This is a genomic window from Dyadobacter sp. CY261 (assembly GCF_021440085.1).
GTDB lineage: Bacteria > Bacteroidota > Bacteroidia > Cytophagales > Spirosomataceae > Dyadobacter.
On record NZ_JAKCPW010000001.1, the window covers coordinates 575,509 to 806,194 of the forward strand.

At 48.8% G+C, this 230,686-nt stretch carries 180 protein-coding genes, 2 tRNA genes and 2 pseudogenes (2 of these 184 running past the window's edge); 91 read left to right on the forward strand and 93 right to left on the reverse strand.

The features are described 5' to 3' along the window. On the reverse strand, positions 1-3,676 hold the 5' portion of the coding sequence (locus LZD49_RS02415; RefSeq protein WP_234665718.1) for a T9SS type A sorting domain-containing protein. The gene continues 614 nt to the left of window position 1, outside the view; 3,676 of the gene's 4,290 nt are visible here — the first part of the coding sequence; the start codon lies at positions 3,674-3,676; its stop codon lies beyond the left edge, outside the window. Positions 3,677-3,748: 72 nt separating this feature from the next. Beyond that, positions 3,749-5,263: a succinate CoA transferase gene (locus LZD49_RS02420; RefSeq protein ID WP_255720901.1), complete on the reverse strand. Its 1,515-nt coding sequence runs from the start codon at positions 5,261-5,263 to the stop codon at positions 3,749-3,751. Positions 5,264-5,605: 342 nt separating this feature from the next. On the opposite strand from LZD49_RS02420, the gene LZD49_RS02425 reads away from it, so the two are divergent. The 3 genes from LZD49_RS02425 to LZD49_RS02435 are packed head-to-tail and all read left to right on the forward strand — an operon-like array spanning position 5,606 to position 7,913. After that, entirely contained in the window at positions 5,606-5,938 is a 333-nt protein-coding gene (locus tag LZD49_RS02425; RefSeq protein ID WP_234665720.1) for a hypothetical protein, read from the forward strand. A gap of 3 nt (positions 5,939-5,941) precedes the next feature. Next, on the forward strand, positions 5,942-6,241 hold the full coding sequence (locus LZD49_RS02430) for a hypothetical protein (protein ID WP_234665721.1): 300 nt from the start codon (positions 5,942-5,944) through the stop codon (positions 6,239-6,241). Then, a complete protein-coding gene (locus LZD49_RS02435) occupies positions 6,231-7,913 on the forward strand; it encodes a PepSY domain-containing protein (protein WP_234665722.1) in 1,683 nt (560 codons plus the stop codon). Before LZD49_RS02430 ends, LZD49_RS02435 begins: the two co-directional genes overlap by 11 nt. A 13-nt stretch (positions 7,914-7,926) precedes the next feature. Here LZD49_RS02435 and LZD49_RS02440 read toward each other — a convergent pair whose 3' ends face one another. The 7 genes from LZD49_RS02440 to LZD49_RS02470 all read right to left on the reverse strand — a co-directional run bounded on the left by LZD49_RS02440 (position 7,927) and on the right by LZD49_RS02470 (position 19,098). Beyond that, positions 7,927-8,580: a hypothetical protein gene (locus tag LZD49_RS02440; protein WP_234665723.1), complete on the reverse strand. Its 654-nt coding sequence runs from the start codon at positions 8,578-8,580 to the stop codon at positions 7,927-7,929. Positions 8,581-8,595: 15 nt separating this feature from the next. Then, entirely contained in the window at positions 8,596-9,573 is a 978-nt protein-coding gene (locus LZD49_RS02445; RefSeq protein ID WP_234665724.1) for a CHAT domain-containing protein, read from the reverse strand. 88 nt (positions 9,574-9,661) lie between these two features. Beyond that, a complete protein-coding gene (locus LZD49_RS02450) occupies positions 9,662-12,691 on the reverse strand; it encodes an ATP-binding protein (RefSeq protein ID WP_234665725.1) in 3,030 nt (1,009 codons plus the stop codon). Between the two features lie 18 nt (positions 12,692-12,709). Further along, the gene (locus LZD49_RS02455) at positions 12,710-14,530 is read right to left on the reverse strand and encodes a CHAT domain-containing protein (protein WP_234665726.1); all 1,821 of its coding nucleotides are present in this window, start codon (positions 14,528-14,530) and stop codon (positions 12,710-12,712) included. A gap of 109 nt (positions 14,531-14,639) precedes the next feature. Next, positions 14,640-14,942: a hypothetical protein gene (locus tag LZD49_RS02460; protein WP_234665727.1), complete on the reverse strand. Its 303-nt coding sequence runs from the start codon at positions 14,940-14,942 to the stop codon at positions 14,640-14,642. 26 nt (positions 14,943-14,968) lie between these two features. Further along, on the reverse strand, positions 14,969-17,686 hold the full coding sequence (locus LZD49_RS02465) for a WD40 repeat domain-containing protein (protein WP_234665728.1): 2,718 nt from the start codon (positions 17,684-17,686) through the stop codon (positions 14,969-14,971). 497 nt (positions 17,687-18,183) lie between these two features. Then, positions 18,184-19,098 carry a caspase family protein gene (locus LZD49_RS02470; RefSeq protein WP_234665729.1) on the reverse strand — a complete coding sequence of 305 codons (915 nt, stop codon included), beginning with the start codon at positions 19,096-19,098 and terminating at the stop codon, positions 18,184-18,186. Positions 19,099-19,360: 262 nt separating this feature from the next. Between LZD49_RS02470 and LZD49_RS02475 the strand changes: the two genes are divergently transcribed. Further along, positions 19,361-22,540: a caspase family protein gene (locus tag LZD49_RS02475; RefSeq protein ID WP_234665730.1), complete on the forward strand. Its 3,180-nt coding sequence runs from the start codon at positions 19,361-19,363 to the stop codon at positions 22,538-22,540. 117 nt (positions 22,541-22,657) lie between these two features. Here LZD49_RS02475 and LZD49_RS02480 read toward each other — a convergent pair whose 3' ends face one another. Together LZD49_RS02480 and LZD49_RS02485 are read right to left on the reverse strand one after the other, a co-directional pair. Beyond that, positions 22,658-23,866, reverse strand: coding sequence for a PQQ-dependent sugar dehydrogenase (locus tag LZD49_RS02480; protein WP_234665731.1), 1,209 nt, complete (start codon positions 23,864-23,866; stop codon positions 22,658-22,660). Between the two features lie 263 nt (positions 23,867-24,129). Further along, complete coding sequence (locus tag LZD49_RS02485; protein WP_234665732.1) at positions 24,130-24,603, reverse strand: DUF4142 domain-containing protein; 474 nt, start codon at positions 24,601-24,603, stop codon at positions 24,130-24,132. A gap of 188 nt (positions 24,604-24,791) precedes the next feature. On the opposite strand from LZD49_RS02485, the gene LZD49_RS02490 reads away from it, so the two are divergent. Together LZD49_RS02490 and LZD49_RS02495 are read left to right on the forward strand one after the other, a co-directional pair. Next, the gene (locus LZD49_RS02490; protein WP_234665733.1) at positions 24,792-25,025 is read left to right on the forward strand and encodes a hypothetical protein; all 234 of its coding nucleotides are present in this window, start codon (positions 24,792-24,794) and stop codon (positions 25,023-25,025) included. 199 nt (positions 25,026-25,224) lie between these two features. After that, a complete protein-coding gene (locus tag LZD49_RS02495; RefSeq protein ID WP_234665734.1) occupies positions 25,225-25,806 on the forward strand; it encodes a DUF4142 domain-containing protein in 582 nt (193 codons plus the stop codon). Between the two features lie 30 nt (positions 25,807-25,836). Here the strand turns inward: LZD49_RS02495 and LZD49_RS02500 are convergent, their stop codons facing one another. Beyond that, positions 25,837-26,637 carry a DUF72 domain-containing protein gene (locus LZD49_RS02500; RefSeq protein ID WP_234665735.1) on the reverse strand — a complete coding sequence of 267 codons (801 nt, stop codon included), beginning with the start codon at positions 26,635-26,637 and terminating at the stop codon, positions 25,837-25,839. A gap of 155 nt (positions 26,638-26,792) precedes the next feature. On the opposite strand from LZD49_RS02500, the gene LZD49_RS02505 reads away from it, so the two are divergent. Continuing rightward, entirely contained in the window at positions 26,793-27,956 is a 1,164-nt protein-coding gene (locus tag LZD49_RS02505; protein WP_234665736.1) for a DUF1624 domain-containing protein, read from the forward strand. 16 nt (positions 27,957-27,972) lie between these two features. On the opposite strand, the gene LZD49_RS02510 is transcribed toward LZD49_RS02505, so the two are convergent. Further along, a complete protein-coding gene (locus tag LZD49_RS02510; protein WP_234665737.1) occupies positions 27,973-30,360 on the reverse strand; it encodes an ABC transporter permease in 2,388 nt (795 codons plus the stop codon). Positions 30,361-30,677: 317 nt separating this feature from the next. Here LZD49_RS02510 and LZD49_RS02515 point away from each other — a divergent pair, with 317 nt between their 5' ends. The 5 genes from LZD49_RS02515 to LZD49_RS02535 all read left to right on the forward strand — a co-directional run bounded on the left by LZD49_RS02515 (position 30,678) and on the right by LZD49_RS02535 (position 39,413). Continuing rightward, on the forward strand, positions 30,678-31,919 hold the full coding sequence (locus LZD49_RS02515; protein WP_234665738.1) for an FtsX-like permease family protein: 1,242 nt from the start codon (positions 30,678-30,680) through the stop codon (positions 31,917-31,919). A gap of 35 nt (positions 31,920-31,954) precedes the next feature. Further along, positions 31,955-32,116, forward strand: coding sequence for a hypothetical protein (locus tag LZD49_RS02520; RefSeq protein ID WP_234665739.1), 162 nt, complete (start codon positions 31,955-31,957; stop codon positions 32,114-32,116). A gap of 135 nt (positions 32,117-32,251) precedes the next feature. After that, positions 32,252-34,072 (forward strand): M2 family metallopeptidase, encoded by a 1,821-nt coding sequence (locus tag LZD49_RS02525; protein WP_234665740.1) that lies wholly within the window; start codon positions 32,252-32,254, stop codon positions 34,070-34,072. A gap of 278 nt (positions 34,073-34,350) precedes the next feature. Then, complete coding sequence (locus LZD49_RS02530) at positions 34,351-38,670, forward strand: caspase family protein (RefSeq protein WP_234665741.1); 4,320 nt, start codon at positions 34,351-34,353, stop codon at positions 38,668-38,670. A gap of 293 nt (positions 38,671-38,963) precedes the next feature. Continuing rightward, the gene (locus LZD49_RS02535) at positions 38,964-39,413 is read left to right on the forward strand and encodes an Hsp20/alpha crystallin family protein (protein ID WP_234665742.1); all 450 of its coding nucleotides are present in this window, start codon (positions 38,964-38,966) and stop codon (positions 39,411-39,413) included. 101 nt (positions 39,414-39,514) lie between these two features. On the opposite strand, the gene LZD49_RS02540 is transcribed toward LZD49_RS02535, so the two are convergent. From LZD49_RS02540 to LZD49_RS02555, 5 genes are all read right to left on the reverse strand, one after another. Further along, positions 39,515-40,756, reverse strand: a complete 1,242-nt coding sequence (locus LZD49_RS02540) for a dipeptidase (RefSeq protein WP_234665743.1) — start codon at positions 40,754-40,756, stop codon at positions 39,515-39,517. Between the two features lie 153 nt (positions 40,757-40,909). Further along, on the reverse strand, positions 40,910-42,229 hold the full coding sequence (locus tag LZD49_RS02545; protein WP_234665744.1) for a hypothetical protein: 1,320 nt from the start codon (positions 42,227-42,229) through the stop codon (positions 40,910-40,912). A 90-nt stretch (positions 42,230-42,319) separates the two neighbouring features. Beyond that, positions 42,320-43,264 carry a tyrosine-protein phosphatase gene (locus LZD49_RS02550; RefSeq protein ID WP_234665745.1) on the reverse strand — a complete coding sequence of 315 codons (945 nt, stop codon included), beginning with the start codon at positions 43,262-43,264 and terminating at the stop codon, positions 42,320-42,322. A gap of 99 nt (positions 43,265-43,363) precedes the next feature. After that, on the reverse strand, positions 43,364-43,486 hold the full coding sequence (locus tag LZD49_RS35460) for a hypothetical protein (RefSeq protein WP_255720904.1): 123 nt from the start codon (positions 43,484-43,486) through the stop codon (positions 43,364-43,366). Then, positions 43,483-44,103 carry an ABC transporter permease gene (locus LZD49_RS02555; RefSeq protein WP_234665746.1) on the reverse strand — a complete coding sequence of 207 codons (621 nt, stop codon included), beginning with the start codon at positions 44,101-44,103 and terminating at the stop codon, positions 43,483-43,485. The genes LZD49_RS35460 and LZD49_RS02555 overlap by 4 nt, the downstream gene beginning before the upstream one ends. Positions 44,104-44,393: 290 nt before the next feature. On the opposite strand from LZD49_RS02555, the gene LZD49_RS02560 reads away from it, so the two are divergent. From LZD49_RS02560 to LZD49_RS35965, 8 genes and pseudogenes are all read left to right on the forward strand, one after another. Then, positions 44,394-46,601: an alpha-galactosidase gene (locus LZD49_RS02560; protein ID WP_234665747.1), complete on the forward strand. Its 2,208-nt coding sequence runs from the start codon at positions 44,394-44,396 to the stop codon at positions 46,599-46,601. Positions 46,602-46,849: 248 nt separating this feature from the next. Further along, the gene (locus LZD49_RS02565) at positions 46,850-50,185 is read left to right on the forward strand and encodes a DUF5107 domain-containing protein (protein ID WP_234665748.1); all 3,336 of its coding nucleotides are present in this window, start codon (positions 46,850-46,852) and stop codon (positions 50,183-50,185) included. A gap of 3 nt (positions 50,186-50,188) precedes the next feature. Then, positions 50,189-50,380: a galactokinase family protein gene (locus LZD49_RS02570; RefSeq protein WP_234665749.1), complete on the forward strand. Its 192-nt coding sequence runs from the start codon at positions 50,189-50,191 to the stop codon at positions 50,378-50,380. 75 nt (positions 50,381-50,455) lie between these two features. After that, positions 50,456-51,808: a sugar porter family MFS transporter gene (locus tag LZD49_RS02575; protein ID WP_234665750.1), complete on the forward strand. Its 1,353-nt coding sequence runs from the start codon at positions 50,456-50,458 to the stop codon at positions 51,806-51,808. Between the two features lies 1 nt (position 51,809). Further along, positions 51,810-51,920 (forward strand): annotated as a pseudogene (locus tag LZD49_RS35465) (hypothetical protein); the annotation flags it as partial. A gap of 53 nt (positions 51,921-51,973) precedes the next feature. Then, positions 51,974-52,135 carry a hypothetical protein gene (locus LZD49_RS02585; RefSeq protein WP_234665751.1) on the forward strand — a complete coding sequence of 54 codons (162 nt, stop codon included), beginning with the start codon at positions 51,974-51,976 and terminating at the stop codon, positions 52,133-52,135. Between the two features lie 25 nt (positions 52,136-52,160). After that, positions 52,161-52,613, forward strand: a pseudogene (locus LZD49_RS35960) (AraC family ligand binding domain-containing protein); the annotation flags it as partial. A gap of 153 nt (positions 52,614-52,766) precedes the next feature. Beyond that, positions 52,767-53,063 carry a helix-turn-helix domain-containing protein gene (locus LZD49_RS35965; protein ID WP_409021297.1) on the forward strand — a complete coding sequence of 99 codons (297 nt, stop codon included), beginning with the start codon at positions 52,767-52,769 and terminating at the stop codon, positions 53,061-53,063. Between the two features lie 63 nt (positions 53,064-53,126). On the opposite strand, the gene LZD49_RS02595 is transcribed toward LZD49_RS35965, so the two are convergent. The 6 genes from LZD49_RS02595 to LZD49_RS02620 form a co-directional block, all read right to left on the reverse strand. Beyond that, positions 53,127-53,534, reverse strand: a complete 408-nt coding sequence (locus tag LZD49_RS02595) for a GNAT family N-acetyltransferase (protein ID WP_234665753.1) — start codon at positions 53,532-53,534, stop codon at positions 53,127-53,129. A 97-nt stretch (positions 53,535-53,631) separates the two neighbouring features. Further along, the gene (locus LZD49_RS02600; protein ID WP_234665754.1) at positions 53,632-53,820 is read right to left on the reverse strand and encodes a hypothetical protein; all 189 of its coding nucleotides are present in this window, start codon (positions 53,818-53,820) and stop codon (positions 53,632-53,634) included. 204 nt (positions 53,821-54,024) lie between these two features. Further along, on the reverse strand, positions 54,025-55,572 hold the full coding sequence (locus tag LZD49_RS02605; RefSeq protein WP_234665755.1) for a RagB/SusD family nutrient uptake outer membrane protein: 1,548 nt from the start codon (positions 55,570-55,572) through the stop codon (positions 54,025-54,027). A gap of 18 nt (positions 55,573-55,590) precedes the next feature. Beyond that, positions 55,591-58,629, reverse strand: coding sequence for a TonB-dependent receptor (locus tag LZD49_RS02610; protein WP_234665756.1), 3,039 nt, complete (start codon positions 58,627-58,629; stop codon positions 55,591-55,593). A 170-nt stretch (positions 58,630-58,799) separates the two neighbouring features. Continuing rightward, complete coding sequence (locus LZD49_RS02615) at positions 58,800-60,827, reverse strand: glycoside hydrolase family 97 catalytic domain-containing protein (protein ID WP_234665757.1); 2,028 nt, start codon at positions 60,825-60,827, stop codon at positions 58,800-58,802. A 62-nt stretch (positions 60,828-60,889) separates the two neighbouring features. After that, on the reverse strand, positions 60,890-61,888 hold the full coding sequence (locus LZD49_RS02620; protein ID WP_234665758.1) for an aldose epimerase family protein: 999 nt from the start codon (positions 61,886-61,888) through the stop codon (positions 60,890-60,892). 214 nt (positions 61,889-62,102) lie between these two features. Between LZD49_RS02620 and LZD49_RS02625 the strand changes: the two genes are divergently transcribed. Next, positions 62,103-65,099: a CBM35 domain-containing protein gene (locus LZD49_RS02625; RefSeq protein ID WP_234665759.1), complete on the forward strand. Its 2,997-nt coding sequence runs from the start codon at positions 62,103-62,105 to the stop codon at positions 65,097-65,099. A gap of 14 nt (positions 65,100-65,113) precedes the next feature. Here LZD49_RS02625 and LZD49_RS02630 read toward each other — a convergent pair whose 3' ends face one another. The 3 genes from LZD49_RS02630 to LZD49_RS02640 all read right to left on the reverse strand — a co-directional run bounded on the left by LZD49_RS02630 (position 65,114) and on the right by LZD49_RS02640 (position 69,154). Further along, on the reverse strand, positions 65,114-66,850 hold the full coding sequence (locus LZD49_RS02630; protein ID WP_234665760.1) for a hypothetical protein: 1,737 nt from the start codon (positions 66,848-66,850) through the stop codon (positions 65,114-65,116). A 216-nt stretch (positions 66,851-67,066) separates the two neighbouring features. Further along, positions 67,067-67,139: transfer RNA gene (locus tag LZD49_RS02635), tRNA-Thr, on the reverse strand. A 110-nt stretch (positions 67,140-67,249) separates the two neighbouring features. Continuing rightward, positions 67,250-69,154 carry a DUF349 domain-containing protein gene (locus LZD49_RS02640; RefSeq protein ID WP_234665761.1) on the reverse strand — a complete coding sequence of 635 codons (1,905 nt, stop codon included), beginning with the start codon at positions 69,152-69,154 and terminating at the stop codon, positions 67,250-67,252. Between the two features lie 107 nt (positions 69,155-69,261). On the opposite strand from LZD49_RS02640, the gene pdxH reads away from it, so the two are divergent. Next, positions 69,262-69,903 carry a pyridoxamine 5'-phosphate oxidase gene (gene pdxH / locus LZD49_RS02645; RefSeq protein ID WP_234665762.1) on the forward strand — a complete coding sequence of 214 codons (642 nt, stop codon included), beginning with the start codon at positions 69,262-69,264 and terminating at the stop codon, positions 69,901-69,903. 124 nt (positions 69,904-70,027) lie between these two features. Here pdxH and LZD49_RS02650 read toward each other — a convergent pair whose 3' ends face one another. The 6 genes from LZD49_RS02650 to LZD49_RS02675 all read right to left on the reverse strand — a co-directional run bounded on the left by LZD49_RS02650 (position 70,028) and on the right by LZD49_RS02675 (position 75,686). After that, positions 70,028-71,314, reverse strand: coding sequence for a citrate synthase (locus LZD49_RS02650; RefSeq protein ID WP_234665763.1), 1,287 nt, complete (start codon positions 71,312-71,314; stop codon positions 70,028-70,030). A gap of 315 nt (positions 71,315-71,629) precedes the next feature. Beyond that, positions 71,630-72,085 carry a hypothetical protein gene (locus LZD49_RS02655; RefSeq protein ID WP_234665764.1) on the reverse strand — a complete coding sequence of 152 codons (456 nt, stop codon included), beginning with the start codon at positions 72,083-72,085 and terminating at the stop codon, positions 71,630-71,632. Positions 72,086-72,115: 30 nt separating this feature from the next. Further along, a complete protein-coding gene (miaA, locus tag LZD49_RS02660; RefSeq protein ID WP_234665765.1) occupies positions 72,116-73,078 on the reverse strand; it encodes a tRNA (adenosine(37)-N6)-dimethylallyltransferase MiaA in 963 nt (320 codons plus the stop codon). Then, a complete protein-coding gene (locus tag LZD49_RS02665; RefSeq protein WP_234665766.1) occupies positions 73,068-73,979 on the reverse strand; it encodes a hypothetical protein in 912 nt (303 codons plus the stop codon). Before LZD49_RS02665 ends, miaA begins: the two co-directional genes overlap by 11 nt. A 99-nt stretch (positions 73,980-74,078) precedes the next feature. Next, positions 74,079-74,681, reverse strand: coding sequence for a hypothetical protein (locus tag LZD49_RS02670; RefSeq protein ID WP_234665767.1), 603 nt, complete (start codon positions 74,679-74,681; stop codon positions 74,079-74,081). Positions 74,682-74,819: 138 nt separating this feature from the next. Further along, positions 74,820-75,686 carry a methylated-DNA--[protein]-cysteine S-methyltransferase gene (locus LZD49_RS02675; RefSeq protein ID WP_234665768.1) on the reverse strand — a complete coding sequence of 289 codons (867 nt, stop codon included), beginning with the start codon at positions 75,684-75,686 and terminating at the stop codon, positions 74,820-74,822. Between the two features lie 164 nt (positions 75,687-75,850). On the opposite strand from LZD49_RS02675, the gene LZD49_RS02680 reads away from it, so the two are divergent. Further along, entirely contained in the window at positions 75,851-76,150 is a 300-nt protein-coding gene (locus LZD49_RS02680; protein ID WP_234665769.1) for a hypothetical protein, read from the forward strand. 238 nt (positions 76,151-76,388) lie between these two features. Here the strand turns inward: LZD49_RS02680 and LZD49_RS02685 are convergent, their stop codons facing one another. Beyond that, positions 76,389-77,372: a Gfo/Idh/MocA family protein gene (locus LZD49_RS02685; protein ID WP_234665770.1), complete on the reverse strand. Its 984-nt coding sequence runs from the start codon at positions 77,370-77,372 to the stop codon at positions 76,389-76,391. Positions 77,373-77,470: 98 nt separating this feature from the next. Between LZD49_RS02685 and LZD49_RS02690 the strand changes: the two genes are divergently transcribed. The 4 genes from LZD49_RS02690 (at position 77,471) to LZD49_RS02705 (ending at position 80,253) form a co-directional block, all read left to right on the forward strand. Further along, positions 77,471-77,692, forward strand: coding sequence for a VF530 family DNA-binding protein (locus LZD49_RS02690; protein WP_234665771.1), 222 nt, complete (start codon positions 77,471-77,473; stop codon positions 77,690-77,692). Between the two features lie 45 nt (positions 77,693-77,737). Further along, entirely contained in the window at positions 77,738-78,625 is an 888-nt protein-coding gene (locus LZD49_RS02695; RefSeq protein WP_234665772.1) for a DnaJ C-terminal domain-containing protein, read from the forward strand. Positions 78,626-78,632: 7 nt separating this feature from the next. Beyond that, a complete protein-coding gene (locus LZD49_RS02700) occupies positions 78,633-78,932 on the forward strand; it encodes a chaperone modulator CbpM (RefSeq protein ID WP_234665773.1) in 300 nt (99 codons plus the stop codon). A gap of 88 nt (positions 78,933-79,020) precedes the next feature. Further along, the gene (locus LZD49_RS02705; RefSeq protein ID WP_234665774.1) at positions 79,021-80,253 is read left to right on the forward strand and encodes a DEAD/DEAH box helicase; all 1,233 of its coding nucleotides are present in this window, start codon (positions 79,021-79,023) and stop codon (positions 80,251-80,253) included. Positions 80,254-80,330: 77 nt separating this feature from the next. Here LZD49_RS02705 and LZD49_RS02710 read toward each other — a convergent pair whose 3' ends face one another. Next, positions 80,331-80,783 (reverse strand): CHRD domain-containing protein, encoded by a 453-nt coding sequence (locus tag LZD49_RS02710; protein WP_234665775.1) that lies wholly within the window; start codon positions 80,781-80,783, stop codon positions 80,331-80,333. 88 nt (positions 80,784-80,871) lie between these two features. After that, complete coding sequence (locus LZD49_RS02715) at positions 80,872-81,507, reverse strand: SH3 domain-containing protein (RefSeq protein ID WP_234665776.1); 636 nt, start codon at positions 81,505-81,507, stop codon at positions 80,872-80,874. A 199-nt stretch (positions 81,508-81,706) separates the two neighbouring features. Here LZD49_RS02715 and LZD49_RS02720 point away from each other — a divergent pair. From LZD49_RS02720 to LZD49_RS02745, 6 genes are all read left to right on the forward strand, one after another. Further along, a tRNA-Lys gene (locus tag LZD49_RS02720) sits at positions 81,707-81,779 on the forward strand. A 254-nt stretch (positions 81,780-82,033) separates the two neighbouring features. Then, entirely contained in the window at positions 82,034-82,822 is a 789-nt protein-coding gene (locus tag LZD49_RS02725; RefSeq protein WP_234665777.1) for a site-specific integrase, read from the forward strand. A 118-nt stretch (positions 82,823-82,940) separates the two neighbouring features. Continuing rightward, positions 82,941-83,267 carry a tyrosine-type recombinase/integrase gene (locus LZD49_RS02730; RefSeq protein WP_234665778.1) on the forward strand — a complete coding sequence of 109 codons (327 nt, stop codon included), beginning with the start codon at positions 82,941-82,943 and terminating at the stop codon, positions 83,265-83,267. A gap of 174 nt (positions 83,268-83,441) precedes the next feature. Next, positions 83,442-84,242: a hypothetical protein gene (locus LZD49_RS02735; protein WP_234665779.1), complete on the forward strand. Its 801-nt coding sequence runs from the start codon at positions 83,442-83,444 to the stop codon at positions 84,240-84,242. Between the two features lie 292 nt (positions 84,243-84,534). Then, entirely contained in the window at positions 84,535-85,236 is a 702-nt protein-coding gene (locus LZD49_RS02740) for a hypothetical protein (protein WP_234665780.1), read from the forward strand. Positions 85,237-85,746: 510 nt separating this feature from the next. Continuing rightward, positions 85,747-86,082 (forward strand): phosphoribosylpyrophosphate synthetase, encoded by a 336-nt coding sequence (locus LZD49_RS02745; protein ID WP_234665781.1) that lies wholly within the window; start codon positions 85,747-85,749, stop codon positions 86,080-86,082. 110 nt (positions 86,083-86,192) lie between these two features. On the opposite strand, the gene LZD49_RS02750 is transcribed toward LZD49_RS02745, so the two are convergent. Beyond that, entirely contained in the window at positions 86,193-87,188 is a 996-nt protein-coding gene (locus LZD49_RS02750) for a quinone oxidoreductase (RefSeq protein ID WP_234665782.1), read from the reverse strand. Between the two features lie 191 nt (positions 87,189-87,379). On the opposite strand from LZD49_RS02750, the gene LZD49_RS02755 reads away from it, so the two are divergent. Continuing rightward, a complete protein-coding gene (locus LZD49_RS02755) occupies positions 87,380-87,967 on the forward strand; it encodes a Crp/Fnr family transcriptional regulator (protein ID WP_234665783.1) in 588 nt (195 codons plus the stop codon). A 14-nt stretch (positions 87,968-87,981) separates the two neighbouring features. Here LZD49_RS02755 and LZD49_RS02760 read toward each other — a convergent pair whose 3' ends face one another. Next, a complete protein-coding gene (locus tag LZD49_RS02760; RefSeq protein ID WP_234665784.1) occupies positions 87,982-88,353 on the reverse strand; it encodes a nuclear transport factor 2 family protein in 372 nt (123 codons plus the stop codon). Positions 88,354-88,556: 203 nt separating this feature from the next. On the opposite strand from LZD49_RS02760, the gene LZD49_RS02765 reads away from it, so the two are divergent. Next, a complete protein-coding gene (locus LZD49_RS02765) occupies positions 88,557-89,402 on the forward strand; it encodes a transglutaminase family protein (RefSeq protein ID WP_234665785.1) in 846 nt (281 codons plus the stop codon). A gap of 112 nt (positions 89,403-89,514) precedes the next feature. Here the strand turns inward: LZD49_RS02765 and LZD49_RS02770 are convergent, their stop codons facing one another. From LZD49_RS02770 to LZD49_RS02780, 3 genes are all read right to left on the reverse strand, one after another. Then, positions 89,515-90,075 carry an AraC family transcriptional regulator gene (locus LZD49_RS02770; protein WP_234665786.1) on the reverse strand — a complete coding sequence of 187 codons (561 nt, stop codon included), beginning with the start codon at positions 90,073-90,075 and terminating at the stop codon, positions 89,515-89,517. 216 nt (positions 90,076-90,291) lie between these two features. After that, positions 90,292-91,521: an ice-binding family protein gene (locus LZD49_RS02775; protein ID WP_234665787.1), complete on the reverse strand. Its 1,230-nt coding sequence runs from the start codon at positions 91,519-91,521 to the stop codon at positions 90,292-90,294. 288 nt (positions 91,522-91,809) lie between these two features. Beyond that, positions 91,810-92,850 carry a glycosyltransferase gene (locus LZD49_RS02780; protein WP_234665788.1) on the reverse strand — a complete coding sequence of 347 codons (1,041 nt, stop codon included), beginning with the start codon at positions 92,848-92,850 and terminating at the stop codon, positions 91,810-91,812. 481 nt (positions 92,851-93,331) lie between these two features. Between LZD49_RS02780 and LZD49_RS02785 the strand changes: the two genes are divergently transcribed. Both LZD49_RS02785 and LZD49_RS02790 read left to right on the forward strand, forming a co-directional pair. Beyond that, positions 93,332-93,883 (forward strand): ferritin-like domain-containing protein, encoded by a 552-nt coding sequence (locus LZD49_RS02785; protein WP_234665789.1) that lies wholly within the window; start codon positions 93,332-93,334, stop codon positions 93,881-93,883. 15 nt (positions 93,884-93,898) lie between these two features. Next, entirely contained in the window at positions 93,899-96,088 is a 2,190-nt protein-coding gene (locus LZD49_RS02790) for a catalase (protein WP_234665790.1), read from the forward strand. A 62-nt stretch (positions 96,089-96,150) separates the two neighbouring features. On the opposite strand, the gene LZD49_RS02795 is transcribed toward LZD49_RS02790, so the two are convergent. Then, complete coding sequence (locus LZD49_RS02795; RefSeq protein ID WP_234665791.1) at positions 96,151-96,627, reverse strand: ankyrin repeat domain-containing protein; 477 nt, start codon at positions 96,625-96,627, stop codon at positions 96,151-96,153. Between the two features lie 179 nt (positions 96,628-96,806). On the opposite strand from LZD49_RS02795, the gene LZD49_RS02800 reads away from it, so the two are divergent. Next, entirely contained in the window at positions 96,807-96,992 is a 186-nt protein-coding gene (locus tag LZD49_RS02800) for a hypothetical protein (RefSeq protein ID WP_234665792.1), read from the forward strand. 115 nt (positions 96,993-97,107) lie between these two features. Here LZD49_RS02800 and LZD49_RS02805 read toward each other — a convergent pair whose 3' ends face one another. After that, the gene (locus LZD49_RS02805) at positions 97,108-98,607 is read right to left on the reverse strand and encodes an alpha/beta fold hydrolase (protein ID WP_234665793.1); all 1,500 of its coding nucleotides are present in this window, start codon (positions 98,605-98,607) and stop codon (positions 97,108-97,110) included. 64 nt (positions 98,608-98,671) lie between these two features. On the opposite strand from LZD49_RS02805, the gene LZD49_RS02810 reads away from it, so the two are divergent. Continuing rightward, positions 98,672-99,442: an AraC family transcriptional regulator gene (locus LZD49_RS02810; protein ID WP_234665794.1), complete on the forward strand. Its 771-nt coding sequence runs from the start codon at positions 98,672-98,674 to the stop codon at positions 99,440-99,442. A gap of 35 nt (positions 99,443-99,477) precedes the next feature. Here the strand turns inward: LZD49_RS02810 and LZD49_RS02815 are convergent, their stop codons facing one another. Then, the gene (locus LZD49_RS02815; protein WP_234665795.1) at positions 99,478-102,168 is read right to left on the reverse strand and encodes a hypothetical protein; all 2,691 of its coding nucleotides are present in this window, start codon (positions 102,166-102,168) and stop codon (positions 99,478-99,480) included. A 487-nt stretch (positions 102,169-102,655) separates the two neighbouring features. Between LZD49_RS02815 and LZD49_RS02820 the strand changes: the two genes are divergently transcribed. The 3 genes from LZD49_RS02820 to LZD49_RS02830 all read left to right on the forward strand — a co-directional run bounded on the left by LZD49_RS02820 (position 102,656) and on the right by LZD49_RS02830 (position 104,999). After that, a complete protein-coding gene (locus LZD49_RS02820; protein ID WP_234665796.1) occupies positions 102,656-102,856 on the forward strand; it encodes a hypothetical protein in 201 nt (66 codons plus the stop codon). Positions 102,857-102,869: 13 nt separating this feature from the next. Then, complete coding sequence (locus tag LZD49_RS02825) at positions 102,870-103,097, forward strand: hypothetical protein (RefSeq protein WP_234665797.1); 228 nt, start codon at positions 102,870-102,872, stop codon at positions 103,095-103,097. Between the two features lie 486 nt (positions 103,098-103,583). After that, positions 103,584-104,999 (forward strand): AraC family transcriptional regulator, encoded by a 1,416-nt coding sequence (locus LZD49_RS02830; RefSeq protein WP_234665798.1) that lies wholly within the window; start codon positions 103,584-103,586, stop codon positions 104,997-104,999. 78 nt (positions 105,000-105,077) lie between these two features. On the opposite strand, the gene LZD49_RS02835 is transcribed toward LZD49_RS02830, so the two are convergent. Beyond that, a complete protein-coding gene (locus LZD49_RS02835) occupies positions 105,078-109,046 on the reverse strand; it encodes a hybrid sensor histidine kinase/response regulator transcription factor (RefSeq protein ID WP_234665799.1) in 3,969 nt (1,322 codons plus the stop codon). Positions 109,047-109,281: 235 nt separating this feature from the next. On the opposite strand from LZD49_RS02835, the gene LZD49_RS02840 reads away from it, so the two are divergent. The 3 genes from LZD49_RS02840 (at position 109,282) to LZD49_RS02850 (ending at position 116,176) form a co-directional block, all read left to right on the forward strand. Then, the gene (locus LZD49_RS02840; protein WP_234665800.1) at positions 109,282-112,290 is read left to right on the forward strand and encodes a SusC/RagA family TonB-linked outer membrane protein; all 3,009 of its coding nucleotides are present in this window, start codon (positions 109,282-109,284) and stop codon (positions 112,288-112,290) included. A 14-nt stretch (positions 112,291-112,304) separates the two neighbouring features. Then, positions 112,305-114,044, forward strand: coding sequence for a RagB/SusD family nutrient uptake outer membrane protein (locus LZD49_RS02845; protein ID WP_234665801.1), 1,740 nt, complete (start codon positions 112,305-112,307; stop codon positions 114,042-114,044). 233 nt (positions 114,045-114,277) lie between these two features. Continuing rightward, positions 114,278-116,176, forward strand: a complete 1,899-nt coding sequence (locus LZD49_RS02850) for a tetratricopeptide repeat-containing sensor histidine kinase (RefSeq protein ID WP_234665802.1) — start codon at positions 114,278-114,280, stop codon at positions 116,174-116,176. A gap of 5 nt (positions 116,177-116,181) precedes the next feature. Here LZD49_RS02850 and bla read toward each other — a convergent pair whose 3' ends face one another. Continuing rightward, positions 116,182-117,066 (reverse strand): subclass B3 metallo-beta-lactamase, encoded by an 885-nt coding sequence (gene bla, locus LZD49_RS02855; protein WP_234665803.1) that lies wholly within the window; start codon positions 117,064-117,066, stop codon positions 116,182-116,184. A 370-nt stretch (positions 117,067-117,436) separates the two neighbouring features. On the opposite strand from bla, the gene LZD49_RS02860 reads away from it, so the two are divergent. The 3 genes from LZD49_RS02860 to LZD49_RS02870 all read left to right on the forward strand — a co-directional run bounded on the left by LZD49_RS02860 (position 117,437) and on the right by LZD49_RS02870 (position 121,841). After that, on the forward strand, positions 117,437-118,906 hold the full coding sequence (locus tag LZD49_RS02860; protein ID WP_234665804.1) for a PhoX family protein: 1,470 nt from the start codon (positions 117,437-117,439) through the stop codon (positions 118,904-118,906). 78 nt (positions 118,907-118,984) lie between these two features. Further along, complete coding sequence (locus LZD49_RS02865; protein WP_234665805.1) at positions 118,985-120,814, forward strand: cytochrome c peroxidase; 1,830 nt, start codon at positions 118,985-118,987, stop codon at positions 120,812-120,814. 217 nt (positions 120,815-121,031) lie between these two features. Then, the gene (locus LZD49_RS02870) at positions 121,032-121,841 is read left to right on the forward strand and encodes an alpha/beta fold hydrolase (protein ID WP_234665806.1); all 810 of its coding nucleotides are present in this window, start codon (positions 121,032-121,034) and stop codon (positions 121,839-121,841) included. On the opposite strand, the gene LZD49_RS02875 is transcribed toward LZD49_RS02870, so the two are convergent. The 14 genes from LZD49_RS02875 to LZD49_RS02940 all read right to left on the reverse strand — a co-directional run bounded on the left by LZD49_RS02875 (position 121,838) and on the right by LZD49_RS02940 (position 136,804). Next, entirely contained in the window at positions 121,838-123,085 is a 1,248-nt protein-coding gene (locus LZD49_RS02875) for an RNA polymerase sigma factor (protein WP_234665807.1), read from the reverse strand. The two genes, LZD49_RS02870 and LZD49_RS02875, sit on opposite strands and share 4 nt — an antisense overlap. A gap of 7 nt (positions 123,086-123,092) precedes the next feature. After that, entirely contained in the window at positions 123,093-123,428 is a 336-nt protein-coding gene (locus LZD49_RS02880; RefSeq protein WP_234665808.1) for a YciI family protein, read from the reverse strand. A 200-nt stretch (positions 123,429-123,628) separates the two neighbouring features. After that, positions 123,629-125,530: a PKD domain-containing protein gene (locus LZD49_RS02885; RefSeq protein WP_234665809.1), complete on the reverse strand. Its 1,902-nt coding sequence runs from the start codon at positions 125,528-125,530 to the stop codon at positions 123,629-123,631. Between the two features lie 33 nt (positions 125,531-125,563). After that, positions 125,564-126,451 (reverse strand): hypothetical protein, encoded by an 888-nt coding sequence (locus LZD49_RS02890; protein ID WP_234665810.1) that lies wholly within the window; start codon positions 126,449-126,451, stop codon positions 125,564-125,566. Positions 126,452-126,517: 66 nt separating this feature from the next. Next, entirely contained in the window at positions 126,518-127,192 is a 675-nt protein-coding gene (locus tag LZD49_RS02895) for an RNA polymerase sigma factor (RefSeq protein ID WP_234665811.1), read from the reverse strand. Between the two features lie 109 nt (positions 127,193-127,301). After that, positions 127,302-128,780 carry a DUF4384 domain-containing protein gene (locus LZD49_RS02900; protein ID WP_234665812.1) on the reverse strand — a complete coding sequence of 493 codons (1,479 nt, stop codon included), beginning with the start codon at positions 128,778-128,780 and terminating at the stop codon, positions 127,302-127,304. A gap of 35 nt (positions 128,781-128,815) precedes the next feature. Then, positions 128,816-130,081, reverse strand: a complete 1,266-nt coding sequence (locus LZD49_RS02905; protein ID WP_234665813.1) for a caspase domain-containing protein — start codon at positions 130,079-130,081, stop codon at positions 128,816-128,818. Between the two features lie 30 nt (positions 130,082-130,111). Then, on the reverse strand, positions 130,112-130,807 hold the full coding sequence (locus tag LZD49_RS02910) for a hypothetical protein (protein WP_234665814.1): 696 nt from the start codon (positions 130,805-130,807) through the stop codon (positions 130,112-130,114). A 198-nt stretch (positions 130,808-131,005) separates the two neighbouring features. Further along, positions 131,006-132,481, reverse strand: coding sequence for a C1 family peptidase (locus LZD49_RS02915; protein WP_234665815.1), 1,476 nt, complete (start codon positions 132,479-132,481; stop codon positions 131,006-131,008). A 32-nt stretch (positions 132,482-132,513) separates the two neighbouring features. Further along, the gene (locus LZD49_RS02920) at positions 132,514-133,071 is read right to left on the reverse strand and encodes a hypothetical protein (protein WP_234665816.1); all 558 of its coding nucleotides are present in this window, start codon (positions 133,069-133,071) and stop codon (positions 132,514-132,516) included. Positions 133,072-133,199: 128 nt separating this feature from the next. Then, positions 133,200-134,015: a hypothetical protein gene (locus LZD49_RS02925; protein ID WP_234665817.1), complete on the reverse strand. Its 816-nt coding sequence runs from the start codon at positions 134,013-134,015 to the stop codon at positions 133,200-133,202. Continuing rightward, entirely contained in the window at positions 134,012-134,620 is a 609-nt protein-coding gene (locus LZD49_RS02930; RefSeq protein ID WP_234665818.1) for a hypothetical protein, read from the reverse strand. The genes LZD49_RS02925 and LZD49_RS02930 overlap by 4 nt, the downstream gene beginning before the upstream one ends. Positions 134,621-134,641: 21 nt before the next feature. Beyond that, on the reverse strand, positions 134,642-135,790 hold the full coding sequence (locus LZD49_RS02935) for a caspase family protein (protein ID WP_234665819.1): 1,149 nt from the start codon (positions 135,788-135,790) through the stop codon (positions 134,642-134,644). 195 nt (positions 135,791-135,985) lie between these two features. After that, positions 135,986-136,804, reverse strand: a complete 819-nt coding sequence (locus LZD49_RS02940; RefSeq protein ID WP_234665820.1) for a GNAT family N-acetyltransferase — start codon at positions 136,802-136,804, stop codon at positions 135,986-135,988. Between the two features lie 360 nt (positions 136,805-137,164). Here LZD49_RS02940 and LZD49_RS02945 point away from each other — a divergent pair, with 360 nt between their 5' ends. Continuing rightward, complete coding sequence (locus LZD49_RS02945; RefSeq protein ID WP_234665821.1) at positions 137,165-137,875, forward strand: hypothetical protein; 711 nt, start codon at positions 137,165-137,167, stop codon at positions 137,873-137,875. 44 nt (positions 137,876-137,919) lie between these two features. Here LZD49_RS02945 and LZD49_RS02950 read toward each other — a convergent pair whose 3' ends face one another. Next, positions 137,920-138,342: an FKBP-type peptidyl-prolyl cis-trans isomerase gene (locus tag LZD49_RS02950; RefSeq protein ID WP_234665822.1), complete on the reverse strand. Its 423-nt coding sequence runs from the start codon at positions 138,340-138,342 to the stop codon at positions 137,920-137,922. Positions 138,343-138,434: 92 nt separating this feature from the next. Here LZD49_RS02950 and LZD49_RS02955 point away from each other — a divergent pair, with 92 nt between their 5' ends. The 8 genes from LZD49_RS02955 (at position 138,435) to LZD49_RS02990 (ending at position 146,665) form a co-directional block, all read left to right on the forward strand. Continuing rightward, on the forward strand, positions 138,435-139,649 hold the full coding sequence (locus LZD49_RS02955; protein ID WP_234665823.1) for a TlpA disulfide reductase family protein: 1,215 nt from the start codon (positions 138,435-138,437) through the stop codon (positions 139,647-139,649). 168 nt (positions 139,650-139,817) lie between these two features. Then, positions 139,818-140,174, forward strand: coding sequence for an S-adenosylmethionine decarboxylase family protein (locus LZD49_RS02960; RefSeq protein ID WP_234665824.1), 357 nt, complete (start codon positions 139,818-139,820; stop codon positions 140,172-140,174). Continuing rightward, on the forward strand, positions 140,171-142,054 hold the full coding sequence (locus tag LZD49_RS02965) for a DUF4178 domain-containing protein (RefSeq protein ID WP_234665825.1): 1,884 nt from the start codon (positions 140,171-140,173) through the stop codon (positions 142,052-142,054). The genes LZD49_RS02960 and LZD49_RS02965 overlap by 4 nt, the downstream gene beginning before the upstream one ends. A gap of 15 nt (positions 142,055-142,069) precedes the next feature. Then, entirely contained in the window at positions 142,070-142,249 is a 180-nt protein-coding gene (locus tag LZD49_RS02970) for a hypothetical protein (RefSeq protein WP_234665826.1), read from the forward strand. Positions 142,250-142,272: 23 nt separating this feature from the next. After that, positions 142,273-142,479, forward strand: coding sequence for a DUF350 domain-containing protein (locus tag LZD49_RS02975; protein WP_234665827.1), 207 nt, complete (start codon positions 142,273-142,275; stop codon positions 142,477-142,479). Beyond that, positions 142,480-144,012 carry a polyamine aminopropyltransferase gene (locus LZD49_RS02980; RefSeq protein WP_234665828.1) on the forward strand — a complete coding sequence of 511 codons (1,533 nt, stop codon included), beginning with the start codon at positions 142,480-142,482 and terminating at the stop codon, positions 144,010-144,012. Further along, a complete protein-coding gene (locus tag LZD49_RS02985) occupies positions 144,009-145,607 on the forward strand; it encodes an FAD-dependent oxidoreductase (protein WP_234665829.1) in 1,599 nt (532 codons plus the stop codon). The genes LZD49_RS02980 and LZD49_RS02985 overlap by 4 nt, the downstream gene beginning before the upstream one ends. A gap of 5 nt (positions 145,608-145,612) precedes the next feature. Continuing rightward, complete coding sequence (locus tag LZD49_RS02990; RefSeq protein ID WP_234665830.1) at positions 145,613-146,665, forward strand: hypothetical protein; 1,053 nt, start codon at positions 145,613-145,615, stop codon at positions 146,663-146,665. A 4-nt stretch (positions 146,666-146,669) separates the two neighbouring features. On the opposite strand, the gene LZD49_RS02995 is transcribed toward LZD49_RS02990, so the two are convergent. Further along, positions 146,670-147,431: a LytTR family DNA-binding domain-containing protein gene (locus LZD49_RS02995; protein ID WP_234665831.1), complete on the reverse strand. Its 762-nt coding sequence runs from the start codon at positions 147,429-147,431 to the stop codon at positions 146,670-146,672. Next, positions 147,419-149,155: a sensor histidine kinase gene (locus tag LZD49_RS03000; protein ID WP_234665832.1), complete on the reverse strand. Its 1,737-nt coding sequence runs from the start codon at positions 149,153-149,155 to the stop codon at positions 147,419-147,421. Before LZD49_RS03000 ends, LZD49_RS02995 begins: the two co-directional genes overlap by 13 nt. Positions 149,156-149,437: 282 nt before the next feature. Between LZD49_RS03000 and LZD49_RS03005 the strand changes: the two genes are divergently transcribed. Next, positions 149,438-150,205 carry a phytanoyl-CoA dioxygenase family protein gene (locus LZD49_RS03005; protein WP_234665833.1) on the forward strand — a complete coding sequence of 256 codons (768 nt, stop codon included), beginning with the start codon at positions 149,438-149,440 and terminating at the stop codon, positions 150,203-150,205. 74 nt (positions 150,206-150,279) lie between these two features. On the opposite strand, the gene dgoD is transcribed toward LZD49_RS03005, so the two are convergent. The 5 genes from dgoD to LZD49_RS03030 all read right to left on the reverse strand — a co-directional run bounded on the left by dgoD (position 150,280) and on the right by LZD49_RS03030 (position 154,879). Continuing rightward, positions 150,280-151,428: a galactonate dehydratase gene (gene dgoD, locus LZD49_RS03010; protein WP_234665834.1), complete on the reverse strand. Its 1,149-nt coding sequence runs from the start codon at positions 151,426-151,428 to the stop codon at positions 150,280-150,282. Between the two features lie 29 nt (positions 151,429-151,457). After that, the gene (locus LZD49_RS03015; protein WP_234665835.1) at positions 151,458-152,096 is read right to left on the reverse strand and encodes an START domain-containing protein; all 639 of its coding nucleotides are present in this window, start codon (positions 152,094-152,096) and stop codon (positions 151,458-151,460) included. A gap of 120 nt (positions 152,097-152,216) precedes the next feature. Beyond that, on the reverse strand, positions 152,217-152,663 hold the full coding sequence (locus LZD49_RS03020; RefSeq protein WP_234665836.1) for a helix-turn-helix domain-containing protein: 447 nt from the start codon (positions 152,661-152,663) through the stop codon (positions 152,217-152,219). A 41-nt stretch (positions 152,664-152,704) separates the two neighbouring features. Continuing rightward, positions 152,705-153,988 (reverse strand): Gfo/Idh/MocA family protein, encoded by a 1,284-nt coding sequence (locus LZD49_RS03025; RefSeq protein ID WP_234665837.1) that lies wholly within the window; start codon positions 153,986-153,988, stop codon positions 152,705-152,707. Positions 153,989-154,114: 126 nt separating this feature from the next. Beyond that, positions 154,115-154,879 carry an NrtR DNA-binding winged helix domain-containing protein gene (locus LZD49_RS03030; RefSeq protein WP_234665838.1) on the reverse strand — a complete coding sequence of 255 codons (765 nt, stop codon included), beginning with the start codon at positions 154,877-154,879 and terminating at the stop codon, positions 154,115-154,117. Between the two features lie 234 nt (positions 154,880-155,113). Between LZD49_RS03030 and LZD49_RS03035 the strand changes: the two genes are divergently transcribed. From LZD49_RS03035 to LZD49_RS03075, 9 genes are all read left to right on the forward strand, one after another. Further along, positions 155,114-156,133 carry a sugar phosphate isomerase/epimerase gene (locus LZD49_RS03035; RefSeq protein ID WP_234665839.1) on the forward strand — a complete coding sequence of 340 codons (1,020 nt, stop codon included), beginning with the start codon at positions 155,114-155,116 and terminating at the stop codon, positions 156,131-156,133. A 168-nt stretch (positions 156,134-156,301) separates the two neighbouring features. Continuing rightward, complete coding sequence (locus LZD49_RS03040; RefSeq protein ID WP_234665840.1) at positions 156,302-156,991, forward strand: outer membrane beta-barrel protein; 690 nt, start codon at positions 156,302-156,304, stop codon at positions 156,989-156,991. A gap of 108 nt (positions 156,992-157,099) precedes the next feature. Further along, entirely contained in the window at positions 157,100-157,786 is a 687-nt protein-coding gene (locus LZD49_RS03045; protein WP_234665841.1) for an outer membrane beta-barrel protein, read from the forward strand. 445 nt (positions 157,787-158,231) lie between these two features. Beyond that, on the forward strand, positions 158,232-158,927 hold the full coding sequence (locus tag LZD49_RS03050; RefSeq protein ID WP_234665842.1) for an RNA polymerase sigma-70 factor: 696 nt from the start codon (positions 158,232-158,234) through the stop codon (positions 158,925-158,927). A 52-nt stretch (positions 158,928-158,979) separates the two neighbouring features. Then, complete coding sequence (locus LZD49_RS03055; RefSeq protein WP_234665843.1) at positions 158,980-159,999, forward strand: FecR family protein; 1,020 nt, start codon at positions 158,980-158,982, stop codon at positions 159,997-159,999. Between the two features lie 33 nt (positions 160,000-160,032). Continuing rightward, on the forward strand, positions 160,033-163,482 hold the full coding sequence (locus tag LZD49_RS03060; protein ID WP_234665844.1) for a SusC/RagA family TonB-linked outer membrane protein: 3,450 nt from the start codon (positions 160,033-160,035) through the stop codon (positions 163,480-163,482). Between the two features lie 20 nt (positions 163,483-163,502). Further along, complete coding sequence (locus LZD49_RS03065; RefSeq protein WP_234665845.1) at positions 163,503-165,035, forward strand: SusD/RagB family nutrient-binding outer membrane lipoprotein; 1,533 nt, start codon at positions 163,503-163,505, stop codon at positions 165,033-165,035. 10 nt (positions 165,036-165,045) lie between these two features. Beyond that, on the forward strand, positions 165,046-166,173 hold the full coding sequence (locus LZD49_RS03070) for a mannonate dehydratase (protein ID WP_234665846.1): 1,128 nt from the start codon (positions 165,046-165,048) through the stop codon (positions 166,171-166,173). A gap of 174 nt (positions 166,174-166,347) precedes the next feature. Beyond that, positions 166,348-167,295, forward strand: a complete 948-nt coding sequence (locus LZD49_RS03075; RefSeq protein ID WP_234665847.1) for a hypothetical protein — start codon at positions 166,348-166,350, stop codon at positions 167,293-167,295. A gap of 7 nt (positions 167,296-167,302) precedes the next feature. Here the strand turns inward: LZD49_RS03075 and LZD49_RS03080 are convergent, their stop codons facing one another. Together LZD49_RS03080 and LZD49_RS03085 are read right to left on the reverse strand one after the other, a co-directional pair. Continuing rightward, entirely contained in the window at positions 167,303-168,031 is a 729-nt protein-coding gene (locus tag LZD49_RS03080; RefSeq protein ID WP_234665848.1) for a LytTR family DNA-binding domain-containing protein, read from the reverse strand. An 11-nt stretch (positions 168,032-168,042) separates the two neighbouring features. Beyond that, positions 168,043-169,113 carry a sensor histidine kinase gene (locus tag LZD49_RS03085; protein ID WP_234665849.1) on the reverse strand — a complete coding sequence of 357 codons (1,071 nt, stop codon included), beginning with the start codon at positions 169,111-169,113 and terminating at the stop codon, positions 168,043-168,045. 303 nt (positions 169,114-169,416) lie between these two features. On the opposite strand from LZD49_RS03085, the gene LZD49_RS03090 reads away from it, so the two are divergent. Beyond that, entirely contained in the window at positions 169,417-170,016 is a 600-nt protein-coding gene (locus tag LZD49_RS03090; protein WP_234665850.1) for an RNA polymerase sigma factor, read from the forward strand. A gap of 8 nt (positions 170,017-170,024) precedes the next feature. Here the strand turns inward: LZD49_RS03090 and LZD49_RS03095 are convergent, their stop codons facing one another. From LZD49_RS03095 to LZD49_RS03105, 3 genes are read right to left on the reverse strand one after another with little or no spacing between them, the layout of a single operon-like run. Then, positions 170,025-170,816: a LytTR family DNA-binding domain-containing protein gene (locus LZD49_RS03095; protein WP_234665851.1), complete on the reverse strand. Its 792-nt coding sequence runs from the start codon at positions 170,814-170,816 to the stop codon at positions 170,025-170,027. Next, positions 170,813-171,892, reverse strand: coding sequence for a sensor histidine kinase (locus tag LZD49_RS03100; RefSeq protein ID WP_234665852.1), 1,080 nt, complete (start codon positions 171,890-171,892; stop codon positions 170,813-170,815). The genes LZD49_RS03095 and LZD49_RS03100 overlap by 4 nt, the downstream gene beginning before the upstream one ends. Further along, entirely contained in the window at positions 171,889-172,974 is a 1,086-nt protein-coding gene (locus LZD49_RS03105; RefSeq protein WP_234665853.1) for a sensor histidine kinase, read from the reverse strand. Before LZD49_RS03105 ends, LZD49_RS03100 begins: the two co-directional genes overlap by 4 nt. A gap of 298 nt (positions 172,975-173,272) precedes the next feature. Here LZD49_RS03105 and LZD49_RS03110 point away from each other — a divergent pair, with 298 nt between their 5' ends. Further along, the gene (locus LZD49_RS03110) at positions 173,273-173,707 is read left to right on the forward strand and encodes a LytTR family DNA-binding domain-containing protein (protein ID WP_234665854.1); all 435 of its coding nucleotides are present in this window, start codon (positions 173,273-173,275) and stop codon (positions 173,705-173,707) included. A gap of 77 nt (positions 173,708-173,784) precedes the next feature. Here the strand turns inward: LZD49_RS03110 and LZD49_RS03115 are convergent, their stop codons facing one another. The 4 genes from LZD49_RS03115 to LZD49_RS03130 all read right to left on the reverse strand — a co-directional run bounded on the left by LZD49_RS03115 (position 173,785) and on the right by LZD49_RS03130 (position 177,227). Further along, a complete protein-coding gene (locus LZD49_RS03115; RefSeq protein WP_234665855.1) occupies positions 173,785-174,774 on the reverse strand; it encodes a beta-ketoacyl-ACP synthase III in 990 nt (329 codons plus the stop codon). Between the two features lie 132 nt (positions 174,775-174,906). Further along, the gene (locus tag LZD49_RS03120; protein WP_234665856.1) at positions 174,907-175,665 is read right to left on the reverse strand and encodes an OmpA family protein; all 759 of its coding nucleotides are present in this window, start codon (positions 175,663-175,665) and stop codon (positions 174,907-174,909) included. Between the two features lie 104 nt (positions 175,666-175,769). Further along, on the reverse strand, positions 175,770-176,774 hold the full coding sequence (locus LZD49_RS03125; RefSeq protein WP_234665857.1) for a TonB family protein: 1,005 nt from the start codon (positions 176,772-176,774) through the stop codon (positions 175,770-175,772). A 246-nt stretch (positions 176,775-177,020) separates the two neighbouring features. After that, positions 177,021-177,227, reverse strand: coding sequence for a hypothetical protein (locus tag LZD49_RS03130; protein WP_234665858.1), 207 nt, complete (start codon positions 177,225-177,227; stop codon positions 177,021-177,023). Between the two features lie 143 nt (positions 177,228-177,370). Between LZD49_RS03130 and LZD49_RS03135 the strand changes: the two genes are divergently transcribed. Next, positions 177,371-177,844, forward strand: a complete 474-nt coding sequence (locus LZD49_RS03135) for a GNAT family N-acetyltransferase (RefSeq protein WP_234665859.1) — start codon at positions 177,371-177,373, stop codon at positions 177,842-177,844. Between the two features lie 13 nt (positions 177,845-177,857). On the opposite strand, the gene LZD49_RS03140 is transcribed toward LZD49_RS03135, so the two are convergent. Then, positions 177,858-178,007 (reverse strand): hypothetical protein, encoded by a 150-nt coding sequence (locus LZD49_RS03140; protein WP_234665860.1) that lies wholly within the window; start codon positions 178,005-178,007, stop codon positions 177,858-177,860. A gap of 87 nt (positions 178,008-178,094) precedes the next feature. Then, positions 178,095-178,847 carry an SDR family NAD(P)-dependent oxidoreductase gene (locus LZD49_RS03145; protein ID WP_234665861.1) on the reverse strand — a complete coding sequence of 251 codons (753 nt, stop codon included), beginning with the start codon at positions 178,845-178,847 and terminating at the stop codon, positions 178,095-178,097. A 103-nt stretch (positions 178,848-178,950) separates the two neighbouring features. On the opposite strand from LZD49_RS03145, the gene LZD49_RS03150 reads away from it, so the two are divergent. Continuing rightward, complete coding sequence (locus LZD49_RS03150) at positions 178,951-179,319, forward strand: helix-turn-helix domain-containing protein (protein ID WP_234665862.1); 369 nt, start codon at positions 178,951-178,953, stop codon at positions 179,317-179,319. Between the two features lie 5 nt (positions 179,320-179,324). Here the strand turns inward: LZD49_RS03150 and LZD49_RS03155 are convergent, their stop codons facing one another. Next, complete coding sequence (locus tag LZD49_RS03155; RefSeq protein WP_234665863.1) at positions 179,325-179,954, reverse strand: response regulator transcription factor; 630 nt, start codon at positions 179,952-179,954, stop codon at positions 179,325-179,327. Further along, positions 179,951-183,037: an ATP-binding protein gene (locus LZD49_RS03160; protein WP_234665864.1), complete on the reverse strand. Its 3,087-nt coding sequence runs from the start codon at positions 183,035-183,037 to the stop codon at positions 179,951-179,953. Before LZD49_RS03160 ends, LZD49_RS03155 begins: the two co-directional genes overlap by 4 nt. A gap of 285 nt (positions 183,038-183,322) precedes the next feature. On the opposite strand from LZD49_RS03160, the gene LZD49_RS03165 reads away from it, so the two are divergent. Both LZD49_RS03165 and LZD49_RS03170 read left to right on the forward strand, forming a co-directional pair. Next, the gene (locus LZD49_RS03165) at positions 183,323-184,246 is read left to right on the forward strand and encodes an AraC family transcriptional regulator (RefSeq protein WP_234665865.1); all 924 of its coding nucleotides are present in this window, start codon (positions 183,323-183,325) and stop codon (positions 184,244-184,246) included. A gap of 112 nt (positions 184,247-184,358) precedes the next feature. Further along, on the forward strand, positions 184,359-185,942 hold the full coding sequence (locus LZD49_RS03170; RefSeq protein WP_234665866.1) for a glycoside hydrolase family 28 protein: 1,584 nt from the start codon (positions 184,359-184,361) through the stop codon (positions 185,940-185,942). A gap of 5 nt (positions 185,943-185,947) precedes the next feature. On the opposite strand, the gene LZD49_RS03175 is transcribed toward LZD49_RS03170, so the two are convergent. From LZD49_RS03175 to LZD49_RS03190, 5 genes are all read right to left on the reverse strand, one after another. Then, complete coding sequence (locus LZD49_RS03175; RefSeq protein WP_234665867.1) at positions 185,948-186,970, reverse strand: alpha/beta fold hydrolase; 1,023 nt, start codon at positions 186,968-186,970, stop codon at positions 185,948-185,950. A gap of 348 nt (positions 186,971-187,318) precedes the next feature. After that, the gene (locus LZD49_RS35470) at positions 187,319-187,441 is read right to left on the reverse strand and encodes a hypothetical protein (RefSeq protein WP_255720912.1); all 123 of its coding nucleotides are present in this window, start codon (positions 187,439-187,441) and stop codon (positions 187,319-187,321) included. A 138-nt stretch (positions 187,442-187,579) separates the two neighbouring features. Then, the gene (locus LZD49_RS03180; protein ID WP_234665868.1) at positions 187,580-189,127 is read right to left on the reverse strand and encodes a SusD/RagB family nutrient-binding outer membrane lipoprotein; all 1,548 of its coding nucleotides are present in this window, start codon (positions 189,125-189,127) and stop codon (positions 187,580-187,582) included. A 23-nt stretch (positions 189,128-189,150) separates the two neighbouring features. Then, positions 189,151-192,330, reverse strand: coding sequence for a SusC/RagA family TonB-linked outer membrane protein (locus LZD49_RS03185; protein WP_234665869.1), 3,180 nt, complete (start codon positions 192,328-192,330; stop codon positions 189,151-189,153). A 455-nt stretch (positions 192,331-192,785) separates the two neighbouring features. Then, positions 192,786-193,604: a DoxX family protein gene (locus LZD49_RS03190; protein WP_234665870.1), complete on the reverse strand. Its 819-nt coding sequence runs from the start codon at positions 193,602-193,604 to the stop codon at positions 192,786-192,788. A gap of 115 nt (positions 193,605-193,719) precedes the next feature. Here LZD49_RS03190 and LZD49_RS03195 point away from each other — a divergent pair, with 115 nt between their 5' ends. The 15 genes from LZD49_RS03195 (at position 193,720) to LZD49_RS03265 (ending at position 219,294) form a co-directional block, all read left to right on the forward strand. Beyond that, the gene (locus tag LZD49_RS03195) at positions 193,720-195,027 is read left to right on the forward strand and encodes a hypothetical protein (protein ID WP_234665871.1); all 1,308 of its coding nucleotides are present in this window, start codon (positions 193,720-193,722) and stop codon (positions 195,025-195,027) included. Positions 195,028-195,140: 113 nt separating this feature from the next. Beyond that, positions 195,141-195,332 carry a hypothetical protein gene (locus LZD49_RS03200; protein WP_234665872.1) on the forward strand — a complete coding sequence of 64 codons (192 nt, stop codon included), beginning with the start codon at positions 195,141-195,143 and terminating at the stop codon, positions 195,330-195,332. 49 nt (positions 195,333-195,381) lie between these two features. Then, a complete protein-coding gene (locus LZD49_RS03205; RefSeq protein WP_234665873.1) occupies positions 195,382-198,717 on the forward strand; it encodes a SusC/RagA family TonB-linked outer membrane protein in 3,336 nt (1,111 codons plus the stop codon). A 32-nt stretch (positions 198,718-198,749) separates the two neighbouring features. Next, positions 198,750-200,462 (forward strand): SusD/RagB family nutrient-binding outer membrane lipoprotein, encoded by a 1,713-nt coding sequence (locus LZD49_RS03210; RefSeq protein WP_234665874.1) that lies wholly within the window; start codon positions 198,750-198,752, stop codon positions 200,460-200,462. Positions 200,463-200,689: 227 nt separating this feature from the next. Next, positions 200,690-201,592: a histone deacetylase gene (locus LZD49_RS03215; RefSeq protein ID WP_234665875.1), complete on the forward strand. Its 903-nt coding sequence runs from the start codon at positions 200,690-200,692 to the stop codon at positions 201,590-201,592. Positions 201,593-201,653: 61 nt separating this feature from the next. Continuing rightward, the gene (locus LZD49_RS03220) at positions 201,654-202,907 is read left to right on the forward strand and encodes an erythromycin esterase family protein (RefSeq protein WP_234665876.1); all 1,254 of its coding nucleotides are present in this window, start codon (positions 201,654-201,656) and stop codon (positions 202,905-202,907) included. Positions 202,908-203,260: 353 nt separating this feature from the next. Further along, positions 203,261-208,582: a S8 family serine peptidase gene (locus tag LZD49_RS03225; RefSeq protein ID WP_234665877.1), complete on the forward strand. Its 5,322-nt coding sequence runs from the start codon at positions 203,261-203,263 to the stop codon at positions 208,580-208,582. Positions 208,583-208,715: 133 nt separating this feature from the next. Then, positions 208,716-210,035, forward strand: a complete 1,320-nt coding sequence (locus LZD49_RS03230) for a serine hydrolase (RefSeq protein ID WP_234665878.1) — start codon at positions 208,716-208,718, stop codon at positions 210,033-210,035. Positions 210,036-210,141: 106 nt separating this feature from the next. After that, the gene (locus tag LZD49_RS03235; protein ID WP_234665879.1) at positions 210,142-211,419 is read left to right on the forward strand and encodes a hydroxymethylglutaryl-CoA reductase; all 1,278 of its coding nucleotides are present in this window, start codon (positions 210,142-210,144) and stop codon (positions 211,417-211,419) included. Beyond that, positions 211,416-212,387, forward strand: coding sequence for a UbiA family prenyltransferase (locus tag LZD49_RS03240; RefSeq protein ID WP_234665880.1), 972 nt, complete (start codon positions 211,416-211,418; stop codon positions 212,385-212,387). Before LZD49_RS03235 ends, LZD49_RS03240 begins: the two co-directional genes overlap by 4 nt. Next, positions 212,387-214,999: a PEP/pyruvate-binding domain-containing protein gene (locus tag LZD49_RS03245; protein ID WP_234666669.1), complete on the forward strand. Its 2,613-nt coding sequence runs from the start codon at positions 212,387-212,389 to the stop codon at positions 214,997-214,999. The genes LZD49_RS03240 and LZD49_RS03245 overlap by 1 nt, the downstream gene beginning before the upstream one ends. After that, the gene (locus tag LZD49_RS03250) at positions 214,996-216,093 is read left to right on the forward strand and encodes a DUF3419 family protein (protein ID WP_234665881.1); all 1,098 of its coding nucleotides are present in this window, start codon (positions 214,996-214,998) and stop codon (positions 216,091-216,093) included. Before LZD49_RS03245 ends, LZD49_RS03250 begins: the two co-directional genes overlap by 4 nt. Beyond that, the gene (locus LZD49_RS03255) at positions 216,094-216,741 is read left to right on the forward strand and encodes a hypothetical protein (protein WP_234665882.1); all 648 of its coding nucleotides are present in this window, start codon (positions 216,094-216,096) and stop codon (positions 216,739-216,741) included. Further along, entirely contained in the window at positions 216,738-217,748 is a 1,011-nt protein-coding gene (locus tag LZD49_RS03260; RefSeq protein ID WP_234665883.1) for a hypothetical protein, read from the forward strand. Before LZD49_RS03255 ends, LZD49_RS03260 begins: the two co-directional genes overlap by 4 nt. Next, complete coding sequence (locus LZD49_RS03265; RefSeq protein WP_234665884.1) at positions 217,729-219,294, forward strand: AMP-binding protein; 1,566 nt, start codon at positions 217,729-217,731, stop codon at positions 219,292-219,294. The genes LZD49_RS03260 and LZD49_RS03265 overlap by 20 nt, the downstream gene beginning before the upstream one ends. Positions 219,295-219,333: 39 nt before the next feature. Here the strand turns inward: LZD49_RS03265 and katG are convergent, their stop codons facing one another. The 3 genes from katG to LZD49_RS03280 all read right to left on the reverse strand — a co-directional run bounded on the left by katG (position 219,334) and on the right by LZD49_RS03280 (position 223,377). Beyond that, complete coding sequence (gene katG / locus LZD49_RS03270; RefSeq protein WP_234665885.1) at positions 219,334-221,607, reverse strand: catalase/peroxidase HPI; 2,274 nt, start codon at positions 221,605-221,607, stop codon at positions 219,334-219,336. Positions 221,608-221,823: 216 nt separating this feature from the next. Further along, on the reverse strand, positions 221,824-222,723 hold the full coding sequence (locus LZD49_RS03275) for an SDR family oxidoreductase (protein WP_234665886.1): 900 nt from the start codon (positions 222,721-222,723) through the stop codon (positions 221,824-221,826). Positions 222,724-222,777: 54 nt separating this feature from the next. Continuing rightward, positions 222,778-223,377, reverse strand: coding sequence for a Crp/Fnr family transcriptional regulator (locus LZD49_RS03280; RefSeq protein ID WP_234665887.1), 600 nt, complete (start codon positions 223,375-223,377; stop codon positions 222,778-222,780). Positions 223,378-223,548: 171 nt separating this feature from the next. Between LZD49_RS03280 and LZD49_RS03285 the strand changes: the two genes are divergently transcribed. Next, the gene (locus LZD49_RS03285; RefSeq protein WP_234665888.1) at positions 223,549-225,282 is read left to right on the forward strand and encodes an MAC/perforin domain-containing protein; all 1,734 of its coding nucleotides are present in this window, start codon (positions 223,549-223,551) and stop codon (positions 225,280-225,282) included. A gap of 201 nt (positions 225,283-225,483) precedes the next feature. Then, positions 225,484-226,353, forward strand: coding sequence for a glycosyltransferase family 92 protein (locus LZD49_RS03290; RefSeq protein WP_234665889.1), 870 nt, complete (start codon positions 225,484-225,486; stop codon positions 226,351-226,353). Positions 226,354-226,418: 65 nt separating this feature from the next. On the opposite strand, the gene LZD49_RS03295 is transcribed toward LZD49_RS03290, so the two are convergent. The 3 genes from LZD49_RS03295 to LZD49_RS03305 all read right to left on the reverse strand — a co-directional run bounded on the left by LZD49_RS03295 (position 226,419) and on the right by LZD49_RS03305 (position 228,326). Next, positions 226,419-226,994: a hypothetical protein gene (locus LZD49_RS03295; RefSeq protein WP_234665890.1), complete on the reverse strand. Its 576-nt coding sequence runs from the start codon at positions 226,992-226,994 to the stop codon at positions 226,419-226,421. Between the two features lie 341 nt (positions 226,995-227,335). After that, the gene (locus tag LZD49_RS03300; RefSeq protein ID WP_234665891.1) at positions 227,336-227,854 is read right to left on the reverse strand and encodes a hypothetical protein; all 519 of its coding nucleotides are present in this window, start codon (positions 227,852-227,854) and stop codon (positions 227,336-227,338) included. Between the two features lie 67 nt (positions 227,855-227,921). Continuing rightward, positions 227,922-228,326 carry a DUF3574 domain-containing protein gene (locus LZD49_RS03305; RefSeq protein WP_234665892.1) on the reverse strand — a complete coding sequence of 135 codons (405 nt, stop codon included), beginning with the start codon at positions 228,324-228,326 and terminating at the stop codon, positions 227,922-227,924. A 164-nt stretch (positions 228,327-228,490) separates the two neighbouring features. Between LZD49_RS03305 and LZD49_RS03310 the strand changes: the two genes are divergently transcribed. Beyond that, on the forward strand, positions 228,491-229,159 hold the full coding sequence (locus tag LZD49_RS03310) for a DUF6766 family protein (RefSeq protein WP_234665893.1): 669 nt from the start codon (positions 228,491-228,493) through the stop codon (positions 229,157-229,159). Positions 229,160-229,187: 28 nt separating this feature from the next. Here the strand turns inward: LZD49_RS03310 and LZD49_RS03315 are convergent, their stop codons facing one another. Continuing rightward, positions 229,188-230,686, reverse strand: the 3' portion of a protein-coding gene (locus LZD49_RS03315; protein WP_234665894.1) for an alpha-amylase family protein. 214 nt of this gene lie beyond the right edge of the window; only the last 1,499 of its 1,713 coding nucleotides appear in the window; its start codon lies off the right edge, out of view; the stop codon is at positions 229,188-229,190.

Sequence of the window (230,686 nt, forward strand, 5' to 3'; positions counted from 1 at the left end):
TCAGCCCTGTCGGCACGATTGCCGACAATTGCGAATAGGAGCCGAATGTAGGAAGGAGAGCGAAGTTTTTTCCTGTACTGTCCGAAAGCTGGATTTCATACTCCGTGCTGCCCGCATTGCTGCCATTGTGATAAAAATTGACGATCAGTGTATCCGAATTGCATATCTGCGATTGCCGAAGGCCAGAAACGCTGTTGATAGAAAGCCATTGAGAGAGTTTTGGCTGCACCGTTATGGCGGCAGAGCCTGAGACCTTTCCGGTGCCGCAAACCGTGGCGGGTTCCTGTAATGTGTAGGTAGTAGTTGCGGAAGGTGTGATCTTCACTTCGGTGATGCCACCTTTGAATGGAGCGGTATGCGGATGGGACTTCCCGTCGGAAAGCTGAAACATTGTACCATATGGAAATGTGTTATTGGCACGTACAAACAGCGTCGTGGATTCTCCGGCGGTGATGATGTTGTCACCGAAAATGGTCATATCCGGAGATGCATATAGTTGGTAAACGACAGCTTTGGAAATTTCTAGTGCACGAAGGTCCGCACTGATCCTGAAAATCTGGCCGGTAAAACCCGCCGGTATAGCCAGCTCGATCCGCCCGGTTGTTTTGTTGACCGAATCGAGTTTGATTTGCTCCCCATTGTCGCCCCAAAGGCTGAATACAAGGTATTGGTTATTTTGCAGGGTAGCGCCTTTGACCTGATAATCCAGTTGGATTTTCTGACCGGCACATATGACCGGGTCCGCATTCTCGGGATACTTTTTCAGTTCCAGGATCGGTTTTATGCGAACCCTCACCGAGCTACCCGACTGACCGTAACCGCACGAATTCCAGACCTTGTTGATCGTGAACGTTTTTTCGCTGGTAACGATCGGCCCATAGGAGGTATAATTGGAATTAACTTGCTGTTGCTCGCCGTCGCTGTAAACGAGCCCCCAGGGCTGATCTCCTTCGACGTACGCCCTCAGGTAGGCCTGAGAACCGTATTCAACAGTAATAACCGAATCCTGCGAAGAATTTGCGCTTGAACCGACGAGAACGGCTGTGGGCACTCGCCCAATGCGTATGTTGATCGCGTCGGAATAAATATCGTCCGATGAACGTATCCTAAGATAATAGGAATCAGGTTCCAGGTTCGGTACTATAAAGCGGATCGCGCGATTGTCGGTGCTGGTGGCAAGGTCTGTATAGGAGTTCTGGTCGCCGGAAGGAGAAATCTGGAGTGTGAACCGGGTGCCTGCATTCGCCGCGCCGCTTTCAAATCCGAAAAGAGCCTCCGCGTCGCTGCCGACGCAATGCCATGTCGGGAATATTTCCCTTTCCATAACCAGCTTATAGCCAATGCCCCGAATATAGGTCTTAACGTCGCTGGTGATGCTTCCGCAGGTATTTGTGATGGAGTTAAGCCTGAATTCCGACACTTTATTATGCGTCAGATCAAGCGGCACCCACCGCATCCCGTTGTTATCTGCGAGAATCGAATTTTCTTTTCCATCCACCGAGTAGTTGATCGTACTGTAGCTGGTAGAATAGACGATCACGCTAGGCGAGTTGCCTACGTACATGCTTTCCGGATTTTCCTTGCTGGTGGCAGGAGATACCGAAGACGGCTGGGGTTTGGTTTCGACAAAGTAGTAGATTGTTGTGGAAGTGAGCCTGGGCAGGGTCGAGCTGAGTTCAAAGTAGGCGGTATACCGCGCGGTTTTTTCGGGAAGCTTAATTTTATAAATGCCCGGTTTGGTAATGGTTATGGGCGGCGAGGACTCGTTCTGTTCGGGGAAGGACAGGGTGAACTTGTTGCCTTCCTCAAACTTACCGCTAAACAAAACCTCCACCTCCGCGCTGTCACCGGCACAGTAGCTGTCCTTTTTGATAAACCGTGCCAGCATGGCGGGCGTTGTGTCCGTCGGCTTCGCGACTTTCAAGGGAAACGCAGTAAGATCGGAATTGGCCGCACAGGCGTTGGACAAAGACGCGAGTTTGAATGTAGTGTCTTTTTTGACATACACATATTCCCCAAAATAGCTCTGGTCGTAAATTTCTTTCCTGCCGTCCATCCGCTCCAGAACATAAGGCCGACCACCGTGCAGGTTGTACCCAACCCCTATGGGAGAAGGGTAGGGGACGCTTGTCTGGGCATTTTCGTTCTGTGTCATAAACGGCATGCCTTGTATGCGAATGCCGATGATCAGGGATGTCAGCGACGGGTTCGCGGATGTAACGCGGATGCCGTTGATGGCACCATAATCATGTTGGGCGTCCTGTATGGTGTTTTTAGGGATCCAAAACTCCAGCGAGTCGCCGAGCAGTTTGGCAGGAAAGCGGAATTTCTGGTTCGAGTTCGTAGAGCATTCCACTGTGTAGGTGGTTTGGGCTGTAACGCCTACCGCTCTCAGGCGCACACGGGCAGTTTGGCCTTCGCAAAATATCCTGGTGCTCGGCGTAACGCCACCATCGCCAACCAGAAGGCTGGGCTGTACACGGATCACCACCGGCGTTTGCGGCGGGTTTTCGATGATACCACATCCCGATTCGAATTTGCTGACCTGGTACTGGGTAGTTTGCAAAGGGTTTATGTACACACTGTTTTGAAAAACTTCCCCGGTCGTAAGTGTCAATTTGTAAGGCGGCCTGCCGGTCGGATTGCCGGAAATGTATACTTCGTCACCCAGATTAATATCTGTTTTACTGGGGACCAGCGAAAATGAGGGCTTTTCGTAGAAATAAACCTTCAATGCTTTATTGAGGGAAACGGCTACCGGGTTCTCCGTGACGATACCGATGTAAACGCCCTGGTTTCGCAGCGTATAACCGAGATCAGGCACCCGCGCTGTAAGCTCGTTTTTGCCTGTCAATGTAGCGGGGGCATCGATGTACCTGTAAGAATCGATATAGCTGTTGTCACTGGCGAACCGGACCCTGAATTTGGTGTTTGCATTAAATTCACCTCCCTGGGTATTAAAGGTCACTTTGATCTCGCTTCCCTCGCAGGGCCGCTCAGGGCTGACATCCACGGGAAGGAAATCCATGGCATTAACCTTAATTTTCACCTGTCCGCTCACATCCATAGGCCCGCAAACGCTGCTGGCTTCTTTGATAGAATAGGTGCCATCCCGGGTGCGGGGAAGTGTAGCGTTAGTAGCATACCCCGCTGTCCAGTCGTAATAGCTGTATTCCAGTTGGATCGTATCCCCGGTGGTCAGGACAACCTTTCCCGGGCTCATAGGTCTTGTCGTGAGCGCCAGCGCTATTTGGTCATTGGAATTGAGCGTGTCGGCTGTCAGGCCCCACCGGGTGGTTAAATGCACGGCTGATTTCGTCAGTGCTTTGAAGGGGCCGGATGCACTGACTTCGGTTTTCGGATTGGATGAAATGACCTTTATCTCAAAGCTCTCCGAACTGGCCAGTGAAAGCTCTTTCAGAACCGTAACCAACTGGTGGCCCCGTAATTCGGCCGGATATTCCCATTGCTTCGCAGATTCGTTCCAACCGCGGTAAGCAACGACCGTGAATTTGTTGTCGGCCGGAAAGGTACCGTCGATGGTTACGTCGATCTTTAATTCAGTACCGAGACAGTAGTTTTCAGAATAAACCCGCTCGATTCGGAGTGATGGAGTCTGGGAAAAAGAATGGAAAAAACTAAAACAAAGGGAGAGGAAAAGTAAATGTTTAAGCATAAAAGATACAAGAGGGAAATTTATGCAAGTTCCACGTTTATCCTTAGTTATGCAACTGCAAATTACAGACGGTTACATCCGCTCTTCAACCTCCGCTTTCATCGAGCCGTTTTCTGCCAGATTCAGGTACCATTGAAATGCTTCTTCCAGCAAATGCGGCGTCTGGCCGCCCCGGCGACAAGCCCTGATGAAGTAATCAGACAACGTTTCGCGGTATTCCGGATGAACGCAATGGTTGATGATAGCGACGGCCTTCTGTCGGGGTGCCAGTCCACGTAGGTCGGCCAGGCCTTGTTCTGTAACGATTATGTCGACGTCGTGTTCCGAATGGTCCACATGCGTCACCATCGGCACGATTCGCGATATGCTGCCTTGTTTTGCGATGGATTCGGTCACAAAAATGCTCAAATAGCTATTTTGAGCAAAATCCGCCGAGCCTCCTATACCATTGACAATATGGCTTCCCTGAATGTGGGACGAGTTCACATTTCCGTACAGATCGCATTCAAGCGCGGTATTGATGGCAATCACGCCCAGCCGCTGGATTACTTCCGCGGCATTGGTAATGTCCTGGGGGCGAAGCAGGATTTTGTGCCGGTAATTCTCCAGATCTTCAAAAATACGCTGGTAACATGCCTCCGACACGGTGAGCGAGCTGGCGGAAGCAAAGTCGAGCTTCCCGGCATCAAGCAGGTTGAATGCGCTGTCTTGCAATACTTCGGAATACATCGTCAGATGCTCGAAGTCACCGTCGGCCAGCCTGTTCAAAACGGCGTCGGCGATCTTGCCTATTCCGGCCTGAATGGGCCGGAGCGAGCGCGTGAGCCGCCCGGCTTGTATTTCTCTTTCAAAGAAGGTTAGTAAATGCCTGGCAATGGCTTGTGCGGCCGGGTTGGAAGTTGCAATTTCAGCCGGAGTGTCTTTGCGATTTGTAAAAACAATCGCCGCGATCTTTGCCGGATCACACGGAATGCTGTCCTGCCCGATCTTTTGCCATGGCTCGGTAACCGGCACGATGGCCCGGCCTGTTGCGTCTTCGGGAAGGAATATGTCGTGAATGCCCCGGATCGAGGTCGGGATAATTTCGTTGATTTCAATGATTACTTGCTGTGCCTGTGCCACGAAGATCGCCGAGTTGCCGACAGAAGTAGTGGGGATAATGCTGCCATCATCTTCGACCAGGGCCGCTTCGATGATAGCGACATCAATGGGCGGCAAGAAGCCATTGCGGATGTGTTCGGCCGTTTCGCTCAGGTTTTGATCTATGTACATTAAGCCACCATCATTAATGATCTTTCGCATTACCGGATCGGATTGGAAGGGGAGGCGCATGGCTAATGCACCGGAAGCCGCAAGTGCGCCATCGGTGCTATGTCCCAGGGAAGCTCCGGTGATGAGCGTTATCTGGTATTGTTCGGTCTCGCCCCTTTCGGCCAGGGCGGGTAGTACCTCCTTGCTGTCGCCGGAACGTGTGAATCCGCTGGAAGCAACTACCATACCGTCCCGGATGAGCAGTGCGGCCTGGCTGGCGGACATTATTTTATTGTTGAGTTCGGGTCTTTTAATTCTGTTTATATCGGGTATCATGTTCGTTGCCTGTATGCTGAATACTTCAATTTGTACTTCAAAATAACCACTTGACGTCCGTAAAAAGCTTGATGCGGGTTGGTTATCAGTATGATCTGCGTCAGTGTTTGAGGTTACCGCTATTGGCAATGATTGTTGCTTCATAAAACCGATCGCCGCGTGGCCAGTCCGCTTTTATTAGTCTCAAAGTTACATCTGGTAAATTTTATATTTCCAGTCTGACCATTTCGCTCTATATTTGCAATGTTTTATTTAAACTAATTATAAATAAACGATTTCAAATTATTCATATCTCTAAACGAAGGCAAGCCGCTCCGCTGCGGCGCCTTGCAGTATTACCTTATGATCAGTACGATTTGCCTCCTGTTCTTTGTCGGGTTCATGTTCTGGATGAACACCTCCACGCGTATTTCCTGGTCGGATAAAAACCGTGTGATGGCCTTTATGGCTTCCAATATATGGTACAGCAGGGCTGCCGCCGGTGCGCTGTTTTTGGTGGGAACGGCTTGGTGCGTAGCCTTCCTGGGGCTGGGGAGCGGCCTGTTTGCGGCCATTGTGATCCTCATGATGGCTGGTTCGGTGTCGGTGCTTTTTTTTCCGTTCCGCTACTTCGGCCCGGGCGCAGTTGCGATACTATACCTGTGTGCAGTAACCCTTGAACTTGTCATTAAATAAGATATGCCTGCCAATAAAAAGTACCTCACCAAATCGCCCTGGCTGAGACTGAGCAAGATCCTGGCCGGAATGGTCGGCGGATATGCCGTTACCATGAGCCTCCATCTGTTCTTCACGGCTTTCCTGCCCCAAGAAAATGTCATCATCACCGCGTATTTCACGGGTTATATCCTTTGGGCGTTCCTGCTCCTGTACGCATTCATAGCGCAGAACGTGTGGCGCGTGTGGGGGCTGTATATCCTGCTTACCATCGTGTTCTCCCTGCCTTATCTGCTGAAATTCAACCTTAATCATGGATACTAGGAAGTACAATATCTATTTTCATACCCACACGATCAGCGGGATCTTCATTGCCGCATTGTTGTACGTCATTTTCTTCGCAGGCTCCTTTTCCTTTTTTAAAGACGATATCGCAGCCTGGCAGAGGGGGAAATCCGAGGTAGGGCACCATTTTGACCCACCTTATAACCACCTGCTGGATTCGCTTTCCCGGCATTACGACCTCCGTGGCCGGAACTTCAACTTTTACCTGCTTCGCCAGGGGCAAGGGGCTTACGTCGACATGACGGCCTCCCAGGATACGACCGTTAGCAAACCCAAGCCGAAGCTCAAAAAGGAAGGAAAGAGAAGGGGGAGAGGAAGAGCGGAGAATGGCGATTCAGCGTATTTCCGGTACCATTTTGCCGACCAGAAGGCAGGTGATTACAGCGATAGCTACGACATGGCCGAATTCCTGTACCGTCTGCACTTCCTTGCACAGCTCAACCAGGTAGGTATCAATATCGGTACGCCGTTCGGCTATCTCGTCGCAGGTATTGTGGCTTTCCTTTTCCTGTTCGCGCTGATTACCGGCTTGCTGCTGCATTGGGATAAAATAAAGTCCAACTTCTTTTTGTTCAGGCCGATGAGTAAATGGAAGACGGTATGGACGGACATGCATACCGTGCTAGGCGTAATTGGTTTCCCGTTCCAGTTTGTATTTGCCGTCACAGGCGTGGTGTTGATCGTGAACTTTGTGATACTCGCGCCATTTGCCAGCCTGCTTTACAATGGCGACTCCGACAAGCTGTATGAAAGCCTGGAATACAACCGAACCGTCAAAGTAGATTACACCTACAAACCGATGAAGGCCGGTTTTGATATGGACGCATTGGTAGGCAAATGGCAAAGCACGTGGAAGGAGGGCCAGATTTCCCGAATTTACATCCGAAATTATATGGACGAAAGTATGCAGGTGAGCCTGGAAGCCAAGCCAAATCCGAATGCAAACTTTGCAGGGTCCGGCTACGTGACGGTACACGTGCCCACTGGAAAGGTATTGGAACAGAAATCCCCCAATTCTGGCGGCAGTTACATTGATTCCGTTAAAAGCTTGGTTTATCACTTGCATTTCGGCGATTTTGGCGGTAAACCTTTGCGCATTGTATTCTTTTTGCTGGGGTTAATGGGCTGTGCGGTTATCATGTCGGGGATTATGATCTGGCTGGTAGCACGGGATAAGGTTGCGACCGAGCTGCGTAAACGGCGGTTCAATTTCTGGGCGAGCAACTTCTTTTTAGCGGCTTGTCTGAGCATGTTGCCTGTGACAGCTTTCACCTTCATTATGGTAAAAACACTCGATCAGGTCAATCAGTCGGTGATATACAATGTGTACTTTTATAGCTGGCTCGCGCTGGGTGTTTACCTGATGGCACTGCGCAACCTCCCCCGGATAAACCGGCAAACGCTTTTGCTTTCGGCAGTGCTCTGTTTGGGCGTGCCTGTTGCAAACGGCATTGCTACCGGGATGTGGTTATGGAATACCTGTCAACAGGGTGCATTCGACATTTTCTTCATCGACGCATTATTCCTGGTCATCGCGGGCTCGTGTATGTACGCGTACATTAAAGTAAGCGCACAGGCAAAACCTTTTAACATGCTGGCGGGCATGAAGCAGCCAGGTAAACTGGCCAAAGCGGATGCATTGAAGGGATGATCATCGGCTTAACTCATTTGTCGATCCAGACTTCGAATTGGCCTATCGGTACTTTGTCATTCGCCAGATAGCGGACGGGAACTCTGGCCTGGATTGCCTTCGTGCCAAGGATCAGGTCCAGTTGACCTTTCAGCGTTTCCGCAGTCTGATTTTCATTCTTGTGAAAATACTTGACCGCGTTGCCGAACTTCATCGTGTTGCCGATATGCTGGATGGAGGGGACGATAGCACCTTTTTCGAGTAGCGCTGCTTTTAATGTGTCCGAAACCTGGCTGCCCTTGCGATCGTGTATGTAAACGATCAGCCCCAGAAAGGGCTTAGGAGGCTCCGCAATGGCACTGGGATCGGGCAGCAGTTGACCTGCCGAAATGTGTGGCCTGGACGGATTGGCCTTTACGGCAGGCTCCTCCGGCTCCTTGGTGATCAGCGAAACCCGCCAGGTATTCAGTTGTTTGTTAAGATCCTGGATGCTGTCATTCATTACTTTAAGCCTGTCTTCGGAAACTTTAAGTTGTTTGTTTGCGTCCTTCACCTGGATCATTAAAACAATGGTCGAGATAATGAATACAACAGCCAGTGCAAGCGCCAGTACGCTCTGCTTTTTAAGGGATGTAATTTCTTGGCTCAGGCGGCTTTGCGCATTTTCAAAATCATCAAGAGTGCTCATAGGGTCTGAAGAGGATTATAAGAGTCGGAGTTTTTTGCGCATCGAATCATCGATCAACTCGGGATTTAATTCGGCTGTTACGTACCGCTGCTGGTTTTTAAAACCAAAAACGCCGACACAGCAGGAAGCAACGCCGATGCCGGCTACCTTTATATCGCCCTGAAAGAAAATCCCGTATGTGATAATCGCCAGCCCAAGCGCGAAGAGCAAAGCCGACAGCCAGATCTGCCCACGGTCCCAGAATGAGCCGCCTGATATTAATTCTTTCCGCCCGGGTGTAATGACCCCGATTTTCCACCAGTCCTTGCTGTCGAGTTCCGAAAAACCTTCCCTGACAAACAACTCCCACCGGTCCTTATCGTCGTTAGTTTCCGTTACAAGGCCGCGCCAGCTGATTAATGCTGTGGAAGTTTCCGGCGCGATCCGTCCATCCTTGATCATGGTGTTGACGGCGTGTTCGAATGCTTCCCTGATCGTGTAATCGGTTGAAGATACGGCTTCGTAAAAATTTTCCGAAAAGTCTTTGGCAACGCCGTCATTGACCTTCCCCCGGGTGGCGATCACGGCCTTTACGTTTTTCTCGAACAGCAGGTTAACCTGATCGTGGGTCGCACAGCCATTCAAAAAGACGACTTTCAGGTTTTGCGCTTCACCCAGCAGGCCGGCAAGGCCTCTGGCATAGGCGGAGCCATCCTTGAAAAGCAACTGCTGCGAACCGGCGTGGCCGCTGAAATGAAAGAGGATGATCCGGTGCTTGAATGCGCGGATGTCGTCGTCGATCTGCCCCGCGTCAGCTGCGCCACGCGCCGGATATAGCACGTTAATGCTTTTTGGTGAGGCTGTTTGCTGGTATTTCTCCCAGGAATCGGTGATGGCGCGGTACTCGTCCTGTAAAAAGTCCAGATAAGGATCGTTTGGATCTCCGCTTTGCGAAAAGTAAGATAACACGACAGGCGTGTTAATGGGGTTGCTGTTAGACGTACTGGCAGACATACCTTTTACTGACTGGTTTCTACTCTTATAAATATACCTTCAATTTGCTGTATGCGTACACATTGCTGGCTTGTATTGTTTTTTTTAATCATATAGCCTTCTCATTCAGCATTTTGTTGACCTCCTCGAAGTTAGAAAGATCTGGCCCGATCTCGTTTTTGAAGATTAATAGCTCATTATTCCGGATTATGTAAAAATTCTCTCCGTTTTTTGAGAATGCATAAGTGTCATTGGGCGTGATGTAGTAGGAGGCTTTTAATGACAGGCGATTGTCGTATAGGTATAACAATTGTACAGAGCTTCCTTGCGATTGCTTTGTTTTGACTAATATACATCCCGACTGCGGATTGAATTTAGTGCTTTCTATTCCCCCTTTTATTTTGATTTCCTGTCGAACCGCCGTGTTACCGAAATCCTTGGCCAGGAGGCGGGAAATCTCGCTGCTGTCTCCTTGCAATATCCTTTCGTGCAAAATGAAAGTCTGAGACTTGAAATCGTAACCTGTAATTGTTGCCTTCGAGCGATTGGCGGTCGCATTCCCGCGGTAGTCGATCAGATACGTGTATTCGTCATCAATATCCGTGGCGAGCAAATAGTTTGAGTGGCGCCCGCTATACACCGTGGTCAGGGGAGTTGGCGCTGTGTAGTCCTTTATCTTTCCGTTTATTTGCAGATGCAGGGTGTTGCTCCGGCTGAATACCAACGAATTCTCCTCCGTGAAATCCGCAAATATTCCAACGCCCGGTTGCCTGAAGGAAGATTCCGGAATCAACATAAAGAGACTGTCGTCTTTAATTTTGTTATCGTCATATATCCTGAATTCGAAGTTCTTTTTCCTCTCGACACAATACATGAATCTGGTATTGTTCGGCGCTGTGCTGATCGAATACTGCGCATTGATGACGAGCACGAGTCGATTGGTCGTCCTTATGTCAAAGTCGCTTAGCCCATTCTCTTTGACCTTCGAGTTGTTTAGACAAGGGACAACCAGCTTCCCGGATGCAAGCCGTCGTATTTTGTACGAATCTCGATTCGAGTAGGTGTATTTATGAAGAAATTCTTTATTGTAGAGCAAATATTTTACGTAGCCGGACTGATTCAGATTGACTGTGTCTATCAGTACATTTCTCTTACAGTCGTATAAGATGAAGCGACTTGGGAGATCGGCGAGCACTTTTGATGCGCTGTTCGTTAAGGCTAACAATAATGTATCCGAACTGTTTAAAAAATACGCATACTTTATGTCTTCGAAACTTGTTATGACGGTTTCATCCCGTGTCATGTCAAGCAAGCTGAATTTGTCTTTTTTGCCTCCTTCCGAGACATCGTCATTTTTTATTGAAACATACTTTCCATCCGCTGAGATGTCTACATCGAGTCCTTCCCAAAGTTCTGCGGTGGATTCGATAGTAAAGTTTTTGGAGGCTGTCCGACTGGCATACTGCGCGCTTTGAACGACCCTCAGAATTGCATTTTCCAGTGCTTTCGTAGTAACCGAATCGTAACTACCATTGTCATATTCGTTTTTTAAAATAATAAGTTGTTCTTTGTCATCGGAATAGTCGCTGGATATTATTTTATTGATTCGCTCATTTTTATTCAACTCGCTTTTTACATAAATCGAATAAAATGAAATTAGGGCTGCTACAATTGCGAGCACGATGAGTATGGCATTTCTCTTCTTTTTGTCGGCAGCCCAGAAATTCTTACTCTTCAGATACCATTCATTGTCCTCTTTCCTGAGCTGAATTTCATTGTCATATCTTTCCCAATCCTTGATTATTTCGTGGGGAATGTATTTGTTTTCCTGTCTGTAATACTGGACCATCACCGGAATGCCATTTAGCTTTTGTATTTTGGCATCCCGCTGTCTGTCGATCAGTTTTGCGAGTATATCGTGACCAAGCTCGAAACTATTTCCTTCATTTCTCAGGATTTGTGAGTTTTGGAGAAAGTCCAGAGTAAATTTTAGCAGCTCTTTATCCGTTTCATGGAATAGGCGAGGCGCTTGTGTTGTAAAAATATAGTAGCCATTGACGGCCTCAAACACGTGGGGGCGTTTTGTTCCCTGCTCATTGACAAAAGAATCCAACAACCTATTGATAAATTGGACAGGGACGTTTTCGAAATCTTCCAGCTCCGTTTGTAGTTCTTTTTTTCGTTCCTGAAGGAATCTTTGCAGCACATCCTTCATTTCACCGAACTGGGTGATTTCTTCGTTTGTAAATTCCAAAGGAGGAGGCAGGGCAGTGCCAACATAACCCTGTGGGTAAGTGCGCTGGTAATCTATCCGCCAGAGCTGATCGAGGTATACCTGAAGGTATGGTAGGGAAACTTCCGAACTTCGTTCTGAAAGGGCCCCGATGATCTGTTCGGCGTCTCTGTCAGGATCAACGAGTGTAATGTTGAAATTCTGGCAGGATTCGGTGATAACATTCTTGATTTCGGCCCTGCGCATAGGCTCGATCCGCAACCGGCGGTCGGAGAGGCCGGGGATATCCTTTTCGAAAGTATCAAGCCAAGCAAAGTATTCTTCCCGCATGACGATAATGATGTGGCAATCCACCATGGCATTGGGCCCAAGGAGTATTTTCAGCATCTTGATAAACAACTTCTTTTCATCATCAGGGGCCAGGATCAATAATTCTTCAAACTGATCAAAAATGAGATACACTGGTCTGAGATATAGCTCCGTTAGTTTCCTGATATTGTAAATCAATCCGGTGATGTAAGCCTTTTCCATTTCTGAATAGGTGGCACCTTTTTGGGAATTAGCTCCTTCATCAAAAAGTATTTCCTTCAAACCTGCTATCTGACCAGAATCTGGTGTTTCACTGTATTTATGATGAATGCAGTGATTGATAGAATTGTTAAGGTCACCACCTCTTCTGATATAAACAGGCATCCAGTCGGTTACTTCAAATTCATTTGCAAGGCCGCATTGGATAATACTCGTTTTGCCTGTGCCCGATTGCCCATAAATTAAGACGACACGATTTTTATTGACAAAATCGTACAATGTTTGAATTTCTTTGTCCCTTCCAAAGAAAAATGAACGATCAGCTTTTGTGTAGTGATCAAGAAATTTGAACGGGCTCTTCTTTTCGGATTCGACCATCTTATTTGCTTTATGAGTTTACGCGATGAATCTCTTGAATGCATTAAATTGTTCGCGAATAGGATAAAAATTATCGCTGTCGTCTTCCAGCTTTGGCACAGACATTTCATCGCGCTTGCTCAAAGGTTCTTTCACTCTCTTGAAAGTTATTTCAGCTTCATTTTCTCCTTTGAAGAACATAATATAAGATAGATCCGCTTTTTCAACAAATGAATTATAATCGATCACAAATGGCGAAAGGTTTAAATAATCGATCACCTGCACATCATATTGAATGGTTGATTTGTATTTCACTTTTGCCGCAACCATCTTGCATTTCAGAAGTATTACTCCCCAATTGTCGAGAAAACTGTTTATGTTATAGTAATTCCTTTCATTTGTGCCCAGAGCCTGCATGAATTTGATGATGCGGTGCCGGAAAACCAGATCCTTGGTGATATGTCGTAATTTGAGAACGTCGATACTCTGTACGCTTGTGAGATGATAGCGATGAACGAAACCCAGCGGGCGCAGAAAATTACACAGGTATTCCTCGGCGGATACACAGAGCTCAATCACCCTGTCGGGATTGGCCTTCTTGCTGAATACAATCTTTCGTAAATCGCGGAGCCGCTCACAGGAATTGCGGAAGTTTTCATCAAGCAGGAAAAGATCTGTCAAGATGTTCTGTTCATCTATAAAGAGCTCGTATTCAGAATTTGCCGCCGCCAGGTTGTCCAGATAGGCCCTTACCTGCTGTATGAGTGGTGTGAAGTCATAAACCTCACGGCTCTCGGACGTGAGCGAGAGATATTCCCTCAGTTTGTCTTTCAATGAATGATCTAACTCGAAGGTGTTTGGAAAGCGAACGTACACTTCCCAAATCTGTGCGATCATGATGATACCCAGAAATTCCGTAGTGATCTGGTATACTTGTGTGATCTGGGTAAGCCTTTTAAGGTCGTAGTCATCATATCCTTCCTCGTTTGAAGCCGTTGATGCGATCAGTTTCTGAAGATGGATACCAATCGGGAAAGGTATGGTATTCAGAATGGCGATCTGCTTTTCGGTTTTCGAGACAGGTTCCGGATCAGTTTCCCTTGTTTCCCGTTTATGCAGCTCGACGATTTTGGGATTTCCGGCAAGATGGAACGAGTTATAAAGCGTATCAATCAGTTTTTCATTCGGTTTTGGAAGCTCCTGCCGGGTGAGGCTTTTGTATGGGACGGGGTTGGAAGCCAGGATATTCGGATCACCGTCTAGTCGCCAAAGCGCTTTTCCGGCTGGATTTTGGGCATCCTGCAACAGAAGTCCCCGCACACTCACCGGGCCGATATCACCATTCGCGACCGTTTTGGCGGGTCCGAGTGCTTCGAGGAATGCTTTTTCGATGGTGGATTGCGTCCTTACAAGCAGTTCCCAGAACCGGACAGAGAACGCCTTGGCACTTTTGTCGTTGACAGGCGCACTCGTGGATACCACCACCGGTACACCGCATTTCAACAAATCTTCTACCTGTCCGCCGGTCGAGCAGCCATTCAGGACTACCATTTTCAGCACCCCGTTTCGGGCGCAATACTGTAATTGATGCGCTATTCCGGAAGAATTCGCGACCTCGTCGGAAAGGAACAGTTTGTCGCGGTCGGCATGTCCGCTGAAATGAAAAATCGCCAGGTCGTCCTGGTACTGAGCCAGGCACCGGTTGAGATCGTCGGGCGTTGCGAAAGATTCTTTGTGCACAATATAGTCTGAGAGGTAGTGTCTCTCATTCAAAATGGTGTACACTTCTTTATCCTCCGCGGTCAGATGTTCGAGTGGAGCATTGGCGCTGTTAGCGAATGCCAGTAAGATCACTTTCATACATCGGGATGTTTGGAACTATGGCTGATGGCAACATGACAAACACTAATTCATTCCCATCCTGTTTGTACGAATGGGAAGGCGATGATTTCCTTTCGGGAACTGGCTTTCAGTTTTTTATTCGGTTGATTAACCGTTTCGGAATTAGCGGGGCAGGTGAATATTCTGAATAGTTAGGGAATTTATCCAGAAATACTTTGACTTGATAATGTTTTGTTTCAGACTTATTAACCGGCAAAACTGTTTGTAAATGAGCGGGTTCTCTTTCCGCCGTTGTTGGTGTTATCACCAACAATACTGCTTCCTCCCGCAGTTGTTGATTATCACCATTAATACTGCTTCCTCCGGCAGTTGTTGATTTATCACCAATAAATCCGCCATGGGTGGCGTTCCTGCGGTTTGTTGGTGACAACACCAACAATGGCGGGGATGGCCAGGTCAACCCCTGGCATTCGCCCAGGTTACCTCGTCGCTGTCGCTGAAAATTGCGCCATAAGTTTGCAGGTTTTTCTTTACAGCGTCGGAAATGTTCGAAGCCGGGCTGATATGTCTGAAATCGCAACCCTGCACCAGCAATCCCGAGACGTTATTGAATGTCATAACAAGTTGGGAGGTGGCGTCTTTCACAGTGATTCCTGCAAACCTGCTCTTCACTTGATAGGGTTTGGCAGCTGCTGCTATGAGCTGTTCCATTTCAGAACGAAGTAGCGCGGTTTTAGCAGGGTCGTTGGTAATTTCCAGGCAGGTTCCTGTTTCGGTAGACCATACGCCATAGCTGTCACCGAAATCGCGAGAAATGATCCTGGTGCCGTCGGCATTGAAAACCGCGTCTTCCACACTCAAAAGGTGTCCAGGGTAAATGCGGATGCATTCACCGGTTTCGACCAGCCATTCCCTGATCGTCAGATCGTCCGATGAAGAGACTATTTTGGTGCCATCGGGACTATATCTCGCTCTTTGCAGCCATTTGTCATGTCCGCGGAAAGTCTGTAAAGAGATGCCTGTTGCAATGTCGACCTCACCGAAAGTCCTGTCGTAGTTCACCGTCAGTAACTTTTTTCCATCCGGGCTAAAAGCACATTTGCCAGTCACCCAATCCGATTGTCCTTTGATCGCGGAAAGCTGTATACCGGTTTCCACATTCCACTCACGGATAGATTTATCGTCGGAGGCGGATATTATCCGGGGCTTATCGGGGCAAAAGGCGAGAAAGTTCACCTTATCGGTATGCCCGGGATACGTGCGGGTTTCATTGCCGCTTTGGCTAGACCATTCCCGTATCGTCTTATCCTTCGAAGCTGAAAATATCCGCTGGCCATCGGAGCTGTAAATCGCACTTGTTACCTGGGCCGAATGGCCTTTGAAGTGATTCATCGGTAGCCCAGTGTCCACATTCCATTCGATGATGGTGTTGTCTTCGGACGTGGAAAGTATCCTCGTTTCATCTGGGCTGTAACAAGCGCTGTTGACTTTCTTGATATGGGCTGTGAGTGTTCTCAGGCATTCGCCGGTACCAACAGACCATTCTCTGATCGTCGCGTCGGCCGAGGCGGAGAGGATTTTAAGCCCGTCTTTGCTGTAACTAGCCGAGGAGACATTCTTTGTATGGCCGACGTACGTTTTGATGCATTGCCCGGTTGCAATGTCCCATTCCCGCACGAGTTTATCGTCTGCACAGGAAAGGATTTTGGTAGCGTCGGGCGAATATATGGCATTGTTGACTTTTATAAGTAGGTGATCATAGGTCGCCAGGCAAGCCCCGGTTTTCTGGGACCATTCCCTTACCTCTCCGTCAAACGATGCGGAAAGTACTTTTTCGCCATCGGCGCTGTAACAGGCCGAAGCGACCTTGTTCGCGTGCCCGGAAAAGGTTTGTAAGAGCTTACAGGTTGAGATAAGCCACTCTTTGACAGTACGGTCGTCCGACGCGCTTAATAACTTTTTGCCGTCGGGGCTGTATTGCACCTGGTTAATTTGTCCGTAATGTCCATCAAAAGCAAAGGCCTGTCCGTCCAGAATGCTGCCTCTGAATCGGGCGGGAAGGTAAACACTACCATGGTGCTGCGTCAACGGTAACCCATTGAACTGAATTTGGCGGAGATCCAGATCCGTAAAATCCGCACCGGCCAGGGTTCGGCGCAAATCCAGCCAGATGGCGAGAATGTTGCGAACCACCGACGCCCGCTCCATTTCGCTGGCAGCAATGCCCGTGGTAGTCCTGCACAAGGCCATCAGGCGTGACAATAGATTTTGTCGTTCAGGAAGTTCAAGACGCTGCTTTTCCAGGTTCCAGAAAGGAACCACATGATGTTCGCCTTCGATTTCGCCAAGCATCCGGCGCAGGTAAACGGGTATGTCATTTTTGATGAACACCGCTGGAAGGGACTTTTTCATCAATGCGATTTCAGTCATATTACGTATATGGCATACCGCAAAGAAGTCACGGAAATTTTGGTGTAGAAAGCGGAGATCATCGCCTTCCATGACCAATACGCGAAGGCGTTCGATCAAAAATTGCGTTACTCTGGCTGCACGTTGCTCCTTTTGATCCAGATCCTCCAAAATACCCAGTCCCAGGTTTTTTCTGTTTCCCGCAAAAGCAGGATAGATTTCGGCAAGGTCTTCTGTGTTCAGGTCGGCAAAGGCCTCGTCAAGTATGAGTTTGAAATTGAAAGCGGGATCTGCCAGCTTGCGGATCGTTATAGCATATCTTCCTTTGTCCTCCATCCGGTATGCGATGTATGGGACCAGCACACGAAGGAGAAAAGTTTGGTAAAGAACGTCGGCATCATTGGCCGATTCGGAAAGTTGTGCGAGCTGGGCTTCATTGAAGTTCCACATGAGCTCACCGTATGCGGTCACTTTTTTGAATTGGAAATGATCGTCGTGCCTGTACTTCGTTGCGATGCTGTTGGCTCCCGCATATAGGGTAAGCATCATCGGGTTAGCAAACAGCCGGATCAAATCTTCGTTTTTCGGCAATGAGAGCCCGTTTTGGCTGAGATATGTTTCAATAACTTCTTTCGGCAACGGAAGTATTTCTGCGATTGAAAACCGGTCGAACACCCGGTCGAGTTTTTCGATTTGCTTATATCTAGATGATAAAACAATTTGCATACTCTCTGCCCGCAATGCGAGGTCGTTCAGGCTTTTCATTAACAACTTTTTTGGGGCTGTTACTTCATTCAACCCGTCTAGAAGCAGGATGATAGTTGGGGATTTATCGCTAGGAGTTTTGAAGAGCTTCCAAAGTGCTTTGATAGTTTCCGAAAGTGCCCCCATTGCATCAATATTCTCTGTAGCGGTTTCTAAGTAGTCAATGACTTGTGGAGGCGATTCGGTTATGTTGAGATGATTTCTGCAGATATACCGGAGGATAAAATCCTCACGCTCTGACTCAGATACCGAGTTATAGTCATTTAACGGGATGAAAATTGGGATCGGGCCATCTTTGTGTGACAATAGTTCTTGCCACAGTAAAAGCAGGGACATCGTTTTACCCATTCCTCCGTTGCCAAAAAGAATCGTATGCGGTTTTGTGGTTTTCCACAAAGTAGTGAGGGTCTGTGCAAGGGATGTAACTTGATCTTCTGTTCTTACCTGAACATCTAAATATCTCTGGTTTCCCATGTGAGCGGTAAAATTTTCTGGATTTATAAATATTTAAAACGGCCTGTCTGCAATAGATCAAAGTGCTTATTTGTTCCAGACCTAAGTGCGTTAAGAAGGGATTTTAAATCAAGTCCGACCGATTTTTGCGACTGATTGACCACGCGATGAAAGAAAAATTCACCCGGCTTATTTGTGTTTACCAAACTTTTGCACATAGGCTCAATGATGAGATTGCTTTTGGGAACCGGTTGGTTTGCATTTCGTACTGCGTGAGTCAATTGCGCCCCCAACAAATTGATTGAAATGTGGTTGCTCTGATTCTGGCTTAGGATCGTAACCAAAGCATTAGCGAACGGACTTGGGTCTGGAACTAGACCGTGGCGGCCAGCGGTAAGCACCCATCTGGAAGGGATATCCTCGGCATTCGCGATTTGACTTTGCTGTGGCATGTCGACTTCCATTTCAGTAAAACTCTCCGAGAAGCACGCGTCTACAATAAGGACAATATGATGGGCTTTGATAGTAGAAAGAATCTTGATCACCTCGCTGACAGAAATTAGAGTTTGCTTGATCACATATGGTGTGCAGTTCAAAGGATCCGGGGCATCGAAAGGAATCCAATATCCTTCATTATTGCTAAAGTGGCCATGACCGGAAAAGTAGATGATCAGGTTTTCGTCCGACTTAACCCTTGCTTCTCCTTTTTCATTTTTTCCTCCCAGGTAGGAAATTTCATCAAAGAGAAAAGCAACAGATGCATCTTTGTTGAATAATGGCTTAATAATAAGGTCGTTATCTGAAAATCCATAAAAATTTTTCAGAACCGAATAAAACCGTTGGCAATCTGATACGGGAAATGTCAGCGGAGATAAATTTTCGTATTTATCAATGCCGATCAGAACAAGGTGGTTCCGTCTCTTTTTCTTCTCCGTGAGGGTAGTAATGCCGAGGCCCATAGTAATGAGAATTGCTTTGACTAATGATTCAAGATCGCCAATTTTCTGAGCTGATTATTGATGATAATCTAGAACTTATTAAGCGGCTTTCTGCGGCATTAGCAGTATTAAGCACGTTATTTACGTTCAATAAGTAAGAAATAAAGAAGTTAGATTTTGATAGCGTAGAAAGGTAATTTCAGGGGAAATGCACCTACCTTGTACATTTGGCGGCAGCAGTCATATTTAGCAATCCTTCTTCAATCCCTCAACCAAAGATCCTATGAAAATTTTTGCATTGTTGATAGGCATTAATGAGTACAGTCCCTCTTCCAGCCCGTCGATCAGAGCCTTAAACGGATGTGTGAATGATGTGGCTGATTTCGGGAAATTTCTCACCGAAAACTATGGAGATCTTATTCCTGATAGCAAGCAGGTCCTTGTGCTCACGAACGCCGACGCCTCGCGCGCTAATGTAGTTAAGGGGTTCAGGGAACATTTGGCACAGGCCGGCCCCGACGATATTGCGGTGGTGTACTACTCAGGGCACGGGTCAACGGGCATTACCGCCGCCGAGTTCCAGGCAGAAACAATCGACGGAGAAGAACAGACCTGGGTGCTCTACGACAGCCGGGAGCCCGGAAAATACGACCTGGCGGATAAGGAAATTGCGCTACTTCTGGAAGAGGTAAGTGCGAAAAACCCGAAGATCGTGGTGATTGCGGATTCATGCCATTCCGGGTCTGTGACGAGAGAGGTAGAGCAGTTTCTTCAAATGCAGGCCCGTTTCGAGAAAGGGACTACCGAAACCCGAAATCTTGGATCTTACCTGGACGGGGCATACTTGCGACGAGGTAATCTCAAGGTACCTTCCTCGGATCACCTATTGCTGGCCGCATGCGACCGCATTGAACGTGCCTGGGAATCTAACGGACACGGACAGTTTACTCAATCATTGATCTCCGTGCTCAGTAAAAGCGGTGGCCAGGTTACCTATGCCGATCTTTTTGTACAGGTCCGGGCCTTCATCAAGGAAGCTTTGAAAAACCAGACGCCACAAATGGAGGCTCTTGGGATCTTCGATTTGAGGCAGGGCTTTCTTGGCAGAAACGTCGAAAGCGGGCGGTTGGGAAGATACCGGGTATACCAGAAGGCGAATAACAAATGGACAATTGATCTCGGGGCCGGAATGGGGATAGAGGAGAAGGTTGGCGAGCCTATCGAAGTAAAAATCTACGACTCCGTAGTGGAAGGTCAGTTGGTTGGTGAGGCCAGTCTCGACGCCGTGAATGTGACGGAAAGCACATTACATACAGGAGCGCTTCCGCTGGATGCCGGCAAGACCTATTGGGGCGAGCCCGAATTTCTCAGATTGTCGCCATTTTTTGTTTATGGGGATGATGCGGTTAAGCAGGTGATGAACGACACTGTGACGGCGGCATCGGAGTCGGGCGTTTTGCTTACCGACATCCCGCAGGCCGCATTGTTTGAACTTAAAATCGAAAATGGGAACGTCGCCATCTATAAAACGGCGAACAGAGAGCGGGTTCAGACGGTAGCGGGAACCGATAAATTCTCCACGGCCCAGGTATTGAATGTGCTGCAAACGCTGGCCCGATGGCAACGTTTGATGGATTTGCATAATAAGCAATCCGGCATCAGACCGGACCAGATCAAATTCGAAGTGGAGGTTTCGGAGGGGGCACAGACCAACGCTTTTGAAGGGCCATTAATCACGCTTGACCACGATGGTACGAACATACCTTTTAAGGTCAATTTTACCAATAACGCGACCCAAAAGTTGTATGTCAGCCTGCTATATTTGTCGCCTGACTATGGTGTAATCGTTATTTTCAGGGACGCTCAGCCCGTTCCGCAAGGCGGCTCGGTGGTGCTAACGAACGATGTTTTTACATTGAATAGCGAGGAAGAAATCGATACATTGAAGCTGATCGTTTCTACCGAAGCCATAGATAGCAGCCTTTTTGTTCAGCAACCGCTGCAAATAGGAGCTGTCGTGACGCCTTCGGCAGGCAGAGGACTTCTCCAGGCGAAAGGAGTCGGAGCGACGAAATCGGACTGGCTCACGAAAGCTGTGACGATAAGGTTGGTTAAAAAGGCGGAAAAGGAGGTAGGCGCCCAGCCGCTGGTCATCGGCGGCGGCGTGACGATCGAACCACACCCTTCATTTCGCGGAAAACTGGGTTGGACCCCGCTAGTGTCCGGCACACGGGGTGTCGACAGGCCAGGCATCAATGAGGCATATGCTACAAATCCATGGTTTCAGATTGTGGACTTCGAAGAGGGCGCCAAAGGCGAAAGCCGGAGCGTCGCCGAGGTTGTTGATATCCGGAACACGTCGGATTTGAAAGACGAACCACTGGTTATCAATATCAAGCCCGAAAATGACGAGGAAATTGTATTGCCTTTCTTCTTCGACGGCGAGGACTTTGTGCCTATGGGTATTATTTCAATCAATGATCCTGGACTTTTACAAGTTCAGATACACTCGATTCCAGAGGAAATATCGGAAAAGACCAGAAGTCTTGGAGGAGCTTTCCGAATGGTATTCCTGAAATTTGCCGCCAAATTAGGTGTGAAAACCGACCCGAACCAGTTGAGATGGGTGGATTACGACGACGAGGCGACCCGCAAGGACGAAGGACTTGCTTCAAGAGTACAACAAGCAAAAAATGTATTGCTGCTCGTACATGGGATCATCGGCGACACGGAGGATATGGCTAAAACGTTCAAAATAGCATTTGACAGCGGTTATGACCTCGTATTGACCTATGACTATGAAAACCTGAACACGCCGATTGAAGAGATAGCCGGCATTCTGAAAGATAAATTGACCAATCTGGGATTCGGCGAAAACGATGACAAAAAGCTCGTTCTCGTGGCGCATTCGATGGGTGGCCTGGTTTCGCGGTACCTGATCGAAGACCTCGGCGGTAGCCAATTTATCGATAAGCTTATTATGGCGGGGACGCCCAACGGAGGAAGCAAATTTGGCAAAATTCCAGGTTACGTAAGCTGGACATCCGTTGCCCTGGCACTCGGGACCAAGTTTTTCCCACCACAGGTCGGTGCGGTAACAGGTTTCTTATCCTCTGTATTGAAAATGGGTAACAAGCAAGTTCTTTATACGCTGGAACAAATGGACAGCGGCAGTGAGTTTATTAAAAAGTTGAATCAAAAAAATGTGGCACCTATTCCCTACTTCATTGTGGGCGGCGACCTCGAAGCTTATCTGACCGCGAACGGGGGACTACCGTTGATGGAGAAGGTGGTGGGCCAGATCGGTACCTGGGTGTATCGGGACACGATCAACGACATTGCCGTCAGTATAGAAAGCATATTCGACGCTCACACCGCGGACAAGCCTCAGAAAATATCCTGTCACCACTTGAATTACTTCGTGAACGACGATGCCGTCAGCGCGCTGGCCAAGCTGTTGTAATATAAATCATCTTCGGTCGCTTAAAACCGGAGGGCGCATTATAGATTTCGACATTTATTCTTCGAAATCTATAATGCGCCCTCCGGCTAATGCAGCAGATCAATCCTTACAGCTAGGCTATTTCTTCCCGATCCGGTATAATTTTCCCTGATCGGTTACCGCGTACAGAGCACCGTCTTTGCCTTCGGTAATGTCGCGGAAACGTTGGTTCTCACTCGAAAGCAGTCTTTCTTCTCCAACCACTTTGTTGTCTTTGATGACCAGGCGGCAGATATGCATGCCGCTCAGGGAGGAGATAAACAGATTGTTTTTCCATTCCGGAATTAGCTTTCCATCATAGAATGTGATACCGCTCGGCGAAATAACCGGGTCCCAGTAGTAAACAGGCTGCTCCATTCCTTCTTTTTGCTGGATGACATCACCAATCTGCTTTCCACTATATTCAATGCCATAGGTGATCGTCGGCCAGCCGTAATTTTTGCCTGGCAAAACGCGGTTGACTTCATCACCACCTCTCGGGCCGAATTCTGTTTCCCACAAATCGCCGGTCTCCGGATTGATCGCAATGCCTTGCACGTTCCGGTGTCCGTATGAATACAGCTCGGGTCTTGCGTTGGCCTTGCCGGCGAATGGGTTACCCGCAGCCGGTTTTCCGTCGGTTGTAATACGAATAACTTTGCCCAGACCCGAGTTAATGTCTTGCGCCTGCGGGCGGGTTACCAGGTCGGACCGCTCGCCGGTAGATACAAAAAGATTGCCATCTTTTGCGAACTTCACCCGGCCTCCATAATGCAGATTGCCTTTGTATGCTGGCAATGCCTGGTAAATAACCGTCACGTTTTCAAGCTTGGATTCGTCTGCCGAAAGTTTCCCCTTGGCAACCGAAGTGACATTGCCGTCGGCCAGTGGCTCGGAAAAAGCCCAGTACACCATCCTGTTTTTGGCAAACGCTGGATCGAGGGTAATGCCCAGCAAACCTCCCTGGCCGTCGCTGTTCACTTTAGGAACGCCATCAATTGGTTTACCAACAGCCCCGGCGGTTGTAACAATGCGCATTGTACCGCCTTTCTCCGTAACAATAAAACGGCCATCGGGAAGCGATGCAATTCCCCACGGCCTTTCCAGAGAAGAGGTGAGGGCTTTACCTTCATAAGCAGCTTTGGTGGTAACGGCACCGATACGCGTTTGGCCTGCGAAAGCCGATTTGTACTCCGAATTGGGTTTTTTAGTTTCGACGGAAGCCTCCCCGGACGATTGCGCTTCTGAGCGAACTGGTGCAACGACCGCGGCTGCTCCTGCAAGAAGAATGTAGATTGCCTTTTTCATTTATGTGATTTTGGTTTAGCTCTGATTAAAAAATGCGGGTGTAACCATTGGGGTGCATTGTTAATCTTATCAAAAGTAGAAATTTATAACATCCCATGCATTCGCTCAGATATTTCAAAGGAGGTATTTTTATCAGTTTAATCGACTATGGCAGTATCCGGGTTCAAAATAGCGCATAGTATGGACGCCCGCTCATCATTTAAGTCGGTGCCATCACGTGATTTTATATTTTGCCGCCCGTTTCGTTTGTGATTCACCCGGCGTTACATCGCTTCCTTCGCCAGCTGCGCTTTTTCAAGGTCTTCACGAACTGCCGACAGCTTCCCCTTCGCCCAGTTTCTAACGGTAAGGTCATTACCCGACTGGATTTCAGTTTCATAGAGTGCGACCAATTGATAATGCGCGTCGACGGCCATGTCCATAAATGTGTAGTCAAAATCTTTGATGGATTTCGTCTGTAAACTGTCGATTTTTTGAGTGTTGGTTTCGGACAGGTCTTTGAGCTGTATCCCTTTTTGCCAGGCCAGCGAAATCAGTTCGCGGTTTGTTGTTTCTCCATTTGCAATGACCTCCTGCGCATATTGCCGGACACGTGTGGATGTAGCGGCGGTGAGGGCTGTCTGGCTGGCAGTGATACAAAAAAGATTCAGATCGGAAGCAGAATTAATAAACCGCTTATCGATTTCAGGTGTTACGGGCGATTCTTTCAATGAGCAGGATAGCGAAGATAAGCTCATGATTGTAATAACGAAATAGGCAGTGATTCGCATGGGACTTGAAGTGAACGTGAAATTTCGCACCCCTTGTAAAAAGGTATTCCAGCAGCGCCGTGGCGGGCAATGCACTTTGGCTTTCCGATTGGTTAGCTGTTACGTAGAGTTTATTGCCCAGGAACCAATTTCCGACCGTTCACCTTACTTGGGGTATGAATGAGCCAATACTACTTCCCATTGAATATTCGGGTACTACCCATGATCTTCCGGTCACGATTGTCCCGCTTGGATACACCTATCAACTACATGTCGACCTGGGTGGCAAAACATTGATTTTCGAAAAGGATGATCAGGACAAATACCGGGTGATCGATCAATCCGGCGAGCATTCCAGGATCGATAGAGGGTTTGTAGCTGCGATCGTTAACACGCTGGATGCACTGTAAAAAAGATAAACCATAAATGATTGGTGATTCCGTCCGTATGAAGGAATTCGACCGTTGGGTCGGGGCAGGTCGATATTCTGAGTAATGATAATGGGGGTGCAGCGATCGCATGCGGGCATGCTTTTTGTTAGTAGAGCGCACCATTGCTATTGAAATTCAGGCAATGGTGTTTTAATACCACTTAACAAACTAGCAGAAAATGAAAGCAACAACCACCTTACTCACATTCGCAACCGTCGCCATGCTATGGAGTTGCGGAAGTTCCAATTCGACAGACACAACCGAAATGGCCGACAGCACTAACGAAGCAATGGCCGATAGCGCCGAAACAACCGGAACCGGAACTGCGGCGGCAGAAGAGGATTCCGACTTTGCCATCGAAGCAGCTAATGGAGGCATGACCGAAGTACAGCTCGGCGAGGTCGCAAAACAAAAGGGTACCAACCCGAAAGTCAAAGAGTTTGGCGAAATGATGGTAACCGACCACACCAAAGCAAACAATGAGCTGAAAGCACTTGCGGCGAGTAAAAACATTACGCTGCCCGCCGCACCAAACGAAGAAATGCAGAAGGCCACTGCGGATATTTCATCGAAGAACGGCAAAGATTTTGACAAAGCTTACATCGATCAGATGGTAAAGGATCATCAAAAAACCGTCGAGCTTTTCGAAGACGGGCAAAAAAATGTAAAAGATCCCGAAATCAAAGCGTTTATCGACAAGACATTACCGGTGTTGAAATCGCACCTGGAACACGTCAAGACACTTGATAAGGCAAAATAATTTATAGTGGGTTTTTTGGGCTGGCGACTGTCAATGACGGTCGTCAGCTTTTTCGTTTTGTGTAGTCGATAAATCAGTCAGAAAGTCTTCCATAAGGAATTTTTCCAGTGTTCTCAGATTCTCAAGTGCGGCCCCCATCGTATTGTTAAAATACACATAAACAACCTTTCCTGCGGCCAGCCATTCTGCGATATAGCCGGCATATTCGAATAAAAGGCCTTGGTCGTAGCTGCCTTTGTAATTTCCGTCGGGCCCATGAAAACGCAGATAAATGTGCCCGGCATCCAATTCGGGTTGTGGCGACTCGCTACCTGCCTTGTCATGATAGACCATACCCATTTCATATTCATTCAGAAGCTCGTAAGTCTGCTCGCAGTACCAGGAATTATTTCTGAACTCCACCGCTACCGGCCAATTGCGGCTATTAGCCTGTTTTATTTCGGATAGCAGCAGATCGACTTTTTTTAATAACGGAAATTTTATGGATCCGGGAAACTGGACGAGGATGCAGCCTTCTTTATCCTGAGCTCCGTTGATAACCCCAAAGAACTTTTCCAGATCGGATGTGTCAAATTCCAGCGCCTTGTTGTGGGTGATCTGTTTCCATAGTTTAAATGTAAAACGGAAATCGTCGCCGACGGATGTTGCCCACTGCTCCACTGTGGACGCCTTAGGGAGTTTATAGAATATCGAATTGACTTCAATGGAATTAAACAATGCACCGTACACGCTGAGCCGGCTCCGCCCCTCAAACGATGCCGGATAGGCCTGTCTGTTTTTATAAGGCAAAACCAGACCGCTGGTTCCGAGGTATAATGAATGTCCGCTCATGCTTCACAATTTTTGAAATAGCGGTAATCAAATACTATTCCACACTGCATTTTGGACCGATACCTTATGGTTGCGCAGTGGTTTCGCCTACCATTCAATAAGTCATTATGAATATACTTTAACAAAGCCGGTCTTTTTTGTTAAACCACCTCTATATGAACTCCCTGACCAAACCCCGCATTGCATCTATCGACCTCCTGAAAGGGTTTGTGATGGTGCTGATGGCGCTTGACCATACGCGCGACTACTTCTACCAATCGGCGGCGTTTTTTGATGTCAGCAATCCGGCGCACGCTACGTTACCCGTGTACCTGACGCGCATTATGACGCACATCTGTGCGCCGACTTTCAGCTTTCTCGCCGGGGTTTCGGCATACATGTCGGGCAAGCGCCGGACGAAAGCGGATTTGTCTGTTTTTTTGATCAAGCGGGGGCTGTGGCTGATTTTTATGGAGCTGACGATCATTGCTTTCGCCTGGTACCTCAATGTGGAGTTTACCAACATCGACCTGGCGGTGATCTGGGTTTTGGGCGTGAGCATGATCGCCCTGGCCGGCTTTATTCATTTACCCCTAAATGCGATTCTCATGATTTCAATGTTGCTGATCGCCGGGCATAATTTGTTGGACAGTATTCATTTGAACACTGTCTGGTGGGGGATATTGCATGAGGTCTTTTCAACCAAGATCCTGGGCGGAAATATTACGCTCACCATTGTCTATCCCATCGTTCCCTGGATCGCCGTGATGTCTTTGGGCTACTATTTCGGACAGTTCTATCAGTCTTCTTTTGGAACGGAGCATCGGCAGAAGCTCTTTAACCTGATCGCGCTCGGCAGCATAGTTCTTTTTTTGCTGATCCGAGGTGCAAACGTTTATGGCGACCCGGTGCCTTGGATCCGTTTACATACGACCGGCAGGACAGTCATGTCGTTTTTCAATGTTAACAAATATCCGCCCTCGCTTTGCTATCTGCTGCTTACATTGACATTTACCTTTCTGTTTCTGGCCAATTCCGAAAAGTGGCGGGGCAAACTCGTCGACTTTTTTTGCGTTTTCGGCCGGGTACCTTTCTTTTATTATATCCTGCATCTTTACACCATCCGCATCCTGGGCATGATCCTCGCCCAATTAACGGGTTATGGCTGGGAATCGGCAATCCAGCACAATTTTGAAGTCGATTTGAAAGGCTTCGGTTTCAGTTTGCCGGTCGTCTACCTGATCTGGATCGCCATTATTCTTGCACTTTATCCACTTTGTAAAAAGTTCGACCGCTATAAACAAGGCCATCGCGAGCAATGGTGGCTAAGTTACCTGTAAGACAATCGGTGCGGACTTATTCGGAATGCATGCTGTCAACCGGGTTGGTAAGCGCGGCTTTGATACTTTGAAAGCTGACTGTGATAATGGCAATTAAAATGGAGAGGCTACCTGACAAAACGAAGATCCACCAATCGAGCGTGATTTTATAGGCAAAGTTTTGCAGCCAGATCTGCATCAGGTACAAGCCCGCAGGAATGGCGATAAGCGTTGCAACCATAACCAGTTTCAGGAAATCGATTGAAAGCAGCGACACGATGCTCGCAATCGAGGCTCCCAGCACCTTTCTGATGCCGATTTCCTTTCTGCGCTGTTCCGCCATAAACGTAGCAAGGCCGAAGAGCCCGAGGCAAGCAATGATGATTGCGATCACAGAAAACGCAAGGAACAATCGGCCTTTTTGCTCGTCAGAGCGATATTGCCTGGCAAACGCCTGGTCGAGAAAGTCGTATTCGAATGGCTGATCCGCATTCACTTCCCCGAATGTGCCTTTAATATCGTCTATTGTTTCGCTCAGGTTTGTGCCTGAAACCTTTACCAAGAGATTGTCCGCTTTTCCGGTTTTTAAAACCAGCACCAGCGGTTCGATCTGATTATGCAGTGAACGAAGATGAAAATCGCTGATAACGCCCGTAATGGCCACTTTTTCAGCATCGACTTCTACAAGTCCTTCCCGGTAGTTGTTCCATCCCAGCCGTTTCAGCATCGCCTGGTTTACCAGGATCGCGTGGGAACTGTCGGAATCCAGTTGGGCGGAAAAGTTTCTGCCATCTGCGATATTGATTTGCAGCACGCCGGTAAAGTCCGTGTCGACATCGAAGTATTCAGCGCTGACAGATTTTTCTACACCATTTTTATAGAAGCTGAAAGTAGTTTTATTATTCAGTTGATCGCCGATCGAGCCATTGGTCAGTGTTGCATTGCTGATCTGTGGATTTCGCAACAGCTTTTCCTTCAGCGTATTTGCATTCCGTGCCAGGAGCGGGCTTTGCAACGGTATTTTGATAACAAGCTCCTGGTTAAATCCCAGCTGACTGTTTCGCATGAAAATGAGTTGCCGGTACACCGTTATGGTCCCGATGATCATCACCATTGAAATAAAGAACTGGAAAACAACGAGGGATCGACGGAAGACCGTTCCCGAAGAACTTTTGAGCGGCATGCCTTTTAATACAAGCGCGGGGCGGAAACGCGATAGCATAAATGCAGGATACAGTCCGCTTATCACGCCGGTCAGCAATGCAAAAGCGGAGAAAAGTGCCAAAGTTTTAAAATCGAAAAACTCAATGCTCAGCGATTTGCCGGCAATTTCATTAAAAAACGGAAGGAGTACATGCAGGAGTACGGTGCTTATCAGAAGCGCCAGGAATACTACCAGCAACGACTCAGACAAAAACTGCGCTACCAGCTGCGACCATTGCGAGCCTACCGCTTTCCGAATCCCGATTTCCTTCGCCCTGCCCGTCGATCTGGCAGTGGCAAGATTCACGTAATTGACAATCGCGATCAGCAAAATGAAGAGCCCTATGATCGAAAACGTGTACACATAGCTCATATTACTCCCGTTTTCTTCACCCATTAAATGCGAGGAATGCAAGTGAATGTCTGTCAGAGCCTGCAAGCTGATGGCGAATTTTACCTTATTCTCGCCCGTATCGCCGATTTGCTCTGCGATGTATTTTTTGTAAAAAGCGGGTAATTTGCTTTCCAGTTTCGAAGCTGCTTCATTATTATTCAGCAAGATATAGGTCAGCGTATTGAACCCGTCCCATTTATCAAGCCGCACGCGGCTCACCTCCACGTTGGTGTACGGCAGAATCGCGTCGAATTTCAGATGGTGATTAGCGGGGATTTCCTTCACAATGCCTGAAACGACAAACGGGATGTTGTCCTTCACGGTCACAATGCGGCCAGTAACGCCCTTGGCTTTTCCAAAGAGGTTCATTGCCAGTTTTTCAGTAAGCACTACGCTATTTCCGTCTTTGAAAGCGCTTTCCGCATTGCCTTCGATAAAATGGTAGTCAAAGAACTTGAATAAGGTCGAGTCTGCGCATATGAGGTCTTTCACATTCAGCGATTTGTTTCCGACCTTGAATAGCTGAGCGCCTTTTTTTACCCGCAACGTGTTTTCAATTTCGGGATATTCTCGCTTTAATGCAGGCCCGAATGGTGCCGAAGCCATGCCCAGCTTATACTCGTTTTCACTCCATTTGATGTGCAGGTTGAGCCTGTAAATACGGTCGGCATGGCGGTGGTATCGATCAAAGCTCAGTTCATCGTTCACATAGAGCCACGAAGCGATTGCACAGGTCATCCCGGTCGCGAGGCCAGACAGGATCAGCAAGCTGTAAGTTTTATTGCGAACCAGATTTCTCCACGCAATTTTAACGTAGTTTTTAAGCATATAAGCGAGCGCTATTCAAAGGTGACCTATGATCAACCTGCATTCAAAATTAGTATGCCAATCCTGAATACAGGCCTTCTGTTTGGAAAAAGATCCGCTTCCTCCCGATAACGAACAAGTGCTGTTCACTTTCGCACAGCATTTGTTCGTTATTAATTCATTAAATATTTGATTTTTAAACGATTATCTATATACTCTATGCTGGCGGGATGTTTTTGGGATTCTGCAGACCACGATACATCCAAAGACAACGCAGCCCATATCTGGAATTCGAATATCTTGCTCCTTTTGATTTCAAGGTGCAAAACGATCCCGATGTGAGGGAATCCCAAACGCGATGGAACAACAGTTTTATCGGAACCGTCATCGAAGTACAAGAAGGTGTTTCGATGGAAGCGTTATCCCAAAAAATAGGCCCGATGCTCACTGGCAAGGATTCTTATATCAAAAGCCAGCATCTTTCGCTCTATCCTATGGGCAGATGGCATTTGTACGACGAGTTTAAAGACTGGGTGAATACCGGCGGGCAGATCCTGTTTGTGCGGCTGTTTGGTATTATCGGTGCTTTTGTGTTGCTGATCGCCTGCATCAACTTCATGAACCTGAGTACGGCAAGGTTCGAGAAACGCGCAAAAGAAGTGGGAATCCGTAAAGCAATCGGCTCGCAGCGCCGACAACTTATCATCCAGTTCCTGACCGAATCGCTATTAACCACCTTCCTGGCATTTTCACTTTCGCTGGTGCTGATATGGCTGTTGTTGCCTTCTCTGAAGGATATTGGGTTTGAGAATATCCCGTTTGATTTCACCGATGTGTCGCTTTGGGCCACGGTATCGGGCGTATGTCTGCTTACCGGCTTGCTGGCGGGCAGTTATCCGGCGCTTTACCTTTCTTCTTTTTTACCAGTCAAGGTATTAAAAGGAATACTTCAACAGGGAAGCGGTACCGTAAACTTTCGTAAAACACTGGTCGTCTCGCAGTTTTTTATATCCATTATGCTGATCATCGGTACGGTCGTTATTTTTCAACGGATCAATCACGTCAGAAACCGCTCCATTGGCTACAATCCCGATAACCTGATCACACTCGATGCAAGCGGAGACCTTGTGAAAAACTATGACGCGCTTAAATACGATCTTTTAAATACCGGCTACATTGCCTCCGTAGCCAAGGCGTCGAGTGCGATGACGTGGATTAATAACGATTTTACCCATTTCAGCTGGGAAGGAAAAGATCCTGGAAGTGCCGTGACGATCAATGTGGTGATGACAGACTGGGATTACGAAAAAGCGGTAGGATTAAAATTTATAGCAGGACGCCCTTTCGACAAACGGTATGCAACGGATTCGACTGCAGTAATTCTCAATGAATCAGCATTGAAATTAATCGGATATAAAGACCCTGTCGGCAGAACTATGAAGCTCGGCGATCAGGTTTTGACCATCATCGGTGTGACCAAAAATGTGCTGATGCAAAACCCGTTTAGCCATGTCAAGCCCGGGGTTATTCTCTTTAATGGAAGTAATGTAAATGCGATCCTGTTTGGCTGGTCGCAATAGCCTGCATTCTCGCGTCCCCATTAACCTTCTGGCTGATGACCAAATGGCTCCAAACGTACGAATACCGCATCGAGATCCAGTGGTGGGTTGTTCCTGCCGCAGCTTTGGCCGCCATATCTATCGCTTTGGCAACGGTAAGCTTTCAGGCGATCAAGGTCGCTTGCCTCAATCCGGCAAAGACCCTTCGTTCTGAATGAGAGACAAGTAGGGTTTTGAAAATTTGCGGGCGAATAGGAGACAGACGGAACTCAAAGGATAAAGTATATTTCTTTGCCAGGTATCTTAAAGTAACAGATAAAATAGGTGCACTGTTACTTGGAACAATTTTGACTATGAAATTGATACATGCTTTTTCGTTCATATTCGCTTTGGCTGCTTGCGGAAAGTCGGAAGAAAAAACGGCCGGAAATGAAATACTGCAATCGCAGGCCCAGGCTTACCTGGACACCTACAACAGCGATTATAAAGAGTTGGGTACTGCTTCCAATGAGGGCCAATGGCGGCTGAATACGCATATCGTGGTGGGTGATTCCACTGATTCAAAGGCCGCAGCGGCTTTTGATGAGGCAGTTGCAAAATTTACCGGCAGTACAGCGAATATAGATAGTGCAAAAAAATACCTGGCACTGAAAGAGGAACTTACTCCACTTCAGGTAAAACAGTTTGAATACATATTGTTCCTGGCCGGCAATAATCCCGAGACGGCTGGGGCGCTCGTGAAGGAAAGAATAGACGCTTCCAATGCACAATTGGAAAGGCTTTACGGGTTCAACTATTCTTTGAATGGAAAAAAGGTATCCACCAATGACCTGGACGCGATATTAAAAGGCGAGGGGCCGTTGAGTGAACATTCCAAGGCCTGGGCCGCCAGTAAGGAAGTAGGCAAGACCCTGAAAGACGGTTTGGTGAAATTACAAACCCTTCGTAATGGCTGCGTAACTCCACTGGGTTATACCGATTATTTTGCTTACCAGACGAGCGAGTATGGCATGAGCTCGAAGGAAATGATCGATCTGACACAAAATTTTATCAGGGATATATGGCCATTATACCGTGAATTGCACACCTGGACCAGGTATGAGCTCGCGAAAAAATACCATCAACCCGTGCCGCAATATTTGCCGGCGGACTGGTTACCCAACCGCTGGGGGCAAGACTGGAGTGCGCTGGTGAATGTGGAAGGATTGAATATCGACCCAGTGCTGAAAAAAAATGGTGCGGAATGGATTACGAAGAAGGGGGAGGAGTTCTGGACCAGCCTGGGATTCGCTAAACTGCCGCAATCGTTCTGGGATAAATCCTCACTTTATCCGCTGCCTGCAAACGCCAAGTATTCAAAAAACAATCACGCATCGGCATGGCATATAAACTATGACAAGGATGTGCGTTCATTGATGAGCGTCGAGCCGAATACGGAATGGTGGACAACCGTATTGCATGAGCTGGGACACATTTATTATTTTATGGAATATTCCAATCCGGAAGTTCCTGTTGTGTTGCGAAACGGTGCAAACCGCGGATTTCACGAAGCATTCGGAAGTATGATCGGGCTTGCTTCGCTGCAAAAGCCGCTTCTGGAAAATCAGGGGCTCATCGCAAACGGGGTTGCGACCAACGACACTTTGAAACTGTTGGGTGAAGCCCTGACTTATGTAGTCAACATCCCCTGGGGCAGTGGCGTGATGACCGGTTTTGAATACGAGCTCTATGCCAACCATCTGCCCAAAGACCAATACAATGCAAAGTGGTGGGAATTGGTAAAAAAATACCAGGGCATCGTGCCGCCGCATGAGCGCAAGGATGCAGACGGCTACTGTGATGCTGCAACCAAAACCCACATCAATGACGATCCGGCACAATACTATGACTACTCAATAAGCAATATCCTGTTGTTTCAGGTACATGATCACATTGCCAAAAATATCCTGCGACAGGACCCGCACGCTACCAACTATTGGGGTAGCAAACCAGCAGGAGATTTTTTACGAACACTAATGCGCCCGGGTGCCACGGTCGACTGGCGGGAACATTTGAAAAAATCTGTTGGTAGCGAGATGAGTGCCAAACCGATGGTTGAATACTTCGCACCGCTAATGGCCTATTTAAAAAAGCAAAATGCCGGAAGATCTTACAGTTTACCGGAGAAACTGTAAGATTGCAACTGACAAACATTCACGCTCATCATGCTCGGAGCCAGCCGCCACGGCCAGCAGCATCAGCATCCTGCGCTAACCGTCGAATACATTAGCAGTTTTATCGGGCACGCCCAAAGTAGACGTATATGGAGATCCGACACGATGCCACGCATGTTTCCGCTTTGTGACAGAAAAAACGTGGCTAAATAGTGTTAAATCCGGATGAATTCAGCCTTATTAGCAACGGCAAAGTAGCAATTGCACCGCCCTAACTTATACCCCTCAACTCTACCTCTATGTCAGTTTTTCGTAACCGCCATGCATTTTTGATAGCCGTAGAAAACTACAAAAGTGCAGACATTCCCTCCCTGAGCACACCTTCCAGGGATGCTGCCGACTTAGGTGCTGTCCTGCACGAACTTTGTGGTTTTGTTCTTCATCACTGTCCCGCCGACCCGACGGGGGAGGAGCTACTGTCCTTTCTTGATGAAATGGAACGGACATTGGCGAATGCCGACGAGACGGAAACGCAGGTAGTGATATACTACGCAGGCCATGGTGTGGCATTGGATAGCGAAACCGGAATGAGCGGATATATTCTGCCTGGCGATGCCGTGCACCGGGCAAACGGAATAAATACCTTGGCAGAGACGTCGATCAGTATGGAGAAGTTGCTTGGCACCATCGCGCGATTGCGCGCCAGGCAGGTGTTGCTGATCCTTGACTGCTGCTTTGCCGGAATGATCCGCTGGGCTGCGCAGAGTACCCATCGTGGGTTGGGAACCGACCAGGATGGAAAGCTGTTTCGGCAGCAATATGAATTTTACACCAGGCACAAGGTCCGTCAGGTTTTTACCTCATCTTCTCATGATCAGCAGGCCCTCGATATTCTTGGTTCCAGGGAAGAACGTCGCAGGAACTCGCCTTTTATACATTATTTCCTGCAAGCCTTGCAGGGAGAAGCTGACCTGAATGGTGACGGTATCACTGTACTGGAAGAAGTTCAAACGTATATCGTTCATCGGCTGGCGGAAGCGGCCGGGGGGGTAAACCACGATCAGACTTCGGGATTTTATCCATTGAATGGCCATGATAGCGGTTCATTTTTGTTTCTACCAAAAAACTTTAACCCAGCAAGCCTGAAAGAAAAGAAGGTCGCAAATCCATACAAAGGGCTGCGGACGTACGATGTAAAAGATGAAAAGTACTATTTTGGGAGGGGAGATGTGATCGATGGGCTGATCAATGAAATCGCTGGCGCATCGAATACCGGAATGAAGCTCATCGTGATATCAGGCGCCTCGGGCAGCGGGAAATCCTCCATGGTTCGTGCAGGGTTGATCCCGAAGTTGCCAGACTCGGCATTGATCCCGGTTGTCGTCCCGGGACGCGACCCGTTAGCCGTTTTGGATGTGGTGCTCTTGTCCGCGTCGGAAGTTATCGTCATAGATCAACTCGAACAACTTGTCACGCAAACCTCCGAGCAGAAGGGCTCGCAAACTCCCGAACAAGAGGAGCCGATTGCTGAGCAATTCATTCAAAGGCTGAGCGATTCCGGCAAAGTCGTGATTTGTACGATCAGGACGGATTTTGAAGTACAGGTTTTCAAGAATAGAAATCTGTCAGAAGCACCTTTTTCGGTGGTGAGGCTGGCAGGAATGCAAAGGGAAAATTTGCAGGACATTATCATAAAACCTGCTATGCAGGCGGGAAGATTTTTTTACCCTGCCCGGTTGATCGATACGATCATTGATGATTTCTTACATTACCCGAACGCATTGCCCCTGCTTTCGCTGGTGCTGTACGAGTTGTTCGAACTCTGCAAGCAAGATCCGTTTCATGAAATTACAGACAAAGAATACAGAAACGTAGGTGGTCTTTCCGGGGTACTCGGGCGAAAGCTGGATATGCTTTATGACAGTTTCCAGGAGGAGGATAAGCGGGAAATGCTGCAAAACATCCTCTTCCGTTTGACTTCAATTACCGCCGGTAAGTTGACATCGCGACGTGTATATCTGACCGAACTGGTTTTTGCCACATCGGAAATGAACAAGATCAAAAAAGATCTGATAGACGTGCTTGAAGGCGATGACTATCGATTGATAATATGTGGGAAGGAAACTGCTACCGAACAACACGAGGAGCGGGAGTTTATCGAGCCAGCGCATGATTATGTAATCCAGACCCTCGGTAACCGGAAAGAGTGGATTGCTGCCATTAACGACGGCAACCTGGTCAGAAGAAACAATCTGGCCGAGGCGGTTACCGAATATGATAAAGGTAGAAAAAGAGCGAATCTTTTGTGGTCAAATAACCACCGTTTATTGGGGGTCGGCGACCAGCCGGCAAAATCCTGGGAACAATTCATATGGGATTGGCAACCATTCGAATGGTCGTTTCGTAAGCAACTCCAATGGTTTACAAAAGCGGAAGGTGATTTTGTTAGGAGAAGCTTTCAGGCAAGGAAGCGAACCCGGTTTGTTGCGCAGGCTTTGAAGATTTCGATATGGATTGCGGTTATTGGAATAGCCTTATTGGCCAATAGACAGCTGGATGTAGTTCAGAAAAACCTGTTGAACCTCCAACTTGCAGATTTGTCTTTCAGAACACCAGATAAGACGCTGGCGGTCCAGGCGGCATACAAATTATTAAAAGCCAACCCGGAACATCCACAAGTGATTTCGCTGTTAAGCAATGCATTGAAGGAGAGGCATTACACGAAATCGTTTTCAAATATTGATACGGTGAAGGAGGTATTCTTTTCGAATAATGCGGAATTTCTGTTTGTTAGTGATGAAAGTCGTCGATTAAGGATATTGGATTGGAAGCATGAAAAGACATTCCGCATATTGGCTGGCAGGGACGACGATTTTTCGGTCGCGGCATTAATGCCGGATGATAAAAGCCTTTTCGCCGCCGGGCCGAACGGGGCCATTAGGGTATGGGACTGGCGTAAGGGCGTTCCGCTCAGGGCGCTTCCGGGACATCGGAGTAATGTTGTACAAATGGCTACTTCCGGAGATGGCAAATATCTCATATCGGCAGCTGTTAGTGGAGAGGTAAAGCTTTGGGATTTGAATAGCGATAAGGCAATATTTGAAACGAAAGTCAAACTGGCGGATGGCGGGATCATCAAAACCGGGATATCGGTTGATAACAAGTATATCTTTGTTATGACCGAAGACATCGCCCTCGTTTTTGAAAGGGACAGCCGTAAGTTGACATTCACCAGGAATTCCGTTGCCGAAGACGAGATTAATTACGAAAAATTTAAGGATATAGCCTTTCTTGACAATAATAGAATTTGTCTACTCGCATGGAGGTATGGCAACGCCCGGTTGGTGCATAATGCGGATCTATACCAGGATTTTACCACCATTGACTTGAATGATCAATCAGAATCGACGTTTTCGATTTTGGAGGAAGCGCGCGTACAGGAGCTGAGCTTTGATATAAGCGGGCGCAAGATGCTGATGCCCGGGGAAGGCAATGGTGCAGATTTAATAAATCTATATGATGGCGGAGGAAAGTTTATCGAACAGGAGCAGTTCCTCGACGGGACTTTTATCGAAAAAAACAGGGTATTATCCTTGAAGGGAAACACCAATGGGGTTTCCAAAGCCAGGTTTTCAAGAAACGGTAATTTTCTTTTAACAGTAAATGGATTAGATGAAATCCATATTTGGGATTTGTCGGCGAGTTACCTTGGCGAACGTGTAACGAAGGGACTGCCGCAGTCAACCAAAATGATCGCTGGTTCGATTGGGGTGGTTGACAGCTATAACTTTTTGAACAAATTCATTTTGTCAGGAAGCGATACCGTCTGGTTTGATTCCTTTGAAAATGGAGGTGAATACGTTAGCGCGGCTTTATCTCCCGATAGGTCATTCGTTGTGGCAGGTGGGTTGAGAGGTGATGATTCGCGGTATATTGATGTATGGGATTTGCGAACAGGGGAGAAGACATACACGCTTGAAGGAGATCACGATAAGTCGAAATTTTTTTCGCTATTTAATTACCAACTATCTCCTGATGGGAAATACTTTGTATCTGCCGATACGGATTCCGAAATCAAGGTTTTTGATTGGGGAACTCAAACTATTGTTCAGACCATCCCCGACCATGATTTTGATACCTTGTTCTTTTCTGACAATAGTATGCACATTTTCACAGCAAACGACTCATTGGTAAATAGTTGGGAGAGATTCGAGGCATATGTTGACAATCCAAAAAAGGTAATGCAGTTCACAAATGCCGATTATTACATTAACGGAGTCAGTGCCTATTTCACCCAAAAAGTCTTAGTCTCTGCAGAACACAACTATAATGATTTGATAAAACTCATTAAGTATTTCAGCACGCATCCAAGTATAGACAAAGCTGAAAGCCAGTATTTGCAACTCTGGTGCTATGAAAAGGCAATCAAAGCCGCTGATTATTTGCCGGAAAAGCAACATCTGACATATTTAAAAGATAAGCTCGAAAAAGAAACGATAGGGAGAAAGCCGCCCTTGCCCGTGCAAATTTGGTGGTGGATCCAACGGACCTGGTACCGGCTCGTTTTGAAGTGGCAGGAGCTTATTGGCTCCGGAATAAAAATGGGTGCCGATTCATGAAGTTATCTCATGTCTGCCGCATTTACACCAAAACAAAAATCGGGACTAACACTTCACGTCCATGACGTTCAGGATAAATGGTGATATATGTTGGCACAGGATTCGTCGGGTTTCAGATGAAAAACTGACATTTCAGGAATGAAAAATTGTCAGCAAAAAATGAAAAAATGTCATTTGCAGGATATGGAAGCACTTTATTGCCGCATTAGGCATCGGGTTTGATAGTCATGTTACAGACGGTAGATCCGTTATACTCAATAATTCATTGTTAAACTTTAAAAAGAAGGTTAATTATGTCACTCATCAAAAGGAACGGGCTACGGCCCGAAACATTCCCGGCGCTGTTCGACGATTTCTTTGGCCGCGAACTTTTTAACTGGGGCAACAACAATTATTCATCGACCAGTACCACAGTTCCTTCGGTCAACATCCGGGAAACTAATGATCATTTTGAAGTCGAGGTGGCCGCGCCCGGCATGCAAAAAAGCGATTTCCAAATCCGGCTCGACGGAAATACGTTGACGCTATCTTCGCAACGGCAGAACCGGGAGAAAAAAAGCGAGGAAGGCTACACCCGTCAGGAATTCAGCTATCAGTCATTCCAGCGGACTTTTTTATTACCCAAAGATGTCGTCAATGACGACGGCATTGTTGCCCGCTATGATAACGGCCTGCTTATGCTGACGATCCCGAAAAAAGAAGAAGTAAAACAGAAGCCACCAAGGATGATAGAAATAGGTTAACAAAGGGGCCTGCTTCGGCAGGCCCCTTTGTTTTAGCCCGTTCCAGCGGTTAAAGATCAATGCGGCTTATAGTCACCGACCGTGCGGAACACAGGCTAGTCTCATCTCCCCTCGGTCACCTGCCTTATCACCCGCAGCCAGTTTAGGCCAAGAATCTTTTTGATTCGCTGATCGGTGTAACCCAGTTTTTGCATTGCTATAGTGATCTGCGGAAAATCGCTGATGTCCTTGATTTCATGTGGCAATTCGGGGCCGCCGTCTAAATCGGAACCTAAGGCGATGTGGTCCTCGCCAACCAGTTTTACACCATAGTCGATCACCTTGGCAAGCTGATCGACGTGCATCCAATATTCGTCCGGAATGGTACCGTTGAAAGTAAATGGAAGCTCACGGGCGAACTCCTTGTCTACATCCTCAATGGTTTGCGTCGTTACCTGGGAGTTGAGGATCCGCGGCGTTTTGGGCTGAGGATTAGGTTGAACCCTGATTGGATTATTAGGTTTTTGCCACGCCCAGTATTTGGGGTTATTGAAGAGGCTGCCGAAATGGACACCAATAACGCCGCCCTTTGCAGCTATGGCTTTTGCGGCTTCGTCAGAAATGCAGCGCGGATGATCAACAATCTTGTAAAAGCCGCCGTGGCTGTAAATCACCGGGTGACGGCTGGCAGCCACCGACTGAAGTATGGCATCGTTGGACGCGTGAGCCACATTAATGACCATACCAAGATCGTTCATTTCTCTGATCACCGCTTTCCCGTGGTCGTTAATACCGCCCCAGGTATATACATCGTTGCAGGCATCGATAAAAGCATTCGTGGTACTGTGGGCGGTCAGTTGCATGGAGCGTAGGCCAAGCTTGTAAAGAGCACGCAGCAGGTCAAGATCGCCGTAAAGGTCATAACCGCCTTCCAGATCGAGAAAAGCGGCCATTTTGCCCTTTTTATTGATGCGTTCAATGTCAGAAGCCGTCAGGGCCAGCTCGATCATCGAATTATTCTTTCTGATCTGGTCTAATGCAAGGTTCACCACACGAAAAGTATTCTTAGTCTCAAACCTGCCTGGATAATAGTTTTCAGGCGTATAAACCGAGAAAAACATTGCGTCCACACCGCCTTCCTTTGCCCTTGGAAGATCCACGGTCCCATCCGGATAACGCTGGCCGATATCGGTTTTTAACACCAACTCACGGCTCATCACATGCGTATGCCCGTCCATGACAAATGCATTGCGATGAAGCGCAGGCATAGGTTTATCCCGCGGGGTCAAAAGGGATTGTTTTGAAATAATACTACCGGCTGCCGGTAAAAGGGTAAGGCTTTTAATAACGTCTCTGCGCTTCATGAATGAGTGAATGAGTCGATGAGTGAATGAGTCAATGAGTGAGTGAGTGAGTGAGTGAGTGAGTGGATGAATGGTCAGGTGTTGGCAGTTATTGTTCTGATAATGACAATCAATGATTACAAATGACAACATCTGACCATTATTCATTCAAAATCATTCCGCAAACCCCCGCATATAGGGCACGTTCGGCGGCCTTTCCCCTGTGCTGAATTGCGCTCCCCGCGTCGAGCGGTATTTCATGTTCATAAATGGAGTCTCGATGCGGCGACCGATAGGAGAATATTTGCCGTTTTCCCAGTTTGATTCCATGTTGTAGGCCGTAATGCCGGTGGATAGCAGTAGCCGCTCCGCATTGAATGGTTCCTTTCCGGTCACCATCAGTTCGGTAATCCAGTGCGGTTGGGAATTGGAGGCGTGGTATTGCGAGAACGGACCGGGCCAGTCAAGCATCGAGATGATCGCCGGGTCTTTACGCCCTTCGATTTCGCCGGCGTAGGTCCACCCCACATCCTGGCCCGAATACACCGCCGCTTTCGTTCCGTCATTATATTCTACAATGCAGACATTTGGTTTGCCGATCGCTTGAAAGTGTCCCGGTTTGAGGTTAAAACTGGTCCGCACGGATTCCAGTAACTTACCCGCCCAGGGATTGCGTTCGGTCCATTTCCATGTTTCCGGCCCCCGGATGCATTGCACCGACTTAACGCCCGTTTCACCGCCCTTGCGACGTTCCACAAAAGCTTGAAGAACATCGACACAATGGAAAAGAGCCCCTTCATCGGGCGCGCCACCCACCACGATAGATGCCTTGATGGGCGTATCGATATCGAGTTCTATCTCGGGCTTACGGAAGTAGACCGGGATGGAAGACCCGCCTGATAATGGAAAGTTCAGCTCACGCGATTTATCAAACATCCATTTGGCTTCGTCCCAGCTATACGAAAGATGCTTATCGTTAAAGATGGGCACCGAGCGTTTGCTCTGCTCGAAAACGCGGATCACTTTCTCGTAGATCCACCAGCGCGGCAAGAGCCACTGCCCTTTGAGATTGGTGGGATATTCCCCGTGTTCCCCGACTATGACGACACCATCCACGGCAAGTTCTTTCCCCCCAAGTGTGACGGCTTCACCAACTGTCTTAAAAATCGGAATGTTTTTCGACTTGCAAATTTTCTGGCCCAACAGGCTTGTTTCAAACTGATGAATGTAAACCGAGACTACGTCGACGCGCGAAGCGGTGTGGGCGCCCTGCCACCAATAACCGTCCAGGAGTTTGGTGACGATCCAGTCCGCGTGTGATCTCGTAGCACCCCAGTAGCTGACGAGGCAGGCGATACGCGGCCGTTTTGGTGCAGCCTGCGGAACAGGGGCCCCTGTAAAGCCAGTCAAGGCCGTTAGTCCGGCCATGCCCGTTACGCCGAGCATTTCACGCCGGGTCAGAAGCGGACCCGTTTCTTTTTTTGGTATCATCATGAAAGTTTCAGTGGTTTAGGATTGAATATGCAAAATAGTCACTGCATCGAACATTTCAGCGTCTATAAGCAATATCCTTTCTGAGCGACTTCACTCCGTCAACTTCTCCATCAGCGCCTGTCGTGCGGTTTTATCTATACCAAGCTTATTTTCAATGAAGGGTTCGATGCCGCCGTATGTACTGTCGATGGCGTTGAATGTGGCACTAATGAAACTTTCGTCGACCGTCGAGAGAACTTCTACGGCTTTCAAATTCAGTTTCGGTTTGATAACCCGGCCGAGTTTTGCTTTGCCAAGCGTCGCTTCGGCCCGTTCTCGCCGATAGTAGTTGGAAAGCATGTAGTCGTCGATGATCACCTGCCTGTCGACATTCACGATGGAGAGGATCAATGCGGATATAATGCCGGTCCGGTCTTTTCCTGCCGAGCAGTGGTAGAGTACCGGCTGGTCGGAGTTAATGATCTTTTTTATAATTTGCTTTACTGAGTCCGCATTTACGGTCACCGCGTCTGCGTAAAACTTCGCAGTCATATCCTTCGCCTGCTGGTCGGTGATTTCGCCATTGAGCACGCGTTTACGTAACCCCTTGATCTCGCCTGCGTTGTCCTGAACCACGGGCGTGTGCATATAGCGGACATTGGCAGGCAAATGATCCTCTTTGCCTTTGATTTCATGGTCGGTGCGAAGGTCGTAGACGGTGGCAATGCGCAATGCATTGAACTGGTCAAAATCGTCGCTTTCCAGCTTTGAGAGATTATCCGAACGATAGATGAGCCCTTTTCGCACCGTTCTGCCATCCTTGGTTTTAAGCCCACCCAAATCCCTGAAATTGATCGTGTTTTCTAAGCCAATGTAACGCGTGGCAACCGTAGCCGAGTCGCCGCCGCGGGATAGTAAGTCGGCATATGCCGATGTGCCATCATGTTCCGTTGGGACGCTTACTTTGCAGGAAAACGTCATGCTAGCCAGAGCTACAAAAGTACAGGTGGCAACGTGTCTTAGCCCCATTTTATTAGCGTATCTACCTAAATTCATAACAAACTGCTGATAGGAAAGCCGTTTCCGTTAAGGGGAAACGGCCTTTTAGTCACCAACAGAATACACGCGAATTAGGTTTAGCTACGAAAGTAGTTATCACTCCGAGCGTAACGACTTCACCGGATTGGCCAGCGCCGCTTTAAGGGACTGGTAAATGACCGTCAGCCAGCATATCAATAATGTTGCCACGCAAGAAGCGATAAATATCCATACATTCATCGCCGCGCCGATTGTGCGGTCGCGAGGTTCATATAATTGATACTGGCGATCAGGAGCATGAAAAAGGCCACAGCGCTGAACGTATACACATAGCCAATGTCGCCATTGGACTCGCCGTCGAATTTCGAATGTAAGTGGATGCTCGTTAGCGGTTGCATCTGATAGGTGATGTGAATGCCCATCCGTTTGAAAATACCCGACATATATTTTTCATATAGTCCGGGAAACCCAGCTTCCAGCTTTTTCAGGTCCGCATTTTTGGATAATAGCAAATAGCTATTGATGTAGAAATTACCCCAGCCATCGGCATTACGCTGGTTTTGGTTCAGTGAAAGCAATGCATTGAAGGTAAAATGCGAATTTTTGGGTACGTCCTGGATCACGCCAGTGACCTTATAGGATGTGGTGTCGTTGGTTTGAAGAACCTGACCAAGGGCAGGGGATTTGCCGAAGAAACGTTCTGCCACCCGCTGCGTCAGTACCACGCTGCCGGGCTGCTGTAAGGCCTGTTTGGGGTTTCCTTCTATAAATTTGTGTGTAAAAATGTCGAACACGGTGGAGTCGGCGGCGAAAATATCCTCCTCGTAAAAAAGGCGCTCGCCCTGACGGAACATCATCCGGCCGTTCGGATGTTGTTGAGTAACATGATGGTTGCGAGTAGTTGGGTAAAAATTCCACTAGCCCCTGACATTAAAGACGATCATTGACAACCTGACGGAGTGGGGAATAGCGCATCGCAGGAAGATCATCGGGGAATAGTTTTGAGGTGTTGCAATTACAGGGTATGTAATAAGTAGCGTAAGATAGTCCATCATTTCCATAAGATGGACTATTTTCATTTCAGGGCCAAACAGGCAATTTTGGTATCTGATTCAGCACTTTTTGAAGATTTTGTAAAACATTAATAATGGGTAAAAATCCTTTCCTTTTCAGAACGGCCCCGATTGCCACCTGGTTGTTCCTGAACCTGCTTTTGAATCCTTTCGCGTCTTTGGCCCAAAACCATTCAAAAGACGTGATCCGCATTGCTACCCGCGACAATTCGCTGGTGTTAGGTGTTGATAATCAAGGCCAGTTAAAACAAATATACTTCGGAAAGAGAATGGACGATTCTTTGCCCGAAAGCCTCACAGGGCAAGCAGCCAACGCATTTCCGGCCTACGGGACCAACGTTTCCGACGCAGCGCTTCGCGTTACCCACGCCGATGGTAACCTGACCACCCGCCTCGTTTATGAGCGAAATACCGTCACGAAAATCGATGCCAATGTGACCCAGACGACGGTGTTCCTGAAAGATTCCTATTACCCGCTGCAAGTAAGGCTTTGTTATAAAACTTACAAGGACCAGAATATCATCGAGCAATGGATGGAGCTGGAACACAGGGAAAAGACACCTGTCACACTCTATAATTTCGCCTCCGCTAGTTTCGCATTCCAGTCGCCCTTGCCGCATCTCAACTACTTTTATGGTGATTGGGCCAAAGAATTCAATGCGGTGGAAACGGCGTTGACGGAAGGTACCAAAGTCCTCGATTCCAAACTCGGCGTGCGCACCGACCAGATGACCAACCCATCATTCCTGCTCTCCCTGAATGGCAAAATGGATGAGGACAATGGCGAGGTTTTCGCCGGTGCACTGGCCTGGCCGGGTAACTGGCAGTTCCGGTTTGAAATGGATTACCAGAAACGCCTGCAAGTGACTGCGGGTATGAACCCTTTCGCGTCCCAATACCAGCTGGCTCCTAACACGGTTTTCAAAACCCCCGGGTTTCTTTTTACATTCAGCAACGAGGGCAGCGGCGAAGTATCCCGTCGTTTTCACCGCTGGGCAAGGAAGTATGGCATTAAAGACGGCTATGCTTCGCGGGATATTCTGCTCAATAATTGGGAAGCGACCTATTTCGATTTTGACGAGGCTAAACTTTCGACCATTATCAAAGATGCTTCGAGCATGGGCTTCGAGCTGTTCCTGCTCGATGACGGCTGGTTTGGCAACAAATATCCGCGCAATGGCGACAATGCGGGCCTTGGCGACTGGGAGGTGAATGCCAAAAAACTCCCGCACGGCATCCCTTACCTGATCGAACAGTGCAAACGGAACAACCTCAAATTTGGCCTTTGGGTGGAGCCTGAAATGGTAAACCCAAAGAGTGAGTTATACGAAAAACATCCCGAATGGGTGCTTACCGCGCCACACCGCGATATCGACCTCCAACGCAACCAACTGATCCTCGACCTGGCTAACCCCGCCGTGCAGGATTATGTATATGGGGTTTTGGAAAAAGTCGTGGCCGACAACAAAGGCATCAGCTACCTGAAATGGGATTGCAACCGCTACCTGACCAATCCAGGCTCAACTTATTTGCCCAAAGACCAGCAATCGCACATATTTATCGAGTATTCCCGCGGACTGCTGAAAGTCCTCGACCGTTTTCGTAAGAAATTTCCCGACGTGACCATGATGGTATGCTCCGGCGGAGGTGGCCGGATGGATTATGCGACGATGCCGTATTTCCAGGAATATTGGCCGAGCGACAACACCGACGCCCTCGACCGCATCAAAATCCAATGGGGTGCCAACCATTTTTATCCCGCTATCGGCCTTGCCTCGCACGTATCCGTAACGCCCAACCACATGACCGGCCGCACGACGCCTTTGAAATTCCGTTTCGACGTAGCGATGTCGGGTAAGCTCGGAATGGATTTGCAGCCGGGACAGATGACACCGGAAGAGAAGGAGTTTTCCAAAAAAGCCATTCAGACCTACAAGCAAGTCCGCAACGTGGTACTTCACGGAGACCTCTACCGACTTCAATCCCCTTATACACACGACCGTGCAGCCGTCGCATATGTAAGTGAGAAACAGGACAGTGTATTGGTTTTCAATTATCTGCAACAAAAATCGATCTACGGCGACAACGCGGTGATCAAACTAAAAGGCCTCAAAAAAGACGCCCGCTACAAACTGACCGAAATCAACAAAAGCACATTCAGCAGGCTGGAAGCCTACGAAGGCAAAACCTTCACCGGCGAGTTCCTGATGACCAGTGGCTTACAGTTCGTCATGTACAACGAATTCGAAAGCGCGGTCGCGTTGCTGACAATGACTGAATGACTGATGAGTGAATGAGTAAATGAGTGAATGAGTGAATGAGTGAATTTTTTGACGCGTGATGTCACCCTGAGCGGACGGCCCCGCCCGCTCAGGGCGACATTAACATTCACTCATTCAAAATTGAACCATTCAGTCATTCAGTCATTCAAATTTGAGCATTCACTCATTCAATCATTCAAAATTGAGCATTCACTCATTCACTCATTCAGTCATTCAAAATTAGACCATTCACTCATTCAAAATTAAAAATGAACGTATCAGCCTGGACCGAAAAGGTAACGATCCCGACTTACCGTGCGGGGGAACCCGAGAAAAACCCGATGTTCCTTGAGAAGAGGGTTTACCAGGGGAGCAGCGGGGTGGTGTATCCGCATCCGGTGATCGAAAAAATTTCCGACGAGAAAACCGAGCAGGAATACAATGCGGTTTTTCTGGAAAACGAATATCTGAAAATCATGATTCTGCCCGAGCTCGGCGGGCGTATCCAGCGCGCCTGGGATAAGGTGCAGCAACGTGATTTTGTATACTATAATCAGGTCGTTAAGCCTGCATTAGTGGGTTTGGCGGGACCGTGGATCTCGGGCGGGATCGAGTTCAACTGGCCGCAGCATCACCGGCCGAGTACGTTCAGCCCGGTCGATTTTTCCATTGCGGAAAATCCCGACGGCAGCAAAACGGTGTGGGTCAATGAAACGGAGATTATGTTCCGGACGAAAGGAATGGCTGGCTTTACATTGTATCCCGGCAAGGCCTACCTCGAAATCCAGGGCAAGCTATTTAACCCGACGCCCTTCCCACAAACGTTTTTGTGGTGGGCCAATCCGGCAGTGAAGGTGAATGATCACTACCAATCCGTGTTCCCACCCGATGTGTTCGCTGTTTTTGACCATGGTAAGCGGGATGTTTCTGACTTCCCCATTGCAACAGGCACTTATTATAAGGTCGATTACGCGCCAGGAACGGACATATCGCGCTATAAAAACATTCCTGTGCCGACTTCCTACATGGCCATCCAGTCACAATACGACTTTATGGGCTGCTATGAGCACGACACCCAGGCGGGTATGCTGCATGTGGCCGATCACCACGTATCGCCGGGTAAAAAGCAATGGACCTGGGGCAACGGTGATTTCGGCTTTGCCTGGGACCGCAACCTTACCGACGAGGATGGTCCGTACATCGAACTTATGACAGGCATGTTCACCGACAACCAGCCCGATTTCTCCTGGCTCCAACCCAACGAGGGCAAGACTTTCGAGCAGTATTTCATGCCTTATGCTAAAATCGGCGTCGTCAAAAATGCGAGTAAGGAAGCTGCATTGAATATGGAATTTGCTGATAATGAGGTGTATATAAAAGTTTACGCTACTGGTGTTTACGAAAGTGCTTCCATTGTTTTGCTTAAAAATGGCGAGCAAGTAGCAACTTTCACATCTACGATCTCACCGGCCGCCGTTTTCGAAACAACCGTAAAAGCTGACGATACATCCAAACCTGAGCTTTGGAAACTAATAGTCGCCGATAGGGAGGGCAACGAGCTGATCAGCTGGCAACCGGAAGCGGCTGGTATCGAACGGGAAATTCCCAAAGCGGCTACTGCCGCGAAAGCGCCTGCCGATGTGGAGCAAATGGAAGAACTTTTCCTGAACGGGCTACATCTGGAACAGTACCGGCATGCCACATTCCGGCCGGAGGATTATTATGAGGAAGGTTTGAGAAGAAGTCCCGAAGATGTACGCTGCAACAATGCCATGGGCCTTTTGCTGCTTCGTCGCGGGAAGTTTGCCAAGGCGCAACCCTTCTTCGAACGCGCCGTTGCAACCCTGCTGAAACGCAATCCAAACCCGTATGATGGTGAGCCGCATTATAACCTGGGGCTTTCGCTGTTTTTTCAACAAAAATACCAGGCCGCCTACGACACATTTTTTAAAGCCACCTGGAACGACGCTTTTCAGCACAGCGCATTTTTGTTTCTTGCCCGCATTGCTTCGCACCAGCAAAGGTGGGCAGAAGCATTGAAACTGGTGGAAAAATCGATAATACGAAACTATCACAGCCCGTCGGCGAGGCATTTGAAGACTGCTTTATTGCGCAAAACAGGCCAATATCACGAAGCCATTACATTAGCGAAGGAATCGCTTGACATCGACCGCTTTAATTTCGGGTGCCTGCTCGAATGGTATTGGATTGAAAAAGAGGAGAATGTCGAAAATGCAACACTGATCGACTTGCTGAAAGAAAGAATGCGCGGCGCATTGCAGAATTACCAGGAGTTGGCGCTAGCCTATGCCCACGCTGGCTTGTACACGGAGGCGGGAAAGGTTTTGGGGTATTATAAAAACAATGAAACCGAGGCTTCTCTGCTCGTTGATTACTATCTGGGTTGGTTCGCTATGCAAAGCGCTGATGCTGAGAAAGCAGTAATCCATTACAAAAATGCGGCGGCATCAAGCCCAGCATTCTGTTTCCCGAACAAGATAGAGGAAGTGACAATCCTGCAAAATGCGATCGCATTGAACCCCTCGGACGGTCATGCGCATTATCTGCTGGGGAATTTGTGGTATGATAAAAGACAATATCCCGAAGCCATCGCCGCCTGGGAAGCCGCTATTACGCTGTCGCCTAACTTTGCGACGCCTTATCGCAACCTTTCGCTGGCCTATTACAACAAATTGGGTAAAAAGCAGGAGGCATTAAGGTTACTCGAAAAGGCATTTGCATTGGACAACACCGATGCCCGCGTGCTGATGGAGCTCGATCAGCTTTATAAAATATTAAACAAAACGGCGGAGGAAAGGCTGGCATTGCTGAACCAGTACCGGGCGCTTGTGAATGACCGAGACGATTTGTACCTGGAACGCGTGACTTTGTTGAACAGTGTTTTCCAATATGAGGAAGCAAAGGTGCTACTGGCTGCCCGGAAATTCCATCCCTGGGAAGGCGGGGAAGGCAAAGTGCTCGGCCAGTTCCTGCTATGCCATATTGAGCTGGCGAAGCAGGCTATCGAAGCCCAGGAATTTGAAAGCGCATTGGCATTGCTGCATGCGACGAGAACTTATCCGGAAAACCTTGGAGAAGGCAAAATCTATGGCACGCAAGAGAATGACATTGATTACCTGAGTGGCCTGGCCTACGCTGGCTTGCAGGACGGAGAACAAGCCGTTGCATACTTCAAAAAGGCGACCGTGGGCATCAGCGAGCCGGTACAGGCGATTTACTACAACGACCAGCAGCCCGACAAGATATTTTACCAGGGCCTCGCATGGCTCAAACTCGACGCCCCGGAAAAGGCGCGCGCAAACTTCGAACGGTTCGTGCAGTTTGGTGATTCGCACCTCGGCGACCAGATCCGCATTGACTACTTCGCGGTTTCGTTGCCCGATATGCTCGTGTTCGATGCCGATCTTAACCTACGAAACCGGGTGCATTGCCTGTATTTGAAAGGACTGGGTTACCTTGGGCTTGGCGAGTACGAAACGGCCAGGGCATTGCTGGAAGAGGTGGTTGCATTGAATGCAAACCATCAGGCAGCGGCCTCGTACCTAAGAATGTGGTCATTTTTCGAGCCATTACATTTTATCTAAACCATGCACACCATTTCCAGGGACGATCTGACACAACTCTTTCAACCTGTTTTTGAAAGCACACCGGACCTGATCCTCCGGTCGCCGGGGCGGATGAACCTCATCGGTGGGCATACCGATTACAACAATGGCTTTGTACTCCCCGCAGCGATCACCAAAAGATGGACAAAATTATGGAAGCCTATCATGTTGTAGCCGACGATAGCACGTCGCTCTTGTGATGCTCAAAAGCCATTTGAAATACAAAACAAAACCTGACCCAGAAACCTTATGAATGAGGCTCCCGCATACAACAGTTCCTACATCCTGGGCATTTCCCTGATCTCCGCCCTGGGTGGTTATCTTTTTGGCTTCGATTTCGCGGTGATCGCCGGAGCGCTGCCGTTTTTGCAGCAGCAATTCGGGCTTACGGTCTACTGGGAAGGCTTCGCCACGGGTAGTCTCGCATTGGGCGCGATATTGGGCTGCATTGTCGCAGGTTCAGTATCGGAGCGTTACGGAAGGCGTCCGGGTTTGCTGCTGGCCGCAGCGATCTTTGGCATATCCTCCATCGCCATGGCCCTCGCGCCGGATCGGAATGCATTCATTGCATTCCGGTTTGTAGCCGGTATCGGTGTGGGGATGGCTTCGATGCTTTCGCCGGTTTACATTGCGGAAATCGCCCCGGCGCATCTGCGCGGGCGAATGGTTGCGATCAACCAGCTTACGGTTGTGATCGGTATCCTGGTCACTAACCTGGTCAATTACAGCCTTCGCAACCATGGCGACGATGCCTGGCGATGGATGTTCGGGCTGGGGGCCGTGCCGTCGCTGTTTTTTGTGATCGGCGCATTCTTTTTGCCCGAAAGTCCGAGGTGGCTGGCCATGGTAGGCCGGACGGAACAGGCGGCGAAAGTGCTTGGTAAAATCGGGAACAGAGCTTATATGGAGGAAGGTTTGGGTAAAATCCGTGAATCGATGGGAGGCAGTTCAGCGAAGGGCGGTACGCCGCGCGCAAGTTATGCGGATCTTTTCAAGAAAGCGATGCTACCGGTTGTGCTCACGGGCATTGTGCTGGCTGTTTTTCAGCAGCTTTGCGGGATTAACGTCGTTTTTAATTACACCCCTAAAATCTTCCAGAGCGTCGGTGTGTCGCAGGACGGCCAGCTTTTGCAGACGATTTTTATTGGTGGTATCAACCTCCTGTTCACCATTGCGGCGATGTTGCTCGTGGATAAACTGGGACGTAAGCCGCTGATGCTTATCGGTGCGGGCGGGCTGGCGGTGCTTTATATCGTGGTGGCTGTTATGCTCGGTAAAGGCTCGCCGGATGTGGCCTGGTTCCTGCTCGCGGCGATCGGCATTTACGCGATGACGCTCGCACCGGTTACCTGGGTTTTGATCTCCGAAATATTTCCCAACCAGATCCGTAGCCAGGCTTCAACAGTGGCGGTACTATGTCTCTGGGCGGCCTATTTCGTCCTCGTTTTTACATTCCCCATTCTTTTTGAAAAATTCAAGGACTACACGTTTTATATCTATTCGGCCATTTGCTTTGCGGGGCTTGCATTTACCTGGCTGAAAGTCAGGGAGACGAAGGGCAAAACGCTGGAAGAGATCGGTGACGTTTTTAGTGTACATTAATATGAATGTATTCGATCTGACTGAACATCCGCACAGACGGCACAACCCGCTTATCGGCGACTCGATACCGGTTTCGCCCCACCGTGCAAAACGACCCTGGCAGGCAACAGGGGAGCGTCCCGTGCTGCGGGCGGATGGCAAAACCTATCCCGGCTGGAATTCCATGTGCATTATTATCCACCGCTGCTGCGTTCTGCCACTGTTAAGAAATTTATGGTCGGTTACCAGCTCATGGGTAACCCGCAGCGTGGCATTACGCCTGAGGTAAGCGCGGAGCGTTTGCGGGCATTAGTTGCAAACCGGGAGCCGGTTGCTAAATTGGATTGAAAATCAACCGAAGCGGAGATCGCGGATGAAAGAAAAAGCAACAAGAAAGCGGGAAGGTTTTGAGGGACAGCGTCTTATCGTGCTGCCCCGGAAGGTTCAGAATGAGTTCCTGGTCGACGACCCGATCACCAGGCAGATCTACATTACCGATATAGGCTATTATCCTAAGGCGCAGTTTCATTATGTGGAGCGGCCGCAGGGGATCAGCCAGCATATCATCATTTACTGTATCAACGGCCACGGCTGGGTGGAGATCGATAAAAAGAAAATCGAGGTAGCTCCATCGCAGTTTATCGCCATTCCGGCTAACACCCCACACCGCTACGGCTCGGCCACAGACGATCCCTGGACCATTTACTGGATTCATTTCAAGGGCCAGACCGCCGGCTATATCGTGGACCTGATCCTCAAAAATGCCAAAAATTACAAGCCTACATTAGCCTATAATGCCAACAGGATTAAGCTGTTTGAAGAGATTTATACCAATCTTGAAAAGGGTTACAGCGCCGATACGCTACGGTACGTGAATATGACCTTTTCGCATTTCCTGTCCTCATTGCTTTACGAAGACAAGTTCAACAACCTCGAAGCGGCGCAGGAAAACCACGTCGTAGCACTTACCATCGACCTCATGCAAAAACGTATCGGCGACGTGATCAGTCTTAATGAATTCGCTTCCTTTGCGAACCTCTCAGTATCTCATTTCTCCGTCCTCTTCCGCAGCAAAACCGGCTATTCGCCCATTGAATATTTTAACCATCTGAAGATACAGAAAGCTTGTCAATACCTTACGTTTACTAAAATGAGTATCAAGGAAATGGCTATTATGCTGGGGGTAGAGGACCAATATTATTTTTCGAGGATGTTTTCGAAGCTGATGGATATTCCTCCGACGGAGTATCGGAAGCGGAATATGGTAAATGCGTAAGGGGGGGCGAGGGCTGTCAGTGACTTGAATGACTGGCGAGTTCGATACGGATTTGAATTAGTATTACGACGGTATTGATGGTCGAAAGTAATTCAAGTCGAAGTACATCAGCTTGGTGTCTTTGTCCGACTTGTCGTTTGACAACTCGACAAAACCGTTCTTGCTGTAAAAATTAACCGATTGCAAGTATGCGTCAACCAGCAGAAATCGGCACCCCGTCTTGTTATTTTTCAGAAATAGATATTTGATGTATTCGAGCATCCTGTTTCCAAAGCCACCCCGCTGAAACTTTTTATCAATTGCGAGCCGCCCAATTTTTACTGCGGGGTAACTATTCCTTCGTTTCGGATAAGGTACTGAATCTTTGATCTTCCTCCATTTGTCGGTATCGCCCTTACAAATGCGGTCATTGGAAACGCAGAAAAAGCCGACTATGTCTTCATCGACTTCCAGAAGGTAGCTTACAGCCAAAAGGTGAGTCTGATAGAGTTTTGCGTCACGGCGAATAAAGTCATTGAGATCATTATCAGCGCAATCAAACTAGTCCAAATTGTAATCGGGTCGTAGCCTAACAAATCTCTGATTCATTATTTGAGTTCCTAGTCATAAAGGGTGACGAGAAAGATTCGAAATTCTTTTTGAGGGCTTCCAGCTCCTCAGGTGTCGCCCTTTCATTCCTGTTTTCATACAACTGCGCCTCAAATTTCTTCCACTCGCGCTTGCTCAACACCGGGGTTTCTTCAATAGGTCTTGCCATGGTTTCCTTTGTTAATGTTGAACACAAATGTAACCCCGCGGCCGTTCTTATGGAAACTCCGAAGGTATGTTATTGTATCAACTGAACTGAAATTCAGGCAATAATGATCAATCGGTTCAATTTGGAAATAAACGGTTTGTCTAAAGTCGATTTGACACAAAAAAGGGCCATTAGGCCCTTTTTTGTTGTTACCTCAATACTCTTTTAAGGCAAATACCCCTGATTCTGATCTGCATCCGAGATATCCTCGTTCTGCAAAACCTCCGTCAGCGGGATCGGATATTTTTTGTGGAATTCCTGGATGGTGTTGCTTTCGGCGGCCCAGCGGTTGCGGGCTTTGATGAGGCTTACAAATTTGCCGGAGCGGATCAGGTCCATTCTGCGCCAGCCTTCGAAACAGAGTTCGCGCATGCGTTCGTCGAGCATTTTGGTGCGGAATTCATCCTGGCTGAGGCCTTCGTTCCATTTCATGGTTACTGGCAATGTGCCGCCGAATGCGCGGGTGCGTACCTGATTATTGACGATCCCTACGGCTTCCGGCGTGCGTTTCAACTCGTTGAGACATTCGGCGTAGCAGAGGAGAACGTCGGCGTAACGCATGTAAATGATGTTTTTACCCGAATACCAGAAACTCATCGTGCCTTGCGTGCGCGGGTCTTCGAACTTCTTTACGTGCGGGTCCAGCTCATCGCCGCCAAAGCCTGAAAGTAACTTAGGCGGCTGGCCGTTATAAATGAAATCATAGCGGATAGAAGCAGTTTTGCGGACATCGCCTGCTTCCCAAACGCCACCGTTCGTCGCGTCTTTGTAAGCGTATGCGGTAGGCACCATCAAATCGTAGCCGCCGAATGCGCAGTTACCATCGATGGAGGCCAGTGCCCGGGAGCCCATTTGCCACTGCGTCTGGTTGTTGTCCGGATAGGTGTTGGTGAATTGGAATTCGTACAGAGATTCAGTGGAATTGGGTTTTGACGGATCAAAAAGGTCGCCAAACTTAGGTAACAGGCTGTATTTACCCGATTTGATCACACCATCGAACATATCCGCAGCTTTCTGATAATCTCTTGCATTGGATTCCTGCGGAGCGTAAAGGTACACCTTCCCGAGGAGCGCCATCGCCGCATATTTCGTCACGCGGCGCTTGTCGGTTTGAGTTTCAGGCAAGTGATCGACAGCGAATTGCAGGTTTTTGATCAGGTATTCATACACTTGCGGCAACGGTTTGCGGCTAGTACCGAACTCGTTGAGCTTGCCCGCATCGATGATCGGTATTTCGCCCCAATATTGGGTCAGTTCAAAGGTAACCGCCGACCAGATGAACGACGCTTCGCCTAACAGCACGTTTCTTTTGGCCTCGTCTTCGGTATTGGTTTGCAATGCGAGAATGGCTTTTGCGGCTGCCGAAACGATCGGCCAGCGGAGGTCCCATTGCTGTGTCAATGCGTTGTTGCGCGGGGCCAGAAAGCCGTCATAACGGTCCAGACCGGCCTGATCGGCCTCCGAACGCACCTGGAACGCGCCTTGCTGGGATTCGTCACCACCGAGCTGGAACATAAAACCGCCGCGGTCCTTACGCGCATTGCGCCAGTTGGTGTAAAGCCCGGTGATGAGTGGATCAATGTTTTCGAGTTTCGCGAAAACCTGTTCCTGGGTGAGGGCCGTCTGTGGTTGCTGGTCGAGAAAGTCGGTACAGGACACGGTCGAAACCAGGATCATTACCGGAAGTATGCCTAATGCAGCTCTTCTTTTCATTTCAAATAGATGTTAATGCTAGAAAGTAAGGTTTAAACCGGCTGTGAGCATTTTTGAATTCGGGTAGCCATCGCCAGTCTCGGGATCGTAACCCCGGTCTTTGGTAAAACGGAGCATATTGGCGCCGGTAACGTAGAAACGCGTGTTTTCCAACCGCAGCATACTGGCCACCTTGCGGGGTAGAGTATAGGAAATCGTCAATGTCGAAAGGCGGAGGAAAGACGCGTTTTGCAGGCCCAGGTCGGTGTCTCCGTAGCTGTAACGCGGGATGCCATACAATGCGCGAGGCACGTTGGTATTGGTATGTTCTGGTGTCCAGCGGTCTTTCAGGTCCTCGTGCGCGGCGCTCACACCCGAAGAGGACATTAATCCCTCATAAAGTCCGCTCAGGCGTTTGAGGCCGTAGGAATAGTTGAAAAACATATTCAATCCAAAACCTTTATAAGTTACATCCGTGCCAAAACCGCCATAGAATTTGGGATTCAGTTTACCTACCACATAACGGTCGTCGTCGTTGATAACCCCGTTGCCGTCCTTATCAACTGGCATGATGTCACCAGGATGCACAGTACGGCCTGCGAAGTCCATATCCTTGATGCGGTCCATGTCCGACTGCTGCGCGATCTTGTCGAACTTATAGCTATATACGCTGTTCAAAGACTCGCCGAGGAACAGGTTGCCGGTGCGCTGGATTTCGACGCCGGTATAGCCACCTTTGTTGTAAATCGCCTTGGTGTCTCCGTAGAGCGCGGTTACTTTGTTCTGGTCGTGGGAAATGGTGAGGTTCACATTCCACTGGAAATCCTGCTTGCGGATCAATGCGCCGTTTATGGCAAATTCGATCCCTTTATTATTCAATGCGCCCACGTTGGATACGGTGTTCGTAAAGCCCGTCGTGGTCGATAATGTCTTCACCATTAGCAGGTCGTCATTATTTATATTGAAATAATCGGCTGTAATTGTCAACCGGCTATCGAACAAGCCGAGGTCTACACCCAGGTTGAGCTGCTTCTGGCGCTCCCAATGCAGGTTAGGGTTGCCCAAACGGCCATCTGAGACGTAGGTAACTGAGTTATTGGTATAATTCGGGCGATAAAGACTGGCAAATGCATAATTTGGGATATTCTGATTACCTGCGATACCGTAGCCCACGCGCCATTTCAGGCGACTAATCGGATGCAGATTGCTCATGAAACTTTCTTTCGACATATCGTAAGCCAATGCCAATGAGGGAAATGCACCCCATTTGTTGTTGGCGCCGAAGCGCGACGATCCGTCATAACGCAGGGTTGCTGTCACAAAATACTTATCGTTGTAGCTGTAATCCGCGCGGCCAAGGAATGAAAGCAGGGTAGTGGTGATAAAATCGGAGGAAAGACTGGTTTTGTCTTTGGAATAAGCCCCTCCAAGAAATTTGTACCCGAAATCATCATTGGGAAACCCGAATGCATCCACCTGATTGTAATTGTACTTATTCTTCTGCATAGAAGTCCCTGCTAGTATCGACAGATAATGCGGCCCGAAGCTCTTGTTATATGAAATCGTGTTATCCCATTGCAGGTTGTTGTACACATCCTTCCGTTGCGAGGCCTTTCCGTGGTTGCTGTTGCGGCGATCCTGACCGGTGGTCATCGGTGTGTACCAGAATGTCTGCTGGTTAGTCATGTCAAACGAGACCGTCGAGCGGATATTCAGGTCTTTGATGGGTGAAATATTAATATAATTCGCTGAAAGCAAACGGTTTGAAATATTGTCACCTGTAATGGAAAGGCTGCGCAACGGATTGTAAGCGTCCTGATTTTCAATATCGCCATATTTAAGGTAATAACTCGCCGTATCCACCGGGAGCAATGGGTTGGCTACCGCAGCCACCGAAAATACGCTGCCGTCCACATAATCATCCTTTGAATTCGTAAACGACGTATTTGTACCCACCTTCAACCACGGTTTGATAGCCTGTTCGAGGTTAACGCGGCCGCCGAGGCGTTTGTAGCCGGAGCTTTGAACAATGCCTTTCTGATCGGTGTAGTTGAAGCTTAGGAAATAGCTGCCTTTTTCGGTGCCGCCCGAGAAGTTCATAGTGTGGTTTTGCTGGAAACCTTTGCGGGTTACGGCATCGAGCCAGTCGTAGGACTTGCCCTGGCGGTAGGCGTCGAGTTCGTATTGTGCAAATGCCAGCGAGTTAGGGCCCATCAGCGAATCGGTGATGTATTGCTGCCGGTTGCCTTGCGGGTTTTTCTCGATAAATGCATTGGCATAAGCATCCACACGGAGATCAAAAAGATCTTTCCCTTTCATTAAGTCCACTTTCTTGCTAAAACTCTGAACACCGAACCATGCATTATAACTCACCTTTCCGGCACCATTCCGGCCCTTTTTAGTCGTCACCACCACCACACCATTTGCCCCGCGCGAGCCGTAAATAGCCGTCGAGGCCGCGTCTTTCAGCACATCGATGGACGCAATGTCGTCGGGGTTCAATGTGTTGAAGCCGCCGTCGATGATCACGCCATCTACCACAAAAATCGGGTTGGTGCCAAACTGGATCGAGTTGTTGCCGCGTATTTTAATGCTGGCATCGGATCCGGGTTGCGAGTTCGAAACAACGTAAGCACCCGCCACTTTGCCCTGCAATGCCTGGTTGATGTTATTGGTTGGGGTTTGGGAAATTTTGGCTGCATTAATGGTCGCTACCGAACCCGTCAGGCTTTCCCGGCGCACAACTGCACCCACTACCACGATTTCGTCGAGACCTTTGGCTTCTTCATCCAGCATTACTTCAAGGAATGTCTGGTTGCCGACCTGGACCTCAACATCCTGATAACCGAATGAGTGGATGATCACCTTCGCGTCCGGGCCGGATACTGTGAGCGTGAATTCCCCTGTATCGTTGGTGATGGTGGCTTTGGAGAGATCGGATTTCAACGCAACCGACGCACCAAAAACGGGTGCTTTGGTCACTTTGTCAGTCACGCGCCCTTTGATGGTCACGGTCTGCGCAAAGGCAGTGGTAGCGACCAGCCAAAGTAGCAGTACCTGTAAAATTTGATTTTTCATCGGGATACTAATGGTTTGGATAAGAAAGGAAACTGAGTAGATTTTGTTTTATTCCGCTAATAATTGTAATTAAACCTTGTGCAAGGTCGGAATAAAAAGAGCCCCCTTAAATGGTCAATTTTATGAACAAGATGGATTATATTACGTTATCTCTTCGCAAAGTGCAAAGCCTACGGATGGATCATCGCCACGGCCCCGCCGCCCTTTGCCAGCGGTAGTTTCAACCGTGTTTTCCGGGTTACCTGTATTGTTTTGAAGGTGTAGTGTGAAGCTTCAGTTCCGGCATCACTGGCGTCGGTGTAGAGGCTTACCTGATAGGTTTTTCGATCGGGCAGAAAAGAAAAGTCCAGCTCCACGGTGCGCGCGTCCCAATTGGTCATCGCGCCAATGTACCAGTTCCCCGCCTTCTTTTTCGCCATCACGGCATACTCGCCGACCTTGCCATCGAGCACCTTCGTCTCGTCAAATACGGTGGGCACGGCGGAGAGGAACTGCATTATATCCGGGTATTTGGTATACTCCGTCGGTGAATCGCAAAGCATCGCCAGCGGCTGGTTGAAGATCACAAACATCGCCAGTTCGTGGCAGCGGGTGCCTTGGGTCGATGGCAGACCGGGATCGACGGGCTTGAAAGTTTCTTTGGTCGTGTTGCGCATGGACCCGGGCGTATAGTCGAGCGGGCCTGCGACCATGCGGATGAAAGGTGTCAGCAAATGCTGGTCGGGATTGGCGGTGAGGTCCCATTTGGAGCATTCGGCACCGCGCACGGCCTCGTAGTTGACGATATTCGGGTATTTTCTCTCCAATCCGGTGGGTTTGGAGCAGCCGTGAAAATCGATCATTAAGTGCCGGTCGGCGGCGGCTTTGGCAATTTTTTCAAACCATTGAATCGCTAATTGGTCGTCGCGGTCGAAAAAATCGACCTTAATGCCCACTGCGCCGATGGAACGGATAAAATCGAGGTTGCCTTCCAGGTCGTTGAGCAATGTAGAAGCTACGCACCAGAGGAAGACATTCACATGCTTGCCCTTTGCATAACGCACGAGTTCGCGCACATCGGTTTCCGGTTTTACTTTTTTCAGATCATATACATCCGACCAACCAGCGTCGATCATCAGGTATTCGAGTTGACTGTCTGCGGCAAAATCAATATAACGTTTATACAATGCCGTCCCGCGGTTCTTCATGCCCGACGGCGTTTCGGACCCCGGGAGCATGGCATCGTGCCACCATTCCCAGGCAGCTTTTCCTGGTTTGACCCACGAAAAGTCCTGAATGGTGCCCGGCGTGACGACGCCCGGCGTGACGACGCCCGGCGTGGCGACGCCCGGCGTAGCGACGCCCGGCGCGGCGAGCTTATAAACTAACTGGTTGGTGAGCAATTCTTTTTCTTGTTCGGTGGCAATAATGATGCGCCACGGGTAGGAGCGTTTGCCTCCGGTTTCGGCCAGGTAATCCTTTCTTTCCTTCACCACCGAAACAAAGTTTCCCCAGCTACCCATTCCGGTTTTGGCCGGATAAGGTGCCCAGGTACCACGGATGGTTCCCTGGTTCTTTTGCAGGTACATGCCCGGATAGTCGAGCAGATCGGACTCGGCGATGACGATTTTCGCACCACCCGGCTGCCCGAACAATGCCGGTGAAATAGCCTTCTTTCCTTCGGCCATAGCCGACACACTTTTATACTTTATATACGGCACTTCCCAGGAAGTAAACACATCCGACTCTGGAAAAACAGCTTCCGGGTCGCCTGCCAGCCGGAAGGTAGCCAGTTCTGAAACGACCTTCACCGGTTCTGTAAAATCGGTCGAGAAACGATAAGCAATGCCCTCGTCATATGCCCGGAAGGTAATAGAGTAGTAGTTTTTAAATTGGATTTCCAGTTCATTATAATCATTACGCAACTTCGCGGACTGGCCGTAAGGCAGTGTAATCTCGCCACGAGCATTGTTTTTGCGGGTTGTGCTCACAACCGCATTATTACCGGCCTTTACCTGGCCAAAATCCATGGCAATGGCAGAAGGTAGCAATATGGCCTTGCCACCCAGCGTCACGGCGTAGGTCACGCTGTCTTGTACGGTGATGTCGATTTTTAGTTTTTTAAGGGGTGATTCGAGGTCGAATTTTTGCATCGCGGATTGCGGCCAGGCCTGCACCGCCGGAAGCAGCAGGACGAGGAGCATAATACGTGTTCGCATGGAATTGGGGTTTAGTCAAATAGGGTTAGGAAAATGAAAGGAGCGGGAGGGAAAAATTGGGTTCAGTTGAAATGGAACTGAATGGAATGGTCGTAAAACTCGCCCGGCCGTAAAATAGTATCCGGGAATGTGGCTTGGTTTGGACTGTCGGGGAAATACTGGCATTCGAGGCAAAGGCCTCCAAAGGGCTGGTGCGTTTCGCCGGTAATGTAGTCGCCTGTGTAGAGCAGTATTCCCGGATACGAGGTGTGTATCGTGAGGTTCCGGCCGGTTTTAGGGTCGGCTAGCTGGCAGGCCTGGTGTAGTTGAGTGTTTTGTTTGTTAAGCACATAACAAGTATTCAGCCCGGTACGCCTGCCGTCTTCTTCCGCAATTTTTTGACCAACATTACCTCCGTTAAAAGTCAGTGCACCAGCTGGCAGGATGAGGCCGGTCGGGATGTGGTGAGGATTTGCTTCAACGATGTTATCGGAATAAATGCGCAGCTTGTGATCGTCAATACCACTTTTTTCGCCTGACAGATTGAAATAAGCATGGTTCGTAAAGTTGGCGATTGTCGGCTGGTCGGTAGTAGCGTGGTAGCGGATCAGTAATGCATTGCCTTCCGTCCATTGATAAGTAACAGTGAGTTGGAGTGTGCCTGGGAACCCGCCTTCTCCATCCGGACTGATGTAGCGGAAAATGATGCTGTTCTCATCGATCTCATGGCTGAATACCTTGCCATGAAAACCACTGTGTCCGCCATGGTTGGTGTTGACGCCGTCGTTGGCTTCTAGCTGGTAAAAGCTGCCTTCCAGTTCGAAAGCGGCACCCGCGATGCGGTTGGCGAACCGTCCGATAGTCGCCCCCATATAATTAGTATCGGCCATATAGCCTTGCAGATTGTCGTAACCCAATATCACATTGCCAAGCCGCCCATTACGGTCATGTACGTGGATGGATACGATGGTGGCACCGTAATTGGTCAGTTCAACGAAAGCGCCGCTGGAATTGGTCAGCCGGAACAAGTATGCTGGTCCGTTTGCCATTTCTCCCCATGGCGTACAGTTAATCAGGGTCATGTATTGAAACAGAAAAGAGAATGGAATAAGCCATTTTCAGGAGCAAAACTAGCTAAAACGCGAAGTTGGATAAATGGATAATAGAAGCATATAAATGGACTAAATCGCGGAGGCTAATATTGAATAATCCATCTTTTTAAAGTTTTTATCCATTTCTGGCGAATGTTACAGGGTATAATTTTACCACCTGATCACTCAACTTAAACTTCAAAGTATGACCAGAATGTTTTACAATATTGGAAAAGCGCGAAGGAAAGCTTTGTTGCTGTCCGGAATGCTGGCTTTTGGACATTTTGCTTTTGCACAGACTTTCGAAGCCGAGTCGGGTACCCGGTCCGGTGGTGCCGATTTACAGGGATGCGCTTCGTGCTCGTCTGGCCAAATGGTGGGAGGGCTCGGTGCCGGTGCAGTGGAAATACCGGTTTCGGTAGCTGCTGCGGGTATTTACAACATTACTGTTACCTACTGCACGGGCGATCAGCGGACAATCAATGTTACGCCCAACGGTGGTAGCCTAGTGGCGGTAACCTGCCCTGTTTCCGGTGGCTGGGCCACGCCTGCGGCCATTAAAGTCATGGTTCCGCTGAATGCAGGCAGCAATACGATCCGGCTAGATAACCCGTCGAGCTACGGCCCGAATGTCGATAAGATCAGCCTGTCGCCGATCAGCACGCCAAATGTTCAATCCATTGCTTTTGGCAATAATAGTCATGTAAGTTATGATCTCGCAAACGGCGTTTACGATGTTTATTTCAATAACCAGAAAATCATTGGCGGCGCTTTTGCCAGCGCGAACTCCGATCAGGTTTACCGCAGTACCGACGGATATACCGCACGTTCATACAGCTCAGAGCCGGTGAATGATGCTTTTGGCGCGGGTACCAGGCATGTTATTACGATGACGGGCACGGGCCAGCTGGAAATGCAGCAGGTTTTTTACACCTATCCAACCCGCAATTACATTTTTACCGAGGTGGTTTTGAACGGCAATGGTTCGAACTCCTACCGCATGTCGCCATTGACTTCCAATTTTGTTGATATACAATCCAATACCGACAAACGCCAGTTGCTGGTGCCTTTTGACAATGACGCCTGGGTGCGCTATGAAGCCAAGGAAAGCCGCTATTCCACATTCACCGGCTCGGAAGTGGGTGCGGTTTATGATAACACCAGCCGCAAAGGTCTCACCGTAGGCTCGGTGGAGCATTCGGTTTGGAAAACGGGTGTGAACCAGGTAGGAGAGGGGCGTTCGGGAACTACATTTATCTCGGTCATTGCAGGTTGGACGCAGGAAAACCTTACACGTGACAAACGCGGACACGGCTGGGTGAATGTAGGAGGCACAAGCTGCCGCTCACCGCGCGTTATGATCAGCTACGACGCCGATTGGCGCAACGGGCTCGACGAATATGGCAAAGTAAATTCCCTTGCAGAGCCGCGTTATATCGAAGATTGGGCTGGTGGGACGCCATTCGGCTGGAATAGCTGGGGCGCTATCCAAACGGGCATCAATTTGCAAAACAGCAAAGCCGTGGTCGATTACTTCTCCACCGGGCTGCCCGCATTCCGAAATGCCGACAATACCTTATACATTGATCTGGATTCTTATTGGGACAATATGACACCTGGCTCCTGGACCGGCGATTTCAGCCAGCTCACCGAGTTTGCCAATTATTGCAAATCCAAAGGTTTCAAAGCGGGCATTTACTGGGCACCGTTTGTAGATTGGGGTAAATGGAGCCGTACTATGGAAGGAACGACATACAACTATGCCGATGCCTGGACGAAAGTAAATGGCAGCCCGATTGAACTGGATGGTGCCTATGCCCTCGACCCAACGCACCCGGGAACAAAAGAACGCATTGCTTACCTGATTGGTCGGTTCAAGGAAAGCGGTTTTGAAATGATCAAACTCGATTTCCTCGCCCATGCTTCGCTCGAAGCGGACGGTTTTTACCAGTCGGGCGTTTACACGGGAATGCAGGCTTACAAAGCAGGCATGGAATATCTGATCGACCAGATTGATGGTAAAATGCTCGTGTACGCGGCCATTTCGCCCAACCTCGCTACTGGTCGCTACGCTCATATGCGTAGGATCGCGTGCGACGCGTACAGCGACACGTGGGAATCGGCGTATACGCTTAATAGCACCAACTACGGCTGGTGGCAGGGGCATATTTACCAGTATATCGACGGTGATAATGTCGTTTTCGGTACACAGCCCGAGAATAAAAACAAGTTGCGCCTCGCATCATCCATTATCACAGGTACGCTCATGGTAGGGGACGATTATTCATCAGATGGCGCCTGGAAGGCCCGTGCGCAGGCATTACTTCAAAACACCGCATTAATGAACCTGGCCAAGGACGGCAAGGCATTCCATCCGGTGGAAGGAAATACGGGTTGGGACCCTAACAACCTGTTTGTCAAAACGATTGGCTCGCATACTTATCTCGCCGTGTGCAACTTTGGCGATTCGCCGCGGGCATTCAATATTGACCTCGTGCGGGCCGGTATGAGCGGCTCTGCGATTTACAATGTCAAGGAGCTTTTCAGCGGCGCGACTATCAATGCCAGAATCCAGGTCGCTACGGCACAGGGCACGCTAACCACGACAATCCCTGCGGCTGATGTAGCGATTTACGAACTGACAGATGCCGCATTACCGGTAACATTGGTCTATTTCAATGCAGAAAAATCAGGAAGCAGCGCATTACTATCCTGGCAAACCAGTTCCGAAACGAATCATAAAGAGTTCGTCGCAGAGCGTAGTACAGATGGAAAGGCTTGGAAGGCAATAGGTCTTGTGGAAGGCAATGGAGACTCAGGGCGAATCAAAAACTATCAATTTCCTGACGTTGCACCGGTAGCGGATTCCTTGAACTACTATCGCCTGCGCCAGGTGGATCTGGACGGCACCGTGAGCTATTCTCGGATTGCGGCCGTTAACTTTTCCCTGATCGATGACTTGGTATTGCTATATCCAAATCCGGCGAAAACGAAGCTCAAAGTGGAAGTGAAGGGTTTAAAAGATGGGTTAAATATATCTATTGCCAATTCACAGGGTACAGTGGTATTGGAACGCTCGTTCGCTAATCCGGGGGAGATATTACTCATTGATGGGCTGGACAAGCTCATTGAAGGCATTTATGTGCTCATGATTCGTGATAGCGCGGGTGAACTGCGGAGCACGAAGTTTATTAAGCAATAGAGGTCATCAGGCCACTAAGGAGCTTCAAAAATAAGGTTCTTTTCATTGAACCATGCATTTTTCAGCACCATTCGCTTATCAGTCAAAGAAATAAGCTCGGAAGTGTACAGCAGCCAGGCAAGATTTTCAGACTGTCGGTCAAAGTTGTAAATTGAAAAGACGTTTTTATGCAGTGACACGTTCATCGAGTTCTTATCGCTTACTTTAACAGAACCGGGTTGTTTTGTAACAATGCAATTCTGCAAGTCGATTTCATAAGGGGAACAAACGTTTTGACAGAGCCCTTCCCGCACCTCGGAGGCCCATAGTCCGCTCGCGCGGTTTTCAAAAGTTATCAGGCCGTTAGTCAAAGTCCACTCTGGAATTTTAACGTTTGTACATAAAAACCTCTCTTGAAAGCCAATTACTGGTCCGTTTTTCAGCTTCCAGGGATGGGATGTCAGTATTTTTATTGTGTCTATCTTCCAGTTCCCCTCTATTATTTTGAGGTCTAAGGGTGACCAGGTCGCGTCTAACACCGGCTGGTCTTTGATGAAGAATGGCAAGTAACCCTTAGCCCTCAATTGCGGTTTGTAGGAAAGTTTGTAGTTAGGTCGCAGAGCTGGCGGCTGAATATTGAGCTCAATCGTTTGTGGGGATGATATCGAGACCTTCATTATTTTTTCACTGTAGGGTACAATCGAATATTCCGGATTAAATAAGGTAAGTGTTGACTTCAACCCAGCTTCTACATTGAAAGAAAATGGATCCAGATCCTTCGATTGTGGGTAGGGCTGCATGGTGATGCTCGGTCTAATTATTCCGTCCATGTAAGTGATCCCCATGCTGAGATTACCTTTTGGATCGAACGCAAACTTTAGTCTTCCCGATGTGATGAATGGCAGCACATTGAAAGTAAGCGATTGGCCGAAATAGATGGGCAGTACCACGGGTCCGATAGGAACGAGCAAAAATACGCCAGGAAGATCGATAGTCTTGAAACTCCACTGTTTGAATTCTATCGATTGGTTGTCAGATGTGCTCACTTCAAGGCCAATAGAATTTATCTTGAATGTGGCCCATAAGTGCATATAAGGGTATAGAGAAGTTCTTCCTTTTTGATAGAAGAAATTCATTTTATCGAAATTGACGTCGAAGCTTCCCGCGACATTTAAGCCAGGAATAATGTCTTGAATTGTTGAAAACTCGAACTCACTCGTTCTTCCGACACGCAGCGAGTTGGTTAGGTCGAAATCAGCAGTGAACGCGGTGTCAATATGGAGTTCTTCAAACGCTTCGTCAAGACCGGCCTGAACCACCTTTACAAACACTTTTCCGTTCTTCTCTTCTACGTCCACGGCCTTTTTCATGAATCCGTATTTTGCCTGTGCTGATGGGGTTCCTATTAAAACGTCCTGTTTGGATATCGGCTTCTTCAAACCTGACTGGTTAAATACGAGGACACTATCTTCGAAGCTGGCAATACTTTCATTATCGACAATCCGCGCATGCTGATGCAAAACGTTCGTTGGCTGGGGATTCTCCGGCTGCTTGTCAACAGATTGTTTGTCTTTACAGGCTAGTACGCAAAAAATCAAGGATGATAGCAGTAATTGTTTGTTCATGAGGAGTGGAGTGTTTGAAAGATGGAAGGCAGAAATACGATCCGATGTACCGCAGGACATCTCGCCTTCGCGCTTACCTATTAAGACCGTAAAGTGGCTGTCATCGCTGCATGATCTGTCATCGACCTTTGTCATTGCAGTTTGCATAAACCCGGCGCGAATTGAGAAATATCCGCTATATCCAACTCAATCCGAAAGCTCTGGTTGCAGAGCCGATCGGCTTGCGCTTTGGACGGGATTTTGTACCAAATTGGGAAAATTGGCGATGGGGGCGGGGTGAAACTTTGAAAGCCGGTTGCGTGTAATTTGTGTGCACTAAAGAAAAAAGCACTTAACATTATTGTTAAGTGCTTGATCTTCAAGAGCCCCCAGTCGGGATCGAACCAACGACCTACTGATTACAAGTCAGTTGCTCTACCAGCTGAGCTATGGAGGCCTTTTTCTTTGCGATACCGTTTGTTATTCCGTTATCATGGTGCAAAAGTAGTCGAGCGGGATATATGATGCAACCTTTCCAAAGTATTTTTTTAAATTATTTTTCAGGTTTTAGATAGCTTCCTGAATAATAGTTAGTTGGTGTTTCAGCTCATTCAGCTGGCCCACCGCGCTATTGATCTTTCGTTCGAATTCGGCTTTCAAACGGTCCGAAGTTTTAGATTTCGCGAAGAATTCGATATTGTTTTGCCAGAGTGCAATGTCATTTTCGAGCTGCGTTATCTTACGACGGATATCGTTTTCCTTGCGGTACAGGTTACGACCGCCTTCGCCGTCACGCACCAGTTCCACTTCACTTTCCAGCACAGCTTGCTCTTTCTCTTTCGTAGATAGCTGACCGATCGCACTCACATAAGTGTTAATCGCAGCGATATAGCGCTTTTGAATAGCTTGCATGTCTTTCTTAGGAACAAACCCTAACGACGACCATTCGGACTTGAATGCGCTCAATAAATTGAGCGATGATTCGTCCTTGTCCTTTGCCGCCGCTTCGATTCTTTCAATGAGGTTTGTTTTTTGCTTCAAATTGCTCTCAAACTCTTCCTCTACCTCACGGTTCTTGGCACGCTTCTGGTCGAAATAAGAGTCACATGCTTTTTTGAAACGGTCGTAGATCGTATCCTTAAATTTCTCGGGTACCTGACCTATGCCTTTCCATTTCTTTTGCAACTCGATTACCTTTTGTGTAGTATTCGGATTGTCCTCACCGGCCGAGAGGATTGATTCCGCTTCTTCGCAAAGCTGGTTTTTAAATTCAAGGTTTTGCTCACGTTTTGTTTCTAACTGTCGGAAGAATTCACCTTTGTTATTGAAAAAGGTTTTCAACGCAGCCCAAAACTTCTTACTGAGCTCCTTGCCCTCTTCCCGTGGCATAATGCCCTTCAAAGCCACCCACTGGTCCTGGAACGCCATGATGTCTTTCGTTTTGGCATTCCACTCTTTGATACTTCCGGAGCTGTAGGTCGTGAACGGAACAATTGCTTCGTAAATTTTCAGCTTTTGCTCATAGTTCTCCTGCATCGATTTCTTCTGCTCGGCAAACTGTCCGCGTTGTGCATCATAGAGTACGTCGAGCGCCTCCTTAAATCGCTGCCACAATTTTTCCTGATCTTCCTTCGGTGCTGGCCCGAGGTGTTTGTATTCCTCGAAAATATGGTTGGCCTCGTTCAAAATTTCACGCGTCATCGGACGGCTTTCCAGCGATTTGCCGAGTTCCTCTACCTTCTCGCACAATTCGGCTTTCAGTTCCGCATTACGGCGACGGTCGAGCTCTTTGAGTTCAAAATAGATATTTCTGTTGCTGAAATAGCGATCGATCAATGCATTGTAGGTAGCCCAAAGCGTCCCATTATGAGGCGACGCCACATTGCCCGCACCCTTCCATTCTTCCTGGATCTTCTTAAACTCCTCCCAGCTGGATTTCAGCCCGCTAGCGTCCGTCTCACGTGTACCCTCCTCGTCCACCAGCGCACGCAGGCGGCCGAGCAATGCGGTTTTCACGTTGAAGTTCTTCTCCTTTTCCTTCTCCTGGCTTTGATAAAAGGCGTTTTTCAGCCCACGGATGTCACGGCTCAGGGAATCGATTTTCTGTGTTTCTGCGTCAAATTTATATTCGAAGCCATCTTCACCGCCGGTTTCTTCGACAAAAACCTTTAATGCGGCTTCGCGATCTTTCTGTTTGATATGATCCAGTACTGTACGCACCCCTCTGGCCACGGCCTCGGCCTTCTTCAGCTGAGCGGCCGTGGCGCCGTCTACACGAATGGCTGCAAGTTCATTTTCCAACAAGTTAACCAATTGCTCCTTAGATAATTGGCTATAATCTACATCCGGCGTCTCCTCCTCGTGCTCTTCCGTCAACTCATTGTTAAGATCAATTTCAAGGGTATCAATCGTTTTTGGTGCCAGGTCGTCCTGCTCTTCGCTTTTGACCCCTTCTTGTTGTTCTTGTGCCATCGTGATGCTTGTTTCGTACGTACGGTCTCTTGTAGATTACAAATCTAATAATCTTTCCTCTGAAATGGCTACTTTTGACATCCTAACATTGAACATATTAGTATCCAATGGACCATAATATTGCAAATATCCGTTACGACTACCAACTAAGAGGCCTGCTGGAATCCGATCTCGACCCTGACCCCCTGAAACAGTTTAGGTTATGGTTTGATGAAGTGCTTGAAGCGGGTATAACCGAAGCCAATGCAATGCTGCTCAGCACGGTGTCGGAAGGGCGTCCTGCGGGACGGATTGTGCTGCTCAAAGACTTCGATCCAAGGGGTTTTTCCTTCTTCACCAATTACGGTAGTAAGAAGGGTAGGGAGATGGAGACAAACCCCCAGGTAGCGCTAACGTTTTTCTGGAAAGAGCTTGAAAGACAGGTACGTGTGGAAGGGACGGTCAGCAAGACTTCCGAAGCAGAGTCGGATGAATATTTTGCTGTGCGACCCCGAGGCAGCCAGATCGGTGCCTGGGCCTCGGCTCAAAGTGATGTCATTTCCGATCGGGAGTTCCTGGAAGAGAAGACCAATGAGTTGAATGCACGATTCGAAGGCAAACCGGTGCCCAGGCCGGCGCATTGGGGTGGTTACCGGGTAGTTCCCGATTATGTCGAATTCTGGCAGGGAAGACCGAGCCGACTGCATGACCGGTTGGTTTATACCAAACAAGTTGATGGGGATTGGAAGATTGAGCGGCTCTCGCCGTAGTAATTTTGAATGAGTGAATGAGTGAATAAACGGGATGGGACAGGATATTTGAATAAATAGATAATCCAGGCTGACCCATTCAATCATTCAGTCATTCAATCATTCAAAATTCCCTCATTCAAAATTACTTCCTCTCGCTCATCAAAACGAAATCTCTCTTGGGTGCGCCTGTATAGATCTGACGCGGGCGGCCGATCGGCTCCTTGTTCTCACGCATTTCTTTCCATTGCGCGATCCACCCCGGCAGACGGCCAATCGCGAACATGACCGTAAACATATTGGTAGGAATGCCCAATGCACGGTAAATGATACCTGAATAAAAATCGACATTCGGGTAAAGCTTGCGTTGTACGAAATATTCGTCTTCCAAAGCTGCTTTTTCTAGTTTCTGAGCGATTTCGAGAACAGGATCGTTAATGCCTAATTTGTTTAAAACATCGTCCGCAGCCTTCTTGATAATGCGGGCACGCGGGTCGAAGTTTTTATAAACACGGTGACCAAAACCGAACAGGCGGAAGCCGCTGCTCTTGTCTTTGGCCATATTGATGTATTTTTGCGTATCACCGCCGTCTGCTTTAATCGCTTCGAGCATTTCGATCACCTCCTGGTTGGCGCCACCGTGAAGCGGGCCCCACAATGCACTGATCCCCGAGGAAATTGAAGAGAAAATGTTGGCATGTGACGAACCTACAAGCCTTACGGTTGAAGTAGAGCAATTTTGCTCGTGGTCGGCGTGCAGGATCAGGAGCTTGTTCAATGCAGCGGAAACAACGGGATCTACATTATATTTCGCTACCGGAAGCGAAAACATCATATTGAGGAAGTTCGAGCAATAGTCGAGATCGTTCTGCGGGTAGTTGACAGGGTGGCCTTGTGATTTTTTGTAAGACCATGTCGCGATGGTTGGCAACTTGGCAAGCAGACGAATAATGTGCAACTGCGTAGCTTCTTCGGAATTCTGACCGTTCGCATCGGGGTAGAAGGCGCTCATCGCGCTAACCAGTGATGACAACACGCCCATCGGGTGCGCGTTCACCGGAAAGCCTTCGAAAATTTTACGCATATCTTCATTAACCAGCGTATGCGTGCGTATTTCATGTTCAAATTCAGCGAATTGCTTTTCAGTAGGAAGCTCTCCGTAAATAAGCAGGTAGGCAACTTCGAGGAATGACGATTTTTCGGCCAGGTCTTCGATCGAGTAACCTCTGTAATTCAAAATACCTTCTTCTCCATCCAGAAACGTAATGGCACTTTTGGTAGCGCCTGTATTCTTGTAACCTGAGTCAATCGTAATATACCCTGTCTGGTCACGCAATTTGGAAATATCTATCGCCTTCTCCTGTTCACTACCTTCAATTATGGGGAACTCGTACTTTTTACCGTCAAGGGTCAATTCAGCTATTTGGGACATAGAAATAAGAATAAAATTAAAAGGGGTTAATGACAAGGCAGAGCCAATCGGGGTCAATTCAAGCCAAAGTTTTTCGTTAACAGCGATTTACTTATCCAACAAATTAATTTTGTGTTAAATAGGCCCGGAGATTAACCATTTCCCCGTCCGACACAAGCCGCAATATCCTAAAAAACTGCGTACTTTCTATTATTATCCGTGGTTTATTTGTGAAAAATCAAGACACAAACAATATTATTTCACAATCTGAAGTATTTATGAGAATATTCTATTGTAGCGTGCTTGCCTGACAAATATTTCCATCTAAAAAGCACTCTAAGCTGCTTCCGGACCGCTTTTTTGTTGTGTTAAGACAGCATTATCAGGCTCTTTCACCAGGATCCTTTTAATGAGGTACCGAAGGTTTAAGCCTGTCAGGATCACTGGCAAAAGGTGCGCCCCGTAAATGAACGCTTTACCTGTGATCCGATATGAAAATGAGGAAAAACTCACAAAGACATACATGAACCAAGCCAGCGAAACGGCTGTCAAAGCGAGGTAGGTAAATATTGCGGTCTTTTTTCCACCCAGACGATAAACTGCCTCACAAATAGCCAAAGAAAGGCATACCACAATCGCCACGGTCAGCAATGCCCTTGGAAAATTGCGGATATAGTGATGCTTGTACACGAGCACCCCTATTTTTCCGATCAGGTTCGGATGTGCAAGCAAGTATGCGTCCGTGACACTCAATACCAGCAACAATAACAGGCTGCTCCATTTGCGATTCATTCTAAATGACGTTTTTTAGTGAGTTTACACTTACATACTACCGGCCTGGTCGGTTTTAAATTCCCGGTAATGCCGTATTATGAAGGCAATTTTTTCCTCCTCCCTCCACTCGTCGGGTATCCAGTTGATTTTCAGGCCGTCCTTTTCCATTTTTCTGAAAAATGTCATCTGTCGTTTGGCGAACCGGTGGATTTCGGTTTCCAGTTTAGTATGCATTGCTTCGTAAGTGAGTGAGCCGGTCAGGAACAGGGTAACATATTTGTATTCCAAACCATAATAAATCAATGCGTCAGGGCTAATGCCTTGGGCCAAAAGGCCTTGAACCTCTTCTATTAAACCTTGCTTTAACCGCGTAGCAAGTCTGGTACTGATGCGCCCCCTTCTTATTTCGACGGGTGGTGCCAATCCGAATATAGCCGCTAGATAACCATTTGTTTCCGAACCAAAATCAACTTCAATGTTTGGGTTGTTATCCAAAAATGTGCTTATCTCCAACGCACGGATCAGCCGTTTTCGGGTCGAAATGTCAGCCAGGGCATGGTAGCGTGATTCTGAATGATGGAATTTTGCCAGCAGTTGATCAACAGAAAGACGTTCCAGCTCAATCCTCAATTCCCGATTGACAGGCACGGTGTCATTAGCGTGCCCTTTCAGCAATGCGTACAGATAGAATCCTGTGCCGCCACAGACAAGCGGTACGCGGTTTCGGGTGACGACCTTTTGATATGCATCAGCAAAATCATGCTGGAAGTCGTTGACATTGTATTGTTCCCCGGCATCCCGAATGTTGATCAGGTGATATGGTATACTTTCTCCATTCACCACATATTCATCCATATCCTTACCCGTACCAATATCCATTTGCCGGTATACCTGCCGGGAATCAGCGCTAATCACTTCGCCACCGACGATCTGCGCAACCCTCGTCGCCAGGTGCGTTTTTCCGGACGCGGTAGGACCCAGGATGATGAGTAGTGGAGTATCAGTGCGCATCGGATGACCGTTGTTTAATAAGCCTCACATATTTGATGCTGCCCAAATTGAACACTGTTAGATATTTGATCGACGTATTTTCAGATGAATCGTCGGCGCGTTTGCGGATACGCCTCATGTTGTTTAAATCTAAATACACTTTCTGCGGCGCGACCGTGCCCCTTTCCTCGAAACCGAGCCGCCGGTAACCCCGGCCATCCGACCATTCGAAGTCCGCGTAGGTCATGATATCGTCAGGCGATTTTTCCCGGATAAACGCATTTAAGAGTTTGTCCAGTCCTCCTACTACATTCGTTCCTTGCAAGCTGGCAAAACGAATGAGCTCGTGTGACCTGAACGGCAGCCCATGCTGTTCGAAAATACGGGCATTATTGAATGTCGCCACGGCCACCAATATTTCGGATGCTGAATTGTCATAAGCAAAGTCTTCCGGAAGTACACGATAATATTGTTTTGGCAGAAACAAACCGTAACGAAACTTCGATGAAGTTGCGCCATTTAGATGATTGATATCCAGAAAATGGAATGTGGTCGCGTCGTCGATCCGTCGTACTTGTGTGAGGCGTGCTGGGATTTTGGCCGAAATGCCCAGCATGGCCGACAGTCGCGATCGAACGATACTGTTTTTGGCTATCCAATAATCTTCCCAGAGCGCAACAGCCGGAATGCCGTCACTACGCAAACTAACCAATTTTGCATATAAGCCGTCCGGGAGACCATGCCGGTGTAACTGCTGCCACGTAGTTAAAGGGACAGTTAACACGTTCATAATCTGCCTTTGTTCATCGTGGATTTCGAGAATTGGCCATGCAAAGTCCGGGTCATGCACGAGCTGCCACCGGAATAAGGCGGATGGCAGCCAGTTGCAAAGTTGTTCCGGAAATGAGAATGGTTGTGCCAATTGGAATGAGATTAATCGGCGGGCAAGTTAATGCCGGATTGCCGCACAACAAAAAAACGCGCCGTTAAGCGCGTTTCTCTTGAAATGTTGTTGGGGTGCTTATTTGCCGCCCAAACCAAATATGATACCCACATTGACCCCTCCGAAGTTGGATGTGGATTCAAAGTCGATATTGTTTGCAGATCCCGTCTCTGAACTATGGTTTTTGTTGCCGAAAACAAAGTGATAAATACCTTCTACCTGGATACCAAGGTTTCCGAACGCAAACACGAGCCCGGCACGTGGCGCTGCACCAAAGTTGTTGCGTGTTGACGATTCCAAGACTGTTTCGCCATTCCATTTGGCTTTATATTTAGAGAAATAAACACCGGCATCACCGCCAATATAAGGACGGATTACGCCTTCGGTGAAAAAATAGTCGAGGGTACCGGTTACTGGCATAAGTGTACCGGTGCTGCTCAGCGTTTGTCCGGCAATGCGGTAATCACTGCCGTCGGCGTAGATCTTGCCTGCGACACCGATGGCTACACGCGGCGATGCGAACACGCGGAGGTTTACGCCGCCACCGGCTACTGTTTTGGAGTCTTCGACGTTAGATTTCGCAATACCACCCTGCAATCCCAAAGAGAACTGTGCAAAACTTGCCGAAGTTGCCGCAATAACCATTGCGACTGCCAGCGAGAGAATAACTTTCTTTTTCATGTTGGATATTGATTTGGTTTATAGTTTGCGCTAACCCATTCCAATATCAGTCCAACACGGAAAAATTGCATTACAGCACTTCCATTAAATTGTCATACAACTCATTACAGTGACAATTTATTTTTATTGTGCTATTTGCTAAGCCTGTCTTTGTGCAATATATTCCTCATCCTGCTGGGCAGCCTCCCAGCCAATCAACGCCTTTTTACGTAGACTGCCCCAGCGATATTCACCCAGAACTCCCTCTTTACGGATCACACGGTGGCATGGGATGATAAAGGCTATGGGGTTATCGCCCACGGCGGAACCTACGGCACGCACGGCTTTCGGATGACCGATACGCCCGGCGATCTGCTGGTAGGTTGTAACCGCACCTTGCGGGATGTTCAGCAACGCTTCCCATACTTTTACCTGGAAGTTGGTACCTTGGACCAGCAATGGCAGCCTTTCGAGCGATTGGTGTGACGGGCTGAATATCCGCTGAATATAATTTGCGGTAAGTTGTTGGTCGGGGCGAATGGTTGCGTAATGCCATTTGCGCGCGAGGTCAATCAGCTGGAGATCGCGGGTGCTCTCGTCCACGAACGCCATGGCGCAAATGCCCCGCTCAGTGACCGCGATGAAGCATTCGCCAAACGGCGTTTCATGGAAGCCATAGCTAATTATTAACCCCTTGCCGGCGGTTTTGTATTCCTGCGGCGTAACACCTTCGATTGAAATAAAATGATCATACACGCGGCTCTGGCTCGACAACCCGGCCAACTCAGCGAGTTCCGCCAGGTTGGTCGACTCTTTGATCTTGTCTTTCAAATAACCCGCGGTAATGTATTGCAAAAATTTCTTCGGACTGACGCCCGCCCATTCTGAGAACAGTCGCTGGAAATGAAACTGGCTGATGCTGACCTCGTCGGCAACATCGGTGAGCGATGGCTGCTCTTTCGCGTTGGCCACAATGTATTCGATGGCTTTCGCGATCTTGTCGTAGTTATAATCTTGCTGGTTCATTGGTTTTTGTATTTGTTGATACAAATTTGCCGCATCCGCCACAGGTAGCCAACCTGAAACTTGCGGATGTATTTGCACCAGTCACTAAGCCGGCCTGGCACTGTTTCTGCATGCCGGTTTATATTCGCATCAAAACTTTAACAGACCTCGTTTTTATTACAGCCATGAAATTAGTTTTTGGAAGCCTATTTATTTTACTGTTAACTCAAACTGCCTATTCGCAGAACTTCAAAGCAGATTTGCGCAAACTGAATGGGCAGGTTGAAGCCGCCTACAAAAGCCGTAAACTAACCGCAATGGAATACGGCAAGCTGAAAAAGGAGCGCAGCGCGATCCAACTAACGATCGACAAAGCGCTGGCCGATGATGTTCTGACGCCCGACGAGAAGAATAAGATCCATTCGAAAATCGTCCGTTCCCGGAAACGGCTGGCCAAATACAAAACTAACAGGGAGATCTATTAAAAGCGAAATGGCTCCGGCATATTTGCGGGAGCCATTTGCGGAAGGATCAGTATTCCTTTTTGCCATCTTTTTTTGCCTTCTTATCGGCTCTTTTTTCTTTCAGGGATTTAGTGGCGTCTTTTTTGGCGCTCCCCTTGTCCAGGTTTTTTCCTTTGGCCATGACTTTGGAATTTTATAGTACTGTAAATTTTTTAAATAACAGGATAATCCCGCGCATTTGTATCCCGTCTGCCTGAAATTATTGTCTCTGCGTGATCCTGTCCATGATCAGGTTCGCCCTTGCACCAGTGTCACCACTGCTGGGGCTTTTGCCTTCGCCGCGTAGTTCCTTCACGATCAAGTCAATGAGCGGCTGCTGCACGTGTTGAGGGTAGGGAATGTGAAAAACCTCGATACCCTCCGAAGTTTCCAGGTGAATATCGAATTTTTCAAAAAATGAAAAGGTAATGCGCCCTTTGGAGCCGATGATCTGCGTTTCGTCCTCGCGCTGGTCCTTGTCTATTGTGTAACACCAGCTTCCTTTACCCAATACGCCTGATTCAAACTCAAAATTGGCTACCACAATATCATCCGCCTCGTACAAGCCCGCCTGGTTACGCGCGATACCTGCTGCGTGACGGATCGGGCCAAAAATGAATTCGAGCAGATCGAATTGGTGAGAGGCCAGGTCGTGGAAATGCCCTCCGCCGGAAATTTCCGGGTTCACGCGCCAACGGGGCTTCGGGTTTTCGCCTACCTCCTCGTCATAGGGTTGCCATTGCAGACAAATATCAATGTAACGGATCTCCCCGATCGCCTTTTTGTCGATCAGTTCTTTCACTTTTAAAAAATAGTCCAATGCCCGGCGGTAATAGGCTACAAACACAGGCACGCCAGTTCGCTTGCTTTCCGCGTTGATACGATCGCATTCGGCGGCATTGCGGGCCATTGGCTTTTCGATATAAACCGGCTTGCCAACCCGCATCGCTTTTATCGCGAGGCTCTCATGTGCATCGGGGGGCGTTGCGATGTAGATTGCATTGACTTCCGGGTCGTTGATCAGCGCGTCGGCATCGTCGTACCATTTGGGTACACCGTGCCGTTCGGCATAGTCTTTTGCCAGCGCTCCGTCGCGGCGCATAACGGCTACCAGCGATGAGTTCGGTACTTTATTAAATGCGGGGCCGCTTTTTACCTCGGTTACATTACCACAACCGATTATTCCCCATTTGATCTCATCCATTGAACAGGTTTTAGATTTTGAACTAATCAACCTGCATAATAATTATTTATAAACAGAAATCTACTTTAAATTAAACCGCAACATTTCTAACAATACGCATGGAATCACAACCTAATAACCCGCTCCACGGCAAGACACTCGAAGCTATTTTGAACGAGCTCGTAGATTACTATGGCTGGGAACAAATGGGTTATCATGTGAATATCAACAGTTTTCAGCAAGACCCGAGCGTGAAATCAAGCCTTAAATTTTTGAGAAAAACACCTTGGGCCAGAAAGAAAGTGGAAGACTTGTACCTGAAAATGACGGAACGAAAGTAGATACATCTGTTTTGACCTAATCAAGAACTCAATTAATTGATATTTATGGCTTTCGTAGATTATTATCAAATACTCGGACTTGACAAAAACGCCGATGATAAGGCCATCAAGAATGCGTACAGAAAACTGGCAAGGAAATACCATCCCGATCTGAATCCGAACGATAAGGAAGCACAGAAGAAATTCCAGGAACTGAATGAGGCTAACGAAGTGCTGAGCGACCCTGAGAAACGCAAGAAATACGATAAATACGGTAAAGATTGGCAGCATAGCGAGGAGTTCGAACGGGCGCGTCAGTCGAGAAGGCAGGCAGGCGCGCAAGAAGGACAATGGTACAGCGGCAACGATGGGGGAGGGTTTTCAGATTTCTTCGAATCGATGTTCGGCTCGGCGAGCGGCTTTGGCGGCGGCGGGCGCCCCGCACGTTTCCGCGGGCAGGATTACCAGGCCGAAATCCATTTGGGCCTCCGCGATGCGTATGAAACGCACAAGCAAACGTTGACTGTCAATGGGAAAAACATCCGCATTACCGTTCCGGCGGGCGTCGAAAACGGGCAGACCATTAAAATTGCGGGCCATGGCGGACCGGGAAGTAACGGCGGGCCGAATGGCGATTTGTATATCACATTCTCGGTGGCTGCCGACGAAAAGCTCAGGCGCTCAGGCAATGACCTGCATTTAAAGGCAGATCTTGATTTGTACACTGCCGTACTGGGTGGCGAGCTCGTGGTGGAAACGTTGAGCGGAAAAGTGAAACTGCCCGTCAAACCCGAAACCCAAAATGGAAGTATCGTGCGCCTTAAAGGCAAAGGATTCCCCGTTTACAAGCAAGAGGGCCAGTTTGGGGATCTTTATGTGACTTTCGACGTCAAAGTGCCGACTAACCTGACCGAGCGGCAAAAAGAATTGTTTACAGAACTGTCCAAATCCTGAAACCGGTATGGAAACTGACCAATTGATCGCCATTGAGGTATTCTGTTCGAGTTATGAAGTGGAATACGCATTTGTAGAGTCGTTACAGGAGCACGACCTGATTGAAACAGTATTGGTAAATGAACAGCGCTTTCTGCAAATCCCGCAGTTGAACCGTATTGAGCGTATCATCCGTCTCCATCACGACCTCGACATCAATCTGGAAGGCATCGATGCCATTCAGGGGCTGCTCGACCGGGTCGATTATATGGACAGGGAAATCGCGGCGCTCCGGAACCGGCTGCGGTTTTATGAGCCGGGCTTGTAATAAATCACGCATTGCCGGATAACCGGTTATCTTTGCGTTCCCATTAAAACGAAGGGCGGGCCTATGCAGGTCCGCCGACTACTTATCTATGAAATTTGAAGATTACCCCATTGCTACGGAGATCAAGCGGAGCCTGGAAGCAGCAGGGTTCAAGAAACCAACGGATATTCAGTTTAAAGCTATTCCGGCGGTAATGAAAGGTGAAGATGTGCTTGCTATCGCACAAACCGGCACCGGAAAGACGGCCGCCTTTGCCATTCCGGTTATCGACAAGTTGCACAAGCAGAAATCGTCGAGCCGCTCCGAGGGCATTAAATGCGTGGTAATGGTGCCCACCCGAGAACTGGCTATCCAGATCGCCGAGGTGTTCAGTAATATTGCCCGATATACGAAAGTGAAAACATTCAGCGTGTTTGGAGGCGTAGAACAAGGCCCACAGATCGCGAAACTGGAAAAAGGGATCGACGTTTTGGTCTCAACCCCCGGACGGATGTTTGACCTTGTAAGCCAGGGATATATCAAATTCGACCGTGTCGACACACTCATTCTCGACGAAGCCGACCATATGCTCGACCTGGGTTTTATCAAGGATATTCAGGATTTGATTAAGCATTTACCCAAACGACGACAAACATTGTTTTTCTCGGCGACCATCGATGAGAAGATCAAGAAATTGGCATACTCGCTTGTCAGAAATGCGATCCGGATTCAGATTTCCCCTAAAAACCCCGTTGCAAAAAACATTGACCATTCGGTAGCATTTGTGTCCATGGACGACAAGCGCTTTTTCCTGGAACGTGTGATCAAACAGCAGGCCGAAAAGAAGATCCTCGTGTTTGTACGCACGAAAGTGCGCGCAGAACGTGTATACAATGCGCTTGAACGTATGGAGGTCAAAAGTCTCACCATCCATGGCGACAAGGAGCAAGCCGACCGCCTTACTGCGATGAATGAGTTTAAAAAAGGGAATGTTAAAGTATTGATCGCCACAGACGTAAGTGCCCGGGGCATCGACATCCCGAATGTGGATTATGTGATCAACTACGACCTGCCCGAGCAACCCGAAAATTACGTGCACAGGGTCGGCCGCACGGGGCGTGGCATGCAAAAAGGTATTGCCGTTTCGTTTTGCAGTGAAGAGGAGAGGCCTCTGCTGGATCAAATCCAGCAATATCTCGACAAACCTGTCGCCGTTGTCGACATCAGCGCTGCGGACTATGCTCAAACGCTCGATTTCAGCAGCGACAGTTCGAATGACCTCAATGCCCTGATGCGTGAGGTCGAAGAATACCAATCCAGGAAGAAAAAGGGGAAAAAATAGAGCATAAGAACGAAGTAAGGCAATAAAAAAGGCTTTCAGGATCGCTCCCGAAAGCCTTTTTATATGGTGTATATCGCCTATTCTTCGAATTTATCGGCAATGATCTGTCCGCGGATTTCCCCGTAAGGATTTTCCTTGGTAGGGATATTAATGTACATCGCCCCGGCAATTAAAAGGGTTTGCCTCTCGGTATTCAGCTTCACCGTCCCCTGAACCTGGGTTCCGGTAGGGTTATCAGCCAGAGTTTCAACAATTCCGCCTCTTTCCCATGCAGGAACAGCTGAATTTAGTGTTACCGAGGTCGGTGTCAGGTTTTGGTAGTTAATGTTGTATTTCAGCTCCATGGTAGTTTTGTTGTATTCAAAAACACCGGTGCCCTGCGCTGATGATGTAGCTTTTGGAACGGTTGGGCTACTATTGATTACAGCCGAGAACTTCACAATGTCATCTTTGTGAGGCCCTTCCTCTTTACAGGAAGTAACAAATCCTAACATTAAAACTCCTGCGATTAATAGTAAAAAACGTTTCATTGGCTTTTTCATACAATTTAAATTTAAACATTTAACTCCTAAATATACATACAAACTTAAATGCTGCAAAAATGATACCAGTTTGCTGTCATATATTCCAAAGATCACTTTTTCGAATGTAAACGATCTTGTTGTTCCATATGACCCTGTCCCAGTGGTCAACCGAGCCGATTATGGTCAGTTTATGCCCTTTTCCTACGCTTTCCACCACAGCCGCCGCCGACGAGGGCTCATCGCGCAAAAAAGTGTGATCGTTCACTATAATGCACGTTTGATAAAGGGAAGGTACATTTAATATTCCCAGCAATGCCAGCAGATAAACGACGATCGATATCTTGTGGATCTGCAAAATCGGCTCCTTTCTACGTGTCTTTGTAACCATTATGACAACTATGTAGGTGCCCAAAGTTAGAAGCAATATCGGAATGTAATCACCATACCTTCGATAAAATATTATGAAATAGTTGTAATCGTCGAATTCATAGCCACTTAGATTTTGCTCCTCGGCGAGCTTGTCCATTTTTTCAAAAAGATGCCTGGACGGCTTGTTTAGGGCCAGTTTGCTGAGATAAAAAAGACAGTCGGTGTAATTATTTGTCTTCTCCGCCAGAAATGCCAGCTTCAAGAGTAGTGCCTGGGAGTTTTTTTCGGTGAGGTTGAAATTTTTTTTATAGAGGGTTTGCGCCTCGGCGTATTTAGCAATAGCAAACAGAGAATCAGCCATTTTAAGCTCCTTCTGATTGGCGCAAAAAGCCATTTTGGGCATCAAAAAGGCGAAGATAAAAAACGAAAAAAAAAGGTTTTTCTTATTGGTTGCTTGCATTATACTTTAAAGAATTCTACTTTTGCATCGCAATTACGGAAAAGGCAACGGCTAATCCAAAACTGCAAAAGTTCGAAAGCCCCAAAAGTAAGTAGAAAACGATTCCGTAGCTCAGCTGGTAGAGCAATACACTTTTAATGTATGGGTCCTGGGTTCGAATCCCAGCGGGATCACTTGAAGAAATAGCAAAAAGCATCAAAAGCCTGCAAATCGACAGATTAGCAGGCTTTTTTCTTTTGCGGATTATGCCAAAATGTTCAATTTTCGACAAATTTTTGGTGAGTAATTCGGTGAGTTTTTGAATCTGCAAATTTACTCATCAGAATCGCTGTAACTTGTTGTATGTGAAGATGTTTACGCCGTAAACATCTTGCGCGGATCAGGCTTGCAAGACTACTTTTGTTCAACTTTTTAACCTGAAAAGGGCATGAAAACAAAGATCAGTCTGCTTTTCTATTTAAAGAAGCCGGGGAATTATCTAAAAGGGCCTTTGCCGATTTACTTGCGGATTACTGTTGAAAGTAGGAGAGCTGAATTTACAACCGGAAGAGAATGCGAGCCCAGCCGGTGGAATGCGGTTGCTGGCAGAGTGACTGGTGCGAAAGAGGCCGTGAAGTCTGTTAATGCCTATCTCGGCAATCTCGAACAGCAATTGTTAGATGCCCACGCCGCTCTGGTTCGTGACGGAGCATTGATAACGGCGGAAACGATCAAAAACAAATATCTAGGCGTCGGCCCTAAGCAGCGATTATTGATGACAGTGATCGCAGACCACAACGAGCGGATGAAGGCATTGATTGGCCAGGAATATGCGATCGGCACATTCAACCGCTACAAGGTTTTGGAGCGCCATACATTGGCATTTTTGAAAGAGAACTTCAATACCATTGATTTCGACATCAGCCGCATCGATTTCGCTTTCATCGCAGACTATGAGTTCTATCTGCGCTCCGTTCGCAAGATGGGCAATAATGCCGTTGTGAAGCACATGAAAATGTTTCGCAAGATCGTCAACATTTGTTTGGGTAATGGCTGGATGAATCTAGATCCGTATTTGAACTTCAAGGGTAAGTTTAAGAAGGTTGACAAAGCCATTCTTACCAGAGCTGAGTTGGATTTAATCGCCAGCAAAGAGTTCGCAAGCGATCGGCTCGCCCAGGTGCGGGACACCTTTCTTTTTTGTTGTTTCACTGGCCTGGCATACTCCGATGTCTAGAAGCTCGAAAAAGGTCAGATAGCCAGAGGAATTGATGGTGAGCAATGGATTTTCAGCCAGCGGACTAAAACGAATGTGAAGTCGCATATTCCACTGCTGCCGGAAGCACTTCGAATCATTGATCGATACAAATACCATCCGCTTTGCGAATCTCGCGGGCTTGTTCTTCCTGTGCCGAGCCAATCAGAAGATGAACGATTACTTGAAAGAGATCGCTGTGATCTGCGGAATTAACAAACTTCTCACTTCACACGTAGCCAGGCATACGTTTGCGACGACCATTACTCTGCAAAATGGGGTGCCAATTGAAAGTGTTTTCAAGATGCTCGGTCATACAAACATTCGCACGACGCAGATTTATGCGAAGATTCTCGATACCAAAGTCAGCGAGAATATGCAGGCTTTGAAAGGGCGGCTTTCCCGAAGATCAGGCACGGAAGGTTAGCGCTGCACCTTCTCTCTCAAGACCCCTTCGGTTTGTGAAAGGGGATCGCGAGAGAAGGTGAAAAAAGAAAAAAATGGCATAATAACTGGATATGGAAATATATAGGGTGTTTTTAATGATTGGCTCTTGCTCTAAAATTTGCATATTAGTTGCCGTCAATAAATCAGACCTGAAATGACCGAGTATCTACCAACGAAGCCGAAAAATTTTACGACTGACCTAGCCGATCATCCCGAAGGAGAAAAATCTTTGCATATGCCGGTGTCGGCAAGAAATATCCATAAACTTCAAAATCTTGGAATTGAAAATTTATGGCTTATAGGTGCCAACGAAAAAGATTTAAGAAAAATCCTTTCACTTGTAAGTCTGAAATATCTAAATCTTTACCAAGTACTAGCAAAGGAGTTGACCATTTTGGAAACACAAAACCTCTGTGAAACAATAATTCTGAATTGGAACACCAAAGCAACAGCCCTTTGGGACATTAGCAAGAATATAAATTTAAACTCACTCGAAATAATTGACTTTTCAAAAATAGATGATATTAATCAGCTTTCACTGGCCACTCAAATTCGTAGTCTCTCAGTTGGAGGCGGTCACAACAAACCGTTAAAAATACAAACCCTTGAACCGATTGCGAGACTCGTAAATCTCACTTACTTGTGCTTAACTAATCTGAAAGTTGTAGATGATACGCTGCGTCCGATTGGTAAGCTTAAAAACCTAGATCGCCTTGACCTCTCGAATCAATTTGAAACTTCCGAATATGCTTGGCTTGCAACTAGACTCCCAAACACAGATTGTAAAATGTTTAATGCAGCTAACCCCTGTACTATAGTTAATGCAGACAATGAAATAGTTTGGGATACGATGATTACAGGCAGGAGAAAACCGTTTCTACTTTCAACTGAGGACGAAGCAAAAATTCAGCGGTACAGACACGAATTTGAAAGGTTAAAAATTGCATTTGGCTAAGCAAGCGAGGGAGGCGTTTGTCGATTTTTTTAAAAAGGATAAATTATGGATTGCTCTTACCTGCAATCGGCCAGATGTCAGATTGTGTTACAATCTAATCTGGCCCGCCCATACGCTCCGAAGTCGCTGGCGGGAGAGTTTATAAATATTCTAAGAACGACAGATAGAGAATTTAAAAATAGGCTTCGCAATAATAGCTTTTGTTACGTCTATTAAGTAACGTCGTGTAACGAATCGCATAGCAATTATTGATCGCTGATATTTACAGAAGTCCTCCCTAAACTTGTCTTACATGAGATTGAAAATACCCTTTACTACATTCCTGTTGCTTGCCGTATGTATTGTGGTAATTGCACAGAAAACTTCATTAGAAATGTCATCAGGAAAGATCATAGACACCACTGCGACATACAGCAGGTTTAAGGCTGACGTCGTCAAAATCGGCCTGGAAGATTTAATGAAGTCAAAAGACAAACTTCGTTTTCGCTTCTGGTGTAAAAATCAGTTGGTCGAAATATGGAGTGGCGGTGAGAATACATATCTCGGCAAACTGATAAGTTACACATCTAAGTATGATCCGAAAGCATACTCGAATCCAGTAAAAAAAGAAAAGATTTTCACTAAGCACATCGCTATTGACACAATTGTAGCCAAGCGAATTTATGAGCGAGCGATGGACATCTCGCTTTTAGATATTGCGGGTCAAGAAAACATTAAAGGCTGGAAACAAGGTGTAGATGGTTATAGTGTGTTACTGGAATACTCTGATCCATTGAAGTACTACATGAAAGACTACTGGTCGCCCGATTTTCAGGTCGCAGTACCAGAGGCTAAATTGATTGATGATTTTGAAGCATTCCTAGAAACAACCCTAGGACTGCACGAAAAATGGCCTGCGTTTATAGATGGGCTTCCTAAGGGCTGCTACAGCGCCGGTGGTGTAATAATATGTATCGGCAGAAAGGAAGCTCGTAGATTGCGCAAGCAGCATTGAACTTTTTTTATTATCTTCGACCTAATCGCAAGCCAGCCACCACAATTTGGTGAGTGACGTGGTGAGTACAAGATTTGACAGGCTATAAGGAATTGATATACAATTTGTTATCCCAAAAAGTATGATCCCAGCGGGATCATTCGGCCAAATAACAAAAAGCATAAAAAGCCTGCAATCAACAGATTACAGGCTTTTTGTTTTCCGTCCTTTGCAACCCCGCCTAGGCCGGGCCGGGACTTGACTTTTGCAATAGGCAAGTCGTCTGGATTTTCCCGTCCTGCGATTTGGACACCCTTCCCGTAAATGGAAATTGCAACGCTGGCAAGTCTGGATTTTCCCGTCCTGCGATTTGGACCCGCAGAAACTGATCTGGCGATTGAGCTTCACCCAAAATACAGGATCTTGTTAGACGAAAGGACTTTTTCCGTTGTCAGAAACTGCGCTAAGCTTCAAGCCGGTTTGCATTCATGCGTGAGTTCGGTAAATTAGTGACCTAAACTATTGAATCTCATGGAGAATAACAGTACACATTACAGCTATGATACGCTCAGCGAAGCAGTGAATGAGCTTCAACGAAGAGGGTATACGTACAACTTTCTGGTACCTGATACCAAGGACTGCGTGCATTGCAAGGAACACTCCTTCGAATTGCCGGCAAATGAATTTGTGATCGATGAAATTTATCGTTTCGAGGGAATGACTGATCCAGGTGATGAAAGTATTGTCTTCGCCATTTCTTCTACGAAAAATGACATCAAAGGTCTGGTAGTCAACGGCTTTGGTGCCGACTTTGGCTTCCGGTCCTCGAAGCTTGTCGAAGATCTGTTCAAGAAAACAAGCGTATAGTTTTAACCAGGGTTGCATCTGGTCACTTTGCCGATACTTGGCGGCAACAAGCGTGTTCGACGAAGGGCTGCGTGATTTGACACTCATGACATGGAATGAATGATTTTATCTCAAATAGATTTCAGGGGATGCAGGATTACAGATCCGGTTGTTCGGCTGGCTTCCAGGTCCTGATGCGCTTTGGCAACCTGTGAAAGTGGGTAAACCGCGGGCTCGACAGTCCCGAGAACGCCGGTTCGAAAGGCTTCGAACAACTCCGCGGTCGCTACGTCGACGCTCTTTCTGTCTGGTAAATACTGTCCAATGGCTGGCTTTATGAGCTTGATCTGTTTCGAATGCAGATAGGCTGAATCTATTTCCGGCTCGCCGGAGGCATTGCCAAATAGCACGATCGTCCCTCCGGATTTTAATAAATCGACAGATTTACCAAAGGTTGCTTTGCCAACTCCGTCGTACGCGACGTCGACTCCCTGACCATTTGTGATGGAATTTACCTGTTGTGCGAGATCCTCGGTGTCGAGTGCGACAACCAAGTCTAACCCATGTTGCTGCACCAGGGCTTTTTTAGCGGCATTACCTACTGTTCCAATGACGGTTGCTCCCAACGATTTTGCCCATCTGCTCACAAGCGAACCAACTCCGCCCGCAGCTGCATGCACGAGAACGACATCGCCAATTTGAACAGGGTATGCCTGTTTGACCAACATCCGTGCTGTGAGGCCTTTGGCTAAAAGAGAGGCCGCCTGATCAAAGGTGATGTCGTCTGGCAACTTCACCAACTGTTGCGGGTCAATCAATCGCCGCTCGGCATATGCGCCCAGCGAAAAGTAGTAAGCGATCCGGTCACCCGCAATCCAATCTTTAACGCCGGTACCCACGGCTTCCACCACGCCAGCGGCTTCGACGCCGATCGTTGCAGGGAACTGGCGCAAAGGGAAGTTCCCATTTCTGAACAGCACGTCCACGAAATTCAACGCAATGGCCTCGTGCCTGATCAAAACTTCATGGTCTTTGGGCATGCCTACCTGCTCAGTAACATATTCTAATGCGGATGGCGGCCCTTGCCGGGTCAGCCTGACGACGCCGCTTTCATTTGTTGCTTTCATAATCTGTTTTGTTTTTGATAGTACAAAGTTGGCGAAACGCGGGTCCGGCTACTTTGACAAAAGCAGTAGATTCACCTTGACATTTATCAATGCCCTGCATGAGATTGCCCCGGGCGATTGCGCTTGCTGCTGTATTTATTTACTTTTATCGGGAACTCCTATTGAACGTCTGACTGAAACAATCCGCCGGCATGCTGCACGAACCACTTTTTGCCTATATCGAATCCAAATCCTCCCATATGCTTACTGATTATGAGAAAGAGCGCATACAGACTGCCTTTAAAACCAGGCATCTCAGAAAGCGGCAGTATTTATTGCAGGAAGGCGATGTTTGCAGGTACATGGCGTTTATCGTAAAGGGTGCAGGAAGGATGTACACAATGAAAGAAAATAGCCAGGAGACCATCGTCCGCCTGGCTGTTGAATCGTGGTGGCTTGGCGACTACGAAAGTTACAACCTGTATTCGCCGTCTATTTACTACATCGAGATGACCGAAGATTCCGATGTGCTGCTGGTAACACATGAAAGCATGCAAGATCTTGTTGCAGCGGTACCTGCTATCGATGAAATGGTGAGAGAAATTGATCGGAGAGGAGCCATTGCTACGCAAAAGCGCATCCACGCTGCCATCAGCCTGGATGCGGAAGAAAGGTATGAGCTGCTGGCAAAAACTTATCCCGAATTCATCAGGCGATTCCCACAAAGCATGATCGCTTCTTACCTGGGCATTTCGCCGGAAACCCTGAGTAGGGTGCGGAAAAAGACGCTTTACAAGTAACTATCATATCAATGTCAGGCCGGGGGAAGATTCAGGAAGAGGTGAAGGGATTTAATCTTCCCGTCTTTAATAATGGCAATGTCCATCCCTGTCGCTTCCGGAGCCTGGCCGGGGATGCCCAGGTTCCAGGCAACATGCTGTACGTGATGATTAATGCTGGCCGGGCCATTCAATTGAAATTCAAATTCCAACGGCCATTGCTGCTGTAATTTCGAAATCAAGTCGTTGATCGCCTGATTGCCAACTATTGCCGGTCCTTCGTTGGACTCATAAAAGGCCATATCGTCGGCGTAGATATTTTCCATCGCCTGTAATCTTCGCTCGGCATTCCTGTCATTCCAAATGACCAACAAACTGTGTTCTAAAAGCTTTGCTGAATTTTCCATGTCCGTGATATTTTGTACGGTTCAAAAGTACTCGCATCCTGGCAAAGCGCTGTTGAGCTATGTCATGGAAATGCATTGACAAATGTCAAAAAAACGGAATGCCCCGTTTTAACGAAGGAATTGTTTAACTTCAATGCACTCGTCTCATTACCGTGCTTCCGGTAGCTGAGCCATTATTTCCATTTCCCCGCTAATACGTTGCTATGACATTGATAAGCATATTTCACAAAACTATATACAACTACGACAGAAGTGTTTTTCTTTCGGCCCATCAGTTCAGGCTCAGGCCGGCAGCCCATTCGTCAGCAAAAATCGAATCCTATGAATTGGTGGTTGAACCTGCCAGCCACGTTACGCATTGGCAACAGGATGTTTTTGGAAACTTTATCGCGCGGGTAGATTTCGACGGACCTATGGAGTTTATGACCTTAACGGTCCGACTAACGGCGTCGCTGATCGCCTATGATCCCTTCAACGTCCGCATTGATGACTATGCGCAGAATTATCCCTTCACCTATTTATCCAACCTGCGACAAGACCTTTTTTCTTACCTGGAAGTAGTCGACAAGGGGCCAAAACTTGCGGCATTTGTGGCGCAAATGAATGTGGTGGATCAGGACATACTCGGATTTCTTGTCTCGCTCAATAACAGGATTTACACGCAGATTGCTTACATCAAAAGAGAGGAGGAGGGGGTCATGACTTCTGAGCAAACGCTGGAATATGGAACCGGATCTTGCCGGGACTCAGCCTGGCTGTTGGTGCAGGTAATGCGTCACTTGGGACTGGCGAGCCGTTTTGTTTCGGGATACCTGGTACAATCGAATGAGAATGGCCAGCCGGTCTCTCTGGATTTGCACGCTTGGGCAGAAGTATTTATTCCCGGTGCGGGGTGGATAGGACTGGATACAACTTCCGGACTTTTTACCAGTGAAGGCCACATCCCGCTGGCGGCAACGCCCCGGCCGGCCGACTCAGCGCCGGTTACAGGGACTACCAGCCCATGCGTCGCCACCATTCGCTATGAAACCAAGGTGTCGCCATTATAACCTGACGCTATTGAACGCTTGTATATATACGAAATTTGCTTTTTTCTATCTCCTCTTTGTCCGATTGCGGAATACCTGCCTGGCGGATAGGTAAAGGAAAAGCCAGTAACTTTCATATATTTTCCAGGTTGCTATGCCGCTTCTGCCGGAGTTTTTTATAATACGAGGGAGAGAGACCTGTCACCTTTTTGAACTGATTGGACAGGTGCGCGACGCTGCTGTAATGCATCTTGTAAGAGATTTCCGTTAGATTAAGATCCTCATACAGCAACAATTCTTTGACCTTTTCTATCTTGTGATGAATAATAAACTGCTGGATGTTGATACCCTTCACCTCGGAAAAGATGTTGGAGAGATAGGTGTAGTCATATCCCAGTTTTTCTGCGATATAATCCGAATAATTGGTTTTGGGAAGCTCGTCCCGATAGTGGACCATCTCCACAATGGTATTTTTTATTTTTTCGATTAAAATGCTCCTTTTGTCATCGAGTAGTTCGAGGCCCGATTTGAGCAAATTCCTTTTAAGTGTTTCATGTTGCTCGGTGGTTATATCTTCAAGGATTTCCACACTGCCCAGGTCTACAACCACATAGTGCAAGCCGAGTTTTCTCAGCTCGTCCTCCACCATCATCTTGCACCGCAGGCTGACCATGTATTTAATATACAGTATCATGATAGAATAGGATCAGTAATTGTATCGACCATGAAAACCAAAGCCGCTCTGTTACAATATAGCTGATTCTATCGAGGTTACAGTAATATCGGAATTCATTTCTCGGGTTTGGCCTCTCGTTTTTTATCGGCTTTCCGATTTTTTTGTTGCGTTTACAACAAAATTGTTGGTTTTGACAGGTGTGTATAGTGTAGGTAATTAAGCGTGTTGTAATCGCTATTGTTTAATCATTTTCAGTGATACGATATTCCCATTTTTATCGGTAACCCTTACGAAATACAAGCCTGTCGGAATTTGCTTTAAATCGATACTTGTTGACGTGCCCGTTTGAAATTTCATCTGCTGGTCATGTAAAACTTTTCCGGTATTATCATTCAGCTGAATTCGCTCAGTCTGGCTTAAATCGTCTGCATCTAATGTTATCCGATCCGTAGCAGGGTTGGGATACAAACTTAAATGAGATACAATAGTAGCCTTGATACTTTGAATACGACTGTATGAAAATGTTTCATCTTTATCAATCATTTTAAGCCGATAAAAGTGAATCCCGTCCCCAACCATTGCTTCCGTATAAAAATAGGGAGTTAAAACAGTGCTTTCACCACTTGCCGCAGTAGATGCGTGTTTTACCCATGTCTTTCCATTAAAGCTGTGCTCGATTTCGAAACGGTCACTGTTGCTTTCTTCTGAGGTCGTCCATTTCAGTATGGCAGTCTGGCCTTCCCCTTTTGCTACTGTAAAACTTATCAATGCGACCGGCAAAGCAGATTCCAGACTTACAATTTCATTATTGTGCAAGCTGATTGCCCCGGCTGTCGTTAACGCCCTGCCCACAATAGCAGAACCTTCCAGCAACTCTATGGCACCACCGCCAAGGACAGTTCCCCGAAAAATAGATCCTTCACCTAAATCGAACCTTCCTGTGATCTGCCAGTATACATTGTCAAAAGTGGCCGAATTGATCAGCGTAACCATCGATAATGCATTGGCAGTCAGGGCACCGTCAATTTTAATAATAAACACCGCATTGGGGTCATTCTGACCGTCCAGGATGAGGTTACCATTTAAAGTAGAGGCTGCACCCAAGCAGTAAACGTCCGGAGTCAGGACCTGCCCATTACCCAATGTGGTTGCCAAAACGGAGCAGTCGGTTAGTGCGCTTACAGCTGCGTACGCACTGCCCAGATCTGTCGCGGCCTGGGCAGAAGCGCCGTCCGCAACATGCGTTTCACCCACCACAGTACCCGGCGGGAAACCATTAAAGGCGCCCGCATTAGTGCCGATGTCGCCTACCAAAACACTTGTTCCGTCATTATTAAATGCCCCCACGGTCGTAAAGGCGGCAAAATCTGCCGCGGTTCCCAAATCCGGTGCTTGTCCAAAGCACAAGCTGGGTAGTAGTAACCAGGTAGCGAATAATGAGATTTTTTTAGTTGTGCTGATCATAGAAATAGTTTTAAGTTAATTGATCATCAAAAGTGAACTATTTCTACTTATTAATTTTACATATATATATTAATTAGTTATACAAATCACACTAAAAAAATTATATTGCTTTTTTGATTCTAATTGTCAAATTAATTTGCTTGGCAATAATGAATACTTAACACTTTGACAAAAGCGTTTTTCGGAGGTCATTTACGATGCCGCTGCGAAAATGGATTCAAAGCTTGCGTGCTCTCAATACCTATTTCTGCACATGCTTTTCGTTTTGCAAGTCAGGAGAAATTAAACTTAACTTACGTTTTTCAGTTCGCCGGTAAACACCACTCCTTTTTTTTTCGAGGTGGCCAACTGCATCATTGTCTGCATAGCCGAAAACGTATTTTGCCAGGATTTATCGAAAAGGAACTCGTCTACCGCCTGCAGCCAATCGGGATTGGCAAAATTGCCTAGTTCATAGTCTATCGCTGAAATAAAAGCATCGGTTCCCTGCGCGATGCTCACCAAACCCACCTTCGAGTACGGGTCCACAACGTCCCTAATGGCTGCTGAAACCACAGGTCTGCCCGCAGCCAGGTATTCCGGCGTTTTGGTAGGGCTGATAAAACGGGTGGATTCATTGAGGAGGAATGGGATCAGCGCCACATTCCAGCCCGATAGGTACGCAGGTAATTCCTGGTAGCTTTTCGAGCCCAGATAATGGATATTACCGGCCCTCGGAAGCATGGCAGGGTCGATCTTAACGACCGGCCCGATTAGGATGATTTGCCAGTCGGGGCACTTTTCAGCGATTTCTCTGATCAGGTCCTGGTCAAAACGCTCATCGATGACGCCATAGAAACCCAGTTTTGTCCCTGTAATTCCGGCTTGGTCCGCCGGCTCGGCCAGCATGTCCCGCGCCTGCTGAAAATGCTCCTTGTCGATACTGCTCGGAAACGGGTGTACATTGGAGTGGCTGCCTTTCTTGGCTTCGTAGAGCGTGACCCCGCCAGTGAACACAATATCGGCCCTGGCGAATAATTGCTGCTCCATAAATTTGATCTTCGCTGGAGCAAACTTAAATGCCGATAGCTCGTCCATACAATCGTAGACAATCTGGGATGGTGTAAAAGCCCTAGAAAATTCGAAAGCCATGGGAGTGTAATACCAAAAGATGAACTTGGAAGCGTCGCGGTCTTTAAAAAAAGAAAGCAACAGGCCCTTCATTAGTTCAATCGTTTTGTCTTGCGAACTTCCGGCTGGCAAATGCGGTACGCAAAGCCATAGGGCGGGAAGTTTCTTTTCAAATTGTAAATATGGCTTATCCGTTGCATCCAGGATAGGCTCTTCCATAAAATAAACGTTTCCGTTTTGAGCAAACCGTGTCATCAGATGCTGCGGGCGCTGAAAAACGAAATCCCACCTGAGGTGAGAGAAGCAAAGTAGGTCCTTTTGTAAGTTGATGTTCATGAGTAATCCGTGTCAAGTTAAACTGGTTTGCTGCGTAATTTTGTCGGGGGGCAACTGGTAAAACCATTCCAGTGAGTAACTGACACAAGACAGCAAAAAACGAATCGGCATATACGTTCTTCACGTCGCTGCATTCGCATTATTTGAAAAACAACCCGAATTAAGCCGTCTCATTTTCGGCAAACAGTTCCCCAGGAGTATCGTCCGGAATGAATATCAGACGGAGCAGGAGATGGGGGTTGGAGGGATAAGTTTATCTGGTTGAATGCCAGCCAGCCATCGGTCGACGCCGTAGCGCGCTTTCGGCCTTTGGTTGCTCCGGTACGAGTTTTGATATATCATCTAACAACTTAATCACCAAACTATGAAAACAGGATCGGGCTCTGAGCCGAAATTCAAAACCAAGACGTCCGCAGGTGCAGAACCGGCGCTCATGGAATTATTTACTGACTGCCTTCGCGACATTTACTGGGCAGAAAACCACCTGGTTAAAACGCTGCCCAAGATGATTCAGGCGGCAACTTCTGCTGAGTTAAGTACCACAATCGAAAAACATCTGGAAGAAACCGTTGAACATGTAAGCCGGCTGGTCGTGATCTTTGACTTGTTGGGCCTGGAAGCGATCGCAAAAAAATGTGATGCCATGGAAGGTCTCACCAAAGAAGGCGAAGGGATCATCGAAAGCACCGACGAAGGTACAGCTACGCGCGATGTAGGCATTATTCTGGCTTCTCAGAAAGTCGAACATTATGAAATAGCCACCTACGGCGGTCTGGTTCAGTTAGCCACTACGCTAAACCTCACCGATGTGGCGGAAATACTTGCCCAAACCCTCGAAGAAGAAAAGCTGGCAGACCAGCTGTTGACCGAGGTTGCAGAAAATGATGTCAATTACAAAGCTTCCGAGGAAGCTTAATAACCTTAAATGCATATGGCGATCAAAAAGGGATCCGATGATTCCGTTCCACAACAAGAAAACGAAAAGACATCAGGCCTGACAGCCCATACTACCGACAGTACCGGAGAGCTCATGACGACCAATCATGGCTTGCGCATCAATGATGACCAGAATTCGCTAAAAGCGGGGGAAAGAGGTGCGACGCTGCTTGAAGATTTTATTCTTCGGGAAAAAATCACCCATTTCGACCACGAACGTATACCCGAAAGGGTTGTTCATGCGAGAGGGTCCGCGGCCCACGGGGTTTTCAAACTTTACGAGCCCCTATCGTCCGTCACCAAGGCCGGCTTCTTGAACGATACTTCCATAGAAACACCGGTATTTGTCCGCTTCTCGACGGTGGCAGGTTCCAGGGGGTCGACAGACCTTGCCCGCGACGTTCGGGGTTTTGCGGTTAAATTTTATACGCAGGAAGGTAATTTTGACCTGGTAGGCAACAATATCCCTGTCTTTTTCATTCAGGACGCCATCAAGTTCCCCGACCTGGTGCATGCCGTCAAACCGGAGCCGGATAATGAGATGCCGCAGGCCGCTTCAGCACATGATACATTCTGGGATTTTATTTCTTTGATGCCCGAGTCGGCGCATATGATCATGTGGGTGATGAGTGATCGTGCGTTGCCTAGGAGCTACCGGATGATGGAGGGTTTTGGGGTGCATACGTTTCGGTTTGTCAATGCGGAAGGCGTTTCCAGCTTTGTAAAATTCCATTGGAAACCGCTGCTGGGCGTTCATTCCGTAGCTTGGGATGAGGCTCAGAAAATTTCAGGAAAAGACCCTGACTTTCACCGGCGTGATCTGTGGGATGCGATCGAAAGCGGAAATTACCCGGAATGGGAACTTGGGGTGCAGATTGTGCCGGAAGAGGATGAATTTAAATTTGAATTTGACCTTTTAGATCCGACCAAAATAATTCCGGAAGAACTTGTTCCTGTTCAGCGCATCGGCAAGTTGACGCTAAACCGCAACCCGGATAATTTCTTCGCCGAAACCGAGCAGGTAGCTTTTCACGTAGGCCATGTCGTGCCTGGAATCGACTTTACGAATGACCCGCTTTTGCAGGGCAGGCTTTTCTCCTACACCGATACCCAGTTGATCCGTCTGGGTGGCCCCAACTTTCAGGAAATACCCATTAACAGGCCCATCGTGCCCGTGCATAACAATCAGCGCGACGGCTATATGCGTCAGACAATCAACAAAGGAAAGGCGAGCTACCATCCTAACACGCTTGGAGGAGGCTATCCTGCGCAGGCCAAGGCATCTGAAGGCGGCTTTACTTCCTACCCGGAACGGATCGACGCCCGAAAGGTCAGAGCCCGTAGCAAGAGCTTTTTTGACCATTTTAGCCAGGCTAAGTTGTTCTTTAACAGTCAGTCGGATCCTGAGAAAAATCACATCGTCGATGCATTGAGTTTTGAACTGGGAAAGGTAAAAACGGTTGAAATAAGGGAGCGGATGTTGGGCATCCTCTCAATGATCGACAAAGGGCTGGCTGCCGAAGTCGCATTTGCCTTGCGGATACACGTACCCCAGGACCCCGAGCTGCCTGTAAACCACAGCATACCGGCGGATGGTGATCCGGCTGATTTTGATTCGTTGATTTTCGAATCGACCGTCAACATTTCCGACGAGTTGAGCATGGCAAATACACCCAAAGACAGCATTAAAACCCGCAAAATCGCGTTTCTTGCTGCCGACGGAGTGGATGAAAGATCAGTGACCACCGTCAGGGATGCGCTGCAGTCAGCAGGTGCCGTGGTGGAAATCATAGCTCCGCGCCAGAACTACATTGTGGCTGAGAACGACGTGCAAATTTCGGTTGACCATAGCTTCCTCACAGCAGCTTCGGTACTTTATGACGCGGTATATGTTCCCGGCGGCACCAACAGCGTGGCTACCATTGAGGCGGACGCGGATGCCGTACATTTTCTGAACGAAGCATTCAAGCATTGCAAGGCGATTGCGGCGGACAGTGCGGCCATTCAGGTATTGGAGGCCACTTACTTCGGGAAAAAGCTTCCGGCCGACTTTTCCGATCAGACCGTTCTCAAAGAAGGACTGGTCGTCGTGGATGACCCCGCAGTTCTGTCAGATAAATTTATCCTGGCTGTTTCCCAGCATAGATTCTGGGAGCGTGAGAAACCACGAAAAATTCCCGCATAAGCAGTTTTAAACAGAAAGTGCCGCCAGACTTGCTCTGGCGGCACTTTCTGTTTAAAACGGGCTTACGACTGGGTTAACAGCTCGACGGCCAGCTCGTTGCCCTGCTGCAAAGCAAGGTCCATGACCGATAGTCCCCTCACGTCCAGGAGCGTTGTATCAGCTCCGCTTTCCAAAAGCAGTTTTACCAGCTCATTGCGACCGAACATGGCGGCAAACATCAACGCTGTACCTCCGTTCCCATGCTGCATATTCAGGTCTGCCCCATGGTCGATCAATAGTTTCGCAATCGGTTCATAACCTTTAAATGAAACGCCCATCAGAGCGGTGTTACCGCCATGATCGACAGCATTGACATCGGCGCCGGCCTGCAAAAGGAACCGCGCCGCGTCCAGGTGACCATTATAGCAGGCAATGATCAGAGGGGTATAGCCCTTGGCATCCTGCACATTGATATCCGACCCTGTCTGGACAATCTCTTCCAAAACGGCCACATTTCCCAGGCGGGCGGCGTGTATGATCACTTCATTTGATACTTCCATTTCTTACAGATTTGCTGAGTTTTCGAACCGCTGAAAAGCATTTACTTCTTTCGAAAGTAAAGAAATTGTACCAGCAAAAGGATTAGGGATGGAATTGCCGGCAACGGCACAGGAATTGTACACCATAAAATTTCAACGCTGATCCAAGGGATAGTAACAATCACAATTCTTTGAGTGGTATGTCGAAAGGAATTTTTAAAGTAAAAGACGAAGATTCGCTCACCGTGGAGTTTTCCGGTGACGAAATTGATGAGATCGTCCCGGACGCTGACATGCGGTTTAGTCTGGTGATTTTGCGGAATGGTGAGAAACATTTCGTTGAGGGCACCGAGCAGGAAATCAGGGATGCGCTTTCGGATTTGTGAGTTTACAAACAAGGCCTACCTACGCGTTTATAGTCCCGGTGGCAATGACACGGGAAGTTGCACGAGGGACTTTTATGTCAATACGCCGTGGTTTGTGGCGTACAGTTTTACTCATTCAGTAAGCGATGATATTTTTATCTGTTGATACTATCGTTTTATAGGGATCAGCAAGGAAAGATCTGATAATAGCGCTCATCGAATTGCCGATCACACCATGTCCCTTGTTCACGAGCAAAAAACGTTGACTGTTCGGCATATAGTGGCTGATACGGTCGATGTATAGTGGTCGGCAGGCCGGATCCAGGTTTCCATCGGCTAAAAGAATTGGTTTGTCTGAATAATATGGCTGCTTCGTGTCCCTGCCGACAGGCGGCACTTTCCAGCAGTCGCACATCGCCTGGTAAACGTCGTTAATGTGGAAACCGGCGAGATATGGGTATATCAAATCCGACTCCTTGCGCACTTGCTCGGAGTGGTAGGCAGCTTGGTCCGCACAATATACCGACAAGCGCATGCCGTCCGGTGCTCCATTCTTACGGAAAAACTCGTCAAAGTAATGGCGTATATAAGGTTGGTGCTTTCCATCAATGAGGTCTGTAATGATACGGGCCAGATCCTTCCGACCCGAATCGTCGTAAAGCTTGTCGAGCACCACACTCAGAAGTTCGTTTTTGGTGTACTTTATGCGGATGGAATCCTTAGTACCCGCTTCCAGGTAAGGCAGGTAGAAAGTTTTTTGGGCGATAGCACTGAAATAATTGTGAAAACGGCGCCTGAGGTCGCCATAATGCTTTTGACCAATGGAGTCCGTCGCTACGTTTTTAAAATGAATATGGAGCGCCTCCATAAAATTGACCGGTTCATCTTCATCGATCGGGACGAATGACGGCAGCGGCGAGTCCAGGATCAAGGAGCGGATGCGGGCCGGGTTGCGTTGTAGGACCGCCGTCATCAGGCCGCCGCTGTATGACACCCCAAATAAATTCACAGAATCGATCTTCAATGCATTCAGAAGGTCATGAATGTCCGAAACGGTTTCATCCGTATTATAGCCGGCAAGATCGATCTCCCTTTTTTCAAGGGCCGCCTTGTATCTTTTAACGCCAACAAGTGTCATGCTATCCTTGTCCAGGTTGCGGCGGGTGGCCTCTTTAAGCGCTTTATCGAGTTCAAACGTCCGCAGATACGGCAACGCGAAACGCGTGCCCCGCTGCTCAAAAACAATACAGTCTCTGTTTTCGATGAACGGACTTTTTGTTAGTCCCACCACCGCGCTAAGAGAGCTGCCACCAGGACCCCCGGCAGTAAAAAGGACGGGGTCACTACGTTTGTCAGGGTTTTTGCTCTTCGCGACAATGAAGGGCAATTTGATTAGCCTGGAATTCTTCTTTTTTCGATTTTCCGGAACCACCAGGTAACCACATCGTTTTTGAAAACTGCTGTCAGGCAGGTTTGGGCCGGACGTGTAATATTGCCTTGCATTGTCCGGTACAATTTTCAGTACCTCGGGGTCAATTTTGAAATCGCAGCCGCAGTCTTGGATTTTTGCATACTGTGCGTATGCCTGACTGTTGCAAATGAGAATAATCAGGAAGTATATAATATGTTTTGCCATGCAGATATCTTTTTTTCAAATCTAGCTGCTGGTCGGTATATTCGTCAAGGTAAAAAACGGACAATTGAAAGAGATATTCGATCCTATTCGCGACCATTATACGTTCGCGCACCCCGCCAGTGATCTTGGCGAACATATTGATTTTTATTCCGAATCGGTTGTCAACGATAGCGAATTTACTGTGGAAATGTTTCCGAGTTGGACACCAACGATGTACATCAACCTTGGTAACCCTTACCGGATCTCGTTGAGCCGGTCGACCTACGCGGTAGATAAGGATATGGATATTCTAATCCTGAGAGACCTTCACACCACACGCCACAATTCCCCGGGCGACCGCATTTTCACTATTAAATTTAAGCCAGGCGGATTAGAGGCAATCCTGGGCATATCCCAGGTTCATTTAAAAGGAAAGATAGTGCCGCTGCATCACGTTCTGCCAATGGTCGTAATTGAACAGCTAAAAAACGGCTCATCCTTTGATGCCCGCAGGGAAATTATAGAAGCGTATTTCATCCCAAAACATAATAGGAGGGTGATGGACCATTATCTGACCTTTGTCCGGGATTTAACGGAGACATACCAACAAACAGATATGCAGTTAAACGTTAGCCAGCTTGCGGAAAAGCATTTTATAACCTCCAAGAGTATTAACCGCTATTTTCACCGTGTCATTGGAATCAGCCCAAAAGGGTATTTTTCCATACTAAGGGCCAGGACAGCGCTGACTGCCTATGCAAAGCGCCAGGAATTTGACCCAGGTCGATTTGGATATTATGACAGCAGCCATTTTTACAGGGAAGCCGCTAAATTCACTGGTGTGCAGCTCGATTGAAAGTCTGACGTTTTTCCGTGATCTACCCAAATGCATTATGGATTGCTTTTTCCGGCGGGGAGGGATTGTGCATCCGTGTCAAGATAAGGCCACAGTTTTTTTAAGAATTTCCTCAGATCTTTATCCCGCAGGCCTTTATAAAAACTTGTTAAGTATTGCTGCTCCAAGAGCAGGTCAGTACACCGTTCGCGCAGCTCTTTCGGGATTCTGTCCGTTATCGACGCGAAATATTCCTTGGTCAGCACTTCCCCCGCAAGGTGGGTGCAGCCAAACTGATGTAAAAATCCTTCAAAAAAGTATCGCTCCGCACTCTGTCTGATCGCAGGCTTTTTCTCGTCTTTCGCAATATCTAATCTTCCCGCCAAGTGCATGCCAGCATAGATATATGGCTCCCGGCTCGTCTTGTCCCTGGGACGGAAGATTTTCAACATTTCGATCTTGTCGACGTCTTCATCATCAAAAAAGTCGTTGTCCGCCGCCCCGCCATTTGACAGACCGAACCCGGGGGTGACGTTGTTCGTTTTTGACGACGTATGAATATGTCTATTTATTCTACCAAATAAGTAGCTAAATGCACCATTATATATTCTGTCTTGTTGTAATATTTCTTCGATATATTTTGAGCTACCAAGCGCCCCATTCGTACCTATTCGGTATATCTTGGTTTCATTATCAACACTTCTTACAATTTTCCCGCTTTGCGTATTTACTTGCTCAGTAACCGCCGCTTTAACCAGAACAACCATCTTAGATTCGAGATAGACGTCCTTCCAGGTAGAGGTTCCGAAAATGATCTCAGGTCCTGACTCCCTGTTGCTATGCCATGGCAAGTCCAGTTGAATGGTGAAATAGCTATCCTTTAACGCATCGTCATCCGATACCTGTGGATTTAAAATCAGGAGTAAAACAACACCATTGTAGTACACTCTTCCATTGTAGTCACGTGGTGCCGGGGATGAAATGGTAACCTTGCTGAAATCTTCGGAAAACTTAACATCGCATTTTTCAATTCGGAAAGTTTCCCCGGGCGTGGAGCCCTTTACATTATTCTCAGGCACCCGAAAGGTTAAGTACTTATAATGATGTGATAGTTTCAGGCCCATGAGCAACTCCTGGTTGTGTACTGCAACCGGGTTTTGTTTTCGCAAAATTCTGTGGAGCAATGCACCGTCGGGGAAATTTGTCCAGGAATTCGTGAGCAGTTTATGGTAATCGTTGAAGATCATCTGCTCATCTTGCTTTACATCAGGAACACCGGTTTCCTTTGTGGAAACAGCAGTATCTTCCCCATTTTGTGTTTCAGGCACTAATTGTACCACCCCCGATTGAAACGTATCAAGCCCGATCCTGGGATACAGCCCGCAGTACATCCCGAGAATGGTACCTGTCTTGTCGGCGGGAAGCCAAAATTTCAGAAAATGCCCCTTGTAATCATTTGTTGGGATAAAACTGAAATGCAGTACTGAATTTTCCAGCCGCACGGTTCCAGGTACGACGATTGTCTTTGTTGCATTCCGGTCGACCATGCTGATGGTGAGCTCACATGTGCCGCCAGCACTTGGGACTACCGAAAAATGTGGTCTGTGGAAAGTTGGACCGGATTGCAGGTGAAAATACCCTGAGTAGGTTTTTAAAAAGGAATTACTGAACTCCTTCCAGTTGTCATAATTTGGGAGGTTCTTGATATCGTTAAAGAGCGATTCCGTTGGAATGATCAGTTTTTCGGATAAAAAGTATTGCGAAAGCGACTGCCTCTCCAGTTGCTCTTCGGTTGTTACGGGACTAGTTTGTCCTTTTTTAGGAAATTTACTGTTTTTAAGAGCCTCGTATTCCTGCACTTTCGCCTCGTGCAATAAAACTGCACCGGCTACCGGAGTAAGGATCGTGGATCTGACCGACGAAAATGTTCCGTAAACGACATTGGATTTTGTCAGCGGTAAGTCTATCACGCACTGAAAAAGGATCGTTTCCAGTTCATCTTCCGGGTTGTCTTCGCTCGTATTGAAATCGTCTTTCGAAGTAACTGGGTCAAGCCGACCTTCGAATTGGATGAATAACAGTTTCGATCTTGCCTTTTTTCCCTTATTCCGGCTGGTAATACCATTCGTGGAATGAAATTCCAATTCCTTACCATCCTTGCTCAATTGCTTCATCGTAGCCCTGAAAGGCCATTCTCCCTCTTTGCCAATCCCCCAAAACAGTTCAACAAAGCCTGTTAGGGATTCGTGTAAATCGGAGAGATATGTAGCGATATACGTATCAGATCTTGTTATAATTGGGACTGGGTCGGACCAAACTAAATGCTTTCGGATAGAAGGTTCTCTTTTGAATTTTACATTGCCTTGCTCATCTATATCCGGAAGGTCATGGAGGTATTTAATTTCATAGTCTAAAAATCTGAGATAATGATCTTCTACACATGTGCGTGCCTTGCCATTGTAATTTTCGCGTGCGATTTCTTTAAGTTCTACATCGTGAACTCCTTTTCCCTGCCAGATATTTCTGATTGAGGTCCTGTATTGCTGCATCCTGCTGATGTCACTTGCAGCCGGCATTTTTAGGCGGAGTTTCGCAGCCTGATTTTGAAACCAGCGACCACCGCCTTGTTCTTTTCTTCCTTTGTTTTCCTTTTCTTCTTTTTCAAGCAGTTTATCGATTTCCAGGCTTGCGAGCACTTGGGTTTCAATCGACATCATTGCAGTCAGCCAAATAATTGATTCGTTCATCGTACCAAGAGGAGGGGAGAGTAACAGGATATTGCGAATGCAAAGTAACCGCCTGGTTTTATTTACTCATGGATTGCATTTGCAACATTCTGATTGGTCATAAGTTGCTATTGCTGATGCCGTAGCGTGACATGCGTCAGAGTTCGAAGTGTTTAACCGTTTAAGCCAATAGCGTTTACGTAAACGCAAAGCTTTTGTTTAGGTCGAAGTGATTTTTATTCTCCGACGTCACCGCAACCGTGGGCGGCTGCAATGGTCCGTTGGCTGGAATAAGCGAAACGAACGCACTTCGCAAACAGTCGCCGTCAATACATGTTGCATATGCGACAATATTCTGTAAAAATGATTTTAAATAAAATAGTATATGGTTAAAAACTATATTGACATTAATTATATATCGAATAAGTAATTATTTTCAGAATAAAAGTTTGTTTTGATTAATTTTAATGATAGATTTGTTTCAATGAACCTTTAACCCAATAGATATATGAACAAAAACCTGACTAATGCGAGCAACCGGAAGGAAAATGGCCGGTCGCTTACCGACCTTCGAAGGACACTGAATCAGGAAACCAAAGCGCTTGTCAGGGATCTGACATACTGGTTTCTGCATTGGGTGCATCATCCCTACGAGCACGCGATCGCCGCTTTCTTAACATTAATAATCAGCAACCAAAATTTTAGCTAAACCAGGAAATCACATGTCAGCAACAGCATCCGGCGGGGGAGATCACAACTCACCGCCCAACAACAAAAAACGGAGCTTCCTGCGTAAACTTCTGACAAAGTTTATTTTGGAAGCCAAAAGGGCAGCTTACAGATTACTTATAGACTTGGTGGTGTGGTTGAGAAATGTAGTGAAGATTTTAACACCCAGTGTGAGTGCCATACTCTTCATAACAGCTTATAACTATTTCCTCCACAACTAATCCTGACGTAACAATGTGTACAGTAAGTGAACACTTAACCTGCTACTCCAATGTTTTATCAATTCCTAAAATTCGCAGCAGCTGCCCTCCGTTGGGCATCAAAGTACCTCCCAGGTGATACCCAACCTATGGTGATACTGGTAAAGTTCTTCGCTCTTCTTCAAATAAGCTCGTTTGCGTACACGATGTCTGTAATGGCACGTCTACTCGAAAATTGGAGCTTGGAAGTTGTCTGAATGATCCAATACTTTAAACATTAAATTCATCCGAAAAATAATAGCTATATAATGATGACACCAATTGCTATTTTCATTGCTGGACCGATAAGTTGCGGTAATATTCTCAAAGCCTGGTTGTAAAACCGGGCTTTTTTTATTCGTGCGGTTTGCATTGCTATGAAGTTACAATACTTGCCCTACTGCTTTGTTTTGAAAGCACGATTACCTTTATTCGTCTATTCATAAGCCCAGCATTCAAATACCCGTCATGATAGCAGAAACCCAACAGACCAGTTCCGCCGGACTGATAACCATCGCTGTTTTGCCTTTCGTAAACCCGAATAATGATCCGGAAGAAGAGTTTTTCAGCGATGGCGTCACCGACGACATTATCAATCTGCTGAGCCGGGTACGCGGGTTACAGGTTGCAGGGAGGATTTCTTCTTTCACATTTAAAGGAACCGACCCTACGCCACAATTCGCCGGTGAGCGGTTGCATGTGAGCTACATCCTGCGCGGTACGTTACAAACCTGGGGGGATAAACTTCGCCTTGCCACGGAGCTGGTTGAAGTGGCAGACGGGCGTGTAATCTGGACCGGGCAGTACGACCGGGACCTGGATGATATTTTCGATGTTCAGGAGGAGGTCGCGTTGGCCATTATCAATGCGGTCAGGGCCCAGTTGTTGGGCGAACAACCGGCCACGACCTTTAAAAGATATACCCATAACAACGAGGCGTATCAGCTTTATCTACGGGGGCTGTTTTACCATAACAAATTTGGCGGTGCCGACGAATACCATAAGGCAATTGCCTACTTCGAGTCGGCCATCGAACTTGACCCGGCTTATGCCATCGCTTATGCAGGTATTGCGTCATGCTATCTGAATATGTGGTTTTACAGACATCTTCCGGCCGAAACCGCACTTCCGTTCGTGAAGCAGTTTACCGAACGTGCCCTGGACCTGGATAGTGAGATCGCCGAAAGTTACCTCGCGCTGGCCCGTATGCAGATGCTGTACGAGTGGGATTTTAAAAGTGCCGCCCGGTCTTTTGAAAAGGCGCTGGCGCTTAACTGGAATACTGCCGACCTGCACTGTCAATATGGGCTCTTCCTGGCATTTACCGGTGATACTGCCAAAGCACGGGAGGAAACGGCCCTCGCATTGTCGCTTGAACCATTTTCCCTTATCAATAACTTTTATGCGGCCTATGTGTACTGGGTTGCCGGGGATTTTGAAAATGCGGTTGCGCAGGGAAGAAAGCTGGTTGAGTTACAACCTGCCTTCTGGGGCGGGCATATGATCATCGGTTTAAACCTGATTACTTTGAAAGACTTTCCGGAAGCGCAGGATACCCTGGAGGCTGCTTTGGAAATCAATTATAATGGCATTACACTCAGCGCCTGCGGCGTGTTGTTCGGACTTTCCGGTGAAATTGAAAGCGCGAAGGACATTATCACGCAAATGAATACACTACACAAAACACAGGTCGTTTCCAACTACGACATGGGTGTTGTCCACGCCTCGATCGGAGAAGCAGATGTTGCTGTCGAATATTTTCAAAAAGCCATCGACCGCCACGAACCGCCGATGCTGTTTTTCAAATACATTGTCCGGGACTGGCTTTCCGGTGAGCGGTATGACGAACGTTACAAGGCTTACGCCGGCCTGACCGGCGCCTGAGAGCCCCGGATAACAGGCCTTTCCGAAAAACATTCAGACTTATTCAGATGATGCGCAAATGATTGCTAATCAGAGTAATTACAACGCATTTACATAACCCGATGGGCTCACGCCAAACTGTTTTTGAAAATCCCTCGAGAAATTGGTAGGAACGCTGTATCCGACCATATCTGCCACTTCATTGATCTTATAGTTCTTTTCAGCCAGTAATTCCGCTGCTTTTTTTAGGCGTGAAAGGTTAATGAGCTCATTAGGCGTCATGTCCGAAATACCCTTGATCTTGCGGTAGAGGGTAGGGCGGCTCATGTTCATTTCGGAGGAAAGCATGTCCACATCCAGGTCGCTGTCGGCGATGTGGGTAGTGATAATGGTATTGAGTTGTTCCAAAAAATCTTTGTCGGCGCGCGAAAATGCGATACCCTTGATGTGTGTCAGCGGCGAGCGCGCGAAATAGTCCTTGATAATGTCGCGGTTGTGGAGCAGGTTGGAGATCTGCGCCGACAAATGGTCCAGCGAGAAAGGCTTTTCGATGTAGGCATCCGCACCCACTTCGAGTCCTTCGATCCTGGATCCGACGGAATTTTTGGCCGTCAGCAAAATGATCGGTATGTGGCTGAAACGGACGTCATTTTTCATCTCGCGGCACAATGCGATACCATCCATCACCGGCATCATGATGTCGCTGATCACCAGGTGCATGTTTTCTTCCTGCAACAAATCAATTGCCTGCCGTCCGTCGCCTGCCCGGAAAATGTTGTAGCTCAGGCTCAGTTCGCGGCCGAGGTAACCCAGGATTTCGGTATTGTCTTCCACAAGCAACACATTGGGCTTGTTCGGGTTGGCAGAGGTTCGCGCATTATTGAGGTCTTCGGCCTGGGGCGGATCCTTGTCATTTTCCTTGTTCAGGTCTAATTCGTAATCCTGATGGATCGGAATGGAAAGCAAAAAAGTATTCTGATCCAGGTCCGAACGTTTCAGTTCGAGCGTGCCTTTGTGCAGCTCGGCGAGCGAACGTGCGAGGGGCAGGCCAATGCCCGTGCCCTGTTCTTTGCTATTGCCCTCGGCCCGGTAAAATGGCTCGAAAATACGTTCGCGGTCGTGGTATTCGATCAGCGGGCCGTCGTTGGTGAATTCGATGTGGAACAGCAGGTCGTCGCTGTTGAAGGGCGAAAGCTTTATTTTAACGCTGCTTTCGGCATATTTGATCGCATTGTTGACCAGGTTACTGACAATCTTTTTGCAGGCTTCTTCGTCCACGAACGCCTGTAAGGTAATGCGCGGCAGTTCGAGTTTGTATTGCAACTGCTTTTGCTCGGCAGCGGGCCTGAATGTCCCGAACACATCGCTCAGCAGATCGTTAACGTCGGTTTTTGTAAAATTTAAACTATAATTATTGGCCTCAGCCTTTCGGAAATCGAGGAGCTGGTTGGTAAGGTCTATCAGGCGGGAGGTGTTTTTGTCAATCATATTCAAACTCTCAATCATTTCAGGATCAGACTTTTTATTCACCAACAGCTTGTCGAGCGGCATCTTGATCAGCGTCAGGGGCGTCCGGATTTCGTGCGCTACATTGGTGAAAAAGTCGATCTTGGCATTATAAATTTCCCGCTCTTTCCCCCTTTCGATGGTCTCGATCTGCCGCCGGTTCTTCTCATGCAGGGCGAGGAAATAGTAACGAAAAATCACTACAATTATACTCACAATCAAGGCCACATAAAAGAGATAAGCCCAGCCCGTGGCCCAGAACGCCGGCAGGATGGTAATCCGTAGCCTGGTTTCACGGTTACTCCAAAGTCCGTCGTTATTTGCGCCTCTGATTTTCAGGGTATAGTCGCCGGGCGGAAGTTTGGAAAAATGGATGCTCCTGCTACCGTGGAACGGCACCCATTCTTTGGAAAGGCCTTCGAGCTGGTATTGATAGCTGTTCTGGTCGGGAATGACATAACTGAGCACCGCCACGTCGAAGCTGAGACTGGAACTATGGTAAGGAAGCGTCAGTTCGTCGGCATAAATAATAGATTGTTGCAAAGGCGCATCCTTTTGCCGAATGTCCAGATCACGGTTATTGACCTGTAAGCGGGTAATGTAAACCGGCGGTACGAAGTTGTTGCGAAGCAACGCGGCAGGTTTGAAACCGACCATCCCCGCCACGGTACCGAAGTACAGGGTGCCGTCCGAATCTTTGTACGAAGAATTATAATTGAATTGATCGGTAGGAAGGCCGTTGCCCATGTGGAAGTTCGTGAAACGGTCGGTACGGCCATCGAGCTTCGCAAGCCCGCGCGAGGTCGATATCCAGAAATTGCCCGCGTCGTCTTCGAGTATACGGAACACCTGGTTATCGGGCAGGCCGTCGGTGATCCGGTAATTTCTGAACTTGCCTGTTTCAGGATTGTAGCGCGATAGCCCGTGCTCGGTACATAGCCAGATACTTTTGTCGGAGCTCTGGTAAAGGCTGTTTACATAGTTATCGAGCAGACCGTTGGGTTGGTTTGCCTGGTATGTCAAATGGCCTTGTTTTAATGTGGCCGGATTGAAAAACGACACACCGCGCCCGTAGCTCGCCACCCAGATCGTCCCGGCGGCATCTTCATGAATGCTCTGGACCTGCGCATTGAAAAACGGGATCCTCGTGAAATCGTTGGTAGCGCGGTTGTATTTGCAAAGGCCCATCCAGGTGCCCGCAAGAATGTCGCCGGAGCGCGTTTTGTACAGGGTAACAATGAAATTGCTGCTCAGTGAACGCGGGTCAGCAGATGCATTGTAATGCCTGATTACGCGCCCGGTGCGCAGGTCGAGCACATCGAGTCCGTGTTCGTAGGTGCCCACCCACAATTCATTGCCGTCGGCCACCATGCCGTGCAGATTGTGGTAGGAAATGCTTCCGGGGCGCCCGTCGGGTAGGAATGTTTTGAACTGGCCAGTCTGTATATCCAGCCGGTTCAGGCCTGCGTCTTCGGTCCCGATCCACAGTTGGCCGTGCTGATCCTTAGTGATTTCGTGAACAATGCTGCCGCCAATGCTGTTGCCGGGTTTCGGGAAAAACTTCCGGAAGTTGTTGAACTGCCCCGAATAGTAATTGATACCGCCGAATTGTGTTGTAATCCAAATGCCGCCTTCGCGGTCGCGCAGGATGGAGTTGACGATGTTGTCGGTAATGGAATACCGGTTGAACTGCTCCCGGACGATATGCTGCGAATGGCCCGAGATAAGGTCGAGAATGTACAGCCCTGACTCGGTGCCGAGCCAGAACTCCCGGTCGCTCTTCTGGAAAATAGTGTGCACCTGCACGTCCTCGCCTGGCATACCGGCTGCTGTAAGATTGCGGGCCTGCTTTTTGGCGAAGTTCAGGAGCAAAACCTTTTTCATAGTACCAACAAGCAATGCCGAATCGCCGACGGCCTGCAATGTCATGGAGCCGTAAATGCCTTTCACTCCCGACAATGCGCCCACATCAAAAACCTCGAAACGGCCGCTGTTTTGCTGATAATGCCTCACAACGCCGTTGTTGCAAGCCACCCACACATCCCCTGCCTGAGACACGTGGAGGGAAACGGGCTGGTCGCCACCCAGGTCTATTTGCGCCACACGACCGGTGCGGAGGTGATATCGGTACAAACGGAGGTCGGATATGATCCATATATTTCCGTTGCGGTCACCACGGATTTCGAGCACTTCTCCTGGCGGAATGAGCCTGAATGCATCGAAGCGGTCTTTGACAGGGTCGTACCGGTACACGCCCTTGTGGGTACCCACCCAGAGCTTTTCGGACACATCTTCGTATAATGCAAAAATGGAATTGCTGCCAATACTCAGTGAATCGCCTGCCATGCTCTGGAAAATCCGAAAGTTGTGGCCGTCGAAACGGTTGAGGCCATTACGGCTTGCAAACCACATAAAGCCCTTTTTATCCTGCACCATTTTGCCCACAGCATTGCCCGAAAGGCCGTCGGCAACCTGATAATTACGGAAGTAGAAAGGGTTTTCCTGAGCATGCGCCCCCGTGAGGACAAGGAGCAAAAGCAGGAAAGAAAAGAATGTTCTCACCAATTTAATCTTCAATAAAGGCCGCTACACGGCACAACTGCTGCATAAAGATATCCCACCAAAATCATAGTTAAATCATAAAAATTTCCAGTGAGACATTTTGATTCAAAATTGAGACAAAACGATCACCCGGTTATCTCCTAAACCCTGAACTTCGCAGTGTTCTTAATTAATCCAATATTTTAAAAAAATAGTAACAACCCTGCGTGGCAAACCTAATTAATTTTTGATGAAAATGAATTTATACAAATCGACCGGCCGGGACAAGCGGCCCCGACCGGCGCGCATTCTCCTGACCCAGGTAACATCCTGGCTTGCCTGTCTGCTGCTGGTCCTGTCGACCTGGCAGGCGCACGCGCAGACAACCGAGATCACCGGAAAAATTACCGATTCGCAAGGTGTGTTACCGGGTGTATCGATTCTTGAAAAAGGTACCAATACCGGAACCGTTTCCGAAACCGACGGCACATTTAAGTTGCAAGTCAGCAGCCCAACGGCGACGCTCGCCATTTCCAATGTCGGGTATGTGAGCCAGGAAATCAGTGTCGCTGGCAAAACATCCTTAGAAATTATCCTCGTTGAAGACCATAAGACCTTGAACGAGGTGGTCGTGATCGGTTATGGCTCTCTGAACAAAAAGGAGGTTTCCAGTGCAATTACGCACCTTTCTGCGAAAGATTTGCTCCGTACCGGTGGTAACAACCCACTGATGGCGATCCAGGGGAAAGTGGCGGGCTTGTCGGTAACCAACACGGCTGCGGCCGATCCGAACTCATCGCCGAGCATTCAGTTGCGGGGCGCTTCATCGCGTAGCGCGGGATTGGGGCCATTGTTTGTGATCAACGGGGTACCGGGCGGTAATATCGACAACATCAACCAGAACGAGATCGAGTCGATCGACGTCCTCAAAGGAGGTGCCGCATCGGCCATTTATGGTACACGCGGCAGCAACGGGGTGATCGTGATCACGACGAAAAAAGGCTCTGCTGAATCGCGTATATTCTATGACGGGTATGCGACATTCGACTTTCCGACCAACCAGCTCGAAGTACTTTCCAAAGACGACTTTCTCGCCCACAAGCGCGGTGTAGACTTTGGCGGCAATACCAACTGGCTGAAAGAGGTAGCGCGTAACCCTTCGTTCTCGCACAAGCATACCCTGCAATTCTCAGGTGGTAATGGTAAAACCAACTATTTCACTTCGCTCGATTACCGCGATGCGAATGGTATTGACCTGCGTTCGGCCAAAAAGGAATATGGCGGACGGATCAATATCAACCACAAATCGGCCAACAATCTGGTCGAACTGGCTTTCACTGCTGCGCCTCGTTATACCAAAACAAGCGATGCCGATTACAGCGGTTTCAACTACGCACTGACCCTGAACCCAACGCTCTCCGTACGCGACTCAACCGGCAAGTATGCCTATCTGACCTCCGGATTTTTCGCCAACAACCCGGTTGAAGTCGCGAAGAGCGTAAAGTCGGACAGAGAGTATAAGCTACTGGATATGAATGGTTCGGCGAAGATTAACATTCTGGAAAACCTGAATACCGTTGTGACCATTGGTGAAGTGAATTCGTCGATGAGAAAGTACCTGTTCTCTCCATCGACCCTGACGACCATCGTGAACGGAAGCAAACGGAATACGGGAGAGCAGGTTCTGGAAGAAAATGATCAGAAGAGCTTTGAATGGATCGGTAACTATTACCTGGACCTGAATAAGCATTCGGTTAAACTACTTGGCGGGTACTCATTCCAGTATTTCACGTCGTCGGGTTTCAATGCGAAGAATGAGAATTTCCCTTCCAATATATTGACTTACAATAACCTTGGAAGTGGTTTGTGGAACTTGCAGCAGGGGATCAACAACGTGGGCTCCTACAAAAACTCGTCCAAACTGATTGCCTTCTTCGGCCGGTTGAACTACGATTTCGACCAGAAATATTACCTGTCGGCCAGCTTGCGCCGTGAAGGTTCTTCGAAATTCGGTTATTCCAACAAATGGGGTTACTTCCCGGCGGCTTCCGTGGCATGGCGCGCCACGCAGGAGAAGTTCCTGAAAGACATTCCCTGGTTGAATGAACTGAAAATCCGTGCGGATTATGGCGAAACGGGCAACCAGGATTTTGGTAACTATCTCTCGCTCGATACTTACGGCGGCTATGGTTACTATTTATATAATGGCGTCAACTATCAGGTGTGGGGGCCAAACCAGAATACCAACTACGACCTGCGCTGGGAAAAAGCGGCCAACTTCAATGCCGGTATCGACTTTGAATTGTTCGGTAGTAAATTGTCCGGTAGTTTGAACTACTACATCCGCACCAACCGCGATCTGCTGGGTAACTACAATGTTTCCAACCCACCAAATATCCAGGGCCAGACGTTCGCCAACGTGGGTACAATGCGTAACACCGGTGTCGAATTGCAGTTGAATGCATCCGTGCTTCATAAAGGCGCTTTCAGCTATGACCTTGGTTTTACAGGCGCTTATAACAATAATAAGTTCGTTTCTTTCTCGAATGCGCTTTTCAAAGGCCAGAAATACGTGGATGTGGTAGGCATGCCTGCACCGGGTAGCCCGGGCACGTTACAGCGTTTGCAGGAAAATACCCGGATCGGAAGTTTCTATGCATTGAAATCGGCAGGGGTGGACGATACCGGCGCCTTGCTGGTGTATAACAAAAAGGGTGAAGTAATCCCCGGTAACCAGGCGACCAACGACGACAAGCAGTTTGTAGGCAACGGTCTGCCGAAGTTTACAATGGGTCTTTCCAATAATTTCAAATACAAAAATTGGGACCTGAGCGTGTTCCTGCGCGGCTCGTTCGGCTACAAGCTGTTCAACACCTATGCGTTTTACCTGGGTACGCCCGCGGCACAAGAGAATGCCAACGTGCTGACCTCGGCTTACGACGGCGGCAAGTATTCGAAACTGACCAATCCGGCTACCTATTCGACGCTGTCGGATTATTTCCTTGAACAAGGCGGATTCCTGAAGATCGACAACGTGACGCTGAGCTACACGCAGCCGGTAAATACCAAGTTCCTGCAATCGGTGCGCATTTACGCAACGAGTCGTAACCTGGCCACTTTCACAAAGTTCACCGGTGGCGACCCTGATCTGATCGGTGTGAATGGCCTGTACCCGGGTGTCAACAAAAATGGCGATAACAATGGCACGTTGGATTACTACCCGTCGACTACCCAGCTGCTGTTGGGCGTCCAGCTTACCTTCTAATATTTGAAATACCAATGAAAAGCAATCACATATCCAAAAATATTGGCCGCCTGGCAGGCCGCTTAGGCGCCGGAATGCTGCTGATGGCGACAGCTGGCTGTACCAACCTCGACGAGGTACTTTACGACCGCATTTCCTCCGAAAACTTCCTTCAAACCCGCGAGGACGTTACCCGCGACTTCCTGCGCGCCTTCGAGCACAGCTATTGGAGCATTCAGGGCGGAAGCACATTCATGTTGCAGGAAAACAGCTCCGACGAGATCATGACCCCCAACCGCCAGGGCGACTGGTTCGACGGCGGACAGTTCCAGCGCGTGCATTACCACACCTGGACACCCAACGACGGCTACACGGCCGATCCTTGGAATGCATTGTACGGTGGCGTTACGCTGGCGACCAACTCGCTGGAAGATTTGCAGAGCATCAAAGATCCATCGAAGTTTGAGATGACCCAGGCCGAACTCGATGGCATGATCGCAGAGTTAAGGACTTTGCGCGCATGGCTGAACCTGCGCCTGCTCGATTTCTATCGCAACATCGTGATCGTGACCAAGGTGAAAGGTGAAACCAGCGGCGGGCCGCAGGTAACGCCACAGGAAGCATTCGCATTCATTGAGCAGGAATTGAAAGAGTCACTTCCGAAGCTGCCAACGATCCAGAGCCTGGGCGAAAACGCGGTCGGCCGCTGGACGCAAGGCGGGGCTGCGTCGCTGCTCGTTCGGCTTTATCTGAATGCCAAAGTATACACCGGTACCGACCGTTTTGCAGACTGCGCCACCATTTGCCAGGAAATGATCGATGGTAAATATGGCGCTTACGCCCTCGAATCACGCTGGGACGCACCATTTGATTACAATAATTCCAAATCGAAAGAGACCGTTTTCGGTTTCCCTGGAAGTTTCGGGCTTACGCACTGGCAGTACGATGGCGGAATGTATTTCTGGATGCTGCCTAACCTTGCGCCAAACTATTTCGGATTTACAGATTTCGGTAATGCAAACCCTAAGTATGCCATGCAGCCGGGCCTCGACGTGGATGGTAAGGAATATCCGTTTGCCCTGGGTAAGCCATTTGTGAAATTCCAGAAGTACGCGGATGATGTCCGTTTGAAGAAATACAAAAACCTGGGCAACAGTAAGCGCGAAGGAATGTTCCTGCATGGCTACCTGACATACACGAACGCGGCTGGAAAGCCCGACACTGTTCGTGGTTTCAAGGGCCCGTATGCATTGTACCTCCGCGATCAGGTAGGAAAGTTCCTGGATGCCAAACCGGGTACGCCCATTGCCGACAAAACATCGAACATGAACAATGCGGATAACAATTCGGGTATTTTCCCTGTGAAATATCCGTTCTATCCGAGCGATGATGCGAACAAGATTTCGTCGGCGTACGCGGAGATCCGTTTTGCGGAAATCTATTACTCGCTGGCCGAATGCAAATACCGGGCAGGTAACAAGGCTGCGGCTGCAACATTGCTGAATGCGGTGCGCAAACGTAATTATCCGTCTAACTCCCCAAGCCTTTACAAAGCCGATGGCAGCCAGCTTACCGACCAAGAGATGATTGACGAATGGGGTAGGGAGTTCCTGGTAGAAGGCCGCCGCCGCACCGACATGATACGCTGGGGTGTGTTCAATAAAGGCACCTGGTGGGACAAAACAGCCGATGCTGATAACCATACTGAAATATTCCCCATTGGACAAACTGTGCTGAACTCATCCCCTCAGCTCAAACAAAATCCTGGATATTGATTTCACGATAAATTCTCTATTCCCGTCGACTTAGGATGATCGCAGGGGATTGACGATTGATTGGAAGTTCTTAACTAAAACCGATGACAGACACCGCGGGCGGTCGGATTTTTCCGACCGCTTTGCCGGTGCCGTCCTTTTTCTCCGCCTCAGATATTTTTGCATTTGAGCTGAAAGTTTGTAATATTTATTCGGATACCATTTCGAGATTAATTTTACAACTGCCAGGTTACATGAAGGCGCTGACAATCTGCATTTTACTGTTACTTTCCATTGCATCTCCGCTTTGGGCGCAGGTCGGTAAAATACGAGAATTGCAACAAAGCCTTTCTTCGATCCGGGACAGTACGCAGTATGTTGATGTCATAAACCGGATTTCACTTCTTTTTTATGAGCAGAATGCCGACAGCACGCTTTACTACGCGTTGCAGGCACGGCAGGTAGCATTTCGCCACGATTACGACCAGGGATTGGCAGATGCGACAAACAATTTGGGTGTGGTGTTCGATATCAAAGGCAACATCCAGCTCGCATTGCGGTATTATAATGATGCCTACAACCAGTATGTAACGCTCGGTGACTCGTCTAACATCGTGCAGACGCTCATGAACATTGGCTCCGTTTATAATGTGAGCGGGCGCGACGATAAGGCACAGACAAATTTTGACCGCGCATTGGCGCTTGGCGACCGGATCGAGCATGATTCCATCACAGCGCTGGTGATTTACAATTATATGCTCCTCTATCCGCAGAAGTTTAGCGGTAACCGACGGACCATGTTGATCGACAGAGCATATGGCATAGCAAAAAAATACAGGGACGTTCGCCTTGAACTAGCCATAGACCAGCTCCGCGCCGGAGAGCTGATTGTCGGCGGACAGCGCGTTAAGGGGATGATCATGATGGAAAATACGCTTAATCGTGCGCTCGCACTGGAATTAAATTACCTCAGCATGGATTTGTTGCTAGATCTCGGGGACTATTACCTCGTGGAGGATCGCCAGAAAGCCATTCAATTTTATATTAAAGCATTAGACCTTGCGGAGCAAAAGAACTATCGCATGTACGCCCGGGACGTGTGCAAAAAGTTGTATGACTACTATATGGCCCAGCGGGACAACACAGACGCATTTACATACAGCCAGAAACTCCTCAGATTGTACGAGGAACAAGTCGAGATCGACCGGGTTTCCGGGATCGATTACATTGAATATGCGGTAAAGGACCAGCAACTCATCTCCGAGCGGTTGAAGTCGAAATACAGTGCGCAGATGCTCGCGCTGGCTGTGGCTGTATGCGTGCTTACGCTGTTGGTTATTTTGGTCCTCTGGCGGAACTGGAAACTCAGCAAAAAGACCAACCGTGTCCTCACAATGCAGTTCCGGCAACTGGAATCGACGAGCGATGCATTGGAAAAGAGCAACCAGAACTACGCGAGGCTGATCAAGATGGTGGCGCATGACTTGCGTAACCCTATTGGCGGCATCAACGCATTGTGTTCCTTATTACAGGATGATGATACTTCACCCGAAGAAGCACAACAATATGTGGAATTGATCCGGGAGTCGAGCACGAGTTGCTTGCACATGATCAGTGATCTGCTCCAAACCGATTTTGATTTCAAAGAAACCGAATTACTCAAAAAGCTGGTAGATTTGCCGGTTTTCCTCGACCATGCAATCGCATTGCTAACCTTCCGGGCCGCAGAGAAAAACCAGCGGTTGATCTTGGCCGAATTGTCGCCGATCACGATCAATGCTGATCCCGACAAGCTGCTGCGGGTATTGAATAACCTCATTGTGAATGCGATAAAGTTTAGCCCCGAGGGCGAGACGATTCGCGTCAACGTGTCACCGACCAATAAAGGTGTAACGATTTCGATAGAAGACCACGGCCTGGGTATCCCCGAAGAGGCGATCCCGAAAATTTTCGATCCATTTACAACCTCGAAGCGTGCCGGTACGGCAGGGGAGCAGGCGTTTGGACTGGGGTTATATATTTCTAAACAGATCGTGGAAGCCCACGGTGGTAAAATCTGGCTTGAAACAGAAGAGGGCAGTGGTACGACCTTCCACATTTTCCTGCCCGGAGAGCATGTAGATACATTCTCTCCGGCCCAGGCGGGCATTTGACGCCGTTATTTTTGCTTAACCTTTTCGTCGTAGCTTTTTTTCAAGTCTGCGATAGCCTTATCATAACCGGCCTTGTCAAAAAACGCTTCCGGGCGGTATGGATCGGTCGGTTTGTGTTTTTCGTGGAGGTGAAACTGGCTTGCATGCGACGCCAGCCAGATGTCGAACTGCTCGTTTTTCATGGTTGCCAAAGTTTTCGCATAATCTTTGCCGACTTCGGGGTAACCGGGCATTCCCGAGAGTTTGGTTTCATCCAGAATGCTCGGCATGTTGGCGATCAGTACTTTGTAAGCCCGTTTTTCATCCCTCACCGTAAAGGAAAAGCTGCTAGCGCCGGGGGTGTGGCCGGGATGATGGAGCAATTTCACCTGCATGGTGCCAAGTTTCACAATCTCGCCGTTTTTCAGCAACTGATCGGCCTGAACCGGCTCGAAACTCGTACCGTGCGAACCCAGCGCGTAATCGGAGGCACCGCCGTCGGCCATGGCTTTGGCGTCCTTTTCCTGGATCATCAACTTCGCACCGGTAGCTTGCTTAATGGCTGCCATACCTGCCACATGATCATAATGAGCGTGCGTGGCAAGCAGTATTTTAATGTCCGTGAATTTGAAACCCAATGCTTCCACATGCTTGCGGATAAGCGGTACGGACTCTTCCAGGCCGGTGTTGATCAGGATGTGGCCCCGCGGTGTTGCAATGAGGTAACTGGCCAGGTCATAAGTCCCTACATAGTAAAGGTTCCCGGCAATGCGGAATGGGCGATAGTCCTTGGACCATTCTGCCTGAACAAAAGGCGCTTTCCATGTTTTGTTTTGTGCCTGGGATACAAATGGAGTGATAAGTGCCCCGGCAATGAGCGTTGTTACAAGTTTTTTTCTGAACGTCGGCATACGATTGATGGTAAGATGGCAAATATAGCCGCGGGCGGGCGGCAATGCAACGGTTTGGAGTTTTTGGCGGCCGACTGCCGATTGCGGTACTGTGACGGTGAGGTGTTGACCATGGGCCTTCGGCCTGACCATAGACGATAGACCATGGTACTTTTGTAAAATGCAGTCCCAACGCAGCCATGGTCCATGGTCTATCGTCCATGGTCATTAAGCCCACCGTCCATGATACCGCACCCGGCGGTCTGCGGTCAGCGGTCAACCCGCAGGCACCCTCTTCTTAACAAACTGATAATAAATGCGTAAACTCCGCGAAAAGTGAAAGAGTGTTCTTTGTGTTCCTTATTCACTTAATGTTCAGTTTATGTTCACCATGAAACCTTTACTTTCTTACACCGCGTTGGCCGGCCTTTTCGTGCTCGGCGCGTGCCAGGATCACCGTTCGCCGGAAAGCCCGGAAATTACTCTGCAAAACCGTTCGGTAACACCTGTACTTGCCAAGTTGCTCCCAGGCGCGACCAATGGCCGTGTTTCGGCTGGCAATGTCAAACTGTATTCACTCCTCAGCTCCGACGACCAGCTCGAACAATCGCCTGGCTACGTATTCGGTGGTTCTGCCGATGGTGCAGGCCTTTTCCAAAATCCGGATGGTAACTACTCCATTCTGGTCAACAACGAAGACAACTTTTCCGTGTCCCGCATTACGCTCGACAAAGGTTTCAAGCCGGTAAAAGGTGAGTATGTATTGAATTCGGATGGTGGCACCTGGCGGTTGTGCTCGGCCACGCTGGTAACGCCGATCGAGCATGGTTTCGGACCGGTGTTCCTCACTTCGGGCGAAAGCGGCCAGGAGTCTCGCACACATGCATTGAATGTAGATGCGAATGTGAGCCAGGCCAATATCTCCCGTGAAGTGGCCGGTTTGGGCCGTTGGAGTGCTGAGAATGCTGTTCCGCTTCCTAAAACTGCTTATCCGGGCAAAACAGTGATCGTGATCGGCGATGACGATTCGGATGTGAATGGCGGCCAGGTTGCGATGTATTTGTCCAACACCGTCGGTGACCTCGACAACGGTACCTTGTACATGCTAAAACGCAGTAATGATAACCAGCGTGAAATGGACATGCAACCCGGGTCCATGTATGACGTAGAGTTTGTAAAGATCGATAACCACAAAACACTGACAGGCGCGCAGATCAATGCGAAGGTGAATGATCTGAAAGCGATCAAATTCGGACGTGTGGAAGATGTCGATTACCGCAAAGGTGATGGCGGAAAAGGCCGCGAGGTAGTTTTCGCAGTAACCGGTCAGGACAATAGCGGTCCGAACGCCGACTACTCACGCTCAAAATACGGTCGTGTTTACCGCATGACCCTCGATGCGAACGACCCAACCAAAGGCAAACTGGAAGTGCTGCTCAACGGCGACGACCGCACTGGCATCGCGAAGACATTCCAAAATCCGGATAACGTTTGCGTGACCTATGATTATGTGTACATCATGGAAGATCCGAATGGCTACGGTGACGAGAAGCACGATGGTTATGTATACCAATATAATCTCAACAGCAAGCAATTGACCCCCGTTCTTGAAATCGACCACCGTCGTACTGAGGCTGATGCAGCCAAATACAATGTAGGTGGAACCTCCGCATTCGGTTCATGGGAAAGCAGCGGTATGATCGACGTGTCGGATGTTACCGGTCGTCCGAATACGTTTATGCTCGGCATTCAGCCGCACACATGGCGTGGCGATAAATACAAAGGTGTAGATGGCGGCTCAGTCCGGAAGTCAGAAAACCAGGCCAGCCAGCTGATCCTTATCGAAGGTCTGCCTCGTTAATTATTAGTTTTCCAGACTCCTGGCCAGAACTTTCGGGTCAGGAGTTTTTCCATTTGCATACATACCCACTTGTGCACGATGCTGAAATTCAACCGTGACCCCAATTCGTTTATATTTCGTCACCGACGGCTGCTGTTTTCAATTTTCCTGATTATCATTATTCCGCTGATCGTCTGCCTGATCTGGTGGCTGACCCGCCCGGTGCCGTCGCGTGCCGGACAAGTGAAGCGGATGTTCATGCAAGACATTACAGCGCTTGACAGTGCGGTGAGCCGTTTGCAGGCCGACATCCGTGCACACCGCCCGGCGGCCATTCAGGAGTCCTTCAAGCGTGCCCGGCTGGCTTACAAACGTGTGGAATTTATATCCGGCTATTACAGTCCGGAAACCACCCGCGCACTCAATGGGGCCAACATCCCCGACGTGGACGACGACTTGCGGGTAAATGAGCCGCAGGGTTTTCAGGTTTTGGAAGAAATGGTATTCCCGAAAGTGGCAACGGACGCTTATCCCGACATGCTGCAAACAGCCGCCGCATTGCGCGCCAACGTAAACCGCCTGCGGAAAATTTCGGAAACCAATGAATTGACAGACAGTCACATATTCGACGCTATGCGACTGGAAGTTTTCCGCATTGTATCGATGGGGATTACGGGTTTCGATTCGCCAATGGCATTTCATTCCTTGCCTGAAGTAGCCTCGGCGCTGGCCGGAATGCAACGTCAACTGGCATATTATACATCGGAAACTTCGAACAGCGCTTTGGCCACACAGCTTGACGGCTCTTTCAAAGCCGCAATCGGTTACCTGCGCAAATCACCGGATTTCAATGCATTCGACCGGCTCGAATTCATCAAAAAATATGCTAACCCGCTCAGCAGCCAACTTCTTGATCTCCAGGAAGCGTTAGGTATTCCGGTTTTTACAGAAAAAAGGCTGCTATCCGCATCAGCCCGGACGCTGACAGATTCTGCCGCGTTCAATGCCAATTACTTCATCAACTTCGAAGAACAGTCTATGACTGCCGAGCGCATCGCATTAGGCAAAATGCTGTTTTTCAATCCGATATTATCCAATAATTCGGGCCGTACGTGCGCTACCTGCCATCAACCCGACAAGGCTTTTACCGACGGCGAGACGAAAAGTTTTGCGATCGGTTTCAATGGCATGCGTATCAGCCGTAATGCGCCGACGCTTCTGAACGCATCTTTCCAGGCCGTTCAGTTTGCCGATTCACGCGTAACTTTCCTCGAAGACCAGGCCAGCGACGTGATCCGCAATCCGGAAGAAATGCATGGCTCGCTGCCCGATGCAGTCGCAGCACTTCAAAAGCAACCCGAGTCGCGCAAACTTTTTGACGAGGCCTATACCGACGGCGTCACCGAAAGCAACCTCAAAAACGCCATTGCCAGCTACATTCGCTCGCTTTCATCCCTCGACTCCCGCCTGGACCGTCATTTCCGCGGCTCCGAAGCGACCCTTACTGCGGAGGAGAAATCGGGTTTTAATCTGTTTATGGGGAAGGCTAAATGTGCTACCTGCCACTTCTTTCCCTTGTTCAATGGCACTGTCCCGCCTGCTTACCTGGAAACGGAAAGCGAGGTGCTAGGGACGCCCGCCACAGCCGAAGGCAAGATCGTGGACCCGGATGTCGGCAAATTTGTGCTCACCAAACGGGAGCCGCATCGTTACGCATTCAAAACGCCGACCGTCCGGCATATCGCCCTCACCGCACCCTATATGCATAATGGTGTTTTCAAGACTTTGGAAGAAGTGGTTGATTTTTATGATCGGGGTGGCGGCAATGGATTGGGTTTTAATCTGGAAAATCAAACGTTGCCATTCGACAAACTAGACCTGACAGCTTCTGAGAAAAAGGCACTCGTAGCGTTTATGAAGATTTTATAGCAGGGAGAATGCACTTCGTTGTTGTTACGCTAAGCACGTAATATCGGAAACATCAAATGGCATTGGCGATGTAATATTGGTAGCAAACAACAAATCAATGCACTATCGCGACGTGCAACATATTTTTTTAACATCAAAACGATTACTGACAATACGTTGTCATTCGGGCGCGGTTTCTTTGGAGTAAATTAATATTCACTTCAACCCGAACGGCAATATGAAAACGATCATCAGCAATGGAACCCCCATCAGCTACAACATCTACGGTACCGGCCCTGCTACATTACTTTTTCTCCACGGCTCTTTCATCGACCAGACTTACTGGAAACAACAGGTTTCGTTTTTCAAGGAAAAATACCAGGTAGTAACCATGGACCTGGCCGGGCACGGCGAATCGGGCACGAACCGCGGGGAATGGACGTTGGAAGGCATGGCCGAGGATGTGGTGACCCTGATCAAGGAATTGCGGCTTGAAAACGTGATCCTTGTCGGTCATTCGTTAGGGGGAAATCTGGCTTTGATAGCGGCAAGCCGTCATCCTGATCCGATCATCGGTTTTATAGGTGTCGATAATTTTAAAAATCTCGCCACACCACTTCCTGCCGAATATGAGAGCCAGGTCGAAGAAATCATTGAAAGTTCCAAAAAGGCCTATGCCGATACCAATGAGCATTATGCAAGGATGGTATTGCTCACGCCCGAAACCCCGGGATGGATAACCGACAAAATCGTGGCCGCCTACCGTAATTCGTACGAACCGATGGGGCAGCAGACATTGCCGCAATTCTTCGAAATGTACCGCATTGAACAGCAATCCATGCCTTTGTTAAGACCCAGGATGAACCTGATTAATGTCAATTACTATCCCACCAATGTTGAGGCGCTGAAAGCGCACGCCGGGAACGGTTACAAATTGATCGAAATCGCAGGAACCTGCCATTACCCGATGCTCGAATCGCCTAAGGCGTTGAATGAAGCACTGGACGAAGTGATCGACAGCGTGCTGGAAATGAAATTTGCCGATTAAACGTCCGCTAGCCTGGTATGCTCGCGTTCGAGGGTGCGCTTTTCTGTTGGTGATGTGGAAAGTTCGATCGCCCGGCGATAGTGTCGGGCAGCTTGTTCAACGGAAACCGGGGAATAAAGGTAGGCGAGGAGGGAGTGGTAATAACAGTTATTGTCCAGCCCGAGCTTCTCAGCCTCTTGTAATCCGCTTTCATTACCGTGTACCTTGGCGAAGGCGAAAGTGCGGTTAAGCGCCGTTGCGGGCGAATATTCGATCACGATCAGTTGGTTATAAAGGTGCAGGATATGCGCCCATTTCTCAGTTCCGGGCGGGGTTGTGTGCCAGTAAGCGATACCCGCCTCGATGTGGTATTTGGAAACCATATTCCCCGAACAGGCATTCACCAGATAATAATTGCCCCGGTCGATCAGCGTTTTATCCCAAAGGCCTTGATCCTGATCTTCAAAAAGGATCGTTTGTCCCGAATCATTTAAACGGGCGTCGAACCTGGAACTTTGGTAGCACATTAATGCCAGCAAAGCTTCCACCTGCCGCGCATTTGTTAGGGGATTTTCAGTCAGCATGAGCGTCAGCCGCATGGCCTCGGCGCAAAGGTCTTTGCGGATGAGAAAATTCCCCGATTTGGAAAAATAACCTTCATTGAATAGCAGGTAGAGCGTACGTAGCACGACATCCCGCCTGGCATACACATCAGCCGGTAGTAATGGCCCGATCTGGAATTGATCATTCCGCAGGTTGGCACGCGCACGCAAAAGACGTTTCTTGATGGTTTCAGGTTTTGACAGAAAAGCATCTGCTATTTCGGCTACGCTAAAACCACAAAGGATTTGCAATGCGAGGCTGATCTGGCTCTCAGCAGAATTGGCAGGATTACAAACCCCGAAAATCATGGCGAGCTGGCTATCGGCCATTGTTTCGTTGTCGAAGTCAAAATCTGGCTCCGAATGGCCAGAATTGAGGGACAATGCGGGGTAAACCTGTTTTTCGAAGACCTGTAAATGTTTCAGATGATCCTTGACCTTATTTCTGGCTACGATGTAAAGCCATGCCGTCGGATTTTCAGGAATCCCCTGCGTTTGCCACGTTTCGGTCGCTTTCAGAAACGTTTCACTGACGATTTCTTCCGCTGTTTCAATATGCTTTAACCCAAAATGACGGCACAATACCGCCGTCATTTTGGTGTATTCCCTTCTGAAAAGTCCGGGCAAAATATCGCCGTCCAACGTTTCCGGGTTTTCAGCCATTTTCAATTTATTTGCGTTGAACAATTTCCCTGACCTCGATATTACCGCCGATTTTGAAGATCGGGTTCGCTTTGGCGAGCTCCACGGCTTCTTCGATCGTGTCGGTCCTGACGATCACGTAACCGCTGACGAACTCCTTAATTTCTGTAAAAGGGCCGTCGGTGACTACATGATCGGCATAAACCGTTTTAGCGCTTTCGTTCGACAGCGTATTACCCTTGTCGGCGAGCTTATTTTGCGCCGCGATCCCCGCGAGCCAGCTCATGCGCTCCTGTATTTGCTCAGGCGTAGGCTGGAACTCTGTCTGGTTGTTGAGCCGGAAGATTAATGCGAATTCTTTCATGATTTACATTGGTTTGATTTACCCTAATGACGACCCGACCGATCAAACGGGGACAATGTACTTTGAAATAAACCGGATTGTAACAAAAAGACAAATCATTCGTCTTCGCATTGTCAAGTGTAAGCAACGGCTTCACATCCAAAAACAAAAGAGCAGACGGCTTCGCCTGCTCTTTTTTCATTTCATTGAAAAGGTATGTTTTACAGTTTGTAACGGACTATGAAAGTGCTTCGTACCCCGCTAACGCCGCTTAAAGGGACATTGTTAAAAATAGCGTTTCCCTTTATCCAGCCCGTGGCGTAAACATAGCCTCCTGCCACGAAGATGCGGTTTACCCGGTCTTCCTCACTACCGCCGCCCGAAGTGATGAAGCCTGCTGCACTGAGTTCGGTTTGGTCAACTTGCGCGATTAACATATCGAGATTTCCGGTCCCGATCTGCTGGCTGTCGGATGACATTGGAAAACGGCCGGTGTCCTCAAATGATCCGGCGATTAAGATGTAGTTACCATTCAGCGCAATACCGCCATGATAATCCGGTTTGTTATCGTTAAATCCGTGCTGACCTTTCTGAACCGTGCCATTGGCGTTCCACTTGCCCAGGAAAACGTTTTCAAATGGGGAGGTCGGTAAGCCTAATTCATTTAGCGGGCTTACATGCATACCCGTGACATACACGTTCTTCGAACCATCAACAACAATGTCGTAGGAGTAATCATGACCCGTAGAAGCTGCGCGTCGGGCCCATTGAAACTGGCCGGGATTTGGCGTCCATTTAGAGACAAAAACATCGGATCCGCCAGCCGATGTAACTCTTTGAGCAATACCAGGCAAAGTTATTCCTTCAAGAAATGCACCGGTCATGTAAACATTTCCGTCGCTATCGGCTGTAATGGCCTCCGGGAGCTGATCTCCCGGACCTCCAAAAACTGTGGGTGTCCCAAAATCACCTGTGGAGGGGTTCACTAATACCAGAAATCCGTCCGCTCCGTCGGCGGGAACTGTAGTGCCATTGAGATCGATGTTGGAAGTTTGGGCGTTGCCTGTCACATAACCCGTGAGATAGATCCTATCGTTGGTTGAAGAGTAAACAAGCGAACGTCCGAGGTCTTTCGCCGGACCGCCAAAGGTCTTAACCCACTGACGATCACCCGCCGCACCGCCGAGTTTCAGGATGAAGCCATCTTCGTTACCTTTTACCGAGGTAATTTCGCCTGGAATGGAGCCCTTGATGAAGCCGGTGACGTATACATTGTTATTGGCGTCCAACGTAAGCCCGTTTACGTGGTCTTCGCCGCCGCTTCCCTTCATGTAAGCCCATTGGCACTGGAATGCGCTATTATATTTGGCTACAAAGAAATCCGTTGAACCGGAGGCCGACGGCCTCGTAATGCCATTGCCAAAGTTGACCGTACCTGCAGCCGTGCCACATACATAAATGTTGCCGTTCCCATCGACAGCGATATCAGTCGTAAAATTATCTCCGCCCGAAATGCTGATCGCATCGACGCTCTGTGCTGGGGCTTTGACTACAATGGTGAACTTCTTGGTGTTCGCAACCTGATCCCCGTTATAGGCAATCAGTGTCACCTCGTATGTCCCGGGGTTGGCGTAAATGTGGTTTGGGTTTGTTTCTGTGCTGGTGTTAGAGGTCGAACCGGGGTCTCCGAAATTCCACTCATAGCGTGTCGCGTTCTTTGACTGGTTGTTAAATGTCACTGTCGCGGGTGCGATGCTGTCATTGGTTATCGTGTATTTGAAATCTGCTTCTGGTGCGGATGCGGCTGCCGCATCGATTTTTACCGATCGCGTTTCACCGCTACTTCCACCATCTACCCCTCTTATAATGAGCTTCACCTCGTAGGTTTTGCCTGCTTTAAACTCATGAACAACGGGATTACCGGTTTGCAACGCACTTCCGTCGTTAAAATCCCATTGGAGGCCGGCTGCATTCTCCGACTCGCTGGTGAAGGTTACATTGCAAGGAGCCTGACATCCGTTTTCAGGTGTGAACTTAAATCTCGCAAGCGGTTTTTGCGGCATTTCGATGTGGCAGGCAATGGCAACCGACGCGAGCAAAATGTAAGTAAAAATTTTCTTCATTAACTTAACTATCAACAGAGAGGTGAGATAAAATTATTGGATGTTGGTGAGCAACTCCTTCGCTCGTTTGCTATATGGACTTTCAGGATCTGAGATTACGTTTTGCAGCTGTTCTTTGCATTTTTTCATATCATTCTGTTGTAAATAGACCAGTGCCATATACCAACCGGCAACACTTTTGGTTTCTGCAAACCGGCTACTTTCAAGTTGTTGGAATTCCTGTAAAGCCGACACGGTCTCACGCAGGGCAAGATAACGGATTCCCTGCCGTATATGCGCCGTGTCGGCACGCCATTGTGCCAATGCGGACGGGCTTATACCCAGCCTCTCTTTCGAGAACGGACTTTCCAATGCTACTTCCGCATTAAAATAAGTGGCAAAGAATTTGGCGGGGTCAATGCTAGCAGGCGCAGGTTCGACCGGTTTTTGCACGGGAACATTGGGTTTGGCCGTATCCGGCACCGCTATTGGCTTAGTGCTGTTCGTCGTATCGGGTACGACAGGTGTTTCCGTAGATGGAGTGTCGGATGCTACCTGTGTGTTTTTAGGTGCAAAATTGACATACCAGACAATTCCAATGCCGATCACGACGCTTGCAGCCGCAGCCAGGTAAGACCAGTGCCTTTCCAGCCTGGAAGCACTTTTGGGGGATAATGGCAGTACTTTCGAATTGCCCGTTTCATTGTCTGCATCGCTTGCAGGTAAGGAACCTTCACTTTGTAGTTGTGCATGTATGTCTTTAAAAAGTGCCCTATATTCGTTCGCTTTCAAGCCGTTGCGAATGCGGCGCTGCGTTGCTAGTTCATTCGCAAGATCACTCTCCGTCTGTATCCTTTTCTCAAAATCTGCCCGTTGCGCCGGACTTCCCTGGCCGCTCAGATACTGGTGGATCTGGTCAAAGGTTTCTTCCGATAATTCCATATGTTCAATTTGTGATTCGCTGGTTATACTTTAACAATTGATACGCGTTTTCGCCAAATCTTATCACTACAAATGAAATTTCTCTTTCAGGTATTTTGCGCACTTGAACCGTTTGACGGTCGCGGAGGCTTCGGTCATGCCGAGTTCACTCGCGATGTCCCGCAGGGAGCGGTCTTCGACGTAAAACCACCGCAACACTTTCCGGCAGTCTTCGGCGAGGAGCTGAAATGCCCGGTCCAGTTTCCTAAAAATCCAACTGCGCTCGTCGTCATCGTAAGCTTGGAAAATGGTGTCCGGCAGGTCTGCCTCGAAAGCATTACCATCGTCGTCGAGCCCTGCAATTTTAAAAGTATTTCCGATTGTTTCACCTTTGTAAGATTCTTCATCGTTATCGGCCGTTGAAAAATGCCTTTCCAGCCGTATTTCCCCTCGGCGCGTCTGTTGATCCAGGTTTTTTTTCCATTGATTGATATAAATGCGATGGAAATAGGTGGTAATGCGCGTGCCTTCCTGATACATATAACTGCCGTCCCGGACTTTGCACACAAAAATGGCGAGACATTCCTGCAAAAGATCCTCCGCCTGCTCCCGATCGCTACCCCGTTTTAGCACATATGGAATACATTGCTGATAAGTTTGAAAATACAAGCACGAAAAAGCTTCGCGTTTTTCATGAAGCAATTCTTCGTAAAATACTAAATCGGAATCACGGTAGCGTTTGCAGGAATCTTTGGACGTCATTCGGGTCGATATTTATACAAAAAAACAAAAAAGAACCGGCTTCCCGAGGAGCCTCTTTTGTATATGTCCTGATAGAAATAATTTTATGCCAAATCGTTTATGCAAATACTTAAAAAAGCTTTCTTTTTGCTTGTGTTGTAATCGGAATCGTGCATTGTGAAATCTTTTCCTTGTCGTCACTTTCCGAAGTAATATTCACGATATTTTGAAGATCGTCCAGGATAAATGTAAACCCGTTTTCCTTCCTGGTTTTTTCAATTGGTTTGAATTTCCTTTCGGTTGCATAAGCGAGGAGCAATTCAAATCCGAAAGGTCCGGCGCATTCGAATTTTTCGGGGATTTCAATCCATTTATCAACTGTTTCGGTTGAGATCGTGAAGTCGTCGTTTCGAAGACGGAGGATGTTTTTCGCAGCGTCCTGATAAATCATTCGCACGGTGCAAGGTTTGTTTGCCCGTACTTTCAGCGTCATAATATCACCCTCGCGGTAAGACTGCGGCCCATAGCCTTTATCGGTACTCAGTTCGAGTAATAGTTTTTCCGGTTTTGAGACTGGCTCGTCGACCGCGACAATCTTTTTTTTTGTGATTTCGCGTATGTGCTGAGCCTCCTGTACCAGGTGCTCGGCTGGTTCTATTTCGGTGTTGGGAATGTTGAGGAGCAATATTTCAGCGAAGAGCTCCTGGCCGACGGGCTGATCGTAGCCATCAAAAAGCTGTACGCCAACTTTGAGGAAATTGCCGGTTTTCTGATAGCTGCCTTTCAGTTTAATCAATGTTTCCAGGCTGCGTGTGGTGCTCAGGCCGATCTGAATATTACCATTCATTCGCGTCAGGGCCGATTTCAGTGTGCCTGTGAGTTGTTTGGAAAAGTCATTGGATACGCCGAGCCCGTGAAAGGTGATTTCCTCGATGGCCAGCCTCTGAACCCCGTTTTTGGGAATGGAGCGGACGATTTGTTCCGAAAGTTTGTCGATAACTTCCGGCAATGTGATGAATTCCAGTGGATTGCGCTGTTCTGTAAGGGAGATAGCTCCTTTGCCTTTTTCCTTTAAATCGGTGTCCATGAAACCTATTTTGGCTTCTGTAACGCGGTTTCCGTCCATTTTAAGAAAGACCCCGGCGCGACAAGGCACAGCTTCCATTTGCAGGCGTCTCTGTCCCTGATAACTCCCGAAAAGCGACTTCGAACCATAAAATAGCACGAGGTATCCATCCGCTACTGCCTTAAATTCAGCCTCTTCCCAGTCGACGTGGTAGGTCAGCCCGTTTTTTTTGTAGCTGATAAACGCAATTCGCTGATATTCATTGAAATCAATGGTTTTCGTGCCTTTATTGTCAGGTATCAGGTCATTTTCGAATCGGGCGTCGTCGCGCAGGCTTGCGCGCATACGGTACGTAGCTTCGTCGCGCTCTTCCGGATCGACGATATAGGGATTAGTGAGCAGGCCAAACGCTGACTCGAAGTCTTTCAGCACTTGCTTTACACGGTCTGCCGCTTTGAATTTATAATAAGTGCTCAGCTCTTGCGCGAGAGCGCAGTGCGAGGGAAAAACGACAATCAGCATAACAAACAATAGCCGTTTCATGAGCTTTTGTAATATAGAGACCAGGTGTAATAGGCTTATTTGGTTCGGTTCAGGATAAGTTCACGTGTGAGGAGGCTGTTTTCCATGGGTATTTGCTGGCGTTTGGTCAGCTCCATCACGCGTACGCGAACCGTGCGGAATATGTCTTCAAGGCGCAGGTCCGGTACATCGAGCGCCTTTAGCAGTTCGGAGGTGTAAGGGCTGTTTTTCCCGTCACCGTCCTGGGCGGTGGAACCTGGTTTCGTCGAAAACGTGATAAGCGTGCCCGGAGGAGCGCTCATACTGGCAAGTCCTTTCGAGCCGGAGCTACGCGTCCAGCTTCGGCTCAGCGGGTTGTCGCGACAAGCGTCGAGGATCATGATGTTGGTGCGCTGGGAGCTTTCTTCAACTGCCGACATCTGGTCAAGGATTTCGTCCGCCGAAACGGCCAGTACTTTTAATTCCATTTCCGATTGCGGACTGATGTCCACCGGCATCAGATAATTTTTACCTGCCACCTGAATGCCGTGGCCTGCGTAGTAAAACAAGGCCACCTCAAAATCCTGACTCTGAATACTGCTGCCGAATTGCGCCACCGCAGCGCGCAGGTCCCCCTGCTTGGCATCGATTCTTTCTATGACGGTGAAACCGAGGTTTGTCAATTTTTGAGAGATGGCTTTGGCATCATTTTCAGGGTTTTGTAGCTTACTAGCCGACTGATATTTCGAATTACCAATCACCAGGGCAATGCGTTTTTTCGCTTTTTCGTATAGAATAGAAAGGGTTTCTGAGGTGGCCGAGCCGGACCCATTGCTCGCGATCAGCCTGACCGTATTTTTACCTTCTTTCAATATAACCTGCTGGAAAATGGACACACCCCCAATGCAACCTGCGTCCTTGGCGGGGAGCGTTTTGAACGAGCGTGTTGCAACAGAGGTAAGTGTACCGTTGACTTCCACCTGCACTTTTTCAGCCACATTGACGATGCAGGCGTTCAGCCGTAAGTCCGGCTTGTCGGTGTATGAGACGTCCGTTAGCCATTTGATTTCCGGTTTTCCACCTGCATTGAATGGATTGAAAAAATCCCTGACACCATTATTATAAACAATCTCGGCAATGTCTTTGATGGGCAATGAAATCAGGTTTTTACCATTCGCTGATTTGTATTTTACCTGATCGGGATATACCTCTCTAATTTCGACGACCTTCTTTTCCCGGTTTCGCAGGTAAAGCGTGTCTGCGGCATTTTTTCCTCCGGCATGCACAGGAACATGGGCATAGGCGGTGGAGAGAATTGCAATGAGTGTAAAAATGTGCTTCATAAACGGTGTAAAGAGAATAAAGGAGAGTTTCTAAAACGAAAGTGCGATCCGTAAACCGGCCGCATTTCCCAAGGATTCGTAATATGGCTGGAATGACAGTTCCTTCTTCTTTCGGGCCCATTCTGTACGGGCCTTTTTCGCTAATTGCACATTTTTAAGGCCTATCAGATCCAATGCGATACCTCCGATGACAGCGGCTGCGCCTGCATAAATACCAGGCGAAGCAAAGCCCGCGAAGCTTTCCTGCTTTTGCAGGTCACCCTCGGGCGGCGAGGTGACATAATTCACCTGGTACCATTTGGTATAGTCATCGTTCGTTTTTTGTATCTGGCTTTTGTATGTGCTGTAGTCTCCGTTCAACTTGATCAGCGTGGCAGCGCCGGCGACAATGGCCAACGTCCCTACGCCCAGTAAAATGGTGCCTCGTTTTTTATATTGGGAAGCCTTGCTTTCCAAAATTTGCAGATCGGAAGCTACAGTCGGCTCAGGAACCACTTTGTTTGTTTCTTTTTTTGGTTCGACATTCCCGTTTTCATATTCGATTTTTAACACATCCGATCTGAAAAGGAAATAATCGGGCCCATTGGGGTTGTCAGATCTTTTATAACGAATATAATTGGAATCCGTCCCCAGCACTTTTGCTTTGATTTCCTTTCCGTCTTTTTGAATGATCTTATCCTGCGCATTTGCTACCGGTGAAAGAAATAAACAAATAAGCGCAATCAAAACGGGCGCAATCAAGTTTTTCCGCAGGGAAGCTATTTTCCCAAGACCACATTTTTTGCCCGAACTTTGACTGATTGAGAATGACTTGTCCAAAACGAAGAGGGTTGATGGTTACAATTTGATTTAAAAATAATTAATTGTAAGCAAACCAGCTGAAAATACAATCAATTTAGATTAGGAATGGTTTTAGTGTCTTTGCTATTGATGTACGATTTTCACAAGAATAGGCACGACGCTGCCTTTTGGATCGCCTTTTACTTCGTAGGAGATTTTTCCCTGGTCATAGGCGATTTCCTTAGGTGTAATAAATTCTTCACCTAGTGCGGCATAGGCTTTCTGGACGATTGTTCCTTCGGCGTTTTTGACCTTTTTCGCCAGTTCTTCGAGATTAAGCTCATTTTGGGAAATGAATACGACAAAGTAGTCTTCGCCCTTTACATCGTCAAGTGTGAATGAGCTGTTCACAGATGGCATCAGTATACTGCTGTTGGCTGGCGCTACCGCGCTTGTGATTACATCTTCGGAATTGAAAGGGAATAGTGACGACACCCGATTCTCTTTGTCGGAACCGAGGATGTAAACATACGATTGCTTGCTGTTGTTGATCACCATTTTGAACCGTGTTCCCGAATTGTAAGGCTGGCTCATGTTGTAGGTTATCATTTCGGCTTTACTACCGGGCTGGTCGGGGGTTACCTGGATGCCCTTATAGAGCGTCGAGTGCACAGCCATTTCGCCGCTGCCGATCATGAAATCGACATTGCCTTTTAGCGTTACCGTTTGTGGCTTGGGCTTGGCAGCCGGTTCGGGGTAAATTTGGTAGGCATTCCGCGTGAAGCGTACCAGGTCGGCGTATTTGGCCCAGGTATAGCCATTGCTGCCCCACGTTTTTCCCCAACTATTGACGATCAGAAAGGATCCGCCATTAATGTTATCATCGTAACCCACCACAGCCATGGCATGACCGCCGGCCGTATTGTCGACGCTCTCGCCCGGGGCAGCCTGCCAGTTCTCGGTCGCTTCCTCGATGAACGACAATGGCACCATCATACCGATCAGCACGGCATTTTTGCCTTCGACAAGCGCAGACTTAATGGCATTAATGCGGAGCTCGGGCGTGGTATCCCTATCTTTGGGATTAAAGAGCGTGGCATAGTCGGCAATCTTGTAGTTGGCCGCCTTTTCGTCGCATTGATCGTAGCTCGTGTCGCAATTTACGGGAGCGCAGCTCAAAAGCGCGGCACCTTTTGTCTTCATCACTTCCAGTGCATCTTCCAGGAACACACCTTCAACACATCCATCTTCCAACGCCGATTTGACTTCTCCATACAACCAGCTGGGAGAGAATGTATTAGCTGCTATTTTTGCGGGCTGGTTACCGATTCCGAGCTTGGCGGCTTCCATCGCGGTACGCATATAGTAGGCCGCCGCCCATCCCACGCAAGTTCCGTCCTGGCCTTGATCGGCGATTTCGGGCAGGTATTCGCGGATATTGTATGAAGTCGGCATGACGCCTTTCAGTTTAACGTTAGCGGATTTGCGGGGCAGGCGAAGGTATTTGGCGTCGTCCATTTTCAGGCCCATCCGCCGGTTTTGCGCGAGAGACTTGGACACCGGGAAAATAGCGGCCCATACAAACAGGGACAACGTGGCGATTTTAATGGAGGATCTCATTTGCGGAAGCTTGAATTATGGTAGATAATGATTTAGTCAGATTGTTTTTCTGTTAATGTAAGCTCAATGATCTGCCAGTAACTTTGGCTTTGCCCAGGCGTTTGAGTCCGAATGGGTTTTCGTTTGACCGATGTTACTTTTTCGGGGATAGGGTGTTCGCCGTCGAAGCGGCTGACTTCGTGAAACGTGGTGCTGCGGCAATACCATCGATCGTTAGGGCCTTTCCGGAGTTGGTCGTTGAGCACCAAAGTAGCTTTTTTGAACTTGTATGCCGCCTGACGGTCCCGTGCGCGGGTAAGGAACTCGCCTTTCGTCATACGTAAATGCTGGCCGTCGACTGTTTCGAGGTTAATGTATCCGCTTGTTGTGAAAAGCGAATCGCTCTGGTCGCGAAGCCGGATAAATTCGTTGTCGGGAATCCGGTGTTGCAGTTTGCCGATGAAGCCCAGCGCCGTGTCTATTTTGGCTTTGGCCGAAAGGTCCAACAGTGAACCAGCGGCAGCCTGCATCGCGCACATTGACCAGCTTGCGACTACCACAGTTACAAACAGAGCTCTGAACTTCAAGTTAGGCAGCGGAACGTTTTTCATCAGCTTATTTTTTAGGTTTCAATGTAGTTTCCCGGAGAATATTTAGTATTTAATCCCCGGGCTACTCAAATCCTTATCACCTGTCAGTGCATTTTTAGTATACATATTTCATCTGAGATTCTAATCGATTAGTTTTCAGTGATATTGCTGATTAGCCAGCCCGAATTTTCTTTTTCCCTAATAAACTCGCCAAGTTCTATTTCCCAGTTGGCTGCTTTCAGGAAGATCCTGTTGAAAACTACTGCTTGGGGTATCAGACCGCCGTCCCGCAAAGCATTCTCGACCTGCCACCATGCATCGTCGAGACAATCCCGGCAATGCGTGAAAGGCACCAGGCTCTGATAATCGTGCAAGCCACGCAAAAACGGCAGGAAACTCACCTCGTTGGAGTTGGGCGGAAGTGCTACTTCACTTCGCGCATCGGCAACCTGACGTGTTTCTACCTTCTCTTTTGCCAGGGTTTTCAGTTTATCGACTTTCACAACATGCCAGAATGCAGCGCTGTCGGCCGTGTAATCTTTTTTTAGATGGACAATTAAGGTGTCCTGTAAATCCTTATAAGCCATGAGGATGCCTATTACAGCATGCGCTATGCCCCGTTTGGAGATTTTGAAAGTTCCTGTGTCGCTTGCTCGAATGAATGCATTTACCTGATTGGTATAGGGATGAGACGCGCGCCCTTTTTGCGCCAGCCTTTTGTCATCTTCATCGAATAGCGCCAGCAGTGCCATTTCCCTGCCATCTGTCAACAACGCAGCCTTGTTAAACCGATCTATGAATTCACTTATATGTTTGATCTGCCTGGTCATGAAAGGTTCTGGCGCACGTTTCGAGGTTTTGCGGTGGTTCACGGTATCGCCCAGCGGCAACACTACCTGGGCATTTGCTTGCAAGCAGGCAATGAGGCATACCAGGAGCCAGCCCTTCTTCATACCGGTCCTCATGGGAAACCTGGGATAGGGACAGTGTCTTTCACGGTGATATCGCCGAAGAATATCTTCATATCTTCCTTGCCAGCCTGCGCGTACACCGCTGCGCTTTGGGCTGTCACGCGGATATCCTTGCGGTCGCGACTGCCATACACGAGATTACCTTTCGCATCCATTCCCTTAAATTGCTGATAATAAGTGGCGGTAGCGTGATAGTTGCCGTCAGTACCTTTCTCGAATTCCGAAACCACGGCAGCGTCATAATAAGTGATCTCTACCTTGTCGAACTTTACGTTCATCAGGTTTTTAAAATAAATCCGCACCGGGACCGAAGATATTTTTCCATTCCTCCGTGATACCTGCACATAAGGCGAGCGTCTTTTGCCATTTAGCAAATAATCCTTCTCAAAAAGGCTTACAGCTAGTTCCACGGCCTGCTCACGTTGTGCGAGGGAGAGACTTTTGTCTCCGATAAGCGAAATGTAAAGTTGCAGGTCGTTCACGCGCTGGTTTGTGAGTTTCCGGAATTCTTCCAGCCGTTTTTCGTTCATGTCGGGTTGTGCGGATAACTGCCCAGCACCGGCAAATAGAGTTAGGAGGAGGTAAACATATTTCATCATGATCTTATTCGGATAATTGGCTTACTGCTTCTTCCTGATCTCCTGCAGTGTCACCAGGTCATAGGTGCATCCTTGTCCGAGCGTAGAAAGTCGCTCAACGAAGTTGAATTCGTCGATCAGCGGTGCGGTGTTCACGACCCGCTTCAGAAAGTGGTCGATCGGCTGGGTTTCCACCGGTTTTTCAGGATCGCTCATGTAGATACTCACTTGCGCGGCCAGATTGAAAAAAACTTTCTGACCGAGCGTCCGCAACTTATTACGTTCATTGAAACTCAGCTTTTCATCCGCCAGAACGTTTAGAAAACGGTTGATTTCCGTGAAACTGGCTTGTGGGCAGGGCAACACCGTTTCAGGAAAGCTGCGCACCCACTGCGAATGGTGTTTTAGCGAGTCGGGGAAACTTTTCAGGCTTTCCTGCAAGCGATTTTCGGCGTCGGTCAGCAACGTTTCCCAGGATACATGGGTATTGTGATTTTCAGCGTAAGCCAGCGCCTGCTTCCAGGTGTTGGTGTAAAAGCTGCCGTCGTTGGGGTGCGCGGTAGCCCGCTCCCCCTTTTTTGAGCTGCTAATAAGCAGATCGCCATTGGCTTCCACGAAAAGTTTGTGAAGGATCAGGCTGTCCTGTGTCACAGTGATCCCTTTCAACACCGGTGTTGCTGACCGCATGCTGCGCGTTTCAGAGAAGAGGTTGTTACAGCAATCGCCTAGGGTCAGGCAAAAACGTGGCTTTTTTTCTTTCAAAAGCCTGTGAACCGTTTCCAGTTCCAGGTTTTCATCCTTGAGATAAAGAATAGGGAAGTTGCTTGTTTCAGTGGTGGTATTGATTCCGTGTCCTGTATAATAGAAAAAAATAATGTCTTCCGGTTGGCATTGTATTTTTAAAATGGCCTCCTGGATGCCGTTTTTGCCAAATTTGTCCTGAATGCAAATGACTTCCTGGTAATTGTATTTGATTTTGTTAGAAATGGTCCGCAATGTGCCCGACATTTCTTCCATGTCTTTTTCACAACTGACACCCAGGGAGGGGTCTTTGGTGTCGGCAACTAGAACGGCGTAGAAATTTTGACTGTAAGATAACCTACTGATAAGCAGAAATATAACTAACGTGCACACCGAGCGATAAGTGCGCAACGACATGAACGTCATGCTGGTAGGATGAAGAGTTAGCACTTGGATAGAGGGTATATATTTCAACATAGGCAATATATCACATGAATTTGCGTCCAACAAATAAACATTGAATTGATTAAAGTAAGTGAATTGCCACGAGTAAATTTTGTCTCTTTTTCAATAAAAAGGGAAATGTTATCAAACGGTTTGAATGAATTAATAACAATGTTTATAATACTTTTGAAGATATTCGTTTTACCCCTTTTCCGGCCCGGAACTGGCCCAAAGCAATTCGGGAAAGTCATTTAGCTTTTTACCTTTGTACATCCTTATAAACCGGCGCTGTTCTTCGAGCCCATTCGATTTTGCCCAGCGTAATGCCGCTTTGTTTGCAACCGGAATGTCCACATAAACGGGGAGCCCATTGAAATGGTGGAGCATAGCGTCGCAAAGTTGCCGCCCGGCCTCCGGTGTGGAAGCAACGGCCGGGCCGATCTGTACCGCGGTCCGTCCCTTGCGTGACCCGGCGTATGCCAGGCCGTCTTCTAAAAGCGAATAGTAGAAGCTATTAGCCTGTACGAGCGAGTGCAGGAATGTCTCGCGGCGGGTGGCAGTGACGCGAAAATCCAGCGCGAATAGGGGCGAGGCCGGGGTATTCGGTGCCCAGCGCATGGCTTCGTCGCTAGCACTTCCGGTAGCCTTGGCTATTCCTTTCATGCGCACTACTTCGTATTCTTGTTTAAACCCCAATTTTTCATAAAGACCTTTCCCTAACATGGTCGCGTCGAGACGCTGGCTTTCGATTTTGAGGCTGTCGAGATGATCCATTGCATGTTCCATTAGCTTTTGTCCGATACCCTGGTTGCGCGCCGCAGTGTCCACGAGTACCATGGCGATCCATGCTACGACGTCGAAACAGCAGGTAGTAATCGTTCCAGCTGGTAAGCCGTTCTGCTCGGCCAGAAAGCAGCCTTCAGGATGGAGGGTAAGCGCACGGTGCCAGTCGGCTTCGAGCTGGTTCCAGCCGGCTTGCTGCACGAGATGCATTCCAAATGGAATGTCGGACAGCTGCATTTGTCTGATGGTAATGGGGCCTTTCAATGGATTGAGAAATTATATTATAAGTAATAATTAATTAAAATATAATCGCTTTCATCTCGTGTTCCTAATCTCAAACTTGAATCTTTCTGTCGATATTTTCTTTTCTAAACGTATCATTATCACCGCGTTGATCCCCATTCTATATGTTCACGTGCGTGTAGGTGCTGTATCCGTTTTAGACTTTGATGAAAGATGCCGCAAAAAAAATGTCAGCGTAGGTCGTTCATTCTCAGACCGGCAGCACCGGGCAGGAATAACTTTTACATCACGCTTTCCAACCAAAGCAATGCGGTTTTGCATCAATAAGTTGATTTTGAAACCAAATAAAAACTCATGAAAAAGTTAATCCTATTACTCGGACTGCCGTTCCTGTTTCTCTCTTGTAGTGAAGACGACAACGACGTCGTGCTGCCACCGCAGTTGGAGCTCAACGACCAGTTCAACGGTGACAAGAAGGGGTGGACAGCCGGTTTTGCCGATCATCCTGTGAAGATGGAGTCCGACTGGAAACTCGAAGAAGGCATCGCAAACCTGCCAGCGCCGCTGGATACCCAGAAAAAGGGGTTCCGAATTTCTGGCAACAATCACAGCGACGACCTGTTTATGTATTTCAAAAAGAAAATGGGCGGTCTGAAACCCAACACCGAATACAGTGCGGCATTTACATTGGAATTCGCTTCTGATGTGCCTTCGACCGGTTGGTCAGGCGTAGGCGGGGCACCCAACTCGGTAAGCGTAGGAATCGGCGCGGTGCCTGTTGAGCCAAAAACAACGGTTGATAACCTGGATCATTATCGTATGAACATCGACAAGATCCAGCAGAAGGCCGACGGCAAGGACATGAAGGTCATTGGAGACATTGGCAACGGTACCGACAAGGTTGGTTACAAGTTGCTCACCAAAACCGGAGAGTTCAAAGGAAAGACTGACGCAAACGGTACCCTATGGCTCATTTTCGGAACCGATTCTGGCTTCGAAGCGACTACAACCTTATATTATACTTCTGTAAAAGTGAAGTTGACAGAAGGTGCTGCGGTGAAGTAATTTTGCTTTGGGAAAGGGCGCGACAGGTAACTGCCGCGCTTTTTTTATAGTATTTTGTGCAAGATCAGCTTTATCACCAATGTCGAATCCGGGCTGACATTCGGCGGATAGCCCGATCTTTTTACCAAATGCGGTGGTGCAGTAATTTCTTTTATTTCACCGGTTTTCATACCTACGAGTGCTTCGTCTACCGCCTGGGTAGCCTGATTTCCGCCGATCAGCACTTTCACCGGATTGGCACTTTGTTCATTGGAATACAAGACTGTCCCGTTGCGGTAACGGGTTGTTTCCAAAAGCAAAATTTCCTGCCCGACTTTCGCACCAGGTCCGTGCCCTTTGGCTAAGATGCGGTATTCAAAGCCCGAAGGCGCTTTTTTCGTTCGGCCGGTTGAACAGCCCGACAACGAAGCGAGCAGTGCCAGTAGGTAAAATGGTAGTTTAAATCGGGTAGTTGTTGCCTGGGACATATGAAAGCGTTTAGTTTGGCCAAACCTAACCAGAGCGTGCGTACCTGTACCCGAAGCTTTGGTAAAAGAATGTAAACGATTTGTAAAACTTGATGAGACATTCAGACGTTCTCAGTCAGGTCGTGGCAACACAATCTGCCATTAATAGGTATCTTATTGCATTGAACTTTACAGCGCGACAAGTGAGGACTTACCCATTCATCATTATCAGTTTCTGTTTTATTTTCAACTGCGTTCACGCGCAGGTGTCCCGAAAAACCCAAAATGGCTTTGTATTGTCGGGCCAGCTGACCAAATCCGCCGGTAAGAAAATTTACCTCTACGAGCGGGCCTTTTATAAAACAGAAAACCGCGTCGACTCGACCAAAGCGGATGCATCAGGAAAATTTGTTTTTCGTGGATCCGTTTCCGAACCAACCTATTATTCTCTCCAAATCGGTGAGCAAGGCATTGGCTTTTACATTGAAAACACCACCATGGAAATTGAAGGTACGGCCGACTCGCTTTACGCCGCTTCCGTGACCGGCTCGACCGAGGAGGCCATTCGGCAGAAATATGACGAAGCTTATCACAGTTTCGATTTCAACACACTGGCGCAGCAGGAAATAAATGCCCGCACCAAAGGCGATACTGCGGCATTGCGCATTGTGAAAAATCAGACGAAGCTGCTGGCCACGAAGGAAAGGCAGGCGATTTTGGCATTAATGAAGCAATACCCACTGTCGACGGCGTCGGTGAACCAGGTTGGAAACTACATTGCCAGCCACCAGGCGTCGGACCTCGCTATTGCCGACTCGCTTTTAAAGCGCTACGAAGCATCGCCGATCAGAACTTCCGAGCAGGTCAGGTTTTTCAGGGGGGAATGGATGACTGCCGGGAAAACAGTGATTGGCCAACCTGCCATGGATTTCGAGCAACCCGATACCACCGGACGGCCCATCAAACTTTCCTCGTTTAGAGGTCAATATGTTTTGGTCGATTTCTGGGCAAGCTGGTGTGGCCCTTGCCGGGAGGAAAGCCCGTTCCTTGTAAAGGCCTATCAGGATTTTCACAGTAGAAACTTCACCATTCTTTCCGTTTCCCTCGACAAAAGTAAGTCGCTGTGGCTAAAAGCCATCGCACAGGACAACCTGCGCTGGGCACATGTCGGGGATATGAAATACTGGAACAATGCCGTAGCCAAACAATATGCGATTAGCAGTATTCCTTTCAATATGCTGCTCGATCCGGAAGGTAAAATTCTTGCATTGAATTTACGGGGCGATGGTTTGTACGATTTTCTGCAATCGAATTTGCGTAACCATTGACGATGTTCGACCGTTTACGTGGGGGAAAATCGGCTTGATTACCATAGTGGCACCGTCGCATATCAGGCTATCCATCCGCTGGATTTTATGATGTAACCATTCAAATAATTAGACGCTTGCTCATTACGCGTTTTTTCATAAAATTGCCTGCTACCATCCCCGACGCTATTGGAAACTTATACACCCGGATTACACCTCATCGCAACCCTGCAATCTGAAAAAACGGCGTCACTGAGCCATTATGCCGGCTTTAAGCAACTCGCCGACGAGCTCATCGCTGCACATAGCCTGCAAAAACTGGGAGAGATTTACCACAATTTCGAGCCAGGCGGCTTTACTGGCGTGGTCTGTCTGAGCGAAAGCCATTTGTCGGTACACACCTGGCCCGAGTTTGGGAAGGTGAATGTAGATATTTACCTGAGCAATTTCCAGCGCGTGAACGACGGGGCCGTTAAAGCAATTTTTGAGCGGATAAGGGCCTATTTCGAGGCGGAAGTAGTTTTGGAAAACCAGATCAGCAGATGAGCATAGGGACTAGCAAACTAGCGATTTGCCCTTCCTGCGGCAAACCGGTTTATTTTCAGGGTTCCAATAACCTCGCCGCCTGTGCCTGCCAGAAAGTGTGGTATCGGCAGGGCGACGAACTGGTGCCTGTGCCCATGCGTATGCTCCATGCGCCAACCGACATCATCCAGCCGGGTACTACGGGAAGATGGAAGGACGTGGCATTTACCGTTACCGGCCGGATAAGGGTTCATTTTGAAGATAATGTATTCAATTACTGGACATTAAATTGCAACGACGGCGTGACGCGGCATCTGGCCGAAGGTTACGGAATGTACGCGGTCTGCGAAGTTTTGCCGTTCAAAGAGGCCGTCATCGCACGCAAATTCAGATCGGATGCGCAAAAGCTGCGGCTGCCAGACGACCGGGAGTTTTGGGTCACCGCAAGAAACGAACACCGGCTGATCGAAGTAGAAGGCAATGCGTTCGTGCCTGACCTACCAGATCGCTTCATCAGTATTGAAGGATCCTCGGATTCGGAACGTGTGGAACTGGTTGCATATGCCGAAGATGTGGCTGTGGTATTTGCCTGTCACGATATAGTGCCCGAAATGCTATTTCTCGGCAATACGCGGGATGTCGAACCGGCGGGAAGGCGATTTAGCTGCCAGAATTGCGCGGCTACGAACAACGTACTCACGTATCCGTATGCGCAAAGCTGGGTTTGCAACAAATGTGAAACCCGCCATTCTTTCACCGGCGAGGACTACGCGACACATGGCGGCCAGCATACGTCTTCGCAAAATTTTAGCTTCACCATTGGCGAGCGAATTACCCTGGAAGGTGGAAATTACCAGTTTGTAGGCATGGTTCAAAAATATGATATCGATTCGCGCGCTGATTATTGGCAAGAGTATACCCTGTTTAGCAAATTACACGGTTTTGCATTTCTGACCGAGTCGGATGGGCATTGGACGATTCTGAAAGAGACTAAAAATGCGCCAGCGCCATCGGATGCCCGCATGCATCAAATCGATTTTGATAATCAGAGTTTCCGGCGTTTTTCAAAATACCATTTCAGAATCCTCTATGCATTGGGCGAGTTTCCCGGCAATGTGTTTTCCATGCATGAGGAAACAGAGGCTATGGATTACATTGCCCCACCCGAAATATTGAGCATCGAAAAGGATTACAGGAAGCGGATTTCGTGGTTTCGAGGTAAGTACATTCGCCGGAAAGTCATCGCTTCACAAGTCAGCCAGACGCTTCCGCGGCAGGTAGGCATCGCGCCGGCGCAGCCTTCCTGGGTGAATATGAAAACGGAATCGATAGCGAAGTCGGGCATTGTTGCGCTACTTCTGGTAGTACTGGTACAGATGCTGACGGGCAGTTCGCATACCAACCGGGTCATTTTTAGTTCCACTTATGTTTTCAGCGATTCACTCAATACTCAGACTTTTATCACAGAAAAATTTGAACTCGAAAAATGGAGCAGCGCGCTGGACCTGGATTTTTCGTCGCCGGTGGAGAATTCCTGGCTAGAACTCAATGCTACCCTGGTGAATGCGGTCGATGGCAGCGAATACAGTATGCAAAAAGGCGTGGAGTTCTATTCGGGATACGAGAGTGGTGAGCACTGGTCGGAAGGTGATCATGACGGCGTTATTCATTTTACCAAAATCCCTGCAGGTACCTACTTTTTAAAATTGACAGCCGCCCGCGATTCGAATATGTATTCCCAGGTAAGCGTTGTGAGTGCGAAACTTATCCATGACGCCATTTCGTACAGGAACATGTGGATCGTCATGCTCCTGGCCCTGGTATGGCCGTTGACGCTGGGGCTCTCGCGGTATTATTCCGAGAATACACGTTGGGGCAACAGTCCGTTTTCTAATTTTTGAAACAAATCTCTGAGTATGAAAGAGTTTTTAAAAGAGCTTACACCGATGAAGTGGTATTTCGCCTACCTGGCTGCATTATTGGCCTGGCTGGCCTATGCCAACCTTTCGGGTGCCAGAATATTGTCGTTCGAAGATCAGGAGCAATGGAACGCCAGCGGTCCGGGGACGCATTACGGCATTAGCAGCCATAAGTAATAATCTAACCTAAACACATATCGATGCAACAATACGTCGTCAGTTCGCTCGTGTACTCGGGCCTTGGCATTATGATCCTGCTGATCACATTCGCCGTTATCGAAATACTCACCCCCAAGCACAACCTGCGTCGCGAAATCATGGAAAACAAAAATGTGGCGCTGGCCATATTTGGCGGTTTTTTCATGCTGGCGATTGCCATTATCATTGCATCAGCGATCCACGGGTAAATGAAGGGTACAACGGGAAAGCACAGTGCGCAATGGGTGCTGCTCGTAGCGGTGTTCATCATCGCGACGTGCGGTTTGATTTACGAGCTGGTAGCAGGGACGCTGGCGAGCTATCTGCTGGGCGACAGCGTCACGCAGTTCAGCATTATCATCGGGGTGTACCTGTTTTCGATGGGGATCGGCTCGTACCTCTCGCGGTTTTTTAACGATCACCTGATCGAGTGGTTCATCCGTATCGAATTGCTGGTGGGATTGGTGGGCGGTTTCAGCGCCATCATCCTGTTCCTGGTTTTTCCGCTTGCATTCAGTTTTCAGCCTATATTATACGCATTGGTGGCGATGACGGGTATTTTGGTGGGAATTGAAATACCACTTTTGCTCCGCATTTTGAAAGATAAGGTCGAGTTCAAAGAACTGGTGAGCAGGGTTTTTACTTATGATTACATTGGTGCATTGCTGGCGTCACTGATTTTTCCGCTGGTTTTTGTTCCATATCTCGGCCTTATCCGTACCAGCCTGTTTTTTGGTTTGCTAAACGTGGGGGTTGGCTTGTACCTATGCCGCTACTTTGCTGTTGAAATACGGCGTGCCGGTGCCATCCGTTTTGGCGGCATACTAATCCTGATCGCAGAAACAGTGGCGTTCATTTTCTCGGAACAGATCATGAGTTTCAGCGAGACCCTCGCTTATAACGATCAGGTGGTTTATTCTACATCCACCCCTTACCAGCGGATCGTGATTACCAAAAACCGCCACGATCTCCGGCTTTATCTCAATAATAACCTCCAATTCAGCTCCGCGGACGAATACAGGTACCACGAAGCGCTGGTACATCCGGCGATGACGGCGGTGCGTGAACCTCGAAATGTGCTCATTCTGGGTGGAGGCGATGGCCTGGCAGCGCGGGAAATATTGAAATACAAATCTGTGAAAACGGTGCAGCTTGTAGACCTCGATCCGGTGATGACCAGACTTTTTACCGGCCAGCATATTCTTTCGGAAATCAACAGACATTCACTGAGAGACCCGCGCGTGACCGTTATCAATGCCGACGCATTCATGTGGTTGAAAGAAAATGAAAAGCAGTTCGACTGCGTCGTTATCGACTTTCCGGACCCTTCCGGATTTTCGGTTGGGAAACTTTACACCACGGCTTTTTACCGCCTGTTGAAAACCGCTATGAAGCCGGGCGCTGTGGCGGTTATTCAAAGCACATCCCCGTATGTAGCGCCTAAAAGCTTCTGGTGTGTGAGCGAAACGCTCAAAGCATCGGGTTTTCAGACCGTGGCATACCACAACTATGTGCCCTCGTTCGGTGAATGGGGTTATGTAATGGCGATGAAATCAGGCGCCTATCAGTTGCCGGATACCTTCTCGATCGAGAAAAAGTACATCAGCAGGGCTGTAATGGAGCAAATGCTGCAATTCCCGGACGATATGCTTGCCCATGAACCGTTAGAAGTAAACAAGCTGAACAATCAGGCGCTGGTCAATTATTTTGAGAAGGAGTGGGGCAAATACCTGGAACAATGAAAAGGAGCGAATTCATTAAACTCACGGCTGGAATGGCCGCCGCCGCACCGCTCCTGCACGCGTGCGCCAGCGAAAAGTCTATTCCGGGGGAAATAGTAGGAGCGTCCGCTGCAACGGGGCATCTACTGCGCGACCATTCGTTCAACGCACCGGCTGAATATGAACAACGCGGCGTGGTTGTAATCGGTGCCGGGGTGAGTGGGCTTTCGGCCGCGCGGTACCTGGTGCAACAGGGCGTGAAAGATGTAATTGTGCTGGATCTGGAACCACAGGCAGGCGGTAATGCGGCGTCGGGGAGCAATGCCTTTTCAAAATACCCCTGGGGCGCGCATTACGTGCCGGTACCGAACAATAACCTCACCGAATACCTCTCGTTTTTAGAGGAGGCCAAAGTTATAACCGGTTATGCCGATGCCGGTTTGCCGGTTTACGATGAATTTTACCTCTGCCATGAACCCGAGGAAAGGTTATATATCAATGGACAATGGCAGGAGGGACTGATCCCCAATTTTGGGCTGAATGCTTCCGAATTGCAGGTATTCAAACAGTTTTTTAGCCTGATCACCCATTTCAAACAGTTGAAAGGCAGCGACGGCCGCGATGCATTCAGCATTCCGGTGGACACGTCGAGCCGGGACGAATCACTGCGGGTGCTGGACCGCATGACGATGAAAGCGTGGATGGACGGCCAGAACCTGATCAGTGAACACATCCGCTGGTACGTCGACTACTGTACCCGCGACGACTTCGGGACACCTTACGATGTGGTGAGCGCCTGGGCGGGCATTCATTACTTTGCTTCGCGAAAAGGTAAGGCGGCAAATGCGGCTTATAACGACGTGCTTACCTGGGAACAGGGGAATGGATTTCTGATTGAGGCACTGAAAAAAAATCTGGATGGGAAACTCGTTACCGGTGCATTGGCAACGGCGGTCAAACCTACCGGCGACGGTGTGAAAATAGACTACCTGGATGTGGTTACCCGACAGGTAAAAGGTCTCGAAGCCCGGCAATGCGTTATGGCGGTGCCCCAGTTTGTCGCTGCGCGTTTATTGAGGGACGAGGAACGCGGGAAAACGGTAAAGGGGCATTTTCAATATGTTCCATGGATGGTCGCCAACCTCACCGTAAACAGCCTGCACGAACGCGGTGGCCAGCCCGCAAGCTGGGATAATGTAATTTACGGAGGCCGTTCACTGGGCTACGTGGACGCCACCCATCAACAAATCCGGCAGTTAAAAGAAAGGCGCAACCTAACCTATTACCTCCCGCTCACACACGCATTACCCGACACAGCGCGCAAGGAAGCATACCGCACGCAACACGCCGCTTGGGCGGAAAAGATCCTGGTCGACCTTCAACCGGTACATCCTGATATCAGACAAAATACTGAACGGATCGACATTATGCTTTGGGGGCATGCGATGGTGCAACCCCGGCCGGGCATTATCCATGGAGACGTCAGGCAAAGTCTGGCGAAAAGCATTGAGGGGCGCATTCATTTCGCGCATACCGACCTCGCCGGTGTGAGCATATTCGAGGAAGGTTTTTATCAGGGAATAGCAGCTGCCAGAAAGATCCTCCAACAAACATGACCACTATGGAAACCAGGCAACCATGGCTGGGTAAGCCGTTGACCGACATTGTTTTTATCCTCGCGCCTCCGTTTCTGAGCTTGCTGGTAGTGGTTTATTTCCCCCAGATATTCCGGGACAATGCCGATATACCCGACAGTTGGTGGATAGTATTGATATTGCTCATAGACGTCGCCCATGTGTACAGCACCCTTTACCGCACCTATCTGAACCGGCAGCTTTACGCCCGTTTCAAACCGCTGCTGATCGGCATTCCGGTGTTGGCGCTGGTGATCGGGTCGGGGATTTACTTAGTGAATGGAATATGGTTTTGGCGGGTGCTGGCTTATCTGGCCGTGTACCATTTTGTAAGGCAGCAATATGGTTTCATGCGGTTGTACAGCCGTTTCGAGAAAACCCCCGCATGGTACCGGTATGTCGATCAGTTTACGGTTTACTATGCTACCATTTACCCGTTGCTCTACTGGCATTTGTCCGGCGACAGGCGCTTCAACTGGTTCGTCGAGCATGAGTTTTTTATTTCAAACTCCCATGCGGCATTATGGATAGCTACTGCGCTGTACTTCATCATGCTATTCGTTTACACGATCAAGGAAATACACTATTTTCTGCATTTTCGGACCCTGAACGTCCCCCGTATCGCCGTTATCACGGGTACGCTGGTGTCGTGGTATTTTGGTATTGTGTATTTCAATGGCGACCTCGCATTCACTTTGCTGAACGTCGTGAGCCACGGCATTCCGTACATGGCGCTGATATGGATATTTGGTAAAAAAGAAGCAGCCCGCGCGGAATCTGGCAGGCTGCTTCCGATATTCTTCGGGCAATATGGCGTTTTGCTGTTCCTGGGCCTTATTTTTCTTTTGGCCTACTTCGAAGAAGGCCTCTGGGACCGGGCCGTCTGGAAGGAGCACCGCAATCTTTTCTCGCTCTTCTACCACTTCCCGCTCGGAGCCGACAAGTCGGCGCTGGCGTTGATCGTTCCTTTTCTGGCCGTTCCGCAGATCACACATTATGTGATCGACGGGTTTATCTGGAAGCGTGGGAAAGACATGTAGCTTTTTATAAGAAAAGCCCTTTTAAAAGATGCCTCCGTTGTTTGCTCACAATGGCCTGAAAATTTCCTTCCATTAATAAATATCCGCCATCTTCCTTCTTAAATGACACGATCCGGTTTTTATTGATCAGGTAAGATTGATGCGTCCGCAGAAAACCATAAGGTTCCAGGATTGTCTCATATTCGGAAATTGGCTTGCTGACAGTGATTTTCTTGGATCCGTGAAGATAGAATGTGGTATAGCTGTTGTCCGATTTACAGAAAACAATGTCGTCTATCTGCACATAATGAATCTCATTGGCTTCTGCCAGCGCGATTTTCTTCTGCCGTTGCGTCGGCATATTTTCGAACGATTGGATGAGCATGGCGATCTGCGTGCTCTGGTCGCGCTCCTTTTTTCGGTTTACAGCCTTGCCTACTGCTTCCACCAGTTCGCGATGATCAAGTGGTTTGAGCAGGTAATCAGTTGCGGCAAACTTGACGGCCTGAATGCCATAATGATCATAAGCCGTGGTGAAAATAATGCTGCCCTGATACCCGGCGAGCCGTTTCAAAAGATCGAAACCGGTTTCATTTTGCAGACGGATATCCAAAAACAAGATATCCGTTTGCTGGTTGGCTAAAAATTGCTGCGCGTCGGCGACATTGTGTGCGTGTCCCGCCACTTCCACCTGCGGGCAATGCATCTCGAGCGCAAGGCGCAGGTTACGCACGGCCTGGATCTCATCGTCGAGGATGAAGCAGCGGATCGGGTTTATGACAGCCATTTTAATAAGCGGATTTCGGTAATCGTTCCCCCGCCTGTGGTAGTATTGGTTTGAAGGATAATTTGCATCGCAGGTAATTTCTGATTGATCAACGCAATGCGTCGGTTGGTTAAGGAAAGACCGTGCCCCGCCGGTTTTACCGAAGGATCGAACCCGATACCGTTGTCGGTAATCACGACGAAGAGGTCCGTTTTGTTGCAGCGGACGGTAATGCTCAGTGCTGGCTTTCCGACGCGCTCATTCAGACCGTGGCGGATGCTGTTTTCGATGATCGGTTGTAAAAGCAATGGTGGAAAATCGATAGCGGCAAGGTCATGACCACATTCGTTTTGGAAATGGTATTCAAATGGTTTCCGCTTTTGTTCCAATGCGATATACCTTTCCTCGATAGCAATTTCCTCGGAGAGCGACACAAGCTCCTTACGCCCGCTGTCCATGATAATGCGCATGAAGGTAGCCACTTCGGTAATGTACTGATTGGCCGCTTCCGGGTCCTCCTGCCGTATCAGCGATTGCACAGCATTGAGCGAATTGAAAAGAAAATGCGGGTTCAATTGTCCGCTTAGCAATTGCAACTGGTTCTCAATTTCGTTTTTCTTGCGATTGACGTTTGTTAGCTGCCGTTTGTAACGTCGTTTTTGGATAAAAACAGCCAATAGTGCAAGTAAAATCACGCCGACAATGGCTAATGCGAGATCCACCCATTTCGCCGTTCCGGGATAATATCCAACGCTGACGGTCACTTCATGAATGCTTTCAGGTTGGTGTCGATACCGTAGAAATATCCTGACAGTCTCGCCGGCCTTTGGTTTGTCGAGGTAAATGTAGGTGTAACCGGTCGTGAATTTTGCATTGCTTTCGCCCCCTAGCCTTTGCCAGTTTTCAGGTTTCCCGATCGCGTATTCGATCCCGCTATTTTTGGGTGTCTTGCCAAAAAAATGGTATTGCTCGTGGTTTGAAAACCGAAGCAATGCCGAATGGCCGGCAGCTATTTCAAAGTGGCTGACCTGAGGCCCTTGCTCCGTGCGCACTTTGTTGATTTCCGTATTCAGGATGTCTTCAAAGCTTTTATCGGATGAAAAATCGACAAAATTGAAATAATCGGGTACGCTGCGCACTCGGGTGATCGAAAAGTGGTACACGCTCGCCAAGCTATTTTTATTTCTGAATTCGACATTCAGGGAATCATTGAGCCGAAGCTCGAATTTGCCGGCATGGTAATGCTCTGCGGGAGTAGTTTTCACGTTGTCAGGCTGGTCCCGGAAGGATTTCATATCACCATGTCCAATGTAGAAATCCGGATCATTTTTGAGCGAAGCAACGTCGGTCCAATCGTTTTTTAACGTGCCATTCACCAAAGTCCTGAATTGCAAATGGTTAAAGTCAAGGTGCGGGATTGTATCGCCTTTATGGACGAGAACGCGGGTAAAAGGATAGAAATCAAGCGAAAAACGGCCCATCGCGACGTAAAACTTAGAAGGATCGACAGTTGAAAGCTCCCTGGTCAGGGTGGCGTCTGTGTAAAGAAACTGGTTGTCGTGGTTGGGCGTCAGAAAGGAAACCTTATCCGGAGCGGTACTGATGCTGCCCGCCATGGTGACAATGCATGAGTCGCAGACAACGCCCTGATGTATTTCTTTGATAGCAAGTATATTATTCGCACTATACTGTCCGGCAACGGCGACAGGGAACAATAGGCAAAGCAGAAGTGCCAATTTTTTCATGGATATAATGATCTGATTCTGCCGCAAAATCGCAACGATGCCCGACAACCAACCAGCCAAAACTGAATATGGTAGTTTTTACTTTGAATTTGACATGGTTAGGTAAAATAGAAGTAAATAATATACATTTGCCACTATGCGGTTCGCTCCAATGCTCTGATATATCCCCAGGATCGTCATCCCCGACGAACGCCTTCACCGAAGGCCTGAAATGCTATTATCCATTATTTTCTTTTCAAAACGCGGCAAAGCATTGCGGAAACCGCAATAATTATTGGAGCTATGCAAGAAGACTTGAGTCCCCTACAAATAGATCAATTCATAACCCAGGGTTTCATAAAACTGGAAAACGCCTTTCCGACGGATCTCGCCGATCAGGTGCGCGACATCCTCTGGCGCGACCTCGGAATCAATAGAAACGACTCCACAACCTGGACAAAACCAGTGATCCGCCTGGGTATGTATTCGCAGGAGCCATTTGTAACATCAGCCAATACATCGGTATTGCACAGGTCGTTTGACCAGTTGGTAGGTGTAGGTAAATGGCTGCCCTGCCATAGTATGGGTACATTTCCAGTTCGTTTTCCATCTGATGAGGACCCCGGCGATGCAGGCTGGCACGTGGATGCCAGTTTTCCTGGTGATAATCCGGCCAACTTTTGGGAATGGCGGGTAAATGTACATTCAAAAGGCAGGGCCCTCCTGATGCTTTTCCTGTACTCGGATGTGAGCGAGCGCGATGCGCCTACACGTATACGTACAGGTTCGCACATGGACGTCGCGCGTGCATTACGCACGGAAGGCGAGGCTGGATTGTCATTCATGGAAATCGCCGGAAGGCTCGACGCCATGCCACAGCGCGAAACAGCGCTCGCCACCGGCAAGGCAGGCACCGTTTATCTCTGCCATCCATTCCTCGTCCACGCTGCCCAACCGCACCGCGGCAAAGAGCCTAAATTCATGGCGCAACCGCCGCTGTTATTGCGGGAAGAATTGTCTGTAAATGGCAATAGCCCCATCGAAAGGGCTATTTGGCGGGCGTTAAGCTAGTGAGAGGAAGGGAGGAAGGATTAAGCTATTTTTTCTTTGTCTTGTCCTCCCTTCCTCCTTCGTTCATAAAAAAACTACCACTCCGCCGCACTGCCATCTTCGTGCGACCACAGCGGATTCTTCCAGTTATGGCCAATTTCGGCCATTTTGCGTACTACCGTTTCGTCGACTTCAATGCCGAGGCCGGGGCCCGACGGGATATTGACGAACCCATCGTTATAGTCGAAAACCGTTCTGTCGGTGAGGTAATCCATCAGATCGCTTCCCTGGTTATAGTGAATGCCCAGGCTTTGCTCTTGAATGAATGCATTGTGGCAGGTAGCGTCCACTTGCAGGCAAGCGGCCAGCGCGATGGGCCCGAGCGGACAATGCGGTGCGGCCGCCACGTCGAAGGCTTCGGCCATAGAAAGTATCTTTTTGCATTCGGTAATGCCGCCGGCGTGGGAGAGATCAGGCTGGATAATGTCGGCATAACCGTGCATGAGCAGGTCTTTGAAATGCCACCGGCTGAACATCCGTTCGCCTGTGGCAATAGGGATGGAAGTATGCTGGGCGATTTCGCGCAATGCCTCATTGTTTTCAGGCAAAACGGGTTCCTCAATGAACATCGGCCTGAATGGCTCCAATTCCTTGGCCAGTACTTTGGCCATCGGTTTATGCAACCTGCCGTGGAAATCCACACCGATTTCGATCTGGTAACCCAACGCTTCCCGGATCGATGCCACTCTTTTGATAGCCAGATCGATTTTTTCGAAAGAATCGATGTATTGCATTTCATTGGTGGCATTCATTTTTATGGCCTTGAAACCACGGTCGAAGCATTCTTTTGCGGCACCCGCCACTTCGTCGGGCCGGTCACCTCCGATCCAGGAATAGACTTTGATTTTGTCACGGCACTTGCCGCCAAGCAGTTGGTAAATGGGTGCATTGAAGAATTTGCCTTTGATATCCCAAAGCGCCTGATCGATGCCTGCTATGGCGCTCATCAGGATCGGCCCGCCGCGGTAAAAACCGCCCCGGTACATTGTATTCCAATGGCCTTCGATATCCAGCGGGTCTTTGCCGATCAAAGCTTCCATCAATTCGTGAACAGCTGCCGCGACCGTCGCAGCTTTACCCTCGATCACCGGCTCGCCCCAGCCGACTATGCCTTCATCGGTTTCAATTTTCAAAAACAACCACCTTGGAGGGACCTGGAACAGCTCATAACTTCTGATTTTCATTCTTTTTTCTTTTACATGCTATAACCTTTCTAATTAGCTATAAATGTAAGGGAGGCATTCCTATATTTCGGCAATCCGAGCTGCTGTTTCATACTTTTAAATGTCTGCATAGGCCCTTCCGCCGCAAATGCGTTTACTGCCCAGGCCGGCACATAGCCGCCGGGATCGGTATGGAGCGTGTATTCAATGCGGGTTTTGGCACCCACCGGCGTCAGTACCCAACGCCCTTTGGAGTCACTCACACGGACGACATTCTTTTTTACGGGCACCATGCCGGAAACCACCGGCCCGTCGATCGTGACGACGCCACTTGCAGGGTCGTGCTTTGCCATCAGGTGCGCCACAAAATCACGGTTGTCCAGCGGCCATGGCAGACTGATTTCGGAATGATAATACAAGTCAGTAGGAGAGACCTTCTTGACAAGTGTGCAGGACTTGGTCTTATACACCCACTGCGTGCCCGCCTCCACATCAAGAATTAAAGACACCATTTGGTTAACCGAAGCGTCCACCACGCAATCCACTTTAATCGCTTTAATCTTCGATTCGGGAACGGCTGAGGAATAAATGCGGATCTGCTCTTCTTCGGCAATCAGCTTCCATTTGTTTTGGGCGATCGCCGGCGGGCATAATGAAAGAGTAACGAGTAACAGGATGAATTTTCGCATTTGTCGGATGAAGTATGGTTCGGTTATACACTACATTTTTTAGTATGACAACCCAGCCATTACAACCCCTACCAACCGCATTAAATTCCTCCTGATCCACCAAATAAAGCTGTGCTAGCATTATTCCGCAACAGGCACCAGCTTTTCATAGCCATACTTTTCAAACTCAGCACCTTTTCCACTGCCCAATTTTTTTAATTCGTTCCTTATTTCGAGCCGGAACCAATGCTCAGGGCTGGTTTTCGAAAAAGAAGCTAGTTTAAAAGCAATGTCCGCATTCAGCTTCCGCTCGCCGGTGAGGTATTTGTGCAGGTTGCTGTCTTTCATTTCGAATAGCTCTGCGAGTTGTTTTTGGGTCACGCCGAGGACTTTAAGGTAGCGTTTGACAAAGTCATGAAGACTTGTGTAATCATAGGGCTTATCCTCGATTACCTCGGGGGTGTTCTCACAAACCAGCACGAAGGCCTGGGAATCCTTCTTTTGGGCCTGTTTGTGAAAATTGAACCGCCAGCCTTCATTCAATGAAGGTAAAACCAGCCGACCAGGCTTGATAATTTGCGCGGCCATCTCCCGGCCGTCTGAAACACAGACTACATGTAAAAATTACATTAAACCAAATTCCATTCCTTTCTAGGTTTGCGCGATAGAAACTTGTTCGCCTCCCTATCACCGACAAACTTTTCCTTCTTTGCATTCCAGGTCAGTTCGCGTTTCAAACGATACGAAATCAACCCTAAATGCATAGGGATCGTCATTTCCCGTGCGTAGGCCAGGTTTGACTCGGGTTGTTTTCTTGACTTCACACAGTCGATGAAGTTCTGCTGGTGGCCAGGTGAGCGGGGATTGGTCACAGGCACGGAAGCAATATCGGTCATTTTTTCACCATTGATCGTCAGTTCGCGGGTGTTGTAATCGCAGATAAGCGTTCCCTTATCACCTTCGAAAAACGCGCCTATGCCGCGCTCTGCCGCACCTGGTACGTCTGGTGGGGTCGATGACCAGAGTACTTTCAGTCCATCGAATTCATAATCCACATCCAGCGTCTTCGGCGCGTCGGCAATGCCCTCGTATGCGGTTCCCCGTGCACTTACTTTTGTGAGGCCCTTCGGACTGATCGCCGAATACATTACATCGGCAATATGGCACCAGAAGTCAGCAAATTCGCCGCCCGAGTAATCGAGAAAATAGCGGTAGGTAAAATGGCATTTCTCAGGAATGTATTCGGTAAATGGTGCCGGACCGAGCCACATGTCCCAATTAAGCGTTTTGGGAACGGCTTGCACCGTCGGAGAACCGAGCTCTTTGGTCGATGGCTTTTTCCAGAGCCGCACCGTATGCACCTTCCCGATCGAGCCCGACCGGATCAGCTCGACAACGCGGTGAAAATTATCGCCCGCATGGATCTGGTTACCCATTTGAAACACCCGGTTGTGCTTTTCAAGCTGTTTGAGCATCATTTTGCCTTCTTTCAAACAATACGAAAGCGGTTTTTCACCATACACATCCTTTCCAGCCTGAAACGCCAGCGTTGCGATCTGCGCGTGCCAGTGATCCGGCGTCGCCACCGTGATCGCATCAATATCTTTTCGTTCCAGAACACGGCGGAAATCCCCGTACGTATCCACTTTAATGCCGGGCTTCATTTCTTCCAGCCGCTGTTTAGTTTCTCCCAAATGCAGCTCATCCACATCACAAAGTGCGACAATCTCGGCATCAGGCAAATTCGCAAACCATTTCATATGGTTATTTCCCATTCCACCCAAACCGATATGCGCTATACGCGCCCGATCGCTCGGGGCCGCGCGGGTGATCAAATTAGGTAAAACGGTCAGTCCAAGGGTAGTAAGCCCGGCAGTTTTCAGGAATTCGCGGCGGTTGGGGGATTGGCTCATTGAATGGTTCAGGAGTTAGGATTGGATTGCTGGTTTTAAAAGGTGTTGGGGGGTGAATGTTACTGCGTTTGACAATGGGAGGAAGGAGAAGGGAGGACAAACTTCCTCCTTCCTCCCCAAAACCTCTCACATCGCAAACGAAACCCCCTCCGCCACAGCCCGCTCATATTTCTCCTTCACAAAGCGGTATAAATAGGGCGACTTGTTGGCAGCGCCTACACGTTTTTCGTCCAGGCGTTCCAGAATATCATAACTCATAAGCAGTTTCTGAAAATTACGCCTATCGAACTGGCGGCCCAGGATTGTCTCGTATAGGCGTTGGAGTTCAGGCATGGTGAATTTTTCGGGAAGAAGGTTGTAGCCGACGGGCTGGTTGCGGATGCGCTGGCGGAGGGCTTTTAATGCGCGATCGACCATTTCGTTGTGGTCGAAAAGGAGATTAGGAATCTCAGAGAGCGACCACCAGCGGCATTCGTCGGTAAACCAATCAGGTGTGGGTTGCACCTGGTCGAATTCCACCAGGGCGAAATAGCCGATGGATACAACGCGGCGGAAAATGATGCCGTCAAAAAAGCCCTTTCCAAAGGTTGCTTCCAGCTTTTCGAGGAGTTCTTTTTCGGAATGATACACATAGCGGTTTACATTGCCGAAGGTATAGAATTGCTGTAAAAAAATGTCGTTCAAGCCCGTACGCTGGGTGAGAATGCGGTTGGCAGCGTCATCGGCCGACTCATCCAGCAGGATATGACCACCCGGCAAGCTCCATTCATCCGTTCCCTTCCAGCGTAGCAGCAGTACTTTCAGTTCGCCTTCATGAAAACCAAACACGGTGCAGTCGAGGGAAACCTCTTTCAATGCCTTGTCAAAAAATTCTTTCAAATTATGCTCCATGGGTAATTTGCAGAAATCAAGATTAAATTTCAATGCGTAAATTTTACACAAAGAAAATTTTCTTTATCATTGTGCTGTTAATTTCGATTGGTAAAATTCAATTTTTTGGTCAGAATATTATGAAAGTGTCTCCCTCAGCAACATTGTCAGTCTAACCTGTAACAAGCCTAATTAACCAACGTCCGGGTAAAACATTTTTGTTTCAAATGATTTTAAATTCTAACAAATCTACGCATGAACACTTCACGTCGTCAATTTCTGGGTCAGCTTGGGCTTGCCACCGCCGGTTTGGGGCTTTCCTCGATGGATTCGCTTGCCGCACCCGCGGCCAAATTCAATTTCGATATTTCACTGGCCGAGTTTTCCTTCGCGTCCGAGCTTTTCAGCGGTAAAATGACCAACATGGATTTCCCCGCCCGCGCCAAGAATGACTATGATATTACGATACTTGAATACGTTTCAGGTTTTTTTAACAACAAACATAAAGACCGGGCATACCTCAAAGAACTTAAACAGCGCTGCGACGACCTGGGATTGAAAAACCACCTTATTATGGTCGACGGGGAAAACCTGACGGCTCTGGACAATGTGGCGCGGTTGAAGGCTGTCGAGGCACATTATCCCTGGGTGGATGCAGCCAAATATCTTGGTTGTTCCGCGATTCGCGTGAACCTCGGCGATGCGATGGCGATGCTTTCGGGTAAAAAAGAGGAGGGAACACCGACTGAACTGGCGACAGCGGCGGTAGATGGCTATGGCAAACTGCTCGAATATGCAGGAAAAGCAGGGCTGAATGTAATTGTCGAAAATCACTTCGGCGTCTCCACCGACCCCGATTGGCTGGTGGGTGTGATGAAACAATTGAAAGCATCGAACAAAGGCCTGTTGCCGGATTTTGGCAATTTCTGCGCTGAAAGAAGCAAGCCGGAGACCCAGGACATCAAAGGTATCATGGCAACGAAGTGTGTGAAGGAGCACGACAAATACGATGGCGTGAGGAAAATGATGCCTTACGCGAAGGGTATCAGCGCCAAAACCCACCAGTTCAATGCGAACGGAAACGATCCGGAAACTGATTTTATTAAGATGTTCAAGATCATTAAGGAATCGGGCTGGAACAATGGTATTGTGGGCATTGAATACGAGGGCGGTTTAATGCGTGACATGGGTGGCGACACTACGAAGCCTACCAACGACGAGGGGATACGGCAAACCAAGGCTTTGTTGAAGAAGGTCTTAGAAGAGCTGGGGTGAGTTGGTTAAGTCAGGGGTTGCTAAGAGTGGTCAGAGTTGTGAAGACTTGCTCGGCGGAAAGCCACGGCTCCCATGCCAGCGCAGCCGGATAAGTAATAATACTTCATGTTTTAATACAACGAATGTTTGAATTATGGTGTCATTGGGTTACAAATAAACCTAGCTTCTATGAGACATTCCTACATGCTGTTGCTTGCACTCTGGTTACTGCCCTGGGAGGTTTATAGCCAGTCACCGGTTGAGGGCCGTCACTGGCGATTTGGCGTAATGGCCGGCCGCCAGTTCAAAGGAAAAATCTACGAGACGACCAAAATGGGGTCCGCAAGAGGCATAATAGGCGGACTGGACGTCAGCTATGCATTTGAAAAAGCAAGATCCGGGCCATCGATCCATTTTCAACCCAATTTTAGCACTTTTGAAAAAACCGAGACCGATGGTGCAGCTCAGAGTATGTACTACACCGAGTCAAAATGGAAATGGGAAGCCGTTACCGTGCCATTGCTGGTGCGCTACACCGTTCTGGGCGGAAGAGTCAGGCCTTTTGTGGAAGCGGGAGTTAGTTGGCGGTTTCGGACAGGCTTTTCTGTCAACGTGCGCAGGGAAACGTGTGGGTTTGCGGGATGTTACGCCACTGATACGCTTATCAATATTCAGGATATTGCCAAGCAGGATGGTTTCGGGATACAAGCGGGCGGCGGGTTGGAAGTAGACGTCTGGAACGTGACCATTCCAATCACGATACGTATCGCAGAGAGTGTCCGCCGGTATAGCGGCACCTATGATCCGGCGGTGAATGCTGCATCGTACTCGAATCTGAAAACCAAAGTGGTCCAGATTTCAGCCGGAGTGGTTTTCTGAGTCAGCAGAAGATTAATTTTTCTTTAAAAAATCATAAAATGTAGACCTTTAATGTTGCTAAATGGGTACATTTATGTATCAATTGGTTACAAAAAGACCTGTATAGCTATGAAGAAATATTTCTTTATTATTGTCTTGACTGCCTTTACTCAGGCCTTTTTATTCGGACAGTCGGAAAGTGACACCCGGCGGTGGCATTTCGGTGCGATGGTAGGGCCGCAGTTTATGACCTTCTCACCCAAACAAGAGAATTTCAAGGGCATTACCGGCATAATGGCTGGCCTGGACGTAGGTTACCGGCTTCAGAATTCTCCCAAAGGCTGGTCTGCGCATTTGCAGCCCTATTTTGTCGGGTTCAGGAATACCCAGGAGCAGGGGGAACAAAATACCAACTATTATATAAAACTCGAGTCGAAGACAAGGTCGATTTCCTTGCCTTTGCTAGTCCGTTATACCATCTTAGGAGGTAAAATACGACCTTTCGCAGAGCTTGGTACCAGTTGGTCGATAAACAGTTCTTCGACTTTTAAATCTTCCGGGCGGATCTGTATTGACGGCAGCGGATGTTCGCCGGTAACCGGCGAGGAAAAAATTAACTTCACAGATGACGACCGGCTAGGCGCACTGGTAGGTGCAGGCGTCCAGGTGGACATAGGCAAAATCACCATTCCCATCGGCGTCCGAGTGGTCCAAAACATTAAAAAACGGGAAACTTACACAGATCCCTCCACCGGTGAGAATCGCACGATTTCCAGAGCGAGAGGAATTCAGCTGACAGCAGGTATTAGTTTTTGACGGCTGACCGCCGTTGGCTGAATATGGATGATGGTTGCATATAGACCATGGACCATAGACGATGGACCATGGCTGAGTTTGTTTTGAACTATCATTACTAAAGTGGCACTACGCCGTCCATGGTCCATGGTCCATGGTCCATTGTCCATGGTCTATGGTCTATGGTCAATGGTCTACGGTCTATCCTCCGTCCCCCGGTCGGCGATCCCCTTCGCACTCTCCTAAAAATTTTCTGCACTTTTTTGGGTATTAACGCTGCAAAGTCAGACCCCATAAGATATTGGTAATCACACCAATGAAATCTCGTCGACCCGACGCAAACAATCCTGAATAATGCAATTTTTTAAAAATATAGATCAATTAACCGCGTGTCCTTCCCCATTTCCCTGTCTTAGTATTAAATGCCTGTTTTAGAAATATACCCATTTATATTTAAAGTTTACTAATGCTTTCAGAGCCGGGTTCGGAGTACAACGAGAAGGAGTCTTCCTGGGAAATAGGCAGGGGGGAGCCACGAGAGGGTCAGTTCGTGAGCGAGGTCGACCGGGTCCATCCAGACCGGGTCTATCCAGACCGGGAGCTCTTTATTCGTAAAACATTCGAGCAGAGCCCCGAAGAGGGTTGTGCATTGCTCTTTCGGCTGTATTATAGCCCGCTGTGTTCGTATGCCGTGCGTTTTTTGTATTCCAAAGACGCCGCCGCGGATCTGGTTTCAGAGATGTTTTATGCATTCTGGAAGAACCGGTCGTATGAATCCGTAAAGTCTTCTTACCGAGCTTATCTTTTCAAATCGGTGCAGAACCGGGCGTATAATTTTCTCGCCAGCGAGCTCAAAAACACCGATTCCTTCGAGTTGATGCCGCACTACGATGTGGCGTCGACCGAGCGTCCCGAGGCATTGATGTATTTCGAAGAACTCGCCAGCCGCATTGACCGGCTCGTAGAGCAATTGCCGCCGCAATGCCAGAAAGTATTTATGCTAAACCGTTTCGAAAACAAAAAAATCCAGGAGATCGCCACGGAAATGAACCTGTCGACCCGGACGGTCGAGGGGCATATTAGTAAGGCATTAAGTGCATTACGGCAAGGATTGAAAGATCATTGGTCGTGGCTGCTGGCCCTTGCTTCGGTTTTTAGCTAAGCATTCACTTCTAAAACATTCTTAACACTTTTCGATATTTAAAAACACTGATATGAACACATTGTCAGTAAACAAGGCACTCCTGTTCCAGTATTTCGCCGGTAATGCAAGTCCGGCACAAAAGCGGCTGATCGCGGAATGGCTTGCGGATATTCAAAACCAGGAATTATATTTTGAATGGCTTACCGAATGGCAGTCGCAATCGCCGCAGTTCCTGCCCGACGGCCAGGAGCGCTATGATGCTTACGTGCGCTACATGCGCGAAAATCCAAATGCCGCATTATCGGGCGGGGAAGAAGTTCAGGAGCCGTTTCTGGTTGTAGGCACAAGTCGGACAGGCCGTCGCACGTGGTTAATGGCGGCCGCATCCGTGCTCGTCCTCGGAATGACCGCCTGGCTTGGCCGCGAGCACATTCTGTACAAAACCTATGCTACGAAGTTCGGTGAGACGCGCTCGGTGAAACTTTCAGATGGGACGAAGGTCATTCTCAATGCCAACACTTCGATGCAAGTCCCGAGGTTCGGCTTTGGAGAAGACACCCGCGAAGTAAAGCTGAATGGTGAGGCATTATTTAATGTAACCCACACCATGGATAACAAGCGGTTTATGGTCAAAACCGAAGAGAATTTCGAGGTGATGGTGCTGGGGACGGAGTTCTCGGTTTACACAAGGCAGAGAGGCGGGAAGGTTTTGCTTAAAAAGGGCAAAGTACACGTGCTTTTCTCGGAGGGCCGGCAGAAAAAGGAGCTCGTGATGAAACCGGGCGACCTGGTAACCATGGAAAAGTCGGCTACCAGACCCGTTGTAAAGCCCAATGCCGATACGCAGAAATTGACCGCCTGGACCGGTAACCGGTTCGTTTTCGACAAAACACCATTGTCGGAAGTAGCCACCCAGTTACAGGAACATTACGGCATTAAAGTGGAGATCAAAGACAACCGATTTGCGCACCGCACCGTGAGCGGCACATTCCAGCCCGAGAGCGGGGAGGAGCTGCTGAGTTTGCTTTCCGAGCTTTTCAATTTCCGCCTGGCGCGGGAAGGCGATGCATATTTGATTTTGCAGAAGTGAAAATATTGTAAATATCCCTATCCAGATCCCCGTATGAAACAAAGATCATTACTGTCATTTGTTTGCTGTGGCCTGATGCTCACTGCGGCGCCGCCACTCGACGCCCAGGTGCTGGCATTGAATGCGCATAAAAACCGCATGCTCCCGCCGGAACAAATCACCAACCAGGTGAAGTTACTTGACGTGCTTTTGCAACTCAAAAAATACTATAATGCCGATATTCTCTTCGAGGAAAACCAGATGAGTGGCATTTCCGTCCCGGATTTTGTGTTCGACAAAAATATTTCGGCGGAAAAGAACATGGAGGCACTGTTGAAGTCGACGAACCTGACGCTCAAAAAGGTGCGCAAGAATGCCTACATGATTTTGCCAAAGCGAATGGAAACTTCGGCCATCGATGGTAGGCCTTCGACAGATTTACAGGTGTTTGCAGGTAGCCGTGTAGTAGCAGCTGATATCAAAATCAGCGGGACGGTCACGGATAACACCGGCGAAGGCCTCCCCGGCGTGAACGTGCTCGTGAAAGGTTCTATTAATGGAACAAACACCGACGTAAACGGCAAATATGAACTCGATGTACCATCTTCCGAATCCGTGCTGGTGTTTACTTCAATTGGTTTCCAGAAACAGGAATTGACGGTAGGCCAGCGCTCGGTGATCGACGTGAAAATGGCTGTGGAAACGCAGACGCTTGACGAAGTGGTCGTAACTGCCCTTGGTATTAAAAAGGAGAAAAAAGCACTGGGTTATGCCATTTCCGAAGTGAAAGGCGAAGAACTCACGCAGGCGCGCTCGACCAACATTGCGAATAGCCTTGTCGGAAAAGTGGCCGGTTTGAACATTTCCAGCACAGCGACAGGACCGAGCGGTTCTTCGCGTATAGTGATCAGGGGTAACGGCTCCATTTCGGGTAATAACCAGCCGCTGATCATTGTTGACGGTATTCCCATTAACAACGATAACCTGGGCTCAGTAGCCATCGGTGCCAATCGCGACGGTGCCTGGACCGGCTCTGACCGAGGTGATGGGATATCCAGCTTGAACCCCGACGAAATTGAAAGCATCAGTGTTCTGAAAGGTGCTACCGCCGCCGCATTATATGGTTCCCGGGCTTCCAATGGCGCTATTTTGGTGACTACCAAGGGAGGCAAAGCCGATAAGGGCATTGGCGTAGAAGTGAATAGCAATTTTCTGGCGGAAGATCTTTTGTTCAAATCCTATAAAGATTATCAATACGAATATGGCCTGGGGAGCAACGGTATCAAACCAACCACTGTGGCTGAAACTGCGACGCGTAATAGCTTCGGCGGTAAGCTCGATGGCAGTAACTCTATGAACTATGATGGCGTAGAGCGCCCTTACGTGGCCGCGAAGGACAATTTGCGCAAGTTTTATAACGTAGGAACCACATTCACAAACTCTGTGGCGGTCACCGGCGCTACCGAAAAGGTAACTTACCGCCTTTCAATGAGCGACTTGAATAATAAAGGCGTGCTGCCGAATAACACGCTTCGCCGGAATAACTTTGCGTTGAATACGAATGGTAACCTCGGTAAACGCCTCTCGTTTGTGGCAAATGCGAAATATATTATCGAGAAAAACCACAACCGTCCGCGGGTGAACGACTCGCCGGGAAATGCAAACTTTGCGATGTATGTGCTACCCACGTCGCTCGATGTAGATGTGCTTAAAAACGCGCAGTTCGATGCGAATGGCAACGAAAAGGTGTGGTCAGACAATCAGTATACCCAAAACCCTTACTTCGCGACCGAGCAGTTTCAGCAGGATGACAATAAAAAGCGTATCATCGCCTCATTTGAACCCAAATACACCATTACCGACTGGTTGTATCTCAAAGGCCGCATTGGTTTTGATAACTTCAATTACCGTTACAAAAGCATCGAGCCCTATGGGACAGGTTATGTGCTGAGAGGAAGTTATACGTCGTCGCTCCGCGAGTTTACCGAAACCAACAAAGAGCTTCTGGTAGGTGTCAACAGAAAGATTGGCGAAAAATTTGCATTCAACGGGCTTTTTGGGGGTAATATGATGAAGCAGGTAACTAACCTGAATGAGGTTTCGGCGAACAACAGCTTCAACATTCCGTTTTTTTATGATGTTTCAAACATCGATCCCGCGGCGCGTACCGTCACTGAGGCTTACATTGAAAAGCGCATCAATTCGGTATATGGCTCGGCGGAGTTTTCCTATAATAACTACCTTTTCGTAACGGCCACCGCGCGTAACGACTGGTTTTCGACGCTTGCCAAGGGGAAAAACAGCATTTTCTATCCATCATTCGGTGTGAGCTTCGTGGCTTCGGAGGCTTTGAAAATGCCTTCGGTGATTAATTATCTCAAATTCCGTGGATCGTGGGCACAGGCCGGTGGGGATACCGATCCTTATAATCTTTCGCTATACTATGCTCTCAGCGGTGCGCATTTAGGTTCGGCATTGGCGCAGATCAACGGTACCCGCGTGCCGAATGGCGGTTTGCAACCATTGACTTCGACCGTTTCGGAATTGGGTATTGAGGCTAAATTGTTCAATAATATCTTGAACGTCGATCTTGCGGTGTATGATCGTAAAACGACAGACGACATTGTTAGTGCAACTATTTCAGAGACTTCCGGCTATACCAGCGCTTTGTTCAACGTCGGAGCGATCCGTAACCGTGGTATCGAGTTATTACTGGGTGCTACCATCGTCAATGGCAAGCAATTCACCTGGGATGCTTCCTTCAACATGGGCTACAATGCCAGCGAGGTGCTGAGCCTTTACGGCGATCTGCAAACCTTGCGGGTAGACCAGTCGCGGCCGGGTTCGGCGTTCATCCACCAGGATGTGGGCAAGCCATACAGTCAGATTAAAGGATACGATTTCAAACGCGATGCGAACGGTGCGATCGTCTACAACTCGCAGGGCCTTGCGATGGCTGGCAATATCAAGACGTTCGGTTCGGGCGTGTCACCTTACACTTTGGGTTTGAACAACACATTCAACTACAAAGGCGTCAGCCTCAGTGTGTTGGTGGATGGTAAGTTCGGTGGGTACATTTATTCGGGTACCAATGCATTGGCCTACCGCTTCGGTTTGCACGAAGCTACATTGGTGGGTCGTGAAGGAGGTGTAACCGGCGAAGGCGTGACCGAAAGCGGGGAACCCAACACCGCGAAGGCCCCGGCACAAGCCTATTACAGCAACTGGTACTCGGCCATTGCCACGCCATTTGTTTACAAATCGGATTTTATCAAACTGCGCCAGATCATCCTGCAATACACGATCCCGAACCGCTACCTGGCCAAGCTGCCATTCAAAGGCGCATCCGTCTCGGTCGTAGGGCGTAACCTGGCTGTGCTGATGAAAAAAGTGCCGGTGATCGATCCGGAAGCGACTTATAATAACGGCAACGCGCAGGGCGTGGAGTTTGCCGGTACGCCCCCGACGCGTTCCTATGGTGTTAACCTGAACCTGAAATTCTGATTATTTCAAAACGAGAAATCATGCTTAAAAAACTAACCATATGCCTCGCATTGCTCGCCGGAGCAGGGGCTTGTACCAATGATTTTGAGGAAATCAACGTCAACCCGAATGCGCCGGACACGGTGCCCGTGGATTACCTGCTGGGGCAGTCGCAACTGCTGCTGACCGGCTCGGCAAGTGGCCCGGCTTCCAAAGCGTGGCGTGCCAACTTCGGTTATGCGGCTTGCCTTATCCAGCAGATGTCGTCCATTGACGCTACCTTTTATAAAGGAAGTTTTTATACATTTTTGGGGGAAATCAACTCTGCGTTCTTCGATAACTCTTATACATATGCTGTCAAAAGCATTGTAAACCTGGTCGATGTCGCCCAGAAGGACCCGAAAAATGTCAATGTGTTGTCTATGGGGCGCATTATCAAGGTCATGGAGTTTTCCCGCACCACCGATTTGTACGGGGATATTCCTTATTTCGAAGCCGGAAAAGGTTTTATCGACGGTAATTTTTCGCCTAAGTACGATGCACAGCAAGCCATTTATATGGATATGCTGAAAGAGCTGGAAGAAGCAGGCAAGGCATTCGACGCAACTCAATACATTCCCAAAGCAGCAGACTACATTTACGGGGGCGACCTCGATAAATGGAAACGTGCGGCGAATTCATTAATGCTGCGTCTGGCGATGCGTTTACAAAAAGTTGATCCGGCCAATGCGCAGCTATGGGCTAAAAAGGCGATCGACGGAGGTATTATTACCAGCAATGCGGAAAGCATCGCTGTGAAATTCAGCAATACGGGCGCTGAAATCAATTCGAACCCGAACTCCTGGATTCTCGGTCCGAGTGGTTCCAACATTACCAACATCGCCAATGCGGGTGTACAATGGGGCAAAACGCTTATCGATATGATGAAGGCGCGCCAGGACCCACGCCTGCCTGTCATTTCAATGCTTAAAAACGGTGATAACAGCCCAGCAAAGCAACGCGGCTTGCCGAATGCAACGGATGCAACGGGGTTGGCAGGCCTCGATGAAAAGAACCTGGACAATTATTCCCGCCCCGCAACCGGTGTCATTGGCATTGCATTGCCATGGATTTACCTGACTTATGCAGAAACGCAATTGCTTAAAGCAGAGGCGATCGAGCGCGGCTGGGCTACCGGCTCGGCGAAGGCGGCCTTCCAGGAGGGGCAATCGGCTGCACTGGCACAGATGTCGTGGGCGAATGCAACCATTCCAACAGCGGATATTACTGCCTATGCAACGAAAAACCCATATCCGGAAGCCGGGACGCTGGAAGCCAAGATGAATGCGATCCATACGGAGGTATATTTGATAGCTGCGAGTACTTTTAATCATATAGAAGGCTGGGCCAACTGGCGCAGAACGGGTTACCCGGTGCTGACGCCCGTGAACTACCTGGGCAACGACACCAACGGCCAGATACCGCGCCGCCTGCGCTATCCGCTCAGCGAAGAGGGCATTAACCCCAATTTCAAAGCGGCGATCGACCGGCAGGGGCCCGATGTGTTCATGACCCGTATCTGGTGGGACAAGTAATCGCAAAACGATGGAAAATACACGCAGGAAGTTTATCAAAACCAACATAGCGATGGTGGCCTCCGCGGCCGCAGTCGGCTCCACGGCCGCCGCTATGCCGGGAATGCAAGCCTTCGCTTCGCAGACGGCTGAATATGCCAAAGATGGCGGCATGAAATTCTGCCTCGCCCATTTCTTCGGCATCGACCCGACCCGCATTGCGCTGTCGAAGCAAATGCAGGTGCTGGGTGCGGTAGGAGGGATTAATCCGCAGAGTGTGGGCCTGCCTAATGTGAAAAACTGGGAATACGAGGCCGTCGTCGCTGTTCGCGATTTTTGGGCAAAACAAGGGATCACTTACCGGGTGATTGAAGGCCCGCCGTCGCTGTACGAGAAAACAAAACTAGGCCTCGATGGCAAGGACGAGGAAATAGAAACTTTTATCAAATTTATCCAAAACCTGGCAAAAGCCGGTATCGACACCGTTTGCTACAACTGGATGCCCGTCATTAGCTGGGCGCGGACCAAGCTCGACAAACCTTCACGCGGAGGTGCGCTCGTGAGTTCATTCGATTATGAAGATGTAAAAGACAAGCCGCTTACCAAATACGGCGATTTCACGCACGAAGCCATGTGGAAGAACCTCGAATACTTCCTCGAAGCCGTCGTACCGGAAGCCGAAAAAGTAGGTGTCAAGCTCGCATTGCATCCCGATGATCCTCCGGTCGACAAGATCCAGGGCATTCCCAGGATCATGACCTCCGCTAATGCTTTCAAGCGCCTCATCGAAATCGTCCCAAGCCCGAGCAATGGCATTACGCTATGCCAGGGCACATTCGCGACCATGGGCGAAGACATTCCGTCGGTGATCAGGTACTTTGGCAGCCGGAAGAAAATCCATTTTGTGCACTTTCGCGACGTCCGTGGCAACAAAAATAATTTCGAAGAAACCTTCCACGACGATGGTAAAACCGACATGTACGAGGCCATGAAGACCTACTATGAAGTAGGTTTCCGCGGCCCGATGCGTCCTGACCATGTGCCTACTGTTGCCGGAGACAGCAACCAAAATGCGGGTTACAGTAACTATGGTGCACTGTTCGCGATCGGCTACATGCGCGGGCTTGTAGAGTCCATCGCCAAGTCGCAGAGGGTGTAACCTGATGTTTGTTATTGAATCAAAAGCCTGTGACACATGTTGCAGGCTTTTTCATTTTAAAATTTATCCAACACTGCAACGGTATCCGCATATTTCTTGTCAATGCATGGGAAATAAAAATGTTACCAATTGTTTATTTCCGTAGACATTTTTTCATCACTAACGTTCGCTGTCATGAAAACATTTATTACCACCGTTTTTGCGTTGCTGTTTTTGATCAGCGTCTACAAAGAGCGCCGGAGCACGGAAGGCACGATCAATCCCATTATCGGTGACGCGAGCTTTGAAGCCAGGTTCGGAACTGTGCCAGATGCGGATACCGACGACGACCTTCGCATTGCAACGCATCTTGAATATGTTGAAAATGCATTGAGAAAGCGGGAGATGTCGGAATTGTCTGTTGAACTGCGTAGCAAAAGGATGCAATTACTCGATCTGTTACATGAATACTGGTCGGCGGGCATATTCCCTAAAAACTACGAGCAAAAAGGACGGAAACCTTGCTTTATCGATCAGGATGGCATCATTTGTGCAGTGGGTTACCTGATCGAGCAAACCGCAGGAAGAGCAGCCGCGGAAAACATTAATAGTCGGTACAAATACGCCACGATTTTTGAAATGAACGATAAAAATGTCGACAACTGGATTGCGCAAAGCGGCCTTAGCAAGGAAGAATGCGCGATGATCCAGCCAACTTACAATCAAACACTGGCCAGCAAAATTGATATCAAACCTGCGTATGCGATCACGTCGTCAGTGCTGATCGGCCTCAATGGGGCATCGTCGATGGTAAATGCGATCGAAGTGGGGAAAGGAAGTCGGACCAATGCAACGCCTGTGCTCGGAATTGTCGGTGGGGCCGGACAGTTTATTGCGGGCGCGATCGGCTTTAACCGTAAAAATGAAGTGGATTTCTCCACTGGTGAATGGCAAGCCAGCAAAACACAGAGGAATGTTTCGATGATCAATATGGGCCTGGGTACGTTGAGCGTCGGGCTAAGCATCTGGAACCTGGCAGTGAACAATAAGCCGATGCCAAAACGTTCGGCCTGGGACGTGCGCGGTTTCCCGGATGCAAAGGGCAAATCGGGCGTTGCGGTAAGTTTTACGCACCAGTTCTAGGTTTGGATCATTGCCATTTGGAGAGCAAATCCTTGAATGCATCTTTGTAAAGATCCCCCACAGGAATATCAACGCTTCCGATATGTACCGCGCTTTTGCTGATCGAATCGACTTTGCCGACGGAGACAATGAATGACCGGTGAATACGGATGAACCTGCCGGAAGGCAACTTTTCTTCAATCGCTTTAAGACTGCCATGCGATACCACCGGGCCGGCATTGGCCTGGTGGATTTTGACATAATCCTTGAAAGACTCAATGAAAAGAATTGAATCCAAATCGATGCGCACCAGCTTGTAATCCGATTTGACGAACAGATAATTCTCGCTCGAATCCAGGTCCGGTTCCGCGACCGCGTCGCGGAGATTTTCGAAATATTTTCTGGCCTTCATGGCTGTGGCGATAAACTGGTTGTAGCCGAAGGGTTTTAGCAAATATCCCAAAGCATCCACCTCATAACCCTGTACCGCAAACTGATTGTAGGCAGTGGTAAAAACAATCCGTGTTTTGGTCTCGGGATTATGGCTCAATACCCTCGCGAGCTCCATGCCAGTCAGCTCCGGCATTTGGATATCCAGGTAAACCAGATGAATATTCTCTTTCGTAATTACCTCCAGCGCATCCAGCGCATTGATGTACCGGCCATGTAAATGGAGAAATGGCGTTTGTTCTACAAAAGAACTTACCAGTCCGAGTGCCAGCGGTTCGTCGTCGACGGTAATGCAGTTCAGGGTCATGGCTCTCCGGGTTACGCTAGATTAACGGTCAAATTTACGGTATAAGTGTTTTCGCGTTCATCGGTACGCATTTCGAGCTGATGTTTATGCGGATAAAGCAAATCGAGCCTCCGGCGTGTGTTGCTAAGGCCGATGCCGCCGGTTTCAGTCCCTGCTACTCGTTGCGCCGGGAAAATATGGTTCTCCACCCGAAGGTTTAACGTCCCGCCACTCAACCCCGCATGGATCCTGATTTCCGACCGCTGCGAGGCGTCGATGCCGTGCTTGAATGCATTTTCGATGAATGGCAGCAACAGCATGGGCGCGATAGGATAGTCGGGTATGGCTTCGTCACGGGTATATTGCACATTGTTGCTGCTCTGCACGCGTAGTTTCATGAGCTCGATGTAGTCGTCGATAAACGCGAATTCGCGGCTTAGCGGGGCGTGGTCCTGCTGGGTTTCATAAAGCAGGTAGCGCATCATGCGCGAAAGCGTAAGGGTGGCCTCCCGCGATTCCTCGACGTTGGTGTACGACAATGCGTATATATTATTGAGTGTATTAAAAAAGAAATGGGGATTGATCTGTGCTTTCAGCAGCGCCAGCTCGGAGGATATGTTCTGTTTTTCAACGGCGTCGCGCAGCTGCGCATCGGCCTGCCAGCGCTGGATCACCGCCATACTTGTGCTGACGCCGATCACCAGCAATGTGGTCATCAGCAGAATACCGTCGATCATGTGCCTGGGCCTGGGGCCACCATGATGGCGGGGCCGCGGCATCACCTGCTCCATATGCCGCCGTATCTCAAGGTGCTGGTCGGCCATTTTACCGATTACCAGCATGAGTACTACCAGCGCGACTACCCAAAGGATAAAAATGAAAATGCGGTTTTGAAGTAGGTATCTCGGAACAAGGTAATGGGAGTTGAAATAGAAGAGCGCCACCAGGAGCCCAAAATTGAGGAACTGTTTTGCCCAGAATACAGGCGGCAGGCTCACTCCCCACGACAATGGCTGGTAAAATACGAGCACAAAGCCGAGCAACGCCCACGCAAGTAAATGCATCGCGACCACTACGCCGCCTTTTGTGTTTTCTCTGGTCATCACGTAAAATTAACAGGCAAAAACGGGTATTTCATTATCAGGCGAGGGTGTTTCGACGTATCGTTGCTTTTGCCGGTTATACGGCTACTCTTTGCCGACAGGTGGGAATACGCCGGGGTTTACACCGGAAGCCCGGCCGGTTCATCGGGAAAAACCGGCCATCCAGCTATACTTTCGGGCTCTCCGTCCATGCGGTTTTTATTCGCGGCGTACATTAATTCTCTTTGTATAGGGAATCCCGGACGGGAAGTCCCCGAATAGAATGGTAAACCTGCTGAACGATCCATTGAAAAGTGAAGAGATATGCTCAAATTCCTGAATAAAATCATTTTTGACCCGAACGATTTCCGGTCAGTGATCGCGGCTTGCATTGCCGGGAACAGTCAGGCTCAACATATTTTATTTAAAAAATACTTCGGTTATGCCAAGAGTATTTGCCTGCGCTACACCTACTCGCCCGAGGAAGCCGAAGAAGTGCTTAATGAAGGTTTTTTCAAAGTATTCAATAATCTGGAAAAATATGACCCGGAGCAGCCGTTCAAAGCCTGGCTAAGGACAGTGATGGTCAATAATGCGATCAGCTATTTCAGGCGGAACAAAAAGCATTATGTTGCAAGAACGGCATTTGATGAAATCCCCGAACCCGGCATTGCCGACGCCGCCGTTTCCGAAATCACTGCCAATGAGATCATGCAGCTCATCCATGAATTGAAGCCGATTTACAAAACGGTTTTCCTGTTGTATGCGGTTGACGGGTATTGCCACAAGGAGATCGCGACCATGCTCGACATCAATGAGGCGACAGTGCGGTCACAGTATGCACGTGCGAGAGCGCAGTTGCAGGAGTTCATCACCCGGCATTATCCCGACCTGGCTGAGCAATATTCAATGTTCTCGATGTAATCCCTTTTTTACTTACCCATCCAGATCTTAAAATCGTTGGCCCTTTCGCGACTGACAATCGTTTCCTTGTCCAATTCCGGGTGCAGTACCAGTGCAAGCCGGTGATTGTAATAAGGCTGCATTTGCGCCACAGCCTGGTGCGTGACGATCAATGCACGATTTACGCGAAAAAACTTATCGGGATCCAGAAACTCATCCAGCTCATCCATTTTGTAATCCACGACAAATTTTTGTCCCTGGTGGTTTTTGAAAAACGTCAGGCCGCCATCGATGAAGAAATAAGCGATTTCGGAAGTCTCAACCGAGAATAGCCTTGCCCCCTGCTTAACCAGAAAACGTTTGCGGTACTCGCGCGCGGGTGTCTGGATATGAAGGCTTTTTAAAATTGCTTCCAGATTAATCTGTGTTGCGGGTATGGTATTCCGCGCGGAGGTCAGATCGTAATACTTGCGGATCGCGCGTTGCAGATCTTCGTTTTGAACCGGTTTCAGCAAATAATCGATGCTATTGACCTTGAATGCCTGTAATGCATATTCGTCGTAGGAAGTGGTGAAAATGACGGTGCTTTTGATTTCGGTCCGGTTGAATATCTCGAAACTTTGCCCATCGGCCAGCTCGATATCCATAAAAATAATATCGGGCTCAGGGCCACCATTCGCGCGGTTTTCGGTGATCCATTCCACGGTGGCAGCAATACTGGGCGTGATTCCATTCACTTCGAGCTCCGGGGCGGTTTCTTCCAGCAATTTGGTCAGCTTACGCACGGCCAGCTTTTCATCTTCAACAATTAAAATATTCATACACTTACGGTTTTTAACGTGATGAGCGGGAGGATTACCCTGAAATGATGTTCGTCGTTATCGATCACAGGCAAGCGGTCGGAAAGCAGCTCGTATTTGGCCATGATATTGGGCAATCCCAGCCCCGTCGATTTCACCGGTGTGGATTTGACAATGCGGTTGTTGCTGATTTCCAGCAGGTCGTTCCCGACCGAACGGATCGTCACCCGCAAAGGATTGGATTCAAGGGTACTATTATGTTTCACAGCATTTTCCAAAAGCAGCTGCAAGGTTAGCGGAGGAATTGTTTTTTCTAGATCGGCATCGCTGACATCGATCAGCAAATCGAAGCCGGTGTCGTAGCGCGTCCGTAAAAGGTGGTTATACGAGCGGATAAAGCGAATTTCCGCCGAAAGTGACGTCAGTTCGTGTTGATTCGTTTGCAGCAAATAGCGGTAGACCCTGGCCATCTCATCTACAAACTGCTCGGCCCGTTTCGGCTCGTCGGCAATCAGCGCCGACAGGGTGTTGAGGCTATTGAATAGAAAATGTGGATTGACCTGGCTTTTCAGGCTCTGCAACTGTCCCTGCATGCCGGCGCGTTTGATTGCCTCCTTGTTCATTTGCAGGGACTTCCATTTGTTCAACGAATAATTGATTTCATAGAGCCCCGTCAACAGGATCACCGCCACGAGTTCAAAGAGGTACACATTGATCATCGTCTGACCGTCGAGCATGGCATCGAACGGTTTGAATTTCATAATGAAGATCATGTAGGAAGTGATATAAACGAAGGTCAGCAGCCCGAATGCAAGGGCCGTGAGCGCACTTCTTTTGATCGTGGAGTCGAGGGACGGATATTTCAGGGCAATGTACCGGGCCGCCCAGTCGTGCGGAACGAATGCGAGGATCGTCATCAGGAAGATCATCAGCGTGCCACCCGCGAAATTGTAAAGGTTGTCCAGATAGGGTTCGCCAATGAGCAAATAGCTGATGGTAGGAACAAACCAGGGTACAAGCAAGGTGAACATCCATCTGCCGAAAAGGCTCAGCCATATCTGCCGGCCGATTCTGTTGTATGTCAGGTGAGCGTTCATGTAAATATTAATGGCAGGATTATCGAGAAATGTCGTTCGTCTTCCTTCAACTGGACAGCGCCCGCGCGGTTGAAAAGTAGTTTATATTTGGTGGCCAGCGCGTTGATGCCGGGTGTTTCGAGCGGCATATTGAGCACTTTGGGCTGGCGATTGTGCCTGAATTCCAGTTGGCCGGTATCGGTGGTCGAGATGCTGATATGAAGCGGCCGGGTGGGAGAAACCATGTTGTAATGGATGGCATGGTCGGTCAGGATCTGGAATGTAAGCGGTACCATGTGGCCGGCCAAAAACACTTCCTTCACATCTAGTGTAATGCCGATCCCACTTTCAAAACGGGTTTCGAGCAGATAAATGTAGGATTTTAAAAAACGCAGCTCCGAATCGAGCGTCACCAAAATGTCTTCTTTGTCGGGCCCGTTGATGCTCAGTTGGTAACGATATACTTTCGACATTTCGTCCACGAATTTCTCGGCCGTGGCAGGCGCGTCGGCGATCAGTACCGAGAGGGAGTTAAGACAATTGAACAAAAAATGCGGATTGACCTGCTGTTTGACGGCATCCAGCTCGGTTTGCAGCTGCTTTTCCTGCATCTGTTCCACCTCGGCCTGGTTGCTACGCCATTGTCGAAAAGCGTAGGTAAGTTCAGTCAACCCAGCACAGATGAGCGATCCGCTTAAAATAAAGAAGCTTACACGCAGCGCCCAAGAAAGATCAAATCCAGTCCCGGTAAGGCCAGCCTGATAATAAAGCGGCAGCGCTACCCAGAACAATGCTACATTGACAATTCCATAAACGCCAAACCACAGCGCGACCCGGTAGATAGACTGTTCGGTATCCGGTAAAAATCCCGTAATCCGCAGCGACAGGGCCACATTGACACGGTAGGCAGTCCAGATGGCGGCCAAGTTGATCGCGCTCCCCGTCAGGAACCTGGGACTGTCGGCAAAATAACGTCCCTGCCAAAGCCCGAGGCCCGCCAACAGGGTCGCCACCGAGAGAATCAACGCCGATGTGGTAACGCTCAATTGTTTACGGCCGATTTTTGTGATATAACCTTCAAGGGCCATGATGGGTATTTTCATTTCGCGTAAAAATAGAACGGGTTCGATCCAATCGGAAACCGGGCTGTGGTCAAACGTCGTATTTGTAGGCCAAATCATCGCAAAATGTGGCGAAGCCTTTATTAAGCCCGCAAAATGACCATTATCGATGTTCGAACGGTTGTTTCAGTTTACCCCCCGTTTTAGCGTATTCATGAGGTGAAAGTTACAATTCACCCGGTTTACTGTTTCCCAGGTCTTATGGATATGCCAAATTTGTATCACCGGTTCGGAATTAAGAGCCGCTCAGTTAGCCATGTAAATCAATTTAATAACAGCCATGAAAGTAAACAATGCAATGCCTGATCAATCCATGAAAAATCAATCCGTCCTTTCACCCATGAAAAACCTGTCCATCATGTCGTCGGGAGTTGCCGGCGAAACCAAGAACGTTCCTGCTATTACCGTTTACAAGTTCGGTAAAGCAATTTCCGTTAAATCCAGCGACATCACTTGCCTGGAAGGTGTCGGAAATTACACATTCGTGTACACCCGTCATGAAAAGCATCTGGTTTCTAAATGCCTGAAAGAAGTACAGGATGAACTAAGCAGCGACTTTTTGCGCATCCATAAATCATACAGCATCAATGCGCGCCACATTACTTCCCGCTGGCCTGATTACATTCATCTGAGCTGCGGCAAAGTGATCCCCATCGCACGGAGACGTGTTCGTGAAACCCACGAGATCCTGGGCAGAATGGCGCTTTCGGCGTAGTTAATGCATAAAAACAATCGGTCGGAATAGGTTACGCGTTTGTAATCCTCTTCCGACCGATTGCTTTTATACAGTCCTTAATAAGCCCACTTTACGTAAGCCGAAGCCCAGGTGAAACCGGCCCCGAATGCGGAGAATATCAGACTATCGCCCTTTTTGAGCTGTTTTTCATAATCCCAAAGGCACAGCGGAATAGTAGCCGCCGTGGTGTTGCCATAATGCGCAATGTTCATCATCACCTTGTCCATGCCTATGCCCATGCGGTTGGCGGTTGCCTCAATGATGCGGCGGTTGGCCTGGTGCGGCACCAGCCAGGCTATATCGTCGTGGCTGAGTCCGTTTCGTTCCATCATTTCGGCCGATACATCCGCCATATTCCGCACCGCCGACTTGAATACTTGTTGGCCTTCCTGATGCAGGAAATGCATGCGGGCATCTACCGTTTCGTAGCTGGCCGGGAAACGGCTGCCCCCGCCACGCTGAACCAGGTGGTTATATCCTTCGCCATCCGAACGGATGAGCGTATCGATCACCCCGTTGCCTTCGGTATTAGGTTCGAGCAAAACAGCGCCCGCGCCGTCACCGAAAAGAATGCAGGTACGGCGGTCGGTATAATCCATTACGGCCGACATCTTGTCGGTACCCACGATCACCACCTTTTTGTACTTACCCGTTTCGATAAACTGTGAGCCGAGTTCGAGCGCATAGATAAAGCCGGAGCAGGCGGCATTCACATCGAAGCTGCCAATATTGCGTATTCCCAGTTGAGCGCAAATCAGGTTGGCTGTGCTGGGGAAAACGAAATCAGGGGTAATGGTGGCGCAAATGAGAAGGTCGATTTCAGCGGGATCGGTGTTGGTTTTTTCCAGGAGGTTTTTAACGGCTTTTGCGCCCATATGCGAACTACCGAGTCCGGGTTCTTTCAGGATGCGGCGTTCTTTGATGCCGGTCCTGCTCACGATCCATTCGTCGCTGGTATCAACGAGTGTCTCCAATTCGGCGTTTGTAAGAATGTAGTCGGGTACATATCCTTCGATGCCTGAAATGGAGGCTTTTACTTGTTTCATATTTTAATTTTGTACTGGTAAATTTCGCTATCAGGGCAATGTTTTGCCATCAACAACAAATATGCATCACAAAAGTGCTCATTTCGCCACCTTTCAATGGATTTTTTGGGAAGTTAATTTTAAAAAGAAAATCTAGGGGACTATCTTGATTTCGACGCGCCGGTTAAGCCGCCGGTTTGCCTCGCAGTCGTTCGGAGCAATGGGGAGGTCGCTGCCGAAACCTTTTCCACGAATGCGGTCGGTGGTAATATTTCGCGACAGCAGGTATTTTTTGACCACATCCACTCGGTCAAAAGAGAGTAGCACGTTTTTGAATGGATCACCGACGTCGTCGGTATGACCGGTTAGTTCAATCCGCGACGTACTATTCCTTACAAGGTAATCTGCCAATATTTCGAGCTCATAACCGCTTTCCGGAAGAATTTCGGCTTCGCTTTGCGGGAAATGAAGCACGGCGGTGATCTCGTCCGCGAGCAAAGGCCTGCCCGGATCGATCAAAGGTCTGAAATCACTGGCTTTTGCGTTTTCTACCGGTGTTAGATAAATGACACGTGTGGTGTTCAGTTTGCTCGCCGCTACGATTTCCGAAAGCATATGATAGCCATTTGCATATATCGAGATGACCGAAGTGTCTTTTGCGGCGATTTTAAATTGGTAAACCCCATTCTCTACCCGCGGCGTCACGGGATTTTCCGGTCGTTTTCCGACGACCATAACGGTTGCATGAACAGGTTTCAGCGTGAATTTATCGAGGACGCGGATCGCAATGCGCGTTGTTCGAATGATCGGTCTCGATGATTTTGAACTTGCCGTCGCATCAACCGCGTGCTGACCTGTTGCGGGGATATATACCGCGAAGAAAAGAAGGGTTATAGCTGTAAAAGTTTTCATTCAAGCTTCGGTTAGGTTTGAACAATGGCATTCTACAAGCGGAATGGGGTGTTATAAGTAGCTGTAACCTTATAATGAAAAGATATACTATATGAGTGAATTCGTCAAGGCAAAGGTTTGAGTTTCAATTGGAGCGGTACATACACCGGCCGTTTTACAAATCCATAACCGTAAAATTGAAAATGGGTCTGTGGGGGTTGGAGCGCCGATAAATCCACCGATGGGCGTTGGAAGAGCTTTTTAAAAGTATCTTTCAGCAAAAAGGGCGCTTTCAAAGGTTCCAGCCGCATTCTCTTGCTGAACAGCTTGGGGACGTCTTCCCTGACACCCAGCGGCAGTTTTTCGATTTCGGGGTCAAAAAGGATGCTGATCGTATACCACACTGCGATCGGTTTGCCGTCTTTTTGCGCTGGTGTCCATTTGGGCATGATCCTGACAAGGCGGAGCGCCTCCTCTTCCAGCTCGGCACCAGGGCTTTTGATGATCCTGCCACTGCTGACATTGCCGTCCTCATCAAGTAAAAACGAGACCTGCACTGAGCCTTGTACGCCCGCTTCCAGTGCTTCATCGGGGTATTCCAGATTATTGGCCAGGAATTTGTTCATCGCTTTATACCCGCCCATAAAGTAGGGCCAGCGGTCCGGGCGCATCAGGGAGCTGCTTTCGCCTCCCTGACTCAATTCAGTATCCTTCTTTGAAGGCCTATTCTGATTTTTTGAGCGTGCCGCAGATAGCTGTGGCCTGGGTTTCAATATAATAACATATTCATTGGCCGACTTCACAATCGGCATTTGACGTGGTTCGAAATCGGGGTGTTTGATCACCAGCGTTCCGCTCAACGGAGCATCCGCTATTTCAAAGCTACCCGATAGATTGCTCACGGTGCCGCGCTCAGATCCTGCTATCAACACGGCTGCATTGCTCACCGGTCGCGAGGACTCATCGGTTATCCTGCCGATAATGCGGGTCGTTTGCAGGAAGGCTGGCCTGACATCGGAGGAGTCGGTACAGACGCGTATTGCCGCGGCCGTCTCATGAGCTATCACGACGGTTAATATTGCGAGGATAATGTATTGTCTGATAGGCGGTTCAGGTATTCTTGGCAGCATGATTTCTTAGTTGTTTGTTTTCGGCGATCCATCCATTCAACCACACCTTTCTGCATTAACGCTACTTGTTCAAAATTTAGGATACGCGGCTGGCCGCTAAATATCAAAATTTTTCGCTCCAATTTCCTAGCTGCTCATTTGTACTTGCCGGTTGGACATCGGAGCCCACCGATTAAGCGGTAATCACAGGGCCTTTTTTCAACAAAATTTAACACAATATGCGAATGGAAAATCAACAAACCGGCATCATTTTTTACAGTTCTCCCGCGGAATGTCAAAGTAGAGGTAATTTTCAATGAGGAGGACGTTCTGGCTGAGCCAGAAGCGCTTGGTGGAGCTGTTTGGCGTCGAAGTACCGGCAATCAGTAAACAGATGAAAAACATTTTCGCAAGCGGCGAACTGGAACTACTCGAACGTGTCTGCGAGATCAGGTCGAGTGAGCGACGGTTCAATCATTCTCATAATTGAATCTGTTACGGACGAAAGTCGAAAATCTGTATCTGTTTATGACAATATTCAGGAGCCAACTTTGCAACAGACAAGCGGAACGGGGCGAAATGCTCTGACGTTCTGTTTCAAATGAAGAATGACCCTGATGATGGAGACACCACAATTGATCATAGCCAATAGCGAGAAACATTTTGAAGAAGGGAAGTTACTGTTCCAGGAATATGCGGCTTCATTGCCGATAGACCTGGCGTTTCAGGGCTTTGCCGAGGAGCTTAAAACGGTTAGGAATCAATACGGACCACCTGCTGGGGCGCTCATTCTTGCGTATGTGGGTGAACGTGCGGTCGGCTGTGCGGGAATACGTGTCCAGGCCCCTGGAACGGCGGAACTGAAACGGATGTATGTACAAACGGAATTCCGTGGGTATCAGCTCGGGCGAATACTTCTGCGGGAATCTATTTCTCAGGCGACTAATTTGGGTTATCAGAAGATCAGGCTCGATACATTAGCGAGCATGACGGGCGCCAGAAAATTATATGAGGTATTTGGGTTTGAAGTCATACCTGCCTATTACCCCAACCCGCATGCAGATGCCATTTATATGGAGAAAACATTGTAATTTTTACTACAAACTATCGATAGCGCTTCATGAGCAGTGACAACGGCCAGAAAAGCGTGATCACAAATGCCTTGTTCCAATCTGGTTTGGCGGGGTTGATTCGGTATGCTTTCACGCAATACCATGCCAGTACAATAAGTGAAATAATGATCGCTTCGCCCATGGCTTGATGTTTGAGGTTGATATCAGGCTGTAATGTAATTCAATACAGCTTTTTATCTTAAAAATTTATACCAGCGGTAACCGCGACTCAAAAGGGATAGCGCCTCATCCCACCATCTACCACCACCGAAACGCCGGTTACATAGTTTGCGCGGGGTGAAACAAGGAAAGTGGCCATATCGGCCATATCTTGTGGCCGGCCAAAATCGCCAAGTGGTATTTCCTGGGACGCAAGAGCCTTCCGTTCATCCTCGGAAAAGTAGGGCCGGATATTGTTGGTATCGATCAAACCCGGCTGCAGCGTATTGACCCTTATGCCGTATTTCCCGACCTGTCCGGCGAGTTGTTTCGACCATATGGCCATACTCGCTTTCGCCACTGCCGACACATTGATGCTCCGGAGCTCGTAGGTGCTTGTGAGATTGAGGATTACGCCATGGCGACGGTCGATCATGTGGGGCAAAAGTGCCTGCGTAAGCTGCCGGGGCCGGTCGAAATCGAGTGCGGTGGATTCCTCCCAAGGTTTTTCGGGACCGGTAATATCCACAGGGCGGCTTTGACCGACATTGTTGATCAGGATGTCAACATGGTCAAGTGCAGCCAGAGCGGCCTCTGCGATACGCTGTGGAGCTTCGGTTGCGAGAAAGTCCTGTATGAATATCATCACTTCAAGTCCTGTTTCCGCTTTGACTTCTTCGCGAAGACTATCTAGCAGTAATTCATTACGGGCCGTTGCAAAAACGCTCACGCCTTCTCTGGCCAATTCCATTACAATCGCCCGACCGATACCTTGGCTGGCACCGGTCACCACAGCAGTTTTTCCTTTTAAATGCAAATCCATGAATGTGATCCTAATGTGTCTAAAACGGGTTGCAAACATAGCCGGAAGCATCTAAATTTGAGCGCAAACAACCAATTGTGGGGTACTAACAAAAGTGTAAGTAATGGCTGTCAGAAAAGAAAATTCAACCTACACCAGTAACGAGAAGTTTATCATTGAATGCGATCTTACGTACGCGGTCAACAAGATCGGCGGGAGGTGGAAGATTTTGATAATCAGTAAATTGGAAAAAGGGAAAATGCGTTTCGGGGAATTGAAAAAGGAATTTCCATACATTACCGAGCGCATGCTCACGCTGCAATTACGCGCCCTGGAACAGGATGGGCTTGTAAAACGCACGGTGTATGCCGAGGTACCGCCTCGCGTGGAATACGAACTCACCGAAATGGCACAGGCATTTGGCCCGATCTTTCAGCAGCTCAGCGAATGGGGAGGAAAGCACCGGAAGCTTTCAGGCCCGGAACCGACGTAGTACATTCAGTTGAGCTTATATGCATCGGCCAATTGCACCAATGCTTTGCGGTCGGGGATATTGAGTTTCTCAAAAATGCGGCGACGGAATGTGTTTACGGAGGTGTATTGTAGTTGCATCAATTTGCTGATCTGCGTGATGGTGTAATCCTGTATAATGTACATCGCCACCTGAAACTCCCGAGGCGTGAGTTCGTCGAAAGGATTCACTGCCTTGCGAATGAGCGCGTCGCGTACAATGATATCCGCGAGATCGGCGCTCATGTATTTTTTTCCGGAAAGAACCACATTGACCGCCCTTATCAGATCGTCGGGCGATGCATCTTTTTCGATATAGCCATGCGCACCCATTTGCAGTGCTCTTTTACCAAAAATCGTCTCATTATTCATCGACACGATCAGTACTCTTGTATCGGGGCAAAAGTTTCTGATCCAATGCAACGTTGTGCCGGGATCACTGTCGGGCATGCTCAGATCCAGCAGCACGAGGTCATAAGTACTATCTTTCAGCCTCGCCATAACCGACTGCCCATCCCAGCTTTCGTCAATTTCCACGTCGGCAAAGTGGTTTAACAATGCAACTTTCAGTCCGTACCGGACCAGCGAATGATCGTCGGCGATCAATATTTTTTTCATAACGTGGTAAGGTTGGACGGAGTTATGTCGGTCAGTAAAGCTTCTTCGGTGTCCGTCTTACCCGTAAGCCGACCGGTAATCGTCACGGTCGTTCCTTTTCCCACGATACTTTTTACGTCCAGTTTACAATCGAGCCGAGCCACAAAGTCGATAATGATCTGGTAACCCAGTCGACTGCTTTGCTCGATACCGGCAGTCGTCAGTACATGCCCGATGCGCCGGTTGATCTTGCTCAGATCAGCGGGAGAAATACCGCCGCCATTGTCGGTGACCGAAAGCCTCAGGTATTTTTCGTCCAATTTGTCGAGTTCTACGGTAATGCGCCCACCGGAAGTGTGCTTGTTGGAATTGTCGATCAAATTACGGATCACCGCTTTCAGGATTTCACGATTGGTAAAAAGGTGCCATTGCCCGGGGTTGACAAATTCCAGGGTATTATTTTTGAAATGAAGCATTTCCTTGAAGAATTCCCGCAGCTCGTCAGCAAGGTCATCGAATGGAAACGGACGCTTGCTTAGTTGAAACCCTTCCTGTTGCGATTTCGTCCAAAGATTGATTTCCTTAATAAAAGCGTGAATGTTCGTAGCGGCCTTTCTGATCTCGGTCATCCCGGTAATAACCTCGTCAAGGCGGTTTTTTTCGAGCGAGTCCGCCACGTGGTCGGATAGCAGATTCAGGAAATGCAGGGGCGATTGGAGGTCATGCGCAAGTAGCAATGTGATCTTTTCTTTCAAGCGGTTGCTGTATTCGAGCTGTATGGTGCGTTCCCGTACCTGGGCTTCCAGCTGTTTTTTTTGAAGCGTAAGATAATGATACCGCAGTTTGACGACCAGATAAAACGAGAAAACAAGGAGCGCAAAACTAAAAGCGGTAAAATACCAGGTCTGGTACCAAAAAGGCTTTATAGTGAAATTTTTGGTCAGCAACCCTACATTAGCCGCTCCGAATCCTGTCTTTTTCCTGACTTGCAGTACATAATCGCCATAATCCAACCGGTTGAGCGTAATGGTCAGGCTATTATTCACCCTATACCATTCGTCGTCCAGGCCCTTGATATTGTATTCCAGAACCTGATTCTCCGGTAAACCGAAATAGGGCGAGGCAAGCAAAACCTCAATGCGATTGAAAGAAGGTGTGAGCTCCAAATCGGTACTCAACGGCTGCTCTTTCCCATCCACAATAAACTTGTCGATCAGGATCCGCGAATCGGGAAGAATGTCCGTTAAGCTGTCGGGATACACCTGAACCAAGCCATCCATCGAGGGAAAGGAGAACTTCCCATCCGGAAAAATGACTGCCGACGGGTCGCAGCCGCCATTGAACTCATTATTGCCAAAGCCGTTGCTTTTGTCGTAATAGTAGTAGAAAACGTGGGTGGTTTTATGGTCGAGGTAGTCGTAAAGATCCTGCATTTTGCATTTGAAAAGCCCATGATTTGTGCTCATCCAGAGAAACCCTCTGTTGTCTTCCAAAAACGTGTGCACGACCAGCAAATAACCATTCCGGTCCAGCGGCAGCGCGGTTGCTCTGCCATTCCGGACTGCATAAAAGCCTTGTCCGTAAGTGCCTGCCCAGAGTGTGCGCCGTTTGTCGGAATAGAATACCCTGATTTCTTTTCCTTTCAAATCGGAAAGCTCTTTTAAACTGGAATTTTGGGTATTCAACAGATACGCGCCATGCCCGTCGGAGGTCCAGAAATGCGAATTATCAATCGGCAGAAATGACTTAATCCCTTTTTCAAGCTTGATCCACTGGATCGAGTCTCCGGAAATTCTGCCCAGTTTGCCCGACATTAAGCTGAGCCAGATAGTCCCGTCGGTTGTCTGGGCAAACTTTGCTACCTCTCGTTCGGCATTGAATTTTCTGACCAACTTCAAATCGGCTGTGCGCTGCTCCACCTTTTTCCCCGGCGTGTTTATCCAAACGTATCCCTGTTTGTCGACCAGGATGCCGCTCCGCGCAACGAGGGGGAACGGCTCGCCAGTGACCGTGCCGTTTGGCAGGATCGCGCCGGGTTCGGTAAGTAGTCCATTGTTTCGATACAGGTGCTGGCTGTAAAAATTGTTGTTCGTACCAGGGATCCGAACGGTTTTGAATTGTTTCTTTTTAAAAACATAAAGTCCGCCGGTTCCCGTGCCGATCATGTGAATGCCGGATTCGGGGATGTTCAGATAGCAATATATACTACCCAAATCCGCTGTTTTCAGAACAGGTTTGCAAATGAGTGCGCCAGTTGTCGACGGCCGTCGATCCGTCGATCCGGCCGTCGGCAGTAGTTCATAGAATGTATTTGCATTATGCAGGAAAAGTCTTTTCCCTTGCTGGTAAAAATGCGATGGGCCACGAAATCCCTTTTTGTCCGGGCTGGTTATTCCGAAAGAAACCGCCTGTTCGCGACCCGAGGAATCGATACAGGCCAGCTGTTTTTTATCATTGAAGAAATAGATCCGACCATTCAAAACGCCCGCATTGTTGTAAGACATTGCCGAACTATTTTCGAATGTTTTTGAAAAGACTATCCTTTTCTGAGAAAGGTAAAACAATAAGTTATCACCAATCCTCAAAAAACCGTCGCCCGGAGCTCCGATTTGCTGATATATGATTCCCGTCGCAAATGGCGCAAAGAGCGATTCGATACGGTGGCGGTCCTGTGGGTGAAGGTTACGAATGACATCGAGCTGCTTTTCCCGCGATTGCAGGATCACATACCTGTTCCGAATGTGCGGATTTAGCACAAAAGGCTGATTGTTTTGGTCAAACGAAAATACCTTGAAGCTTGTGTCTTTAAAATAAATGGTGCTGTCGCCCGTCAGCCCAAGTTCAATAATCCGGTTACTGGTAAGCTGAGGCACATTGCTGAGGTTGAAGGTCACAAACCGCATGCCGTCAAACCGAACCAGGCCGCCCTGTGTGGTCATCCAGATAAAACCGTTTTTATCCTTTTGCAATTGCATGACGCTATTTTGCGGGAGGCCATTGTCGCTGGTGTAATGCTGCTCAGTGAAGTCGGCTATTTCCTGACTAAACACATGGCCCGCAATTGTAAGAAATAAAAGAAATGAGAAAATCGGGGTGATATTCATGATGCGTTGACGAAACCTGGGAATTGATCACTCAACATACTTTTTGGCCAAGGTAAGCTCCGTGTCCGAGGCCAAATACAGTCGGAATAGTGCCGTCAAACTTCGGCAATGTAACCGCACTTTCGCCGACAACAGGTAACGCTAAATAGGTAATTGTAACTATCGTGTAGAAAACAGTAAAGAATTGTTTCATAGGATAGGAATGTCAAGCGTAGGTATAGTACTACAAATTACGCAATTTATTACAAATTCTACTTATTGTAGGGTTTTCTTTACTTTTGAAATATGGAGCGTAATCTGATTGTCAGGGATCTGTCCGAGCTATACGAAACGATGGGACTGCCTGTCGATCCGGTGGATGCGTCTTCGGGGCTTACGGTGCATTATCTGCAACAAACCTTCACGCAATTCCCGTTTACATCCGTTCCGTTCCGGCCCAATTATTTCAGTTTTCTGTTCATCCGCGAGGCATTTGGTAAGTATACGATCGACGATCAGACTTTCGAGGTCAGGCCTGGCACTGTTTATTTTACTAATCCCGGCAACTATCGCATATTTGAGTGGTACGACATCAAGGACACTTGTCTGATCACTTTTAATGAAGCCTTTTTGAAGGAAAACGTGCACGAAGACGTGTACCGGGACTTTTCATTTCTGCTAACTGAAACCGTGGAGCCCAGCGTATTAACCGACGAGCAGTTTCAGGTGGTAAAGCGGCTTTATGAGCAAATCCACAATGAGCATCGCGGAGACTCGCCTTACAAAAACCGGATTATCGGGAGCCTGATGGTGGTCTTGCTTTTAAAGATCAAAGAATACTTTTTCCAGAATTATAATCCCATTTATGAGGGTAACCGGAGTTCGCAGATTGTAAAAGCCTTTAAACGAAACCTGGAACAGCATTTCCGCGACCTGATCAATGGGAAAGTGGAAACGCATCTTCGTGTGCAGGATTACGCGGATATGCAATCCCTGCACGTCAACTATTTGTCCAGCGTAATCAGCAGTAAAACCGGTAAATCGGTGAGCACCTGGATCGCCGATAAAACCATAGCGGAAGCCAAAGTAATGCTTCAGAATCCGGCATTATCGATCAAGGAAATCGCTATTAAACTGGGATTTCTGGAAGCGCCCCATTTTAGTAACTACTTCAAAAAGAATACTTCACAAAGCCCGGCCGAATACAGGAAATTGCAGGTGACGTCGTGATTAGCCACGAAACCCGACGATTTCGACTCCAATAAATGCAAGCTTTTAAGAGTAGTTGCAAGCATTGGTCGTCTTCCCCGAAAACAGTGATTTTGGGTAAAGACATTTGATCATGAAGCGCACCGGATTTTCCATATTACTCCTATTAATTACGATTGTTTGCGGAAATGCTTTCAGTTACGGGCAATCGCCGGGCGAGCTTGAAAAACAGGTCCCGACTGTTGCTGATGTTGGCGCGGATAAGCTCCCGCCGGAGATTGCTCCGGTGAAAGCTCCGTTTCCAATGCCGGCTTTCAAAAAGCCGGTCTTCCCGCCATTAACCATTAAGATCACTGAAAAGGGGGCGAGGGAAGGTATAATGGTAACGAAAGCTATACAGGCAGCAATCGACGAGATGAGCAAAAAGAAGGGCGGCAATGTGGTTGTGCCGAAAGGGATCTGGAAAACCGGGCGTATCAGTTTGAAGAGCAACGTAAACCTGCATATCAGCGAAGGCGCGGAACTGCATTTCAGTGGGGAGATCGAAGATTACCTTCCAGCGGTGTTTACCCGGAATGAAGGTGTCGAACTGATGTCGCTGGGCGCATTGATTTATGCTAACGGACAGGAAAATATAGCGATAACGGGCAAAGGTAAGCTAGTTGGGCCGCCCGACGGCCCGGTGAGGAGACGGTTCATGACGGTCGACGTGATCGAAAAGGTTGTACCCGCGGATAAGCCGGTGCGTGAGAGGGTTTACGAAGGCAAGAATGGTGGTTTCATATTCCCGCCGATGTTCATTTCGCCCATTGATTGTAAAAAAGTTTATATCGAGGGCATCACCCTCGAAAATACGCCTTTCTGGAATGTAGTGCCGGTGTATTGCGACCATGTCATTATCCGGGGCATTACCGTCCGGTCGGTAGGTATTCCGAGGGGTGATGGCATTGATATCGAATCATCGCGGAACGTGCTTGTCGAATATTGTACACTGAGCAGTGGCGATGATTGCTTTACCATTAAGGCCGGACGAGGAGAGGATGGGGTGCGCGTCAACAAGCCGACCGAGCATGTCGTGATACGCTATTGCCTCGCACGCGAGGGGCACGGGGGCATTACCTGCGGAAGCGAGACGGCCGGGATGATCCGCAATCTGTATGTTCACGACTGCGTGTTCGATGATACCGATACGGGATTGCGTTTTAAAACCCGTCGCTCACGTGCCGGGGGCGGGGATAACCTTACTTATGAGCGCATACGCATGAACCTCCGTGGCGATGCCATCAAATTCGACATGCTGGGGAGCCGGCAATATGTTGGCGAGCTCGCCGACCGCCTCCCTGCCAGACCGGTGGACAGGCTCACACCCGCATACCGCAACATCACCGCAAGAAACATCGTCATTGAAAAGGCCCGCACATTCGTGGACATTACCGGCATTCCCGAGTCACCCGCCACCAACCTGCTCATCGAAAATGCGAAGGTCAACGCGCGGTCAGCATTCAAAGCGAGTGATGCGACCGGCGTGACGCTCCGGAATGTTTCTGTTACCACGAGGGATTCACTGCTGCGCGGGCTGGATATTCAAAATGTGCTTTTTGAAAAAGTAACATTTGATGTGCCTGGAAACCGGTATTTTACCGATTTCTCGGGCGACGGATCGAAAAATATCCGATTTGTAGACTGCCGGCCCGCTCAACCGGAGAGCCGGCAGTGAACCACCTATTTAGCGAAACCGTCCGCCTCGATAATGGCATCTGCAAATGCGCGTGGTGCCTCCTGCGGCAGGTTATGGCCCGCACCTTTGATGACATGGTGCACATGTTTGCCGCTGAACTTCTTCGCAAATGCCGAGCCGTCGCCCGCGGGAACGACGCCGTCCGAGTCGCCATCGAGGGTGACGGTAGGTATGGAAATGACCGGTGCGGCCGCAAGTTTTTGTTCTATCTCATCATATTGTTCTTCACCCGGTTCGAGGCTCAGGCGCCAGCGATAATTGTGGATTACAATGGCGGCATAGTCCGGGTTTTTGAATGACGCAGCCGAGCGATCGTAAGTAGCCTGGTCGAAGGCCCATTTGGGTGAGATGTTCTTCCAGATTAGTTTATTGAACTCGTACCAGTTGGCTGTATAGCCATTTTTGCCACGGTCGGTGGCGAAATAGTATTGATACCACCAACCCCATTCGGCGGTAGGGGATAGCGGCTTCTGGTTTCTTTCCAGGTTATTAATGAGATACCCGTTAACCGACACCATGGCTTTGCAGCGTTCAGGCCAGAGGGCGGCAATGATATTCGCCGTACGCGCACCCCAGTCGAAGCCGCCTATTACAGCCTTTTTAATATGTAGCGCATCCATCAATGCCAGAATGTCCGCTGCCACAGCCGCTTGCTGGCCGTTGCGGAGGGTTTTGTCGGATAAAAATCGCGTACTGCCGTGGCCCCGCAAATGGGGAACGATCACGCGATAGCCCGCCTCGCCAAGCAATGCGGCCGTTTCGGCAAAACTGTGGATATCGTAAGGCCAGCCATGCAGCAATATCACGGGTTGGCCATCGGCTGGGCCGGTTTCCGCATAGCCGATATTGAGCACACCGGCTTCTATTTGCTTAATGTTCTCGAAAGTATTTGTCGCATGCTGTCCGCTATCGGCCCAGGCTTTGAAAGGAATGATTTGTGCTAATGCGAATGTCAGCGAAGCGAAGCCCAGGAAGCTGCGGCGGCTGTAAGTGTCGGTATTTTTCATGATCTGCGGTATTTAAATCACTTTTTTGAGTTTCTTGAAAGAGGCTTTTCCTCGATTGGTGATTCAAAACTAGCCGCTGTGACGTTGCAGGAAACCGGAATTAACCCGAAATGGACGAATGGGCAGGCGGTCTGGACATTTCCTAAGCTGTATCCGACTGTGCAGGATATTGATGTTCTGGATATTTAGCTGTTACGGGACCTACGGCGAAAGCTGGAACCCGGTTGCGCAGATCGAGAAAGTGGTACTGTGTGCTGAACGGAACGGGATACGGTGCGCTTGGCCTGGCAAGCGAAAGCCCGTGGTAGAGGAGCAGCGGAAGGCTAATACAGGCCCGTCAGCAACGCGTCATTCCTGGAATTCAAGTAATGCTTTCAAAGCCTTGAAACAACCGTAGGCCAGATAAATGGGCACCAGCACAGGCAGGAAAACCGCTACTTTCAAAATGTGGTCGTTCGTGAAATTCCTCATAAAACATGGACAATAGTATTACTTCTACGATTAAATAAAAGTTGTGCCACAAATATAGGGAACAAAACGAAATGGCCACAAAAAAATGAACGGCCGCCCGGTTTGAATGAGCAGCCGTTCATTTTCTTATAAATATGATTATTTATTCCACCAAATCGGCGTCGTAATGTCGTCGTTACCCTGGGCTTTTACGGCGTTCTGGTAGTTGGCCAGGTTCACACTTTGCTCTTTCGGAGGATAATATAGCCGCTGCGGTACCCCTTCACCGAAGAGCGGCTGGAACTTATAGTCGGTTGTCTTGCCATCCACGGTGCGGCTCCAAACGACGTCACCCGGTTTTACCAGGAACGTCGGGTAACCAGTGCGCCTAATTTCGGCCCATGCCTCGTCGCCCTGGGTGTAAAGGGCAAGGTATTTTTGATTCAAAACGTTGGCTTTGTCGGCCTTGGGAAGCGCGGCGAGGTAGGTTGTGATATCAGCCTGTGCAACGCCCCATTTTTGAAGCGACGCGGTTACACCATTGATATACTCCTGCTGATCCCAGTTTTTGTATTCAGAGATCAGGAACGCCACTTCGGCGTATTCCTGCAACACTTCTCCATAATTAGCTGCATTTACAACCGTGCCGGGAAGGCTCACGTCTGTGGCGGTGAGCAAGCCGGCAGCAGCTACGGGCAATCCGTATGGCTGGCCTACATAATTACCTGCGGCATTTTTAGTGGCGTAAATGGGCAACCTGGGATCTTGTACTTTTACCGTGCCCAGCTCACCTTTCAGCACATTGATGATCACGTGTGAAACGGCAAAGTCCTTGCGGTTGGCAGTAACGGTAGCGCGGTAAAGCGGCGCTTCGTTAGGTGCCAGGGATTGGTATTTGAAAACCGCATTATCCGCATTCGAAGTAAAAACACCTTTGGCTAATGCATCGTCGAAATGCGTTTTGGATTCGGCTGGAAGCTGCTTGCCGATACGGGTTGCCACGCGGAGACGGAGCGAGTTGGCAAATTTTGCCCACAGTTCGTTTTTACCTTTGTAAATCACATCATAATTACCAAAAGTAGTAGCGCTCTTGTATTTGATCAGTGTGTCGCCTGCGGCTTTCAGCTCATTCAAAATGTCCACATAGATCTTCTGCTGGCTGGCGTAAGCAGGGCTCAGGTTCTCAGGTTCTTGCTGCAATGCCTGAAATTCGGGGTCCTGATTGCCGTACGATTGGTAAGGTACATTTCCGAAAAGATCGGTCAATCCCTGAAATGTGTAAGCTTTCAGAATGCGGGCAATGGCGATCTGGTTTGCGTTACTACCTGCCGTTCCGGCAGCGGCCACGTTCTTTGTCGCCGGATCGCTGTTCAGCTTGATGATCTCGTTCAGGTTGTTCAGCGCTTTGTAGGCATTGCTCCAATACGTATCTGAATAAGAGCGGGGAATGTCGTACCGTGACTGGTCGCTATAAATATTCTGGCTATAATACTGTGCAAAAAGCTGCGATCCGCGCAAAGAGCTGTTCTCGTTGCGGATATTGTCGAGCACCTGCTTTTCGGCATTGAGCAGAATGGTGGTTGTCGTCGCGTTTTCGGGACGGTTCGGATCTTTGTTGATATCCTCGAAATGGCTGTCGGAGCAGGAAAAAAGCAGCGCGCCAAGGCCGAGGGTCAGAATGCTTTTATGATATGTGGACTTTTGCATGATCTTCAATATTAATGTCTTGATTAAAACTTCACATTCACATTCAGGCCGTAAGTAGCCGGTACCGGAATGCTACCGCCTTCCACGCCCTGGATATTGCCGCCGCTGTTGGTGAACTCGGGGTCGATGTACTTGCTCTCGGTGTAAATGTTGGCCAGGTTACGTCCGTACACGCCGAAATAGATCTGTTTCACGGTTTTACCAGGCAAAGGAAGATTATAACCGAATGTGACTTCGCGCAGTTTCACGAATGTGGCGTCGAAAATCGTATGCGGGGTTGGTCCGCTGTATTCGCCCCGTGCCCAGGTTTGCGCGGTAATGCGGGTGTCGTTGGGTGTGACGTTGCTTACCTGATAAGTGCCGTCGGCATTGTAGGTTACCGTCCCTTTCACGCCGTCGAGCACTACGCCGGTTTCACGGATATTGTTGGCTGCGGTTTTGTCAAGCACACCGGCGTACATCGCTACTTTATAGGTTTGCGAGAAGAATTTGCCGCCTACACGTCCGTCGACAAGGAAGCCGAGGTTGAAGTTCTTATAGGTAAAGTTGTTTTGGAAACCGAAAAGGTATTTAGGCAAAACGCTTCCCAGCGGAGTAAGCTGCTGTGCGCGCTCGTAAGTACCATCCGCTTTGATCACCTTCTGGCCGTCGGCGGTGTACACGAAGTCATTGCCCAGGATCTGACCGTAAGGCTGTCCTTCGCGTGCCACGAGTGTCACCAGGCTGTTGGCGAGCTGGAAAGTATTTACACCTGGTGCCAGCTGGATTACCTTGTTGCGATTTCTCGACCAGTTCAGGCTAGAATTCCATTCAAAGCCATTGGAACGGATCGGCGTGCCCGTCAGGGTAATCTCGATACCTTTATTATTGATCTTACCCGCATTGATCACCTTTGAATCATAACCAAATGCCGACGACACCGGAATGTTGATGATCTGGTTACGGCTCACATTATCATAATAGGTAATGTCAAGACCAACACGGTTTTTTAATGCCTGAATGTTTAGACCCGCTTCCCACGAGCTGGTAATCTCCGGTTTCAGCGACTGGTTGTTCAACTGCGCCGGAAGCCTGTAAGAAGGCAGTCCGTCAAATGATTGCGTCGCTTCATAGGCGCGCTGTAACTGGTACGGATCGGTATCGTTACCCACTTGCGCCCAGCCGAGGCGTACTTTGGCGAAATCGAGCCATTTGATGTCTTTCACGCCATTCAACTCGGTCAGTATCAAACTGGTGGTAAGCGAAGGATAGGCAAATGAATTCCGGTTCAATGGCAGGGTAGAAGACCAGTCGTTACGCAGCGTTCCGTCGAGGAACAGCAGGCTTTTCCAGCCAAGTGAGAAGCTACCAAAAATAGAGCTGATCTGCTTACGGTAAGCATTCGAATTAACAAGTACCGAGCTGGCGTTTTTTAAATTGTAATATTCGGGAATGATCAACCCGCCTTGTGTGAGGGCATCGCTGATGCGGCGGCGCTGACTCATGATGTTACCACCGGCATTCACATTCAATGAGATATCACCCCAGCTTTTGGTCGCCGATGCCAGCAATTCGTAGTTAAACTCGCTGAAATTGTTGTTATACTCCTGGTATTGCGACTGCGTCCGCGAATACACGGCAATGCGGTCCTGGTATTGGTACTGGTACACATCCGCATTCACTTTTCCGCTCAGTTTCAACCAGCTGTTCACATCGTAAACCACACCCACATTGCCGTAGAAACGGTCGCGGTTCTCTTCAAGGTAGCTCTGGTTAGCCGACCAGTAGGGGTTGTCGATAAACTTCGCTGCTTCACCCGCTGGCGTATCCTGATAGCCGCTGCGGTTCCAGAGGATCTGGCTGCCGTCGGCGCGTTTGTAGTTTTTCAGTTTTTCATAATCCACCTGCACCTGTCCCCATTGAAATGCTTCGAGGATAATGTTCCGGTTGGTAGCGCCCGTCCATGGCCGACCGGTCGACTGGTTTTTGATGTAATTAAAGTTGTTATAAAACTTAAACTTACCCGCCTGCGTAGAACCAGAGAAGTTGATCGAATTGCGTTTCAGCGAGGAGTTGGGTATGGTACCTTTTACGTTCTTGTTGGTGAATGAAATGCGGTAGGTCGAGTTCGCATTACCGCCGCTCACAGCGAGGCTGTTGGTGTTCGATACGCCCGTTTCGAAGAATGTATGCACATCGTTTTTGGGATAAAGCCATGGCTGCGGTTTCAAATACTCCGCTGTGTTTTCCGGATCGAGGTTATACCAATGCAATACAGGCGTGCCGTCCAGTTTTGGTCCCCAGCTTTCGTCCACGGCATATTCCGCGATATTGTAGTCGGTGCCGCCGATGTTGGCTTTCTGGAAAGTGGTCGAAAAGCCACCGCCATACAATTTCTGGCGTTTTGGCAGGCGAACGATGTTTTCAAATTCGATGCCGGTGTTCAGCGTGATGTTCACTTTGCTGTTTTCTTTGCCTTTTTTGGTGGTGATCAGAATCACACCGTTCGCTGCGCGCGTGCCGTAAAGTGCCGCCGCGGAGGGTCCTTTGAGGACCGAAATGTTCTCGATATCGTCGGGGTTCAGGTCCTGGATCATATTACCGACGTCCTTACCGCCACTGCCCGCGCTTGTAGCGGCGCTGTTGAGGTCGGCATTATCGATGGGTGTGCCGTCGATCACGTATAAAGGCTGGTTGTTACCCGAAATAGAGTTGATACCCCGGAGCAACACGCGCGACGAACCGCCCATGTTACCACCGGATGTTACCACCTGCAAGCCGGCTACTTTTCCGGACAATGCGCTTAATGCATTCGTAGGCCGGGTTTGCAGCGCTTCCCCTTTTACTTCCTGTACCGCATATCCCAGCGCGCGTTTCTCACGCGAAATACCCAAGGCGGTCACGACCACCTCGTTGAGGATCTTCGCATCCTGTTTCAGGGCCACGGCGATCCTGTCGCTATTGCCGACAGTCACTTCCTGGGTAATATAACCGATAAATGAGAATACAAGAACGGTAGGTTCTGCATTGACGTCGAGGCTGAATGCGCCGTTGGCATCGGTGAGCGTGCCTGATGAAGAACCTTTAATAGTAACGGAAGCTCCGGGGAGTCCGCTGGCGTCGTTGGCGTCGGTGACAGTGCCGGTAATGGTCCGTTGCTGCGCATATGCCAGCCCGGTCGCAAGTAAAGTCACCAGAATGAGGTAGATAAATTTTGCTTTCATGGATTGTACTTTGGTGAGGATTTCGTTGATCTGTTGTCTTGGAATTTTCTCCTGTTTTGGCTAGACGGTATTAAAAATTATTTTTTGTAAACCGGATTATTGAAAATTTAATTCCGTTAAAACCGCATAAATGAACTTATTGTAAAGATTGTATTAATAAATATTTTGTAAATGTATTAAAAATAAATTAAAATGATTAATATCTATCGGCTTGATAGATTAAAAAATCAGATACTGTAAATTGTATTGTACCAAGTTATGGTGTAGTCGAACTGAAAGAGAAGGAGTTGGTCGGAATGGGTGTCCGGGCGGATTTGCGCGATCTGCTCCACTATATTTCGCGTATGCCGTAGTGAGTTGGCGAAGTACCGTGTGAATATATGCCTTACAGTACCTGTGCAGAATAGCCCCATCCGGTTTGTCCGGCGGGGCCTTCTTTGTTTTACAGGCACTAATTACTGCCTTATTCCAAACATCTCGTGAAGGTCTTTTTTTAGTGATGGTAGTGAAATCATCAGCGCTGTCCCGCAGAAAGCAAGAGCATCGAAAACACTGGATATTTCATTGCTTCTCGATCCGAACGGATCGGCGATCGCCCTTGGAATATGCAATAATAGGATCCATAGCGCGAGAGTGATGCTGAATAAGAGAGCTATTACGCCGCGCCGGATATTCATCGTAATGGCAAATCCTGCACCGATCAGCACAACGCCGGTGAAGTACATCCAGAAAACCCGGTCGGGTAAATAGGCCGGTACGATGTCCGACAACCGTTCGGCATACAAAAAATGATCAATACCGAAGCTGGTCATGGTAATCGAAAAAAGCATGGGGCCGAATGGGATAATTCTTGTCAATTTCCTCGTAAAATCGGGCTGTGCAATGTGTTTCTCCTGAGGGAATGTCCCGGCTATCACCAACGCGCCCCCTGCCAGTGCCAGGTCTTTCAGCGCATTCGTCCATACCGCGAGATGCAAGTTGTAGGGCTCTGCGAAAATCTGGAAGGGGACGTGTACTAAAAATAAAAGAAGCAGGAAACTGTATCCCAACACCAAGGCGATTTCCCTCACTTTTTTGCCGGCAATAATGCCCAGTCCCGCCAAAATTAGTCCTGCGCCGGTAACGTAAGCCCAGAAGGGCAGGAACGGTAGCTTCGACTGCCAGGCCGGTACCTGAACAGCGCGAAAATCTCCATAGAGGAACTGCTGCACGCCATAGACGATCATGGCTACTCCATAAAATACATGACCGGTTTTCACGGAAATCTTCATCATTCTTTTGTGGTTAGTTTTAGAATGAAGGTAGATTCGGGAAAGCCGATCTTTGTTATCAAAAGCCGGTCAAAATCTGGCAAAAGTTAGTCAAACACTGATTCCCGATCTGAGCGCCATGAATGAACAGGAAATCGTAAAGGCTTGCCTCACCGAAATTTTCAGAAGGAATGGTTATGAGCATCCCGACCGTCTGACGCAACGGGATTTTGAGCATATCAGCCAGGAAATCGAACGTGTGACGGGTATCCTCGTGAGCAGTTCAACCATTAAAAGGCTGTTGGCAGGGCAGTTCAGCCGTCTCCCGCAAATCGCCACGCTGGACGCTATTTCGCGCTATCTGGAATTTAAAAACTGGCAGGGCTATAAAGCCGCTTTTGTCTCGGTGTCGGAAAATGAAACGAACGGGGACCTGACGCGTAAGGCGACTGCACTACAACCCTCACCGACGGGACAATACCGAAAATGGATCCTGCTTGGCTGTGCTGCTACGCTGGTGATTGCCGTAGTTGCTTTTGTACAGTTGTCACGGCGGCCGGGCAAGTTTGAGAAGGCTACATTCACTGTCAAAAAAACGACGGCCAATGATATTCCGAATACTGTGGTGTTCAATTATAATATCGATGATGTTACCGCCGACAGCTTTTTTATCCAGCAATCCTGGGATAAAAGCCGCCGTGTGCAGGTTTTCAAAAACACTTACACGCTCACCGATATCTATTATGAACCGGGTTATCACATTGCCAAACTGATCGCCAATGATTCGGTCATCAGGGCAATTGACGTGAGCATTCCCACCGATCGCTGGTTCTTTTTTGCAAAAGATCAGCCGACGAGCAAGCCCGAATATATCCGACCGAAAGCCGGTAAGTCACAGGATAACATCCAACTGACTGTGCAGGACCTCACCGCCAGCCATATTGACATCACCAAAGAAAAGGAATACGCCTACAACTTCTTTCCGAGTAAGACGGAAGTCAACAGCGATGATTTTACGTTGAAGACGACCGTCAGCATGAAGGAGGTTAGAAGTAATTCCTGCCCTTATATTTCCCTGGAAATCTTCACCCAGCGATATCCATTGTTTCTGAAACTCACATCCAGGGGCTGTGTCAATGAAGCCTCGATGCAGTTGGGCGAGCGGTTCATCAGTGGCCAAACGGCCGATTTAGGTTTTTTGGGTTGTGATGTCCTCAAAAATACCGAGTTGGAAGTACGGGTAAGGAAACGCGAGGTCACGATTTACATTAACAGCCAGCTGGCCTACTCCGGATCTTACCAGACCGGCTCACGCCTTATCACCGGTCTAGGTTTTATGTCGAATGGTCTGATTAAGTTTGACCAGATTGAGCTGAGGGGTGCCGACGGCACGATTGTCTATGATGGCGGGATCCACTCAAAAGCTCCAAGCCCCGTTTCCCTCTGAATTGGCGTATTTTTCGCTAGTGGTAACATTTATTTAATACAAAAGATCAGCCTTCGGATAGCCCTTTCCAGAGGTGGTAAAGTATCCTGTACGTATCGTGGCAGTCACACAGCATGTCGGTTCCAAGGGCTAAAATATTGATTGAAAAGCTGATCAGCAACCGTCTGTCGACGGAGGAATTGGCTGAATTGCTGGCAGGCACACACGATGAGGCCGTACAGCAAGCCTATTCGGACGAGCTGGAAGTTTATTTCAATCAATTGCTGGCTGAGGAGTCGCATAAGCGGAGAAAGCTGGCAGATTGACCGGTACAATGAACTGTATTTATCACCTACTCGCCTAATACTAAATACTATGAAACCAAAAGCTACCCTGAAAATGGCGGCGCGATGTATGCTTGCCGCGCTCTGTCTTTCCGGCCCGGGCCTACCGCTCCTGGCGGCCCGCCCGGACAAAAATCTGTCGAACCCCGTGGCCGACCGTATTAAAGGTAAAGTAACCTCCGCCGTGGACGGCGCAGCAATCCCCGGTGTGAACGTGCTTGTAAAAGGTACGCAAATCGGAACTACTACCGATGCAGAAGGTGCCTTCACGCTCGATGTCGAGTCCAGAAATGCGGTGCTGGTATTCTCTTATATCGGTTTCAATACCGCAGAGGTGGAGATTGGCGGCAAGAGTGTCGTGGATGTGATATTGGCAGAAAACGTAGCTACCTTACAAGAAGCAGTAGTAACGGCCTTGGGTATCAAACGCGAAACGAGGTCACTGGGTTATAATGTAGGTAAAGTGGAAGGCCGCGATGTGGCCAACGTGGCGAATGAAAACGTGCTGACTTCGCTCTCCGGACGTGTGTCGGGGGTTTCGATTAACCAGACGAGCGGTGTTGGTTCGTCGATCAGCATTGTCATCCGTGGTGCGGCTTCTTTGAAAAACAACCAGCCATTGTTTGTAGTGGACGGTGTGCCGCTGGCCAACAGCCTCGCGAACGTGAGCGAAAAGGGGAGTGGCAACAAAGTCGACTATGGTAATGCGATCTCGGACATTAACCCGGATGATATCGAAAGCATGTCGGTATTGAAAGGCCCCAGCGCGGCTGCATTATATGGTTCACGCGCCGGTAATGGTGTTATATTGATCACGACGAAATCGGGTAAGAAAGGCAAAGGCCTCGGCGTATCGTTTTCGACCTCCAATGTGTTCGAAAAACCTTACCGCTACCTCGATTTCCATTACAAATATGCCAATGGCGAACGTCCGTTTCAATTGGACGAATCTTCGGCTTATTGGGGAGGGCTGCCACTGGACGTGGGCAATAAAGCCGAGCAATGGAACTCGCCGCTCGATGCCAATGGCAAACCCATTCCGACCGAGCTGAAATCGTATAAGAATAATATGAAGAACTTCCTGCAAACAGGGATTACTTCTACCAATAACCTGACAGTTTCCGGTTCTACCGACAAGGCCACTTACCGGGTGTCGTATAATAATATGAGTAACCGCGGTTTGATACCGAATTCGGACCTTTTCCGGAACTCGCTAAGCTCGGCATTGACATTCGATATGGCTAAAAATGTTAAACTGAGCACCAATATCAATTTCGTCCGCTCCAACTCAAACAGCCGCCCGCAAACCTCCGAACGTGACGGTAACCCGTTGCAGGCTGTTTATTACTCGTCCAGCTACGATATCAATGACCTGAAAAGCGTTTGGAAGCCTGGTCTGGAAGAGATCGAACAGCTCACAGTGGCACCCGGTGAGACGGATAACCCTTATTTTCTGGCCAAACACCTTACCAACGCCTACGTTCGCGACCGCCTGTACGGAAACCTGAAACTCGACTGGACCATCGCACCGGGATTGACGGCATTCATCCGCTATTCGCATGATATGTACGACGAAGACCGTGAAACGAAGATTCCATGGAGCTACAAAAGCATGGCAAAAGGCGGCTATTACCTCGAAAACGTAGGTCGGAACGAAGGCAATGCCGACTTCCTTGTAGCGAAAAATATCAAGGCGAGCGATTTCGACATCACCATTTCTGCCGGGGGTAATATTATGAAACAGAAGGGTAACAGCTCCAACCTTGGCGGCCGCGACCTTTCTGTACCAGGTCTTTACAACATCTCGAACATCCCCGTTGCCAACCGCGTTGTAGGTAACGGCAGCTACAAAAAGGCGATTTACAGCTTGTATGCATTGGCTTCTGTTGGTTTCAAAAACCAGCTTTACCTCGACCTTACCGCACGTAATGACTGGTCGAGTACATTGCCTGAGGCCAACCGCTCGTATTTCTACCCTTCGGCGTCACTTAGCTGGCTCGCAAGCACGACCTTCAATATGCCTTCCTACATTTCCCTGCTGAAACTCCGCGGAGGCTGGGCGCAAGTGGGTAATGACACCGATCCTTACCAGTTGTATCCCAACCTTGGAACCGGCAACTGGGGCAACCTTGTAACCGCGAACCTCGGCGAAACGCTTTTGAACCCGACCTTGCTTCCCGAAATCGCCACTTCGACCGAAGGAGGTATCGATCTCAATATGTTCAATAACCGCCTGCGTTTTGACCTGACCTATTACGACCGCGCCAATACCAACCAGATTTTCAGTGTGCCCATGGCACCTTCGACAGGGTATGCGAGCAAAAACATCAACGCCGGTAAGCTTGTAAGCCGTGGCTGGGAAATCGGGATCGGTGGTACGCCGATCAGTAATGTTAATGGCTGGACATTGGATGTGAATGCGAATTTCAGCCGGAACCGCGTGACCGTGAAAGAACTGGCACCAAACTTCCCATACTTCGAGCAATGGAGTGAAAACGGGGCAGGCGCTTACACCTACGTTGGCGAGCAGATCGGTAACATTTACAGCCGTGGCTTTGCCACCGTCACCGACAAGGATTCGCCTTACTACCGCTGGCCGATCATCGCTTATGATGGTGAAGGCGGCGATTTGGACTGGCAGTCGCTGGGCGGCCGCGAAAACAACATCAAAGTCGGTAACTACAACCCCGATTTCATGGTGGGCGGTCAGGTCAACCTGTCGTACAAACGCTTCTCACTCGGTTTAAGCCTCGACTGGCGCCAGGGCGGTGAATTTATGTCATTCACCTACCGCTATGGAGAATCCGACTGGAAATCGCAGCGTCAGCTCGATAACCTGATCCCGGGCAGTCTCTACTCACCCGACGAGCTCGCTGCATTGCTAAAATCAGATCCTGAAAAATATATTATCCCTAAAAATGGAAACTTCCCACGGGTAGGAGGGCATACAGCCGCAACCGGTGGCTACGGCACTGATGGCGATGGTGCATTCATACCAGGTGTTTGGGAAGATGAAGAAGGAAATTACCATGAATGGCTCGGTGGTCCCGGCACGAAATACATGCCGATCACCGCTATGTACCCCTGGAGCTTCAACCAACAAGTGACTTTCGATGCATCCTTTGTAAAACTGCGCGAGATCACTTTGACTTACAAAATCCCGATGCTGTTCAACGCGGTACGCAATGCGAGCCTGTCGGTCTATACCCGGAACATCATGCTTTGGAACGCAGCCAAGATCGGTATTGATCCTGAGCGGGCATTTTGGGCCGATCCAAGTAAAGGCGGTTTCCGCCAGGGCATCGAGCGGCAGAATGTAATGCCGTGGACGATCCCATTCGGATTCAAGCTTAATTTCGATTTCTGATCAGGTACAACACTTTGCAAAAAATCAAAACGATGAAAATCTTCAAAAATATTCCCAAAATCGTTTTCCTGCTTGTCGTGCTGGTCGCGTCTTCCTGTAAAGACAACCTCACGGAAATCAACGAAAACCCGAACGGCGTCGACCCCAACAGCGCCAACCCGAACCTCCTGCTGCCGACCGTCATGACGGGCGTTGGCACCCAGTATGTGAAACTTGGCTACGGCCGTATCGCGGGCGTTGTGCAGCATACTCAGGAAGATGCCTGGAAAGATGGGTTCAATGACTATAACTGGTCGGAAGAAGACGATGAATGGAAGGCATGGTACGGCTTCCTCCGTAATAATAACCTGTTGTATAACCGGTCGGTGGAAACGGGCTACACGTTCCATCAGGCTATTGCATTGACGATGAAGGCATTCATTTTCGGTACGATTTCCGACTTGTGGGGTGATATCCCTTATACCAATGCATTGAAGGGGGACCAGGGCGAAATGCTACCGGAGTTCGATAGCCAGGAAGTGGTGTACAAAGGCATTATAGAAGACCTGAAACAGGCTTCGGCACTTTTTGCTACTGCCGATGTCTCGACCTATGGTGCGGGTTATGACGTGTATTACAATGGCGATAAGCTGAAATGGCAGAAGTTTGCCAATTCGTTGTTGCTGCGCTACTACATGCGCGTTTCTTCCAAACTGCCCGATGTTGCCAAAGCAGGTATCGAACAGATCTATACTTCGGGCATTTATATTAAGGACGCCTCAGAAGATGCGGTAATGGACTATATCGGTGCTGCCTCCGGCGACTCGTGGCCGACCGCCGTCGCATTCGACGTGAGCCAGTCGAACTGGCGGAGAAGAAGACCAGCCGCTACATTGCTGAACACGATGGTCGCTAGTAACGACCCGCGTCTCAAAGTATGGTTCCAGCCGGTGCACGTCCGCTGGGTATCCGATGAAACGCTGAAAACAGGTATGGACGAGTTTATCCGTAAAAACGGTGTGATCCAGAACGGTGTGAAATCATTGACCGAGCAGGAACTTCGTGAGGAGATTGCGGCAGGTGCCAAATTCACCCGCCATTTCAACCCGAAGCTCTACAAACCCACCCATGCCGACCTGTTTAACGGTCCGCTCAATACCGGCGAATATGTAGGCATCCCGGCGGGAATGACCGATCCTACTTATTATAATGAGAACCCGACGACTGGCCAGCAGGTGCAGAACCAGCATGCTTCCCAGCTGAGCTACGAATATCAGGGTTCGAAAGGCGGCTTATTGAAAGCCCGCCTGGCGTCGGCTGCCGAAACTTCCTTTATTTTGGCCGAGGCGGCGCAGAAGGGATGGGCAACCGGCGGTGCAGAGGCCAATTATAACAATGGCATCAAACAATCGCTGCAGGCATGGGGTGTCGGAAGCCAGTATGACGCTTATGTGAAAACGGTTGCTTACAAAGGCACATTGGCGCAGATCATCGAACAGAAATGGATTGCAAGCTGGACCTCCGCCACCGAAGCGTGGTTCGACTATCGCCGTACCGGATTACCGGCACTCGTGCCGGGGCTTGCGCCTGCATCGCGTGCGCTGCCATTGCGTTTCATTTACAGCAACAACGAGCTGAATAACAATGGCGTGAGCGTGAAAAGCGCCATTGAGAAGCTGGAAGAGACCAATTTCTCGGGCCCGCGCAAGAAAAACAGCCAGTGGTCGAAGCCATGGCTGGTGCAAGGTACAGGGAAACCCTGGTAGAAGGAACTGCTAAAAGTGGCCTAAACATCTGATCCCTGCTTTTTCGATGTTTGCCCCATAGTTCCGGTAGTTTGCCCCATATTGTCGAATTAATTATGCCAAAGTTCGGGAGTTTGGCTTAATTGCCGGTGACAATGAATAATCCAGCACCCGTTTTTGAAAGCGGCCCTCTTCGGAGGGTCGCTTTCTTTTTTTGCTAATTTGCAGGTTCAGCATTGTTTACCCGCATGTTTCCGATTGCTTATCATCCCATATTCAAATATCCGGTTCATGAGGGACATCGATTCCCGATGGACAAATATGAGCTCCTGCCATTGCAACTCTTGCGGGAAGGCATTGCCGACCCCTCCGACTTTTTTAGCCCGGATCCGATCGACATACCACCGGTATATGCGGTGCACGATCGGGCCTATGCGGACCGGTTTATAGCAGGTTTGCTCAGCTACCGGGAAATGCGTCGCATCGGCTTCGAGCAGACGCCCGGGCTTGTGGAACGGGAACTCAGGATTGCCCGCGGCACCGTCGACGGTGCGCTCAAAGCCCTGGAGACGGGCATTGCATTCAATATCGCCGGTGGTACGCACCATGCATCCCGTGCTGCGGGCGAAGGCTTCTGCATGATCAACGACCAGGCTGTGGCAGCGCAATATCTGGTCGATCACGGAAAGGCTAAGCAGGTGCTGATTGTAGATCTGGATGTGCACCAGGGCAACGGCACCGCGGACATTTTCACCAGCGAACCGCGTGTATTCACTTTTTCAATGCACGCGAAAAACAACTATCCGTTCCGGAAAATGAAAAGCGACCTCGACTTAGAGTTGCCCGACCGCACCGATGACAGCGCCTATCTGGCCATTCTCCGTGATACTCTACCCAAGCTCATCGAACAGGTAAAGCCAGATTTTATGTTTTACCAGGCGGGTGTAGACGTTCTCGCAACCGACAAATTAGGCCGTCTTTCCTGCACCATCGACGGCTGCCGCCAGCGCGATGAAATCGTCTTGCAAACCGCACATCTGCGGGGTGTTCCCGTGCAATGCAGTATGGGAGGCGGCTATTCTCCCCAGCTGAAAACGATTATTGAAGCGCATGCAAATACGTACCGCGTGGCGCGCCGAATTTTTTGCTGAGTTTTAACGAGTAGGTTAAAATACAATTAATATTTATATATAAAATAACTTTATATAAATCATGAAATTTCTAACCTGGTTTTGCATTCTAAACTCATCATTATTCTGGTTTTCACCGGTGAACTGGGCCGCTGCTCAATCCGCTCGATGGGTCCGGCAACTGGAGGCGAATGCGGTAGCGCTCGATTCAGCCAACCTTACCGGTGAAGCTAATGTGAGCGCTATACGGCAAAGGATCGGCCACAACTACCAGGTTCTTGGAATCGGCGAACAATCGCATGGAACATCCGAATTTTTTACAGCCAGGATATTGCTGATTAAAGCACTTGCTTCCGATCCTTCTCTGAAAAAAATCGGATTGGAAGCGCCTATGGCGGAAGTAGACGGGCTGAATGACTACATCCGCACAGGTGCTGGTGATTTGAAATCGGTTCTCCGGTCTTTCCGGTTGTATGGCTACGAATGTCAGGAATTTGTCGAATTGGTCGAAGAGGTACGGCGGATCGGCAATGTAGACAAGCGGAAATTACAATTCTTTGGTTTTGATATGCAAAGCCCATTTCAATCATTGCGAAATATAGCGGATTCCGGTATGCCAAGCGATGCTGCGGATTCTTTGAAGAAGCTCTTGCATGATTATGAATTGTTAAGCAACGATATCTATAATCATTCGTTCAACGAGGGCGATTTTGCCGAATTGACAGCATTGAGTAACCACGTAATGGGTAAGGTGCAGCTTAAAAATGAACAGGTAAAGAAAAGCATCCGCAGTTACCGGCAGTTCCTGCTGCTCAACAACCCGAAGCATGCACATGCGCGTGATGTGCAATCTGAAATACGGGATTCATTAATGGCCGAAAATGTGCTTGCGGAGGTCAAGCCCGGTGAGAAAATCATCTTGCTGGCACATAACGCCCATTTACAGAAGACACCTAACATTTTCTCCAAAAGTGTGGGTTATTATTTGTCACGAAAATTACAAACCGGGTACCAATGCATAGGCATGACCACCTCCGCAGGTTTTTACACGACTTTTACCCCGGCAGCGGGCAGGATCACAAGCACGAATCCTGTGGTTGCCGGCGACAGTACCGCATTCGAGTACCATTTTGCAAAACTGAACAAACCGGTGTACTGGTTCAAAACATCAGAGTTAAAGGCTGGCTCACAGAATATTCAATTTCCGCACCGTTACCGGTTACTGGTATACGGCCTGGCCGATAATCAATTTTTTGAAGGCAATGTCCTCAACGATTTCGACTACGTGCTTCATATCCGGCAAACAACGGGTAACCACAGTTTTTACCTGAAATAGCGACTTCGCGTTGGTCGTTTCGCCAATCACGAGCCCTAATGATCCCAATGGATCAGATCGGAAGTGTTGGCATTGAAAACGGGATCTCGTAGTACTATACAAAATTGGTACATCGCCTGCGAATATGGACGACACACTATTTTGTATTGCGTATATTCATAAGCGTAGATATCATTTAGTCAATTTTATGCCTGTATTTCAAAGCCCTTTGTAGCTGCTTCCCAAAGGACTTGTATTAGTATTTCGCGGGTAACAAAAATGATCTTGAAAGCGATAAAAAAGGGGTGAGCGGGCAGGTGGATGTAGTTGAAAACGACTACATTAGCCTCCAACTTTACATCTCCTCCTTAATCATGTGTTTCTCAAGACATCGTTGGTGGCTTATGCTGCTGCTGGTATGGCTCAATGTGAATGAACTTATCGCACAGGATGTCCACGCCTATAAACTTTATTTGAAATCCGGCACACTCACGCCGGTTCCCAACCTGGAAAACGCAGCGCAAAACGCCAGGCGGCTCCGGTCGGCGGGTGATCGCGAGGCCAGACTGGTCGTCATCCAGTTCTATGAAATCCCAGGCGAAGAAACGGTGCGTTTGCTGGCAGCAGGCGGCATAGCGTTGCTTGAATACGTTCCCGACTACGCCTACACAGCCACGGTGGGTGCCAACCTGGATGTCGATCTGCTCAGGATGGCAAAAGCGCGTTCGGTTATAGAACTCGAGCCCCGGCACAAAATCCAACCAGCGCTTTTGGAAGCGAATGCGCCGCCGCACGCGGTGAAGGAACGGGGCAAGGTGGACGTGCGGATGGGCTACATCAAGTCCATCACATTCGATGGGCTGAAAAAAAGACTGGATTCACTGGGCGTACAGTTGCTCTCGGAGGGATTGGTCAGCTATCAGCTGATCGATGTACGGGTCCCAGGCGAGAAGCTGCTGGTATTGGCGGGCTTGCCATGGGTGCAATATATCGAAGCGGTACCGCCCCCGGAAGTGCTGTTCAACGACAGGAGCGAGGCTGGAACGCGGGCGAATGTGCTGACATCGATGCTTGCAGGCCAGCGTGGACTCAATGGCGATGGCGTGGTGATCGGCATCGGCGACACGGGTAATCTGATGGATCATATCGATGTGAGCACGAAGCTCATCAGCAGTGAACCACAAAATAGTTACTGGCACGGCGTTCATGTCGCGGGTATCGCTGCGGGAGCAGGTATTGTCAATGAAAAATACAGAGGTTACGCACCCAAAGCACTACTGGTGAAGCGGTCGAATTCCGATATTTGGAGGCAGGCTTCGTCGCTCGTCCGGGATTTCGGGATGGTTTTGGCTAGCAATGCTTATGGCGGCAGCGTGTGTCCAGAGTACGGGAATTATAGTTTCGATTCTTACACGCTGGACAAGCAGGCCATTGATCTGCCCAACTTGCAGCAAGTATTTGCCGCCGGTAACAGCGCCCTGATAGCCTCCTGCGGCATTTTCATGGCTGGGTTTGGAAGCGTCATCGGCGGCTATATTTCCGCCAAAAACGTAATCAGCGTCGGAAACACCGGCACCGACGGCCTGATCGCCCCGGCGTCGAGTAGGGGACCTGTTCTCGATGGGCGCATTAAGCCCGAAATTATTGCGCCGGGTTCTGCCATTACTTCCACGGTTCCTGCCAACGCTTATGGAGCAGCTTCCGGCACCAGCATGGCGGCACCTGCGGTTACCGGCGGGTTGGCATTGCTCTATCAGCGTTATCGGCAGTTGAATAATCAGTCCAACCCCAAAAATATGCTCATGAAGGCGCTTATTTGTAATGGCGCCACCGACAAGGGCTTGCCAGGGCCCGACTTTACCTATGGTTTCGGGCTGATGAATTTATTACGGTCGGTTACAATGCTGGAAAAAGCTTCGTACTTCAATGGTCGGATCGCGCATCAGGCACATGACGGTTACGAGATAATGGTGCCATCCAACACAGCGCTTGTGAAAATCATGCTGTACTGGAACGACCCGGCGCCTTCCATGCTCGGCGCCAAGACCCTGGTCAATGACCTCGACCTGAAAGTAATCCGGCCAGGCAATGCGGAAACACTTCCTTCGTTCCCCCGGCCGGGTACGCCTGATGTGGCTGCCGTAGAAGGTGTGGATACGGTCAATAATATCGAGCAGATTGTCCTGCAAAGTCCTGCGACCGGCACTTACTTGATAAATATCTCGGGTACGAAAGTCCCTAGCGGCACTCAGGAGTACTTTTTAGTATACGATATCATCGAAACGTCGGCTGTGCTGACGCATCCCGTGGGTAGTGAAAAATTTACCAAAAGCGATGTGATCGACATTACCTGGGATAGCTATGGCAATGCCGAAAGCACATTCTCCGTAGCATACAGTTTGAACGACGGCACTTCCTGGACTACCATCAACGCGGCGGTACCGGCGGGTATCAACAGGCTCAGCTGGACAGTGCCGAATGCGTCGACTACCAATGCCAAAATCCGCATTACCCAAAATAGCACCGGCGTTGTCAAGGAAAGCGCCGGGTTTGCAATCATAGGCGTGCCGGTAATTACGCTGTCGGCAAACCAGTGCGAAAGTTACGCGGCTGTTCAGTGGACCGCGGTGAGCGGGGCTACCGACTATGAGGTAATGCGGCTCGCGGGCAATGAAATGCGTTCCGTGGCGGTAACCAGCGAATTGAAATACGTATTGAGCGGCCTTTCCCGCGACTCGACCTATTATATTTCTGTAAGGCCACGGAAAAACGGCGTCCCTGGCCGCAGGGCGTTGGCCATCAGCCGTAAACCCGACTCCGGTACTTGCCAGGGCATTATTCCCGAAGCGGACCTCGCTGTTGACGCAATCATTTCCCCTGTAAACTCGGGCAGGCTGTTCACTTCTTCGGTCCTTACCCAATCCCAGGTGGTGAAAGTTGGGATCAAAAACTTGTACGATAAGCCATTGACCCAATCGTTTCAGGTGGGCTATGCCGTGGGAGAAGCAGATGCGCCTGTCCATTGGGAAACCGTAGAAACGGACATTGCGGCCAATGGCTATCTGGAATATACTTTTACCCAAACGGTCAATATGCTCAGGACCGGTTCGTATCCGCTTACGGTGTCGGTGAAGTCGCAGGGCGATCCTTTGGCCTCGAATAACCAGAAATCAGTTTTGATCCGACAACTGGCCAACGACCCGGTCAATCTGCCCTTTTTCGACGATCTTGAAGTGGTTCAGGGCAATGAGATTTATGCCAATAAAATGGGCATCGCTGGCACCGATCGCTATGACTTTTCACAGGAGCGCGATTTGGGTAGGTTAAGAACTTCCACCGGCGATCCCGTGCTGGCTTATTCCGGGACAAAGGCATTTACCGTGGATGCCAATAACTGGACAAACTCATCATATCCGACCGCTCTGGACGCGACTTATAATCTCGCCGCCTATCATTCCGACCGCGATGAGATCCGTTTGACGTTCAGGTACAGGATGTATGCAACTTCGGTCCAGAACTGGCCTTTGCGGGTTTACATTCGCGGAAAGGATACTGATCAGTGGATATCGGCGCTGGAAAGCAGCTCTATTCCTTACTTTACCCGCGATAACAATTACTTGCTGATTTCCATTGACGTAAGCAACATTTTAAAGCAGAACGTGAAGGATTTCTCGACCAGTTTCCAGGTAAGGTGGGAGCAGGCTTTCAGATATCCGGCGCAATCGGATGGGGCGACAATCGACGATATCCGTTTGTTCACCACCACGAGTGATATGGAGGTGGCGAGCGTTAAAGTTTCCGGAATGCCTTCTTGCGATTCGAATGGTTATCAGGCATATAGTGCATTGATAAAAAATAATAGTTCGGTCGACTCATTCCGGGTGCCATTCGAAGCGCATATTAACGGAGCACCGATTTATGTCGGCTTCGTGCCCGTTGTGAGGGCCGGACGCGACACCCTTGTTACCTTTGATTTTTCTTCGACCCACGATCTCAATATCGACAGGAATATTAAGGTGGTGGTTAAGAAAACATTTGATACAAATTCAGGAAATGATTTTTCTACCACAATCAGGAAAGGCGTTCAAGGGATTTCCACCTTCCCTTATCTGGAAGACTTTGAAAACGGAGCCGGAGGATGGTACACGTCTGATGCTAATCCTTTGTGGGCATTTGGAACTCCTTCTAATGGAAAAGTGAAGGAGGCTGCGAGTGGTAAAAGGGCGTGGTCTGCCCGGGCAGGCGGGGCCAGCGAGGTGGTGTCTTATCTGTATTCCCCTTGTTTCGCAATGAATGGAATGGCCCAGCCTACGCTGAGTTTCAGTGCATCTATCGATCTGGCTATCTGCTCGGGCGGCACGTGTGATATTGCTTATGTAGAGTATAATGTGAGTGGAAATACCTGGATGCGGCTCGGGGCGATCAATAGTGGTACTAACTGGTTCAATTCCCGACAGGAAAATGCAGACGCCTGGAATGTGCAGGACTATACCAGATGGCATGTGGCAACTGTGCCAATCCCCAACGACTTCCCCGGAGGATACGTCCGGTTTCGTTTTGTGATCAAAACCAAGGCGCCTTCCGGCCGGGCGGGAATAGCGATTGACGATATCCATCTTTACGACTTACAGGCAATGGTATATTACAGCAATACAACCGACAACACGACGCTGTCGGGGGAGCTCTTCGGAAACCAGTGGGTCCCATACGAGCTCTATAATTCAATGCTTGTAGCCATTAACCCCAACGGGCAAACAATGGGCCAGGTTTTGGTGAGGACGTATCTCGACAATGGAGCGACGCGCATTCAGAACCGGCAGTATTATTCCGGAAGAAGCTACACCATTAAGACGGCACAATCCAGCTACGAGCGACCGATCGGTGTGCGGCTTTATATGACGGACGAGGAATCGGAGCGGCTCATTAATGCACCCGAGAAATCCGGGATAGCGAAGCCGGGTTCGGCTTATGATTTGGCCATTACCAAATATTCTGGTGACAACGAGGATGGAATCATTTCTAACAACGGTAGCGTGGTATGGTCGTATGTGCCCAGCTCGGAGGTCAAAAAAGTGCCTTATGCGCAGGGGTATTATCTTGAATTTGCGACAAAAACCTTATCCGAGTTCTGGTTTGCCAAAGAGTTTGTCGGCCCGGGAACCGCATTGCCAGTCAGACTGGCCAGTTTCTTGGCCAAAGCTGATGGGAATACCACGCGCCTGGAATGGTTGACGGCCGAGGAAAAAAATGCGGACCATTTCGAAATCGAGCGCAGCGCGGATGCGCTTACATGGGGCACATTGCCCGGTCAGATACCAGCGGCAAACGAAGGGAGAAGCCGGTACAATGCCACCGATGAGTTGCCGACAGCCGGCGTGAACTACTACCGGCTAAAAATGGTCGATATGGACCGGACCTTTGCATACAGCCAGATCGTCTCCGTCGATTTTGGCAATCAGGAAGGCGCGTCCGTGGTGCTGTTCCCTAACCCGGTCACCGACAAGTTGAACATCCGCACCGGCAACCGCCGACTGGCGAAAGTGAGCCTGTATTCTCAATCAGGCCATGAGGTATACAGTGTCGGCGCAAACAACCATTCGTTGGACGTCGCCCAACTGGTTCCGGGAGTGCATTGGGTCACGATCCATTATGCCGACGGCACGCAGAGCAGCCATAAGATCGTGATCGTACATTAACATAAACCACGCAGCTAACAGGTAGCGGAGCTGTTGTCGAAGTACCATCAGATTTAAATTGCCAAAATTGTGACGATCGGTTACCTCGGTTTCAGTTTATATGGTTTAATTGCAAAAAAGACCATATCCTCCCATGAAACCATTTCTGACGCTGATCGTCGCATTGATTGCTACTTTTTCCGCATCCGCCCAGCAAGTCAACACTGCCGATCTCGACCGGTTATTCGATAGCCTGTCTATCCACAACAAAGCCATGGCCAGCGTGTTGTTGACCCACAAGGGTGTCAAAGTGTACGAGCGCGCTGTTGGGTATGCAGTTATTGACAGCGCCCATCAGGTAAAAGCGACCCCTGCCACGCGTTACCGCATCGGGTCTATTACCAAGACTTTCACTGCCACGATGATCATGCAGCTCGCGGAAGAGAAGAAGCTGTCCTTGAATACACATTTGGACAAATATTTCCCAGCCATTCCCAACGCGTCCCAGATTACCATTGAAATGATGCTGCGCCACCGTAGTGGCATTCACAATTTCACCGACGACGACACCTACTGGAAGTCGATGACCAAGCCCATGACCCGGGCTGAAATGCTGGCGAATTTTGCCAAAAACAAACCTGACTTTGCACCCGACGCGGAAGCCAGATACAGCAATACGAACTATGTGCTGCTGGGTTATATCCTGGAAGACATCACCAGGAAATCGTATGAAAAGAACTTGCAACAACGCATTCTGTCTCGTATTGGATTAAAGGATACCCGTTTCGGTGGCAAGATCGACCCTGCGCAGGGCGACGCTCTTTCTTACACGGCTTCGAAAGGCTGGGAAAAAAGTACAGAAACAGATTTGAGCCAGCCAGGCGCAGCCGGGGCCATTGTATCGACGCCCGCGGATGTTACCACTTTTATTCAGGCACTTTTCGACGGTAAGTTCGTATCAAAAGAAAGCCTTCACGAAATGACGAAAATGGTCGATGTTTTTGGCATAGGGTTGGTTAATATGCCTTTTTATCAAAAGAAAGGTTACGGCCATACAGGTGGTTTGGACGGTTTTCATGGTGCGGTGGTTTACTTTCCGAGTGACAGCCTAGCCGCCGCAGTCTTCGCGAACGGGGTCGACTATGGCTTGAACGACATGCTCATTGCCGTATTGAGTGCTTATTTCAAAGTGCCGGTCACCATCCCTGATTTCTCAACCGCTGCAACGCGCCCCGAAGAACTGGAAGCCTATGTGGGCGAGTATTCGAGCAAGCAAATCCCTTTGAAAATGACCATTAGCCGTAAGGACAACCAGTTGTTCGGCCAGGCAACCGGCCAGCCGTCATTCCGGCTTACACCTGTGAAGAAAGATGTTTTTAAGTTCGATACGGCAGGTGTGACGATGGAATTCAAACCTGCGGAAAATGCATTGACGCTCACGCAGGCCGGACAGGTTTATCTCTTTACTAAGTGATTTGCTATTGAATATGATAGGTATGTGAAATTTAGTATGTTAGCGGTTGTCAAACCGTTACATATTTTGGTAACAAGCCCTTTGCTGTCAAACATCCATCCAGCCTATGTCTTCAACCAGCGAAACCACCAAAAAGGCGCTCCGCGCTATGAGCGCCCTGCAAGACCTTGAACAATTATTGGAAGACATCAAAAACAAGCCGGTATCCAAAGACCCGCCGGAGAGCTTACCCGCCGAAGTACCGGTCTCTTCCTACGGAACCAGGAAAAGGCTTGAATTTCTGTCGAAAAAAGCGAACGGCGATTTTCCTTATTTAAGCGGAGGGAAGGCATTTGAGGACCTGTCGCGGCTGGAAGGGAATATTGAAAATTACATAGGCATGTCGATGGTACCCACGGGGGTTATCGGCCCGGTGTCGGTGCTGGGATCCATGGCCAAAGGTGATTTCTATATTCCGCTGGCGACGAGCGAGGGCAGCCTGCTGGCGTCCTATCATCGCGGCGCAAGGGCGTGCTATCTGGCGGGAGGGGCCACATCGGTATGCCTCATCGACGGCGTTCAGCGGTCGCCGGTTTTTAAGTTCGATAACCTGGGTAGCCTCGGAAAGTTCCTGGTATGGATACTGGGCCAGATCGATGAGTTCCGCAATATTACCGAGTCGGCCAGCCGCTATGCGAAGCTGATTGACCTGAAAACCAATATTGAAGGCAACCATCTCATCCTCACTTTCGAATACCACACCGGCGACGCTTCCGGGCAGAACATGGTCACGATCTGCACCAACGCCATTTGCCAATATATCATTGAAAATGCCCCTGTTCAGCCTAAATTCTGGTTTATAGAAAGTAATTTTTCGGGGGATAAAAAGGCGACGTCGCAATCGTTCGCGAATGTTAGGGGTAAAAAGATCACCGCCGAAATTACGTTGCCGCGCAAAATTGTCGGCGAAGTGCTCAAAACTACACCCGAAGCTATGGCTGAATACTGGCGGTCGTCCACGATCGGTACCATTCAGAGCGGTGCCATTGGTGCACAAGGGCATTATGCCAATGGACTGACTGCCTTGTTTATTGCCACCGGGCAGGATGTTGCCTGCGTGTCGGAGGCGTCGGTAGGTATAACCCGCATGGAATTGACCGGCGACGGCGGTCTTTATGTGTCGGTTACCTTGCCGAACCTGATCGTAGGAACGGTAGGTGGCGGTACATCGCTGCCGACGCAGAGGGAATGTCTGGAACTGCTGGGCTGCTACGGCGCTGGTAACACCCGGAAATTCGCAGAAATTTGCGGTGCGCTGGTGCTTGCCGGCGAAATCTCGATTGCCGCAGCACTTTCGGCCGGGCAGTTTTCGGCCGCGCACCAGAAATTCGGGCGGAAGAAATGAGGCTGCCGGTCCAGGGAAATGAGTTCAGCGATGCGAGGGAGAACAATGCCATGTTCTTCTGGCGGTTTTATATTTATCAAAAAGAGCGTTTTCCCGTACTGGGGCACGGGTTGCTGGTAGCGGCATTCAGTTTTTCGGCAATTTCCTATTCGCGGATATGCCGGGGCGCCCAAGGTTTTGTGGACGGTTCCATTTTCGCCGTCGGTATTTTTACAACCATTTCACTTTTTCTGCTGGTCAGGATTTTTGACGAGTTCAAAGACGCGGAGGATGACGCCCGTTTCCGTAAAGGGCTGCCTGTTCCGCGCGGGCTTGTGTCGTATCGCGAGCTTGTGATCATGGGCATTGCCGTAGCTGTAGCGCAGGTGCTCGTGAACCTGTTTTTCTTTCCCAAAATGCTTTCTATTTACGCGGTAGTGATAGGTTATCTGCTGTTGATGGGCAAAGAGTTTTATTTGGCCGAATGGTTGAAAAAACATCAGTTCTGGTATGTAACGTCGCATATGTTCATCATTCCGCTCATCGACATTTATGCGAGCGGGCTCGACTGGCTGCTGGCGGGCGTGAAAGCGCCAACGGGGCTGATTTTCTTTTTCGCGGTGTCCTATATGAATGGTATTGTGCTGGAAGTAGGGCGGAAGATGCGCGCACCCGGCCAGGAATCGGAAGGGGTATTGACCTATACTTCCATGCTGGGTACTAGTCGGGCAATTGGCCTGTGGCTTATCGTGCTGGCCGTGACGCTGTTGCTGAGCATTGCGGCCTCGGTGTTTGCGGGTTATGGAAATGTGGTGCTGGTTATGCTGGTGATCGTTTTCCTGGTTTGCGCAAGTCCGGCTGTTCTTTTTCTGCGTGACAAAACGGTCAAGCTTTCAAAAATGATCGAATATGCATCGGCTGCCTGGACGATCTCGATGTACCTGATTTTGGGCGGAGGGCCGATGATCTCAAAACTGCTGTTTCATTGATGCACTTTATTTCCGATACGGAGACCTACAAAGCGATGGACCTGACCATCGGCGGAAAAGCGAAAAACCTTTTCCGGCTGAAAAATCTTGGTATGCCTGTCCCGAGGTTTGTGGTGATCCCCTGGGAATCGCTGGTGGCGAAATTGCCCGACCCGGTTCGAAATGGGAGCGACGAGGCTATGTTGCATGCGATCGAACAGATCGTGATCGATTGTGATTTAATACTGGCCCTTACAAAGTTTTTCGCAGAAACGCGGTATTTCGCGGTGCGCTCGTCGGCGGTCGGCGAGGATGGTGGCGCCTTTTCGTTTGCGGGGCAATTGGAAAGCCATTTGTATGTTACCCGTCAGCAAATGGCGGTTCGGATCAAGGATGTATGGCGCTCGGCTTTTTCGGCTCGAGTATCGGCTTACAGGCAGCATCACGGGATTTCCGGGTTGCAAGGCATTGCGGTAATCGTCCAGGAGATGGTTGAGGCGGAATCGGCGGGCGTGGCTTTTGGTGCCAATCCCGTGACAGGGAACAGGGATGAAAAGGTTATTAATGCGGTTTTTGGAATAGGTGAGGGGTTGGTTTCCGGTGAGTTGAATGCCGATCAGTTCGTTTTAAAAGGAACCGACCTTCATATTGAAACAGCCCACAAAACCCAGATGTCCGCTTTGGATTTGGAGCATGGGGCGGGTACAGTTATTCAGGATGTACCTACCTCGAACCAGCACAAGCCCGCGTTAACGGACGACCAGGTTCGCCGGATCGGCGGGATGTTGGACCAGCTGGAAAAAGCATTCGGTCAGCCGCAGGATATCGAATTTGCAATCGCAAACGATCAACTTTATTTACTCCAAACCAGGCCCATTACCACATTGAATGCGCCGGGTGAGGTATTGGAAAACTACATTCTTTGGGATAATAGCAATATTATCGAGTCTTATCCCGGCGTAACCACCCCGCTGACTTTTTCATTTATCAGCAAATCATATGAGACTGCCTACAAACTGTTTAGCGCCTACCTGGGCGTTGGCCAGGCAGTTATCAAAGCCAACGAGCGTGTGTTTGCGAATACTCTGGGCTTTCTGAACGGCCGGGTTTATTATAACCTCAAAAGTTGGTACCATATGCTGGCCATGCTGCCGGGTTACAGCCTCAATGCGCGGTTTATGGAGAAAATGATGGGCGTGAAGGAGCAATTTGACATTCCGGAAAGTTACCGTTTGTCCCGTGCCAAGGCATGGTGGCGCATTGTGAAAATGGCTGTTCAAATGCTTTTCCGGTTTATGGCGCTGCCGCGGAAAAGGAAGGAATTTATGGCGCTCGTCGACGGCATGATCCGGGAATACAAGGCCATTCCATTCGCAGAAAAGGATGCAGCCGGACTGATGCAGTTATATCTCCGTTTCGAACAAAAACTCCTACTCGAATGGAAAGCTCCGCTTCTGAACGATTTCTTTGCCATGATCTGGTTTGGCATGCTTCAAAAGCAATGCGAACAAGCTGCGAACGGCGGAAATACCAATTTACATAATGACCTGCTTTGCGGCAGTAACGATATTATTTCGGTACAACCTGTGCACAGAAGCATCGAAATCGCCGCCCGTATTGCCGATATACCGGCATTGAAAGTGCTTTTCGTTTCCCAAAACGAATTTGCCATACACGAAGCATTGCTTACCAGCACCGATCCGCAATTTGCGGCCATTCAGGCGGAAATCGATCGTTATATCGCCGATTTCGGAGAGCGATGCGTGGGTGAACTGAAACTGGAAACGGTCTCGTACAGCCAGGAGCCCGCCAAATTCGTACGGGTGTTGAAATCGTATGTCGAAACGGGCATCACAGCGGCACAAATCTCCGGCTCGCGCGAAGAAGCGATCCGGGCCGATGCGGAAAAAGAGTTGCGTCAGCATTTGAAGGGTAAGCTGGTCAGCCAATGGAAGATGCGGGTCACATTGCGTTACACGCGTGAACTCGTGAGTGCGCGCGAGAACCTGCGCTACGAACGCACGAGGGCATTCGGGATTGTCCGGGAGCTATTTACAGCTATTGGCAAACGGTTCCATACCGATGGTTTGCTCACCGATGCACGCCACATTTTCTATCTCACGAAGGAGGAGATTTTCAGTTATATTGACGGCACGGCGGTTACACAGGACATCAAAGCATTGATAGCGCTTCGGAAGAAAGAATTTCAAAGTTATAACGAACTCGGCCCGCTTTCGGAGCGGTTTGCCACCTATGGTGTGCCTTACCACGGCAACGATTTCTTTAATATCGATAGGGTCGAAGCGCACCAGGGCGATTTGAAGGGAATAGGGTGTTCGCCGGGAAAGGTTTCCGGCAAAGTCAAGGTCGTGCTGGATCCCGGCGAGATATCGTCGCTGAATGGGGACATTCTGGTGACGTCCAGCACTGATCCGGGCTGGGTTACGCTTTTCCCCGGTGCCTTAGGTATCATTGTCGAGCGGGGGAGCTTGTTGAGCCATTCCGCGATCGTTTCGCGTGAAATGGGTAAACCTTGTATCGTGGGTGTGACGGGTTTATTGAGGCGGTTGAAAACCGGTGACCGGATCGAAATGGACGGAAGTACGGGCATCATCAGCATGTTGGGCGAATGAGCAAGACAGCTTTAACCGACCGGGTCGATTTCGGGATTATCCGCTATGCCAACTGCTGGGAGGATGCCGATGTGTTGCTGGCCGGCCTTTCCCCTGAAAGAGGCAGCAAGATTCTCTCCATTGGTTCGGCTGGCGATAATAGCTTTTCTTTTCTGGCGACTGATCCTGCAATGGTCGTCGCAGTGGATGTGAACCAAATACAACTCTTTCTGATCGAGTTGAAGAAGGTTTGCATTCAAAATCTGGAAAGGGAAGAAACGCTCGCATTTCTCGGCTTTACACCTTCCGATTCCCGCGAAAAGTGTTTTAAAAGTCTGAAAAGGCAGTTGAGCAGCGCCGCGGCGACTTATTGGGAGTTGAACCTGCCGGTGATAGCCAGTGGTGTGATCCATCAGGGGAAATTTGAGAAATACTTTCAGTTGTTCAGCGCGAAGATCCTCCCGTGGATTCATTCGCGGCGCATTGTTAATGAATTGTTCGCGCCTAAGTCGCAGCCGGAGCAAACGGATTTTTACCAAAATAAATGGAATACCTGGCGCTGGCGATTGTTGTTCCGGATCTTTTTCAGCAAATATGTAATGGGAAAATACGGGCGCGATCCCGAGTTTCAAAAGCAGATTCAGGGCTCTGTTTCCCAGTTCATTTTCGGAAGGGCGGAGCGTCAGCTTGCGTCGGTGGCTGCGCAGGACAATTTCATGCTGCGCTATACATTGACGGGCGACTTCGACGGGCTTCTTCCACATTATTTGAGGAAAGAAAATTATCCTGAAATCCGCGCTAATATCGAGCGGCTGCATTTAAAGCAAGGTTACGCGCAAGCTGCTGTGGCGGATTATGGCCAATTCCATTGTATGAACCTGTCGGATATTTTTGAATACATGGATGTGGATTTGTTTCGCCAGACGGCAAAAAGCCTTCTCGACGGCATGGAAAATGGCGGAAAGTTTGCCTACTGGAATCTCATGGTACCAAGGAAAATTTCTGCGATCATGCCCGAAAGCGTAGCGCAGATGGAGGCAGAGTCGACAAGGCTGGCAGCGATGGATAAGGGTTTTTTCTACAAGGAGTTTATTATTGAAAAGGTAATCCGGTAAATGATCCCAGTACTCACGCTCGCCGCCTGTTTTCTTACCCTTTTCGGTGTCGCCGAATGCCTGTACCGTTTCTTAAAAGTAAAGGCAGAATGGACACGCAAAATCGTGCACATCTGCACGGGATTGTTGACACTCCTTTTTCCGCTAATGCTCAGTAATCACTGGCAGGTACTTTTCTTGTGCGGGAGTTTTTTATTGATCCTGCTGGCCAGTTTGAAATTCGGCTGGCTGCCGTCGATCAATGCAATCGACCGGTTTTCCTACGGCAGCATTTTGTTTCCAATTGTGGTGTATCTGCTTTTTCTGATCTTCCAACTAGCTCAAAAAGGCCCTGTTGTTTTTTATTTGCCGATTTTGATCCTTGCCATTTGCGATCCGGTGGCGGCGCTTGTCGGAAAGCGTTTTCCGGTGGGGCGGTATAAGGTTTGGGATTGTGGGAAATCGCTATCGGGTTCGATGGCGTTCCTGGTTGCCGCATTACTGGTGACGGTCGCCACGTTCTATTGCCTTGGCAACGTGTCTGGTGCTGCATCATTAATCGTTTTGATTCCCGTCACGGCGACGGTTTCGGAAGCATTGGGCGTGAAAGGAATGGACAACCTGACGATCCCCGCGAGCGTTGTAACAATCCTCTTTCTGGCATTATGATGCATATAATCGAAACTGGCCCGGGAATGCCGGATTTTCATTTGTTTACCGAACTGCCGCGAGCCATTTATCCTGCGGATAGTCTTAGGTTTAAATCTTCCGAGGCAATTTCCATTGAATTCCTCAAAGGTTGCTATGTGCTGCTCGACGACAGCAAGCCCGTGGCAAGGGCAAGCGTTTACGATAATCCATTACTCGAATACGCCGGGAAGCATGCATTTTCAGTCGGCCACTACGAATGCGTCGAACGGGACGAATATGCTGCACAGCTTTTAACGCAGGTTACTTCAACCGTGCAATCCTGGGGAGGTGAATACCTCATCGGCCCCATGAATGGAAGCACCTGGGAAAGTTACCGTTTCCTTAGCGGACATGAGAATCCGCTGTTTTTCACCGAACCCTGTCATCATTTATATTACAATACCCAATTCGTAAATGCAGGATTTGAGCCGATCGCGCATTATTACAGCAACATCGATCGCGGAATGGAGCCGGCCCATCCCGAAATAGTCGCGCGTGCGGAAGAGTTGACGGCTTTGGGCATGACAATCAGGCCGATTGACCTGGCCGATTTCGAAGCTGAAATAGAACGTATTTTTGAGTTTAATACCCTTGCTTTTAAAACGAACTTCCTGTACACGCCGATCAGCAAAGAAGCTTTTGTGAAAAAGTACGCGCAGACCAAAGCCTACATCAATCCGGATCTGACCCTCCTTGCCGAAGACGCCGCAGGTAATCTAATCGGCTATTTTTTCTGCATTCACGACTTTTTTAACACTGTTAATAAATCTCTGATTGTAAAAACGCTGGCCCGGCATCCGGCACCGGAATGGAGGGGCCTCGGCCATGTGATCGGGAATGTGATTTATCGCAAGGCTGTGGAGCTGGGTTATACGAGTGCCATTCATTCGTTTATTTACGAGCACGGCACTTCAAAAAAGCTTTCGACCAATTTTTCGGGCAGTAATTACAGGAACTATGTTTTGTATGGAAAACCGATTTCCTGACCAGTTCAACGTCGTCGACCTCTTTCATGCAGCCGCGCGGAAGGTACCGGATAAACCGGCTATTATCTATCGGGATAAGGCCGTTAGTTTTGCGGGTTTCGAAAATTCGGTGAATGCGACTGCTACCTACTTTATCCAAAAAGGCATTCGTAAGGGCGACCGCGTGCTGGTGTTCGTGCCGATGAGCGACGACCTGTACCGGGTGGTACTGGCGCTTTTCAGGATTGGCGCCGTCGCGGTGTTTCTGGACGAATGGGTAAGCATCAGCAGGTTGAACGAATGCTGCCGCCTGGCTCAATGCGCTGCATTCATAGGAACTTTCAAAGGCCGCGTTTTAGCGTGGCTCTTACCTGCGTTGAGGGAAATTCCATTGCATTTGGGTTTGAAATACAAACTGGATTTCCTATCGCCGGAATTGCCGGCCACCAGTCGCGACGACATCGCCCTCATCACTTTTACAACGGGAAGTACAGGTATTCCAAAAGCTGCTATCAGAACGCACGGCTTGCTTTTTGAACAATTTCAGGCGTTACAGCCGCTCATCGACCCGGTCCCGGAATCCGTGAGCATGCCGGTATTGCCGATTGTTTTATTGATCAATCTGGGCGCCGGCGTAACATCTGTGATAGCCGATTTCAATGCCCGCAAGCCGGATTCGATGAAACCAGAGCAGATCGCGGCTCAAATCATGAAGTACAAAGTCGACACCCTCATCGCATCGCCATTTTTTGTCAAGCAAGTGGCGCGGTACTTGTCAGGCAAGGATTTGCATTTAAATACCCTACAAAAAATCCTGACGGGGGGAGCTCCTGTTTTTCCTAATGAGGCAGAGATTTACCGAAGTGCATTTCCTGCCGCCGCGATCAGCATTGTATACGGTTCCACGGAGGCGGAGCCTATGAGCGTCATCGCCGCCGACGACCTGATTGCATCCGGCATGCAGGGAAGCATGGGCCTGAAAGTCGGCAAAATAGAGTCGGGTGCTACGGTCAGGATCATCCGGATTACCGAGGGCGTTCTCGCTGCTGCTACGGAGAAGGAACTGGCCGGATTGGAAGTTGAAAAAGGACAAATAGGCGAAATTATCGTTTCAGGAAAACACGTTTTGCGGGACTACCTGCATAACCCCGAGGCATTGAAACGCAACAAGATCTTTGTAGGAACGGAATGCTGGCACCGGACGGGCGATAGTGGTTTTTTGGATGAAAATGGCATGCTATTCCTGACCGGCCGCTGCACTTCGCTGATCCCGACACAAAATGGAGAACTATCGGTATTCCTGTTTGAAAACCGCTTTCAGTGCATTGAGGGTGTCGAAATCGGGACGGTAATGCTATTGGGAAGTAAGCTGAGCGCCATTATTGAGCTCAATGAACCGTCGCAACAGGAAAAGGTCCGGATGTTTGTTCATTCTTTACCCGAGGGTTTTCAGGATATTTTATTTGTACCCAAAATCCCGAGAGACCCGCGGCATAACTCCAAGATCGATTATGAAAAGCTCAGGACATTGCTCTCTCGCTCGATGCAAAAAGCCGGCCCGAAATAAATCCGGGCCGGCTTTCACATTTACAAAAGAGATACTGAATTATTTCAGATCGAACCGGTCGAGGTTCATGACCTTGGTCCATGCCGCTACGAAATCCTTTACAAATTTGACCTGCGAATCTGAACTGCCATAACTTTCAGCGATGGCACGTAATTCGGCATGCGAACCGAATACGAGGTCGGCGCGGCTGGCGGTCCATTTCGGCTGGCCGGAAGCCCGGTCGGTTCCGAGGTAGGTTTCCCTGTCTTCGCCCATGGCTTTCCAGGAAGTGTTCATATCCAGCAGGTTTACAAAGAAATCGTTGGTCAGCACGCCGGGACGTTGCGTAAAGACGCCGTTTTTAGAACCGTCATAGTTGATGTTCAACGCGCGCAAGCCGCCCATCAAAACGGTCATTTCCGGTGCACTGAGGGTTAGCAGTTGCGCTCTGTCGATTAGCAGTTCCTCTGTCGACACACTGAATTTGTTACCGCGGTAGTTGCGGAAGCCGTCAGCGATCGGTTCGAGGTGGCCTACGGATTCAATGTCAGTTTGTTCCTGAGTCGCGTCGGCGCGGCCTGGTGTGAATGGAACGGTAATGGCATGTCCTGCGTCCTGCGCCGCTTTTTCTACGCCCGCTGAGCCTGCCAGTACAATCAGGTCGGCCAGTGAAATTTTCTTGCCGCCGGATTGGGAGCTGTTGAACTCTCCTTGAATGCTTTCCAGCGTACGGAGCACTTTCTGCAGCTGGCCTGGATTGTTCACTTTCCAGTCCTTTTGAGGAGCCAGGCGAATGCGTGCACCATTGGCGCCGCCACGTTTGTCGGAACCACGGAATGTCGAGGCCGAAGCCCAGGCGGTGCCTACGAGTTCTGAAACGCTCAGTCCGGAAGCGAGAATGTTCGCTTTTAAGCCGGCGATATCGCCTTCATTAATCAATTCATGATCGACAGCCGGGATAGGGTCTTGCCAAAGCAGGATTTCGTCAGGCACGTCCGCACCCAGGTAGCGTACGCGAGGTCCCATATCGCGGTGCGTCAGTTTGAACCACGCGCGGGCAAATGCGTCCGCGAATGCCTCCGGGTTTTCGAGGAAATGTCTCGATATCTTCTCATAGGCGGGGTCAACGCGTAACGAGAGGTCGGTAGTGAGCATCGTTGGCCTGTGCTTTTTCGAAGGGTCGTAGGCGTCGGGAATGATCTCGCCCGCGTCTTTGGCTACCCATTGATGTGCTCCGCCCGGGCTTTTAGTCAGCTCCCATTCAAATGCAAACAGGTTTTCAAAGAAATTGTTGCTCCATTTGGTCGGTGTGGTAGTCCAGATCACTTCCAGGCCACTGGTGATCGTATCGGCACCATTGCCCGATCCAAAGCTGTTGTTCCAACCCAGTCCCTGATGTTCCAGATCGGCGCCCTCAGGCTCCGCACCTACATGGTCGGAAGGGGCCGCACCATGGGTTTTACCAAAACTATGGCCTCCGGCGATCAATGCCACGGTTTCTTCGTCGTTCATTGCCATGCGGCCAAAAGTATCGCGGATGTCCCTGGCAGCTGCCAGCGGGTCGGGGTTACCATCCGGTCCTTCCGGGTTTACGTAAATCAATCCCATATGGGCCGCCGCAAGGGGTTCTTCAAGGTTGCGGGAGTGAATGCTGCCGCTAGCATCCTCATCCGATACGAGTACACTATGTTCGGCTGGGCCGGGTTTTCCGTGTGCATAACGGCGGTCGTTGCCGAGCCAGGTGGTTTCTGAGCCCCAGTAAACGTCCTCGTCAGCTTCCCACACATCCGCACGCCCACCTGCGAAGCCAAATGTCTTGAAACCCATCGATTCCAGGGCGATATTGCCGGTAAGGATCAACAAATCTGCCCAGGAGATTTTGTTACCATATTTCTGTTTGATCGGCCAAAGCAACCGCCTGGCCTTATCCAGGCTCACGTTATCGGGCCAGCTATTGAGCGGGGCAAACCGCTGCTGGCCGGAACCGCCGCCGCCGCGGCCATCGAATACGCGGTATGTTCCGGCGCTGTGCCAGGCCATGCGGATGAACAACGGACCATAATGCCCGAAGTCGGCCGGCCACCAGTCCTGCGAGTCGGTCATCAGTGCATGAAGGTCTGCTTTGACTGCTTCCAGATCGAGGCTTTTAAATGCTTCGGCGTAGTTAAAATCTTCGCCCATCGGATTGGACAGTGACGAATGCTGACGCAGGATGCTGAGTTTCAACTGGTTTGGCCACCAGTCGCGGTTTCGTGTACCGCCGCCGCCTACGTTGTGATTCAATGTCCCGTTGTGAAATGGACATTTGCTAATGTCGTTTGATCCGTTTTCCATTACGATAAGTTCATGTTGTTAAAACTATACAGGCCTGCATCTGGCATTTGTGCAGTGGGATAAAGGTATAATACTGAAATATATCATCAAAATCGATTAATTCTATGATTCAATAGTTAAAATCTATCTTTACCCTTTTCCAGTTACTTGCGAGCAAGTTTAGTGATTTCAAACAAGAATATCCTGCCAGGCATGAGGGGCAAACGCAGGCGACATTTAGAAAACGGTCAGGTAACCGGCCGTCGCAATGTCCGTCAGCAATCCCGTAGCAACGGTTTCCCAGCCCAATGTCTGGCGTGTCCTTTCGCTCGAAGCCGCGCAATCCATGCCTGCGAAATGCGCAAACCATCCGAAATGTTCCGCTGCCGCCTCTGCGGTTTTACCCACAACAGGCAACTTTAATCCGTTACCAATTTCTTCGGCGATGTTCCTGAACGGAATGCCTTCCTCTGCAACGGCGTGTAGCGTTTTGAGCGCAGGACGTTGCTCGATGATTAACCGGTAAAGCACTGCCGCATCCAGCCGGTGTACTGCCGGCCAGCGGTTATCGCCTTCGCCGATATATGCTGATTCGCCTTTTTCACGTGCCGTACCAATGACGATCGGCACAAAACCATGGTCGCCCCGGCCATGGACGCTTGGCGGGAGGCGGACAATGTAGACGTCGACACCCCTGGCAGCGACAGCGTGGGCCGCCTCGTCGGTAGCGGACCTGGGAATAATGTCCGAGCTAACATTTAATGCGTCGTCCTCTGTTACCGGACGATCGTAGCGCAAAAGCCCTAATCCAGTGGTTACGACCAGTGGCTTATCCGAACCTGCCAGGGCTTCGCCTAGCGTCTCAATCACTTTGCGATCGGCTTCGCAGCTGGCTTTGTAGTTCGAAAAGTCATGATTAAATGCGGTGTGGATGACGGCATCACAGCTACCTGCACCCTTGTGAAGCATTTCCGGGTCGTTCACATCGCCGAGGAGCGGCGTTGCGCCAGCATTCTTAAGTTGATCGGCCGCATTTTCCGAGCGGACCAGGCCGAGTACTTCGTGGCCGTTTCTTAATAATTCCTGTACAATGGCGGAGCCTACAAATCCGGAGGCCCCTGTGACAAATACATGCATATTGTTTCAATTTTATTTTTGCAAAATTGAAACCCTGTTAATGGACGAACAAGGTCATTTGTCCATAATTCCAGCCTCGCGTTGCTGCTGCGCGTGACGTATGCGGGTAAGCGTTTTGAGGGAGATTCCCAGGTAGCCCGCCACCATTCGCAGCGGCATTCGGGAAAGATAGTCAGGGAATGCATCCACAAAATCGGCATAGCGCTCTTCCGGAGTGCCGCTCAGGATGGTCAGAATGCGGTTACGGTTGGAATAAATATTGCGGGAAATAAGCCGTTCGGAAAACTGTTTCAGCTCGGGAATGTCCCTGAGCAGCAGATCGAAATCCGGTTTTTTCCACATTAACACCTCGCTGTTTTCGACTGCTGCAATGTTGACGAGCGACGCGATCTGCTTGTCGTAGCTTTCCACATCCAGTGTCCAGGTATGTTGGTTGGAAAATTGAAGGATATGCTCGTTGCCGTCCGGTTTAATATGGTATGTCCTGAGCAGGCCGCTGACGATGAATATCTTGTGGCGGCAAACTTCCCCGGCATTCAGCAGCGCTTCGTTCCGGTGCGCGCGCCGTGCTGTGGCCAGGCTGCTGATATATCTGATGGTTTCCTGGGGCAGGTCGGTTTGTTGGGCCAGGTAATTTTCAAAGTCGGTATGCATATACCAAAGATAAAAAAATCTCAGCCATTCAGGTCACCGCCGTTTTTCACGGGGGGATCCAGGTGTTTTCACTTAGTTATTTACCACTAAATAAGGTAACTCGTTTTTATGCAATTATTTCTATATACTGTACTAATATTGCGACGTTTCAATTTCTAACCAAAACCTATCATGTCCCTTACAGTAACAGAAAACCTCCAGGAGTCAGACGTACAGGCCCGCCCTCAGGATTTTATCCTACACTCGTTCAACGCATTGAATCCGATCATTGCGCAAGACCCTAACAATGTTTTCAGCCAGACCTCGAATTTTGTGAAGGCACCGCTGACTGATAACCAGGTGATTACGCAGACTTTTTTGGAGCATTTTTCTTCTACTAAAAAGGAGTATCAGTCGTCTCAGGAATCGAATAGCGAATTCGCGGCTTCCATTGGCATCAAGGGTAGTTACGGCTTTTTTAGCGGGTCATTGAAGTCGTCCTACGAAAAAGATACCTATCAGAAATCGACTTCTTATAGTTTCAGTTTCAATTGCTTTATCGACTGCGGGACTGTAACATTTTATCAGTCAGGAGAATATAGTAAAATACGTGCCTGTTTGCAGGACGAATTGATCAACAGACTCGACAGTATTACCACTTTGAAACAGGCCGGGGACTTCACCAATACTTATGGCACCCACCTTATCGGAGGCCTGAAACTGGGTGGTTTTATTCAGCTGAAATCGCAGGCGGAAACGACAGACTATACCAGCAAGGAGGCCATTTCAGTGGAGGTTGAACTGGCGTACAATGGTGTGGCCGATATCAGTTCGGCGGCTTCGGTGGCACAAAAGCTTTCCACAGCGTCACACAGTTCCTCTTTCACGGAGTCGGCCTCGACCTCAGGCGGGTCGAGCAGCCTGGCGGTGGCGGTCGATCCGAAAGATAAAAACACTATTATTGAGTGGGCGAAGAGCTGCACAAAGGATACGGCATATGCTTTGACGCACACCATCGAAATCTCCAAGCTTGCCGCGAACCCGACAGCCCAGGCTGTTCTGCAAAAATATCTGGACCTGGTTGTTCTTGCCCAGAGCATCAGTAACCCGACGATTATCAGCGCTCACAGAAAACTGACGCCGTTTGCACTGTCCACCGTAGACGCGGTAGCCAGCGACCCTCATTTCAGGATCATCGGCGGTGGGGCTATGGTACCCATGAACACAATCAACTTCCTGGTAAATTCTTTTCCGCAGCAGGATAGCCAAACGCAAGGAATCACCGGATGGACAGCCAGCAGCCATGACATTGCCGAGCCTTCAGATCGCGATCATCATATCACGTCTTATGCCATCGCCATCTATGACCCCACCTATTCTCCGGGTGTGCCAAGTAGCTTGCTGGACGTGCAGGTGGGTACGGGATTTGGGACTAACAAGGGGATCGGCAGGGATAGCGCAGCAGCGAAAGTACCTAATGGATTTTTGCTTTCGGGTGGTGGCATCGAGTCCGAAACGCCCAACAAATTTCAGAAATTTGTACTTGGCAGCTATCCGTCTGCAGTCGATGAGTGGACGGCCAAAAACAGCGACTATGAAAATGCGGCCTCAGAGGTTACATTGACCGCCTATGCGATCGGGATCAAAAGCCTGCACCCGGCGCTGACGATTACCGCTTCACGTGTGGCTACGCCGAAGTCGGAATATGAATATGGCAATCAGGTAGCCCAGCTGGGTGAAGGCGTTTCTATCGCCAGCGGCGGGGTGTCGGTCGAAAATAAGGACGGTTTCGGTAACCTTGTTCAGCAAAGCTACCCGTCGTCTGCAAGTGCCTGGACGGAATACGATAAGGATACAGATGGTCACGTTACATATGCGAACTGTGCCGCTTATGCGATCGGTTTTACGCCGCACCTGAATATCTGATTGATATAAAGTTGACGATTATGAGAGGCTGCACAAGCAGCCTCTTTCACTTAAATGTCGGGCAGATTTCGCTGAATCCATACCGCATTGCAGCAAATATTACCGAAGCATTGCTTTGGTTACCGTGAAAGCGGGTTTGAATATTCCGGTGAATAAGTCATAACTTTGAACCGTTCATCGACATTCCCAACTGTCCCTGCAATGTTTTCAATCAAGAACCTGCTTCCTAAATTCAATAGGACCCAATCCGATCAACCCACTGAGCCTGAATACTATTTATCGGTTTGTTGTATCATCAAAGACGAAAATGAATATCTCGAAGAATGGCTGGAATACCACCGGAAAATCGGGGTTGCACATTTTTTTATTTATGATAACGGTAGTAAGGTTCCCGTAAAACAATTTATTAAAACACTCAATTACAGTGAAGTTACGACGGTAACAGATATGCCCGGGCAAAACAAACATGTAAAGGCATATCAGCATTGTATCGACAGTTTCGGCCATCTTTCGAAATGGATTGCGTTCATCGATATGGACGAGTTCATCGTGCCAAAAACGGATAATCCGGAACTGCCGGAGTTCCTGAAAATGTATGAAGATTATGGCGGGCTGGGGGTTTCCTGGCAGATTTTTGGATCAAACAATCATGTGCATAAGCCGGCAGGAAGTCAACTGGAGAATTTTACAAGGAGGGCGGAGGTTTCTTTTCATCCCAACAGGCACATCAAAAGCATTGTCCAGCCAAAATGGGTGGCTTCGGCTTATAAATCGCATTGCTTCCGATATAAAGCCGGTTTCTTCTGTGTAAATGAACATTTTATGCAAATCGACGATGCGACGACCGACGTGAGCGTTGACACAATCCAGCTTAATCATTATTACTGCCGTTCACTGGAAGAGTATCAACAGAAAGTGGAACGGGGGATCAGCGATACCAAGCGTAAAAGAAAACTGGAAGAGTTTCACAATCACGACCGCGATGCCAATGCGGTGGAAGACACTACTATCCTCGCGGTTTTGAATAAAATTGAAACCAGACGACAAATCGGTTCGGTCACAAATGATTGACTAATACAATACGCCAAAAAACCCCTTGGAAGTTACTCCAAGGGGTTTTTTATATTTCAAATATCCTACTGACCTAAAAGCCTGACAGCGTGATAAATGTTAACCTGCAACGGATTGTCGCTCAAAACTTCCACCAGATAATGTTTTCCTGCCGGTGTTTTGCAGGCAATGATCGTTTTGGCAGGCATATAGTTGGTCCAGAAAGCCGATCCTTCGGGTGCATTGGCGATCGGTGCCTGATTGAACGGCAGCGCGTCGAGCGATGATGGTTTAAGGGATGCAACGTCTACGATTCCAAGATTGTGGAATGATACTTTTACCGGCTTTAAGGCCGAGTAGCAGCCATAAGCACCCCAGCCTATGTCACCTGCGCCAGCCGCTGTGATGGCAAACGGGCTGATCAGGTTGAAACCTTTTTCCTGCTGGACGGTCAATGTCTTGGCCAGCCTCCATGCCGTAAATTTTGTAGGCGATTGGATAACTGATCCGCCGTTTGAGGATCCTTCTCTTGCATTTGCCTGTCCACCGACAACCTCGCTAGCGTATGGATTTTCCGCTGGCAGCGGCTCCTCTGTGTTGCTGCAATTGAACAAAGTGAATGACAAACCTAGTACTGCAATACTTCTGAAAAAATTTTTCATGACGTGTGTAAAAATTTGTTTTGTTATATTTTGATAAATTGGATTGAATTGAAAAGAGACTTTGATACCATTGTACTATTTTTAACTTCCGAACACACTAAGATCGTAAATCTTGATAATACTGTGCTATTTTTCGCTTTTCGAATGCAAAACAAGCACCAGTTTTCCAGAATAGCAATAGCGTTAAATGTCTTTTGATTTAGCGGTAAAATGCAATTTTATTTACTTAGTGGTTTGCCCTGATCAAACGCTCATGGAATACCCTGAGCAAAAACAAACCCCGGGATGGTAGTCCCGGGGTTTGTTTCTAATAGCGTTTTCGCCGCCTGCCATGCGTTGCTTTATTCACTCGATGGGATTTTGCTGGCCCCAGTGGCGAGATTCCGGTAATTGTGGGTTGTGCCGGTGTGGTTTTTCCTGTTTTTAGGGGCCGATCCGCTTCCTTCTTTCTGGACGGTATCCGGCTCAGTTAAATTTTTCCGACGTATGGCAATCGCTTCTTTCGAAAATAGCATTGACTTATTATCCTCTTTGTCGGAATAGCGTCCGACGTCGTTTGCATTTTCGTGAGTTGCCCCGCCCGGCCTCGTACTACCATCGTTCTCCGAACTTTTTTGCGCAACCTGGTCTGTCGGGTTCGGCTTTTTCGAGCTCGCATCTTGCGCCTGACCGCTCTGCGCTTGCTGATCTTTCGTCACGTCCGCTTTCTGCTTTTCGTTCTTGGGAGTCGGCGTCTTCACGCCTTGTCCCGACGCCTTTGTCGTTCCCGACTTATCAGTGGAACCTGTCGTTTTTTGTCCGTACGACATGGTCGCGCCAAACAACAATACCATTACCGCGGTGATCATGCACTTTTTCATAACACTTGTTTTTTGTTGTCGATGATGCCGCAATAAGGGTAAAAACTATGCCAGGCGTGCGCAGCACTCAGGGCGTTTTATTGATAAAATTTACTTTCGATTTAATGTCGGTCCGCAGAACGCTTTGCTGGCGGAAACGGCGTAGGTAACGTTGCGCGATGCTGTCGAGGGCGGCGCTTCTTTCTTTGGTTTTTTTTCCAAAAAAGGTGACCACTTTGGTGGGTTCCGTAATGGTTTGCCTGGTCTCGGTATCCTTCCAGCGTCCATTCGCGTCCCATTCGGTATAGCCCTCGGGAAAGTAGCTACTGATCACGCTATCGCTGAAATTCTTCCATTGCTGTTCACTGACAGTCCCGCCACCCGGAATATCCCTGCCAAAATAGAGATCGCTACGCTGGTAGCTTGCACAGGAAGCGAGGCCGAGGCATACAACCGCTATGCCCAATCGTAATTGTTTTGGGTAAGTCATCATTTAGTTTGGTTAAAAAATTAATGCTTCGAAAAGGCTACCGGTATGTAGCTCTAAACTTAATACAAGTTACAATGAACAGCAAGGAGTACCGATATACACCTTACTGGGAGCGGCGGTCTGGCATGCTTTTCTATATGTTGCCCTGAGAATTTAATCAGTAGGCCATGTCTAAACCGAATCCAAGTTTCTTTTACCGGAATAGCTTATCGATCGTATTTGTCTCGCTTTTCGTGATCGCGCTGGTAGCCCAGGCATTTTTCGGCTGGAAGCAGCATAACGACGAACTTCATGAACTGGGTGGCAGAACGCTGGCATTCGGCGAATACCTCACCAGCGGGCATTTCGTTTCTTCCACTTTTGAGAATTTCCAAAGCGAGTTCCTGCAAATGGCAATGTATGTTCTGCTGACGATTTCGCTCCGGCAAATCGGGTCGGCGGAGTCCAAAGACCTCGAAAAGCCCGAGGACGTGGATCGCGAGCCCGACCCCTCGAAAGAAGACGCGCCCGGCCCGGTGAAGCGTGGTGGCTGGCGGCTTGCACTCTACAAGAACTCGCTGTCTATCACGTTTTTAATACTTTTTTTCGGAAGCTGGATTGGACACCTTTATGGCAGTTTCGTTGACCATAACGACCTGCAAGTACTCCACGGACATCCGAAGCAGGAGTTGGCGGAATTCCTCGGCGAGCCTGATTTCTGGTTTGAAACATTCCAGAACTGGCAGAGTGAATTCCTCTCTGTGGCTTCCATTGTGATCCTCTCCATTTTCCTGAGGCAAAAAGGTTCGCCGGAATCCAAGCCTGTGGACGCGGCGCACTTGGAGACCGGTAAGTAGATGATAAAAATAATGGCTACCGCACCAGTCAAGGCAGAACGTGATCAATGCGGTACCAGCCGTAGCCGTAGGGTGGTAAATTGATGGTCACGCGTGAATTGCTTGCTATAATATCTCCAGCGCCGCTTCGAAGATTATTTAGCTTTCTGGCATTACCTACCGGCAGCGTGGCTTTCACCGGCTTGTTGGAAAAGTTGTGCAATATCATCAATGTCTTTCCTTCATATTCGTAGCGGATCGCTAGGATGTCGTCTGAACCGCTCTCCATCACGGTAGCATCACCCAGCCCGATTTCCGGACAGGATTTCCGCATCTGGATCAGGGAAGAGATCCGGTGGAGAAGCGAGGTGGTATCGCGCCATTGCTGTTCGGCATTTACGGTCGTAAAGCCATATTGCCCGTCGCTAATCACCTCCCGGAACGCAGTGTCGGCGGCGGTGAATCCGGCATTTTTTGTACCGTTCCATTGCATGGGTGTTCTTACTGAAAGACGTTCTTTCAGTCGCAAATCGTCGCCCATGCCCAGTTCTTCGCCATAGCGCACCACTGGCGTGCCGGGGAGAGAGAAGAGCAGGCTGTAAGCCATGTCGAGCCGGCGGCGGTCGTTGCCCATCATAGGTGCCAGTCTGCGGCGGATACCGCGGTCATAAAGTTGCATGTTGGTATCGGGCCCCATGACGTCGTATACTTTCTGCCGCTGGGCGTCGCTTAATCGGCCGAGGTCAATTTCATCATGGTTTCTCAGGAAGAACGCCCACTGCGAGCTCTGCGGGATTTCCAACGTTTCATGCATGGCTTTTTTAAGTGGCTTGAGATCTCCGCTAGCAAATGCATAGAATAAATGCTGGTTGACAAAAAAGTTAAACATCATTTGTATACCTTCTCCGTTTTTGCCAAAGTAGTTGACATTATCCTTCGGTTCGACATTCGCTTCGCCCAGGATCGCCGCGTCCGCCTGGCGCGACTGCGTGAACTGACGGATGTCACTCAGAAACTCAAAATCTAGCTTGGGTTTGTCTGAGCCGCTTTTAGGCACCTCGATAATGAACGGAACGGCGTCCAGCCTGAAACCCGCAATGCCCTGGTTTAACCAATAGCCGATGATGCGCTGGGTTTCCTGCATTACTTCGGGATTCATAAAATTGAGATCGGGCTGGAACTGGTAAAACCGGTGATAGTAGTATTCGTTGGTGGTACTATCAAGTGACCAAACTGCTTCCTGCACTCCGGGGAACACCATACCCTTGTCCGCGTCGCGCGGTTTCGTAGGAGACCACACGTACCAATCCCGGTACCGCGCTTTTTTCGACGTCCGGGCATTTTTAAACCAGGGATGCTGATCGGATGTGTGGTTGATGACCAGATCCATGATCACACGCATACCTCGTTTTTTGACCTGATGCATGAGTTCCGCGAAATCCCCGGCAGTGCCCAGTCTCGGATCGACCCCGTAGTAATCGGCCACATCGTAACCGTCGTCGGCACCCGGCGACGGCTGGAAAGGCGCAAGCCAGATCACATCCACAC

Bases quoted from the DNA above. Each gene is read 5' to 3' on its own strand.
- LZD49_RS03220 (WP_234665876.1), top strand. From the start codon at position 201,654: ATGAAATTTCTAACCTGGTTTTGCATTCTAAACTCATCATTATTCTGG.
- LZD49_RS03135 (WP_234665859.1), top strand. From the start codon at position 177,371: ATGATGGAGACACCACAATTGATCATAGCCAATAGCGAGAAACATTTT.
- LZD49_RS02970 (WP_234665826.1), top strand. From the start codon at position 142,070: ATGAAAGAGTTTTTAAAAGAGCTTACACCGATGAAGTGGTATTTCGCC.
- LZD49_RS02700 (WP_234665773.1), top strand. From the start codon at position 78,633: ATGGAAACTGACCAATTGATCGCCATTGAGGTATTCTGTTCGAGTTAT.
- LZD49_RS02985 (WP_234665829.1), top strand. From the start codon at position 144,009: ATGAAAAGGAGCGAATTCATTAAACTCACGGCTGGAATGGCCGCCGCC.
- LZD49_RS02955 (WP_234665823.1), top strand. From the start codon at position 138,435: ATGAGACATTCAGACGTTCTCAGTCAGGTCGTGGCAACACAATCTGCC.
- LZD49_RS02765 (WP_234665785.1), top strand. From the start codon at position 88,557: ATGACATTGATAAGCATATTTCACAAAACTATATACAACTACGACAGA.
- LZD49_RS02805 (WP_234665793.1), bottom strand. From the start codon at position 98,607: ATGGCAAAACATATTATATACTTCCTGATTATTCTCATTTGCAACAGT.
- LZD49_RS02760 (WP_234665784.1), bottom strand. From the start codon at position 88,353: ATGGAAAATTCAGCAAAGCTTTTAGAACACAGTTTGTTGGTCATTTGG.
- LZD49_RS02950 (WP_234665822.1), bottom strand. From the start codon at position 138,342: ATGTCCCAGGCAACAACTACCCGATTTAAACTACCATTTTACCTACTG.
- LZD49_RS02875 (WP_234665807.1), bottom strand. From the start codon at position 123,085: ATGGCTGAAAACCCGGAAACGTTGGACGGCGATATTTTGCCCGGACTT.
- katG (WP_234665885.1), bottom strand. From the start codon at position 221,607: ATGGAAAACGGATCAAACGACATTAGCAAATGTCCATTTCACAACGGG.
- LZD49_RS02900 (WP_234665812.1), bottom strand. From the start codon at position 128,780: ATGAAACGGCTATTGTTTGTTATGCTGATTGTCGTTTTTCCCTCGCAC.
- LZD49_RS02545 (WP_234665744.1), bottom strand. From the start codon at position 42,229: ATGATGATACCAAAAAAAGAAACGGGTCCGCTTCTGACCCGGCGTGAA.
- LZD49_RS02695 (WP_234665772.1), top strand. From the start codon at position 77,738: ATGGCTTTCGTAGATTATTATCAAATACTCGGACTTGACAAAAACGCC.
- miaA (WP_234665765.1), bottom strand. From the start codon at position 73,078: ATGCGCACTGATACTCCACTACTCATCATCCTGGGTCCTACCGCGTCC.
- LZD49_RS03310 (WP_234665893.1), top strand. From the start codon at position 228,491: ATGTCTAAACCGAATCCAAGTTTCTTTTACCGGAATAGCTTATCGATC.
- LZD49_RS02990 (WP_234665830.1), top strand. From the start codon at position 145,613: ATGGAAACCAGGCAACCATGGCTGGGTAAGCCGTTGACCGACATTGTT.
- LZD49_RS02825 (WP_234665797.1), top strand. From the start codon at position 102,870: ATGTCAGCAACAGCATCCGGCGGGGGAGATCACAACTCACCGCCCAAC.
- LZD49_RS03205 (WP_234665873.1), top strand. From the start codon at position 195,382: ATGAAACCAAAAGCTACCCTGAAAATGGCGGCGCGATGTATGCTTGCC.
- LZD49_RS02565 (WP_234665748.1), top strand. From the start codon at position 46,850: ATGAACGTATCAGCCTGGACCGAAAAGGTAACGATCCCGACTTACCGT.
- LZD49_RS02520 (WP_234665739.1), top strand. From the start codon at position 31,955: ATGACCAAATGGCTCCAAACGTACGAATACCGCATCGAGATCCAGTGG.
- LZD49_RS03180 (WP_234665868.1), bottom strand. From the start codon at position 189,127: ATGCAAAAGTCCACATATCATAAAAGCATTCTGACCCTCGGCCTTGGC.
- LZD49_RS02915 (WP_234665815.1), bottom strand. From the start codon at position 132,481: ATGAGATCCTCCATTAAAATCGCCACGTTGTCCCTGTTTGTATGGGCC.
- LZD49_RS02525 (WP_234665740.1), top strand. From the start codon at position 32,252: ATGAAATTGATACATGCTTTTTCGTTCATATTCGCTTTGGCTGCTTGC.
- LZD49_RS03125 (WP_234665857.1), bottom strand. From the start codon at position 176,774: ATGCTGCCAAGAATACCTGAACCGCCTATCAGACAATACATTATCCTC.
- LZD49_RS02560 (WP_234665747.1), top strand. From the start codon at position 44,394: ATGGGTAAAAATCCTTTCCTTTTCAGAACGGCCCCGATTGCCACCTGG.
- LZD49_RS03080 (WP_234665848.1), bottom strand. From the start codon at position 168,031: ATGACCCTGAACTGCATTACCGTCGACGACGAACCGCTGGCACTCGGA.
- LZD49_RS02550 (WP_234665745.1), bottom strand. From the start codon at position 43,264: ATGAATTTAGGTAGATACGCTAATAAAATGGGGCTAAGACACGTTGCC.
- LZD49_RS03055 (WP_234665843.1), top strand. From the start codon at position 158,980: ATGAACACATTGTCAGTAAACAAGGCACTCCTGTTCCAGTATTTCGCC.
- LZD49_RS02785 (WP_234665789.1), top strand. From the start codon at position 93,332: ATGAAAACAGGATCGGGCTCTGAGCCGAAATTCAAAACCAAGACGTCC.
- LZD49_RS02815 (WP_234665795.1), bottom strand. From the start codon at position 102,168: ATGAACGAATCAATTATTTGGCTGACTGCAATGATGTCGATTGAAACC.
- LZD49_RS02870 (WP_234665806.1), top strand. From the start codon at position 121,032: ATGAAAACGATCATCAGCAATGGAACCCCCATCAGCTACAACATCTAC.
- LZD49_RS03250 (WP_234665881.1), top strand. From the start codon at position 214,996: ATGAGCAAGACAGCTTTAACCGACCGGGTCGATTTCGGGATTATCCGC.
- LZD49_RS02570 (WP_234665749.1), top strand. From the start codon at position 50,189: ATGCACACCATTTCCAGGGACGATCTGACACAACTCTTTCAACCTGTT.
- LZD49_RS02740 (WP_234665780.1), top strand. From the start codon at position 84,535: ATGAGATTGAAAATACCCTTTACTACATTCCTGTTGCTTGCCGTATGT.
- LZD49_RS03175 (WP_234665867.1), bottom strand. From the start codon at position 186,970: ATGAAAAATACCGACACTTACAGCCGCCGCAGCTTCCTGGGCTTCGCT.
- LZD49_RS02750 (WP_234665782.1), bottom strand. From the start codon at position 87,188: ATGAAAGCAACAAATGAAAGCGGCGTCGTCAGGCTGACCCGGCAAGGG.
- LZD49_RS02465 (WP_234665728.1), bottom strand. From the start codon at position 17,686: ATGAAAAGCCTGAACGACCTCGCATTGCGGGCAGAGAGTATGCAAATT.
- LZD49_RS02930 (WP_234665818.1), bottom strand. From the start codon at position 134,620: ATGATGAAATATGTTTACCTCCTCCTAACTCTATTTGCCGGTGCTGGG.
- LZD49_RS02675 (WP_234665768.1), bottom strand. From the start codon at position 75,686: ATGAACCAGCAAGATTATAACTACGACAAGATCGCGAAAGCCATCGAA.
- LZD49_RS02605 (WP_234665755.1), bottom strand. From the start codon at position 55,572: ATGAAAAGAAGAGCTGCATTAGGCATACTTCCGGTAATGATCCTGGTT.
- LZD49_RS02840 (WP_234665800.1), top strand. From the start codon at position 109,282: ATGAATTTATACAAATCGACCGGCCGGGACAAGCGGCCCCGACCGGCG.
- LZD49_RS02500 (WP_234665735.1), bottom strand. From the start codon at position 26,637: ATGAGCGGACATTCATTATACCTCGGAACCAGCGGTCTGGTTTTGCCT.
- LZD49_RS03075 (WP_234665847.1), top strand. From the start codon at position 166,348: ATGAAAACATTTATTACCACCGTTTTTGCGTTGCTGTTTTTGATCAGC.
- LZD49_RS02860 (WP_234665804.1), top strand. From the start codon at position 117,437: ATGAAACCTTTACTTTCTTACACCGCGTTGGCCGGCCTTTTCGTGCTC.
- LZD49_RS03120 (WP_234665856.1), bottom strand. From the start codon at position 175,665: ATGAAAACTTTTACAGCTATAACCCTTCTTTTCTTCGCGGTATATATC.
- LZD49_RS02680 (WP_234665769.1), top strand. From the start codon at position 75,851: ATGAAATTAGTTTTTGGAAGCCTATTTATTTTACTGTTAACTCAAACT.
- LZD49_RS03005 (WP_234665833.1), top strand. From the start codon at position 149,438: ATGCAAGAAGACTTGAGTCCCCTACAAATAGATCAATTCATAACCCAG.
- LZD49_RS03155 (WP_234665863.1), bottom strand. From the start codon at position 179,954: ATGAAAAAAATATTGATCGCCGACGATCATTCGCTGGTCCGGTACGGA.
- LZD49_RS02820 (WP_234665796.1), top strand. From the start codon at position 102,656: ATGAACAAAAACCTGACTAATGCGAGCAACCGGAAGGAAAATGGCCGG.
- LZD49_RS03170 (WP_234665866.1), top strand. From the start codon at position 184,359: ATGAAGCGCACCGGATTTTCCATATTACTCCTATTAATTACGATTGTT.
- LZD49_RS02435 (WP_234665722.1), top strand. From the start codon at position 6,231: ATGGATACTAGGAAGTACAATATCTATTTTCATACCCACACGATCAGC.
- dgoD (WP_234665834.1), bottom strand. From the start codon at position 151,428: ATGAAAATCAGAAGTTATGAGCTGTTCCAGGTCCCTCCAAGGTGGTTG.
- LZD49_RS03160 (WP_234665864.1), bottom strand. From the start codon at position 183,037: ATGAATATCACCCCGATTTTCTCATTTCTTTTATTTCTTACAATTGCG.
- LZD49_RS02775 (WP_234665787.1), bottom strand. From the start codon at position 91,521: ATGATCAGCACAACTAAAAAAATCTCATTATTCGCTACCTGGTTACTA.
- LZD49_RS03100 (WP_234665852.1), bottom strand. From the start codon at position 171,892: ATGAACGCTCACCTGACATACAACAGAATCGGCCGGCAGATATGGCTG.
- LZD49_RS03290 (WP_234665889.1), top strand. From the start codon at position 225,484: ATGTTTTCAATCAAGAACCTGCTTCCTAAATTCAATAGGACCCAATCC.
- LZD49_RS02455 (WP_234665726.1), bottom strand. From the start codon at position 14,530: ATGAAAGTGATCTTACTGGCATTCGCTAACAGCGCCAATGCTCCACTC.
- LZD49_RS03255 (WP_234665882.1), top strand. From the start codon at position 216,094: ATGATCCCAGTACTCACGCTCGCCGCCTGTTTTCTTACCCTTTTCGGT.
- LZD49_RS02690 (WP_234665771.1), top strand. From the start codon at position 77,471: ATGGAATCACAACCTAATAACCCGCTCCACGGCAAGACACTCGAAGCT.
- LZD49_RS02795 (WP_234665791.1), bottom strand. From the start codon at position 96,627: ATGGAAGTATCAAATGAAGTGATCATACACGCCGCCCGCCTGGGAAAT.
- LZD49_RS03145 (WP_234665861.1), bottom strand. From the start codon at position 178,847: ATGGATTTGCATTTAAAAGGAAAAACTGCTGTGGTGACCGGTGCCAGC.
- LZD49_RS02890 (WP_234665810.1), bottom strand. From the start codon at position 126,451: ATGGAATTATCGGAAGAAACCTTTGACCAGATCCACCAGTATCTGAGC.
- LZD49_RS02640 (WP_234665761.1), bottom strand. From the start codon at position 69,154: ATGGCACAAGAACAACAAGAAGGGGTCAAAAGCGAAGAGCAGGACGAC.
- LZD49_RS02420 (WP_255720901.1), bottom strand. From the start codon at position 5,263: ATGATACCCGATATAAACAGAATTAAAAGACCCGAACTCAACAATAAA.
- LZD49_RS02865 (WP_234665805.1), top strand. From the start codon at position 118,985: ATGCTGAAATTCAACCGTGACCCCAATTCGTTTATATTTCGTCACCGA.
- LZD49_RS03000 (WP_234665832.1), bottom strand. From the start codon at position 149,155: ATGAAAAAATTGGCACTTCTGCTTTGCCTATTGTTCCCTGTCGCCGTT.
- LZD49_RS02530 (WP_234665741.1), top strand. From the start codon at position 34,351: ATGTCAGTTTTTCGTAACCGCCATGCATTTTTGATAGCCGTAGAAAAC.
- LZD49_RS02685 (WP_234665770.1), bottom strand. From the start codon at position 77,372: ATGGATGAGATCAAATGGGGAATAATCGGTTGTGGTAATGTAACCGAG.
- LZD49_RS03240 (WP_234665880.1), top strand. From the start codon at position 211,416: ATGAGGCTGCCGGTCCAGGGAAATGAGTTCAGCGATGCGAGGGAGAAC.
- LZD49_RS03190 (WP_234665870.1), bottom strand. From the start codon at position 193,604: ATGATGAAGATTTCCGTGAAAACCGGTCATGTATTTTATGGAGTAGCC.
- LZD49_RS02940 (WP_234665820.1), bottom strand. From the start codon at position 136,804: ATGCAGCTGTCCGACATTCCATTTGGAATGCATCTCGTGCAGCAAGCC.
- LZD49_RS02440 (WP_234665723.1), bottom strand. From the start codon at position 8,580: ATGAGCACTCTTGATGATTTTGAAAATGCGCAAAGCCGCCTGAGCCAA.
- LZD49_RS02600 (WP_234665754.1), bottom strand. From the start codon at position 53,820: ATGGCAAGACCTATTGAAGAAACCCCGGTGTTGAGCAAGCGCGAGTGG.
- LZD49_RS03110 (WP_234665854.1), top strand. From the start codon at position 173,273: ATGAAAGTAAACAATGCAATGCCTGATCAATCCATGAAAAATCAATCC.
- LZD49_RS35470 (WP_255720912.1), bottom strand. From the start codon at position 187,441: ATGAGGAATTTCACGAACGACCACATTTTGAAAGTAGCGGTTTTCCTG.
- LZD49_RS02745 (WP_234665781.1), top strand. From the start codon at position 85,747: ATGGAGAATAACAGTACACATTACAGCTATGATACGCTCAGCGAAGCA.
- bla (WP_234665803.1), bottom strand. From the start codon at position 117,066: ATGCCGACGTTCAGAAAAAAACTTGTAACAACGCTCATTGCCGGGGCA.
- LZD49_RS03295 (WP_234665890.1), bottom strand. From the start codon at position 226,994: ATGAAAAATTTTTTCAGAAGTATTGCAGTACTAGGTTTGTCATTCACT.
- LZD49_RS03025 (WP_234665837.1), bottom strand. From the start codon at position 153,988: ATGAGCCAATCCCCCAACCGCCGCGAATTCCTGAAAACTGCCGGGCTT.
- LZD49_RS02620 (WP_234665758.1), bottom strand. From the start codon at position 61,888: ATGACCCTGATTAACTGTACGCCATGGGGAGAAATGGCAAACGGACCA.
- LZD49_RS02905 (WP_234665813.1), bottom strand. From the start codon at position 130,081: ATGAAGCACATTTTTACACTCATTGCAATTCTCTCCACCGCCTATGCC.
- LZD49_RS02610 (WP_234665756.1), bottom strand. From the start codon at position 58,629: ATGAAAAATCAAATTTTACAGGTACTGCTACTTTGGCTGGTCGCTACC.
- LZD49_RS03285 (WP_234665888.1), top strand. From the start codon at position 223,549: ATGTCCCTTACAGTAACAGAAAACCTCCAGGAGTCAGACGTACAGGCC.
- LZD49_RS03305 (WP_234665892.1), bottom strand. From the start codon at position 228,326: ATGATGACTTACCCAAAACAATTACGATTGGGCATAGCGGTTGTATGC.
- LZD49_RS03200 (WP_234665872.1), top strand. From the start codon at position 195,141: ATGTCGGTTCCAAGGGCTAAAATATTGATTGAAAAGCTGATCAGCAAC.
- LZD49_RS02630 (WP_234665760.1), bottom strand. From the start codon at position 66,850: ATGCAAACTGCAATGACAAAGGTCGATGACAGATCATGCAGCGATGAC.
- LZD49_RS03095 (WP_234665851.1), bottom strand. From the start codon at position 170,816: ATGAATATTTTAATTGTTGAAGATGAAAAGCTGGCCGTGCGTAAGCTG.
- LZD49_RS02965 (WP_234665825.1), top strand. From the start codon at position 140,171: ATGAGCATAGGGACTAGCAAACTAGCGATTTGCCCTTCCTGCGGCAAA.
- LZD49_RS03070 (WP_234665846.1), top strand. From the start codon at position 165,046: ATGGAAAATACACGCAGGAAGTTTATCAAAACCAACATAGCGATGGTG.
- LZD49_RS03280 (WP_234665887.1), bottom strand. From the start codon at position 223,377: ATGCATACCGACTTTGAAAATTACCTGGCCCAACAAACCGACCTGCCC.
- LZD49_RS02475 (WP_234665730.1), top strand. From the start codon at position 19,361: ATGAAAATTTTTGCATTGTTGATAGGCATTAATGAGTACAGTCCCTCT.
- pdxH (WP_234665762.1), top strand. From the start codon at position 69,262: ATGGACCATAATATTGCAAATATCCGTTACGACTACCAACTAAGAGGC.
- LZD49_RS03165 (WP_234665865.1), top strand. From the start codon at position 183,323: ATGGAGCGTAATCTGATTGTCAGGGATCTGTCCGAGCTATACGAAACG.
- LZD49_RS03150 (WP_234665862.1), top strand. From the start codon at position 178,951: ATGGCTGTCAGAAAAGAAAATTCAACCTACACCAGTAACGAGAAGTTT.
- LZD49_RS02670 (WP_234665767.1), bottom strand. From the start codon at position 74,681: ATGAAAAAGAAAGTTATTCTCTCGCTGGCAGTCGCAATGGTTATTGCG.
- LZD49_RS02470 (WP_234665729.1), bottom strand. From the start codon at position 19,098: ATGGGCCTCGGCATTACTACCCTCACGGAGAAGAAAAAGAGACGGAAC.
- LZD49_RS02480 (WP_234665731.1), bottom strand. From the start codon at position 23,866: ATGAAAAAGGCAATCTACATTCTTCTTGCAGGAGCAGCCGCGGTCGTT.
- LZD49_RS03140 (WP_234665860.1), bottom strand. From the start codon at position 178,007: ATGGGCGAAGCGATCATTATTTCACTTATTGTACTGGCATGGTATTGC.
- LZD49_RS02800 (WP_234665792.1), top strand. From the start codon at position 96,807: ATGTCGAAAGGAATTTTTAAAGTAAAAGACGAAGATTCGCTCACCGTG.
- LZD49_RS03260 (WP_234665883.1), top strand. From the start codon at position 216,738: ATGATGCATATAATCGAAACTGGCCCGGGAATGCCGGATTTTCATTTG.
- LZD49_RS02575 (WP_234665750.1), top strand. From the start codon at position 50,456: ATGAATGAGGCTCCCGCATACAACAGTTCCTACATCCTGGGCATTTCC.
- LZD49_RS03060 (WP_234665844.1), top strand. From the start codon at position 160,033: ATGAAACAAAGATCATTACTGTCATTTGTTTGCTGTGGCCTGATGCTC.
- LZD49_RS02980 (WP_234665828.1), top strand. From the start codon at position 142,480: ATGAAGGGTACAACGGGAAAGCACAGTGCGCAATGGGTGCTGCTCGTA.
- LZD49_RS02425 (WP_234665720.1), top strand. From the start codon at position 5,606: ATGATCAGTACGATTTGCCTCCTGTTCTTTGTCGGGTTCATGTTCTGG.
- LZD49_RS02885 (WP_234665809.1), bottom strand. From the start codon at position 125,530: ATGAAGAAAATTTTTACTTACATTTTGCTCGCGTCGGTTGCCATTGCC.
- LZD49_RS03210 (WP_234665874.1), top strand. From the start codon at position 198,750: ATGAAAATCTTCAAAAATATTCCCAAAATCGTTTTCCTGCTTGTCGTG.
- LZD49_RS35965 (WP_409021297.1), top strand. From the start codon at position 52,767: ATGCAAAAACGTATCGGCGACGTGATCAGTCTTAATGAATTCGCTTCC.
- LZD49_RS02650 (WP_234665763.1), bottom strand. From the start codon at position 71,314: ATGTCCCAAATAGCTGAATTGACCCTTGACGGTAAAAAGTACGAGTTC.
- LZD49_RS03090 (WP_234665850.1), top strand. From the start codon at position 169,417: ATGCTCAAATTCCTGAATAAAATCATTTTTGACCCGAACGATTTCCGG.
- LZD49_RS03185 (WP_234665869.1), bottom strand. From the start codon at position 192,330: ATGAAAGCAAAATTTATCTACCTCATTCTGGTGACTTTACTTGCGACC.
- LZD49_RS02975 (WP_234665827.1), top strand. From the start codon at position 142,273: ATGCAACAATACGTCGTCAGTTCGCTCGTGTACTCGGGCCTTGGCATT.
- LZD49_RS03050 (WP_234665842.1), top strand. From the start codon at position 158,232: ATGCTTTCAGAGCCGGGTTCGGAGTACAACGAGAAGGAGTCTTCCTGG.
- LZD49_RS03300 (WP_234665891.1), bottom strand. From the start codon at position 227,854: ATGAAAAAGTGCATGATCACCGCGGTAATGGTATTGTTGTTTGGCGCG.
- LZD49_RS02755 (WP_234665783.1), top strand. From the start codon at position 87,380: ATGCTGCACGAACCACTTTTTGCCTATATCGAATCCAAATCCTCCCAT.
- LZD49_RS02430 (WP_234665721.1), top strand. From the start codon at position 5,942: ATGCCTGCCAATAAAAAGTACCTCACCAAATCGCCCTGGCTGAGACTG.
- LZD49_RS02450 (WP_234665725.1), bottom strand. From the start codon at position 12,691: ATGGTCGAATCCGAAAAGAAGAGCCCGTTCAAATTTCTTGATCACTAC.
- LZD49_RS35460 (WP_255720904.1), bottom strand. From the start codon at position 43,486: ATGAATGTATGGATATTTATCGCTTCTTGCGTGGCAACATTATTGATA.
- LZD49_RS02845 (WP_234665801.1), top strand. From the start codon at position 112,305: ATGAAAAGCAATCACATATCCAAAAATATTGGCCGCCTGGCAGGCCGC.
- LZD49_RS02710 (WP_234665775.1), bottom strand. From the start codon at position 80,783: ATGAAACGTTTTTTACTATTAATCGCAGGAGTTTTAATGTTAGGATTT.
- LZD49_RS02655 (WP_234665764.1), bottom strand. From the start codon at position 72,085: ATGAATCGCAAATGGAGCAGCCTGTTATTGTTGCTGGTATTGAGTGTC.
- LZD49_RS02715 (WP_234665776.1), bottom strand. From the start codon at position 81,507: ATGGCTGATTCTCTGTTTGCTATTGCTAAATACGCCGAGGCGCAAACC.
- LZD49_RS03215 (WP_234665875.1), top strand. From the start codon at position 200,690: ATGTTTCCGATTGCTTATCATCCCATATTCAAATATCCGGTTCATGAG.
- LZD49_RS03115 (WP_234665855.1), bottom strand. From the start codon at position 174,774: ATGAAACAAGTAAAAGCCTCCATTTCAGGCATCGAAGGATATGTACCC.
- LZD49_RS03020 (WP_234665836.1), bottom strand. From the start codon at position 152,663: ATGGCCGCGCAAATTATCAAGCCTGGTCGGCTGGTTTTACCTTCATTG.
- LZD49_RS03035 (WP_234665839.1), top strand. From the start codon at position 155,114: ATGAACACTTCACGTCGTCAATTTCTGGGTCAGCTTGGGCTTGCCACC.
- LZD49_RS02495 (WP_234665734.1), top strand. From the start codon at position 25,225: ATGAAAGCAACAACCACCTTACTCACATTCGCAACCGTCGCCATGCTA.
- LZD49_RS02790 (WP_234665790.1), top strand. From the start codon at position 93,899: ATGGCGATCAAAAAGGGATCCGATGATTCCGTTCCACAACAAGAAAAC.
- LZD49_RS03265 (WP_234665884.1), top strand. From the start codon at position 217,729: ATGGAAAACCGATTTCCTGACCAGTTCAACGTCGTCGACCTCTTTCAT.
- LZD49_RS03225 (WP_234665877.1), top strand. From the start codon at position 203,261: ATGTGTTTCTCAAGACATCGTTGGTGGCTTATGCTGCTGCTGGTATGG.
- LZD49_RS02920 (WP_234665816.1), bottom strand. From the start codon at position 133,071: ATGAAAAACGTTCCGCTGCCTAACTTGAAGTTCAGAGCTCTGTTTGTA.
- LZD49_RS02485 (WP_234665732.1), bottom strand. From the start codon at position 24,603: ATGAGCTTATCTTCGCTATCCTGCTCATTGAAAGAATCGCCCGTAACA.
- LZD49_RS03040 (WP_234665840.1), top strand. From the start codon at position 156,302: ATGAGACATTCCTACATGCTGTTGCTTGCACTCTGGTTACTGCCCTGG.
- LZD49_RS02615 (WP_234665757.1), bottom strand. From the start codon at position 60,827: ATGCGAACACGTATTATGCTCCTCGTCCTGCTGCTTCCGGCGGTGCAG.
- LZD49_RS03065 (WP_234665845.1), top strand. From the start codon at position 163,503: ATGCTTAAAAAACTAACCATATGCCTCGCATTGCTCGCCGGAGCAGGG.
- LZD49_RS02995 (WP_234665831.1), bottom strand. From the start codon at position 147,431: ATGGCTGTCATAAACCCGATCCGCTGCTTCATCCTCGACGATGAGATC.
- LZD49_RS02705 (WP_234665774.1), top strand. From the start codon at position 79,021: ATGAAATTTGAAGATTACCCCATTGCTACGGAGATCAAGCGGAGCCTG.
- LZD49_RS03085 (WP_234665849.1), bottom strand. From the start codon at position 169,113: ATGACCAGAGAAAACACAAAAGGCGGCGTAGTGGTCGCGATGCATTTA.
- LZD49_RS02535 (WP_234665742.1), top strand. From the start codon at position 38,964: ATGTCACTCATCAAAAGGAACGGGCTACGGCCCGAAACATTCCCGGCG.
- LZD49_RS02540 (WP_234665743.1), bottom strand. From the start codon at position 40,756: ATGAAGCGCAGAGACGTTATTAAAAGCCTTACCCTTTTACCGGCAGCC.
- LZD49_RS02505 (WP_234665736.1), top strand. From the start codon at position 26,793: ATGAACTCCCTGACCAAACCCCGCATTGCATCTATCGACCTCCTGAAA.
- LZD49_RS03245 (WP_234666669.1), top strand. From the start codon at position 212,387: ATGCACTTTATTTCCGATACGGAGACCTACAAAGCGATGGACCTGACC.
- LZD49_RS02510 (WP_234665737.1), bottom strand. From the start codon at position 30,360: ATGCTTAAAAACTACGTTAAAATTGCGTGGAGAAATCTGGTTCGCAAT.
- LZD49_RS02555 (WP_234665746.1), bottom strand. From the start codon at position 44,103: ATGATGTTCCGTCAGGGCGAGCGCCTTTTTTACGAGGAGGATATTTTC.
- LZD49_RS02445 (WP_234665724.1), bottom strand. From the start codon at position 9,573: ATGTCTGCCAGTACGTCTAACAGCAACCCCATTAACACGCCTGTCGTG.
- LZD49_RS02780 (WP_234665788.1), bottom strand. From the start codon at position 92,850: ATGGAAGAGCCTATCCTGGATGCAACGGATAAGCCATATTTACAATTT.
- LZD49_RS02830 (WP_234665798.1), top strand. From the start codon at position 103,584: ATGATAGCAGAAACCCAACAGACCAGTTCCGCCGGACTGATAACCATC.
- LZD49_RS02880 (WP_234665808.1), bottom strand. From the start codon at position 123,428: ATGAAAGAATTCGCATTAATCTTCCGGCTCAACAACCAGACAGAGTTC.
- LZD49_RS02735 (WP_234665779.1), top strand. From the start codon at position 83,442: ATGACCGAGTATCTACCAACGAAGCCGAAAAATTTTACGACTGACCTA.
- LZD49_RS02770 (WP_234665786.1), bottom strand. From the start codon at position 90,075: ATGATACTGTATATTAAATACATGGTCAGCCTGCGGTGCAAGATGATG.
- LZD49_RS02945 (WP_234665821.1), top strand. From the start codon at position 137,165: ATGAAAAAGTTAATCCTATTACTCGGACTGCCGTTCCTGTTTCTCTCT.
- LZD49_RS03275 (WP_234665886.1), bottom strand. From the start codon at position 222,723: ATGCATGTATTTGTCACAGGGGCCTCCGGATTTGTAGGCTCCGCCATT.
- LZD49_RS03105 (WP_234665853.1), bottom strand. From the start codon at position 172,974: ATGAAAATACCCATCATGGCCCTTGAAGGTTATATCACAAAAATCGGC.
- LZD49_RS03015 (WP_234665835.1), bottom strand. From the start codon at position 152,096: ATGCGAAAATTCATCCTGTTACTCGTTACTCTTTCATTATGCCCGCCG.
- LZD49_RS02895 (WP_234665811.1), bottom strand. From the start codon at position 127,192: ATGACGTCCAAAGATTCCTGCAAACGCTACCGTGATTCCGATTTAGTA.
- LZD49_RS02490 (WP_234665733.1), top strand. From the start codon at position 24,792: ATGAATGAGCCAATACTACTTCCCATTGAATATTCGGGTACTACCCAT.
- LZD49_RS02625 (WP_234665759.1), top strand. From the start codon at position 62,103: ATGACCAGAATGTTTTACAATATTGGAAAAGCGCGAAGGAAAGCTTTG.
- LZD49_RS02725 (WP_234665777.1), top strand. From the start codon at position 82,034: ATGAAAACAAAGATCAGTCTGCTTTTCTATTTAAAGAAGCCGGGGAAT.
- LZD49_RS03045 (WP_234665841.1), top strand. From the start codon at position 157,100: ATGAAGAAATATTTCTTTATTATTGTCTTGACTGCCTTTACTCAGGCC.
- LZD49_RS02850 (WP_234665802.1), top strand. From the start codon at position 114,278: ATGAAGGCGCTGACAATCTGCATTTTACTGTTACTTTCCATTGCATCT.
- LZD49_RS03195 (WP_234665871.1), top strand. From the start codon at position 193,720: ATGAATGAACAGGAAATCGTAAAGGCTTGCCTCACCGAAATTTTCAGA.
- LZD49_RS02925 (WP_234665817.1), bottom strand. From the start codon at position 134,015: ATGAGGACCGGTATGAAGAAGGGCTGGCTCCTGGTATGCCTCATTGCC.
- LZD49_RS03230 (WP_234665878.1), top strand. From the start codon at position 208,716: ATGAAACCATTTCTGACGCTGATCGTCGCATTGATTGCTACTTTTTCC.
- LZD49_RS03030 (WP_234665838.1), bottom strand. From the start codon at position 154,879: ATGGAGCATAATTTGAAAGAATTTTTTGACAAGGCATTGAAAGAGGTT.
- LZD49_RS03235 (WP_234665879.1), top strand. From the start codon at position 210,142: ATGTCTTCAACCAGCGAAACCACCAAAAAGGCGCTCCGCGCTATGAGC.